We start from the raw sequence: 230,686 nt of genomic DNA, 5'->3' as shown, positions 1-230,686 counted from the left end.
TTTGGTTAGATGAAGCCGCTAATCAAATACAGGATATACCTTTAGAGAGGGAAGTAGTGATGGAAGATTTGCTGGAAACCCTCTCACCTGATGGTTATTTTTATCCGAGTGAGTGGTTATATGAGCAGATGTGCTTGGAATTGCCTCAGCGCCAGCTTTGTAACCTCAATTGTCCGGGTATTTTGACTGCTAAGGTTGATAGTTCAGACAAGCCCGTTGATAGTCGTTGGGCTTCTTTGGAAGCGTTAAAAAAGCAACTTCCGGGGTGAGTAAATGTTTTAAGTTGTAGTGCTTGTGATCAGCCTGAAAAGGGATTTATTAGTTTAACCTAACTTAAGACCCGGTTTCTGAGAGCCGGGTTTTTTAAATAAATATTTTTAAGTTTTGAAAAATTATGAACTTTCGTGAAGAATTTAAATTGTTGCTACGCGCCCGCTACCCTTTGATTTATATCCCCACTTATGAGGAGGAACGGGTAGAAGCCGCAATCCGGGAAGAAGCGACAAACCAAGGAAACCGTCCTGTATACACCTGGGATTTTGTGGATGGCTACCAGGGAAACCCCAATGATACAGGGTTTGGCAAGCGTAACCCGTTGCAAGCTTTGGAATTTGTGGAAAAGTTGCCAGCTTCTGCCCCTGCTGTCTTGATTTTACGTGATTATCATCGATTTTTAGATGATGTGGCGATCGCCCGCAAACTTCGCAACTTAGCTAAACTCCTGAAGTCCCAACCGAAAAATCTGGTATTGCTGTCGCCGCGGGTTGCTATTCCTGACGATTTAACCGAAGTTCTCACGGTGGTGGAGTTTCCTTTACCCGCAGCGCCGGAAATTAAAGCTGAGGTGGAAAGGTTAGCACAAAGCACTGGTAATAATTCCCTATCGGTGAAAGTTATCGATGACTTGGTGCGTTCCTGTCAAGGTCTGTCCATGGAACGGATACGGCGGGTTTTGGCTCGAGCCATCGCATCCCATGGAGAATTACAACCTGAGGATGTAGACTTAGTTTTAGAGGAAAAGCGCCAAACTATCCGCCAAACCCAAATCCTGGACTTTTACCCAGCCACTGAGCAAATTTCTGATATAGGGGGACTAGATAACCTCAAAGATTGGTTACTGCGTCGGGGAGGCTCGTTTACTGATAAGGCGCGACAGTACGGATTACCCCACCCTCGTGGTTTAATGTTGTTAGGTATTCAAGGAACAGGTAAATCTTTAACAGCAAAAGCGATCGCTCATCACTGGCATTTACCCCTACTACGTTTAGATGTAGGACGCTTATTTGGTGGTTTAGTGGGTGAGTCAGAATCCCGTACACGCCAAATGATTCAGGTAGCGGAAGCCCTCGCCCCCTGTGTATTGTGGATTGATGAAATTGATAAGGCTTTTTCCGGACTGGGTGGTAAAGGTGATGCAGGTACTACTAGCCGTGTGTTTGGTACTTTTATTACCTGGTTAGCTGAAAAGACCTCACCTGTATTTGTTGTTTCCACTGCTAACGATATCCAATCCCTACCACCAGAAATGTTGCGTAAAGGGCGATTTGATGAAATTTTCTTTGTGGGTTTACCTACTCAAGACGAGAGAAAAGCAATTTTTAACGTTCATTTATCCCGACTGCGCCCCCATAACTTGAAAGGTTATGATATTGACAGACTAGCTTATGAAACACCGGATTTTTCAGGAGCCGAAATTGAGCAAACTTTGATTGAAGCCATGCACATTGGATTTAGTCAAAACCGCGATTTCACTACTGATGATATTCTCGAAGCTGCGAGCCAGATTATACCCCTGGCGCGAACGGCTGTTGAGCAAATTCAACAATTACAAGAATGGGCTGCATCTGGGAGGGCGCGTTTAGCCTCGAAACACAATATTTTGGGTGATACTTTCGGTAAGTTACGTAATTAATCATTCGGATGTTAAGTAGGTCAACGTACTTAATTAAAGATAAAACGTCATTGCGTTAGCGAAGCTTGGCGTTAGCCATACGGAACGAAGTGGAGTGAAGCAATCCCTATCCACATTTTACGTTGCTGAATTTTGACCTACTTAATAATTTTTCCCAACGTTTGTACAGAATTTTAATGGCACCCCTCCACATTCTTTATTGGGGATGTATATATATAGGCATACACTTACCTGGAAACCTTGGGTTGAAAATGGAAAACCCTACTTAATAAAGTCATATTTTTTTACATATTTACTCGGAATCTTTCGCAAAACCTGGCACAATGGTACTGCGAAATTTAAGAGTAGCCTGATACAGCAAGTAATGATATGGTATGTACAGGACTTACGCAAAACAGAACGAAAGTAGGGGTAATTCATGAATCACCCCTACATCAGAACCAGGTTTTTAGTCCAATCTTGCGTAAGTCCTAATGTAATCAAACTGTGGATGTAAACTTTAATAATGAGAGTTTCTCATGACTTCTCAAGCTCCCTCAAGTTCTTCGGTTAAGCCTAATTTTCTGGAGAGTCTATTCCGACGATCGCGAATACTTATTGGTATATTTATCCTCTGGACAGTATCTCTAGTAGCTTACACTATCATTTCTCAACAGAGCTGCGATCCTATCCTATGGTGGCAGCAAGGTCAACAAACAGAATGCTGTATAACTTCTGTTCACCCTGAACATAGTGTAATTACGGGACAGAAAAAAGATACATCACATAACTCCGTGAAATCCTGTGATGATCCCAGTAAAATAGATCCGGACGAGGAGGTGACACTCTGTAAGCCAGAAGCAGCGGTCATCGTTGGAAGCGTCACTACCGTGGGCCTAATTGCATTAACGGTTCCCCCGCCATTCGCAGTTGCTATCGGAAGTGCGGTAGCCTGGGGATATTGCTGGTTCGTTGAAAATGTAAATTGATGAACATTTTTATCATGGAAAACCCAAAAAAAATACTCGGACTTCCCCCATCCTTAGTCAAAATTGTGGGAGGAATTGCAATTTTTGTTTTGTTTTTAGCTTTACTTCCTCACCAAATTTGCATTAACTCAACTTGTCCCCCACCACCACCAACATTTCCACCGCCCATAATGGTAATAGCTGTAATACTCAGTTTAACCTTAATAACTTTCTTAGGAATTCCACCAGTACCAGCTTTACTTGCAGGTGCAGGAATTTGGTTTGTTATCGAAAAAATTGATTTTCTTCATCTCTTTCACTAATCATCATGAAATCAGTTATCAAGCTGCGGAATGTTACAAAAACCTATGTGATTAATCAAAAAAAGCAGAACGTCTTAGACGATATTAACCTAGATATTCTGTGCGGAGAATTTATTTTACTGCGTGGGGATAATGGCTCTGGAAAAACTACCTTAGTAAACTTGTTGTGTGGATTACAATCTCCCAATCAGGGAGCTATTGAAGTTTTTGGTAAATCACCACAAGATCCGAAATCTCATTTAAGACTGGGGACGATGTTACAACGGGCAAAACCTGTGGAATATCTCACTGTCAAAGAAACTATTCAGCTATTTCGGAGTTACTATCCCCAACCCCTGGAACTTGAAGATACCATTAAGCGATCGCGTTTAGACACAAAACAAAACGATTATGCAACCACCTTAGCTGGGGGACAAGCTCAATCTTTATATTTTGCATTAGCGATTGTGGGAAACCCAGATTTACTCATTCTTGATGAACCTACTAATAATCTTAGTCAAGAAGCTCGTGAAAATTTCTGGAAGCAAGTTCGAGAATTCCATAGCCAAGGAAAAACTATTATCGCCATTAGCCATAGTCAACAAGATTGTGATGAAATTGCTGATTTAGTGACACGGGAACTGATATTAGAACCAAGTCATGGAAAAATTCAAGAAATTTCCTCACCTCGCTATCAAGACCTTATAGCTGTTGTTAACAGCACAGACAATTCTCCGCAACATTCTCCAGCTAGCAGTGACTATCAAGAAAACAATTTTATCAGCAATTCCAAAGCCTTTTGGGGACAGTTCTATGCTGAGATGTTACAAGGTTTTCGCAAAATCGATACTGTGCTGGGGAGTGCTATTTTAGCGATTGCCATGGGCTACTTTATTGATAAAACTAGCCAAGAATCCTTCCAAGCCTATGTATCAATTTCTTTAAGTGCCTTGATTCTTTTTCTTTGTATTAATCAGTTCTGTTTGAAAATTGCCTCAGAACGCGATCGCGGTTGGTTAAAACTCATCCGAATCACGCCACTACCCTTTACAACCTATCTTGCAGCCAAAGTAGGGATTTTTTCATTGCTGGCTTTAACAATGAGTGGATTATCTCTGATTATCGCAGAAGTGGAGAGTTTGGTACATCACAAACCAGCGTTAGCATTTGAACCCTGGATGCTCTGGTTAAGTGTAATCCTACTATTAGCCATTGTTCCCTTTGCTATTTTTTGCTTCACCTTGGGATATCTCTTTAAACCTGAGTCTGTCCAGTGGGTGAGTCTGATAGTTATAGCTTTCGTGGGATTAACAGTAGGATGGAACCCAACCATCTTGTTTCATCAACCTTGGTTTGAGCAATTGGTTCTTTATTCCCCTGCTTATCATTACGGTCAATTAATCGCTTGGATAGGTCAAGTCAATTTCCCGCAGACTTTTAAGTTTGACAACCACCCCCTAGTTCATATCCTGTGGTTACTATGGTGGACGGTCGTTGCAGGGGTGCTAGCACGATGGGCTTATCGTCGGGAAGTTCTATCAGGCTAGGGGATACAAGCAAAGTCAGAGGCGATCGCCTCTTTGTGCATCCTGTGTATCAAAGCCTTCATGAATAATTAGCAATAGTAAGGCGGCACTCACTTTTTTTATCATCAAGTTACCATAATTTTACACTGGCTGCTCCAGTACATTTTTTATGGGAGTGGTCAATATTTAATTATGAATTACTATTGACTATTGACCATTGACGATGAGGTGATAAGGATGCTTTCTAATTTACTTAAGTTGATACTCGGCTTTGTCATGGCGATCGCTATTCTAATCGGTAGCGGTGTTACCGTTGCATTTTATTTCATTAATCGAAATTTAATCCCCCCGCCTAAACCTATTTTTGCAAATGACGGTACGTCTTTACCACAAGAAGCTCCTCAAACAACTGAGGTAAATATTATATCCACCCCCGAACCAACTCCTACGGAAACTCCCCCGGAAACTCCCACGGAAACATTACCACCGGGAGCTTACCGAGGCCGTGTGATCTGGACTGAAGGCTTAAGTGTGCGAGCTGAACCAACGTTGGATGCTCCCCGTGTGGCTGGGGTGGGGGTGAATGAAGAACTGATTATCTTGGAAGAAAGCCAGGATAAAAGATGGCAAAAAGTTCGCACTCAAAGCCAACAAGAAGGTTGGGTAAGAATAGGTAATACGGAACGAATTGATTAATTGATCATGAAAATGCTGAAAACCCCTGCAGAAACAGCAACGTAGTTGGGTTTCTCGTACTTTAGGCACAGGGGTGTGGGCGGAACTTTTTCAGAGTTAAATTGATAAGCTTACCTGGGAACCTTGCTGAGTTTTATTCACCTCAATGCGGGCTTGAAAAGCTTCTTTAAGATGGGGCATATGGGTAACTGTGAGGATACAGGCAAAATCAGAGGCGATAGTATTAATGGAGGCAATTAGGCGATCGCATCCTTCGGCATCCTGTGTACCAAAGCCTTCATCTATAATTAATAATTGCAACGCTGCACCAGCCCTCTGTGCCAGTAATTTTGCTAGGGCTAAACGGATAGCAAAGTTAATTCTAAACGCTTCGCCACCGGAGTAAGTCTCATAGGCTCGTGTTCCCCTGGAATCAGCTATTAAAATATCTAAGGTATCAATCAGCTTGGCGCTTTTCTTCTTAGCGTTACTACTCCGCCCAGCTTTTTGAGTAATAAATTGTACGTGCAATTGATTAGCACTCAACCGCGATAACAGTTGATTTGTCTCAGCTTCCAGTTGAGGTAAGACGTTCTCAATCATCATTGCTTGGATACCATTTTTACCAAATGCTTGCGCCAATTCCTGATAAACTCGTTGTTGCTGCTTACAAGTTTGTAATTCCTGCTGCTGTTCCTCATACTGGGTTTGCAGGTTTTCCAATTGTAACATCACCTGTTCTAAACGCCCCAGATGTGATATGTAATCATCAAGTTCTCGTCGGCGTGTGTGAATTTTCTGCTCTAAAGCGTTGATTTGCTCCGTGGGATTGGCTGATTGCTCTAACTGTTCGGTAATATTTGCAATTTGGGTCAGGAGTTTTTCCCGTTCTTGCAATCTTTCCCTCCTAGAAGCGTCTAAATCCTGCCATCGTTGTTGGAGTTGGGGATACTGCTGCTGGGCTGATAAAAGTTGCTGATAACGCAATTGCCAAGATTGAGCTTGGCGTAAAGCTTGGCGCAGGCTGTTATGTTGCTCTGAACTGTAACCGATTTCGGCAATCTGACGCTCAAGTTGAGAAATTTGTTTCGCACAGTCAGAATCAGTTTTATCCTGCTGGATTTTAGTGTGTAATTGGGCAATATTCCCTTGTAATTCTGGTTTGCGGGCGGCTATTTGCGCTTGTCGCTTGGCTGCGTCTTTAATTTGCCCTTGTTTAATTTCTGCCCACCGCCACCGCTCTACTTCACTGCGAGCCAGAGCGTGGTCTTGCTCATTATAATTCAGTTGTTGTAAATATTCATCTAATTGCCGCAGTTCCGCCTGTTGATCTGGGGCGTAATCACCCACTTCCAGCGATCGCTCTAAATGCCGCTTTTCAGTAGCTAATTGTTGTAATTCTTGCTCAGTGTCATTAATAGATTGCAGTTGTGCAGCTAACTGACCTCTTTGTTCTCGTAGATTATCATAAGGGGACAATTTATGATGTATTTCCCGATATTCCTGTCTGAGTAGTTGAATTTCTCGATCTGATACTGCCTTTTGTTCCCGGAATACCCACAACTGGTCTTCAGTATCCTTGTAGTCATCTTTAGTTTTATCTACGACACGATTCCAGTGATGTTCATCTAAAGGACGCTCACACAAGGGACAAATTGCATCAGGGGTGCGGAGCATTTGCAATTTTTGTTCCAACTCCCCCAATAATCTTTCATATTCCCGTTCTTGAGCTTGTAGACGTTCCATAAAGTGCCGTCTTTCCTGTCCTTTTTCCTGTACTCGTTGCAGGTAAACTTTATCTTTCTCCATTTGCGAAATCTGGGTTTCTAACTCTCTGGCCGCTTGTTGTAGTTGCTCTTGACGTTGTGAGGAGCTTTTTAGTTGGTTTTCTCTAGCTTGTAACTGTTCCAGACGTGCTACAACCCCCGCATGAACTTTATCCAGTTGAGTTTGCAGGTTTTGCCGTTGTTGTAACAAAGGAGAAACTTGCATTTGCAGTTGATCCAATTGAGTTAAACGCCGACGGGCGGATATCAGTTGTGCTAAAGCAGCTTCTACTTCAGCAGATTTATGAAGAGTTTCCTGAATTTCTCGCTCTTGGAGTTCTAAGGCTACTAATTGTCCTTCAACTTGTTGTAGTTCCCTTTCTAGTTCGTGAATTTGGCTAGTTAATTGCTGTTGCTTTTGTTGCAGCAGTGCCGTTGCGCGGGTGTGTTCTTGAAACTTAGTTGCTAAGGCTTCTTCTTGCAACTCCAGATTTTGATAGTGCCTAAAGCCGTTATGTATTTCAGTTTCCTGATTTAATATTGCTTCTAAATCTGATAGCTGAATTTGAATTGCTGATTGTTCCTGTTGCAGGCGATCGCTATCTTGAGTTAAATTTTGCTGTTGTTGCCTATAAAAATTAAGTTGTTGCTCCCAATTTTGGCGCTGATGCTGGACAAGTTGCAAACTTTGTAATTGAATCTTCTCAAAGGCCTGAACCTGTTGCAGTTGGTTCAGTTCAGTTTCCAATTCTGCTTTTTGGGCTGCGGTTACTTCCCGTTGTTGCAGCTGAATTTGACTCGACTCCAGAGTACGCTCTAACTCCTGAACCCTAGCCTTAAACTGGCGAGATGCATCTTTTGCTCTTTCTTCGAGTTGATCATATTGATTGAGTTTTAATAATTCTGCTAAAATTTCCTTGCGTTCACTGGGACGCTTGATCATAAATTCGTCAGCACGACCTTGACGCAGGTAGGCAGAATTAATAAAAGTATCATAATCAAGCTTGATGTGTTGTAAAATCAAGTCCTGGGTCGCTCTGACACCTTTACCAGTCAGGGCGCGAAACCCAGAAGTTGTTTCAATTTGAAATTCTAGGACACCACTAGCACCCCTAACTCTTGTGCGAATCACCCGATATTTTTGCTGGTTACATTGAAAAATATAATCCACCCGAACTTCTTTCGCCCCTGAATGAATCACATCATCTTCAACACCAGCGCGGCTTTCACCCCAAATTGCCCATGTGATTGCTTCTAATAAAGAAGACTTACCGGCACCATTAGAACCACAAATACAAGCCGTATGCAAACCGCTAAAATCTAAACTTGCATCACGGTAACTGAGAAAGTTTTTGAGGATAAGTTGTACTGGAATCATTGAGGCTACAGCACCACATCTAAGTGTTTTCCTATTTGGCAGTACAGATGCACTATTTGATAGTTTAGCTATGTGCTTCTTACTATTGTAGTATTTAAGTCCGTAATTTTACTAAACTTAACAATATGATGACGCAATTTTTCATATTAGGCAAATTATTTTGCTGATTTGACCTAAAAGAAAATCATCCTGCTTGTGGGAGTTGTATTGATATGGTTTGAACGTTTTCCTTTACCAAATCTTAATCAATCTTTTTTATCTGGTGAGCAAGAATGTCAGATGCATATTTACAAGCATTTCATCTGCGCTATGCAAGGGGGGACTTTCCTCGCCACTGCACAAGATTGATCATATGAGGATGTGTATTCGATTTACTTGAAGAGTGCTGCAATTGGTGAGATATCTATTGCCATAGCATCATTTTGACCTGTCCCTAGTATCAAAAGTGCTAGCTGCAACAATATGAAAAACTTCTGGCTTAAGTTTTTTTTGTTTGAATATATAACTATAGTCACATTAAAACACAACCAGAAACAATCATAATCAATAGCCCGTCAGATCATACAGCACACACATTAAGCACAAGCATATTATGAATACTCTTCACCAATGGAAATATCACACCGCTGCACTCGTAGCAATGGCAATTACTAGTACTGTTACTCCGATGATGGCCTTTACTCCTGCTAATGCCCAGTATACTATTGGGCAAACCAGAACAGTGACAATTCCCGCTAACGCTAACGTGAGTCTTCCCGTCACACACGAAAAAGAAAGAGTTGTTGTGGTTCGTGGGGAAACATTGAACCTGACATTGAAAATATCAAATGACATCATCGATAATCGCAGAAATATCTTAATTCCCAGAAACACTGAAGTTGTAGGACAGCTAGAACCCGTATATTTCGATAACAGAAGCAGAAACAATGACAATATTAGGGGTGTGAGGTTCGTGGCCAGGGAGTTAGTCTTTACTGATGGCCGTCGCCAATTAATTAATGCTTCCTCTCAGATAATTACCAGAACTGAAACAATTAATAAAAATGATAGCAGTAAAGTATTAACAGATGCTGCTATTGGGGCTGGTGCAGCTACTGCAATTTCACTAATTACAGGAAACCGCAGAGTTGAAGTTTTAGAACCTCTGGGAGGTGCTGCTGCTGGTGCTTTAGCTAGTGTATTGCTACGGAAACAACAAGTTGAAGCATTCGTTTTAAGACCCGAACAAGATTTGAGGCTGGGACTTAATTCCAATTTAGTCATAAACCTGTAATAAGATTGACTATATTTCATCTGTGAGTTTAATTATTTCCCATGAGCGATGGCCAGTGCAAATATATATGGCAGGCGATCGCTTTATTTTTAGCTGCTATAAAGCCTTTTTCAGGCTCATGAAGTACACACCAATTCCCTATTCCCTATTCCCTATTCCCTGTTCCCTGTTCCCTGTTCCCTCAAACTAAAAAAATTGTACCTCACGAGCATGGGAAATGCTATATTTAGCCCTGATTAAATAATAACATAAGTTATGCAAACAGGATAATAAATGCCAGATATTAGCTTATATTCATTACTACAAAGAACAAATGATAGTTAATAGTGTCAGGATTAAAAATCAACATTTCAGGAACTTTTAATGACGCAAATTGTCTGAATACCTAGGAGAAAAACTGAAATTTAGGGCATTAAAAAGCAATGTTGAATTTAAATCCTTGGCAATCTGGAACCCCAGGAATTTTAGCCGTAAGCTTCATATTAGGTACTGTAGCACCCTTAATCACAACCACACCATCATTAGCTCAAACGAGATTTTCCGATGTTCCATCTAACTATTGGGCGGCACAGTTCATCCAAGAGTTATCTAGGCGAGGTGTAATTGCTGGGTTTCCTGATGGTAGGTTTCGCCCCGAAGAAGCAGTAACCCGCGCTCAATTTGCCGCGATGATTAACAATGCGTTCCTAAAAGCATCACAACGGCAAGCAATCAATTTTGTGGATGTTCCTGGTAATTTTTGGGCATCTAATGCCATTCGACAAGCCTATACCATCGGTTTCTTAACAGGGTATCCCGGTAATCGCTTCGAGCCTAACCAGAAGATCCCGCGCCAACAGGTTTTGGTGGCTTTAGCCAACGGGTTAAATTATTCTCCGAGTATTAATACTCAAACTACTTTGCAAATTTTCAACGACAGCTTTAATATTGCTGACTGGGCGCGTAGTCCCATCGCTGCAGCTACTGAGCGGCGAATTGTGGTGAACTATCCTAACGTTCAGTTGCTGAATCCAACTGCAACCGCCACCCGCGCACAGGTAGCGGCTTTTATCTATCAGGCGTTGGTTAGTTCTAATCAAGCCTCCGCAATTATTTCTCCCTATATTGTCGCTGTTGAGCCTACCACCCCCACAGGGATATCTGTGACTATTCCCCAAGGGACTGTGATTCCTGTGAAGTATGCTCAGGGGCAAAAAATTCTCGTCACCAAAGATGAAACAGCACCTTTGACTCTGACAGTATATCAAAATGTAATTACCCGACAAGGAACTGTAATTATTCCGGCTGGTAGTCAAGTTTTGGGTAAACTCCAACCGGCTCAAGGCGGTTCTCAATTCGTGGCGGAGAAGTTAGTTTTGACCACAGGTGAGGAGTATAAAATTAACGCTTCTTCAGAAGTAATTACTAAAACTGAAACTATTAGAAAGGGTATTAACACCAGTACGATTATCCGTAATAGTGTCTTAGGTGCTGGTGCGGCGGCGGCGGTGTCTGCGGTCACAGGGGATGGCGCTATCGCTACAGAAGAAGTGCTAGGTGGTGCGGCTATCGGCGGTTTGATTGGGCTGTTCTTTGGCAGAAATAGCGTTGAGTTAATTTCCATCGTCCCAGATACGGATTTACAAATAAAAATCAATCAAAACTTTCTGGTTTCGGTGAGCTAGTCCTAAGCTGACTATTTTATAGACAAAACTATACTTATGTTGACAAGCATTGACATAAGTGAGTTAAGAAAATCGCCCACTTGATATATAATCCTACGATATCAAGTATTGAATTAAGACTATTGCCAACGCGAAAACCAAGCAATGATAGCGGTAGTCTTTCTTGTCAATCTTAAGAGAAATATCGCGTCTGGCTAAGGCGTGCAAGTCTACTAAGGGATAACCGCTCCCATGCTCCCGTTGAAGTAGAAAGTAAAGTCTAGCTTTGTCTAGGTTTTATATAGCAGATAATCATTGGCGATTAGTGATTGGTAACCAAATTATAAATGTAGTGCCCGGTGTATGGGGTGAAACCAGACTCGAGTTAATTGCAGGGCTGAAAATTTCCATTTCGCCCTCCATTTGTTCTATTAATTGTTTGGCGATCGCTAGTCCCAAACCACTACCAGGAATTTCACTTTGGGCTTGCACTCCCCGATAATGGCGTTCTCCCAAATGGGCTAAGTCTTGTGGTGGAATTCCTGCGCCGGTATTACTAATAGCGATTCCCTGAAAATTAGGTTTTTCTTGCCCTAATTGAATGACTATTTTGCCACCATGAGGAGTGTATTTTAGAGCATTATCAATAATATTGCTGAATACTTCTGGTAATGCTTTGACGTTAGCCTTTACCGGGGACAAGTGGGCGGGAATTTCGGTTATGAGTTCTAGATGACGCTCCTGTGCTATTGCTTGAGCTGATACCAATAATGGTGTTAATAAGTCAACTACAAAGCAATCAATGTTTTTCTCTCCTATTCCTGGCAATAAGAGTACGGGTTTGGGTTGTTTTTCGACAGTTGCTTCCACAAATACTTCGTTTTCAGGCAATGACAAGGGGGCGAAATTACCCTCTGTCCAATCAATTACTTGCTCGAACTGTCGCAGTAATTCTTCGAGGCGATCGCTTTCCCTGACAATATTAGTTCCTACGTCTCGGTTGGGATCACCTGGACGCAGGCGTTTTAATAGCAGTTTGCCGAAGGTGCGCAAGGCGGTCAATGGGTTACGAAACTGGTGTAGTAGGTTATCAAGCAAATCTCGCTGCTGTGCTTGCAGAATTTGTTGTTGATGTAGCTGATGCTGTAACCAGGCTCGACGTTGGTCTAGGAAACACGCGATGGCTATGGTTTGCAGGATTTTTTCAATTTCGCTTTGTTCGTGTTGATTCCAGTCCCTATCTTCTCTACCTGTAATCAATAGACCCATCATCACACCTTGATGAATCAGAGGTAGGACAATTTGGTGTTCACTGAGTCGAGATTCCTCGTGTAAATTTGCTTTTTGTGCATCTGCTTTCCTTGTCTCGTCTAATGAAATCCTTGATCCTGTACCCTCTGGCAATAACTTACCCTGTTGGTCATGTCTGACCAAAACATCGCCAAGTCTTGCTCCCGTCATTTCTTTCCCTCGAGGTAATACTGCAGTCTCCGGGTAAACCACCACAGGAATGAGTTTCGCTTTACCAGCAGGAGCATCTACCAGTTCTTCTGTTAGATAAACAACACATAATGATGCTCCCAGCCCTTCGGCTAGCAGTGCTATTTGCTCTCGGCATAGAGCAACAAAATCTGAACTGGCAGACATTAACATTTTTTTAGCTTTTGCTCAGGATTACAGAATTTCAGGGAAGATAGAAAAGCATTGCTTTATTTTTTATCCCTCTTTAAATAAAGCTTAACTAAATCTTTTGGGTGATGCTTTGCACTAGGGAATTATATGCTTTACAAATTTCATGTTTTACTTCTGTGTATCGAAACTTTAAAAACTCTTGATATTTTAAACTAGAACTTATATAATTGCCACTGATTTTGTAGCTATAACTACAATCTATAGCTTGAAAGAGGAGGAAAATACTTTGGCTAGAAGACGGAAGCGGAAAAGTCGTCGTCGTCAAGAAGGACGACGGATTCTAGAACACGTGCCTCAATATAGCATTGAAAGTGGCGAAGAAAAACCTGTCACAGCAGCAAGAAAATTTATTCAAGCTGAAGGCATTGCCCCACCCGCATTGCTACTTGTCAAGCGAAATGAGCATACCACAGACCGTTATTTCTGGGCAGAGAAGGGGCTGTTTGGTGCTCAATACGTAGAAGAAAACCATTTCTTGTTTCCCAGCCTGCGGTCATTAGAATCTCCGACAGGTGTGGAGCCAGCGGCTGTGGCTAGCCGCTGAATTCTTCATGGTTCTCTTTAGATATGGAATGTGAGTTCCGTCAATCATTTAACTGGTAAAGTGGTTCAGTTTATGAAAAATTTTCGTTTTTTTTTAGTTTCTGACTAAGTTGCTAGTACATCGATATGGAGTCCAGTTAATTCGACTGTATGGAGAAATTAACTTCGGCTCAAACATTGGTTTGTATAGGTTTGTTTCTATTCAAATGCTCTACAGGAGAGTGAGATAGAGCAAAACACATCCCCTGAGACTTGAGTCGCCTTCTCCTGCAATGGATTGCCGAAGAGGCTCTGTAACCGGATATAATCCTTTCCCTGCGCTCCAATTTCGTAGGGAAGATTTATATCCCGGTTAGCTTTTCCTACTTGCTGTGATCAATCAGCGGATTCTAACTGTAAAGCCCTCTGGAACTCCATGAGTTCATCTCGATGGGCAATTATAGTTAGTTTACTTATAAACCCTAGTTTATCCTGGGTTGCTTCTTCTATGTGCAAGGATACCTTCTCAATTCTTCCAGCTTTTTGCCAATAAAATACACCGCTTAAAGGTGACAATAGTAGCAATCCCAGAAACCAATTGCCAAAGTTCGGAAAAAGTAGCGACAAAACCAATGCTAGACAAGCCATACCAGCAGATGCTAACAGCGTTAAAAACAGGGCTAAAAATAAGCTGGGTTGAACAAAACCTTCGAAAATCACTTGATTCTTTTCTCTATCTATGGCGACTACTTGGTAAGAACGCTGGCGAAAATACTCCTTAACTTTCGGCATTAAAGCAGCTTCGTCTTGTTCAGATACAAGTTCTGCTTTTGTTGTGCGGTCTTTGGTTGAGGCCCGAATAAAGAAAAATAGACCCACGGATAACAACAAAGTGAGCAAGAGCGTAGATGGCACAATTGCATTATTCATAACTAAAATTATTATTGTTTTCATAGGATGAGACTGAATTTATGAGCAAATATTCATGAATTTTTCCTTTCCTTTATGTAATCTTGCCAAAGATGGGCCAACTTTTGCGACTGTTCTTGCCATTGTGGAGAAAGTTCGTACATCCTTCTGGGCCTTCCTCGCCCGTCGAGTTTCTTCCAATACCCAGTAATAGCCTTTTCGTCTTCGAGAAATTTGATCGCACTATAAAGTACGGTATCCGAAAGTCGATAGTCTGGGTATTCAGTTTCTAGTCGCTGGATCAATTCAGTGCCATAGGATTCATGTTGTATTAAAACGTACAGAATGTAACAAACTGCTAGTTCCTGACAGAGATAAGCTGGCGGAGGATCCTCAAAGAATTGATATATATCCTCAAGTTTCATGGTTTAGTGAATGGCTAAAAAATGCCTGATAATAGTGATATCTACAGTCCTGGTAGACAGTATATAGTGCTACTGGCAACCTTGGCAGGGTTTTTCAAGCTTAAACATTACAGACCTTACTCACGTAGCTGAAGTCGTGAGAGGATTGTGTAAGTTTTGGGAGCGTCAAATAATATGTTCCTACTCAAGTTATCAGTCTTGTGGACATGGACTGGTCACTTTCCTAGTGTTAAGTGATGCCACACTGGTTATAACTCCTCAAGCATAAAATGCCATGAAATAAATTTTACAAGTAAAATTATACTTTGTCTGTAAAAGTTAACCATATCAAAGTCTAAGTTCTCCCATTCTGGAAATGCCAACCTGGAAGCAAAATTTTAACAACTTTCTCAACCTGTTTCTCCAATCAAGTTGTCTTTTATGCCAAAGAACGACATCTGGAGAATTTTGCCCTTATTGTATTAAGCAACTTAAAAATTGCCAGCACGGGGATCCTGCTGCTTTATGGCAACAAGCAATACCTGTATTTGCTTGGGGAGTCTATGGCGGTATTGTCAAACGAGCGATCGCGGTGATGAAATATGAAAATCAACCGCAAATTGCCCGTCCGTTAGGTCAATGGTTAGGCGAAGCATGGTTGTTATCAAATGTATCGAAAAGTAAACCACACCCTGTAGTCGTCCCCATACCACTCCATCCCAATAAGCAAAAAAAACGCGGTTATAACCAAGCTGCACTCATAGCTGAAAGTTTCTGTCAAACAACTGGGTTAAAATTGCTAGCCAATGGTTTAAAAAGAGTGCAGGAAACTGAGGCACAATTTGGGTTATCAGCATCGCAACGAGAAAGTAACTTAGCGTCAGCATTTAGCGTTGGGAGAGAATTACACAGTCGTCGTATAAATGTCCCCATATTGTTAGTTGACGATATTTATACCACTGGTGCCACCCTCAGGTCTGCTGTGCAAACACTCAATCAGGATGGTATTCCTGTCTTAGGTTTAGCCGCTGTTACTACTGCGGTCAAAGACAAATACCTCAAAGTTGATAGGTAAAGTTACTTTCATCCATCTATCCTAAATGTGGCGACCTGTTTTGTGAGAACACTAATGATTAGTAAAGCTTTTCTGGTGGGTTTAAGAGAACTAATGATGATTCCTACCACCTTGTTGGTCATAGGCATAAATACAACTGTGGGATATGCTCAAAACGAATTGTATAATCCTATTCCTATAACTCCCAGTACTGAACTGTCCGATACCCTTTCAGAAAAAGATATCCCCACGGGACAAGGTGGCTTTGGCCGGGATTATATAGTCAACCTGAATAAGGGTGATAAGCTAGTGATTGATTTGAATTCTGAGAGTTTTGATACCGTCATTACACTCTTGGGACCTAATGGAGCCACAGTGGCGGAAAATGATGATGGACCTGATGGTACTACCAATTCCTTACTGTTTACCCGCATTCAGGAAACAGGAAAGTATATTATCCGCGTCCGCTCCTTTGGGGAAACTGGGGTGGGACTTTTTGAACTGAAGGTAACAAAACTGCAAGCGGTGAAGTAATTAAAAAATCTTAAAAAATGGTGAGAACACAGAGAAATAAGGCTTCTGTCCACTCAACTACCGCGCCATAAGTATCTCCTGTGTGTCCGCCTAATTGATAATGGAACCATAAACCGGTCAGGAGAGCGATCGCACTTCCCACCCCGCTCATACTGAGGGCAAAAAATAGATACTTGCTATGGAATAAACTCATTAACACACTCAAGCTCAAGAGTAAAAACAGTCCTGGTAATAAATCGGGATATGAACGAATGGCTTGTTTGTGAAATGCGCCTTTACCAGTGGGTTTGAGGTAAGGATACCGGGCGATGGCGAGTTGTTGTCCCCAGCGTCCCCATCCACAAGCTGCCATCAGCACTAGGCAACGGTGGTCTAAAATATCCGTTAAAGCTGTGGTTTTGAGTAATATTACTGCCAGACCCGCCATAGCCCCAAAAGCCCCTGTAGCACTATCTGTCATCACTTCTAAGCGTTTTTCTGGGTTAGCCACCGCTAAACCATCAGCAGTATCCATGGCCCCATCTAAGTGCAATCCTCCAGTAATAGCAATCCAGATAACTACTACTAAAGCGCTACGAGTTAGTACTGGTATCCCCAGATGATTCATCGCGGTATCACATAGCCCTAAAACTCCGCCAATCATCACCCCTACCAGGGGGGCAAAATACGCTGCTCTGCGGAAGTCTAACCCATTGATATAAGGTAGAGGAATAGCTGTATAAAAAGTAATACTGGCAAATACATGAAAGAATAATCTTTTCCACCACTGAGGTTGATTCATCCTATTACTTAATATAAAGAATTAGATTTTGCATTCGGCAACTAATAAATTACCCTAGACTGTATTAGACATTAGCCCTCCAAAATTGATATTTTTTCAAAAGCAGGCCACAGGCTGTTCAAGTCACAGTTTCGCTTTTTTATACCTGACCTTTGCTTATCTCCTATTTTCCTATGAGTCACCATCTACCGCACACCAGGATACCAGCTCCGTGTATTGTTAATACGGGAATAATTGTAAATAAGCTTGATATGCGACGATTGCTGTCTGATTTAGGGCGAGTCCGCTATATCTACACCCAAGAAGGCTTACAGAGCGAGGGTGAGGGAGATGTGATGGAAGTTTTTGTTAATCCCCAAAGGTCTACAGTCGTTGCTAACTGTGCGCTTTACTTAAATCTTGATAGCTTTGATTACCTTGAACTTAAACAGTCCCCGCAACAACAAACTTACTTTGATTTGTTCCAAGAACATATGTGTTTACGGTCCATTCCCCTTTCGACTCCCTTACAAGAGCGAAAAGAACGCAACTTGAATTTCAACGCCATAGAAGCAATGATGGAGCAGGTTTTCTCCGCTAAATGGGATGCGGAAATTGACGATGATGGTTCCGACTCCTTTTGATTAGCATATACTCAAAAAATTGGTAATGGTTTATTTGTGAGTCCTTAAGTGTTCATGAAGAATCAATTGCCAGGATTTCGGGTTTTTGTTTATACATTTAGCGGAATAGCATTACTTTTACTTTGAGTCAAAATTTTTCTTTTCAATCCCTGGCTCAATGTAGCCAGACAAAAGCCAGGGCCGGGGTGTTTATGACCCCTCATGGATCTGTGGAAACCCCAAGATTTATGCCAGTGGGGACTCTGGCGAATGTCAAAACTGTTACCCCAGAACAGTTAATGAGTACTGGGGCGCAGATGATACTTTCTAATACTTATCATCTCCATCTGCAACCAGGGGAGAGAATTGTCGCTGGAGGTGGTGGGTTACACAAATTTATGGGCTGGAATCGACGAATGCTCACAGATTCCGGTGGGTTTCAAGTATTCAGCTTGAGCGAAATGCGGAAAATTTCTGAAGATGGTGTAACTTTTCGCTCACCTCATGATGGGCAAATTATTCATTTAACACCGGAACGCTCTATAGAGATCCAAAATACTCTAGGGGCTGATGTGATCATGGCTTTTGATGAATGTCCCCCTTATCCAGCTACCCGCGAAGATGTACAAGCGGCGACTCAGAGGACTTATCGTTGGCTAGAACGCTGTATTTCTTTTCATCAACGCAGTGATCAAGCTTTGTTTGGTATCGTCCAAGGTGGGGTGTATCTGGATTTACGCGTCCAAGCGGCTGAGGCTTTAGCTGAGTTGGATTTACCGGGATACGCTATTGGTGGTGTGAGTGTGGGAGAACCACCTGAACTCATGGCTGATATTGTGCGCACTACAGCGCCACTATTACCACCGGAAAAGCCTCGTTATTTGATGGGTGTGGGTACTTATCGGGAAATGGCTATTGCCATCGCTTCTGGTGTAGATTTATTTGATTGTGTGATTCCTACCCGTTGGGCGCGACACGGTACAGCAATTGTGCAAGGGGAACGCTGGAATTTAAAGAATGCTAAGTTTCGTGAAGATTATGCACCATTAGATGAAACTTGCTCTTGTTATGCTTGTCAAAATTTTAGCCGTGCTTACATCTCTCATTTAGTGCGATCGCAGGAAATATTAGGCTACACGTTGTTGAGTATTCACAACATTACGGAGTTAATTCGCTTTACCCAGAAGATTCGTGAAGCAATATTAAGCGATCGCTTTGCCAGGGAATTCGCACAATGGCTTAACTAGGGAGAAAATGGGGAATGGGAACCCAGGAAAGAATTTTGCTATCTAAAAATATTAAATACCCCATCCCCAAACCATGTTAAGATACACTTCAATTATGAAGTCTGTGTTAGATAGGTGGATTTAAACAAACATGGAAGCAGCATTGTTATTAGCCAAATTGCCTGAAGCTTACCAAATTTTCGATCCTTTGGTAGATGTTCTCCCCATTATTCCCGTCTTTTTCTTGTTGCTGGCGTTTGTATGGCAAGCAGCTGTTGGTTTCAGGTAAGCCAACCTATGACCAATTTTTGGGACAGGTATCCTACCTGTCCTATTTATTTGGCAGTTTTTTCTTTTCTAAACTTGATATCCCTTAGTATTTTGTAATATTTGGACAGAAATTAAGTAAGATAGTGTGGGCGCTCTATGCCAAAATCAGCTTTATAAAAAAACGCCTACAGTCAAAAAGGTATAAATAAGCCATGGGTAACATCAAATTTGTCAAAGAAAACCAAGAAGTAATAGCAGCGGATGGGGCTAATCTTCGGCTCAAAGCCATGCAAAATGGCATTGACATATATAAATTTATTGGTAAAATGACCAATTGCGGCGGCAATGGTCAGTGTGGCACCTGCATTGTGGAGATAGTCGAAGGAATAGAAAATCTTTCCCCCCGCACAGATGTAGAGAACCGCAAATTTAAGAAAAAACCTGATAATTACCGCCTGGCCTGTCAAACCCTAGTCAATGGACCTGTGAGTGTAGTCACCAAACCTTAACATTTAAATTTTCAGACCAACGCGACGTAAAAAAAATTTGAGGTAACACTGGCATCGATAATGCTATTCTAAAATTGTTCACTAAAAACTAAAATTAAAGAGAGGCTTTCTTGCTATGCAAGTGAATGACCTAGGGTTCGTAGCGAGCATTCTGTTCGTTCTAGTGCCCGCAGTGTTTTTAATAATTCTTTACATCCAAACTGCTAGCCGTGAAGGTGGAAAAGATTCTTGATATTTGTGCATAACACCAAGAACCCCAACACCACTGGTGCGGGGGTTCTTTATTGACCTGATGTTAGGCGACAGTCCGCGCCAACAACACAGGACAAGTTGCATGAACTCGAACATAGTCAGACAAAGAAGCACCGATGAGTCTGTCTATATCCACAAAACTCTTAGCCACGGATGGGCGGCGGTCTGGAGAACCGAGCAATAATAAATCTATATTTAACTCTTCTGCTATGCGGCAAATTTCTTCACCTGGTTTACCGCTACTAGTGAAACAACGAGTTTGTACACCGTACTTTTGCGCTTCAGCCACCGCCCATGCCAAATTGGAATTTTTATCTGGGGTAATTTCAGTGACCTGAGATTGTTTGGTACGTAAATCTGTAGTAATATTGGTTAAAATTAACTGACTACCGGGGATATCTCGTAACAAAAATAGCGCCAAACTTAAGCATTTTTTGGCTGGCTCGGAGTTATCCATGGCCACCATAACGCGCTTAATTCTCTTCACATAAATGTCGTCTTTGACCAGCAACATAGGGCGAGAAGATAGCTGGAAAACATACTGACTAACTGAATTAGATAAAATGGATTGTAGGCGTTTCAGTCCCCGTGAACCCATAATAATCAAGTCAGCATCAATTTCATCTGCTACCTGACAAACCAGGTCTTTGGGGTCACCTTGTCGCAGAATGGAAGACACCTGACTAGGGTCTAAATTGAGAGATTGAATAGCACTAGCTAAGATTTTACCGCCCTCTTCCCATTTATCTGTCATAGCAGCCGCAGTACTTTGGGAAGGTACAACATGGAGAACCGTCACTTTGGCAGATTTAATTGAGGGCATCTCTTTTAAGACTTTCAGCATTTCTTCTGCGTGGCCTAAGCCAGAAACTGCTAGTAAAATTCTTGCAATCATTGTTACTTCTCGCCGTTAAAGTTCCTATGGTGTTTACTCTTATTAGTTGGCTGAGTTGAACATTTCAACTTCAGCACAAACAACCTAGTCAGTAAGTCGGTACAAACTTTTAATTAATGACCATTGTCACTGGAAAAAGTGACAGATAGTTAATTAATCTTGAGTTTTTTGGCTCTGATTTACATAAATTTATACTAGGCTGGGTATAGTTTTAATTTAGCGTAATAAAGTTTATAAACTATTATCTTAGTTATTTTTTTTAATAATCTATGTTAATATTTCTCAACTATTGGCAATACTTAAGTATTGCCAATCATTTTCATATAACTATATATCTGGATTTGTCATCAGAATTTACCTACCATTTTTTAACTCAATTCAGGTATTGGGGGGAAATAATTAACCACAGATGAACACAGATGTAGACAAGTTAACTATCATATCAATTTGACCAAGGGTATGTTATGCCATCGGCTAACACACCCTTGTAGATGAGAAGAACTGCCGGGATGTCACTAAGCTGCATCTGGTAATAAACCAGTATGCTTGAGTAAAGACACTGTACTGGGTTGACGACCTCGGAAAGATTCAAACACCTTCATAGGATGTTGACTACCACCTAGAGCCAGTACCGTATCACGGTAACGTCTACCTGTGGCTTTTATCGCCTGTTCATCCTCTAAACCAGCTTCTTCAAAAGCGGCAAATGCGTCAGCACTCAATACCTCAGCCCACTTATAACTGTAATAACCTGCGGCATAACCCCCAGCAAAAATGTGTCCGAAGGCACATAAAAAAGCATCTTCTGGTAGTGGTGATAAAACTGTAGTAGTTTTGGCAATGCGATGACGCACATCTGCGGCTGTTTCCCCACTACCAGGCCGATAACGATAGTGTAGTTCTAAATCGACACTGCTAAAGTGAATTTGCCGCAACATCACACTACCACTCATATAGTTACGTGCTGCCAGGAGTTTTTGGTAATAATGCTCTGGTAGGGCTGCACCCGTTTGATAATGCTTTGCCATACCAAACAAAGTTGGTCGCTCATAGCACCAGTTTTCCATGAACTGACTGGGTAGTTCCACAGCATCCCATTCTACATTATTAATACCTGCGGCTCCAGTATAGTCTACTTTGGTGAGCATATGCTGCAAGCCATGGCCAAATTCATGAAATAAAGTTTCTACTTCATAGAAAGTCATCAAACTAGGCTTACCATCCACAGGAGGAGTTTGGTTACATACCAAATAGGCGACTGGTAAACGAATCGATGTCACACCATTCTCAGTTATTTTGCTGCGATTAATACATACATCCATCCAAGCACCACCGCGTTTTTCTGCCGGGCGGCTGTAGGGGTCTAGGTAGAAGTAAGCTAGGGGACTACCACTTTCATCAGCAATTTGGAAATAACGTACATTCTCATGCCAGACTGGGGCTTGACCATCGGCGGGAGTGACAGTGACACCAAACAACCGCTTCACCAGTCCAAATAAGCCATCTAAGACTTGGGGTAGGGGAAAATAAGGACGTAATTCTTCGGCGGTGAAGGCAAATTTTTCTTCCCGTTGACGTTCTGACCAGAAGCTGGTGTCCCAGTGTTGTAAATTCTCGGCTTCCGCTGCTTTCTTAGAGGAAGCAAAGGCTTTGAGTTCTTCTAAGTCTTTAACGGCAGCATCATAACTGGCTTGACGTAGTTCTTCTAATAGTGCCTCAACTGCTGTCACATTGGGAGCCATTTTACTGGCTAAACTCAACTCAGCATAATTTTCAAAGCCTAGTAATTTGGCTAATTCTTGGCGCAACTCCAAGGTACGCTCAATTAGCGCCTGATTATTTAACTCTCCGGATGAAGCACGAGTTATATAAGCTTTATAGAGTTTTTCCCGTAAATCTCGCCGGGTGCTGTGCTGCATGAATGGCCCATAGCTGGGAAAGTCTAAAGTAATCCGCCAAGGGCCATTTTCTGGGGTGGCGTTTTCATCTCCCGCATCACGGGCAGCCTGTGCTGCTAAACTCAATAAGCTATCGGGTAAGCCGTCAATTTCTGCTTTTTTAGTCAGGGTTAAGCTAAAGGCTTTAGTCGCATCTAGGACATGGTTTGAGAATTTGGTAGCTAGTTCTGCTAACTCCATTTGGATGGTGTTAAAACGCTCTCTCGCTTCTGGTTGTAAGCCCACACCGGAAAGTTCGGCATCTCTGATGGCGGCTTCTACAATTCGCTGTTGGGCTGATTCTAAGGTAGCCCAGTTCTCACTGGCGCGCAGTGCCTTGAGACCATTGTAAATTGATTGGCTTTGACCAAGCTTGTTAAGAAACTGTACTACTTGTGGTTGTACGCTTTCATATGCTGTCCTTAGTTCAGGGCTATTCTTGACACCCATTAAATGGCCAACTATGCCCCAAGTCCAGTTGAGCTGTTCTGTGAGCTTTTCTAGTGGTTCTACTAAGCCTTTCCAAGTAAGTTCGATATTAGTTTCTAAAATAGTTAGCTTCTGGTCAAGTTCGGCCAGTAGCTGCCCGAAGGCTGGTATTACTTGCTCTGGTTGAATGTCCTGAAAGGGGGGTAAGCCAGAACCTTTAAGTAAAGGGTTTTGAGAAATAGTTACATTTTCACTCATGGTTTTGTGTGAGTCACCTATCAATAAATCTCGTCATGTATTTTCTAATGTAGCGATCGCTGCGTGATTTAGCCGCAAGAAAATGCCAATATATTAACAAAATCTAAATTAAAGCTCAGTAAGCAACAAAAAACCTCAGCTTGGCAACTGAGGTTTCTGATTCACAGAAGTAAGAATGACGATTTAGATACAACAATACTAAGAAGCGAAATTTTAGCTCAAGTCCAAAGCAACTTGATTGATACTGATTTACTTAAAATGGTTTGAGGTATTTGCTAACTTATGTAAACAAGTGTAACGAATACTTTATAAAAAGTCAATAGAATTTACAAAAGAGTTAGAAACCTGGGAAGCATGGGGGAAAATTATCTCCATCTCTAGAGCTAGGGTCAATTCATGAATTGCCCATACCATATAAATACAGAAAATTTTGACCATATAATTACCTATGCGTGCAATGATTTTGGATGCGCCGCGCCAACCTCTACGCCTAGTTGAGTTACCAGTACCAAAACCCAATTCTGAGCAAGTGCTGATTCGTGTTCATGCCTGTGCTGTGTGTCGCACGGATTTACATATAGTAGATGGCGAATTAACTCATCCAAAACTACCTTTAATCCCAGGACATCAAATTGTCGGTACCGTTGAGGCCAAAGGTGATAGTGTTGTTAATTTTCATATCGGTCAACGTGTGGGTGTTCCTTGGCTCGGCCATACTTGTAATTACTGCCGTTACTGTGTTTCTAATCGTGAAAATCTTTGCGATTATGCTGAGTTTACGGGTTATAACTTAGATGGTGGTTATGCAGATTATACCGTAGCTGACCACCGTTTTTGTTTTACCCTAGACCCCAGCTATCCTGACTTACAAGCAGCACCTCTATTATGTGGTGGTTTAATTGGCTATCGCGCTTACAGCATGACTGGTGATGCTGAAAAACTGGGTTTTTATGGTTTTGGTTCATCTGCCCACATTTTGATTCAACTGGCTCGTTATCATGGCAGACAAGTTTTCGCCTTTACCCGTCCAGGAGATATTCAGGGACAAGAGTTTGCCCGTCAATTAGGTGCAACTTGGTCTGGAAATTCCAACATCTTACCGCCAGAACCCTTGGATGCAGCAATTATCTTTGCTCCTGTAGGAAAATTAGTTCCAGCTGCCTTGCGTGCAGTAGCTAAAGGTGGTATTGTTGTTTGTGCTGGTATTCACATGAGTGATATTCCGGCTTTTCCCTATGAAATCCTCTGGCAAGAAAGAGTTTTGCGATCGGTGGCGAATTTAACTCGCCAAGATGGAGAAGAATTTCTGGCTATAGCACCGAAAATCCCCATCCACACCGAAGTTAATTCTTTTCCTCTAGCTGAAGCAAATCAAGCTTTATATGCCCTACGTAGTGGCAAAATTACAGGTTCGGTTGTATTGGCAGTGAATTGATTACTCATTTCCCCACAGCTTTTTTAACTGCGGTCTGGGAGAGTTCAATCCAAAGGCTTAAGTTCAAACCCCCGCAAACCTTGAGGTTTTTCATACTCAAGCACAACATCTTTGACCACTGCAGCAGGTGGTCCAGTGTGACACCAGCGAACCATCTGTTCTACAACCACCCGCGCCCCTTCAAAAACTGCTTCTACACGGTTATCGGGAAGATTCCGCACCCAACCGGTTAATCCCAACTGAGTCGCTGTATCGACGGTAGCATAGCGATAGCCTACTCCTTGCACTCGACCGGAAATAAATACATGGGCGCGGACTATCTTGGGTAGTGGTGTAGGATTCGGCATAAACTGAATTGTCCCCCATTTAAACTATAACCTCAATAATTCTAACTCTTGTGGCATCGGCTTCTCCGCAGACCCCAACCTTGAAATGAGGTGCATTGTCAGCTTGTGGATCTATCCCACAAGGCTAGATGCTTGTATTGATTTAGTCCCTAGGGAGGCCGAATGAACCGAGAATCTCCATCATATGAGTGCGCGGAGTGTCAAGAAGATACTGATAATCTTTAAATATTTGTAAAAAGCGATAAGATTAGTCTAGTTTGTAGGATTCTCTCAGTTTAACTACAACTGCTGACCAATATTTAATCTGCTCACAGGTCAACTGTAAAATTTGAATAGATCATGTCTAACTTGCCGCCACTGAATACAGAAACTATCTGGGCTATTCTTGATGATAAAATTGGTGATGCCATAGTCAATCAATTAGTATGGCACTATTTAGGTTATCGCTATGACTCTTCAATTGCTAAATGGGATAACAGCGGAGTCACATCAGAATGGCGAGATGATTACCCAGAACCACCTGATTTCATTGATAGCCGCCCAGCAACGGTAAAATTAACTCGTGCCATTCCTAAAGACAATAAACAAATTTTGAAAGAAAAATTGGGTTTTAAAGGTTACAAAATTGGTGAATTTGGTCCCCGACAGACTCGCAGAGCAACGGCCGCGAATTGGTTATTAAGTTATTTGCAAGAAACTCAGGGTAGCATTGAGTAAATTTATGATAAAAATAAGAGTAAAAACCATGTTCTTGTGACAGTCCCCATGTATAACTCTGGTTTGATAACCATCTTACTTGTAGGTCAGGTATAGCTACGCCACCCAAGCTATGACTTTAAGAGCTGGATTTGGGTGTGGGAAGTTTCAGAAAATTTAAATTAATCATTTTTTTTTAATTCTCTCAAAAAATAAAAATAAAAAAATGATTTAATTGTTAAATTGCAGTGAGATATAGTAAAAACTGTACTATTGTATAAGTGTATCTAATCAGAGGGAATTGCACTGGTTAATCTTACTTCATATATGTAAAATGTTATGAATACCTATCAAGGTTGAGTGAAGAGTTTATTCATCATTGAGAAAGTATTCATATCAAGATTTGTTAATGAAATTAATAAATAATTTCATGGCGATCGCCATTGAATAGATTTTGTTTGCACCTTATAATCAGGGAGCCTGTTAATGAGGCTCCTTTTTTTTTGGAATGAGCAAGAAATCTCTATGAACCAGGGTGATGATACATAAATTCCCATAACTGTTCAACTACAAAATGGTGTTTATAACGAAAATGCGATCGCGCAATCAAGCTCATGGCTGAAAGTGATGAAAACACAACAATTGAGAACTAGTCCATTGATTTCGATTTCTCAAATATATGTATAATTAATTGCACACATAATTTTAACCGAGTAAGCTTATGTCTAAACCACTGTGGTGTGAGAGAGAATTACCCCAGTTTCCAGAAAACGGGTTTTTGAATTTATGCCCATTTTAAGGAATCAAATAGGATTTTGCCGGTTAAATTGAGAAATTAACAGACAAAACTCTTGGTTATTTGAAAAATCTGTAACTCAGTGTGGTGAATTTGATTTAAAATGGTATATAAACTTTCCCTCAGAGGATGTTTGAAAAATTTTGTGCGCATATAATTCGCTACTACACCCATGGTGAACTCAAGAAAAACTCAGCGTTTTCAATTCCCTATGCCTATTACCGTGTAATCAACGGACAGTGCAGTATTTTAAGCAAAGTGAGTCAATATCATGCTACTTAGTATGGCAATGGCTAGACGGCTGAAAATAATTGATCAACATCCTCTCAGGAGAATAGCAAAAATCACCAGTTTGGCTCTATGCACAATAAATTATTTAATACTAACATCAAGAACTCTCACGTATTATTAACGCCGAATGAAGTCAAAACAAAATTACCTTTAACTAAATTGGCTGAACAGAATGTTTGGCAATATAGACAGGAAATCAAAAATATCCTAGATTTCCAGGACAGCAGAAAATTCATTGTAGTTGGGCCATGCTCAATTCATGATCCAGAAGCAGCACTGGAATACGCCCAGAAATTGAAAGTTTTATCTGACAGAGTGAAGGATAAACTGCTACTCATTATGAGGGTGTACTTTGAAAAACCCCGCACTACCGTGGGATGGAAAGGATTGATTAATGATCCAGATATGGATGATTCTTTCCATGTAGAAAAAGGTTTATTAACTGCACGTAGCCTACTGCTAAAAATAGTAGAGTTGGGTTTACCAGCGGGTACAGAGGCACTAGATCCCATCATACCTCAATATATTAGTGAGTTGATCACATGGTCTGCCATTGGCGCACGAACTACTGAATCACAGACCCATCGTGAAATGGCTAGTGGACTTTCCATGCCTGTAGGGTTTAAAAATGGTACTGATGGTAATATTCAAGTCGCTTTAAATGCTTTACAGTCTGCTAAAAGTCCTCATAGTTTCTTAGGCATTAATCATAAAGGACAGGTTAGTGTATTTGAAACTAGAGGAAATCCCTATGGTCACGTTATTTTACGTGGTGGTAGTCAGCCTAACTTTGAAGCAGCAAATGTCAAACTGGTAGAAGAAAAATTAAAAGAGGCGGATTTATCACCAAGAATTGTCATCGACTGTAGCCATGGAAATACTAATAAAGATTACAAATTACAACCGAATGTATTAGAAGATGTGATTCAACAAATAGTTGATGGTAATACATCAATAGTAGGTGTAATGCTGGAATCAAACCTATATGAAGGTAATCAACCCATAACCGGTAAGCGAGAAGAGTTAAAGTATGGTGTTTCCGTAACCGATAAATGTATCAATTGGGATGAAACTGAAAAGATTATTTTGGCTGCTTACCAAAAACTGCATTAGTTGCTAGGGTAGGAGTTGACACAAGCAGTTGAAATATCGACATACCGGCCCATACAGCCAAAATACTGATTGCTGATTCATACCAACAATTTGGCGGCTGTGATATCATGGGAGATTGCTGCATACATTTAACATAACTAGAAACTGAATCTATCATGGCTCTGACGCAACAGCGCAAACAAGAAATCATGTCGAACTATCAAGTTCACGAAACCGATACTGGTTCTGCCGAAGTTCAAGTTGCCATGCTGACCGACCGCATTAGTCGCCTCAGCTTACATCTCCAGGCAAATAAAAAAGACCATTCCTCCCGTCGGGGATTATTGAAGATGATTGGTCAGCGCAAGCGTCTTCTCTCCTATATTCAACAAGGTAGTCGGGAAAAATATCAAGATTTAATTGGTCGTCTCGGTATTCGTGGGTAGGAATTATCGCTTATGTCTGCTGAAGAATCCGATCGCAGCCCCTTACCTTTTGAACCAAAAACCAAGCGCCAAAAACCCACCAAAGGCACCAGTAAACCACAAGCACAGGTAAAGACTGTAGAAAGACCCCCTAGCAATCAGCCACCTTTCACTAAAGAAGAAATGGCCATTCCCGAGGTTGTTAGCCAAAGGATGATCCGGCGTGTGGCGGGATTCTGTGGTATACCAACAGCTTTGGGCATTACAACCCTAGTAGTGAGTTATTTACTGGCTACGTATACAGAAATCCAACTGCCTCCCATTGCCGTGTTATTGGTGAATATGGGATTATTTGGCATTGGAGTTTTGGGGATTACTTATGGTGTTCTTTCCTCCTCTTGGGATGAAGAAAGACCAGGGAGCCTATGGGGTCTAGGCGAATTTAGTACCAATTGGGGTCGAATGGTGGAAGTGTGGCGCGAAACTCGGCAAAAAAACCTATGAGCCTTGGCGCTCAGGTATCAGACTAACTGCGGTATGGGCTAGATTGTGAAGTTAGGCCATTTTACCTAACTTCCAAATTCCTAAGTAAAACTTGGGGATATTTGATTAAACCTTATACTGGGCAGCATAAGTACTGAGCGCCTAATCTTTTAACGTCATCTGCCAATCTGTATATTTCCTTAGGAGGATGATACACAGATGATGAGTTTGGGAACTAAATATATTTGAACTTAATTTAAATTCAATATTTAAATTCAATAAAATAAACAATATAATGTGTCTCCTACTTGTTTGAGGTTAGCCAATAGCTAGTTATTTACTAACAATAGATTACATATCCTCATAAATGCTAAGATAGTGGTATGGCTTATGTACCACTACGAGAAGCAGTTAAACAACTGGGACTGCACCCAAACACTTTAAGGAAGTACGCAGACAATGGCAAGATTGAAAGCATCAAAAACGAAGCAGGACAAAGACTTTTTAACGTTGAATCCTACCTCCGTGGTGCCACTAGAACTTCCATTGTCTGCTACTGCCGAGTTAGTTCAACCAAGCAACGAGACGACCTTGGTAGACAAATCGCCTATATGCAATCACTCTACCCAGATGCCGAAATCATCAAAGATATCGGCAGTGGAATCAACTTTAAAAGAAAAGGACTACAAACCTTACTGGACAGACTTATGCTCGGAGATCAGCTCACGCTTGTTGTTACCTGTCGTGACCGACTCGCAAGGTTTGGATTCGAGCTTATTGAGTACATGGTCGAGCAAAACGGTGGACGAATCGTGGTTCTCGACAACACTGTACATTGCCCAGAGTCAGAACTTACCTCGGATCTTCTCTCCATCCTCCACCTCTTCTCTCGTCGGATGCACGGACTCAGGAAGTACAGTAAAAAAATCAAGGAAGATCCGGATCTTCCTCACAACCGAGCAGAGGCGGATCGTTAAACAGTGGTTTGGTGTATCCAGGTTTGTTTACAACACCACCGTCAAACTGCTGCAAGACTCTAGCATTAAGGCTAACTGGAAAGCGATTAAGACTGACATAATGAACGGACTACCAGAATGGAGTAAATCAGTCCCTTATCAAATTAAATCAATTGCCATCAAAGATGCTTGTAAGTCTGTCAGCAATGCCAAGAAAAAGTTTAAAACCGGTGGTGGTATTAGCAAGATTAAATTTAGGTCAAGAAAAGACGCTGTACAATCTTGCTACATTCCCAAATCCGCAGTAAAAGATGTGGGAATTTACCACACTATATTAGGTAAGGCAACCTTGAAAGAAGCCTTACCACAAAGCTTTGGCGACTGTCGTTTAGTATTTGCATACGGTGATTACTATTTGACAGTTCCAGAGGATGTGCTGCAACAGAAGTCTGATAACCAAGGACGTGTTGTAGCACTTGACCCCGGCATCAGAACATTTATCACCTTCTTTTCTGAATGTAGTTTTGGTGAAATTGGCACATCTGCTAATCTGGGAATTCAGAAACTATGTTTTCGTTTAGATAAGTTAATTTCTAAATTCACTAAAGCCAAGTGCAAACAAAGAAGAAGGATGAAACTTGCTGCTAGTAGACTGCGAGGTAAAATCAAAAACCTTGTAGACGAATTGCACAAGAAAACTGCTCGATTTTTGGTTGATAACTTTGACATTATTTTACTGCCAACCTTTGAAACATCCCAAATGTCTCAGAAGGCGAAACGACGAATTAGGTCAAAGTCAGTGCGCCAAATGTTAACACTCTCTCACTACCGATTTAAGTGTTTTCTCAAGCATAAGGCTTTTGAAACTAATAAAGTAGTTATGGATGTCAACGAAGCGTACACATCAAAAACAGTCAGTTGGACTGGTGAAATCATCCCTAACCTTGGTGGTGCTAAATTCGTTAAGTCTCCATCTGATGGGCGGGTAATGAGCCGGGACATAAATGGTGCGCGAGGGATTTTCCTACGTGCATTGGTTGATGCGCCCTCTCTTAAAGAGTGTATTTGTTAGTGAATGTTAGCAAAAAAGTATCGGTTTGATTCAAATAATCAGGTAATTTTATATGATTATAGTCATGAAAAGCGGTTCCCCAGAAATGGAAATCAACCGCATTAGCCAGGAACTTACTACCTGGGGACTCATACCAGAAAAAATCATCGGTCAACACAAGGTGGTAATTGGTCTGGTAGGTGAAACAGCCAGTTTAGACCCGTTACAGATTCAGGAACTCAGCCCATGGATCGAGCAGGTATTGCGGGTGGAGTTACCATACAAACGGGCGAGCCGCCAGTTTCGACATGGACAAGCCTCTGAGGTAGTGGTTAATACTCCCAATGGTGATGTTGTATTTGGAGAAGACCATCCCCTAGTTGTTGTTGCTGGCCCTTGCTCGGTAGAAAATGAAGAAATGATCGTGGAAACGGCCCAGCGGGTGAAAGCCGCAGGAGCGAAGTTTTTACGTGGTGGAGCCTATAAACCTCGCACTTCGCCCTATGCCTTCCAAGGTCATGGTGAGAGTGCTTTAGAACTGCTGGCTCAGGCACGGCAAATAAGTGGTTTAGGTATTATTACTGAGGTTATGGATGCTGCGGAACTGGATATGATCGCCGAGGTGGCTGATGTGATTCAGGTGGGAGCTAGGAATATGCAAAATTTCTCCCTGCTCAAAAAGGTGGGGGCGCAACCAAAACCAGTTCTATTAAAGCGAGGCATGGCTGCTACTATTGAAGATTGGTTGATGGCAGCTGAATATATTTTAGCGGCGGGAAACTCCAATGTAATTCTATGTGAGCGGGGAATTCGGACTTTTGACCGCCAACACACTCGCAATACTTTAGATTTATCAGTTGTGCCGGTATTGCGGAAGCTCACTCACTTACCGATTATGATTGACCCAAGTCATGGTACTGGCTGGTCGGATTTTGTGCCAGCAATGGCTATGGCGGCGATCGCTGCTGGAACCGATTCCCTGATGATTGAAGTCCACCCCAACCCAGCCAAAGCTTTATCTGATGGACCCCAATCTCTGACACCAGAACGTTTTGATTCCTTAATGCAGGAATTAGCAGTGATTGGTCAGGCTGTGAGACGTTGGCCCGAACCGGTGGTTGCTACAGCTAACTAGGAGTGTTTGCGGCACGCTAAGGCGTAGCGTGCTGCCGGCTTTACCTTCTTCTACCAGAACCAAAAGAGCGACTGGGACTACGTGTAGAACGTCCACCAGAACCAAAACCACTACCAGTATTGCGTCTAGTGGTACCGGATCTATTAGAAGGTCTGAGATTACTGCTACCAAAACCGGAACCAGAGGGGCGATTGGTGGTATTCGTCGGTGGTGTAGTGCGTACGGTTGAACTACCAGGGGATGATCTTCTAATGTTACCTGTGGTGCGGAAAGTCGTGCGGTTGCGCTCCACTGCTGGTGGTGCATTGTAGCGAGTCCGATAGTTATTCACTGCTTGATTATAGGTACTACCATAACCACCGTAACCAGTTAGCACCCCTCCTGATTGATAAGCAGGTGGTACATAGTATTGGGGTCTAAATAACATATTACCGATTACCTGACCGGCGATGTTACCAGCTACAGCGCCGGCAAAAGGTGCCCAGAAGTTGCTTTCTCGTCGCACTACCACTGTTTCTTGTTGTCCTGTTTGGGGATTGGTTTGTGTTTCAGTGACGTTGTGGACGTACTCAATTTTAAAGTCTTCGGTCATATACAAGGCGGGTTCTCCGTTTTCCACCTTCAAAGAAGTCTTTTTTCCCTCCTGGATTTGTTCATCGGTGAGCCTTGCCATTTGCAAATTTTCAGTTTTAAAGGTTGGGGGTCTACTGTTGAGTAAAAACAGTGTATACTCCCCAGTGCCATCGTCAAAACTAGCTTGTTGCACCTGATACTCACCATCATTGAGCTTGCTAGCTGTAGAGGTGGGGCTAACACTTCTAGTTTCAGGGGTGGTTTGGTTAGAATTACCACAGGCTACGGTTGTTAAGCACAAAGTCAGTGCTAAAAAAATCACTGTAAATTTTCGTAATATGCTCATGAGCGTTTTACTATGTCCTATTTTTCAGCTTAACAAGGTTTTATGGGGGTGGGAATGTAGAGACTACCCAACCAGTTACAAAGGAATTAATTCTGGGTAATATTGCAACAGCTGATCATTAGTCAGTTGATCTCCTAACTGTGCTGGGGAGAAATGTACTTGAATGGCGCGCAGTTTTTCTTGATAGTGCAGATTGATTAAAGCTTTTAAACCATCTTTTAATGCGGGGATGTTGGACAAGTCTGCTTCTAAATTGGGAACTTCTCCTTCATAGGCTACAGTCAACATCACAATCACATTCCGGGTTACAGGTATGGAAAAAGATTGATTTGAACCTGAATTGGAACTGGTATCAAACTCTGCGCCGTAGCGTTGGGCGGAATCACTAAATAATTCGTTGACGTAATCTCCCGCTTCACCTTCATCCCAAAATACGTCGCCTTCATTGGCAGCAGACAGCCAAGCTTGATCATATCGCAAGAGGGTTTCGCAAATTTCGACTAATCCTTCTCCCAGTTCTTGCAGGTCACCTTCAGCTTCTATGGCATCCCTAGCTGTACTATTTAATACTCCTAAAATCGGTGCAACCTCAGAGCCAGCTAGATGTAAAAACAAGCGACAAACTACATAGCGAGTTCGACCCATCATTCTATTAAAGGCACGCATTTACTTGCTCCATAATTTTGAATAGTACACTAATAAGTGTGACACAAGTATTGTTGATGTATGCACAAAATACATATAGCGTTTCTGGCTTGAATAGGTACACTAACCCTATAGTTAAAATCTAAGAAGATGAAAATTGGGATTCTAGGACTGGGACTCATCGGTGGTTCTTTGGGTTATGATTTGCGATCGCTCGGTTATGATGTTTTAGGGGTGACTCGTCAGGAGTCTACCTGTAAACGTGCGATCGCTCTTGGTATTGTTGATCAAGCATCTGTGGACATGAGTTTGTTAGCCGCCGCAGATGTAGTGTTTATTTGTACACCCATAGGTATGATTATACCGCAATTCCAGCAGCTAATTAATTATTTACCTGCCACTACTGTGATCACTGATGTTGGTTCAGTTAAAGCCCCCATAGTCCAGAAAATCGCCCCTATATGGGAAAATTTTATTGGTGGTCATCCCATGGCCGGAACAACAGATAGTGGTATAGATGCGGCTCAACGGCATTTATTTATGGGTAGACCCTATGTCTTGACACCAGATGCTACCACACCCAAAACAGCAATTTCACTTATAGCAGAAATTGTGCGATCGCTGGGGGCTAATCTTTATTATTGCCCACCGGAGCAACATGACACAGCGGTGAGTTTAATTTCCCATTTACCTGTCATGGTGAGTGCGTCCTTAATTGCTACTTGTATGGGCGAAACAGACTCCCAAGTACTGCAACTAGCCCAAAACCTTGCTAGTTCAGGTTTTCGCGATACGAGCCGTGTGGGTGGCGGTAATCCGGAATTAGGAGTAATGATGGCAAAATATAACCGCCAAGCATTACTGAGTTCACTACATCAGTATCGCCAAAGGCTAGATGAATTAACTAACCTGATTGAACAGCAAGATTGGCAAAGTTTGCAGTTAAAGTTGGAGTCCAACCGGAATGACCGACCCAAATTTGTTGACTAATCTTGGGTTGGGTGACATCACCCTAGTGATGATCAAATTCTAGGACTTCTTGTTAGCATCTACAGGCATTATAGATGTAGATATAGAAAGATAAATTTTCAAATGACCATATACTTTTACAAGGTGTGGCAACCTTATGGCTGTTTTTCTAACTTTTCTCCCCACGGGATCACAATTCATGGTACTTACTGGCCCACTGTAGAGCATTATTATCAAGCACAAAAATTTGTCGGCAGTGTAGATGCAGTTATTATACCTGTGATTCATGCAGCCGAAACCCCGGAAGCAGCAGCGGCTTTAGGCCGCTGTCCTACTCGCCAACTGCGTCCAGACTGGGAGATAGTCAAAACCCAAGTTATGGGACAAGCCGTACTGCAAAAGTTTATGACTCATGGCGACATTAAAAAAATTCTTTTGAACACAGGTAATCAAACCCTAGTGGAAAACTCCCCCAATGATTATTTCTGGGGTTGTGGGGTACAAAAAACCGGTCAAAACCATCTTGGTAAAATTCTCATGGCTGTGCGTGAAGAAATCCGCGCATCACAACTTTCTACGGTATTTTTAGGGGGACGTAAGTTGGATTAATTACAGATTAGTGGAAATCGCCTGTACTGGACAGGTAGGGATACACTGTTCACAAACAATACAGCGCGATCGCGTGAATGTCAATTTATATGTTTCCGGTTGTAAGCTCAGGGCTTCTGTAGGGCAAACCCCAGTACACAAACCACAATGGACACAGACATCCTCATCAATGACAATTTCACCTAGGTTGTGAGAAACACTGATATGGCGCGATCGCATCCACTCAATAGCTTCATTTAAGCGGTCAATATCTCCAGACAATTCTACCACAAGTTTGCCAATTTGGTTAGGAGCCACTTGGGCGCGGATAATATTGGCAGCAACGTTAAATTCTTTAGCCAGTAAGTAAGTAACTGGCATTTGAATAGCCCGTTTAGGAAAAGTGAGGGTAACTCGTTTTTTCACAGGTTCAGCAGGGACTTTAGTCTTTTTTTAAATTTTAACTCTAGGGCGATAGGGTAATCGCTGCTGTTAAAGGCGATCGCCATTCTATCTACTCCCATTCCCCGTGGTTAGCCATAAGGCTTTGTTGAAGTTATGTAAAAGGGTGTTGAAAAGGATGTATAATCAATGGAGAATATCCATCAAAGATTGAAATTAGGACAAAGGCCTAACTTTTAGCATCAGGAGGACAAAACAATGACAGCAACACTTACTATGTCATCCCTCTACGCTAAACTATCCAAAATTGGGTTAAACCAAGACTATGTAAAAAATAATGGTTTACCAAGTTGGTGGAATGATGAACTCAACGATAAACCCATGGCTGTGTTAGAAGGGGCTGGTTATATCGCTGATCACCTTAACCTTAACTTAGAATCCTTGTTGGTAGAAGAAAACATTAGGTTTAATTCCTCCCCTCCTACTAAGTTTAAGCAGCATAACAGCAAAAATCAGGATCACCCTTATGTGGCTCAAGCTTTAGCTAGTCGGGTAGCTGAGTTAACTGCCTACGGTACGGAAGCCAATTTTACATCTTTACCCACTGATGTTAAGAAAATTAGAGCAGAAATTTTAACAAATCATACCACTGTTAATTTAAAATCCTTACTCGAATATTGTTGGAGTAAGGGCATAGTTGTTGTTTATTTTAACAATTTCCCTCCGAAGATCAAGAAGTTTGCTGCATTAATTCAATGGAGGTTTAATAGTCCTGTAATCATTCTCAGTTCCCAACATAAATACTCTGCTAGATTAGCTTTTGACTTAGCCCATGAATTAGGTCACTTAGCATTAGGACATCTAAAAGAAGGTATTTTAGTTGATGAAGAAATAAAGTATGATTGTAATCAAAATGATGATGATGAATGTCAAGCAAATAAATTTGCTACTCAGTTATTATTAGGTGATTGTGATAATTGTTTAGAAGATCAGCGTATTTTTCAGCATAACCAGTTAATTAAGTACGCTCAATTAATCTGTCAAAAAAATCCTCATGTTCATGTGGACTCAATTGTACTTAATTATGGTTGGCACACAAAGAAAAACTGGGGTTTTGTTCAGAAAGCTTTAAAGAAATTAGACTCCTTAGCTAATGGTCAACTTGTTAATGAATATTTAGCTGAGAGATTAGACTGGGACAAGTTTAATGATGAAAGCTATGAGTATTTAGAAAAAGTCTTAGGAGTTTAATTTTCTCAGGGTCATTTTACTGTTTAGATAATGATATTATTCTTAAACTGGCTACCTGCGATTTATTTAATGAAACCCTGATGACATTTAAGATTAATGCAAGTCAAATACAAATACTTGATAGTTTCAAATATAAATTTGATGTAAACAGGCAAATTAAACGTAGAAGAGGGAATAAAGCCGACAATAATTCTACAGAATTTGATATTAAAAAAGCATTAGAAATCGTTGAAAATTGTGCAACTCTTTCAGAGCATAATCCTAATATTGATAGAGATATTTATTTGAGACTGATGGATTCTTGTAGAAGAAGCAATGATAAAACAGATACAATTGATCAAGGAGAAGCAATTTTAATCAGTTATATTTTCTACCTGAGTCAACAGGGTTATACCAATAATTATTTATTAACCCACGATAAATGCTGTTTAAGGGCTTTAATAAAGTCTGGTTTTACTGAGATTATTGAAAATCTTGAGGGGAGAATTTGGTGTTTAGAGCAATTGATTTTTAAGTATATTGAAAAATTTGGTTTTGATATAATACAAACAAAAGTTTACCCTAGCCGATATTGTGACCAGAATATAAAAATGATATTTGGTTATACTATCAAAGCAACAGAAGAGGTAGTAAAAGAAAATTTGAACACAGAAATTATAGTATTAAGACGAGAGACTGGTAACTTACTTTATCCTTATCCCTAAGAGGATGTTTGGAAAGTCATGATTAGTGTATCTAATATTTTTAGATCCCCCTAAATCCCCCTTGAGAAGGGGGACTTTGACTCTAGTTCCCCCCTTTTTAAGGGGGGTTAGGGGGGATCAAGAAGTGTCTAAAATCACCTTATAAAACTTATCAAACATCCTCTAATTCTGATAGCATTTCCCATGCTCGTGAGGTACAAAGTTTTTTAGTTTGAGGGAACACACCGAACACACCGAACACCGTAATAGGAAATTTGTGTATACTTCATTAACCTGAAAAAGGTGCGCGCTGCTGTTATAGGCGATCGCCCCCGTCTAAAAGTTACTATCACCACTTCCGGGGTTGAAAATCCGGCTCATTTAAAATCACCACATCATCACCGCACAGACCCAAAACAAATAAACCTTAACCAGAACGGTGTAAAATTTACATTTAATGCTACATAGAGAACCGGGGGTTAGAAACCCCCGTCTAATAGCTAAAGTCAGATAAATCTGACTAAAAAATCATGTATGTGATCATACTCTAGACCGCCAATAAACCTTTGCGTACCTTTGCGCCAAACTTTGCGCCCTTTGCGTTTAACAACAGATAGTGGATATAAACGAATAGATGATAGATCACATGGGGGGTTTTATCTCTACCCTAGGGTAGATGACAAACTTACAGTTATTCTAACTTAAAGTTATTTACACTTGTATAAATTTTAATAAACTGTCTGCTAAATCACTAACAGCTATCCTTTATATTTAAATTTCTGCCCTTGTATATCCCCTAGTTTCCCCATGTCCAGACTTTTGATTAGCCAGTACCAAGCAGAAGTAGCCAAAATTATCCAGTTTGGCGGTTCCCGCAAAGAAACTTCTATTCGCGTGGCTTTTCAAAACCTCTTAAATGAATATTGCAAACCCAGAGACTTTTTACTAATTCCCGAATTGGATTTTAAATTACCTAATGGTAAACTAGTTTATCCCGATGGTACGGTTAAAGATGCTTTGCGATTAGATTGGGGTTACTGGGAAAGTAAAGACCAATATGATAACTTAGACGAAGAAATAGACAAAAAGTTAAATAAAGGTTATCCTAGTAGTAACATCCTCTTTGAAGATTCCCAAACTGCGGTTTTAATTCAAAACGCCACAGAAACCCAGCGGGTATCGATGAAAGATGCTGAAGCTCTAGATACACTAATTACCAACTTTATTAATTATGTCAGACCGGAAGTTAGAGATTTTCGGTCAGCTATAGATAGTTTTAGGCAAGATTTACCCACTATCTTAGATTATCTCAGAGATTTGATTGATAGTCAAGGGGAAACTAACAGTAATTTTCAAACAGCAAGGAATAAGTTTTGGTCAATCTGTCAGGAGTCCATTAACCCAGAAATCAGTTTAATTGATATTCGCGAAATGATGATTCAGCACATCCTCACAGAGGATATTTTTCTCAATATTTTTAACGAATCTCAGTTTCACACAGAAAACAATGTCGCACGGGAGTTACAAGGGGTAATTGCTACCTTCTTTACTGGAAGTGTGAAACGTAACGCTTTAGGGAGTATTGAAAGGTATTATGCCGTAATTCGGCGCACAGCGGCTAATATTGCTAATCATCAAGAAAAACAAAGATTTCTGAAGTCTTTGTATGAGAACTTTTATAAAGCTTATAACCCCAAAGCAGCGGATAGGTTAGGAATTGTCTATACTCCTAACGAGATTGTCCGGTTTATGATTGAAAGCACGGACTTTTTAGTACATAAACATTTTGGAAAGTTGTTAGCTGATCGGGATGTAGAGATTTTAGACCCAGCGACGGGTACGGGAACCTTTGTGACTGAGTTGATTGATTATTTACCTGCTCATTGCTTAGAGTACAAGTATAAGCATGAGATCCACTGTAATGAGGTGGCGATTTTACCTTATTATATTGCGAATTTGAATATTGAGTACACCTATAAGCAGAAGATGGGGGTATATGAGGAGTTTGAAAATATCTGTTTTGTGGATACTTTAGATAATACGCTGTTTGTGGGTAAGCAGATGGATTTGTTTGCGATGACTGTGGAGAATACAGCGAGGATTAAAAGACAGAATGATAGAACTATTTCAGTGATTATTGGCAATCCTCCTTATAATGCAAAACAGGAGAATTTTAATGATGATAATGCTAATCGGGGTTATGAGGCAATAGATAGGTTAATTAAAGCGAGTTACGTTAAATATAGTCAAGCTCAAAATAATATTGTCCTGTATGATATGTATACCCGGTTTATTAGATGGGCTTCTGATAGGTTGGGTGATAATGGGATTATTGCTTTTATTTGTAATAATTCTTTTATTGATAGTATCACATTTGATGGGTTAAGAAAGTCGGTCAGTGATGATTTTAATTACATTTACGTTATAGATTTACATGGGGATGTCAGGAAAAATCCCAAACTTTCAGGAACTACACATAATGTTTTTGGGATTCAAACTGGTGTAGCTATTATGTTGATGGTAAAAAAACCGGATACTGATTTTAATAGATGTCAAATATTTTATATTCGTCGTCCTGAGTTTGAAACAGCAGGTGAGAAGTTAGGATTTTTATCTAATACCAAGTTTAATCAAATTCCTTTTGAACATATTACACCGGATAAAAAGCATAACTGGATAAATCAAACTGATAATGATTTTGATAGTCTTTTACCTGTGGTTGATAAGAATGTAAAAGCAGGTAAGGGACAAGAAGCTGTATTTAAGTTGTTTACAACAGGATTAAAAACTAAAAAAGATGAATGGGTTTATGATTTATCTTATCAAAATCTTAAAAATAAAATGGATTTCTTTATATCGGTTTATCAAGAAACTTTAAAAGATCAAAACTTTAATGCTAAAGAAAAAATTAAATGGGACAGAGAATTAATTAAATTTTTAAATAACAAAATTAAAAAAACATTTCATTCTAATCAAATCGTAAATAGTTTATATCGTCCATTTACCAAAAATTACCTATATTTTGATAAACATTTAAATGCCATGATGTTGCAATGGCTAAATATTTATTCTATAAATAACCTTGACAATAAATATATTGCCTATTCTGCATTAGGAAATACAAAATCCTTTCATTGTTTAGCTAGTAATACAATAATTGATTTACACCTAACAGGTGATTCCCAATGTCTCCCCCTGTACAGATACGACCAAAAAGGAAACCGCATAGATAACATCACCGACTGGGGACTAAAACAAATTCAAACCCATTACCAAGACACAACAATTACTAAAATAGATATCTTCCACTACACCTATGGAGTGCTACATAACCCAGAGTACCGCCAAAAATACGAACTCAATTTAAAACGAGACTTTCCCCGCTTACCTTTATATGATAACTTTCCCCAATGGGTGGACTGGGGAAAACAACTGATGGATTTACATATTAATTATGAAACCGTCACACCCTACAAACTCAGTCGGGTTGATATTCCCTTAAAAGGTAACCAAACCACACCGAAGGCGAAGTTAAAAGCTGATAAAACCCAGGGGAGTATTATCTTAGATGATGTAACCACATTACAAGGTATACCCAGTATAGCATGGGAATATATGTTAGGCAATCGTTGCGCCTTAGAATGGATTTTAGATCAATATAAAGAGAAGAAACCCAAAGACCCGACTATTGCGGAAAAGTTTAATACTTACCGGTTTGCAGACTATAAAGAACAGGTGATAGATTTATTAATGCGGGTGTGTAGGGTGAGTGTGGAAACTATGAATATTGTTAATCAGATGTCGGGTGGTTAAGATCCCCGACTTCTTAGATCGTTAGAGATAGTCTAGGATAATTTAGCTAGAAGTCGGGGATCTGTGTGACTGTGGGAGGGGATGGTAAGGCGATATTAAAGGCGATCGCCAATCTATACACTCCCCTCCCTTTGTAAGGGGAGGGGTTGGGGGTGGGGTCAAACCTCATCATAATACCTGCGCAGGGCGATATTAAAGGCGATAGCGAAGCGCTGCTGCAAGGCGATCGCCTTCGCAATTTTACAAACAAACCCACGGGACTGCGGTCAAAAGCAAAACCATTAACCACCAATAAATACGGTTGTTACCGTTCCTCCGTCGGACACCCCAACCGCACCGCCACATTCTGACAGTGTTGCCCCACCCGGGGTTGTAAACCCCCAACTGTAACCAGATTTGCTGGTAACTGCACTGCAAATGATCGACCTGGATGTATTTCATCCCACATCGAACGCATCTGTGCTCCTCGTCCCTTACCCGGTGCATGGATACCAAAACCAGAAATAACGCTGCACCACAGGGGTTGGAAATGCCGTATCAACACAGCTTCTGCCCAAGCAACCAAATCCACCGCCATTGCTACCACTGCAAAATCAAAATCCCCAACATCTAGATTTGTGGCTTGAAGGATGGAACTGCGATGTTCCCGCAAACGCCCAATCAAGCCTCCCGCAATGCTTCCCTTCCCAGTACGCTTACCCGGATTCTCAGCCTTGCCAATATAAATCGGCATACAGCAAGCAGTTTGGTTCGCAACCCGAACACCTGAATACAAGGGGAACTCACCCCTGTAATAAAGCAAATAAATACCCACATAGCCAGCCAACTCCTCTTTAAAATCTTCCAGTTGCGTAAGGGGATGGCATTGCTGTCTAGCCTGAAACTCAATTAATTGGTCGCGTAAACTGGGGGGTGCTTGAAAAACCTCTAGGGGACATGGGCAATTTATGACTCAACAGCACCTATATCTTCCTGCGAACTGTTCCCCAAGGCAAATTTTCCCCTAACGACTCAGAACTTTTCCGCCAACGCTTGACCCCGAAGGAAGTTGAGGGGGTAATTCCTCTAAATGCTGGCGGATACTGGCGGCAATAATATAAGCTAGGGTGACGGGAACCGCATTGCCAATTTGTCGCATCGACTCACCCCAGGTACAGGGAAAACAATAATCATCGGGGAAAGTTTGCAATCTCGCTGCCTCCCGCACTGTAAAATAACGCACTTCCCGAGAAGGCAAAGCCAGCATATTCTCTCCACCAGGGACACCATGCACCCCCGCTTTCAAAGTTTTCGCCGGCTCATCCAAATTACTACCCGTATGTCCTGGATAACTTTTTGCTCCTGGGATGTAAACATGGTTGGGTATCGATGCTGCTATATCGACGTTTTCGGGTGGTGGCAAGTCAGAAATAGTATCCCGAACCGTACACCAAGGAGCAGTCATTGTACTTAACAAATTTGTGCCAAATCGTTGCAAACGGGATTTTAATTTTGCTGGTATTTCCGGACGGTCATTACTAGAAACACCGTGTTTCTCCCAATACTCACCCGTTACCCACTTGTGCCAAATCAAGGCTTCTTCGGTGTGGGTTGGTTCGCGAAAAGACCAATTAACATTCAAATCGTCACGAAAACCCACGATAAAAACCCGTTCCCGTTTCTGCGCTACTCCATAATCCGCCGCATTCAGCAACCTAAACGTGACCCGATAACCAAGGTCATCCCTAACACCACTATTGTGATGGCCTTGCAACCTCGCCAAATGGTCAACCCAAGACTCATCCTGTTTGGGCTGCATCTCAGGGTGGGCAAGCTGTAAGTTAATATACTTAAAATAATTGATAAAATTTTGACGCAATAACCCACGCACATTCTCAATCAAAAAAGCTTTAGGGCGTAACTCCCGTACCGCTTGAAAAAACCGGGGAAACATATCCCGTTTGTCGAGGTGGGCACCATGTCTTCCCCCGATCGAGAACGGTTGACACGGTGGACCACCAGCCAGTAAATCTATTTCCCCACCAACACTAGAAAAATCGAAATCCAGGACATCCATCTGATGGACGCGCCAATCCCTAACAACAGATACCCCGCGCTGTTGATTTTCCCGAATTGTGTGGCAGCTGTGCTTATCGCGTTCGACGAGTGCCAAATGATGGAACCCAGCCTTAGCTGTCCCTAAAGCCAAACCTCCAGCACCCGTAAATAGTTCTACTGATTTCACGTTTTTGATTTCAAGAACACCTCATTATTATATAAAACTCGTATTTGAGTTGAGAAATTACCGGTAAGGAAAGGTATGGCAGAAGTATTGAAGGAATTGTACGAGGTTATATGCGATAGCGAAGCGCTGCTGCAAGCAGATCGCGCAACGCTGCTGTAAGGCGATCGCCACTCTATACACTCCCCTCCCTTTGTAAGGCTATTCATTACCCACATTTTTCTTAACAATCTTGAAACATTTATGTGGCAACGGTTTCAACGCTTGAAAATTTCCCTACTCTTGACAAAATGTACCTTATTCTTATTGATAAAAACCTTATTTTATTGATAATCATCAACGGAGGATTAAGGTTTGGGGGTTTGCGAGCGATCGCTCTCACGAATGTTAAGAAAGATCCGGGTAATGGATAGCTTTGTAAGGGGAGGGGTTGGGGGTGGGGTCAAACCTCATCATAATACCTGCGCAAGGCGATGTTAAAGGCGATCGCCTCAGTACAGATGCAATCATCCCCCAACCATAATTAGGTTTTAGCAGAATACATACAAGTGAAGCCGTTAACCTTGACACTCCCCACGTCTAAAGCCGGGGGATTCTTGAAGAGTCACCAAACTGACCTTCAATGGTGCTGGCAAAAACACCCTACACGCTCGAAACAACTACCAGTACAAGTAGTGGCGCACAACTAAAGTAAATAAATTTATTGGCAATTCATACCAATTAGAAATGAGGTTTTCAGAGCGCATTTTTTCTAAACTAACAAATGCTTGAAGTGAACAAAATATGTGTGTTTTGATTGCTTGGCTATCTTTAACCATTTATCCTACTCTAAAGTAGTAAACATAAAATTACCATTTGGTAGTATTATGCAATCTGAAAAAATTTCTATTTCTTTACCATCCTCTTTATTGCAGTTTATTGAAAATTACAAATTAAATAAAGGCTGTAAATCTCGTTCAGAAGTAATTGAATTAGCTATAGAGCTATTGCGTTATCAAGAATTAGAGCGAGCTTACCGGGAAGCAGCGCAGGAAATTGACCCAGAATGGGATTTAACCGTAGGGGATGGACTCAGTGATGAAACGTGGTGAAATATACTTTGCAAATCTTAGTCCCGCAGCGGGGTCAGAAATGGATAAACGCCGTCCTGTAATCATTGTTAGCAATGATTATATAGTCATCCTATTTGACTTGAGAAATTATGAGTGAGGAAAGGGAACAGGGAACAGGGAACAGGGAACAGAAATTGTTCATGAATTATTTAGGATTGCTATAATAATAATGCTTCTACTACGTTAACGATTTTACCCATTACATCTAATACCAGTCGTGTATATCCTTTTGAGGTTTTATTAAATCCAGAAGATTCGGGTTTATCTAAACCTTCTAGGGTGCAAGCGCAACAAATTCGGACAATTTCTAAACAGCGCATTTTAGGAGATGTGGTAGGGTGTTTAAGTCAAGAGTTGATAGATTTGGTCAATGATGCTATGAAGTTACATTTAGCGTTGCAGTAGCAGATAGTCAAATCATTCCAGTCTCACTTTGTGATTTTGCTGAATTTGATGTAATAATTCTTGAAGCAAAGCCTCTACATAACTATGACATCTACCCACAATATTTGCTTGCTCTACCTCCTGCCATTTTTTAGTTCCATCGAACTCACGTTATAGCATTTCCCATGCTCGTGAGGTACAATTTTTTTAGTTTGAGGGAACAGGGAACACACCGAACAGGGAACAGGGAATTGGTGTGTACTTCATGAGCCTAAAAAAGGCTATAATACAAGTCAAATACAAATACTTGATACTTCCCAATATAAAAATCACAATAGTTAATAACTGTTAATAAATTAACCATGACTACAGAATACCCTATTAATTCTACTTCTCAGCCTCAAACCACCTCCGGAACCAGGGTGAGAAACTTCTTAATTGCCATAGTAGCGATCGCTCTGAGCGTAGCCTTAATATTAGGATTGAAAACCCAGACAACCTCCGCCTCTTTAGCCGACCTAGATAAAGCATCAACTCCCTTAGAAATGGCTATCAGCAACGGTAAACCGTCAATAGTCGAATTTTACGCTAACTGGTGTACTGTCTGCCAAAAAATGGCTCCTGATGTTGCCCAACTCAAACAACAATATGGCGACAAAGTAAACTTTGTCATGTTGAATGTAGATAATAACAAGTGGCTCCCAGAGATGCTCAAATACCGAGTAGATGGTATTCCCCACTTTGTCTTTTTAGGTGCAGATGGGGAAACCATCGCCCAAAGCATCGGAGATCAACCCCGTACGGTCATGGCCAGTAACTTAGAAGCCTTAGTTACCGGGTCATCTTTACCCTATGGGCAAACTAGCGGGGAAGTGTCCCAATTTCGCGCCCCAGTAGCACCGGTTAATAATCAAGATGACCCCCGCAGTCATGGGAGTCAGGTAATTAATTCAGGGTCACTGTAGGCGGATAGATACGCTACCGCCATGGGCTGGTAAACCTTCAGTTTCTGCTAGAGTTACAGCGGCCTTACCTATTTTTTGCAGTGCTTCTTGATTACACTCTAAATAGGTAATTCGCTTGAGGAAGTCATAGACACTCAAACCGGAGGCGAAACGGGCTGACCGGGCGGTGGGAAGTACGTGGTTAGGTCCGCCTAGGTAATCCCCAATGGCTTCTGGGGTGTAACGTCCTAAAAACATACTTCCCGCACATTTAATCTGATCAGCAAATAGTTGGGGGTTATCTATGCACAGTTCGACGTGTTCGGGGGCTAACTGATTTAATAGTGGTATACTGTCGGTGAGGTCTTCCACTAAAATCACCGCGCCATGTTTTTGCCAACTGGCGGTTGCTACTTCTTTGCTGGGGAGATGGGTAAGAATCTGCTCAATGCATTGTATCACATTCTCGGCAAACTGGGCAGAATCGGTAATTAAAATTGACTGGGCGCTGGGGTCGTGTTCTGCTTGGGATAGCAAATCCCAGGCTATCCATTCTGGGTTATTTTGGCTATCTGCTACTACCAAAATTTCCGATGGACCGGCTACACTGTCAATACCCACTGTTCCAAATACCTGGCGTTTGGCTTCGGCAACATAGGCGTTACCTGGACCGACAATTTTATCTACAGGGGTAATAGTTTCTGTACCATAGGCTAAAGCGGCGATCGCCTGTGCTCCCCCTATACTATAAATTTCTGTCACCCCGGCAATTTGGGCGGCCGCGAGGACTGCGGGGTTAATCGCACCCCCTGGCATAGGTACTGCCATGACAATCCTATCCACTCCCGCTATTTTAGCAGGTAAGGCATTCATCAGTACAGAACTCGGATAACTGGCGCGTCCTCCGGGGACATAGATACCCACCTGGGAGAGGGAAACCCAATTTAATCCTAGTTTGACTCCTACTGTGTCGGTGTAACCAATATTTTGGGGGAGTTGTTTTTGGTGAAAGGACCGATTCTGTCGGCTGCTAGTTGGAGAGATTCCTTGACATTTTGCGGACATTGTGCTGCTTGTGCGGCGATAAAATCGGCGCTTAAATGTAGGGATGGGGGACTATAATGATCAAAGCGGTTGGTATATTCTTTAACTGCCACATCGCCGCGCACTTTCACATCAGCCAGAATATCTTTAACTGTACCACTAACATCAACCGTTGTTTCCCGGCGATCGCTCACCAGTGCTTTGAATCTAACGGAAAAATCTGTATCGGTTGTTTTAAGTAGCTGCATAGACTATATCTCTGGATGAATGCGGGTTTTGCCGTAATTTAATTTTACTTAAATCTTGCCGTAGTGCATAAACATTACTTTCTAGCTTTGAGCAGATGTCTACATTCGTGAGTTAGTTTTAGCTAGAGTAGAACCAGGATAACTAGACAACAATTTCCCGAAATCTGCTCGGCTAAAAATCATGATTTCTCGCCCTTCCAGCAATAAATATCCATCAAACGCTTCAGAAGGCGAACAGGTGAGCCAAAACGAATTATTTCCCATTGTGGGGATGGGTGCTTCTGCGGGAGGATTAGAGGCCTTCCGAGAATTACTGAGCCATTTACCTACTGATACCGGTATGGCCTTCGTTTTGGTGCAACATCTGAGTCCCCATCAAAAAAGTTTATTGACGGAAATTCTTTCTCGCGCCACCCAAATGCCTGTGGTAGAAGTAGAGGATGGCATGATTGTAGAACCAAATCATGTATATGTCATTCCACCTAATGCCATGATGACCATTAATCAAGGGGTGCTGAAACTAAGTCCGCGACCCAAGACTCACGGATTTTCCATGACAGTTGATACTTTCTTTATTTCCTTAGCAGAAGACCGGGGTAACAAAGCCATTGGCGTTGTATTGTCCGGGGGTGACTGCGACGGTACACAGGGTTCAGAAACCATCAAAGCAGCGGGTGGAATTACTTTTGCTCAGTGTGAAGAATCGGCAAAAGTAAATACCATGCCGAATACAGCTGTGGTTTCTGGGTATGTAGATTTTATTTTGACACCAAAACAAATTGCCGAAGAATTAGCCAATATCAGTCGTCATCCTTACGTTAATCATCCCACCTCAGTCAAAGCCATAGATAATACAATACATGAAACAGGAGATGCCCTGTCCACCATCTTCACTCTGCTGCTAAATGCGACAAAAGTGGACTTTAGCCATTACAAGAAAACAACCTTAAAGCGGCGCATCATCCGGCGGATGCTTTTATATAAATTAGATAGGCTAGAAGATTACGTCTGTTATCTCAAACAGAACCCCGCAGAAGTTAACGCTTTATATCAAGATATACTCATCACCGTTACTAGTTTCTTCCGTGATCCTGAAGCCTTTGAAGCCTTAAAAACCGAAGTTTTTCCCATTATTACTAAAGATAGAACCCCAAACTTACCCATCCGCATTTGGGTAGCAGGTTGTTCTACAGGTGAAGAGGCCTATTCTATTGCTATCTGCTTGCTAGAGTTTTTAAGTAATCAGGTAATTAATATTCCTATCCAGATTTTTGCGACTGATGTAAATGAATCAGTAATTGAAAAAGCGCGCAACGGTATTTATAAAAAAAATCAAGTAGTAGATATTTCACCAGAACGCCTACAGCGCTTCTTTATACCGGTGGAGGGCGGTTATCAAATTAGTAAGCCAGTGCGGGAAGTGTGTGTTTTTGCCAGACACAACCTGATTAGCGACCCCCCATTTTCCCGGTTGGATTTAATTACCTGTCGGAATGTGCTAATTTATTTGGGTGGCGCAGTACAAAAAAAGTTGCTGCCTATTTTCCACTACGGCTTGAATTCCAATGGTTTTTTGATGTTAGGCACATCAGAAACAGTAGGTGAGTTCACCTATTTGTTTGGTTTGGTTGATAGAAAGTATAAGATATACTCCCGAAAAATCACTCCAAATCGATTGGGCATTGATCTGATTACGAACAACTATCCTTTAGAAACTCTCAACACGCAGCCAGCAGTGAGCGCAGACGCATGGAATGACGTAGAATTATACAAAGCAGCTGACCGGATTGTCTTAAATGAATACGCTCCTGTGGGTGTGATTATTAACGAAGATTGGGAAATTTTGCAATTCCGGGGATACACCAGTCCTTATCTGCAACCCCCACCAGGCAGACCCAATTTTAACTTAATGAAGATGGCGAAAGACGAATTACGGCTAGAATTACGCACCGCTATTCATCAAGCCAAAAACCGACAAGTGCCGGTGAATAAGTCAGGGATACAAATTACAGATAATCAGCAAGTCAGGCAGGTAAGAATTGATATTGTACCATTTAAACCAGATGCGGCTAGAGAATGGTACTTTTTAGTTCTATTTACAGATATATCCTCTTCAACAGCTGTTTCACAGATAGTTACCGGTTCTGGACAGTCTAGGCGACGCAAGGCCAACAATCAAGAGCAGGAGATTAACCGACTCAAACAGGAGTTAAGCGCCAATAAAGAGTATCTGCAATCAATTATTGAGGAGCAGCAAGCCACTAATCAAGATTTACGAGCCGCTAACGAAGAAATTCTTTCTAGCAACGAAGAATTACAAAGCACCAATGAGGAATTAGAAACGGCTAAGGAGGAAATTCAGGCCACCAATGAAGAACTAAATACCATTAATGAGGAATTGCAACGGCGTAATATTGAGTCCACCCAAGTCACTAACGATTTACAAAATCTCCTGAGCAGTATTAATATTCCCATCTTGATGTTGGGAGGAAATCTGCAAATTCGACGCTATACCCCGGTAGCTGAGAAAATATTCAATCTCATTCCCAGTGATATGGGCCGACCAATTAGTGATATTAATCACAACTTGAATATTCCGGACTTGCAGCAACAAATTTTAGAGGTAATTAACACTCTCAACTTGAAAACACAAGAAGTTCAAGACCGAGACGGGCGTTGGTATGATCTGCGGATTAGACCCTATCGGACAATTGACAATAAAATTGATGGTGCTGTGGTAATTTTGGTTGATATTGATGCTCTCAAACGCAGTTCTGAACAGCTAAGAACATCCAGAGATTATGTCCAGGCCATTGTAGATACCATGCGCCAGTCTCTAATAGTCCTAGATGTTCATTTGCGCGTGATCAGCGCCAATCAATTCTTCTATGATACATTCCAGGTTGTACGGGAAGAAACAGAACAACGCCTGGTTTACGAAATTGGTAATCAACAGTGGAATATTCCCCAGTTGCGATCGCTTTTAGAAGCAATACTTCCCTATGAGAACCAGTTTCAAGGTCTAGAAGTTGAACACAACTTTGAGAACATCGGACACAAAATCATGCGGCTCAATGCCCGGAAAATGAAACTAGTAGATAATCGGGAAATGATTCTCTTAGTGATTGAGGATATCACTCAGCAAAAGCAATTGGAAGCGGAACGCACAAGACTTTTGGCGCAAGAACAGTCAGCTCGCAATGCGGCGGAAGCAGCCAACCGTGCCAAAGATGAGTTTTTATCAATTCTCTCCCACGAACTGCGCAACCCACTCAATTCTATGCTGGGTTGGTCCAAGCTATTACAGAAAAAGGAATTTGATCAAGCTAAAATTGATCAGGGCTTGGCAGCCATTGAGCGCAGCGCCCAAGCCCAAGCCCATCTGATTACGGATTTGTTAGACATCTCCCGCATTAGTGCGGGTAGGCTGCGGATGGATACCCAACCGCTGAATCTAGTTTCCGTGATTGAATCTGCCATTGAGGTTGTCCGGTTCTCAGCAGAAGCCAAAAAGATTGCCATTGAATCCAGCCTAGCCCCTCCACCTACAAGTATGCTGGGGGATCCCACTCGCTTACAGCAGGTCTTTTGGAATTTACTCTCTAACGCTATTAAATTTACCCCAGTGGGGGGCAGGATTACCATCACACTAGATTACAGTGATTTTGCAGCTCAGATTCAAGTGAGTGATACGGGTCATGGCATTAGTGCTGATTTTCTCCCCTATATCTTTGACCGATTCCGTCAAGCAGATGGGAGCAGAAGCCGCTCGAATCAAGGATTGGGACTGGGTCTGTCCATTGTCCGCTATTTGGTAGAACTCCACGGCGGGACTATTGAAGCCCAGAGTCAGGGTGAAGGTCAAGGAGCAACTTTTACTGTCAGGCTACCTCTGTTAGCTGACCAGCAACGCAGATCTTTGCCCGCACCTACAGACTCGGGGTCTGTTGCAGATGTAGCCCAAATGCCAATTAATGACATCCCACATCTGGAAGGTTTGCGGGTACTAATGGTAGATGATCAAGCAGATATACTGGAGTTATTTAAAATAGTGCTGGAAGAGTATGGAGTTGAGATGACTGGAGTAGAATCAGCAAAAGCAGCTCTATCAACACTGAAGGCAAACCCCGGTGGGTATGATGTACTCCTATCTGACATCGGTTTACCAGAAGAGGATGGTTATGCTTTAATTCGTCAGGTGAGGGAGTTGAGTCCTGAAGCCGGGGGGGAAATTCCCGCCGCCGCCCTCACCGCCTATGCTGAAGATGTAGACCATACAGAAGCTTTAGCGGCAGGATATCAGATGCACGCCGCTAAACCCATTCCACCGGCTCAATTATTATCTATAGTCGCTACCTTAGCTGGGAGATGATATGACTTTGACATTTCCCCTGGTTGAAACACAGGGGATTCTAAACTGATGTTGCTACGCAGGCCCAAGCCATGCTACGCAACGTTTACAATATGATTTACTTAATCTATTAAATAAATTATATTGTTTTGGGACTGTCAAAACTCCCCTACCCACCTTGGCTAAGGTTATACTTAGCTGTGTGGCTACTTAAGTGGCATCTTTTGGGTTTTTCACCATATTTATGGATGCTTGTTCTATTTTAACTACACAAAAATGCTTTGTCAATGCCTGTCAAAGCTTTTTGTGTTAAGGATCCGACAGGATAAATCCTGTTGAGTCACGTTTCATCCCCTCGCTAAAGCATAGGGGTTCTCACGCTCCCACTATATTTTGATATGACTATAGAAAGAGTCTCGCCAATACACTATCCTCAAGCTGATATTGTCCGGCGAGGAATGTCCTTGGGGTTGGATTTCTTGGGGGTCTGGTTAATTAGTTCCATATTGGGAAGCGGTCAAGTTGGTATCCAGGTAGTGCAAATTCTCGTTTTTCTATGCTTCTGGGTAATTTGTCGGGTGGTGATAGTTTACAACAATCAAGGACAAAGTTTAGGGCGTTGGGCTTTTGACCTGAAAGTACTAGAAGTTAGCAATGGAGAAATCACCGGCAGAATTCCCACCATGCGATCGCTCCTACACAGAGAAGCTATAATCGGCACTGGTGCGCTTTTGGTGTCAATTGCCCTAAGTAATATCATAGCTAATCCCACGGCTATACTGCTATTGCTTCCCTTAGCAATTGACTGTGGGGCGGCTTTCTCTGACAATCAGATGCAGCAAGCTCTCCATGATCGCTATGCTGGCACTTTTATAGTTTCTTCCCGCCGTGGTTACTCCTTAGATATTAAAATTAAGCGATTAGCTGAGAAAATGCGCCGAAGTGTGATAAGATAGTAATTTGTGTTAATTCTCTTCAGGCTTGACTGTTTGTTAAGATTATGGCTAAGAGTAAAGGTGTCCGCATAATAGTTACACTCGAATGTACTGAGTGTCGTAGTAACCCAGATAAGCGATCGCCAGGTGTTTCCAGATATACTAGCACCAAGAACCGTCGCAACACGACTAACCGGTTAGAGCTGAAAAAGTTCTGTACCCATTGCAACAAACATACTGTTCATAAGGAAATTAAGTAAAGATGAGTTATTATCGTCGTCGCCTGTCTCCCATTAAGCCAGGAGAACCAATCGATTATAAAGATGTTGATTTGTTGCGCAAGTTTATTACCGAACGGGGTAAAATATTACCACGTCGGATTACAGGGCTGACCTGTAAGCAACAGCGGGATTTGACAGTGGCAATTAAACGGGCGCGGATTGTGGCTTTATTGCCATTTGTCAATGCAGAAGCGTAAAAACAAGTCATGAGTTATGAGTGATGAGTTAAGAATCAAAACTCCTAACTCAGAACTTGAAACTATTAAAAATGTTCACCAATAAATAGCGAGAGTTGTGGAGAAGGGTACGCTAGTTGAATTTAGGGTTCAAGGCGATCGCCGTTTGGGTGTAGTAGAACGCCCGGACGGTAAGACCCGTTGGTTTGTGATCGATGAACGTGGTCAATCCCACAGCCTCGCCCCTAGACAAATTAGTTATATAGTTAACGGACAAACCTATAAGTCCTCGGATATAGAGAGTTTTCAAGGGACAGTTGAACCCTACATAGATCCCTCTAGTTTAGAAGTAGCTTGGGAATTACTGGTAGAAGATGGGGAAACAGTCACACCAGCGCAAATGGCCAACCTGCTGTTTTCCGAATCAGAACCAGCTGCTTGTTATGCCGCCCATTGTTTGTTATCAGAAGATAAACTGTATTTCAAGCAAAAGGGAGACGCTTATGAACCACGAACAGCGGTTCAGGTAGCAGAGCTAAAACACCAAATCGAAATTAAGGCACTTAAAGCCAGGGGACAGCAGGAATTTTTGGCTCGTGTAGAGCAAGCCCTGCGGGGTGAAACAGTGGATTGGCAACGTCATGACCGCCAGCGATTAGAAGCACTGGAAAAATACGCGGCTCTGCTGGCGGATGTTGTGCGGTTAGGAGTAAATTATGATAACCTAGCCCGATCATATCCTCCCCCAGCTCCAGTGTTAGAAACAATGAATATGCTCGGTCGTACTGCTACCCCCCCAGCAGCCTTGCAATTGTTAATAGATTTGGGTTGGTGGGATGCTCATGAAAACTTGTTTGTGCGTCGTTCCGCAATTCCGGTTCAGTTTCCTAGCAAGGTATTAGAAGTGGCGCAACAACGTTTAGATTCCCCCCCTACGGACTTAGATATAAATCGCCTAGATTTGTCGGGTTTAAAAGTATACACAATTGATGATGAAAGCACGACGGAGATAGACGACGGTTTAAGTTGGGAATTACTTCCAGAAGGGCGGGAACGATTGTGGGTGCATATTGCTGACCCCACCCGGTGGTTAGCGCCAGAAGATGAATTAGACCTGGAAGCCAGAAAACGGGGAAGTACAGTTTATTTGCCGACGGGGATGGTTCCCATGTTCCCAGAATTGTTGGCAACAGGCCCATGAGCTTGGTACAGGGAAAGATGTGTTGCGCCTTGAGCTTTGGGGTGGTATTAGATCAAACAGGGGGGGTAGAAGATTATACTATTCATCCGAGCTTGATTAAACCTACCTATCGCCTCACCTACGAAGATGTAGATGAGATGCTGGAATTGGGAGTGCAAGCAGAACCTGAAATTGAGGCGATCGCCAACTGGGCAAAACGGCGCAAATCTTGGCGGTATAATCAAGGAGCCATCAGCATCAGTATGCCCGAGGCTATGATCAAAGTTAAAAACGATCAGATCGACATTGATATTTTAGATGATTCCTCATCGCGGCAGTTGGTAGCAGAAATGATGATTTTGGCTGGTGAAGTAGCCGCCCGTTACGGTCAACTTCACAATATACCTTTGCCATTTCGTGGTCAACCACAACCAGAATTACCCCCAGACGAGGAGCTGCTGTTACTCCCCGCCGGATTTGTCCGCGCCTGCGCCATGCGCCGTTGTATGCCCAAGAGTGAAATGAGTATCACCCCTGTACGTCATGCTGGTTTGGGTTTAAATACCTACACTCAAGCAACTTCTCCCATCCGGCGCTACAGTGACTTATTGACTCACTTTCAACTCAAAGCCCATTTGCGCGGTGATGTTCCGCCTTTTTCCGCCGAACAGCTCAAAGAAGTGATGATGACAGTCACATCTACCACCCAAGAAGTGACAATGGTAGAACGGCAAACTAATAGATATTGGGCTTTAGAATATTTGCGCCGTCATCCAGATAAAGTATGGGATGTCACACTGTTAATGTGGCTACGAGAAGATAGCAACTTAGGACTAATCTTATTAGAAGACTTAGGGTTACAGTTCCCCATGTTCTTTAAACGTTCCGTGGGATTAGGCGAACAGCTATTAGTAAAAGTTGCTCATGCAGACCCGCAAAAAGATATGATTCAGTTTCAAGAAATCATCTATCAAGAAAGTCATTCAGGATCAACTTAACTTGTGCGAGTCCTGGGGAAAATCATCGGTAATGTAGAGACTGGCGATGCTGAGTTTCTACATTACCTGGGGAGATATCTCCTAACTAGCCACCGCCTCAGCTTTTTTCTCTACCAATACATAAGGTTCTTCTTTCCCTTGTGCTAAATAGGCCGCTAACTGACTTTCTATCTGGTCGCGGACAATTTGGCGATACTCTAGAAAATGCTCGTTGTGGGCACACGCAGAGATATAGTGTTCTAAAACTCCCGGATTACGTTTGAGGATACTAAATAAATGATGCCAGAATTTCCAACGAGTTTCCCGTTTAATCCCTTGTCGCCAAATGACAATGAGTAACGCTTTCACAACTACCCATTCTGGCATCTTAGCTGGGGCTTTCCATTTTGGTAAACCCATCATCAAGAAACAGCGATAGGTGCGGTCTAAGTATTTAATCGGGTCATATAAAGTACAGAACGCATCAATATATTCCCTGGCAATATCTTCCAGAGGACGGGTAGGGATGAAATTCATTAATGTGGTTTGGTTGATGTTACCATCTTGATTTTCCCGTAGTCGTCCTTCTTTTGTGAGACGATGCCACAATGCTGTATTGGGTAGCGCTTGCAACATGGCGAAGGTAGTAGAGGGAATCGCCGCTTGTTCCGCAAATCTGACAATGCGATCGCCAGCGCCGGCTTTTTCGCCATCAAAGCCAATAATAAACCCAGCCATAGGCCGCAGTCCAGCCTTAATAATAGTTTGCACAGCATCAGCTAGGGAACCGCGAGTATTTTGAAACTTCTTAGTTAATTGCAGACTCTCCTCATCTGGGGTTTCAATCCCCAAGAACACCGCCGAGAAACCAGACTCCACCATCAACTCCAGCATTTCTGGATCTTGTGCCAAATCCACAGAAGCCTCAGTGTCAAAGCGGAAAGGATACTGATGTTCAGCCATCCAGACTTTTAACTCTTTGAGTAACAATTTCACATTACGCTTATTACCGATAAAGTTATCATCTACCATAAACACACCACGCCGCCAACCCAATTTATAGAGGTAATCTAACTCTGCTAATAGTTGGGCTGGGGTTTTCGTGCGGGGTTTACGGCCATAGAGTACAATAATGTCGCAGAATTCGCACTGGAAGGGACACCCACGGGAAAACTGCACCGACATCATATCATAGGCATCCAATTCTAGTAAATCAAACCGCGGGATGGGCGTAGTTGTGACATCTGGCTTTTCTGTGGCGCGGAAAACTCCAGAAGTTTCACCCCGTTGAATAGCATCAATAAACATGGGTAAGGTGATTTCCCCTTCATCGAGAATCAGAAAATCAGCACCGACATTTTGTACCTCGTGGGGTACAGAAGTGGGATAAGGACCACCCACAGCCACTAACTTACCACGTTGTTTTGCTTCTTGAATTTGCTCTAATAAATCTTGCTTTTGGACAATCATGGCCGAGAAAATTACCACATCCGCCCAATCCCATTCTGCTGCTGTCACCGGGCGAATATTGCGATCTACTAGCTTAAACTCCCATTCTTGGGGTAAAATTGCCGCCACTGTTACTAAACCCAAAGGTGGTAATAAAACTTTGCGATCGACTAATGCCAAGATTTTCTCGTAAGACCAAAAGGTTTTGGGAAATATTGGATATACCAGTAAGATTCGCATATAGTATTAATCCTCACACTGTGATAGTTATCCCAACTGTAACTTAAATCGGAGCAATTCCCCACGGAATAGGAATATCAGCGAATTCAAAACACAACTTTTGGTAACAGTTTAACACAGATCATTTAGTGACTTATAGAAAGTGGCAGGTGATATTTTTCAGCCTCCTCAATTAATTTTTGTTCCTTTAACAGTTGAGATTAACACCCAGACCACCACGGTTAAAACTAAACCCTTCATACTTTCCCCTCCTTGACACCGCTAATTCTTAAAACATCCCTCATGGTTGCACAGTAGTTTGGCAAACCCCAAATACCAGGGTTGATCACATTTTCATAACTAAAATGACGATAGTTCATACAGAATCTATCCCAATCCGCCATTTGAATACGAAATATAGTAATAATTAAATTAGCTAAAGCCAAAGATAGAGGAATACGAAAGTAAATTTTTTTATTGAGATAGGCGCAGACATCCGCCACTGCTTGGTTAGCTGTTAAAGCTGGTTGTCCTAAAACAAATTGACGGGTTTGATTTGCCTGGGGGGGGGAATCTATTAGATACTCTACCACGGTGGCAATATCTTGACCATGGATAAAATGAAAACTGCCATCTACCTGCAAAAAGCGAATTAGGTTAATATATTTAGTTACTTCTGCAATCCCCCCTGTCAGATGAGAATAGGGCTTAGTCTCATCCCCACCCAAAACTAAGGTAGGGAAAACCTTAGTAATTTTCCCGGCGATTTCTAGCTGGGACATCTTTTGCAGACAATCATATTTAGAACGAATATAGTCAGTACCAATTTCCCCCGCTTCCGGGAGGGGTTGGTTATGGCGGTCTAACACACTAGCTGTGGAAAAATAAATTACCTGTTCACAGCGTTGGGGGTCGAGCATTTTGATTAACTCTAGGGTCTTAGAGACATTCACATCAAAGGTCTGCTCACCTCCCCAAGCGGTAGCGGTCAGGACTGCGGTATCAATTGTGGGTAACAAATCAGCCAATAAGTGAATTTTTGCCATATCACCCTCAATCACATTGATACCCGATCGCACTTGAGTATCAACTTGTAATTTTGCCGGGTTTCTCACCAGTAAATATAACTCGTGACTAGTATTTTCAATTAAAGCTTCTGTGATATAATGACCTATACAACCACTGGCCCCAGTGACTAAAATCCGTTTTTCTTGCATGGTATTTTCTGATAAATTAATACTTAAATTAATACTTAAATTAATACTTAAACTATATCATGGGGCAGGCAAGATGCCCACTCAACAAGATTTGATGGGGGTATAATATAATAAGGGCGGGCAAGATGCCCACCCCACAGCCGATTGAGGAAATACAACTAAACTCCTACAGCCTTCAGTTGCTTTGCTGTTTCAAAGAAGAAAGCCACATTTTCCTCTGGTGTTTCTGGTAACACACCATGACCGAGATTGAGGATATGACCCCAATTACCAGCCTTACGCACTGTATCAATAATGCGATCGCGGATGAAATCCTGAGAACCAAATAAAACACCGGGGTCAAGATTTCCCTGAACCTTGACGTGTTTACCCAATCTCGCCCGAGCTTCGGCCATATCCACAGCCCAATCTACGGTGACAATATCAGCACCTGATTTTGGCATTCTTTCCAACACCCCAGCACTACCGCTAACTAACAAAATTAACGGTGTATCAGGATGAGTTTGTTTAACTTGCTCAAACACCCGTTGCTGATAGGGGAGAGCAAAGGTATCATAATCTTGGGGACTGAGTTGACCGGCCCAAGAATCGAACATCTGCACCACTTGAGCGCCGCAATCAATTTGATAGCGAGTGTAAACAGCGATCGCATCGGCCAATTTAGCCAACAGCTGATGCAACATAGTCGGGTCTGAGAAGGCCATATTTTTAATTACGGAGTAGGTTTTAGAACCCTTACCCTCCACCGCATAAGCTGCTAAAGTCCACGGTGCGCCTACAAAGCCTAAAACCGTAGACTGATTACCCACTTCCTGACGTAAAGCCTGCAAGATAGTCTTAATAAAGGGTAGACATACTTCTGGTTCTAAGGGACGCAGCTGATCAATTTGTGCTTGGCTCCGTAGGGGGGAATGAATAATTGGACCCTTACCCTCTGCAATATCCATTTCAATACCTAAACCAGGTAAAGGGGTAACAATATCGGAAAATAAAATTACTCCATCTGGGCGGAATGCTTTCCAAGGTTGTAGGGAAACTTCGATCGCCACTTCGGGAATTTCCGAGCGATCGCGGAAAGAAGGATATTTTTCCCTTAAATCTCGATATGCTTTCATATATCGTCCTGCTTGTCGCATCATCCAGACGGGAGGACGATCTACTACTTCACCACGCGCAGCTCGGAGGAGATGAGGAACCGTTAACGAAACACCCATTTAACACTTCTTCCTAAGTGATTATTTTTATGCCACTGTTTAGCTTATCATTCACTAGATAAGCTTTTTCCAGAGGGTGACCTCTCAGCATAACAGTTAATGCTGTACTTTCATCATTCAATCCATGTTGCATCTACCCCCCCACTCGAAAAATTTCTTAATACCCCCACTGGAAAGACGCAAGTTTTTTCTTCAGTTTACCTTGATCACTATCTGCGGATGGTTTGTAGCTACCATAGCCAGCATAGCTTTAGAAGGGATCATCCTGGGCAATTTAGCTGCTACCGATTCTTTCCCTTGGGTCAAAATACTCAGCAGCATGATATTTGCAGTAGTTTTTGCCGCCGATCAAGCCCTTGTTCTAGGTAGCTATATTTCCGGTAGGCTATGGACAGTAGCTACCAGTGCAGGTTGGTTGATTGCCTACACCGCTGCCATGAACTGGGTAAGATATATTTTTCCTCAGTTTGCCATCACAGGACTTTTGTCAACAATTCTTTATATTTGCAGCGGAATTTGGCTAGGTCTGTGCCAATGGTTGGTGTTGCGACGCTACGCCAAACCAGCCTGGTTATGGATTTTCTTGCCTTCTCTATGCTTTTTAGGTATCAGTCTTTTTACTGGGTTTCTTTCCCTGGTACGAAATTTGATGCCCCAAATACATCATACTCCTATATTGTATTGGAGTGAACAATCATTTAAAGCTATCATTCTCGGAGTAATACCAGCACTTGGCTTATGTACTTTAAAGAGAAACTCTCATCGCCCAACTAAAATTTCTAGCTCATCTTACCTGAGGAATAGCTAGTGAGTACTTGATTGACCATAGGTTAAACATTAATGAATAAAGACCAAGTTTTAAACAAAATAGTCACACCGCCCATTGCTGAGGAACACCCCCAGGTTTTAGAATTGCATGGCGATCGCCGTCTAGATAAATACTTTTGGATGCGTGACCTAGACCACCCACAACTCATCCCCTATCTAGAAGCAGAAAACGCCTATACAGCAGCAATGATGCAGCATACAAAAGCGCTGCAAACCCAGCTTTACAATGAAATGCTCTCCCGCATTAAAGAAACAGATTTATCAGTTCCATCCCGAAAAGATGAATATTATTATTATTCTCGTACTGAAGCCGGTAAATCCTATCCCATTCATTGCCGGAAAAAAGGTAGTTTAGAAGCACCAGAAGAAATCCTCTTAGATGAAAACGAATTAGCTCAAGGTCACGATTTTTTTGATTTAGGTGTATTTGCCATCAGCCCCAATCATCAAATATTAGCTTATTCCTTTGATACTACAGGCTCAGAGGAATATCTGTTGTGTTTCCTTGACCTCAACACACATCAGTTATATCCAGAAACCATTCCCAAAACTTATTTCTCCTTGGCCTGGAGTAACGATAATCAAACAGCATTTTACACTAGAATTGATGATGCTAATCGTCCCTACCAACTCCTAAAACATAAATTAGGAAATTGTCCGCAAGAAGATGTATTGATATATGAAGAAAAAGATGATATCTATCATTTACACGTTGAGAAAACCCGCAGCCAATCATATATATTCATGGTGATGCAAAGTAGCATCACCACAGAAATTCACTATTTAGATGCTAATAATCCTTATGGTAATTTTCAGATCATTCGCCCCCGGACTACAGGAGTAGAATATGATGTAGACCATCATAATAATAACTTTTATATTGTCACCAACGACGCAGCCACTAATTTTAAATTAGTCAAAACACCTGTAGCTAAACCATCCCTAGAAAATTGGGAAACCATCATTCCCCACAGAGAAGATGTGCTATTATTAGGGGTCAGTCTGTTTGCCAATCACCTGGTAATTTATGAAAGAAAAGGCGGATTGCAAACTGCAAGGGTACAAAACCTATCGACAGGAGAGGAAAATAATATAATTTTCCCAGAACCAACCTATGAATTTTTTGAAGGTAGTAACCCGGAATTTAACACTCAAGTACTGCGGTTTAATTATACTTCTTTAATTACTCCCCAATCTGTTTTTGATTACAACATGGAAACAAATCAGCGGGAATTAAAAAAACAGACGGAAGTTTTGGGAGGATACAACCCCAGTCAATATGAAAGTCAATGGCTCATGGCCACCGCCACGGACGGGACAAAAGTCCCCATCTCCATTGTTTACAAACGGGGAACCAATAAAGATGGTAAAAACCCTTTGTTACTCACAGGATACGGTGCCTATGGTTCCTCTTACCCCCCATCATTTTCATCCACCAGACTAACACTATTAGATCGGGGAGTAGTATTTGCCATTGCTCATATTCGTGGTGGTGAAGAAATGGGGCGCAAGTGGTATGAACAAGGCAAATTTTTACAAAAAAAGAACACCTTTACAGATTTTATTGCCTGTGCAGAGTATTTAATTAGTCAAGGTTGGACAAGGTGCGATCGCCTAGCAATTACCGGGGGTAGTGCGGGGGGTTTATTGATGGGTGCAGTAATGAATATGCGTCCTGATTTGTTTAAAGTGGTTGTAGCTAACGTTCCCTTTGTGGATGTAGTCACCACAATTTTAGATACTTCCCTACCCCTATCAGCAATGGAATGGGAAGAATGGGGAAATCCCAACGACAAGGTTTATTATGACTACATGAAATCCTACTCCCCCTATGATAACGTCGCCGCCACAGATTACCCAGATACATTGATTACCGCCGGTTTAAATGATTCCCGGGTCAAATATTGGGAACCCGCCAAATGGACAGCCAAACTCCGGGAACTGAAAACAGATGATCATCTGCTGTTGCTCAAAACCAACATGGAGGCCGGACATGGCCGACCATCTGGACGTTATGAAAGCTTGCGAGAGCTAGCTTTTGAAGACGCTTTTATTTTGGATAGATTGGGTTTAGCATGAACTCATAGGGGCTTTTGAGTGGGTATACCAACACCACGGGGAAAACTAGCTGCGGTAGTTGCAACTTTCCGCAAATATAAGCAATGACGCATGCTGTTAGTTAAAGGTGTGGTAAATTGATCAACTAATTCAATTACCCCACCTAATTGGCTAACAGCATTTTGCAAAGCTGTAGTTTCCTCTACTGTCCAATTACCACGATAAATTACAGCCAAACCACCCTGTTTAAGTAATGGTAGAGTATACTCCGCACAAACCGCCGCATTACCAACAGCCCTAATTAAAGCTACATCGTAGGTTTTGCGGTACTGGGGATGATGACCTATTTCCTCAGCCCTCCCAACCACAGTTTTGCTATTGCTAAGAGTTAATTTAGTCAATACCTCGTCAATAAAATTAACTTTCTTCCTGGTTGAATCTACCAGAGTAATTTGACAATTAGGCAGAGCAATTGCTACGGGAACACCGGGAAAACCCGCACCTGTACCAATATCAATTACAGAAGCATTTTCTAAAACAGATGGAATCAATCCCCCTTGTGGTGCAATTCCTCGTAGTGAGTCCCAAAGATGTTTTTCCCAAAATTCTTCTGGTTCGGTAATGCGAGTTAAGTTTAATTGCCGATTACCTTCTATAATTAATTCATACAACTGCTGAAATTTGTGTTGCTGCTCTTCCTGGGGTAGCCAATTCAGGGTATGCTGCCATATATGTGCCATTTCTGGCAATGAGTTAGTCATCAGTCAGTATTTAACTGTTTTATACAGGTGTTTGGGTTTCTTTAATTTTCGCTTTGAGGATCTCCGGTTCTACTGACTGTAGTTCACCGTGGTTCAGTGTCCAACAACGATCAGCGATCGCCAGCATATCCCCAGCATCATGGGTGACAATCAACAGCATCCAATCTTCTTTGAGTTTCGCTAATAAATTAACTAATTGCTGACGCATTGACCAATCTAAACCTGCTGTGGGTTCATCCAATAATAATATATTGGGTTGACGAATCAATTGCACAGCCAAAGCCAAACGCCGCTGCTGTCCACCACTTAAAGCATGGGGTGCTGCACTAAGGGATAAATGATCTAAACCCACGGCGCTTAATGCTTGTCTAACTCGCTGTGAACCTAATTCAGGATGTCCTAAACGCAATTCTTCTAAAATTGTACCACCGCAAAAGTGCCGCTCTGGGAACTGAAACACTAACCCTGCTAACTGTTGTAGCTGTTCGGGGATAAGTTCTTGTTCCCGCCAAAAAACTGACCCTGAAGTTGGTTCAGCTAGTCCAGATAAAATTTCTAGTAAAGTACTTTTACCCGAACCGCTCGGACCAATAATCATACCCAGCTGCTGGGGTGCTAATTCTAGATTAATCGATTTCAGAATCGCCACCGGGCTGGCTGTAGGATGATAACTGAGATTTCTAATATAGAGCATTTGTCAGGACTAATAAAAAGTTGGCGAATCACTTGTGATGATAATTTTCCATAGCTTAACCGCTCTTCTCCTTTTCTAGACTCTGACAGACTTCACCTGCAAAAAAGACAAGGGACAACGGGAACCAGCCATGACAACCACAGTCTACCTTTGTACAATATTGAGGTTGAAGTGCGATAGGAATTATAGTTAATTTTCTCGGGATTTTAAGTATTACTGGCCACGATGTTAACAATATTTATTTTTTAGGGTGACCATGAATAAACGCCTTTCTCAACTCACCAAGTTAGCTCAGACAACCTTTACAGCAGTCATAGCACTTAATTTATGGGTTAATCCCTCTTTAGCCGGAGACCCATTCCGAACCAATGAACCTCGTAATATTGGAGACAATACAGAAGCCGCTTTTCAGGCAATTTTCCAAAAAGGTGATTATCTAGCCGCCGAAAGTTACCTGGAAAAAGCAATATCCACCGAACCCAACGAACCTTTAGCTTACGCCATGAAGGCCTCTTTAGCCTACGCCAATAAAGATTTAGCCAAACTGGAGACTTATAGCCAGAAAACCCTAGAAGCCGCAGAAAAACTGATTGCTACAGACGAATTACGTGGGAATATATACACCGCTGTGGGACACTTTTTTCAAGGAGCAACAATTATTACCCGTGAAGGTACCCTCAGAGGTGCGCCACAAGCTTTAACTCGCCTGCGTCAAGTATATCAATATTTAGACAGGGCAGAGGCGATCGCCCCTCAAGATCCAGAACTGAATTTACTCAAAGGCTATATGGACTTGATGCTAGCTGTAAATTTACCCTTCGCCAATCCCGATGATGCAATTGCTAGATTAAAGGTGAATGCTGGACCTAGATACCTGGCGGATAGAGGTATAGCCGTTGCTTATCGGGACTTAAAACAGTATTCCCAGGCTTTAGAATATGTCAACAGTGCTTTAAAAACTACATCTGAACATCCAGAATTGTATTATCTCAAAGCTCAAATCCTCAGAGAACAAGGACAACAACTTAAAAGTCAGTCAATCATCCAAGAAGCTGTAGTTAACTTCGACAAAGCCTTGGCTAAAAGATCCCAACTTCCAGCGGATTTGGTCAAACAAATAGAGCGGGAACGTAATAATACCTTTAACACCCTGAATAGTTGGAATAATTAACTGAAAATGCGGAATAATCACATACAGGCGCGATTCGTCGCGTCTCCCCACTCCCTAGCCTGATATGCTGATTTTGAAAGTAACCTAAATATTCCCCCGCGATGCAAATTCAGTTCCGTGAAATTAACCCTTTTGATGTGTGGATTTGGTTAAAGTTCAGTACAATTCCATCTGAAGGTGAAAAGCAATACGTAGAAGAAGTTTTTAACTCTTGGTTCTATCTGGGAAAATTAGGCGCATTTAATGCCGAAAATCTCCAAGTTCAAGAAACAGGACTGGAAATCAGCTATATGAATTATGACTCCCAAGGGTATGATAAAAGCTTATTGGCACTCATGCACAATATGGGCGAGTTTGAGTATGAAGGACAATGGGCCCGTTGTTGGTTTGACATGGGAACCGCAGATGCGATCGCTCTTGACATTTTAATCAACGCTCTCAAACAGTTAAATGAGGAATATGTGACCATAGAAGATTTATATATTGGTGGTGAAAATGAAGATTGGCCTGTGGAGGAGAGTGATAACCCCAATCATTTCATGTATGATAATTAACTCTATCACCTGAACTTGTCCAGATTCCCGGAGATTCTCAAATCAGTAAACTAGGCAAAATTCCAGTATTCAGTTTGATTAGCTGCAGGATTTATCCGGGATGGCGGACGTATTTTTGTTTGTAACAGCGTAGCATGGCTTAAGCTATAGGGGTTTGACAATGTTTATTCGTACCTATCTTTCTTTGACTTAATCACTTTAATCACATCATCATGTTGTTGACCTTCGATGATGTCTTTTAAATGTATTTTTCCTTCAATATATTGAATATGGATGCGCCATCCTGATATTTTATCGATGTCTGCTCTATATATAGCTTGTTTAATGCCTGTGACTTTATGGAGTCGGGTTTTAGGAAAGTTTCTGGTTCTATGACACTCATTATCCTGCAATTCCGCCAAAGCTTCCAGAAAATCAAGTTTCAAATCTTGTGGTAAAATCTTAATTGCTTCATGGATGACACCATACTCATCTAAAAGGGGCTTAATTTTTACCATTAGCAAGTAGGAACCTCAATCTCTGGATTCTCTATAGTGAAATCTTGATAAAGAGTTTCTGCAACTGAATTATATGCTTTTGCTGCATCTTCAGCCTTAACTGCTCTAAATAAAGTGATTACAGTTCTCTCAAAAATAGGATCATCATCAATCGTGAGAATAATTCTCAGATTTTCATTAATCCTCAGAGAATAGATAGAAGAATCATAATTTTCCTTGAGTCTGATATTTCTTAACTGTGCGCTATGTTTGTAAAACAGATTTTTGTCTATTGAGAGTAACTCAACATAGCTATTCAATTTTTTAATAATCTTAAATTTTTCTGTATTACTAAATTGCTCTAAATCCTGCTCAAAATCCCTTGTAGATTCAATCAGCACATCCATAGCAATAGCTCCTGGGATTAAATCACCAAATTACTTCAAACTTAACCTAAAGATGGAAAAATTGCCGCGAATAGGGAATAGGGAACTTGGTGTCTACTCCATTGGTATAAAAAAGGCTTGATCACTGAGCATACAGAACCAAAAACCCTATGAAACACAAAAAAACTCAAAACACTAATCCCCAACCTCTGGTGAGAAGCCAGGGAAATGGGTTTGAACAGCTATACTATAAAGGACGGTAAACCCGATAGTTGATGTCAGGGAAAATATTATCCATTAATTCCACCTTTTCCAACCAACCACTATCAACCTTACCAATTTTCACATCTTCATAGAGCTTATTAAAACGCATCAAGTGCGATCGCGTTCTGCGTACAGCATAAGGTACCATAGTTCCTGTCCGCATAATAAAAGCCCAGTCAGAAGACTGTGCTAGTAAAAGTTCCCGCGCAGCTTGGTTGAGAGCCTTTTCTTGCAATTGGTCTTCAGCTTCCAGGCGGGATATTTCAATCATTCGTTCCGCTGCTTTGTGTAAGTGTGGATAAATCCAAGCATTTGTTTCATTTAACCAATACTCATGAAAACCCTTATAACCCCAACTCGACTGGGAAGGACGACAAACCTGCTGAGTGGGTTCTGCGCGTAAATAGTCAGCTAGATGAGTCATTTGATAAGTTTGTTGATCATACCATGACTTGCGGAACAGGTAATCAATAAACCAGGGACCCTCATACCACCAGTGGCCAAATAACTCTGCATCATAGGGCGAAACGATAATTGGCGGACGACCCATGATACCGTGTAAATGCTCAGATTGCCGCTCACGATTATACATAAAGTTAGCAGCGTGTTCTGCCGCTTTTTCCCTTGCCCAATAAGGATCATAAAGTGCCTTGTCGGAAAGACCTAAACCCCGCCCGGTAATCTTATGATACTTAATGCCGGTATTTTTGCGTTGACCATTGGGCATAATATAGGGCTTAATGTACTCATATTCGGCTTCCCAGCCCAAATCCTTGTAAAATTCCCGATATTCTGCGGCACCCGGATAACCCACCTCAGATGACCATACCTGCTGAGAAGATTCATGGTCTCGACCAAAAGCCGCCACACCAGTTTCTGTAAAAATTGGCGCATAAGTACCAAAGCGGGGACGGGGACGGGCGTATAAAATCCCATGTCCATCCGTGAGGAAATAGCGTAAACCAGCATCCGCCAGCATTCGCTCCACACCTTCATAGTAAGCGCATTCTGGTAACCAAATACCTCTGGGGGATTGGCCAAAGGTTTGCTCATAGTGTTCACAAGCTACTTGAATTTGCGCCCACACCGCTTGGGGGTACATTTTCATTAGTGGTAGATAGCCGTGGGTAGCACCACAAGTAATAATTTCTAAGTTATTAGTATCTTGGAATTGCTTAAATGCTGTTACCAGGTCACCCTTGTACTTTTCCCATACCTGACGCGCTTCGTTAAACTCAGTGGCGTAGTGTTCAGCTAGGTAACGAAGATGGCCATTATTGATATTATGCTCGGCTTCTAGTTCTGTCAGTTCTTCTAATTTGGCTAAGTGTGCGTCATAGCGTTCTTGCAGTAGGGGGTCACGGAGCATGGACACCAGAGGCGGTGTCATACTCATGGTAATTTTAAAGTCGATACCGTCTCTCTTTAAGCCCTCAAATACTTTTAATAAAGGAATGTATGTTTCGGTGATGGCTTCATAAAGCCATTCTTCTTCTAATACATAGTCACTTTCTGGGTGACGAACGAAGGGTAGATGCGCGTGAAGTACGAGGGCGACGTAGCCGATAGCCATAGTTATTTAAGGGTATTACTGTAAGTTGAAGGAGGAGGGATGAGGGAAATTAACAATATTTTAGGACTTTATGGGATCGTGAGTTGAGTTTTCTGTTGACCTTTACCTTTCACAATATTTGCTCACGGCTAATGAGAAAAAACCGCCCTTTAGTCTGTTAGTCTTCCGCATCTTGATATAATTGTTCTAATGCTTGTAACTGTGTCTTCCGGGAAACGCGACGATATTTTTTACTCTCTAACTTTGGTTCATATTGCTGCTTACCTTTACCTTTGGTTTTAATTTTCAGTGTTGACTCAGGATCGGCTTGTTGTTGCAGCTGAGTTTGACGCGCGATCGCTTGTTCTAAAAATTCTAAGTAATGTTCGTACCTTTCCCACTCACCCTGCACCACGCAATCAGGTTCGTCTCGATGCAAACAGTTACTAAATCGACAGCTAGACACTGCTAACCGCTCTCTAGCTTCTGGGAAGTAATATACTAGTTCTTCTGGACTACAATCCAAATCCGGTTGATTAAATCCGGGAGTGTCTGCGAGTAGACCACCCCCAGGCAATTCAAATAATTCTGTATGGCGCGTTGTATGGCGACCACGTGCTAGTTTACCAGAAACTTCTGCCACTCGCAGGTTAAGAGTGGGTATGAGGGTATTAATCAGGCTGGATTTACCCACCCCAGAAGGCCCAGCAATGACAGTAATTTTATGATTCAGATAGTTAGTTAATTCGTCAATATTAATACCATTTTTGACGCTGATAAATAAGGGTTTATATCCCCATCCCTCCAGGCGATCGCTAATTTCCTGTTGTACCTGTGGCGAGACTAAATCGCTTTTATTTAGACATAACAGCACATCCACATCAGTAGATTCCGCCTTTACCAGAAACCGACTTAGTTGATAAGGCTCCAGGGGTGGATCTGTGAGCGCAAATGCTAGCAGGATTTGGTCAACATTGGCGATCGCTGGACGGTCTAATTGACTTTCACGGGGGAGAACATCTGAAACTGCGCCCCTACCACCAGACCAATCTGGCTGAGAAACAATGACGCGATCGCCCACCATTACCTGTTGACCAATTTTTTTCAAGCGAGTTCTGCGGGTACAAAGCAGGATAGGGGGTGCTAGATCATCCAGAACCCCCACTTCTACATCCAGCCGCACGCGATAAAAATTGGCTTGCACGGCTAACACCGTACCGAGTAACTGCCCATTAGTTGGCATAGTTTTGACTGTTGTCATGGGCCAGCAGTAGCGGGACGGCGTACCAACAAAGAAAAATAGCCCATGCAATCTGTAATTTGCTCAACCTGATAACCTGCCATAGTCAAGCTATCAGGGACTTGCTCAATAGGTTCTCCAGAATCTAGCCATACTTCTAGCAAACCTCCCGGCGGCATTTTTTCCAAGAATAATTTTGTGCGCACAAAATTAATCGGACAAGGAGTACCACGCAGGTCAAGTTGAGCATCGGGAGTTGAAAGGTGAGAAGATTTCATGATCCTGTTTGCTTATTATTAAACAGATTCCCCAAGAAGCCTTGACCACCTTTACCAGTCCTGTCTCCCTTAATTTTAGCCAACTTTTCCAGTAATTCCCGTTCTTCATGGGTCACCTTGGTAGGAATGTCAATTAAGATCGTCAGCAGGTGGTCTCCGCGACTGACAGGATTGCCCAAACGAGGCACACCCCGGTTTTCCAGCTTCATGACTGTATTCGCCTGGGTACCGGCGGGGATAACCATTTCCACCGGGCCTTCTACTGTTTCTACTTCCAAACGGCAGCCTAAAATAGCTTGCAGGTAGCTAATTTTAATTTCTGAGAGAATATTAATGCCATCCCGCTGGAATAATTCATCTTCATTCACAAATAAGTAGACATACAAATCCCCCGGAGAGACCGCCACGTTGACCAGCATCCCCTTCTTGGGAGATCCGTAAACGGGTGCCATTGTCTACCCCTGCGGGAATGGTAATTTTTAGTTTTTTGGGTATTTGATTTGTCCCTTTACCATCACAAGCATCACATTTATCTTCAATCACTGTTCCCGTACCGTTACAGGTAGGACAAGTTGAGACTTGAGTAAAGCTACCAAAAGGTGTTCTAGTCACACGCCGGACTTGACCCGAACCGCCACAAGTGGAACAGGTACGAGGGCGAGTACCTGGTTTAGCACCCGAACCGTTACAGACACCACAGACCTCTAAATGGGAAATGCGAATTTCTTTTTCCCCACCAAATACAGCTTCGCGAAACTCTAACTTCAGGTCTAACCTTAAGTCGTCACCCCGTACTGGTCCGCTGCGCCGCCGTTGCGTTTGACCGCCCATACCGCCACCAGCGAAGCCACTGAAAATACTTTCAAAGATATCGGCAAAGCCGCCCATATCGCCCATGTCTTGGAAGCCTGCGCCTGCGCCACCGGAAATACCAGCTTCACCAAAACGGTTGTATCGTTCTCGAATCTCCGGCTCAGAAAGCACTTCATAAGCGCGGTTAATTTCCTTAAACCGATCTTCGGCTCCCGGTTCTTTGTTCACATCTGGGTGATACTTCCGGGCTAAACGGCGGTAAGCTTGTTTGATGTCTTCTTTGTCGGCGTCACGAGAGACACCCAGAATTTCATAATAGTCGCGGGCCATATAGCAAAGGTAAAAGTTAGGAGGAAGAAAGCAACAAGGCAATCAACGCCACAGACACTTGCTATCCTAGGGTAAGTCATATCCTGGAGGACTCGCTACTGGTAACAGTATGCCAGTCAGGAAAATCTTTACTCCGGTTGTTGTCCTGGGGGCAAAAACTCCCTCAGGTGACTGCTTTGGATAACTTAGTGTTCTTTGAAGGGCGGCTTGCCGGAAACTAGGCAGAAATAAAAAGTTAATTTTTATTAATATTCATATTAATATATTATCGATTTTACCTTTTACCTTTCATAAAAAGATGCAGTAAATTAAAAGCAAACCACACAAATAGCCAAAGTTGGACAATAAACTGTCTCTTGTACAATTGTGCTACTTCCCAGGGTAAACCTTTGCTGATCAACTATAGGAGCTAGCCGCACAATTAGGTACGGAAAACCCCCCACCGCTGTTTGCTGACATTCTACTCTGGGGATCTCTAGTCCATGATAACCCCCCCATCTACCAGAAGCCTACACTCCCCGGAAGGGCGAGTGTAGGTAGTTGACATTGGTCTTATTACCGCCCTAGGAAGGGCAATGAGTATTTTAGATTCACTCCACCCACAAGGACATGCAGCCCGGGGATGACTGGTCATACCCCAATTTAAAATGCGACACCAGTAACTACAGTTTAACTTTTAGCTGAAGACTGATCTTGTTGTACGGGTGATGTGTCTTCCTTGGGCGCAGCGACCTTGACCATTGAATGGCGCAGCACGCGATCGCCTAAGTAGTATCCACGTACTAACTCTTCTAAAACTGTTCCTTCGGGATGTTCATCCGTTGCTTCCCGCATCACCGCTTCATGGACATTGGGGTCAAACTGTTCCCCTTCTGGACGCATTGGTGATACACCCAGGCGTTTGAGAGATTCTACTAGTTGTTTATAAACCCCTTGATAACTTTTGTGAATTGTCATCTCACCATCAGTTTGTGGCTTGAGGTGCGCTCGCGCCCGCTCAAAATTATCAACTATGGGGAGCAATTCCAAAATAGTATTCCGCTTCACTTGCAAATCCAGCTCTTCTTTTTCTTTGCTGGTACGTTTGCGGTAATTTTCAAAATCTGCGGCAATCCTCATATATTGAGTACCGCGTTCTTCTAGTTGCACTTTGAGGGATTCAATTTGTTGAGTCAATTCCGCTACAGCAGCGGTTTCTAATTCAGTTTTATCAGTGGCGGGAACACCATTTTCTGGTGAAATGGTTGTATCCTCCGATAGGTTATCTGGTGTTGTCACTTGCTCAGGAGACCACCCTGGTCCAGATTCGTTAGAGTTGGTAGGGGCTGGTGAGTCGCTCTTCATTGATACCTCTATTGGTTCACCCAATTGCTGGCTTGTATTGTTTACCTGTTTATTTTCGTCCATGATTGTCTCCTCGTCCCAGATTATTTTTATGGCCTTGTGTCACCACAGCTAACAACTGAGGCTAATTTTTTGCCGATATTTTCCTGGAACTGATGCGACAGTCTTTTTATTGTGACAAATGGTGAACAAGTTAGCGTAGACACCATGAGGGCGGTATACCGAACGACGGCTAGGTTACGAATACCAGAATTTTCAGCAATGAGTCAAATATTTTTGGTTACCCCCTTGCAATTTCTCAAAGCTGGTGCTAATGTTAGTAATTGTGAGACGAATGGGTCGGTGTCCGAGTGGTTAATGGAGACGGACTGTAAATCCGTTGGCTAGCGCCTACGCTGGTTCAAATCCAGCCCGGCCCACCACTTCTCAAGTTGTGAGCTAGTCCTAAGCTGACTATTTTATAGACAAAGCTATACTCATGTTGACAAACATTGACATAAGTAAGTTAAGAAAATCGCCCACTTGATATATAATCCTAGGATATCAAGTATTGAATTAAGACTATTGCCAACGCGAAAACCAAGCAATGATAGCGGTGGTCTTTCTTGTAAATCTTAAGAGAAATATCGCGTCTGGCTAAGGCGTGCAAGTCTACTAAGGGATAACCGCTCCCATGCTCCCGTTGAAGTAGAAAGTAAAGTCTAGCTTTGTCTAGGTTTTATATAGCAGCTATAATTATTCAGTGACTCGTAATTTCACTGTTTTATAGTTCTCAACCCAAAAATAAATTTTTTTTGCCCGTGTGGCTCAGTGGTAGAGCACACCCTTGGTAAGGGTGAGGTCACGAGTTCAATCCTCGTCACGGGCTTTTATCTAAACAAAACAAAAATATTCCTCAGCAAAAGGCGGTATAAAGCCTTTTTCATGCTGAAGTACACACCAATTCCCTATTCCCTATTCCCTGTTCCCTGTTCCCTGTTCCCTCAAACTAAAAAACTTTGTACCTCCATGAATATAGCCTTTTTCATGCTGAAGTACACACCAATTCCCTATTCCCTATTCCCTATTCCCTATTCCCTATTCCCTGTTCCGGTGTTCCCTGTTCCCTGTTCCCTCAAACTAAAAAACTTTGTACCTCCATGAATAAAGTTAGAAAATGTTAGTGTCAAACAATTATTATGCAATTAAAAAAATGTTTTCAATACTACTAAGATTTGAGCGGATTGAATTTTCTAATCTATAGAATCGATAAAGTTTAAATAATATATTTGACAAATACAGCACAGAAAATAATTTGATTAGCTAGAATGCTTGGTACTAGTGAGTTAAGCAATTTTAAATCTTAAATCAGCTTTAAAGTTTCTTAGCTGTAAGTAAAGCTATAGTGTATTTAGCAATGCTGCTGTAAGCGTGGCTGAGATTAAGTTCTCAAGCCATAGTAGTTGCTATGAATTTGTTTTGAAAGACACTCTAACTAGATGACAGGCAAAAACACAAGACATAATGCATTTCTGCGGCTAGTGTCTGGTAATGCAGCAGCTTCAGCAGCAGGATCTCGCTATTCGCTGCTCACCAGTAAAGAGGCGGTAATTGGACGCGACCCAACCTGCCAAGTTGTCTTGGATGCCATGATGTATCGGATGGTATCTCGTCGTCATGCCGTGGTTCGTCCCCTCTCCTCATCCCCAGAACACAAATTTAGCTGGGTAATTTGTGATTTAAATAGTGCTAATGGGACTTTTTTAAATGGCAAACGCCTGTCTGAGTGTCAAGAATTGCACCCTGGCGATCGCATTTCCCTGGGTTCTGATGGTCCGGAATTTATTTTTGAGTATGACTTAATTTCTCAACCTACGGTAATGACCAACGTAGTCAAACCGCTACCCTCGGCTTCAAAAAACCACCCCCATACATATTTAAAACAACCTGATTCAGTTAGCTTTACGCAACTGTTTCCGATTATTTCCACAGGTAAAGATTTAACTCGTAAAGCTTATCTAATACCGGGAATATTGACAGTAATATTTGTGGTGATGATGTTTGCCACTGTCGGTCAGCCCCAGATTAATCAGGTAATAGTCGCCACTTACATAGCATCAGCTGCTTACTATTTTGTTTACCAACTTTGCGGTAAACAGAAGTCTTGGTGGGTGCTAATGGGGACTGCATTAACGACAACCTTGATTTTACTTAGTCCCCTGTTGGATTTATTTATCTTTGTGTTTCGGGTGATTCTACCAGGTAACTTACCTTCTCCTCAAGAGTCTATCACCTTTACAGAATTGCTGATCAGGATGTTCTTCGGTGCGGGGTTGATGGAAGAATTGCTCAAAGCATTACCTTTAATCAGCGCGTATTTTATAGGTCGTAACTTACCCTCACCTTGGCGAGAACGCATTGGTATTTGGGAACCTTTAGATGGCATTCTCCTGGGAACCGCCTCCGCTGTGGGTTTTACCCTACTGGAAACTTTAGGACAATATGTACCAGATATTACCCAAAATGTGGCTCAACAGGTGGGCATAGGGGCGGCTGGGCAATTAGCAGGGTTTCAACTACTAATTCCGCGAATTTTAGGCTCCGTAGCCGGACACATGGCTTATAGTGGCTACTTGGGCTATTTTATTGGGTTGGCTGTTCTCAAGTCCCGGATGAGTTGGCAGATTCTCTCTATTGGTTATCTAAGCGCATCTGCACTTCATGCTTTGTGGAATGCAACAGGATCAATCAATGGTTTATTTTTGGTAGTGGTGGGGGTATTGTCTTATGCGTTCTTGATGGCGGCGATTTTGAAAGCGCGGGTACTATCACCAACGCGATCGCAAAATTTTGCCACCCGCTTTATTGGCGATAAATAACAATATAGCATTTCCCATGCTCGTGAGGTACAATTTTTTTTAGTTGGAGGGAACAGGGAACACCGGAACAGGGAATAGGGAATAGGGAATTGGTGTGTACTTCATGAGCCTGAAAAAGGCTATAAATAATCACCTAAATAATCTTTGGTACTAACCATACCACAGATCCAATTAGGAAGATAATTTTACACTTTGAGGTTACTGGCTTTGAGGAGGTTGAGAATTACTAGGAGTTTGCGGTGTTTCAGGGGTAGGAATATTAGATCGGTATCTCGATTGCATCATCCAATATCCTAGTAAACCAGCTAAAACCAGCAACAAGGACAGCACAAGTAGGTTTAAAGGTAATTTAGCAAGCCCACTGGACTGAATTTTAGATATTACTTGAGTTCTTTGGTTATAGCTACCCTCTAATAGAGTGGGGTGTAACTCCTGAGTTCCAGAACTTGCTGCCGACACAGAGGAAATATCTGGAATAACTGCCTTTAGAGTTAAATCTGGTGTGGCTACGCCAGACAAACTATCAGAACATTGTACTTTATAATGTATTAAAGCCAAAGTAACATTATCATGTCCATTTTTAGTATTAGCAAGTTCCACCAATTTATTCGCTACTGAAATAATATCATCTTCACCAGTCAAAATTGGTAAAATTTCCGTTTGCCAATAGTCTTCTACACGGTCAAAATCACTCAGTCCATCTGAAGTCAGTAAAAAAATCCCCTCTTCATCCAGAATAAACCGCTGGGAAGTAGGATGTAATGAGCTACTACCACTCATCCCCAGAGCTTGTATCAAAGAACCAGCCCCACGGTTCCCTACAGCCTCACGATAAACAGCATACCCCAACCTCACCTCGCGGGAAGCTAGATCATCATCTAAAGTGACTTGATAACAACCCTCTCGCGTCACCCAGTAAGCACGGCTATCCCCCACATGAGTAATATACATTTCATGTCCCACGGGTAAAGCCATGACTAGGGTTGTACCCATACGTTGACGGGTTTGACGATGTTCACTGTCATTGCGATCGCTAATTTTGTCATTAGCCACAGCCACGGCATCATCCAGAATAGCTAAGATTCGGGACGGTTCGAGAGGATCTTCAGTGGTCGGTGAGCGGAGTCGAACCGTTAAATCAGTCACCTCCTGTAACTGTTGAGAGATGCTTTCAATGGCTAAGTTAGAAGCAATATTCCCCCCTTGGTGTCCACCGATGCCGTCACAGACTATGGCTAAAGCAGAGTCCTGTGGGGGGATAGTCACCACCGTACCACTGTTCGGGTAGCAAGCGTCTTCGTTGCGTTCACGTTTAGGACCGGTGTCAGTGAGAGTGGTCACCTGGACGGTGAGGGTTTGTGATGCGCCCAACTGTGTCAGAGCTTGATCTAAAACTGCAATTAAGACATCTGGGGAACTAATCCTCCCCTCAATCAAAAATTTACTAATCTCCCGAATAAATTCAGCCACAGGTGGTAGGGATTGGGGCAGTAGTTGTTGCCAAAATTTGCCTAATTGGCGTAAACTTGGGGATTTGTGAGCATCAAACCGCAACTGCAACAGGCGGACTAAAGGTCCCGCGACTCGGATCGCCTCAGCATCTATTAAACTACTAGCTACCCCCTGACTGTGGAAAGGTTGCCACAGATGGGCTATTTGCCATAACCAGTTAAGTTGACGCATAGAGGAAGCCTGATGCCAGGCTGTGGTTAACTGGGGATATAGCTGCACCTGGAGTGGGGAATCAACCGAGTATAAAGGCGGCTGTTCTAAAAGTAAAATTGGCTTATCTGAAGCGGCTCCATACCCAGGCAGTATGCCATATATCTGTGGTATGTTTAATCTATGGGGAAATAGTCTCAAATAAACTTTTATCTGCTCGAGAGAACTCCCATGGAGCTTCCCTAAGTCAGGCATTTGCGGTAGTATTCCTGGCTTTGTATCTAAAAGGATATTATTTTGAATAACTAAATAGCGATCGCCTAATACATCTCCAGGGCTACCCATATTCAGAACATCCCCCACAGCCCACAGATATCGTTTCGGGAGGGGTGCGGAGCATTGCTGGCAGAACTTGTGATTTAAAGGGTTAGGAGCCAGACAATCTTGATTTGGGCAGTAGAGCGTTACCGCTTCATTTTCCATAGTGTTGGGACTGATCAGCGTGACAGTTGACGGTTGACAGTTGACGGTTGGCTGTATTTTTCAGTTAACAGTGCACTGTCAACAGTGAACGCATTTGACTAATACCTTAGCTCGAAATCAAGTTTACAAACCAAAAAGCCGGGGGTAGCCTCAGCCATAATACAAAGGGAACAGGGAACAGGGAACAGGGAACAGGGAACAGGGAACAGGGAACAGGGAACAGGGAACAGGGAACAGGGAACAGGGAACAGGGAACAGGGAACAGGGAACAGGAAACAGGAAAGTTGGGAATTAAGATTAATGTAGAGACATTCCCGAGAACGTCTCTACTAGTATGCCTGATTACTGCCGGCGACAATTAGAAACTGGTTAACTTAAGGTTAACTTAATGCCTCGGCACCACCGACAACTTCTAAAAGCTCTTGGGTGATGGCGGCTTGTCTGGCTTTGTTGTAGGACAAGGAAAGGGTTTTGATTAACTCCCCGGCGTTGTCACTAGCATTATTCATCGCCGTCATCCGGGCGGCTAACTCACTAGCTGCGGACTCTTGCAGAGCGCGCAATAGCTGATTACTCAGATACAAGGGTAATAAAGAATCCAGAATTTGTACAGGGTCTTGCTCAAAAATCATATCCCGGGGTAAAGGACGAACTTGGCTAGTTACCCTTTGCCGTTCCACCTCAAACTGACCCCCACGGGTAGTGAGGCGAAAAATTTCATCATCTGGCGCTTCCAAACCTTGAGGGTCTAAAGGTAATAAAGTTTGAACCACAGGACGGGAGCTAACCAAAGAGACAAACCTGGTATAGATTAATTCTATCCTGTCAACACTTTCGGAAAGAAATAAAGAAAGCAGTTGGTCACCAATTTCTGTAGCTTCTGCTGCTGTAGGAATTTGTTCCAAGCCCGTGTAAGTCCCATCAATAGGTTGTGAGCGCCGTTGGAAATACTGAATGGCTTTACGTCCTACCAAGACATACTTGTAACTTACACCTGACCCTTGCAGTTCCTTAGCACGGTTTTCTGCCCGACGGATAATATTAGTATTGTAACCGCCACATAAACCGCGATCGCCGGCAATTACTAATAGTCCTACGGTTTTAACTTCCCGTTTTTTGAGTAGGGGTAGGTCTACGTCTTCAAACCGGAGACGGGTTTGCAAACCATACAACACCTGTGCAAGGCGGTCAGCGAAGGGACGGGTGGCGGTGACTTGTTCTTGGGCGCGACGGACTCTAGCAGCTGCTACGAGTCGCATGGCTTCTGTGATTTTTTTAGTGTTTTTGACCGACTGAATGCGATCGCGTATTGCTTTGAGATTGGGCATGTTGGTTGACGGTTGACGGTTGACGGTTGACGGGTAACTATTGACTTTTTACTGTGTAAAAAGGTCAATAGTGAACCCATTACGCTGTTGCTTGGAAGGTCTTCTTATATTCAAGCAGCGCAGCTTTGAGGGCGGTTTCTTCCTCGTCACCTAGTGCCTTTTTGGTGCTGACTGCTTCAGTATACTCAGGTTTACCTGTCTTCAGGTATTCTCTGAGTCCCTTGGTAAAGCTAGTTACTTTCTCTGTGGGGATATCATCTAGATAACCATTAATACCAGCATATAGAATTGCTACCTGCTCGTATACAGACAGAGGAGCATTTTGGGGCTGTTTGAGTAGTTCCCGTAATCTTGCACCCCGTGCTAGTTGGTCTTGGGTGGCTTTGTCTAAGTCAGAAGCAAACTGAGCGAAGGCTTGGAGGTCGTCAAACTGGGCTAATTCCAATTTAACCTTACCGGCAACCTTTTTCATGGCTTTGGTTTGGGCGGCGGAACCAACGCGGGATACAGAGATACCGGGGTTAACTGCGGGACGAATCCCGGCGTTGAATAAATCTGAAGACAAGAATATCTGACCATCTGTAATAGAAATTACATTGGTGGGGATATATGCAGAAACGTCACCAGCTTGAGTTTCAATAATGGGGAGAGCAGTCATACTACCCTTACCTAACTCGTCGCTGAGTTTAGCTGCGCGTTCTAATAGGCGGGAGTGGATGTAGAATACATCACCAGGGTATGCTTCCCGTCCGGGTGGACGACGGAGCAGGAGGGACATTTGGCGATAGGCTTGGGCTTGCTTAGATAGGTCATCATAGACTACTAAGGTGGCTTTACCTTTGTACATGAAGTACTCGGCTATGGTGGCTCCTGTGTAGGGGGCGAGGTATTGCAGGGTAGCGGGGTCGCTGGCGTTGGCGGCGACGACTACGGTGTAGTCCATTGCGCCTTTTTCTTGCAGGGTTTGGACGACGTTAGCTACAGTGGAGGCTTTTTGACCGATGGCTACATAGACACAAATTACATCTTCTGATTTTTGGTTGATGATGGTGTCGATGGCGATCGCCGTTTTACCTGTTTGACGGTCACCAATGATTAATTCCCGTTGACCCCGACCCACAGGAATCATAGAGTCAATAGCGGTGATACCGGTTTGCATGGGTTCATGTACAGACCGACGGGCGATGATACCGGGGGCTGGGGATTCAATTAACCGAGTTTCGGTGGTGTTAATATCTCCCTTCCCGTCGATGGGAAGACCCAAAGCGTTGACTACGCGGCCAATCATGGCTTCACCTACGGGAACCTGAGCAATTCTCCCGGTGGCGGTTACAGAGCTACCCTCTTGGATATTCAGCCCTTGACCCATAAGCACAGCGCCCACGTTGTCTTCTTCTAAGTTTTGGGCGATACCTACGGTACCATCTTCAAATTCCAGGAGTTCCCCAGCCATGGCTTTTTCTAGTCCATAGATGCGGGCGATACCGTCACCTACTTGAAGAACTGTACCAACATTAGCAACCTTAACCTCTTGGTCGTATTGCTCGATTTGCTGCTGAATAATGCTGCTGATTTCGTCCGGTCTAATTGAAATACTCATAAGTCTATATTGTTTTGTTTGGTGGTTGGTTGACGATTGACTGTTGACTGTGTTTTGCGGTTAACGGTGAACTGTCAACGGTGAACGATGCGTGACTAATTACCAGTTAAGCGCAAAGAAAGACGGCGCAACTGACCGCGGAGGCTAGCATCAATTACTTGGGAACCGACTTTAATGATTACACCACCAATTAAGTCGCTATCTATTTTGGTTTGTAGCTCCACTTGGCGGGCGTTGGTGATGGTGAGAACTTTTTCTACTACTGCTTGCTGTTGAGCTTCACTCAGGGGAACTGCTGAGATTACTTCTGCTAGCGCTGTTTGATTTAGTTGTCGCAGTAAAACCAAGTACTGGTTTAATACTGCTTCCAGAAAGGCTATGCGGCGTTTGTCTACTAGTAACAACAGGAAGTTACGTAGGTAGGGGTTACCACTTTCGCCAAGTATTTGTCTAATCAGAACTTTTTTGTTTTCGCCTTTAATAAAGGGGTTAGCAATGAAGTTCTGTAGGTCCTGATTTTCCTGGAATAGGGCTAATAAGCTGCGTGCATCTGCGCCAATCTCTTCTGTGAAGTTTTTTGATTGGGCTAGGGATAGAAGAGCTTGGGAATAAGGGCTGGCTATTTCGTCTGTAGCTATTTTACTGGTCATGCTTCGCCTCCTAGTTGGGCAATGCTGCGGTCAATCAAGATTGTCTGCGTCTCTTGAGCTATACCGCTTTTAAGTTCTGATTCAACTTTTTGCAGTGCTTGAGCAACTACCCGTTGCTGTAACTGGGCGATCGCTTTGTTCAGGTCTGCGTTGAGGTCTGCTGCTCCTGCTGCTTGTAGGCGTTCAATATCTATAGCCGCTTGAAGCTCTATCGCCTCTGCTGCCGCTTGGGCGGTGGCTTGGGCTGCTTGTTTGATTCTTTGGGCTTCTGCTTGGGCTGCTTCTAGGTTCTGCTGTGCTTGTTTGAGTTGCTGCGCTGCTTGAGCGGCGCGTTGCTCGGCGTTTTTAATTGCTGTTTCGATGTTGTCGCGACGAGTTTTTAGGGTTGTACCTAGTACTTTGCGTCCGAAAACTAACAGCACTGTAATAATAATGGCAAGGTTAATTAGGTTTGTGTCAAATATATTAGTATTTAGACTAAAACCACTATGTTCACTTGCCTCTGTTAGGTCAGTTCCGACGGCGATCGCTTCCGCCATCAACGGTAAAAAAGTCCCCATGATTTTTCATCCACAACGGCGCTGCCAAGGTTTAAGATTACTGACATCCTTAATTAGACACCTTCAGCCTTCCGGTTTCTAAGGGCGGGGGTGTCTTTTATGTCAGTTAATGATTCCAAGTTGATTTTTCCTTAGCTGCGACTAACTAGGTCTGCTCCTAGGAGCTTTTCTAGTATTTGGCGGCTGAGGGTGTCTACTTGTTGCTCTAATGAAGCGAAGGCTTCTTGTTTTTGCTGCTCAATTTGACTGGTTGCTTGTTCTTTCTCTACTTGGGCTTGTCGTTGCACTGCCGCTATTTTCTCGGCTGCAATTTTTTGTGCCTCTGTTTGAGCATCCGCAATAATTTTCTGTGCTTCTTTTCTAGCACCCGCTAGAGCTTGTTCATATTGCTCTGCTAGTTTCTCGGTTTTAGATAAGCGTTCCTGTGCTTCTAGTTGATTGTTGCGGATGTAGTCATTCCGGCCATCAATGGCGTTACCCAGGGGCTTGTAGAGTGTTGCGTTTAGGAGTAGGGCTAGAATTAGAAATTGAATTGCCATTAAGGGAAGGGTGGCGTCTAGGTCAAACAGTCCCCCTTCTTTGGCCAGTTCTTCTACTGCTAATAATGAGATCCAGTGTGTCATGGTTGCTATTTTCTCTCTAATATATTAGTCCTGAGTCCTGAGTTGTTCAGCTGTGAGTTAAAGGTGTTTAACTTGGCTTTGACTCAGTACTCAGCACTCAGTACTTAAGATTTAGTACTGATTATGAGAAGGGGTTAGCAAACAATAGTACTAGAGCTACTACTAGTCCGTAGATGGTTAGAGCTTCCATGAATGCCAAGCTGAGTAGTAATGTGCCGCGGATTTTGCCTTCTGCTTCTGGCTGACGGGCTATACCTTCTACCGCTTGTCCAGCAGCGTTACCTTGACCAATACCAGGTCCGATAGCAGCTAAACCAACAGCGAGAGCAGCAGCTAGGACGGAAGCGGCAGCAACTAATGAATCCATGATATTTTTTTCCTTACTTTATGGGTTTGAATGGGTCTAGATGTTGTCGTCTGTTAGTTATTACAAGCAACAAACTGACAGATTGATGTTTGAGGGTTTTTAATGTCCCTCGTGTTCTTCGCCGTGGTGGTCTTCCATAGCTTCGCCGATGTAGGCGGCCGCTAGGGTGGCGAAGATGAGCGCTTGAATAGCGCTAGTGAATAGCCCCAAAGCCATTACTGGTAAGGGTACAAATAGGGGTACTAGTAGTACCAACACACCAACCACCAGTTCATCAGCCAAAATGTTACCGAATAACCGGAAGCTGAGGGACAGGGGTTTGGTGAAATCTTCGATAATTTTGAATGGCAACATGAACGATACTGGTTGTACGTAGTTGCCAAAGTACCCCAAGCCTTTTTTGCTGAATCCTGCATAAAAATATGCTAGGGATGTGAGCAGTGCTAAGGCGACTGTGGTGTTGATGTCGCTGGTGGGTGCTGTTAGTTCACCTTCTGGTAAGTGAATCAATTTGAATGGAACTAAGGCTCCTGACCAATTTGAGACGAAGATGAATAAGAACAAGGTGCCAACAAAGGGTACCCAGGGGCGATATTCTTTTTCACCTATTTGGTTTTTCGCTAGGTCTCGAATAAATTCGAGGGCGTATTCCATGAGGTTTTGGATACCGCTGGGGATTCTTTTGATGTTACTGCTTGCTGCGAGGGAGGCTAGCACCAGGACGCCAATCACAAACCATGAGGTGAGAAAAACCTGACCGTGCAGCTTGAGGTTGCCTATTTGCCAGTATAGATGTTTTCCTACTTCCAGTTCCGCGAGGGGGAAGGTGTAGGGGTTCAGAAAATTGAGCATTTTCTTTGCATATCAATGGGTTCTCCTGTCTTGGTTGGATAGGAGTAGCTTGTTTTTGCGGTGGGGATGTCCCTGACGCGGTTTGGTTTTTTGTGACTCTGGCTAGTCGGAGACAAAAGCCGTTTTGATGACGTAGATGATGAGTGTGGCTTTGTAGGTGAGAAACCCCAAGAAGATGGGGAGTATTTGGAGTTGGTTTAACCGCGATGCTAGCAAGATTAGGATGACTAGTAGTGCTAGCCGGGTTTTACTCAGGGACTGTTTTTCTCGACCTAAACGCTCAACATCTCTGGACAACATTTTCAAGTAAAGCACACCTGCGCACGCCCCTAACAAATAATTCAGGGCAATGTTAAGAGAATAGCCAATCCACACAGAGACAAAAATTATCCCCGTTAAGGCAAGTGTGATGAGCAACAGTTCCTGATAGAGTCGATAAAACTCTGCCATGGAAGAGTTGGCTGGTTCTGTGTCCTCAAAACCAGATTTCCCATCTTGTTGTGTTGTCGCAGTGGGGTCAATTGAATCTTCAGACAAGCTCACGAGACTTGAAACCAGTACAGCTAACTTGTAATGACTGCACATTCAGTCAGCTGAATCATATCACGATCAGGTAACAATACTTTAGAAAAAAACAATTAACTTCTTGTCATGATCAGACTGGGGGTAGAAGTCCCGCTATGTCTTGTTGATGTTTATTGCTTTTTTTTCACATTCATGGTATTATAACTGGACTTAAATTACTAGTTCAATGAAAGTGGTGTTAATATAATTACCTGTTGTTCCAGGAGTGTCCTGATTTGTTTTAAGGTGATTTCCACTGTGGCTAAAATTTCCCCCACGGTTAAGTTACCATCACAGTTTTGCAGAAATTCTAACTCTGGGTCTGACAGGTTGATTACTTGATAGTTGTAATTAAATATACATTTACTTGGGAATCCATCAAGACAAGGGTTAAGTTCGGGAGTGGCTTGTAAGATTGAGTTATCCTCTGACCAGTCGGATTTGACTAGGGGGGGACGACTGAGGAAAAATTCATAATGGGTAACTTCTGGGTCTAGTAATTCTATCAGGCGGTATTTTTGGCGATCGCTCAAACTTTGTACCCGTTGGATAATATCTGGGGCTTTGGCTAGGAGTCTATCTAACTGCCAAAATCCTGGATTAGAAAAACCGGTAAACTCTAAACCCGAAGCATCAATTAATTCAAACAGTGTATCAATATTGTAATCAATCTCCTGGGGATGAAGGTACATATCGGCAAAACATTCATCCTTGTGGTTCTCTAATGACCAGAGTTGTTTTTCGCGCTTGACAATTCGGTTATTTTCTGGTAATGCGGCGAATATTTGTCGCCCCACTTGTACCCCATCACGGTAATCGCCTTTTTTCTCACCTTGAACCAAGGCGATCGCCTTTTGCATGAGTTGAATTTCCCAACGTCCCAACTCTCCATAAACAAAAATGTGCATCAGTCCACCGGGGGCGAGTTTTGTGGGCTAAGCTTGGAGACCGCGAACGGGGTCAGGTAAATGATGCAACACCCCCACACAGTTAATTAAATCAAACTCACCGGGTAACTGTGCCACATCATACAAGCTCAAGTGATGAAACTCCACCCGGTCAGCACCGGAACTTTGACAGCGTTTTTTAGCCACTTCCAAAGTACCAGCACTTAAATCAATACCCACCACCTGAGCTTGGGGGTTGAGGTGTACTAAATATTCTGTCCCCACACCGGAACCACAACCCGCATCTAAAATGCGGATATTTTGCTTTACTGGTTTACGTCCCGTGCAGAAATTGTAAGCAGCTGACCAATTCCAGCGCCAATTATACCCAGGGGGTGGTTCATCTAATATGGGTTCTGGGGGAAAGGGATAAGTATCGTAGAGTTTAGCAACAGCAGTACTAACAGTTTGGGAGACAGTTTGGGAGTCGGACATAATCAGGAAAAACGCAGCATTTTTGAGTTTAGCTGATTGGGAGAATTATTTATCATCAGGTAAACCAATTCCTTGGGTTTGTATCAGTTGGTACAACCTAGCCAGTCGTAACTCAGCGGATTCAGCCCGTTGTTTTTCCTGTTCTACGGGTGTCGGTATCCAATTATTATCCCGGTCATACCAACGTAACCACAATCTGGTTAACCCCTGGTATTCTCCCTCCCACAATCCTAAACCCAGTTCTGGTTCCTCCAACCATAGCCCTCCCCCATTCATAGCTAGAGGTTGATAGCGGTTCATCATTAACCCAAAACATTGCAACTCGTTAGTATAACGGTTGAAGACAAAGTAATAGGGGACTCTCAAAATTTGCTCATACACTGACCATTTATTAGGTGGTTGGTTGACCACTTGTAAACTGCGCCCTAAATCTTCTGCTTCTGTACCTGGTGATATGAGTTCAATTACCACAAAAGGATTAGTTCCCTCCTGCCAAGTCACATAACTTAACCGTAGGTCTGTTTGGTGATGAAACCGCGATACCCCCAAAACAGCAAACCAGTCTGGGCGTTTATACCATTGGCTATGTAGGGGGTGGTAGTATAAGTTTAAATCGCTGGCTGTAAAAATATTATCTTCTGGATAACTAGGGGGGCGAAAGGTGCTGCGCAGTAATTCAGATTGTAAAAGGTGAAACTCGTCTGGCAAACCCGGCTCCTCCTGATTTTCGCTTGGTAAATCATACATAGTTGGTAGTGTTTCTTGCGGAGGTAAGGGCGAGTCTGTTTGATGCATCTTCATTTACTCTCCTGTGCTGCTGACGGAATTACTGAACTTGAATGATCAGGGTTAAATCATGGCTAGGCGATCGCCCTCACCTGGGGAAGTGTAAATAATCTATTGGGAGAATATTTACAGAATGTTTTAAAACTTATCATTATCATGAATAGTGTATCAAATATTGACCCCCCCTAACCCTCTGCTTGTAAGGGGAGGGGATTTGATTTTATTGTTTTGTGTGTGTTCGGTGTGTTCCCTGTTCCCTGTTCCCTGTTCCCTAAGAGGATGTTTGTCAAGTCATGATTAGTGTATCAAATATTGACCCCACCCTCTCCTTACAAGGGTAGGTTTTTAATATGATCTGTGAAGGCAAGACTTGGTGGACAAGGTGGACAAGGTGACAAGGGAGGAAAACAGTAAAAAGTCTGTATTCTTAGTCACAAAAATAGTCCGTCAAAAAACCATTGTCCGTATAAAATCTTCCTTGTCCACTTTCCTTAATATATGCGGAGTTTTGCGGAAGCTTACCAAAATTTTGAATTTGTGCAACAACTTGCTGCACAAATTCCTTGAGGGCATAATATCCGCATTAATCATGACTTATAAAACAACTTCTTACAGAGTTTACACAGTTCAGGTAAAAAAATTTAAGTTAACTACTACACTAAAAGCTAAAATTGTCATACAATCTTAATTAAGTATTAAGTATTGGAAGACACTACACTAGGAGTATCTCAATGGCTTTAGAAATGCCTGAATTTGCTGATAACCCAGAAAATCGCTGCCCTGTGGTACTATTACTTGATGTATCTGGCTCTATGTCAGGCAGACCCATTGAAGAGTTAAATAGAGGTCTTGCTACCTTTCAAGCTGATGTGCTTAAAGATGGACAAGCATCAATGAGTGTAGATGTGGCTATTGTCACCTTTGGACCCGTGCGGCTGACACAGGACTTTGTGAGTATCACCGGTTTTACACCCCCGCAGTTAAGAGCAGAGGGTTTAACCCCCATGGGTGAGGCCATTGAATATGGTTTGGATTTGTTGGAACAACGTAAGCAAGCATATAAAAGCCATGCTATTTCCTACTATCGCCCTTGGGTATTTTTAATTACAGACGGAGCGCCCACAGATGATTGGACTTATGCAGCACACAGGTTAAAGGATGCTGAAGTTAATCGTAAATTATCCTTTTTTGCCGTTGGTGTGGAAGGTGCTGATTTTGAAACCTTGAAACAAATTACCCCAGAGCGTCCCCCGTTGAAATTGAATGGTTTAGATTTTGGTTCCTTATTTATCTGGCTTTCCGCCTCTATGAAACGAATTTCCCAGAGCCAAGTGGGTGAAACTGTGGCATTACCCGCCGCGGGATGGGGTCAAATTCAAAGTTAAATAACAGTTAAATACAGCAGATTTCATCTGAGTAAGGTACAGGCGGACAAGATGCCCACCCCACAATATTTTTACACTTAATATCTGTATTTTATCTAGGTAGAAACTGCTGTAACAGTTGAATGAAAGTTAAATAACAGTTAAATATTTGAGGGTTAATTGTGGGTTGGAAAGCAATTTCTCGGTCTGAGGTGGGAACTAGTCACAGACAAGAAAACATACCTTGTCAAGATTATGGGGATTATCGCCTCTTTGGGGATGTCATTGTAGGTGTGGTAGCTGATGGGGCGGGGAGTGCTAAATATTCTCATGTGGGTTCTAAATTAGCGGTAAATACTGTAATTGATTTGTTTGCCAGAAATTTTCACAAGTCTGAGCAGAAAAAATTATCCCCCCCATCGCCGGAAGAAGAAAGCAAACAAATGTTTACCAAAATTGTGCAGGAAGTAATTGCACAATTAGGGAAAACAGCAAAGCAAAATAATTGTGATATCAAAGATTTAGCTTGTACACTTTTGATTTTTATCGCTACTCCTAAATGGTTGGTGGCTATGCAAATTGGGGATGGGTTAATGGTGGTGCGTCCTCAAAATTCCCCAGATTATCAACTGTTGTTTACCCCCCATAAAGGTGAATTTGTCAATGAAACCACTTTTGTCACCTGTAGTCATGCACTAGAGGAAATGCAAGTCAAGGTAATACCATCCCCAGAGTTTATTGCAGCTGCTACAGATGGGCTGGAAAATGTGGCAATTACCTTGAAAAATTGCCAACCTTTTCCACGTTTTTTTCAACCATTGGAAACATACTTACAAACCACCACCGACCCAAATCAGGAAGCTGAGTATTTAGTTAACTTTCTCCAATCGGAAGCCCTAAATAAACGCACTAGTGATGATAAAACTGTGCTGTTGTCTATTTGGCAATCATCGGAGGTAGTTTGATCAGTTGTTAAAGGTTGTTTGTCAAGTCATGATTAGTGTATTAACTATTGCTTGACCCCACCCTAACCCTCGCCTTGTCAGGGGAGGGAACTGGATTTAATCAATTAAATGGGCTGATAAATGGGGTTAAAGATGTGATGAAAATTATGGCTGAAAAGTGATCAAACAACCTCTAATAGATACTTGTGATTTGATAGTTATAATAGCTTTAACACAACCTAGTACAGAAAAGTATGCCTGAATTAAAAGTTAGCATTAGTGACGCTGCTCACAAGAGTCTCTTGGCACTGGTTGACTCCTCTGGAGAGACGCTTCAAACAGTATTAGACAAAGCCATTGAAAATTATCGCAGATATGTTTTCCTAGTTCAGGCAAATGAAGCCTTCGCCGCCTTGAGGAAAAATGAGGATTTATGGCAAGAGGAAATTTCTGAAAGGCAAACATGGGAACAAACTCTCGCTAATGGAGTAGAAAGGTAGTGGCGGAAATTACCAGAGGAGAAATATGGACAGTGGATCTTAACCCAGTAAGAGGGTCAAACAAAATGCCTACAAGATTAACAGTAAATTACCAGTAAATTATGAGTTTTTATGACCCGCCTAATTTGTGCTAGTACCGGTAAATCAATTAATCTCCTGACTGAACTGGCTAATAGTGGTGAGGCTAAAATTTGGCGGACTGATCACAGTGGTTATTTAGCTAAAATTTATCACCAGTCCACACCGGAACGAATGCAAAAGTTAGCGGTGATGCTCAACTATCCACCCCCTGATCCAAACCGCCACATCAGTCATATTTCTTTCGCTTGGCCTCGGTCAGTCCTCAAAAATGATCAGGGTGATTTGGTGGGCTTTTTAATGGAGGAAATTCAAGGGGGAAAAGAAATTTATGATGTTTATCACCCTCTACGTCGCAACAAAATATGTAAACTACCGGCTGACTGGCGGTTTCTCCATTATACAGCCCGGAATATTGCCTCAATTATCAAGGTGTTACACCATAAAGGGTATGTGTTAGGTGATATTAAACCGCAAAATATTTTAGTCAATGATCGGGCTCTACCTTCAATTATTGATACAGATTCTTTTCAGGTGCGTCATCCTCAAACTGGTAAAGTTTACCATTGTTTGGTGGGAACCCCTGAATACACACCACCGGAGTTAATTGGTCAGGACTTTGCAACCATTGAGCAAACGGAAATCCATGACCGATTTCGCTTAGGGATGATTATATATCAATTATTATTCAGTGGTCAAAGTCTGTATGCGGGGAGGTGGAAAGGTGCTGGGGAACCGCCAGAACCTGGTGATTATATCCGTCAGGGTATATGGCTATATTCTCACCATCAGTTACTGGAACCCGTAGATAGAACCATACCCCTAGAAATTCTCCATCCACAGGTAAAAAGTTGTTTTCTCAGATGCTTTAATGATGGGTATAAAAATCCTGATTTACGCCCCAGTGCAGAGGAATGGTTCCAGGCGTTAAAAGTTGCTAGTGAAAGTTTAATACCCTGTAACCAGATTGACAGTCACTACTATAGCCAAAGTTATGGTAGCTGCTATTGGTGCGATCGCGTTAGTAAAATTGGCGTTGAGATTTTTCCAGGGGGTGTGAGAGTCCAGCCCCCTCCTCCCGTTCCCCGTACTAATGTTGATCAATTAGAATTAGGCTACACCCTCACCGGTCATTCTAGCTGGGTTATGTCTGTAGGATTCGCCCCCGATAGTCAAACCCTAGCTAGTGGGAGTTGGGATAAGACTATTAAACTGTGGGATGTGCAGACAGGTAAGCTTCGCCACACCCTCACCGGACATTCTGGCACGGTTATGTCTGTAGCATTCAGCCCGGATGGTCAAACCCTGGCTAGTGGGAGTGATGACAAGACTATCAAACTGTGGGATGTAAATACAGGTAAGCTTCGCCACACCCTCACCGGTCATCCTGGCCCGGTTATGTCTGTAGGATTCAGCCCAGATGGTCAAACCCTGGCTAGTGGGAGTGGGGACAAGACTATCAAACTGTGGGATGTGCAGACAGGTAAGGTTCGCCACACCCTCACCGGTCATTCTGAATCGGTTATGTCTGTAGGATTCAGCCCGGATGGTCAAACCCTGGCTAGTGGGAGTAATGACAAGACTATCAAACTGTGGGATGTGCAGACAGGTAAGGTTCGCCACACCCTAACCGGACATTCTGACTGGGTTTGGTCTGTAGGATTCAGCCCGGATGGTCAAACCCTGGCTAGTACTGGGAGTCGGGACGCGACTATCAAACTGTGGGATGTGAACACAGGTAACCTCTGTCACACCCTCACCGGACATTCTGAGTGGGTTAGGTCTGTAGCATTTAGCCCGGATGGTCAAACCCTGGCTAGTGGGGGGGACACGACTATCAAACTGTGGGATGTGAATACAGGTAAACTTCGCCGTACTCTCACCGGACATTCTAACTTGGTTTTGTCTGTAGCCCTCAGCCCGGATGGTCAAACCCTGGCTAGTGGGAGTTATGACAACACTATCAAGGTGTGGCAAGTTCGGGCATCTTCTACTACTTCAGTCAAGGCAACCCAAGCACCAGCATATGCACCCCAGCGCCAACCTGTAACCAGTGCAAAGACTCAAACATCCTCATCAGCAAAAGTTACAACATCACCCAGTGGTACCTTTTCACCCAGAACCCTCACCGGTCATTCTGGCTGGGTTTATTCTGTAGCATTCAGACCGGATAGCTTGCGTGGCGCAGCCATAGGTCAAACCCTGGCTAGTGGGAGTGTGGACGGGACTATCAAGCTGTGGGATGTGAGGACAGGTAACCTCTGCCACACCCTCACTGGGCATTCTGCCTCGGTTTGTTCTGTAGCATTCAGCCCGGATGGGCAAACCCTGGCTAGTGGGAGTGTGGACAAGACTATCAAACTGTGGGATGTGAGGACAGGTAAGCTCAGTCACACCCTGACTGGACATTCTGACTCGGTTTGGTCTTTAGCATTCCGCCCGGATGGTCAAACCCTAGCTAGTGGGAGTCGGGATAACACTATCAAACTGTGGGATGTGAAGACAAGTAACCTCTGCTACACCCTCACTGGACATTCTGCCTCGGTTAGGTCTGTAGCATTCAGCCCGGATGGTCAAACCCTGGCTAGTGGGAGTTGGGACAAGACTATCAAACTGTGGGATGTGAAGACAGGTAACCTCCGCCACACTTTCACTGGGCATTTTAGCTTGGTTTATTCCGTAGCATTTAGCCGGGATGGTCAAACCCTGGCTAGTGGGAGTGGGGACAAGACTATCAAACTGTGGGATGTGAGGACAGGTAAGGTTCGCCACACCCTGACTGGACATTCTGACTCGGTTTTGTCTGTAGCATTCAGCCCCGATGGGCAAACCCTGGCTAGTACTGGGAGTTATGACAAGACTATCAAACTGTGGGATGTGAGGACAGGTAAGGTTCGCCACACCCTAACTGGACATTCTAACTGCGTTTATTCTGTAGGATTCAGCCCGGATGGTCAAACCCTGGCTAGTGGCAGTCAGGACAACACTATCAAATTGTGGCAAGTTGCTGCATCTTATACTACTTCTGTCAAGGCAACCCAAGCACCAGCATATGCACCCCAACGCCAATCTGTAACCAGTGCAAAGACTCAAACATCCTCATCAGCAAAAGTTACAACATCACCCAGTTGTACCTTTTCACCTATAACCCTCACAAGTCATTCTAACTGGGTTTTGTCCGTAGCATTCAGTCCTGATGGTCAAAGCCTGGTCAGTGGGAGTTGGAAGACTATCAAACTGTGGGATGTAAATACAGGTAAGGTTCGCCATACCCTCACAGGTCATTCTAACTGGGTTTTGTCCGTAGGATTCAGCCCGGATGGTCAAACCCTGGCTAGTGGGAGTGGGGACAACACTATCAAACTGTGGGATGTAAATACAGGTAAGGTTCGCCATACCCTCACAGGACATTCTAGCTCGGTGAATTCTGTAGCATTCAGCCCGGATGGTCAAACCCTAGCTAGTGGGAGTGGGGACAACACTATCAAACTGTGGGATGTAAATACAGGTAAGGTTCGCCATACCCTCACAGGACATTCTAGCTCGGTGAATTCTGTAGCATTCAGCCCGAATGGTCAAACCCTAGCTAGTGGGAGTGGGGACAACACTATCAAACTGTGGGATGTAAATACAGGTAAGGTTCGCCATACCCTCACAGGACATTCTAGCTCGGTGAATTCTGTAGCATTCAGCCCGAATGGTCAAACCCTAGCTAGTGGTAAAAAACTGTGGGATGTAAATACAGGTAAGGTTCGCCATACCCTTACAGGGCATTTTAGCTCGGTGAATTCTGTAGCATTCAGCCCGGATGGTCGAACCCTAGGTACTGGGAGTAATGACAAGACCATCAAACTGTGGGATGTAAGGACAGGTAAGCTCCGCCGTACCCTCACCGGTCATTCTAACTGGGTTAAGTCTGTAGGATTCAGCCCGGATGGTCAAACCCTGGCTAGTGGGAGTGATGACAACACTATCAAACTGTGGCGGTTAAGGTAGCAGTGAATAAAAGTTTACCCACGACTTCACATCCCCGACTTCTATGATACTCTGTGACCACCTGAGAATATTTGGGACAGAAGTTGGGGATGTATAACCTCAACCTGCACATAATCCGGCGATCGCTATTGTGGAGATGATGGAGGGCGATCGCTTTTGTGGCGATGATGGGGGCGATCGCTATTGTGGAGATGATAGAGGGCGATCGCTTGTGGAGTGTAGGGATTATGGGGGGCGATCGCTATTGTGGAGATGATAGAGGGCGATCGCTATTGTGGAGAGTATGGGGGGCGATCGCTATTGTGGAGAGTATGGGGGGCGATCGCTTTTGTGGAGAGTATGGGGGGCGATCGCTTTTGTGGAGAGTATGGGGGGCGATCGCTTTTGTGGAGAGTATGGGGGGCGATCGCTTTTGTGGAGAGTATGGGGGGCGATCGCTTTTGTGGAGAGTATGGGGGGCGATCGCTTTTGTGGAGAGTATGGGGGGCGATCGCTTTTGTGGAGATGATAGAGGGCGATCGCTATTGTGGAGATGATAGAGGGCGATCGCTATTGTGGGGATGATAGAGGGCGATCGCTTGATTTTGACTGAGTATTTTAACTGGGTTAATTCTGTAGGATTCAGCCCGGATGCTCAAACCCTCCCTAGTGGGAGTGATGACAAGGGTATCAAACTGTGGCGATTATGGTACTAGTGAATCAAATTTCATCTACAATCGGGGTCATTTTGAGCCAAAAAAAATGGGCTTTAGCTGTGGCTGATTACATCCAAACTATTGCCATTAATCCTAATTATTTTTTATCTTACAGCGATCGCAGTCTTTTTGACAATTACTTAACAAATCTTAGCAAACCCAGGGATAACCTGTAACCAGCAGCGCAATTATTTCTCGATCCGGGTGACAATGGTAGGTATCAAAGTTGCACGGGGAGCAGTTAGTGAACTTCTACGACAGCCTGTCTATTGACAAGCAACGGGAATTGTAATTATTCTCGTTTTAATCAATAATTAAGTACTCATCATCATTACAATGTCACTACCTCAAATAAACAACTTGTTGTCGTAAATTTATCACCAACAATCAAAATTCATCCATGAAAGTCAAACAGCGATGGCTAAAAATATTCAAGAGTGTCAACCTTGCTTTTACAGATGAAGCACGGATATTGTTAGGGACTGGGTTTTTAGTTGTCCTGCTGGTTTTGTCGATCGCTGCTTCCTTGTCTTTTGGTGCTGTCCCCATGACTCCCGAACAATTGTGGTGGGGTATTTGGCGACAGGGAGACCAACTGTATCAAACTATTCTTTGGGATTTGCGCTTACCGAGAACTTTAGCTGCGATTTTGGTGGGTGCTGCTTTGGGAATGGCAGGTTCTTTACTTCAAGGAATGTTACGCAACGGACTAGCTGACCCATTTTTACTCGGTATTTCTGCTGGTGCAGGGTTAGTGGTGATCGCCATGTTTAGTTTAGGCGTGTTCTTGGCTTGGGTTCCCATAGCAGCTTGGGTTGGGGGAGTATTCACAACAGGAATTGTATATTTTTTATCCAGAAGTGGGGATGGAGTTTCTGTTGAACGGTTGATTTTGGGTGGAGTGGCTATCAGTTCAATGTTTGGCGCAATCCAGTCTGTATTACTCCTGTTAACAGAAGATGGACAGATACAAGCTGCTTTAAATTGGTTAATTGGGAGTTTGAATGGTCGGGGATGGTCAGAAGTGACCACAGCAGGACCTTATATTAGTGTGGCATTGGTTGTGGGATGTTTATTAGCGCGATCGCTGAACTTATTAAGTCTGGGGGATGAGTTAGCGCTGAGTTTGGGAGTTTCACTGACGCGATCGCGTGTTTTCATCGGAGGAGTTGCGACCCTATTAGCCGCAGGTGCAGTAAGTATTGGCGGTTTGATTGGTTTTGTGGGTTTAATTGTACCCCATGGCATCCGGTTACTGGTAGGTACAGATTATCGCGCCGTCTTACCACTTAGCGCATTGGGGGGCGCATTAGTTATGACCATTGCAGATTTACTATCCCGCTTGGGTGCTGTAGAACTTCCTGTGGGTTCAGTCACGGCTTTATTAGGTTCACCGTTATTTATTTGGTTACTATATCGTCGTCAAAGTGGGATTTAAGTTTCTGTCCTTGCATATTTTGGGAATGATTTATACATATTTTATATAGAATGATTATTATTATCATATTTTACTAATAATAAAATGTGATTTACATGAGTCCATCTTTGATTTGTGAGAGGAGTAAATGAGCAAGTTAAAATCTATTTTCAGCTATTCTTTATTAACCATATCTTGTATATGCATCATACCTGTAGAAACTTCCGCTAATGAAATTTACCAGCCAAATAATCAAACAAAGTTAGCACAAACGAACGCATCAACTGAAATTAAAGCAATTAATATTCAAGAAAGTGACCAAGGAATCACATTAATTATAGAAACGTCTACGGGTAAAACTCCTGAAGGTGAAATTATTGATCAAGAGACCGATGTATTTATTAAATTAACTGATGTTAAACTCAATCTTGCTGATGGCAATAACTTCCTCAAAAATCAGCCAATAGATGGGGTAAAATCTATTAGCATCAGCCAAATCTCTGATACGGAAGTAGAAATCAAAATTGCAGGAGATGGAACATTACCAAATGTTGAACAAGTAGAAAGTCAACAAGGATTAGCGTTAAGTATAGTTCCTACCCCTAAAACAGTCTCAACAGAAAATAATCAACCTGAAGACAGTATAGAACTGATTGTTGTAGGAACTCCTAAGGTAGATGAAAGCACCGCTGCTAACGTCACTATTATCGATAGAGAACAAATCGAAAAACAGCAACCGCGAGATGTGCGGGATTTATTGCGTTATGAACCAGGGATTTCTGTACCTTATGACAGTCGTGGTGGTTTACAAGGAATTAATCTGCGCGGTTTAAGTGGAAATCGAGTTAATTTACAAGTAGACGGAATTCGCCTACCTTATGAATATAACTATGGTACAACTCGTCTTGGTAGAGACTTTGTAGATATTGAAACTTTAAACGCCTTAGAAATATTTCGGGGAAATAATTCCGCAGTTTTAGGAAGTGACGCACTAGGTGGAACAGTTAACTTTGCAACTGCTAGGACGAGGAACCTTCTAGAAAATATTGACAAAGATTCCTACACAAGTTTAAGCACTCAATATAGTAGTAAAGATAGTGGGTTTGTAGGGACATTTACCCAAGCTAATCGCCTAGATAATTTTGACACTTTATTCATTTACACTCGGCGTGATAGTGGTTCATTAGAGGTAGCAGGGGGAAATAGCATTTATCAAGATGATCAAGATAGAACTCGGAATAACTTCTTAGGAAAATTAAGTTATAACTTTAACGAACAAAGTTTTCTAGAGTTCACCGGAGAATATTTTAACAACCTTACTGATAGTAAGTTCTCTACTGCTAATTTACCCGGAATGATTTTTGAAGCTTCGACTCAAGATTTACAAGAAAAAGTGACAACAAATCGAGACAGATTGAGTCTGGTGTATCAATATGATCATCCCAATAGTAAATCCTGGGTGCAATTTGCTCGCGCTCATATTTATTACCAAAATGCCATTACAGAGGAAGATAGTAACAGGAGTGTTCGTACTGCTGGGCCTACCAGAACAGAAACCGCCGAAAAGGATTTAACTGATAGAGTACTTGGCGTTAATTTGCAACTCCGTAGTGATTTTGACTTAGGAAATACCACACATAGACTTACTTCTGGCTTTGATATTTCCAATACCTACAATGAGCGCAATTACTTTAACTTTATTACTACTACCGGGACAAGAGTACCTGCACCTAGATTTCCCCAAAAAGACTTTCCTGATAGTGATACTTTCCGCTTGGGTACTTACTTACAAAACGAAATTTCCCTTGGTACTGGTCAGGTAAAATTAATTCCTGGGTTGCGTTTTGATGTTTATAACTTAACCACTGCTAATAACCCTGAATTTACCCAAAAACAGCAAGATATAGACGCAGTAAATTATTCCACATCTGCACTTTCTCCTAGCTTGGGAATTGTTTATGAATCATCCCCTGGGTTGACATTCTTCAGTCGATATTCCCGTGGGTTTCGTCGCCACTTTATAGCGAACTCAACTTTGCTTTCCGTGCTGATATTCCTTTTCGACCCCATAAAGGTATTTCCAATCCCAATTTACAAGTAGAAACTAGCAATAATTTTGAATTAGGATTACGCAGTCGTTCTGAACGATTCAATTTTGATATTACTGGGTTTTATAATCGTTATCGGAATTTGATTCAACCATCTGTATTTGTTGGTTTTGATCCCGGTGATTTTGGTACATTCAGAACCGGTGGGACAGCAATTCCTTTCCAGATTTTTCAAGCACAGAATATACCTGATACAGCAATTTATGGCTTAGAAATTAAAACTGCTTATAGTTTTAGTAAAGAACCTGGTGGTTTTAGTCTCAAAGGTGCTTTAGGGTGGCAAATTGGTAATAATTTAACTCAAGATGTCCCCTTAACAACTATCAACCCTTTACAAGCAGTTATTGGTTTAGGATATGAATCACCGAATGAAAAATGGGGTGCAGAATTAATTGGAACTTTTGTGGCTAAATCTAGAGAACAAGCCTTAGTAGATGACCAAACTAGTGTGCAAGGTGGTGGTCAACCGAGTAGAAAAATTGATTTTTATGAACCTGATGCTTACACATTATTTGATTTTTTGGGTTACTACAATATCAATCCTAATTTGTCATTAACGGCGGGAATTTATAACATCTTTAATACTGAATATTATCAGTATGCTGATGTCCGCACAATCAATAGAGATGCTGCAGATTTTGAAGCACAACGTGGACGCTATGCTCAACCAGGTACAAATTTTGCACTTAGTTTAACTTGGAGATTTTGACTATTTACAGGGGTAAGTCATGAATAAAAATTTGATAGCTGTGGTCACTGCTTGTTTAGTAGCTGTTAATTTAGTAGCTTGTTCTAGTCCTCCGAATCCCACGAATCAAGATACAAATATCGTCCAGGTACAAACACCTGTTTTATTAGCAAATAGAGTAGTATCATTGACACCTCTAGGTGCAGATTTAATTTACAATCTGGATCAAAGTAAATTATTAGCTGTACCCGTGGGACGATATACAGATGTAATCGCTAAAGAAAAATTTGCGAAATTACCAAGAATAGGTGGTAGAGGTAATATTAACTTAGAAAAAGTAGTTGCGCTAAAACCAGATTTAGTAATTGGTTCAGAAACATTTCACAGTCAAGCTTTAAATAGGTTGAGAGAATTAGGAATTAATACAGTTTCTTATGAAACTAGAAGTTGGGAAGACTTAAAAAAAATTACCGAAGATTTAGCAGCACGTATTGGTGCTGATCCTAAACCGATTTTAGCGAAATACGAATCTTTTGTCTCTCGAATATCTGATAATGGGAAATCTGTTTTAGTATTAGTTAGCACTCAGCCAACATTATCTCCTAATAAAAATAGTTGGTCTGGTGATTTATTAGAGAAGTTTCAATACAAAAATGTGACGGGTGATTTACAAGGTAATAGCAGATTCAAAGGTTATTTAACTCTTTCTCAAGAGAAAATATTAGCGACTAATCCTGATAAAATATTTATCATGGAATCTGATACTGTAAATCCAGACTCCTTTAAAAAATTACCTTTTTGGAATAAACTCCAAGCTACACAAAATAATCAAGTTTATATTTTCCATCATGATGGTTTAATTAGTCCAACTAGCGTGAGAACTGTGGAAGAAGTAACGAATCAATTACGGGAAGTTGCGTCTAATTAGAGGATGTTTGATAAGTTTTCAACAGGTAATTTTTATCTTAGGGAACAGGGAACAGGGAACAGGGAACAGGGAACACACAAAAAAAACAATAAAATCCAGTCCCCTCCCCTTATAAGGACAAGACAAGGTGGACAAGGTGGACAAGGTGACGAGGGAGAAAAACAGTACAAAGTCTGTATTCTTAGTAAGAAAAATAGCCCCTTAAAAGACCATTGTCCGTATAAAATCTTCCTTGTCCACTTTCCTTCCTTGTCTTCGGTGGTCTTGCCTTTCACAGATCATATTAAAAACCTACCCTTGTAAGGAAGGGGGTGGGGTCAAACAATAGTTGATACACTAATCATGACTTGACAAACATCCTCTAAGAGCTAGGGGTTAAAACCATTTCTCAAGGATCAAGTATTACCCCCCCCATAAAAAATATGTCTTGTATTTTTGATTACAAAATAATCGGGCGATCGCTTCTGGATTGTGGAGATTATAGAGGGCGATCGCTTCTAGATTGTGGCGATTAAGGTACTGGTGAATCAAAGTTCACCAATCAGGGTTATCTCTACCCAAAAAAAATGGGCTTTAGCCGTGAGTGATTACACCCAAGCTATTGCCATTAATCCTAATTACCTTTTATCTTACAGCGATTCACAGCGATCGCAGTCTTTTTGACAATTACTTAACAAATCTTCACAAACCCAGGGAGAACCTCTAACCACACCCAGGAAATCACATCACCTTTATTTTTGTCTATAGGATTGAGCCAGAATGGTCAAACCTTCCCTAGTAGGAGTCTGGACACCACTATCAAACTGTGGGATGTGAGTAAATTACACAATGAGAGCATAAAGTTTTTCCCATTCTACTGAACCGTATTGAATTTATCCCTTGTTCGGTGTGTTTCCTAAAACTTTTTTGTGCAGGGACTTTAACCCATACTTAAGTGTATAATACCTCTTGGTAATCACCACCAGACAAACCGCCCCAGACATGAGCAATCAAATCTACTGTCTCAACCCAGACTGTCTGCACCCCAACCCCGATAATTTTGAATACTGTCAGCAATGCGGTAGTAAGTTGGTGCTGACAGAAAGATACACACCCCGCTCAATCTTAGGTCAGGGTGGTTTTGGGCGCACATTTTTAGCTACAGACCAATATAAACCATCCCAGCCCTACTGTGTAATTAAGCAGTTTTTACCCCAAGCTCAGGGAACTGATACCATTGAAAAAGCATCCCAGTTATTTGCACAGGAAGCACAAAGATTAGAGGAGTTGGGTAAACATCCTCAAATTCCTGAGTTAATGGCTTATTTTATCGTCAATGATCGCCAATATTTAGTACAAGAGTTTGTAGCAGGAAACACCCTACAAAATGAATTAGATCAAAAGGGTGTGTTTTCAGAACAGCAAATACGCGAATTATTACCAGAACTGTTACAGATATTAGAATACGTCCACAGCAAACAGGTAATACATCGAGATATTAAACCAGAGAATATTATTCGCCGCAGCAGTGACAACAAGTTATTTTTAGTAGACTTTGGCGCAGCTAAAGTAGTCAAACCACAACAACGCACAGCAACAGGAACAATTATCGGCTCTGCGGAGTACTGCGCTCCTGAGCAGTCCATGGGGAAACCATTATTTAGTAGTGATTTATATAGTTTAGGGGTAACTTGTCTCCATTTATTAACAGGGGTGAGTCCCTTTGATTTATATAGTCCCCTAGAAGGGGAATGGGTATGGCGAAACTACCTCAATGGAAATGTGGTAAGTGATGAGTTGGGGGAAATGCTGCAAAAGTTAGCCCATCCTATCCCTAAGCGCCGTTACCAGTCTGTGAGTGAAGTGATTCAGGCTTTGAGTCCGGTTAGTCCAGTAGTTACCCCGTCATCCACAGAACTTTCCCCTGCAATTGATACCTCTAAACTTCGCCACACCCTCACTGGTCATTCTAAACAGGTTTGTTCTGTAGGATTCAGCCCGGATGGTCAAACCCTGGCTAGTGGGAGTTGGGACAAGACTATCAAACTGTGGGATGTGACCACAGGTAAGGTTCGCCACACCCTCACTGGTCATTCTCAACCGGTTTGTTCTGTAGGATTCAGCCCGGATGGTCAAACCCTGGGCTAGTGGGAGTTGGGACAAGACTATCAAACTGTGGGATGTGACCACAGGTAGAGAGCTACACACCCTTACTGGACATTCCGGCTGGCTTTTTGGTGTTACTTCTGTAGGATTCAGCCCGGATGGTCAAACCCTGGCTAGTGGGAGTTCTGACAAGACAATCAAACTGTGGGATGTGAAGACCGGTAAGGTTCGCCACACCCTTACCGGTCATTCTAAACAGGTTTCGTCTGTAGGATTCAGCCCGGATGGTCAAACCCTGGCTAGTGGGAGTTCTGACAAGACAATCAAACTGTGGGATGTGACCACAGGTAGAGAACTACACACCCTTACTGGACATTCTGGCTTGTTTTCTGGTGTTAATTCTGTAGGATTCAGCCCGGATGGTCAAACCCTGGCTAGTGGGAGTGATGACCAGACTATCAAACTGTGGGATGTGAACACAGGTCAGGTTCGCCACACCCTCACCGGTCATTCTAACTCGGTTGTGTCTGTAGGATTCAGCCCGGATGGTCAAACCCTAGCTAGTGGGAGTGATGACAAGACAATCAAACTGTGGGATGTGACCACAGGTAGAGAGCTACACACCCTCACCGGTCATTCTAACTTCGTTAAGTCTGTAGGATTCAGCCCAGATGGTCAAACCCTGGCTAGTGGGAGTGGGGACAAGACTATCAAACTGTGGCTTGGGGCATTTTCTGCTACTTCGGTCAAGACAACTGCACCCCAGAGCCAACCTGTAACCACTCCCGCACCTCAAAGGAACCTAGCCCTAAACCATCCCCATAGGGTAAAAATATTATTAGCTATATTATTAGCTACTAGCGTCATAGTGGGATTAATGACAACTCAAATTAGTGTCATTACCGGTTCAACTTTATTAGAAAACAACCTCACCGGTCAATTAGAAAACAACCTCACCGGTCAATTAAAAAACACCCTCACCGGTCATTCTGGCTGGGTTGTGTCTGTAGGATTCAGCCCGGATGGTCAAACCCTGGCTAGTGGGAGTGTGGACAAGACTATCAAACTGTGGGATGTGACCACAGGTAGAGAGCTACACACCCTTACTGGACATTCTGGCTGGCTTCTTGGTGTTAATTCTGTAGGATTCAGCCCGGATGGTCAAACCCTGGCTAGTGGGAGTGTGGACAAGACTATCAAACTGTGGGATGTGACCACAGGTAGAGAGCTACACACCCTCACCGGTCATTCTGACTGGGTTAGGTCTGTAGCATTCAGCCCGGATGGTCAAACCCTGGCTAGTGGGAGTTATGACAAGACTATCAAACTGTGGGATGTGACCACAGGTAGAGAGCTACACACCCTCACCGGTCATTCTAAACAGGTTCCGTCTGTAGGATTCAGCCCGGATGGTCAAACCCTGGCTAGTGGGAGTTGGGACAACACTATCAAACTGTGGGATGTGACCACAGGTAGAGAGCTACACACCCTCACCGGTCATTCTAAACAGGTTTGGTCTGTAGGATTCAGCCCTGATAGCCAAACCCTGGCTAGTGGGAGTGATGACAACACAATCAAACTGTGGGACGTGCAGACAGGTAGAGAACTACACACCCTCACCGGTCATTCTGACTCGGTTCCGTCTGTAGCATTCAGCCCGGATGGTAAAACCCTGGCTAGTGGCAGTTTCGACGACACTATCAAACTGTGGGATGTGACCACAGGTAGAGAGCTACAGACCCTCACCGGTCATTCTGACCAGGTTTTCTCTGTAGCATTCAGCCCAGATGGTAAAACCCTGGCTAGTGGGAGTGTGGACAAGACTATCAAACTGTGGCAAGTTGGGGCATCTTCTACTACTTCGGTCAAGACAACTGCATTTCAGAGGCAACCTGTAACCACTGCAACGACTCAAACATCCCCATCAGCAAAAGTTACAACCTCACCCAGTGGTAACTTTTCACCCAGAACCCTCACCGGTCATTCTAAACAGGTTTTCTCTGTAGGATTCAGCCCGGATGGTAAAACCCTGGCTAGTGGGAGTAATGACAAGACTATCAAACTGTGGGATGTGACCACAGGTAGAGAGCTACACACCCTCACCGGTCATTCTAACCGGGTTAATTCTGTAGGATTCAGCCCCGATAGCCAAACCCTGGCTAGTGGGAGTGATGACAAGACTATCAAACTGTGGGATGTGACCACAGGTAGAGAGCTACACACCCTTACTGGACATTCTGGCTTGTTTTCTGGTGTTAATTCTGTAGGATTCAGCCCTGATAGCCAAACCCTGGCTAGTGGGAGTGATGACAACACAATCAAACTGTGGGATGTGACCACAGGTAGAGAACTACACACCCTTACTGGACATTCTAACTGGGTTAATTCTGTAAGATTCAGCCCGGATGGTCAAACCCTGGCTAGTGGGAGTTCTGACAAGACTATCCAACTGTGGGATGTGAGGACAGGTAGAGAGCTACACACCCTCACCGGTCATTCTAACTGGGTTGTGTCTGTAAGATTCAGCCCGGATGCTCAAACCCTGGCTAGTGGGAGTTGGGACAAGACTATCAAACTGTGGGATGTGCAAACAGGTAGAGAGCTACACACCCTCACCGGTCATTCTAACTCGGTTTATTCTGTAGCATTTAGCCCCGATAGCCAAACCCTAGCTAGTGGGAGTGAGGACAAGACTATCAAACTATGGGATGTGCAGACAGGTAGAGAGCTACACACCCTTACTGGACATTCTGACTCGGTTGTGTCTGTAGGATTCAGCCCGGATGGTCAAACCCTGGCTAGTGGGAGTGGTGACAACACTATCAAACTGTGGCGGTTAAGGTAGCAGTGAATCAAAGTTTACCCAGGACTTCACATCCCCAACTTTTATGATACTCTGTGACCACCTGAGAATATTTGGGACAGAAGTTGGGGATGTATAGCAGGGGCAGGGGCAGCCTTGAAACGCTTGAATTTCAATGGTTTTATCTTCTGTTTATGTCCTAACCACCTTGGATGTTGCTGTACCAAGGCTTACTGCGCTACGGAAGACCCGCACCCGACTATCAACGTAGTGACGCATACTCAGTAGTTGTGCGACTTCCTGGTGGAGAAGCCGATTTACCACTTTTGCGGGTAGTAATTGAAGAAGAAAACCGCAGACAAAGTCCTCTACCAGTTGAATCTCTCATTGCTTTGGCTCAATTGCGACAAGAAAGACGCATAGATCCCACTACCCTAGCTCAAGCCATTCAACGTAATGAACAGATTGCCCGCAGTGTCTTAGAAAGATTAGTTGAGGCGGGTTTAGTTGAAGCCCACGGTATCAAAAAAGGGCGTACCTACACGTTAAGTCCTCAAGTGTATCGAGAATTAGGACAGTCAGCTGATTATGTCCGACAGGTCGGCTTCGATTCCATACAGCAAGAACAAATGGTTATCAGTTATGTCAATACTCACGGCAAAATCACCAGACAAGAAACAATGGAATTGTGCCGGATTAGTAAAGACCAAGCGACTCGCTTATTACGTCAACTAGCTGATGCGAACCAATTAAAATTAGTTGGTCAACGCAGAGGCGCACATTATGTGCTGCCATAGCGCGGAAATAAGCACCGCGCATTTTAAAATAAGCGTTGCGTATTTTTAGCGCATTTTCGGAAATAAAATTAATATGTCTATTGTTACTGATTACCTTTTCAAGTTCCGAAGTTTCACAAGAAAATGCCGAAAGGTACGGAAGCCACTTGGCTTTAGACAGTGGAGGAAGTGCCAACGGCGAATTAATTCGCCGTGATGGTATAATCAAGGGGCGAGTAAGAATAACCATCTGCACGAAGAAGTATTTTGATAAGGAGAAACCCTTAACTGAACCATTGTCACATCCCCGACTTCTATGATACTCTGTCACCACCTGAGAATATTTCGGACAGAAGTCGGGGATGTATAACCTCAACCTGCACATAATCCGGCGATCGCTATTGTGGAGATGATGGGGGGCGATCGCTATTGTGGGGATGATGGGGGGCGATCGCTTTTCTTACCCTTTCAATAGTCTAAAGCAACACATTGTTACTAATCTTTCTCAAGATAATTACCTTTCCTTGTTTTAATTGTATCGCTTTTCTAATTTTAATTTTAAGTTTCTCTTTTCTAAGTTTTTGTCTAGTTAATTCTAGAGCAATTAATTCTTGAGCGCGCTCTTCAATTTTTATTTGGCTCTCTATTGGCATTTCTTTGATTTTTTCTCTCAGGTTTTTAGCCATTATGTGTAACCTTCCTCTTGTAATTTCAATAGATGGTCTTTGTAGCGTGCATCGGCTTTTTTAATGACTTGTGTATAAAACCCTCCCTACTGGGAGTGATGACAAGACTATCAAACTGTGGCGATTATGGTACTAGTGAATCAGATTTCATCTACAATCGGGGTCATTTTGAGCCAAAAAAAAATGGGCTTTAGCTGTGGCTGATTACATCCAAGCTATTGCCATTAATCCTAATTACCTTTTATCTTAAGGCGATCGCAGTCTTTTAGACAATTACTTAACAAATCTTAACAAACCCAGGGAGAACCTGTAACCACACCCAGGAAACCACATCCCCGACTTTTATGATCATCTGTGAGCAACTGAGAATATTTTGCGCAAAAGTCGGGGATGTTGGTGAGGTCAACTGGTGGTTGAATCTTGGGAAGCACCGCAATGATGACAATGTGGTAAATACTTATAGGTCAAATTGTGGCAATTGGGACATTCAACATATTGATAATAACCACAATGGGGACAGTAGGCATCATGATTGCGGATTTTTTTCGCACAGTTAATACAGCGTGATTCCTGGACTCTCCTAACTGCTTGGGCTTTGGTATTTAAAATAACTCTTTGAAAAACCTGGATAATGCCAAAACCTACTACGGGAATTAACAATATGTAAACATAACTAATCAGGAACAGCAACCCGCCGAGTATTCTGCTGACGATATTAAATATAAATTGAAATAACACCCCAACTTGCAGAAATTCAAAGACTTTGAGAATTAAGGGTATAAAAAATATTACCAGCAAATGCCAACTAATTAAAGATATTAACCCATATTCTCGGCGTTCAGAAAATTTGTGAACTGAAAAAGCGATTAGAATTAGCGGTATCAAAAACAAAGACTGCAAAATCAGTTGAATACTGGGATACCAAAATAAAGCCCGCTGATAATTTACTTCTACCGGTTTAAAATTATTATCCTGCTTCAGAAACTCTATAAAATTAGTGCTTTCTGGTTTAGTAAGGATTTGAGTTTTTAATTGAGTAATTTCAGCTTTTAGTGTAGAAATTTGCCGGTTATTTGCATCTAAATTTTGTTTAGCTTTTGCTGCATCTACTAAGCTAATTGACTGGTCTCTGGGGAGTTCGGCGATTTTTTCTAAAAGTGTGGCGGGATATTCAGCCCGAATCTGGCTATTAGTTTTTGTTAATTGTTTTACCTTGGCTTGTTGCTGGTCAATACTTTTAATAATTTCCTGGTTTTGAGGGTTGTTAATTTTGTCTTGATATCTGCTATATTCTAAACAAGTTGGAGACACTTTACCTAAATGTCTCTGTTCTACTTCTTGGTAAATTTGCTCTTGGGTGGGTTGATCAGGACTTTGGGATAATGAACTGTTGATAATGTTAAAGTCTTTATCTACATTGTCTTGGTTTCTGTAGTCTTGCCATGGTGAATAACAGGGATAAGCCTGGTATGGGCTGATATACCATGTACTAATATCACTCAATCCGGTAAAGACATTGATTAATATAAAAATATCAATCACTATAATCACTACTAAACTGACTTTATTTAGTGGTTGATTGTTGATTTTTCTAGACTTAGCCCAAAACTGGCGAATTTTATTCAGCATATTGTTGTTCAATATAGTAGGTGATTTTTAATGTCAACTATCACATCAGTACCATATATCTGATTTTATGGTAATTTATGTTACATTATTTAACCTTCTGTACTGCCAAGATAGGATAAATGAATATGCTTACGCAAATATGGCTGATTAATTTTTAGACTCTATTCTATGGTAATTTGATTTCTGGGGTGATTCAGCTTATTTACATTTGGGTGCAGTTATGAGGAAATTAATCAGACGTATTTTGGTATTGACTAGAGATGAAAATTTCATGCACGTGATTGAAAACTTGGAGGTGATAGTCTCTAAGCTTCTATCTATCTTTATGGTATTAGTGATTTTGGTGGCGATCCTAGATTTAGGAGTTTTTATAATTAAGGAAGTATTAACTACCCCCTATGGCTATATTAATACAAAATTATTTCACGTCTTTGGGCTATTTTTAAATATATTAATTGCTTTAGAAATATTAGAAAATATTACAGCCTATCTGAGGAGACACGTTTTTCAAGTAGAGTTAGTTATTGTCACCTCCCTAATTGCTGTATCGAGAAAAATTATTATTCTAGATTTAGAGAAGGTGCGAGGGGTTGACATCATTGGTTTAGGTTTAGCTATTCTGGCCTTATCTCTGAGCTATCTAATTATTCGTTTTAGTAATTCTCGCGGAAATTAAGCTCCATGAGACATCTGGCGGATGTGGGGTTATGGAGGGAATATGGTATTTTATCATACCAAAATATTTAATTAATCCAAATATTAAATAAATATTAAATAATTGTATATTGGTCAAAAAGTATGCTGAGTTTTTCTGCCGTTTCTGTACTACCAGCAGTTTTAGCCCTGAATGAGAATATGTACTTATTGGTGATCAGGCCGGGAGATGACAAATTCTACATACTTCTTAATAAATTAACAGAGTAATCGCAAAACGTTCTAATCTAAAGCTAACTGGGTTAATTTACTGGCAGTTTTGCAGGCGGTACTCCTAATGCATAATCACACCTATGTGTCAAGCCTCAAAACAACCCAGACTTAACACATAAATAATTATCATGGGAGTTTTACAAATTCGATGAGTGTTAAGGCAAGTGGTGGAAGCTCAGTTGCGCGTCCGCAACTGTATCAAACCCTGACTGTATCAACAATTTCCCAAGCGGAACAACAAGACCGCTTTTTGGGTAGAGGTGAACTAAGCGAACTGGCTAGCTATTTTGCCTCTGGTGCAAAACGTCTAGTAATTGCGCAGACCCTGACAGAAAACTCTGAGATTATCGTATCTAGGGCTGCTAACCGGATTTTTGTGGGTGGTTCACCCATGGCGTTCTTGGAAAAGCCCAAAGAACCAGAGCTAGCAATGGCTACTGCAGGGACTAGCGCCGAGGGAAGTGTCGCCGAAGGAATGAAACTAGGGACTGTCACCTACGTTGAAAGTCGTGGCGGGTTCCTAGAAAATCTCCGTTCTATCTTTAACTCTTCTGCTGGGGGTCCCACACCTCCCGGCTTTAGACCCATTAATGTCGCTCGTTATGGTCCGAGCAACATGGCCAAGAGCTTGCGGGATTTGTCCTGGTTCTTGCGCTATGCTACCTATGCCATTGTGGCTGGTGACCCGAATATCATCGTGGTGAATACACGGGGTTTGCGGGAAATCATCGAAAATGCTTGCTCTACAGAAGCTACCATTGTGGCTTTGCAGGAAATTAAATCAGCTTCCCTGTCTTATTTCCGCAAAGATGCTGAGGCTACAGAAATTGTGTCTCAATACATGGATGTATTGCTCACAGAGTTCAAAGCACCTACACCTTCTAACAAGGTGCGTCAACGTCCTTCCGCAGACCAACAAGGGTTACAACTGCCACAAATTTACTCTGTAGCAGCAGAAAGAAGACCTAAGTTTGCTATGAAGCCTGGTTTATCAGCTACTGAGAAAATTGAGGTCATCAAAGCAGCCTATCGGCAAATTTTTGAGCGTGATATTACCCGCGCTTATAGCTTGTCAATCTCTGACCTAGAATCTAAGGTCAAAAATGGCGATATCTCCATGAAGGAGTTTGTCCGCCGTCTCGCTAAATCTCCCCTTTACCAAAAACAGTTTTACCAGCCTTTTATTAACAGCCGTGTTATTGAATTAGCTTTCCGTCACATTTTGGGACGGGGCCAAGCAGCCGGGAAGAGGTACAAAAATACTTTGGAATCATTTCTAATGGTGGTCTACCAGCTTTAGTAGATGCTTTGGTAGATTCTCAGGAATACGGCGATTACTTTGGGGAGGAAACAGTACCCTACTTGCGTGGTCTGGGTCAGGAAGCCCAAGAATGTCGTAACTGGGGACCCCAGCAAGACCTGTTTAAATACAGTGCGCCTTTCCGCAAAGTACCTCAGTTTATTACTACCTTTGCAGCTTACGAACAGCCACTACCAGACCAACATCCTTATGGTTCCGGTAATGACCCATTGGAAATTCAATTTGGGGCGATTTTCCCGAAAGAAACCCGCAACCCCAGCAGCAGTCCGGCTCCTTTTGGGAAGGATACCCGCCGCATCTTGATTCACCAAGGTCCTGGTATTAATAACCAATTAAGTAATCCCAAGGCGCGGGGCGAAGCTCCGGGAACTTTGGGGCGCAAGGTGTTTAAACTTGACCAAGTTCCCTCGACTCTCAGCAGAAAGGGCGGCCAGGGTGTGAGCGTCAAGTTTTCGGAAAGCTCTACCCAAGCAATCATTAAAGCTACTTACCTGCAAGTTTTTGGCCGTGATGTTTACGAAGGTCAACGGCTGAAGGTGGCAGAAATTAAGCTGGAAAATGGCGAAATTTCTCTGCGAGAGTTTGTGCGGATGTTGGCGAAGTCGGATTTATTCCGCAAGATGTACTGGACATCTCTGTATGTTTGTAAATCTATTGAGTACATCCATCGCCGCTTGTTAGGTCGTCCGACTTACGGTCGTCAAGAGAATAACAAGTATTTTGACATTGCTGCTAAGAAGGGCTTCTACGCTCTGGTAGATGCTATCCTCGATACTCCAGAGTACAGCGAGGCCTTTGGTGAGGATACGGTACCTTATGAACGCTATTTAACTCCGGCGGGTGTGTCTTTACGCCATCTGCGGGTTGGTAGTATTCGCGAAGATGTGGGTACTGGTAAGGTTGAGAAGGTGGAAACACCACGGTTTGTGGAACTGGGTACAGTTAAGGAAAACCGCACAGAACCAGATATTCAATTCCGCATTAATCAAGGTGTCACTAAGAAGCGCGAACAAACCAAGGTCTTTAAGTTGGTAGCAAATACCATCAATAAGGTGGCGGTGCAAACTGTGATTAGTGCTGCTTATCGCCAAATCTTTGAACGGGATGTTGCGCCCTACATCGTCAAGAATGAGTTTACAGCTTTGGAAAGTAAGCTGGGCAATGGCGAAATTAGTGTGAAGGAATTTATTACAGGTCTGGGTTACTCTAACCTGTATTTGAAGGAGTTCTATACACCTTATCCCAACACCAAGGTAATTGAGTTGGGTACTAAGCATTTCTTGGGACGTGCGCCAATAGACCAGGCTGAAATCCGTAAGTATAACCAAATTCTGGCTACCCAAGGGATTCGTGCCTTTATTAATGCCATGGTAGAAAGTGTGGAATATAGCCAGGCTTTCGGTGAAGATACGGTTCCTTACCGTCGCTTCCCCACTCTACCTGCGGCTAATTTCCCCAATACCGAAAAGCTTTACAATCAGCTGACCAAGCAAAATAATGATTTGGTTGTACCTAGCTTTGAGACTGTCAAGCCTCGGATAGCATCGGCAAATACCCCCATTTTGGCTAAGGCGATCGCAGATTTGGCAGCCCAAGCCAAGCAAATGGATAAAACCAAGCCGTTATTCATTGAGTTGGGTCGTTCTTTCAATGACGGTCGCGGTCAGTCTGTGGAAGTGGGTGTAGGTACAAGTCGCCGCAAACCTGCACGGATTCACCGCATGACTGTAGATGCAAATCCAGGGGAGAAACAGCTAGTAATTGATGCGGCTTACTGTCAAGTTTTGGATGTATTTAGCGGTCAAGTTCCCCAGGACTACCGCCGTTCTAACTTAGACAGCAAACTGCGCAACGGGGAAATCTCTGTGCGGGAGTTTGTCCGGGAATTGGCTAGTTCAGAAATCTACCGCAAGCGCTTCTATACCCCTTATCCTAATACCAAGGTGATTGAGTTCCTATTCCGTCATCTATTGGGACGCGCACCAGCTACCCAGGGGGAAATCCGCCAATATAACAAGTTGCTGGCTGATAGCGGGTTAAGAGCAGCTGTAGAAGCAATTGTAGATAGTGCTGAATATGCTCGCTACTTCGGTGAAGATGTAGTACCTTATCAGCGCTACCCATCACTACCTGCGGGTAACTACCTTGGTAGTGTGCAAGCTGCTGCTGACTTGGTGAAACAATCTTGGTCTAGTTTATCACCTGCTGTATTGACAGGTAGACCAGGCGATCGCTAGGTATTGAGGAGGGAGCCGGGAGATGATAGTTAATTTTCCCCAATCTCCCCCTCATATCTTGTATAATCAAGCTTTCCGGCAAAAATCACTGTTCAAACTAAGAATTAATATTACAAAGTATTAACAAGAGTGATAAATGGTGAACATAATGCCGGAAAATGTTTTGCGGAAGGTAGTTGATTTCTCGGCAGGTTCGCAGTGCCATAGCACTGTTGAGTCTGGAAAAACCAAAAAACTCAGCTACTGCCAAACTTAAAATCGTACCAGTTTAATTAAATTCTGGTTTCATTAGTACTGGAGGAATCCATTAATGAGTATCGTCACGAAGTCCATCGTGAATGCTGATGCAGAGTCCCGCTATCTTAGCCCCGGCGAACTAGACCGCATCAAGAGCTTTGTTTCCGGTGGTGAACGTCGCCTCCGCATCGCTCAAATTTTGACCGACAACCGCGAGCGCATTGTTAAGCAAGCTGGTGACCAGTTGTTCCAAAAGCGCCCTGACGTTGTATCTCCTGGTGGTAACGCTTACGGTCAAGAAATGACAGCTACCTGTCTGCGTGACCTAGACTACTACCTGCGCCTAGTAACCTACGGAATCGTTTCCGGTGATGTTACCCCCATCGAAGAAATCGGTGTTGTAGGTGTACGGGAAATGTACAAATCCCTCGGTACTCCTATTGACGCCGTAGCTGGTGGCGTTAACGCGATGAAGAATGTTGCTGCTACCTTGCTGTCTGCTGAAGACGCTGGTGAAGCTGGCGCTTACTTCGACTACCTCGTCGGTGCGATGCAGTAAGCTGAAGCGGTTTTTACTTCTGCTGAAACGTAAGTATTGCAATACGATTGGAAATAAGGAAATAACAACATGCAAGACGCAATTACCTCTGTCATTAACGCTTCAGACGTTCAAGGTAAATACTTGGACACTGCAGCTCTCGCAAAGCTCAAAGGCTACTTCTCCACCGGTGAACTGCGCGTCCGTGCTGCTACCACCATCAGTGCTAACGCCGCCGCGATCGTTAAAGAAGCAGTAGCTAAATCTTTGTTGTACTCTGATATCACCCGTCCCGGTGGTAATATGTACACCACCCGTCGCTATGCTGCTTGTATCCGCGACTTGGACTACTACCTACGTTATGCTACCTACGCAATGCTAGCTGGCGATCCTTCCATCCTAGATGAGCGCGTATTGAATGGCTTGAAAGAAACCTACAACTCCTTGGGTGTTCCCGTAGGTGCTACAGTACAAGCTATCCAAGCCATCAAAGAAGTAACCGCTAGTTTAGTAGGCCCCGACGCTGGTAAAGAAATGGGCGTTTACTTAGACTATATCTCCTCTGGCTTGAGCTAAGACCCAATTGCACTTAACACATTAGGTGCGGGTTGATTAAAGTCTGGAAATTAATTATGAGTGCTAGAACGTTCTACCGCTTATCTTGTGAATGAGTGTTAGCGGTCTGGTATTGATAGTTAATTTCCAGACTTGGAGTGATTGATTTAAATGTTTTGATAGAATATACACTCCCATTTTTTTTCAAATAAAAAACTTTTCACAATCACCATAGGAGACTATAAGATATGGCGCGTATGTTTAAAGTTACTGCTTGTGTCCCTAGTCAAACTCGAATTCGTACCCAAAGAGAGTTACAAAATACTTACTTTACCAAACTAGTTCCTTACGAAAACTGGTTCCGGGAACAGCAACGCATTCAAAAAATGGGTGGCAAAATTGTCAAAGTAGAACTAGCAACCGGTAAGCAAGGTACTAATGCTGGGTTGATGTAATTAATATCAAAAAAAACATCATTCTAGGGAGTTGTCAAGAGGTCAAGATAGACCTCTTTTTTTACTAAATTAGGGAGCAGGTAACAAATTGGGGTGTACTTCATTAGACACACGGAAAAACTTTGATAACAACCCTACTTTGCCAGCAGTCGAGAAAATTTTGAGTTATAAAAGTGAACAATTACCAAGTTTATGTCTACAATAATTTAATGAATTTATAGTCATTTATGTACATTTGTAGTATAATATAATTATGAATGTACGATCATTAAATGAATGAAACTATCTGATTATGCAAAAAAGGTAGGGATAAGTTATAGAACTGCGTAGGGATAAGTTATAGAACTGCGTGGCGTTGGTACAAATCCGGCGTAATCACAGGTTATCAATAACCTACAGGAACCATAATTATTAATCTACCTGAAACTAACCAAAACCCTAACAAAGTTGTAGCTATCTACTGCCGTGTTTCTGATAATGGTTCAAAAGACAACTTAGAAAAACAAGCTGAAAGGTTAACCCAATATGCTTTAGTGCAAGGATTTATGGGTTAAGAAGAGTAAAGAGAAAAACAGAACGTATCACTCAGGAGTTACAAAATGAAGCTGATTGAGCGTCATGTTATTAAACCAAGTCACCCAGCATACAAAGAAATAGATGAACTTTGCTTTAAATCGAAGAACCTATACAATGCTGTTAACTTCATAGTTAGACAGGAATACATTCATAACAACAAGCATATTAATTATGCGGGAGCCTATCACCTAATCAAAGAATCTGTTGATTATAAAGCTTTGCCAGCAAAGGTAAGTTGTCAAATCATTAAATTAGTTGATAGATGCTGGCTTTCATATTTTGCAGCTATTAGTTCTTTTACGACCAACCCTGATAAGTTCAAAGGTCGGCCTAGACTACCTGGATATAAACATAAAACAAAAGGTCGTTGTGTGGTCATTTACCCGGCACAGGGTATTAGCAAAAGAGGTTTAAAAAAAGGGTTATTACAACCTTCAGGTACAAATATATCTATTTCAACTGCTATTCAAAGTAAAGTTAAAGAACTTAGATTAGTACCTAGAAGTGGATTCCATGTAGTAGAGGCTGTTTATGAAAAGAATGAAGTAGTCACAGTTAGGAATCAATATATTGCAGCTATCGATTTGGGGCTTAATAACCTGGCCACCATAGCTTCAAACAAAAAAGGCTTTCAGCCGTTGATTATTAATGGTCGCCCATTAAAGTCAACCAATCAATTCTTTAATAAACAAAAAGCCCAACTCCAATCGAAGCTTCAAACTCAAGACCCCAATAGATACACCTCCAACAAAATATCCAATCTTCTCACCAAAAGAGATAGTAAAGTTGCTACCTATCTACACCAAGCTAGTAGAACCATTATTAATTACCTTCGACAAAATCAGATTGATACTTTGGTGATTGGTAACAACAAACAGTGGAAGCAAGATATTAATATTGGTAAGCGTAACAATCAAAATTTTGTTCAGATACCGCACTATAAATTTATCCAGCAGTTGGTTTATAAAGCTAACTTAGCTGGCGTTAAAGTTATTATCAACGAAGAAAGTTATACCTCTAAGGCTAGTTTTCTTGACCTTGATAATATCCCGGAGTACCAAAAAGGGGCAGAACTTGTATTTAGTGGTAGAAGAGTAGCTCGTGGGTTGTATAAAGCTTCTAATGGAAGGTTAATAAACGCTGATTTAAATGGGGCGTACAACATATTAAGAAAAGCAGTCCTGAACGCTTTTGCAGACGGGATAGAGGGGTTAGGAGTAACTCCAATCAGGTTTACCCCTGGTAAAGTGACTTTGTAGATTTGTCTATAATTTCACAAACTCTAACTTTTAATTTACCTCATCGTGAATCTACGTTTCCTGATTCCCATTTTTGATAATTCTGTCTCCACCTGGGCCTTAGAAGCCAGGTTGCTGCGCTGGGTCACATTTATCTGGCTGTTTGTGGGATTAATCGTGCTGTTTTCAGCCTCCTATCCCGTAGCTGAAATGCGTCTGGGAGATGGACTGTACTATTTTAAGCGTCAATTAGCCTGGGTTTTCTTTGCCCTGATGGGATTTAACATCATTGTCAATCTTCCCATCCGCAGAATGTTGGGAAATTCTCATTGGTTTATAACCCTGTTTCTGCTGTTAATCTTCGGGACATTAATACCAGGAGTCGGGAAAAAAGCCTTTGATGCAGCGCGGTGGATAGCCATCGGGCCCATTCCCCTACAACCATCAGAATTAATTAAACCCTTCTTAGTGCTGCAAAGTGCGCGACTGTTTGGACAGTGGGAAAAGTTGAGTTGGTCAATACGCTTAAGTTGGTTAGCTGTGTTTTGTCTAGTGCTTTTAGGTATCCTAGCCCAGCCTAACTTAAGTACAGCTGCACTTTGTGGTATGACTATTTGGCTCATTGCTTTAGCAGGGGGAGTCAGTTACAAGTATTTGGCCGGTACTGCAGTCGGTGGAGTACTATTAGCCCTGATAAGTATCAGCATCAAAGAGTACCAGCGCCGCCGTGTGATGTCATTCCTCAACCCTTGGGCTGATGCTACAGGTGATGGCTACCAACTAGTACAAAGTCTGCTAGCAATAGGTTCTGGTCAAACATCGGGGGTGGGGTTTGGACTCTCTCAGCAAAAGCTATTTTATTTACCTATTCAGGACACTGATTTTATTTTCTCGATCTTTGCTGAAGAATTTGGCTTTCTTGGCAGTATTTTACTGTTGCTTCTCTTAGGTTTATTCGCCACCCTAGGATTAATCGTAGCATTAAAGTCCAAGAATATCATCAACCGACTAGTAGCCATTGGCATTACAACTGTAATTGTCGGACAATCATTACTACATATTGGCGTAGCCACGGGTGCATTACCCACCACAGGCTTACCCCTACCCATGTTTAGCTATGGTGGTAATTCTATCATTTCCAGCCTAGTAGGTGCTGCCTTGCTGATTCGGGTAGCCCGCGAAAGTAGTGAAGCGGATATACTACCACTACACAAACCCCAGTCTGATAAACCTCGCCAGCGCCGGATGTTGCAGAAAAGGTAAACTACTTAAATTCGTAGTCCCATAATTATTAAATCCCTTTCAATGCCGTCAAGTTCTGCAACTTGCGGCAAATATCCCCATTGTTTAAACCCGAATTTACCAAACAGGTTTAAACTCGGTTGATTATGGGCGAAAATAAAACCTAAAAGCGTTTTTATTCCCAGGTTCGGACTTTCCTTAACTGCTTGCTCTAGGAGTTTCCCCCCTAAGCCACATCTATGCACAGCAGGGGAAAGATAAATACTAATTTCGGCTGTGGAATCATAAGCTGGCCGCCCATAAAATGATTTAAAACTTAGCCATCCTACAACTATCCCTTCTACTTCTATCACCCAAATTGGTCTTTGTAAACATCGCCCTCGAAACCAAGTTAGGCGACTTTCCACAGAAACTGCTTCTAAATCAGCCGTTGCTGTGCGACTGGGAATTGCTGCATTATAAATTGCTACTATTGCGGGTAAATCATTGATATTCGCATGGCGGATGGTCATGGGTACTTTTAGAGGATGTTTGTCAAGTCATGATTAGTGTATCGAATATTATTTGACCCCTCCCTCACCTTTCCCTTTATAAGGGGAGGGGACTGGATTTGATTGTTTTTTGTGTGTTGGGTGTGTTCGGTGTGTTCCGGTGTTCCCTAAGATAAAAATTACCTGTGGAAAACTTATTAAACATCCTCTAAGAACGAGCTAACAAGGGAGCGGATGCTAGTAAGGTTTGAGTGTAGGGATGTTGAGGATTGGTAAATATTTCCTTTGTACTACCCATTTCTACAATTTTACCATTATGCATAACGGCAATGCGATCGCACAAAAACCGTGCCAACCACAAATCATGAGTAATAAACAAATAAGTTAATTCAAATTCTGCCTTTAATTCTAACATCAAATCCAGCACTTGGGACTGTACACTAGCATCTAACATACTCACAGGCTCATCACAGATTAATAGTTGGGGACGGGTAATTAGAGCGCGAGCAATGGCGACTCGTTGCTGTTGTCCCCCGGATAAATCCGAGGGATAACGTTGATAATAAACTTCTGCGGGTGTTAATCCCACCCTTTCCAGCATCCATAAAACTTCTGATTTTGCTTTTTGTGCATCAGCTAGCTGATGGATAAATAAGGGGTCAGCTATACTTTGTCCCACTGTCATTACAGGATTAAGACAAGCATGGGGGTCTTGAAAAATCATCTGCATTTGTCGCCGTGAAACCCGGATTTCCTGGGGCGATAAACTCATTAAATCCTGTCCCAAAAATTCCACTTTCCCCGCAGTGGGACGAATCAGCTGTAATATTGTCCTGGACAGTGTACTTTTGCCACAACCTGATTCCCCAACTAAACCGAAAATCTCCCCGGGATAGAGTTTTAAGTTAACCTCATCTACGGCTTTAATTGTTTCCCTTCGTTTATTCAATAATCTTTGGATAAAATTCGGTTCTATAGTGTAGTGCTGCTTTAGTTGTGTAATCTGCAAGATTGGTGATGGTGAAGCTTCCCCATTTCCTGGTACAGAGGGCATAGTTTTTACATCTACACTTTGAATATGTAAAGCTGCTTGTAATAGCGATCGCGTGTATTCATGTTGGGGTTGTCTCAATACAGTTTCTGTCGCCCCCATTTCTACCATCTTCCCTTGATACATCACACCCAGGCGATGGCAATACTCCCCCACCATAGCCAAATCGTGAGAAATTAGTAACAAGGCCATATTTTCCTCACTGCATAGACGGCTTAATTCTTGTAAGATTTGCGCCGAGACTGTGACATCTAAACTAGTGGTGGGTTCATCAGCGATAATCAACTTGGGATTGAGCAGTAAAGCCAAAGCAATGGCTACCCGTTGACGCATTCCGCCGCTAAACTCATGAGGGTACTGATACCAACGGCTTGCAGGAATGTTCACTTTTTCTAAAGTGGCGATCGCTTGTGCTTTAGCTTCCCTAGGTGATAATTTTGGTAAATGGGCTTGTAGGGTTTCCATGCAATGGTCACCAATGGTCATCAATGGGTCAAGGCGTGTCATGGGATCTTGAAAAATCAAAGCCAAAGACTCACCCCGAAATTTACGCAACTCCTCACCCATTAAATCAAACACTGATTTACCCTGAAACCTTACCCGCCCCTGAATGTTACTATCAGGGGGTAACAACCCCATTGCAGCCCTTCCCAGAGTTGATTTACCACACCCCGACTCACCCACCAAACCCATTCTTTCCCCTGCTTGTAAGGTGAAAGATACATCATCAACCGCCCAATTTACTACCTCCTCATTACTTTGAGGATAAGCCACACGGAGATTTTCAATGGTCAATAAAGCTTCACTCATGTAATTTCTGTTAGGAAGATGTTTTTGACACTCACCGCTATACCTTTGACCTCTGAAATTCCTGTTTGGGGAAATAGTTACAAAAATAACTGTCAATTGTCCCACAAATATGAGATCATGTCAGGAGTAGAGCAAAAGGTAAAGAATTGTTATGTTTCCGCCTCTGGTGGTGGTTGCACAATAGCCTCACAGTATTGCATGAGAGTCTGCAAGCGATCGCGAATCAACTTGAGCCTCTCATTAGTCGTGGATGCTTGCCGTGCTCCTTGGAGGAACATGATATCAATTTCCAACAAGCGCAACTGCTTACTGATCTCAGTCTGATATGACTGTACCCGGTAACCCGCATCAGGTAAAGGTACAATCTCCAGGCGAAACACCTGCTGCAACAAAGCCACACCCTTTCGCAGTTCAGGTGGATTGACTGGGGTGACACAGGTATCAGAGCGTATTTGCTCGAGTAAAGTTGCGAGTCTGTGATATTTCTCAAGATTTAGAGACATTCAGTGCTAGTTAAGATAGTATTAGTTTCAATAAATTATCTTTTAAAATAAACTTTCTCAACTTCTGATGACAAACCGCAGTGCCTCAACTCCAGCTTTGAGGTTTTGCCATAATATAGATTTATCATTGCTGTATGGATAATTACCACAGGCAACTAGAAAATTATCCTCATTTTTCTTCTTAACTGTAGCAGATAGGATTTTCCACCCTTCCTGCTACCCATAATCTTCATCTCTCACTTATCTACTGATTACGTTTAATCCCTAATTGTATGAGCAGCACACTTGTAAATTCCACAACTACACTCGCCCTTCCGGAATGGCTTCACAAATGTTTACGAGAGTCATCAGCATATAGGGGTGATCCAGAAGAACAGCAAAAGTATAGTGATGAAGTTTTAATTGGTAAGGCCTTTGAATTTGCCTATCAACTCCATGAGGGTCAATACCGCAAATCGGGAGAACTATATATTAGTCACCCCGTAGCCGTAGCCGGATTACTGCGAGATTTAGGTGGCAGTGCTGCCATGATAGCAGCTGGATTTCTTCATGATGTAGTGGAGGATACAGATGTCACAAGTGAAGACATAGAAAAACACTTTGGAGCAGAAGTACGCCAATTAGTAGAAGGTGTCACCAAGCTTTCTAAAATAAATTTCAACAGCAAAACCGAAAGCCAAGCGGAAAACTTCCGGCGGATGTTTGTAGCTATGGCCAAGGATATTCGGGTAATTGTGGTGAAACTGGCAGACCGTTTGCATAATATGCGAACTTTACAATATATGTCAGAGTCTAGTCGTCTGCGCACCGCCCAAGAAACCAGAGATATTTTTGCCCCCTTAGCAAATCGCCTGGGGATGTGGCACATCAAGTGGGAACTTGAAGATTTGTCCTTTAAATACCTGGAACCGGAAGCCTTTCGGCAAATGCAGGATCATGTTTCCGAAAAACGGACGGCGCGGGAAGAAAAATTGGCTAAAGCTACAGAGATACTGCGGGAGCGTTTGCAGCAAGCGGGTATTAAATGTCAGGATATCAGTGGTCGTCCTAAGCACCTTTATAGCATTTATCAAAAAATGCAAAGGCAGCAAAAAGAATTTCATGAAATTTATGATTTGGCCGCCCTGCGGATTATTGTCCAGACTAATGAGGAATGTTACCGGGCTTTGGCAGTGGTTCATGATACTTTTCGCCCTATTCCCTCTCGATTTAAAGATTACATCGGCTTGCCCAAGCCTAACCATTACCAGTCGTTGCATACTGGAGTGATTGGGCTGACTGGCCGCCCTTTGGAAATCCAAATTCGCACTGTGGAAATGCATCATGTGGCTGAATATGGGATTGCAGCCCATTGGAAGTACAAGGAAACAGGTGGTTCTACTAGCCAACTCACCAGCGCTGATGAAAAGTTTACTTGGTTAAGACATCTGCTGGAATGGCAAAGTGATCTCAATGACGCTCAAGAATATCTTGATAGCGTCAAAGATAATTTATTTGGAGATGATGTCTATGTCTTCACCCCTAAGGGGGATGTTATACCTTTAAGTCCTGGTGCAACCTGTATAGATTTTGCTTATCATATTCACACCGAAGTGGGTAACCACTGTGCCGGAGCCAGGGTAAACGGACGCATGGTACCTTTGTCAACTCCTTTGCAAAATGGGGCTATTGTAGAAATTATTACCCAGAAGAACAGCCATCCTAGTTTGGATTGGTTGAATTTTGCCAGAACTTCGGCAGCGAAGTATCGCATTAAACAATGGTACAAGCGATCGCGCCGCGATGAAAATCTGGATCGGGGACGGGAATTATTGGAAAAGGAACTAGGTAAAACAGGTTTTGATAACTTGCTCAAATCACAAGCCATGCAAACTGTGGCCGAAAAGTGTAATTATCACAGCGTCGAAGATTTACTAGCAGGTCTGGGTTACGGTGAAACTACCCTCAACTTAGTTCTCAATCGCTGGTCAGAAGTAGCTAAAGAACAACAACCTGCTAACGTTGTTTCTTTATTTCCCGGTAAAGAAATACCAACAACATCAAAAATTGTCCGCGATACCCCTCCCCTGAATACCCGTCCTTGTGATTCACCCATTATTGGCGTAGAGGGATTGGTATATCATCTCGCTGGTTGTTGTACTCCCCTTCCCGGTGAAGCAATTATTGGTGTGGTCACACGGGGTAGAGGAATTTCTATCCATCGTCAGGGGTGTAGTAATCTCGAAAGTGTGGAGTTTGAGCGCTTAGTACCCGTCAGTTGGAACTGTGCTGTTGAACATATCAGTCGTCCCCAGACTTACCCGGTAAATGTGCAAATCGAAGCTCTTGACCGTGTGGGAGTCCTCAAGGATATTTTATCCCGGTTGAGTGACCAGGGAATTAATGTGCGTCATGCACAGGTGAAAACTTCTATTGATCAACCCGCTTTGATTGATTTAGGAATAGATATACGCGATCGCTTGCAACTAGAGCAAGTGTTTACTCAAATTAAGAAAATGAGCGACATTTTAAACATCCGTCGCCTTGGTCAAATTGACGAATAGTATTTACTAGGCTGTGTTAGAGAAGATTATAAAACTTAGCTGGGATGACTAACATTAATAGACTGCAACATTTTTTCCCGCTTCTTGCGGGCAATTTCTTGTAAATCAACTGTTCTATCAGTCTCATCGACAATTTCACCGGTGATCACTTCTAGTACATCTTCCAATGTTACCACACCAGCCACATCTCCATATTCATCAACCACCACAGCCAGATGTTCCCGCGCTGCGATGAAATTCTTCATCAGTTTATCAGCTCGAATTATTTCGGGAACAAAGTGAACTTTTCTCGCTAAATTAGCAATTTTTTCCTGGTTATTACCTTCAACCATAGCTGTGAGTAAATTATGCTTTAAAGCAAATCCAATTACCTGGTCAATCGACTCATCAACTACAATAATACGGGTATGTTGAGAAGCAATAATGTCTTTTTTTGCGGCTTCAAGAGTGAGATTTCCGCGGATATAAGTTAACATAATCCTGGGTGTCATCAAGTCTGCTGCTGTGACATCATTTAATCTAAATACCCGTTGAATCATTTCTGCTTCATCGCTTTCAATAATCCCCTCTTGTTGACCAATATTCGCCAGCAACTTGATTTCGGCCTCATTTGTGGTTGGTCGCTTTTTGGTTTTAAAAAAGGGTGCAGTGACATTTTCGATAATCCAAACCAGAGGTGTGAACACTAAAGACAGTCCAGTTACAGGTAAAGCCGTCACCATAGCGATTTGTTCACAATAGCGCTCTCCAATTGTCTTGGGAATAATTTCTGCAAACATGATAATCAACAAAGTAAGTATTGCCGAAAATATTCCCAACCAAGTATCTCCCAAGACTTGACTAGCAATACTACCTGTAATAATACTGCCAACAATATTAAAAATATTGTTCATGATCACAATTGTGGCAATCGGTCGATTCATATTTTCCCGAATTGCCAACAGTGCAAGGGTGGCCGGATGATTGGACTGTGCTAATTGTCTGACTCTCAGGGGAGAAACAGAAAACAACGCTGTTTCCGTAGCAGAACAAAGCGCTGAACCGAAAATCACAACAAATACAATTATTATTAGCTGCAACATAAAAGCTAGGAGTTCTTACCCATTTTATCAAAATCCACAGCAAGATTCCCGCTCCAATCAAGAGCATCCTGTTTTAATGTATTTTGGGTCAATATAAATAATAATAGTTTGAGATTCTTATGTCACAAATATTTCCAGGAGAGGTATTCGCTAACACTGCCGATTTTGACAACGGTATTCGCCAACTCTTACCCCGCTATGATGAAATGTTGGAGGTAATTACCGAGTGTCTTCCAACTACAACTCGTCGGATTTTAGAACTAGGCTGCGGTACAGGGGAACTAACCCTGAAAATCTTCCACTGCTGTCCCAATGCGGAAATCACAGCCTTAGATTACTCACCACGCATGTTACAATTTGCTAGGGAGAAAATCACCAATGCTGGATATCAAGAACGGTGGACTGGCATACAAGCAGACTTTGGTGAATGGGCCAATCATCCCGAAAAGTTCGATATAAGTAGCGAATTTGATGCCTGTGTCTCATCTTTGGCAATTCATCATCTCCATGATCAGATGAAGCTGAAGTTATTTCAACGCATTGCTGCGAGTCTTCACCCAGGGGGTTATTTTGGCAATGCAGACCCAATATTACCAGAATCACCTGTACTGACAGAAGTTTATCAGGCCGCACGAGAAAAATGGGCAGCACAACAGGGAAATACTTTAACCGAGGTACGGACTAGGCTTGGTAGTAGTACTCAGCAAGGATATTCTAGCCAAGACCAACTCGCTACTTTGGAGACACATTTGCAAATGCTCACTGAATCTGGATTTAAAACAGTAGCAGTACCTTGGAAATATTACGGTTTAGCTGTTTTTGGCGGCTGGACTTAACCCATATGAACCGCTTCCGGATGCTGCGTTTAGAGCGTATCCCAGGCGGTTCCTTTATAGCCATAATTAAAAATTTCTGGGTGTAAAATTTCTGCTAAAATCTCTAAAGAATCTGCAAGTCTTGGCCCGGGACGATTGAAAAAAGCATTGCCATCAGCAAGATAAACTCTACCACTCTGGGCGGCGTGAAGTTTTTCCCAGTCTGGACGTTGAATGAATAACTGGGCGGCTTGACGAGTCCGATTTAAATCAAAGCCACAGGGGATAAAAATGATGATGTCTGGATTGCTTTTTAACAGTGCTTCCCAGGATATAGAACTAGAAGGCTGACCTTTGACGCTAAATTGTGACTGACCTCCTGCTAAGTTAACCAATTCGGGAATCCAATTCGCAGCAATTATTAAAGGATCTGTCCACTCAATACAGGCTACTGTGGGTAACTCTGTTGAGGAAAGCCCCTGGAGTTTTCGCTGACAAATCGTGACACGAGCTTCTAAATTTTCCAAGACATGAACTGAGTCTACACCAAAGATATCACTTACTCGCTCAATATCTTGCCAAACATCCTCAAGAAGATGCGGTTTTAAGGAAATAATTTGAGGTGAGGTGTGGACAAGACTAGCAAAGGCTTTTTCCACATCTGCAAGGGTGACTCCACATAAATCACACTGGTCTTGAGTAATAATGTGGGTGGGTTGTAATTTCTCTAAAACATCGGTTTTGATTTCATATATACTTAGGGCGGATTGTAACAAGTCGTTGATATCATCATGAATCTTACGGCTTTGCTGATGGTAATTCCAGCGTGCTTGAGTACAAACCGGGCGATTTTTGATTTCCGGAGGGTAGTCGCATTCATGCGATCGCCCGACAATGTGATTAGTCAGGCCCAGTGCGTCCAAAATTTCCGTTCCACCAGGAATCAAAGAAACAATCCTCACACTACTATTGGCCATCGGGCTACCTCCAGAACAGCTACTATAATTTCAATTCTGGCAAACTTTAACTGTTGCGGTATCTTTCTTTAGGTGAACACCTGTGTTCATTCATAAAACAAAATCACATATGAAGTATTTCACGGACTAAAGAAGCTAACTTGTCAGCACTATCAGGAACTGCGACCGCTTTGGCATTTTCTGCCATTGTGGCTAATTCATGGGGCGATCGCAATAAATGTAAAACTTGAGTTTGTAATGTCTGTGTTGTTAACTCCGATTGCCGAAAACTTAAAGCCGCGCCAGCTTGGGTAAATACCTCTGCATTGTATGCTTGATGGTCTTCGGCAGCAAAGGGGTAAGGAATTAATATCGCTGGCGTTCCACATACTGCTAATTCTGTTAAACTGCCTGCACCAGCGCGACTAATGGCTAAATCGGCTCGTCTTAACAAAGCCGCCATGTTGTCGTAAAAGGGTAATGAGATATATTGCGAATGCTGGAGACTATCCGCCTGGGGATCTTGATTCCCTGTTAAATGTACCACATAAGCACCAGCATCAAACCAGGACGGAGCCGACTGGCGCACTAACTGATTCACCGCCACCGCCCCCTGACTGCCACCAAAGACTACAATTAAAGGCACACCATCAGGAATAGGTAAATCCAGCAATTTATCTAGTCCTGGTTCCAGGAATTGAGAGCGCACGGGAGTACCCACATAAACATTTTTGCAGCGAGGTAAATACTGACTAGCGACCGCAAACCCTAAGGCCACCGCACTACACCAAGGTCCAAAAAACCGGCTGACTTTACCAGGTAAGGCATTAGATTCATGGAAAACTACAGGTAACCCCAGGGAACGCGCCGCAATGACGCTGGGAGCCGCTATATAACCCCCTGTGGTGAAAACACCTTGAAAATTCCCTTCTGTGAGGATGCGTCTGACCTTCAAAATCCCCGCCACCATACCGGCTATGATCCGGAGTGTAGACAATCCAAATCCTTGCTGAAACCCCTCAACTGCAATAGTATTCAATAGATACTGTGTGGGCACAAGTTGAGTTTCTAAACGATTGGAGACACCCAGCCATTCAATCTCATAATCTGGTAATTTCTCAGCCAGTGCGATCGCTGGAAACAAGTGTCCACCAGTCCCACTAGCAGCTATTAATAATTTTATCGGTGCGTTTGCCATGAACAATCTAAAGTTTAGCGCCTAGCATATCTAAAGATAAAACAATTTCCTGACCTTCTCTACTTAAATCAGCAAACTCTTACCAAATGACTAACATTACTGCCTTATTACTGAAACACCAACAGAAATTTCCTCATAGTATTTGGTTCTCTATATCACTAATACTATTGAATGTAACTAGTAATTGGCAACCGGCTCAAGCTAGGACAATACAACCATTACAACCTGTGTCTACTGTTGTCCAAGGCGGTGAGATGTCCTTAAAAGACAGGCTACGCCAATGGCAAACAGCCAACAGCTCATCTACCATCATTTCCAGCGGTACAGCCTCTGAATTAAGCAATCTGTTAGCACAAATGGATGCAGCAGCTACCCGTGGTAACATCAAAGAAGTCATGCAATTTTACAGTCCCAACTTCAGCAATACAGATGGTTTAAATTACCAATCCCTTGAAAAATCCTTAATCGCATTCTGGAAACGTTATCCAAATTTGCGATACAGTACAAAGTTGCAATCTTGGCAAGTTGAAGGCAATACCATCGTTGCCGAAACAGTAACTAATATAGTGGGTTCACCATCTACCAACAGCAGTAATTTCGCTCTCAATACCACCATTACATCTCGTCAACGGATTCAGGGCACAAAAATAGTCGAGCAAAAAATCTTATCAGAACGTAGCCTACTTACTTCTGGTGAGCAGCCTCCCCAAATTGATATCAATTTACCAGATCAAGTAAAAGTAGGACAGAAGTATTATTTCGATGCCATCGTCCAAGAACCACTCGGCGATGAGTTTCTACTGGGAACAGCAATAGAAGAACCAGTCCACTTTAGTAAATATCTCAATCCCACATCTGTAAATTTGGAAAGACTCAAATCTGGGGGACTTTTTAAAATCGGACAGGCCCCAGTTATTCCTGGTCATCGTTGGGTGTCAGCAGTGATTGTCAGATCTAATGGGACTACTATCGTCACTCAACGTCTGCAAGTGGTTAGATAGTTAATATTCATTGTACCAAAAGGCTTGTTTGTGTGTACACTCCGCCGCTAGCGGGGGAGTTTCAACTCTTCCATCACATCAGCCGGAATCTCAGTCACTAAACGAATGGGAAATCCTTGGGTAGATGCATATTGGGCGTACTCTGGGGTGAGGAAGATTTTATATTGCTCCCTTTGAGGAGTCATTTGTGCCGCAAATGCTAAAGTAATGACTTTCATATACCTATGAATCTCAGCAGCTTGGGCACCAACTACCTCAACACCCCCCTTCTCCTCCCTCTGTGCAGTAGAAATGGGATCTTTGATACTACCGTGAGTTGCTCCCACAATTCCAATTAGCCATTTTGGTGCTGGGATTTTGCTAAAACCAATGATTTGTTCGGTTAACGCTGGGGTTACTTGATCGGCTGATGATGCTAAAATTAGGGTGGGAACTTCCATATTTTCTAACCCAGTTTCACCAAACATAAGGGAAGTTGTGGGGTTAAGGGCGATCGCCTGTTTAATGCGGGGGTCTCGTAATATGTAGCGATCTTGTGGTAGAGTTTTGGCAACACATTGCAAACCCTCCCCGAAATTAACAGTAGTATCTAGGAATTGAGCACAGCGTTCTCTTAAAGAATCTACTTGTAATTCTCCCCCTGCAATAGACATCGCTGTCCCACCCCCAAAAGAATGACCGATCACCATAGCGTTCTTGGTTGTTAACTTACCTTGTAGCTGGTGTTTGTCTTGTTGGTTCCACTGTGCCAACTGGTCTAAAATAAAACTGATATCTTTAGGGCGCTCCAAAAATTCCTGGGGTTTCATCAGCAATGCAAGACCCCCCTGCATTGGATCTATTCGGTAATCTTGATTACTACCAATATGTTCTAGCGCTGCTACTACATATCCATGAGATGCTAAATGTTCTGCTATGTAGCGCATATCTGTGCGATCAGAGGAATAACCATGTGATAAAATGATCACAGGTTTAGTAGTTCCGGCAGCATCTGACCAATAAATGTCAACAGGAACAAGACGTTGGCGTTGTTCATCTTTTAATCTTGGTAAGTTGATCACCTGTACTTTCCCAGTTCCTGCTTCCCCAGGATCAAAGGGTAAATTCAATTGTGCAGGCTTTGCAACCAGTCTGGGAGTAATGGCTTGTATAAACTCGTTGCTTTGTTGATAGGACAGGTTAAAGTTACTAAAAACCCCAGGTACTTCCGCCACATTAATGACAAGGTTTTGACTGGGGTAATTTTGGATAAAGCTAATAACAGAAAGTCCTTCTGAAGTTTTAGAACCATGTACCAGCGCAGTTCTCAGGGCTTGCATTCCCGCCTCATCTTTGCGGAATGTGAGTTTAGAGAAGTCTTGGAGGATACTACTACCAACCGGAGTATATAATAATCTACTTAAATTTACAAAATTTACGGTAACTTTCTTACGTAGTACTTCTAAAAATTTTTGCCGATCTTCAGGGGGAAATTTATTCGTATAAACTTGATATTGCCGAGGTACTATTCCTGTTTCGGCAATTGTTTGCAAGTCTTCAACTGATATTGATTCCTCTAGAATACCATAACGCAAAATAACATTCTGTGCAGGATTTGCCGGTTTAATTCTCAGTAAGAAATATGTGTTAATAATGGTGATTAATAAAAAAATCTTTATTGTAATGTTTGATAGTAGTGTATATCGCATAATTTGACACCGAACGACATTTTTATTTATGAGTGAGAAAATTTTGAACCGGTTAAAGCTTTTTTGAAAATTTTATCATAAATATTCAGATAATTACCGGCTGAAATTTCAGCTAATTCCATACCTAATGCACCCTAGAGGCTCAAGTCAAAGTCACCCATAAGCGATCGCCTATTCAGCATTTAAGGTTTTGAGAATTTTCTTAGCTAACAATTTTTATAGAACTATACTATATTTGAAAGGATGATTCCTTGCAATATCAGCGATAGCGCAAGCGCTGCTGCTAAAGCAGAACGCCTATTTCACATTACCATCATTTCACTTTCAACACTATCGATTAGTATCAAGTGATATCACACTTATCTTAGTGTAAATACTTAGTAAATGACTATTTCCAGGGAATCTTTGCATAAACCATCCTATGGTTTGGGGGTTAGTCCTGCCTGTGAGTAAGGATAGTAATTTTATTATGCCACCCATAGTTATTAAGATATTATTAAAAAGTTTAATAATATGAGATGATAATTAAACTAAGTAAGTATTATTCATTAGATATCCGATGACAGATGAATTTCCCTGGCTGAGTGTGATTGTCTTGTTACCATTCATTGCTGCTCTGGTGATCCCTGTTCTTTCCGATAAAGACGGCAAGTGGATACGATGGTATGCGCTAGGAGTGGGAGTTACCGATTTAATCTTGATGTGCTACGCCTTTTGGCGGCATTATGATGCCAGCAGTGCTGTATTTCAACTAGAAGAAAATTATGCCTGGATGCCTCAGTTAGGCCTAAGTTGGGCGGTTGCTGTGGATGGTTTATCAGTTCCCTTTGTACTTCTAGCCGGACTGGTAACAACACTGTCAATTTTTTCGGCTTGGCAAGTTGACCGCAGGCCTCGTCTTTTCTATTTCCTAATGCTAGTGCTCTACTCAGCCCAGATTGGGGTATTTGTCGCCAAAGACCTGCTGCTGTTTTTCATTATGTGGGAAGTGGAGCTAATTCCCGTATACCTGCTGATTTCCATTTGGGGTGGACAAAAGCGTCGCTACGCTGCTACAAAATTCTTGATATATACGGCGGCAGCTTCTATATTTATTTTAGTAGCAGCATTGGCAATGGCGCTCTACGGTGGGGGTAATATCACTTTTGACTTAGCACGGTTGGGATTGAAAGATTACCCACTAAATTTAGAACTTTTACTATATGCAGGATTGTTAATTGCCTTTGGTGTCAAGTTGGCTGTGTTCCCCATGCATACTTGGTTACCTGATGCTCATGGAGAAGCTTCATCTCCAGTATCAATGATTCTGGCAGGTGTGCTGCTGAAGATGGGAGGATACGGACTAATTCGCCTGAATATGGGAATTTTGGCTGATGCACATATTTACTTTGCACCAGTTCTGGCAATTCTGGGGGTTGTTAACATTATCTATGGTGCGTTGAATTCCTTCGCCCAATCTAATATGAAGCGGCGGCTGGCCTATTCGTCCATTTCTCACATGGGATTCGTACTGCTAGGTATTGCGTCCTTCACTGATTTGGGTATTAACGGCGCCATGTTGCAAATGATTTCCCACGGTTTAATTGCGTCCGTGCTGTTTTTCCTGGCAGGTGTCACCTACGATCGCACTCGTACAATGATTATGGATGATATGGGCGGTATTGGTCAGGTAATGCCAAAAGTATTTGCATTATTTACCATCAGCGCCATGGCCTCCCTAGCTCTCCCAGGTATGAGCGGCTTTGTGGGGGAACTTGCTGTCTTCGTTGGTATAACTAGCAGTGATGTCTACAGTTCCGCCTTCTGTATTGTCACGGTTTTCCTGGCTGCCATAGGAGTTATCCTCACACCAATTTATCTACTTAATTTGCTGCGTAAGGTGTTTTATGGTACTAGTGCTGCAGTCTCCTGTGACGTTAATAATGCAGCCTTGGAGAATCAGGAGGACGAGGGAACAGCTTGTTTTGGTACTGACTGTCTGCTGCCAACTCAAACGATCTATAGTGATGCTAGACCCCGTGAAGTATTTATTGCTGCCTGTTTTCTGTTGCTGATTATCGGTATCGGGTTTTACCCCAAGTTGGCTATGCAGATGTATGACGTGAAGACCGTGGCTGTGAATGCTCAGGTGCGCCAATCTTTGATGACTATCTCCCAAACAAATCCCCACATCTATGCTCAGGGATTGTCAGTTCCTACTATTCCCCCATCTGAAATAAAACCCGTTTTGGGAGTTGTTAAGTAACTTTATTAACTTATGAAACGTCGCGATTTTATCAATTGGGTAGGTTTAAGTACAATCGCTAGTAGTTTACCTGTAGCTATAGCTGCTTGTGCTTCTAAAAAAGTATCTAGAGATTGGCAAACTGTGGGTACTGTGACGGATTTGGATAAAGATGGCCAATTGCTAGTTCAAAAATCCCCTACTTTCAATGTTTTAGTAGTTGGTACATCGGTCAGTGAAAATCTCATCGCTGTTGACCCTACCTGTACTCACTCAGGTTGCACAGTCACATGGGACGGGAAAGGTAATAAGTTTGCCTGTCGTTGTCATGGTGCAGAATATAACACTAATGGTCAAGTGCGAAGAGACAGCTAGAGAACCACTCAAAACTTACTCAGCTAAGATTGAGAATAATTCAGTATTAGTCAAGCAAAATTAATAATTTCATATCAAACATCCTCTGAGAGAATGGTGGATGCTCTCAAAAACAAGGCTGGAAGACCCATTCAAAAAAACGCTCAATTTTTGCCAAAAATTGAGCGTTTTATAGTTAAATTTCGTCAGGTGATCGGAATACCTATTTATTTAGTATTAATCAACACTACTTTAATTCCTCCTAAAGATAGATAAATACTACGTCCATGTTTTCATACTTCCTGAAAGTTTTGCTAGGCAATGGATGGAACAATAGTATCAATTTTAATTGCCATCTTATAAATTTCATCCTCAGTTGTAGTAATTAAGCCCCATGATTACAAAAACCTTCTGATAGTATTTATTTTTGACACCCTAGTTTTGCTTTGTTACGTCAAATATGCGACTTCTGTGTATTTTGTAATTATTGATACTACTATTCTTATGAGTTCATCTCTACTACCTAGTAGACAGTATGTTGATCAAGACTTCTGTCTACTTAAGGATGTAATGGTGATTTTATGATGTTACAGTTTAAATATCGCCAAATTTGGTGGAATCATCGTACACAATGTCCATAGCGGCAATATTTTGTCAGGAGTGAATGTGAATATTATTTCCCTTGTCTACTACAAGCTAGACAAATGCAAAAGTTTGTTTTACCTACCCAGCGTAGCTGCTCTGACAATGTTAAGTAGTGGTGTGTCTGCTATTGCTGAAACAGTAGATACTCAACTGTTACATGAGGCTTCTGTGAATGCAATATCTATGGCTACGCCATGCAAGGTAGAAGTTGCTAATGAAACATTCACACCTGTACAGGGGACGGTGGAAACCTCATCAGCATCCCTGATTTCTCAATCAAAACTTACTTCTCATCATCAGATAGCACAAGCAAATATAGATTTTGGTAGACCTAGCCGTGCGGTAAAAACTATGTCGGTATTGCTGGTAACCTTGGTTTAGAAGGTAGCAACTCATCTTTAGGTGATGCCAATGTTGCCGTTGTGGGTAAAGTGGGATTGACAAATACCATATCTGTAAGACCATCTGCTCTATTTGGCAACAACACCACTATCTTGCTTCCCGTTACCTATGACTTCAGCTTACAGCAGCCAAGTCCATTTGAGGAGCCCTTAGCGATCGCACCTTATGTTGGAGTAGGTGCTGCTCTTAAAACTGGTGATAATTCTAAGACTGCTTTATTAGTATCTGTTGGTCTTGATTTTCCTCTCAATAGTCGATTTACCGCCACCGCTTCCGCTAATGCCGGATTTTTTGACCAAACTGATATCGGTTTGTTATTAGGAGTTGGTTACAATTTCAGCGGTTTTTAACTGAATCATCTCAAACATAAAAGGCAAAAGTGATTCTCACTCTTGCCTTTTACCTAATATAGCATTTCCCATGCTCGTGAGGTACAATTTTTTTTAGTTTGAGGGAACAGGGAACAGGGAATAGGTGTGTACTTCATGAGCCTGAAAAAGGCTTTAATGCAACTTTGTATTTAGGGATGTAATCTTGATTTTTGCAGTAATTATTCCAGGTTGCATAACAACAAATAATTCTTTCAGCTAAAAATAACCCTTATATATATATGAATAAACAGCGGCAATCATCAAATCAGACTAAAAATGTTATAAAGGAAAATGAAAAAGAACAAGAACTCATGCATGATGTTCTTGTGTTGCTGGAAAACTTGATTTCTAGGGAAGAGACTACAGTCAAGTTAATCATGGATTCTCTCTATGATGTAGGCTCAATTAACCTGATTAACCATAAGTTTCATTGTCGGACTCTCAATAGACTTCTCAAACTCATTTCCAGAACATCCAAGCCAGTATTTAGAATTTTTGCTTGGCGGTGGTTTCAAAATAATGGTCCTCAATTAATTACTAACTGGATACAAAACAAGATTGCTTTCAAAAGCACCCAAACAGCAAAAATACCGACAACACAAGTTGTGCTGGCAAATCCCGACACAAATGTTAATCCTCTAACAAAACCTCAGTATCAACTTCAGGAAGTAAAACATCTTCGTTCCCAGGTGACATTACTAACTGGTATTTTGGCTGGGTTCGTGACTGTGTTTGGTTGTAGCTTTGTTTGGTTAAGTTATTCTCTAGAGCGATCGCATATGCAAAGAATTGTAGAATTACAAAATCAGGTGAAAACTCTGGAGGCTAGCGTCCAAGAACATTAGCTAAACCTGGAAGTAGCCCGGTAATGATTGTGGCGGACTACCCCCATGTCCTTGCTGTTTCCTTGGCAGAGACTATTGAGGATTAGGACTAACTTTATCGATCACATTAATTTTACCATCTGCTTCTACAGTCCAAACATCGTAGACACCCACAACATCGCCATTGGCATCAATATCCACATTACCACTTGCCCCTTGGTAGTTAATGTCTTGACCCTCTCGAAGTAACTTCAGCCCCTCGCATACATTAGTAACTTCTATACCAGGTGCATTAGCAACATCACGTATCTTCTGAGCAATACCAACCCCTGTATTTTCCTGGGCGGCTTGGGCGGACAGTACCAACAAAGCCGCAGCATCCCAGGCTTGGGGAGCATATTCCCCCGGTGAACCGCCTTTTTTTTCTTGCCACAGTTGATTAAAAGCTGCTAGGGCTTGGCCATCAGAACCGGGTACTGTACCCAGCGCCCCAGCCAAGAGATATTTCCCGTCTTCACCTTTGCCTACTTGGTCGGGGAAAGTAGATGATTTTACTCCATCTGTGAGTAAAATTTGCACCCCATCAGTCAAACCTTGTTGATAAGCAGTTTTGAGGAGGAGACTACCTGTTTCAGCGTAGAGAACGGCTACAACTGCATCCGGTTTACCAGCGAAAGCCGCTGCGGCTTCAGTATCAAAAGTTTGGGCTTTGGGATCGTAGCGGACAGGATTATCTTTATTAACTACAGTTCCGCCCAATTTCTCAAAAGCCTCTACAAATGCTTTTTCAAACCCCACGCCATAGTCGTTATTAATCACAACTGTAGAAACTCGCCGAAAACCTTTTTGATTAGCTAGTTCAGCTAATGCTAATGCTTGGTAGGTATCAGGAGGAGCTGTACGCGACCAAAAGCCTTTAAATTCACCTTTTTGGGCTTTTTCTGTAAAAACTGGACTGGTACTACCAGGAGAAACCAGCATCACTTGATTCGGCACAGCAACTGAGACAGCAGCAGTAGAAACGCTACTAGCAAAGGAACCAACTACCCCAGCTACCCGGTCTAAAGTTGCCAATTTGGTCATACCCGCCGCACCAGATCTGGGGTCAGTCTGGTCGTCCACTTCTATGAGGGTAACTGGTTGTCCATTCACTCCCTCGCAAGCGTTAACGGTCTCTACGAGCAAGGGAATGGAGCCTATCATTTGCTGTCCAACCGATGCTAGGTCACCAGTGCTTGGTAGTAAAGTACCAATTTTTAGCCCGGAACTACTCTCCCCTGTGGTATTAGTGTTATTCGCATTTTCGCAAGCTCCTAAAAGAAACCCTGTTGTTAGGGTAGCTATACTCAAGCCTAAGGCAGTATGAATTTTTAGCACAGTTTACTTTTTACCCTGAGATATTTATGAGACTGAAAGTAAGATTCAACCTAGCTTCTTCTTATACTAGGCAAATCTTCACACTCCCCTATGTAAACAGAGGCGGATTATTGGTTCAATTACTCGGATAAATAATAGCATCTACCCACGGGAATAAAACTTTTCACCAAAATATCAATATTTCTTGATGTATAAGATAGGTAACTTTCATCCCTAGACCTAACATTAAGAAAAAAGTAACCACTTTGTTCTCAAGGGTTATCGGCATTCTCGTTATAAATATAGCATTTCCCATGCTCGTGAGGTACAAAGTTGTTTAGTTTCAGGGAACAGGGAACAGGGAACAGGGAACAGGGAACAGGGAATAGGGAATAGGGAATAGGCAATTGATGTGTACTTCATTAGCCTGAAAAAGGCTTTAAGTTAAGAAGGCAAGTTACTTTTTAACCTAGGCGTATCGCTAAAACGGAGAGAGAGGGATTCGAACCCTCGGTACGGAGTTACCTGCCGTACAACAGATTAGCAATCTGTCGCTTTCGACCACTCAGCCATCTCTCCAGATGGGCTACAGATTTTAAATATAGCAGAGTATTTTTAGTTAGTCAACTATCATTTATAAAATTGTTTGAAGTATCAGACGCAAATATAGAATCTCCTGACTTATAGTCAGGAGACTGGCAGGTGTTGCAAAACTTACGGGTTACGAATTATTCTGAATACGGAGTTAACTAAAGAACCTGCGATCGCATCCACGCCCGTGGTAAAGAAAGTAATTTTTGCCACTGAGGTACATAGGCACGTTTGGTAAACGCGTTGTAATCGTTACGTTCAATGATGGTTAAAATTCGACTGTAATGCATGAGAGCCGCCCATACAGGCCAACGAGCATCAGGGGATAGATAACTAATACCTCTTTCAGCTTTAGTATAAAATTCTCTAGCTCTGTTAATTTCAAACCGCATTAGGGAGCGCCAGCGGTCATCAACTACACCTTTAAATAAATCGTCCTCAGTGTAATTGAATCGTGCCAAATCCTCTAGAGGAATATAAATTCTCCCCCGTCGCGCATCCTCCCCTACATCTCTGAGGATGTTGGTGAGTTGCTTGGCTATTCCCAAGGCGATTTCTTCAGCAGTGGGCAGATAAGGCTGTTGTTTACAGTTCCACGGCGCTGAATTTCTGGTTTCATCCAGTCCCATAATCGAGGTTGACATTAAGCCAACAGTACCGGCGACGCGATAACAGTAGAGGTATAAATCCTCAAAGGTTTCATAGCGACTGCGATACAAATCCATCTGCTGACCAGCAATCATATCCCGGAAGGGCTGAATGTCGATGGGAAAGCGTCGAACAGTATCAGCCAAAGCTACATCATAATCTTCCACTGGTTCCCCAGCGAAAATTGACTCTAGCTGCTGCTCCCATAAATCTAGGGTTTCTGGCGTAGTCATGGCACATCCAGGCCCATCTACCAATTCATCTGTGCGGCGACACCATGCGTAAATCGCCCAAATAGCAGGACGTTTTTCTTCGCTCAGGAGCAAAGTGCTTAGGTAAAAAGTCGCGGAATACTTGGCTATAAGTTGCCGACAAAGTTTGTAGGACTCGTCTACAGAGACCAGCGTTTTCATGCGCGGTGGGGAATCAGGCAGTTGCAGCATTCGTTGCGGGCGGTCGGGTTGGCGTTTGCAGGTCTGAGGAATTTTCTACCGGGGGGGCTTCCGAGATTGCTTGCGCTGTCAGCTTACCAGAAAGTACAGCACCTTCCATACTAGCTAAGTAGCGCTGCATGGTGTAATCCCCAGTGAGATAAAAGTTGTTGATGGGGGTTTGTTGTGAGGGGCGGTACTGTTGGCGACCTGGTGTCGCTTTGTAAACTGAGCGCGGTGTTTTGACCACATGATACTTTAATAATTTAGCGTTATTTTCTTGCCCAAAATGGTCAGGGAAGAGTTTCTCTAACTCAGCAAGAGTGGCGGTAACAATTTCCTCATCTGATTTAGTGATCCAATCTTTTGCCGGAGCTAAAACTAATTCCAACATTGAGCGATCTGGATTAGCATATTCACGACAGGCATTGCTCATATCAGCATAAACGCTCAGGAGCGGCGATCGCGAGAATAATAAGTGATCAATCTCTGTCAGTTTACGATCAAACCACAAATGGACATTAATTACAGGTACCCCTTCTAAACCTTCTAGCTTTTGGAAAAACTCCATTTCCTGCCAAGGTTTTGGTAGCATTACCTTTAACGGGTCAACGGGCATAGCTGACACATACAAGTCAGCTGTAAATATTTCATCCTCAGCCCCATTTAACCCTCTGAGTAAGAATCCCTTAACTGTACCGTCAGGGTTGAGCAAAATTTCCTTGAGGGGAGCATTTAGCCGCACTTCCCCACCCCGCTGAGTGATGTAATCTACTATCGGCTGACACAATCTTTCGGTGGGTGAACCGTCTAAAAATGCCATTTTAGAGCCGTTCTTTTCCTGAAGGAAGCGATTCAGCGCTGTGAGGAGGATCGTAGCAGAGATTTCATCAGGTCCAATGAAGTTTAATGACTTGCACATGGCAATGAAAACTTCTGTATTCACCCGTTCGGGAATCTTCTGTTTACGTAGCCACTCTGTCCAAGAATATTTATCCATCTCCTCAACATATTTTTGCCCCTGAACCATTGCTGGAATCAGTCCTAGACCAAATTTAATTTTTTCTGGCCATGTGAGCATATCGTTGTTTCTGAGAATCGCCACCACACCATTTAAGGGCGCTGGCAAATCTGGGAAGTCAAAGCGGCTGTATGTTCCTGGTGCTTCGGATTCATTGAAGATCATTGTGTGTTCTTTCCACTGCAATCGATCTTCAATATCCAGTTCTTTAAATAGCTGCAACATATTGGGATATGCGCCAAAAAAGATGTGCAAACCCGTTTCGTACCAGTCTCCATCAGCGTCTTTCCACGCGGCCACTTTACCACCCAATACATCCCGGCGCTCCAAGATAATGGGAGTATGACCTGCGTCTGTGAGATATTTCGCGCAGGATAGCCCTGCTAGACCAGCACCCGCGATCGCGACTCGCATTTAAACTTACTGCCTTTTAATATTTCTTTATGGTTTTGTCGTTCTCATTATAAGTTGCAATCCGTTACATTTGGCAGCAGTTGTACGATCTGTTCTCAAAAAACTTCTCTCAGGAATGCTCTTACTCACATCCAAAGGTGCTAACACCATCACAATTGAATGTTTTCCTGATTTCCACCATCTAACTGAGTTTATGTAATTTTCCCGAAGATAAATTAAAATATTTAGTATATTTTATAGTTCTTTTTTTTCCTATGCTCACATCTCAAAAGCTACAAACCTTTGGTAATCATTTAATAGTTGGTATTTCTGGGACGACATTAAGTGATGATGATAAACGTATACTGAGTGACTTGAAACCAGTTGGGGTGATTTTTTTTGCTAAAAACTTTGAGGATGGTAACCCTTACGAAGTATGGCTAGAAACTTTCGGGCAACTTAACCACCAAATCCGAGAATATGCTCAACGTGACTCTATGTTTATGACATTAGACCACGAAGGAGGAAGGGTGGTGAGGACACCATTACCAATTACCAGATTTCCTTATGCCTTACTGTGTCGATCACACGCCTACAAAGTAGCAATAGCCACAGCATTAGAACTTAAATCACTGGGGATAAACTTATCCTGGTCTCCCGTAGCAGATATTTTTTCTCATCCTCAAAACCCCATTATCGGACCTCGTGCCTTTGGTCACACCCCAGAAACCACAGCTAAAGCTGTATGTGAATACTACAGAGGACTTAAGGAAGGGGGAATATTAGGATGTGGGAAACACTTTCCTGGACATGGAGACACTAGTAAAGATTCTCACATTGAATTACCCATACTCAATCTGACCCTAGAAGACCTGCACAAACGGGAGCTAATACCATTTAAAGCCCTGATTGCCGAGCAAATTCCCCTAATCATGACAGCTCATATCTTATTCCCCCACATAGACCCCAAATTACCAGCCACACTTTCCCCAGCTATCCTCAAAAGCATACTCCGGGACGAATTGGGCTTTGAGGGTGTAGTTGTATCCGACGACCTGGATATGAAAGCTGTTTCCGATATGTTTACCCACAGTGGTACAGTAGCCCAAGCCTTTAATGCTGGCTGTGATTTATTTATTGTCTCCCGTAATCTTAATTCCTTATCCATAGAACGTACCTATGAGATGGCTGAAGATTTTGCCGATTCGTTAAATCAAGGTAGTCTAGATCAATCAACAGTATCGCAGCCAGAAATAGAATCGAGAAACTACTAGCGGTGACTCCTCAATATACCATTCAGACTTTGGATCAAAATACCCTACAGGAACACGCCCAACTAGCGATCGCCTGTTGTTACCAGGAGAGATAAAATTAGTACTAAGGCAAAAACCGATCCAAAGCAGCTTTTAACTGTTGAATTTCCACCTCCATATTCCCCTCTTGAGCCGCTCTAGCAATACACTCAGTTAAATGTTCATCCAAAACAATTCTCGCCACCTTATCCAAAGCGCCCCGCACCGCCGCAATTTGTAATAAAACATCAGGACAAGGGGTATCTTGCTGCACCATTGTTTTAATACCGCGAACATGTCCCTCTATCCGTGACAACCGATTGACAATTTTCCGCAGTGACTCTTGACTATGAACGTGAGCATGAGCCGACTGTCCATGGTTATGCTCTATTGGGGGATGGGATATAGATAAAGATTCTGTTGCTAACCGGTTGGGTTTATTCATGAGCCTTCTAAGTACTGTTAATAGTTAAATCCTAGCCTAGAGGATCGCAAATCAAGGGAAAACTCTTTCCCAGGAGTTAACCCCAGTCAAACAGTTAAATTTCGTGGTCTCGTAGTTTTAAACCTAAACCCTCCCGGCGACTGCGCAGGTCGTAGTAAATGACAGATGTGAGAGTTTGATAAAAGGGTAAAATCATAGCACTAATACTAAAAATGATGGCTAGCAAAAATACAAAATAAAGTAAAGCATATAGAGCAGATCCATCTAGTATCAACGGTGAGAAAACTAATTCTAAAAAACTAGTCATAACTTGCAGCATAATCTGAGCCGGGATGGTAATTAAAAAACCCACAAAGTAAATCAACAACAACCGCCAGCCGTAACCCTGAGTTAATTGCCAACTGCGACTAATGGCTGACACCCCGTCAACATTTTCTTCAATAGCCAAGATCGCATCTACTAAGTATAACCTGATTATGATCCATAAACAGGCTAAGATTACCACAATCAGAGTCACCAAGGTAATCAGACCCAACAGAAGAACAGCAGCAGAATTTTCGTCTGGAAATATCAAGCCCCAGAAAACCCCTAAGATGCCAAATATAATCACTATACCTAGGCCAAGTCCCACACCCACAAGAAATAATAACAGCACCGCCACCAAAAACTCCCACAACCGAGAATTAACAAAGCGTTGACCAGATGGGATACTTTCTGGCTGATTTACCAATTCACCGAAAGCCAAGCGGGAAATCAGAGATCTCAGAGCCATAAACTTAGCCCAACCATAGACGGGAACTAGGACCCACAGGTAAGCCTTGAGTGCTAGGAAAAAATAGTCTTGAACATGAGAACGATACAAGCGTATTCCAGTACTGATAACCTTGCCTACACTCAGTGGTTGTGTGGGATCAGGAGAACCAATATTTCCCGCCATAGACCTAAAGCCTCGTTGAGATTACAGATATATGTAGGTATTGTACAGTAATTTAATTATAAGTAATACCAACTTTTAGCCAGGAACCGGCAAAAACAATGCCAAGGCCAATACACAAGGGTTAGTCAATAGCTGATTATTTGCTAACAATAGATTATATATGCTCACAAATGATCAGATAGTGGTATGGCTTATGTACCACTACGAGAAGCAGTCAAACAACTGGGACTGCACCCAAACACTTTCAGGAAGTACGCGGACAATGGCAAGATCGAAAGCATCAAAAACGAAGCAGGACAAAGACTTTTTCACGTTGAATCCTACCTCCGTGGTGCAGCTAGAACTTCCATTGTCTGCTACTGCCGAGTTAGTTCAACCAAGCAACGAGACGACCTTGGTAGACTTTCCTATATGCAATCACTCTACCCAGAGTCCGAAATCATCAAAGATATCGGCAGTGGAATCAACTTTAAAAGAAAAGGACTGCAAACCTTACTGGACAGACTTCTGCTCGGAGATAAGCTCACGCTTGTTGTTACCTGTCGTGACCGAATCGCAAGGTTTGGATTCGAGCTTATTGAGTACATGGTCGAGCAAAACGGTGGACAGGTCGTGGTTCTCAACAACACTGTACACAGCCTGGAGTCAGAGCTTACCTCGGATCTTCTCTCCATCCTCCACGTCTTCTCTTGTCGGATGCACGGACTCAGGAAGTACAGTAAAAAAATCAAGGAAGATCCGGATCTTCCTCACAACCGAGCAGAGGCGGATTGTTAAGCAGTGGTTTGGTGTGTCCAGGTTTGTTTACAACACCACCGTCAAACTGCTGCAAGACTCTAGCATGAAAGCTAACTGGAAAGCGATTAAGACTGACATATTGAACGAACTACCAGAATGGAGTAAATCAGTCCCTTATCTTAAATCAATCGCCATCAAAGATGCTTGTAAGTCTGTCAGCAATGCCAAGAAAAAGTTTAAAACCGGTGGTGGTATTAGCAAGATTAGATTTAGGTCAAGAAAAGACACTGTACAATCTTGCTACATTCCCAAATCTGCCGTAAAAGACTTGGGGATTTACCACACTGTATTAGGTAAGGTAACCTTCAAAGAAGCCTTACCACAAAGCTTTGGCGACTGTCGTTTAGTATTTGCCTACCGTGATTACTATTTGACAGTTCCAGAGGACGTGCTACGACAGAAGTCTGATAACCAAGGACGTGTTGTAGCACTTGACCCCGGTATCAGAACGTTTATCACCTTCTTTTCTGAATGTAGTTTTGGCGAAATTGGCACATCTGCTAATCTGCTTCAGAAACTATGTTTTCGCTTAGATAAGTTAATTTCTAAATTCACTCAAGCCAAGTGCAAACAAAGAAGAAGGATGAAACTTGCTGCTAGTAGACTGCGAGGTAAAATCAAAAACCTTGTAGACGAATTGCACAAGAAAACTGCTCGATTTTTGGTTGATAACTTTGACATTATTTTACTGCCAACCTTTGAAACATCCCAAATGTCTCAGAAGGCAAAGCGACGAATTAGGTCAAAGTCAGTGCGCCAAATGTTAACACTCTCTCACTACCGATTTAAGCAGTTCCTTAAGCACAAAGCTTTTGAGACTAATAAAGTAGTGATGGATGTGAACGAAGCGTACACATCAAAAACAGTCAGTTGGACTGGTGAAATCATCCCCAACCTTGGTGGTGCTAAGTTCGTTAAGTCTCCATCTGATGGGCGGGTAATGAGCCGGGACATGAATGGTGCGCGAGGGATTTTCCTACGTGCATTGGTTGATACGCCCTCTCTTAAAGAGTGTATTTGTTAGTGAATGTTAGCAAAAAAGTATCGGTTATCATCGATTTTGTCAAAATAAATGTAAATAGATGTTTCAAAACGTCTCACAATTAACCTTCTAGATTAGGTTGTGATTATGCGATTTTCTCAAGTAGGCGGTTTTCTACGTCAATTCAGTTCTTATCTGTTAGCCATAATTGTAGGCGTGGGGCTAACGTTGGGTACTTTTCATGTGTTACCGTCCCAAGCAGACCCAGCGCCGACTGTGGTCAGGGGTGAGGATGATATGACTATACCAACCCCAATATCAGATATCATCCCTCAACAGGAATCCCCAGCAAAAGCGGCTATAGGTAGCACTAGCTTTGTTACCGCAGCTGTAAATCGTGTGGGAAATGCAGTGGTACGTATTGACACAGAACGCACCATTACTCGTCGCATCGACCCATTTCTGGAAGACCCATTCTTCCGGCGATTTTTTGGTGATATCCCCCAACAGTTACCCACTGAACAGTTGCGCGGTTTAGGTTCTGGGTTCATTATTGATAAACGTGGTCTGATTTTAACCAATGCCCATGTAGTAGACCAAGCTGATAAAGTCACAGTCCGCCTCAAGGATGGTCGCACTTATGAAGGCAAAGTTAAAGGGATTGATGAAGTTACAGACTTAGCAGTGGTGAAGATTAACCCTGACCAGGATTTACCTGTGGCGGCTTTGGGTTCTTCGGATACAGTACAAGTGGGAGACTGGGCGATCGCAGTGGGTAATCCTTTAGGATTTGATAACACCGTCACTTTGGGAATTGTCAGCACTCTCAAACGTTCTAGCGCCCAAGTTGGGATCGCTGACAAACGTTTAGACTTTATTCAAACCGATGCGGCGATTAATCCTGGTAACTCCGGGGGTCCACTATTAAATGAGCGCGGGGAAGTTATCGGCATTAATACTGCTATTCGTCCTGATGCTATGGGTATTGGCTTTGCTATTCCCATTGATAAGGCTAAGGCGATCGCTTTAAAATTGCAACGTGATGGCAAAGTGATTCACCCCTATTTGGGTGTACAAATGATTACTTTAACCCCCCAGCTAGCAAGGCAAAATAATCTTGACCCTAACTCTCCTATTCAAATCCCAGAAGTTAATGGTGTTTTGGTGATGCGAGTTATACCAGATTCACCTGCGGCAATTGCGGGTATCCGACGCGGTGATGTGATTGTACAAGTTGACCGGGAATCAGTCACCAGTGCTGATAATTTACAGAATCTTGTAGAAAATAGTCGCCTTGGTCAAGTCTTACAAGTCAAGGTGCAACGCGGTAATCAGATACAAGTAATTTCAGTCCGCACGGCTGAGTTACAAGATGCTGCTTAGTGGGTGTCAGCTAGGGTGGGCATCATGCCTACCCTGGAAGATGGATACTTGGAGTCAGAATTAATTGACCACAGATAAACCCAGATAAACACAGATTAATCCTGAGTTAGGCTGAGTAGAAAGGGCTATATGTGGGAAATTTTTGTACATTTGGATTGGTAGTAATTTCAGAATTAACTAATGTTATATAGAAGGTTTGGCCGCACGGAATTACAGATGCCTGTTTTTTCTTGTGGGGGTATGAGATACCAGTTTAAATGGCAAGATGTGCCAGACTCGGAAATTCCTGCGGATAGTCAGGCTAATCTGGAAGCAACTATTCGCCGCGCGGTGGAACTAGGGATTAATCACATTGAAACGGCTCGCGGTTATGGGACATCAGAAATACAATTGGGAAGAATATTACCTCAGTTTCCCCGGGAGGAGATAATTGTACAAACTAAGGTCTGTCCGGTTGCAGATGCCGACGAATTTCGCCAAACCTTTGAACAATCACTACAAAATCTCCAGTTAGATTACGTTGATTTACTGGGATTACATGGCATTAATCATGGGGAATCTTTAGATTATAGCATCCGTCCTGGTGGCTGTTTAGAAGTGGCGCAGCAGTTACAAAAAGAGGGAAAAGTCAAATTTATCGGCTTTTCTACCCATGGTTCTAAGGACTTGATTGTAGAAGCAATTAATACCAATAAATTTGATTATGTCAATCTACATTGGTACTACATTAATCAATGGAATTGGGAGGCAATTACAGCGGCTCAACATCACGATATGGGGGTATTTATTATTAGTCCCTCAGATAAAGGGGGGATGCTATATAAACCACCAGAAAAGTTAGTTAATCTTTGCGCTCCCTTAAGTCCCATGGTGTTTAATGATTTGTTTTGTCTGAGTCATCCAGAAGTCCATACTTTGAGTTTAGGTGCTGCTAGACCCCAAGATTTTGATGAACACCTCAAGAGTTTGGAATATTTAAACCGGGCTGAGGAAATTCTGCCGCCAATTTTGCGTAAGTTAGAACAAGAAGCGATCGCTACTTTAGGAGAAGACTGGGTAAAAACTTGGGATAGTAACTTACCCACCTTTGAGGAAACACCAGGACGGGTGAATATTCCTGTGATTTTGTGGTTGTTAAATTTAGCGATCGCCTACGATTTAATTGACTATGCTAAAATGCGCTACAATCTCTTAGGTCATGGTAGTCACTGGTTTCCAGGTAGTAAAGCAGACCGCTTAGAGGAACTAGACTTACGACCATCTCTGGCCAATAGTCCCCACGCGGATAAAATTCCTCATAAGTTAGCACAAACCCATGAAATGTTAGCTGGTGCGGAAGTCAAGCGGTTATCGAAAAGTTAGGAATTACTAATTAGCAAGCTCATCATCATTCTCCCTAATCTCTACCTCGTCATCTAACTTTGGGATGACCAGGACTTTATCAACGCGGTTACTGTCCATATCCATAACTTCAATACGCATCCCCCGCCATTCAAAATAGTCTGCAACTACAGGAATACGACCCAGATGATTGATCACAAAACCACCCAATGTTTGATAGCTACCTCTTTCGCCAATTTCCCACTCTTCAAGATGAAAAAGTTCATAAAACTGATCTATATATAACATTCCATCCAAGAGCCAGGAACCATCCTCCCGTTGTACTGCTTGGGGTTCTTCCTCCCCCGGTTCCTCTGGAACATCACCGACGATTTCGCTCATGATGTCGTTAAGAGTTACTAATCCTTGAATTACACCATATTCATCCACTATCAAAGCCATGTAAGTAATGGTTTGTTTAAACAATTCCAATACTTTTAAACCGCGTGTGATTTCTGGTACATAGACAGGTGGCCGCAATCCCACTGTTAAGTCCATGGGTTCACTGCGGAAACACCTGGCTAGTAAGTCGGTAACTGGAATTATCCCCAAAACATTGTCTAATCCTCCCTGACAAACTGGATACCTAGAATAGGCACTTTCAATGATCTTTTGGCGGTTTTGTTCCAGTGAGTCCTCTAAGTCCAGCCAAACAATATCAGGACGGGGTGTCATAAAAGAACTCACAGGGCGATCGCCTAAACGAAAAACTCGCTCAACCATATCTTGTTCCGCCTCCTCAAAGGTTCCGGCTTCCGTTCCCTGTTCAATTAAAATCTTAATTTCTTCCTCCGTAACCTGTGGACCAGATGGGGCGTCATCCCCAATCCTCGCACTATTATATCAGTAGAAGCACTGAGGAAATACACCAATGGTGAAGTAAATGCGGCTAGGCGTTGCATGGGAATAGCGATAAACTTGGCAATTGCTTCTGGGTTATTTAATGCCAGACGTTTTGGTAATAATTCACCAATAATCATGGAAAAATAGGTAATTATGACAACTACTACCGCGAAAGCTAGGGGTTGACTATAAGATGCCAAGAAGGGAATCAGACGTATATATACTGAGATTCTAGTTGTAATGATTGCTCCTAACCAAGCCCCTGTGAGGATAATTGAGAGGTTAATTGCTAATTGAATGGTGGAGAGAAAATCATTTGGCGACTCAGCTAGTGCTAAGGCTACCCGGGCTTTGGCATCTCCTTGATTCGCCAGCTGCTGTAACCTAAGTTTACTTGCCGAGACCACTGCCATCTCCGCCAGAGAAAATACACCATTAGCTATAATTAGCGCCAAAAGGACCAACATTTCAAACGTGATGGAGGACATTTTTGAGAATTGCCACTGAATCTAGGTGAAGGTGAGAAGCTCATACACCTTTTAGTATTTAGTAATCATAGGAGGGCTTTTACCGCTGTGTTGGTGATTGTCGAGAATTAATAAGAAAAATTAACCACAGATGTACAAAAATGTCATTGGTCATGACCCCTCTGGCTCCAGGTAAGTGAGGACAATTCTGTAAGTGAAGTTAATAACGGCTGGAACACTCTTAAAATGGTGAATATAAACTAACTGTAATTTCTGTGATTTTTAAGGACTTCCTCCTGTAGTAAAACTTATGGCATTTTCTTCTATTGTGCGCGCCTTGGGGCGATCGCCTCTCAACACTGAATTACTTTCTCAGTTAAATCGCCAACAAGAATTGCGGTTAAATGGCATTTCTCGCCTACCCAAAGGTCTAATAGCTTCAGCATTGGCCCAAAATTCTGGCAGAAATTTATTGGTAGTAGTTCCAACTCTGGAGGAAGGCGGACGCGCTTATGCACAGTTGGAGGCTATGGGATGGCAGACGGTGCATTTTTACCCCACTTCCGAAGCGTCTCCTTATGAACCCTTTGACCCGGAAACGGAAATGACTTGGGGACAGATGCAAGTTCTGGCTGATTTGGTAAATGGGAAGGGGGAAAGCAACACCAATCTTGCAATTGTCGCTACTGCTGGGGCGTTACAACCCCATTTACCACCACCAGCAGCTTTTATACCTTTCTGTCTGACGGTGAAGCGGGGGATGGAGTTTGACCTGGATACCTTCGGGGCAAAAATTACCAATTTGGGGTATGAAAGAGTACCACTGGTGGAAACAGAAGGTCAATGGAGTCGGCGCGGTGATATTGTCGATGTCTTTCCTGTTTCTTCGGGAATGCCAGTTAGATTAGAGTGGTTTGGTGACGAGATTGAGAAAATCCGCGAATTTGATGCTGCTAGTCAACGTTCTGCCCTGGATAAAATTGACCAAATTACCCTGACTCCTACTAGTTTTGCTCCTATTGTCTGGGAAGCATTACAAGATCAGGTTGAGGGGAAATCAGACTCGGAACTTCTAGAAGGGAGTCGTCGTTTTCTGGGGTTGGCTTTCACAAAACCAGCATCACTCTTAGATTATTTAAGTGAAAATACCCTGATTGCTGTTGATGAACCAGAACAGTGTCGTGCACATAGCGATCGCTGGGTAGAAAATGCCCAGGAACAATGGGGTATGAGTCATAGGGAAGAATCTAGCCCGATTTTCTCAGAGTTACCCAAAATTCATCGGTCTTTTGATGAATGCCTCATAGATGTAACTAAGTTTAAAACTTTATATTTATCTGAATTAGCCGAAGAGAACAGTGGTATAAATCTTGCTAGCCGCTCATTGCCGGTAACACCACACCAATTTGGCAAGCTGGCGGACATTCTGCGACAAGAACGCGATCGCAATTTCTCCATTTGGCTGATTTCTGCCCAACCTTCCCGTTCTGTCTCTCTACTACAAGAACACGATTGTCCGGCGCAATTTGTCCCCAATCCGCGGGACTACCAAGCAATTGATAAATTACAAATTAACCATATACCTACAGCCATAAAGTATTCCGGTTTAGCGGAACTAGAAGGTTTTATCCTGCCTACATTTCGACTGATAGTCATCACTGATCGGGAATTTTACGGACAGCATTCCCTGGCCACACCGGGATATATCCGCAAGCGTCGCCAAGCCATTTCCAAGCAAGTAGACCCCAATAAGCTGCGTCAAGGTGATTATGTAGTTCACAAAAGTCACGGAATCGGTCAGTTTATGAAGTTGGAAAGCTTAACTATTAATCATGAAACCCGTGATTATCTGGTGGTGCAGTATGCTGACGGTATCCTCAGAGTTGCTGCTGATCAAGTCGCTGCTTTATCTCGGTTTCGCCGCACGGGGGACAAACCACCAGAACTGCACAAAATGACTGGTAAGGCTTGGGAAAATACTAAAAACCGAGTTCGTAAGGCCATCAAAAAGTTGGCGGTGGATTTGCTAAAACTGTACGCAGCTCGATCTAAACAACAAGGCTATAGTTATCCCCAAGATATGCCTTGGCAAGAAGAAATGGAAGACTCATTCCCCTACCAAGCGACTATAGATCAGCTCAAAGCTGTACAAGATGTCAAACGAGATATGGAAAGCGATCGCCCCATGGATCGTTTAGTTTGTGGGGATGTGGGTTTTGGTAAAACAGAGGTGGCAATTCGGGCTATTTTCAAGGCTGTCACTGCGGGTAAGCAAGTTGCACTACTTGCACCCACGACAATTTTGACTCAGCAGCACTACCACACCCTCAAAGAACGCTTTGCTCCTTACCCGGTAACTATTGGCTTACTGAATCGTTTTCGCAGTGCTGAAGAACGCCGCACCATTCAAAAGCGATTAGCCACGGGGGAATTAGATATAGTTGTCGGTACACACCAAATTTTAGGTAAGAATGTCACTTTTCGTGATTTAGGACTGTTGGTGGTGGATGAAGAGCAACGGTTTGGGGTGAATCAAAAGGAAAAAATTAAAACCTTAAAAACTCAAGTTGATGTCCTCACACTTTCGGCTACTCCCATTCCCCGTACCTTATATATGTCTCTGTCAGGGATTCGGGAAATGAGTTTAATTACCACACCACCTCCTACCAGAAGAGCTATTAAAACCCACCTAGCGCCATTAAACCCGGAAATGGTGCGCACGGCAATTCGTCAGGAATTAGACAGAAGAGGGCAAATATTTTATGTAGTTCCACGGGTGGAAGGCATCGAAGAACTGACAACTAATTTACGGCAAATGATACCGGGGGCGAGGTTTGCGATCGCTCATGGTCAAATGGATGAAAGCGATTTAGAATCAACTATGCTGACTTTCAGTAATGGTGAAGCGGATATTCTCGTCTGTACAACAATTATTGAATCTGGTTTAGATATTCCCCGAGTCAACACAATCTTAATTGAAGATGCTCACCGTTTCGGGTTATCTCAATTATACCAACTGCGTGGTCGTGTGGGACGGGCGGGAATACAAGCCCATGCTTGGTTATTCTATCCCAAGCAAGAAAATTTATCCGATGCAGCACGGCAAAGACTGCGGGCGATTCAGGAATTTACCCAACTTGGTTCGGGGTATCAACTGGCGATGCGCGATATGGAAATCAGAGGTGTGGGTAACTTGTTAGGTGCAGAACAATCAGGTCAAATGGAAGCCATCGGCTTTGATTTGTATATGGAAATGTTAGAAGAGGCGATTCGAGAAATTCGCGGACAAGAAATACCCAAAGTTGATGATACTCAAATTGACCTCAACCTCACAGCATTTATTCCATCTGATTATATTCCCGACGTGGATCAAAAGATGAGTGCTTACCGAGCAGTGGCGGCGGCAAAATCTCCACAAGAATTAAAGTATATCACGGCGGAGTGGGGCGATCGCTATGGTGCCATACCAGTCCCGGCTAATCAACTTTTACGGGTAATGGAACTCAAACAGGTAGCGAAAAAGTTAGGATTTAGCCGCATTAAACCAGAGAATAAACAACACATTGTTTTAGAAACTCCCATGGAAGAACCGGCTGGAATTTACTAGCAGCCAACTTACCAGAACATCTCAAGACCCGCTTTGTTTACTCTCCGGGTAAGGTAACAGTAAGGGGTTTAGCAGTCTTGAAAGCCGATCAGCAACTGCAAAGCTTACTGGATGCAATGCATAAAATGCAAGGTGGTGTTGCAGAGGCGGTTGTGGTTTGAGTGCTTGGGAAACAATAATTCTAGAAACTCACAATCACTAAAATGAACCTGCAAAATTTAGGGTATTTATAGCTACAATCAAATTGATAAAGTACGCTCTGTATGTGCAATGAAGGTTCTATTCATCCATCAAAACTTTCCTGGACAGTATAAGCATCTAGCCCCAGCATTAGCCCGGGATGGGCATCAAGTCGTGGGCTTGGGAGAAGCCAAGCAACCCCTTCCCCTACCCGGTGTGGAGCAGTTTGGCTATAAACCTCCCCAAAAAGGTAGTCCGACAACCCATCATTATCTCCAGGGATTTGAGGGACAGGTGCGACGGGGACAGCAGGTGCTGCGATCGCTACATAGCCTCCAGAAAAAGGGCTTTATCCCCGATTTAATTCTAGTCCATCCCGGCTGGGGGGAGGGGTTATATCTCAAGGATGTATACCCAAATGTTCCCACCATTGGGCTGTTTGAATTTTACTATCAGAGCCACGGCCATGATACTGCTTTTGATCCTGAATTTCCTTCTAGCACAGATTTAGAATGCAAAATCCGCACCCGGAACGCTAATCATCTAATTTCCCTGGAAGCACTGGATGTTGGCGTTTGTCCCACTGCGTATCAGAAGTCCTCACACCCGGTAATTTTCCACCACAAACTGGAGGTAATCCATGATGGCATTGATACAGATGTGGTCTGTCCCAATCCTGAGGTCACCGTCACCCTCAACCCCCAAGAGCAATCCCTGAGGCTCAACCGCTCGGACGAGGTAATTACCTTTATCAGTCGCAATCTGGAGCCGTACCGGGGCTATCACATCTTTATGCGTGCTTTACCCCGGATTTTGCGGGAACGCCCCCAGGCTCACGTGGTGATTATAGGGGGAGATGGAGTCAGCTATGGTTCAGCCCCCCCAAAGGGTAAAACCTGGAAGCAGATATATTTGGATGAGGTGAAAGACCAGTTAGACCCCCGTCGAGTTCACTTTGTTGGCCAATTGCCTTATTACCAACTGCTGGGACTATTTCAAGTTTCTAGTGTCCATATATATTTAACCTATCCCTTTGTGCTTTCCTGGTCGATGCTGGAAGCCATGAGCTGTGGCTGTCTGGTAGTTGGTTCCCGCACTCCCCCTGTGGAGGAAGTGATTCGAGATGGGGAAACGGGTTTATTGGTGGACTTTTTTAGCCCAGGGGATATATGCGATCGCATAGGTGAGGTGCTGGAACATCCCAACAGAATGCAACAAATACGGGACAATGCGCGCCAGGAAATCGTCAGTCGCTACGACTTGCGACGAGTCTGCTTACCCCAACACCTGGACTTAATTCACAAAGTCATGGGCACAGGACGTAACTAAGGACAAGTATTTTCTTGCCGGATGAATCAGTGGTCAATTTAGAGAAACAGGTGTACATTAGTTGAGGTTAGTTATCTCATCCTCACCTTGAAAGCATCCATCCATGGATAGAAAAACCAAGCGCCTGTTGTTGCTCGTTTGTTCCTGTAGTCTCGCGGGTGTAATCCTAGGGGGTACATCCAGCTGGGCAGAAAGTAATTCTTGCTTGCAATCTCAGACTGTGACTAGTGATTGTCTCACACAAGACCCCATACAAAGAACTATCCAAGGAATGGCTACAGGTTTGGTAGCAGGCGCAGGGGCAGCGGCCGGTGTAGCATGGAATTTACGTCATGAGGATTAAAGGCGATAATTGCGATAGTTGCGATCGCCGTAAGCATCGCGTACCCACAAACTAACGGGTACAGAATTACCTTGAGGGTCTACTTTGACTCTAACGGTAATTGGTCGAATTTGTGGGGGTCTATTTCCTCTAGTTTGCCGGACGCTTTGGAAAATATCGTTACTAACTTGCTGCCTTTGTGGTTCTGGGAGGTAGTATGTTTCTATTCCATAGATAATGGCATTATCTTGATAGACACCTCTTAAAGCGACTTGATTGCTGGGAAGAGATTCGGGTAAATTGCTAGTCACCCTGATTGGTCGCCAAGGACTGGGAACACCACGACCGGAGGCAATTTGTTGCTCTTGCAATATCACGTATAAGTTAGTCCCAGGGAGAAGTTGTCTGTTTCTCCCCTGATTGCTTCTGAATAAATCATTCCAACCGGGAAGCCTTCTCAAATTGTCCACGCGGGATATATTGTATTCCAAGGTGAGAAAAAAATCTTGAACCACATTATTAGGGTTTTGAGCCAGTGTTTGCAGGATTACATCCCTACCAGCAATGCTAGTATACATTGCTTGGGTGGGAACGGCTAGGATAATTCCCGTTTGAATTAAGAGGGGAACTAATAGCCGCCAAAAAGGTAGAGGCTGGTTCGCTTTTTGTTCACTAGCAGTGAGGTAATCTTTAAAACTCAGCTTCTCAGAAAATTCCACTTCAGGGGATAATGTTCTAGGTGATTGCTTTCCAGTCGATTCAGAGGAATCATTTCTCATGAGCCTAGTCCTAAGATGAAGAGTTATTAGTCAAAATTGCGTCTGGATGAACTACCAGAATTAGGACTGACGCAGAGATTCTCTAAAAAGGGTAAACCACCCACCCACTTGAATGTCCCTAATTGTGACCAAACTTTAATTAGGAACTGGATTTACTAGGTAAGCGACGTTCAAACCAAAGTCCGGCAGTAATTAATGCCCAACCGCAGATCACAAATACCAGGGACTGAAAAAGTCGGTCTGTATTATACTCTATAACCCTACTAATAATTTGTAAGGTTAATAATAGCATACCTCCCCAAAATCTGCTCCTGTTGTTTAACTTTAATCCCTCTCGGATTAACCCGAATGCTAAGAAGGCGAAAAGTACATTAAAGATGAAACTGCCTAATTCATCAATGCGGGTAATAGCTAAATGCCAGAAAGGTGTAATAATGATGAAAGCCAAAAAGGTAGTAACAACAGCAAGAGTAAAAATCACTTCCCTGCGGGGGGGGTTATTTCGCAGACGCAGCATTGATAACCATTGTAATACTGCTAAACCACTGAGAACCCCTAAATCGATTACAGGCAGAGACATGAATAGATTATTGTTACTATTTGGCATCAAGGTATTCAATGTTGGGGCTACCCATTGCCAACGGAAAGACAAGACATAAAAGACTAGTCCAAAAAATATCAATGCCAGGTTACGCGCCAGAGGTTGAAATAACCTGTAATTGACTGTGGGGAAAAGTAAATCGTCATAACTCCAGAATAATGCAGGTGGCAGTGCAAAGGCAAAGGAGGCCACCCAAGGGGCTATATTGTCCAGGTTCAGCAGTGGTAGGGGATTGAGATTCAACTGCAAAGTACCAGCAAAGACAAAGGCTGCTACCACAAAAATCAAGCGAGAGCGACAAAAATATGCTAAGGGTACAAATAGTAACCATGACAATAAGGGCATATGTCGAACTGCTAAACTTACCCAATTCCAGTCAACTGTGGAAACCCCAAAGTCTTCTCTTCCCGCCCAGTAACCGATTTGGCTGAGGATAATGGCCATAATTCCCAGGGAGTTTAAACACAAACTGTAGGCCATGACTAGAACGCCAAATCCCCAGGCTAAAAACAGTTCTGCCATGGAACCGCTAATATTGAAAATCTGTGCCATGAGCAATATGTTTGCACCTAAAAAGAAGGCACTTAAAATTAGTAATCCCTCTCCCAAAATACGTTTACTTTGTTGCTGTTTTCTCTTTTCGTTGTTCCCAGATTTAGCTTCTACCCATGTAGAAAAACCCGTGATACTAGTGGAGAGAAATAAACTGATCATCAAGATAAATTTGACTTCTCGTGACCATGATTGCCAATTTGTGGCTATGAAGGTAATTATACCTAAACACAACAGGATACTACCTATACCAATCACAGTGACCACAAAGCGATCGCGTGATGCTGCTTCTAGGTTCTTAAATCGATAACGTTCTGCTAAGTTTTCGTACTGGGAAGCGCTAATTAGCCCTTCATCTCGCCATAATTGCGCTTCTCGGCGTAATTTATCCGGGAAATTATCGAACATTTATCATCATCTCCGAACAATTTTGGCGACTTGACTCCCTCAACCCAGGACTCAGGTCTTGAGTAGGAGCAAACATTCTTGATTCAGTTGGATTAACCGGTCATGATATTTTCAGTATGCAGCCAAGACCATCTATAGCATTGTTCTTCTGTCACATTTTTACTAATGGAAAAACCATCAAATTTATTACTTAAACTCTCGCGCCGGTTGTTTGAAAACCCTGATAAACAAGAACAGTTTATTGATTCATTAATGAATCCTCAACCCTTTAACCCAGCAATTATTTGGTGTAAAAATCAGCTTAATTTATCACCTTTCACCGTAGAATCATCAATAAATTGGCAACCAGATTTTGTGCAGCGTTTATCATTAGGAGAAAAGCCTGGTAAACATCCTCTGCATCAACAAGGTGATTTTTATTGTTTAGATTTTTCTTCTGTGTTTGCGGCTACAGTTTTATTAATGATTCCCCAGTCGGTGAATTTGGTTTTTGATATGTGTGCTTCCCCTGGGGGTAAGAGTATTTTTGCTTGGAAAGCTTTGCAACCTAATTTACTAATTTGTAATGAGGTCATTGGTAAACGTTTAGGGATGCTGATTTCTAATTTAAAGCGTTGTCAAGTTAGCCCTTGTACTGTGGTGAGTCGAGATTCTAGTATTTTTACGGAGCAAATCCCATTATCTAGTGATTTAGTTATAGTTGATGCGCCTTGTACTGGACAATCTTTAGTCGCTAAAGGTGAAAAAGCCCCTGGCTGTTTTCATCCCACAGCGATTAATAAAAGTGCTAATCGACAAAAGAGGATTCTAGCTAATTCGGCTCAATTAGTTGCACCCCAGGGCTATCTTGCTTATATGACCTGTACTTACTCTCCGGAGGAAAATGAGGAGGTTTGTCAATGGTTTATGTCACGGTTCCCTGATTTTCAACCAGTTACAGTTAGTTATTTAGGGGAATATCAATCTCATTTAACTGATATTCCTTGTTATCGGCTGTTTCCCCAATATAGGCTGGGTGCTGGTGGGTTTACTGTGCTATGGAAAAATACTCAGAAATGTCAACAAAATATAGTAAATTTAGATACTTTATTGCCAGTATGGAGGAACGGGAAGGATTAAAATCAAGGCGCAATGCCTCTTTTTGAGGATTTGAAATCTATCTTTAGAGGTATTTTTTTATTTATACTCAAGATGCTAGTATTTTTAAATACTGGAATTAATGAAGTTGTGTGATGGAGATAATAATTAAAAAACTAGCTAAGGTGATGCTAGGTGAACACCATAATTTACCTGATTCACCAGGTATTTACTTTATATGTGATGATGCTTACAGGGTTTGGTATGTTGGTATTTCTACGAGTAGCTTAAGACAGAGACACCAAAACCATGAGCGGACTGGGGATTTTAAAAGTAATGGCGGTCAGTGGATATGTTACTTAAATTGGGATGATGTAGATGATTTGCATGACTGGGAATACCAGAATATTCAAAAGTTCCAACCACCACTAAATAAAAACTTAACTGAGCCAGAGTTACCCCTAGTTGATTTAGGGTATGATGAGTCTGAGTATTTTCATAGATATCGGGAAATTAAGCAGACGCAGGCGACTCTAGAGCAGGAATTGGAGGAGTTAAAGCCTAATCTGGTGACCCTGATTGAGAAGCACGGGGGAAAAATCAAAACTCGTGATGTAAATGCATATTTAGTTAAAAGGAAGACATGGGACTATTCGCGGGAAGTGGAGGCGCTCAACTCCCAGCTGAAGGAAAAGAAGAAAGAAGAGGAAAACACAGGTATAGCCACGGTGAAGTCTGTGATGACTTATCCTGTGGTGCGATAGTTGCTTTGGTGCATAGGAAAAATAATATACGATTCCCACTGAATCGTATACAGGCTGAATACTTAGATAATTATAGATAAAGAATCATGTCCAACATCCCTACCCAGTGTGAAAATTTAAAAGAGCAAGTTGAAACTGTATTACAACTGTTGCAACAAGAGCCACCTTTGCGCTCTGAAGATATTACATCTGTACAAACTTCTCTGGAAAAAGTCGTTGCACCGCAGTTTGAAATTGTCTTTGCAGGTGCATTTAGTGCGGGTAAATCGATGTTGATTAATGCACTACTAGAACGGGAATTACTATACAGTGCAGAAGGACACGCTACAGGTACAGAATGCAGAATTGAGTATGCACCATTAGATCAGGAAAGAGTAGTTTTAACCTTTTTAAGTGAAGTAGAAATTCGCGAACAAGCCAGTTTTTTATGTGAAAAGTTGGGATTTCAAACAGGAGCTAATATTAACCAAACTGAAATTATTGATTTACTGCGTCAAGGTTGTAATGCTATTATTCAGCAAGAAGGTGGAGAAAGTAAATCGGAACGAGCAAAACAAGGGAAGGCTTTAATATTACTACTTGATGGGTATGAGGCAAATCGTCAACATATTCAAACGATGAATAATGCTACATATTCCATGGAGCAATTTAATTTTTCTAATCTTAAGGAAGCAGCGGGATATGCGCGGCGTGGTAGTAATAGCTCTGTTTTAAAACGAATTGAATATTACTGCAATCATCCCCTGTTAGAAGATGGCAATGTAATTATTGATACGCCAGGTATCGATGCCCCCGTAGAAAAGGATGCACAATTAACTTACGCCAAAATTCAACATCCGGATACATCGGCGGTGGTGTGTGTATTAAAACCTGCTGCTGCTGGTGATATGACCAAGGAGGAAACGGAACTTTTAGAAATAATGCGAGACAATGGGGGAATACGCGATCGCATTTTCTACACTTTCAACCGCATTGATGAAACCTGGTATAATAACCAGTTAAGGCAGCGCTTAGATGACTTAATTAGTAAAGAGTTTCGTGATGCTCCTAGGGTTTATAAAACCAGTGGATTACTGGGATTTTACGGCAGTCAGATTAAACATACAAATATCAGTGATAGATTTGGGTTAGATTCTGTTTTTGCAGATACCGTTAAAAGTAGCAATGGGAGAGAAGAAACACCGCAATTTATTAATGAGTTTAACCGCTACTGTGCTAATTCCGGTAAGCTCTCATCCAGTCATTTTCGCATTTCGGTAAACAGTTATGAAACTCCCAATGAGAATTATGTCAGAATTTTAGCAGAGCAGGGAACGCCTTTAATTAATCAGCTAATTCAAGATAGTGGTATTGAAGAATTTCGCACAGCGATTACTAAATATTTGGTAGAAGAAAAGCGCCCACAGCTATTTGAAAATTTGGCTGATGATTTAGAAGATGTTTGTATTAAACTAAAAAAACATTATCAAACTGAATACATAAAACTAGATAGTCAACCGCGAGAAATTGAGGGGATGAAGGCGCAGGAGTTACAACGGCTGAATCAGCAACTCCAGCAAGTATCTAAAGAATTTGGTCAGCACATCACAGAAGAGGTCAACCTAATAATTAATAATTCCTGTAATGCTTTTGAGGCTGATTTTCGCCAACTACAAGGGCGGATGATTCGGCGTTTAGATGAGTTACTAAACACATTTTCCGTCGCTGATGCTTATCAACGTTCTACCCGTAGCCATCCCCGCAATTCCACTGCGCCTTTACTAGCGATTTTAGTAGAAGCGTTTTATTATTTAGCAAACGAGTTAGAAGATATTTTGAGCGAATGTTGTCAACAATTAGTAAATAATTTGTTTAGGCAATTAATTGAAAAGATTCGCAAATCAGAATACTATCGTCAATTGTATCGTTTATTAGGTAATGATGGGGGGATTGAGGAACAGGTGAAAGCTACCGCCAAAAACGTCTCAGTGATTTTGGATAATGCAGCTAGTGCAGAATGCGATCGCTTTGTGCGAGAAAGTCCGAGATTTTATGATGAGGGGACTTTTTCCATATATCAATTTCGTCAGACTTTGCTGCAAACCTCCCAAAGTTACGATTCCCAAAGTATGGTAGAAGCTGAACCAGCAATTAGACAGTTGTTAAAGTTGGATTTTGAACCCAAGGTTTCCCAGACAGTTTGTAAATCTTTGCGTCAAACTATCAACACCATCCTCAAGAAGCAATTATTAGCCATGGCACAAGAGCAAGAAGATAATATATTACAGCAATACTCCCAAGCTCGTGCTTATTTGGAACAAACTTTACAACAGGAAGCAGAAGATAAAATTCTTAGTAATCAACGCTTACTGAATGTTGTTAAAGAGAAAATTGAGGGTTATAACACAGCAGTATCCCATATTAATAGCTGTTTACAATCTATGCAGTTGTACGATCACTTATTACCTGTAATTAGCAATGAAGATTTTCAGCAGATTGTCGCTGATTCCAGAACTGAGGGTAACTAATGAATAAAACTCCCCGGATTCCCATTCCCTCCTCAGTGAGAAAATACGTATTTGCAAGAGATAAATATCAATGTCAAAGCTGTGGTAAAACAAGTTCAGAAACTAAGCTGACAGTTGACCATATTGTCCCCCTAGCTCGTGGTGGTCAGAACGATATCAGCAACTTACAGACCCTGTGTTTCACTTGTAATCAGCAAAAAACAGATAAACTTGACCCCCGGTTTCGGCGACGTTTTCAGGGGTTGTGAATGGCGATCGCCCTCTTGTAGCCAAGTTTTGGTAAGTTTTTAAACGCCAAGGGGCGCGATCGCATGGTAGTTGCTGACTAATCACTTTTTCCAGTGAATCTAATTAATCTCAAACCTTTGCGCTCCTTTGCGTTTACCTTTGCGCTCCTTTGCGTTAAAAAAAAATAGTGCGTTGTGCGGGACAACACACCATGGTAATATAGATTTAGATGTTACTAATTACCCCAGTTATTCAAGGATATACCAAGTGCTTGGTATATTCTTTGAATATCCCGTCGCCAGCGTGCTAACTTCTGTTCACGGATTCCCTGTTTATCTACTGCAGGAGTGGGTAAACCTGTGGTGTGACTAAATTGATTATATTGTGAACCAAGTCCTTGAAAACGAGTTATCCCGTCATTCGGGTAAATATTATGTTGCGTTCTCAGCCACTTTTCCGCATAATATTGCCAGAGGAAAACATGATCATGAATTTCACCGCCAAAACGATATAAACGGCGAATATCTGAAATAGATAAATTTGGCGATTGAAATAATGTTTTTTCCACATTAGCAGAGTAATTGCGGTTAAACATTAAAATTTCACTGCCATTACCCCGGAAGAATTCTACAATAAACCAATCCCCAAAGTCAAAGATACAAATTTCTGTCTCATTACTACCATCATTGACCAGAAGATCAATATCTCGTGTTAATTCTTGACTAATCCAACTAGTTGATACGGGTACTAAAATACGCAAACGTTCAAAGCGATCGCTATAATTTGACCAAAACCCTTTACGTCTTTGTAGTTGGTTTCTTTGATAATTTAGTTCCTGATATCTATTGTTATTCTGTGATAATGTTTGTAACTGTGAACTCAACTTATTGATTAACACTGTAATCATTCTGTCAAAATCTCCCCAAGTAGCAGCACCAATCCATTTACGTAATGCTAGTTGAGCTTGTGATGATAATTGACTCCAGCGAGAATTAACAGTGCGCGGTCCATAATTTTGACGTAACCATTCTACGATTGATAAAAAACCGCTTCCTATTTCAGCGGCGATCGTTGTCAATAAACGATTGACTTCCTGACATTGCTGTGAGTGGGACATTTGCGCAAAACAACGCAGTAACCATTCTGGTCGGTCGTTCCTGTCTGAAAATATTCTCACTACATAGTTTAAAGCCTGACTCACCGCATTACTAGTTGATGGAAGATTATATTTATTGAGTAATTCTTGGGGTGTACAATTCTCGTCCCTAGCAATTAAAGCTAATCTGTGATAGTCATCCTGGGTGATGGCTTGTATGATTTGTAGTATTTGTGCGTCACTGTCTCCTGATTCCCTGATAAACACAGAAAAACTTGTAACTAAGGATTCACTGATAATTGGCTGTGACTCGCTATGATTCAACACTAACAGCCATAATAAAGTTTCTCTGAGCCATAAGTTATTAACTGCTGCTCTCCAGATTAATGCTGAAGTTGTATAGCTGATTTCTGGGTTTTGCTTATCCCATTCAGCCTTATTATGGAGACAATAGACCCATTCTATGTGTTTAATGTCGTCAATATTGCCGGATTGGATGGTTTCGATAATTTGATCTAAAGAACGCCAAGTATCTGTTTCTACATTAGGGAGATTCTGAAGCTGGCGGAATTGTCCACTGTTGCGGAAATTGTTGACTAACTGGAGTAAATTGGTTGGTTCCGGTGACTGGCGATCGCTTAAGGATAGAGTGCGAAAATTTAACATCATATTTTCTAGGTTGTCAAAATCATTTTGATGTAAAAATCTCAGACAAATTATCTCCCTTAAACTGCAACCGGAAAATTACCTTTCTATCATTGGGGTCATCAATATTTGGATTAGCTTCAATTTCTCCCCTTCCAGAAGCAAGGATTTTTTCCTCCAGTTGTGATTTAGTTTCAAATTTCATCTCTGAGGAGATATATTCAGCAACAGCAAAAGACCTCAACAAACTTAACTGTAAATTACCGTTATAAGTTCCACTAGAACTAGTATGTCCTTCAATCACCACCCGGGTAATTTCTTGCTGATATTTAGAAATTACCCTGCTATAAACCGGGATAAATGATCGTAGAGTGCTTTTCCCAGCAGCACTTAATTGAGCGCTATTTTCTGGAAATAGGATATTTTCTTTCAAGGTAATATCTCCGGTGTCTTTATTAACTTCTACCTTCACGTTATTTTCTTCTAAAGTATTAATCAATTGTTCAATGACATTACGTCTGGGTTCTGATCTTTCACTCAACTGTAAAGAAACGGTAATAAACAACAGCGCAAATATCATTAACAGTCCAGACATCATATCGCCAATGGCGAGTAAAACGCTAGAGTTATCCTCTTCTATTTGTGGTGTTGGTTCCCAATCGCTAAAATTATTCATGATTCAGATTGATGACGACGATTAGCTTCTGCAGCTACTAGATAATTAGCAGCTTGTAGTAATTGATTAGAAATTTTGGTGGTGGCTTCATCCGCTTGGGTGAAAAACCGGTTTTCAGATGCATATGCTTTATTTAGGTAATCAACTAAATGTTGATTACTTATTTCCAAAGCCTGATTTAACTGTTGAATCATAGCTGCATAGGTTTGTTCAATCCTATGAGCTTCTCGACCCAATCCCCTGGTAATTTCTTGGATTTGTGCTAGTCTTTCTCCTGAGGTTAAACCGGTGACATTAGCAAAATTACTGACCCTCTCTACAGTTTGTCCAATTCTGCTCATACTTTCGTCCACTTGTGCGGTTAAAGTTGAGCGTCTGTGATATTCTTCGTTAAAAGCAGTCTGTAAATCATTGACAACCTGAGCTAGTCCTTGACGCTGTTCGCCCAGGGTTTCTTCTAGTAACTGATTTTGGCTATTGAAGAACTCTTGTAAAGCTGTTTGATAACTCAGGCGGAATTGCTGTAGTTCTTCCTGTACAGTGATCCGGGTATTTTGCAGCATAGTATCAATGTTAGAGAGAGTAGATATTAAGTTCTCTCTGGCTCCATTCATTAATTGAGATGCTTCATGACCAACGGTGGTAATACTTTCAGTTTGTGTGGTGATAATCGCCAGGGTTCGCTCTTGAAACTCCTGGAGCATTTGGCGCTCTATTTCTGCTTGGGTATGTAGTGCGGTTTCTAAATCTTCTCGAATACTTCTAAAAGTATTAGCTGCTTGATTAGAACTGACTTCAAAAGCAATTCTCTGAGAATTTATCGCTTCAACACTTGCAGTCACAGCTGACTGAATTTCTGTAGATACCCTTTCCATTACTCCTTGAGTATCAGAACGAAATTCAGTTAAGATAGACTGCAAACTAAGTGCAAATTCTTGCAGTTGCACTAAAGTATCTTCTTGGAATTTTTGGATAGTCATTACAGATGTGCTGAGACTTTGGGAAATTCCCCCCAGTTCTTCTCTGAGTTGACTAACTGCTTGAGAAGCTTCTTGAGTCAGTTGTGCGCTCTTGGTAAGTTCAGCTATGAGGGGTTTGATTAATTGTTCTCTTTGTTCTGTAATTAACTTTGTTAATATTTCCTGACCTTGATTCTGTTTAATTTCTCTTTTGAGCTCCTCGAAAATGGGAGACATGACTGCTCCCACTTTTTCACCAACTTTTTGACCAATAGCATCAGGACTTAATTTACTTTGTACCTCGATTAATTTTTCAAATCCGGTCCTCATACTCTCAGCAGCATTACTTAAACTGGTTGCTGCTCTTTCAGTTCCATCAAGGTTAAAACGAGATAAAAGCCTTGTGGGACTTTCTACAAAAGCAATCCTATCTAGTCTTGCGCGTAATTTCTGACTAGGTGCGCGTTTAATTGCTTCTCCAACTGCTAAGACAATAGTAAATAGACTGCTAGAGCCTAACCCCATCAATGACGTAGAAAAAGCAGTTTTCATACCTTCTAGAAGCTTGACGCTAGCTCCTAGTAAGTTGGAGGTATTTTGATTAATATTACCCAGGTCTATCTGTGATAATCCTTCCTGAATCCCATAAAAGGTTCCTAAAACACCAATGGCGATGAGAATGGTAGGTATAAAACGCAAATAGCTGCTAGGAATAGAGGGATTTAAAATTCTTGGGTATTGTAATAATACAAATTTTCCCGCCTCAACTTTGGCTTGGAGACAGTTATCATCAGTATCTGTTACATCTAGATGTTTCCGGAACCAGGATGATTTACTATCTGGGATAACATCTTGACGTTGGTTGCTCTCCGAGGACTTAATATTTTCCTTGTTATCTTTCAAATCTCCTTTTATAGAACCCCTATCCAGAAGAATATATCTACCTTCGGCTATTTCTCCCTGTTTGCTCTCCAGATACTTGATATTTTTGTTATTATCTTTCAAATCTCTTTCTCTGTAAAGCCAATACAGAAAAATAGATATACCTTCGCCTATTACTCCCCCCAGGAGAACAATTACAATACTCCAATGAAAAGGAGTATTCTGCCAAAAAATATTGATTAAGCCTTGAATCATGTGACTATACTCCCCACTAAATTGTAAATTTGGCTATTTCTTCAGAAGACAGCAATTGTTGAGCTACACGCACGGGAAGATGTGCAGCATTCCAATAATCACCTATTGGTTGGCGTAGAATTAACCCATAAAGTTCTTCCGTGGTTGGTGTTTCTGGAGAAGTATCAACTTCTAAATAAACCTGTTCGGGTGCATAAGTACGTAAGAGTCGCACTTGTAACCGGTTCTTTAAATCCGCGAGTGAGTCTGCTATGGCTGAGGTATGCTCACCCATGTCAGCAGTTAGTTTCCAGGCTTGATTAACAGCTACAATTTCTTCAACTAATTCTATTACGGATGGTGTCAACTGGATCATGAAATTCCCTGGTAACTGGAAAACAGGCGATCTGGGATGTGCAATGAATCATGAGATTATTATACAGGTACATGGAAGCTACCTCTTCCAGTTAGTCGGGGGGTGCGATCGCCCACAGACTTTGTACTGTTTTTCTCCCTTGTCACCTTGTCCACCTTGTCCACCTTGTCTTGTCCTTGTAAGGGGAGGGGACTGGATTTTATTATTTTTTGTGTGTTCCCCAATCCTTCCCAATCCTTCCCAATCCTTCCCAATCCTTCCCAATCCTTCCCAATCCTTTCCAATCCCTGTTCCCTGTTCCCTGTTCCCTATTCCCTAAAACTAAAAAACTTTCTACCTTACGAGCATGGGAAATGCTGTAAATCAAATAAATCGTAAATTTGACTACAGTTATTATTTTTTCAACTGTTCTAAATAAACGGCAAAATATATTATAAATTTGTTACAAAGTTGTTAAGAATAGTTAACGCTCTTAACAGAAGGCAATATTTCCTATGGTAGTCTCAGTTGGGAAGAATGCACCACATAAAGTTGTCATTATTGGTGGTGGTTTTGGTGGACTATATACAGCCAAGACTTTGGCGAAAGCGAATGTAAGTATTACCCTCATTGACCAACGCAACTTTCACCTATTTCAGCCACTGTTATATCAAGTCGCCACAGGTACCCTCTCACCTGCTGATATTTCCTCACCATTGCGCGCCGTATTCAGAAGAAGCAAGAATACAAGAGTGCTGTTAGGAAAGGTGAGTGATATTGACCCCAAAAAACAAGAGGTTATTTTAGATGATCAGGTAGTCCCTTACGATACATTAGTAGTAGCCACAGGTGCTAACCATTCCTATTTTGGTAAGGATGAGTGGAAAGCATTTGCGCCTGGTTTAAAAACTGTGGAAGATGCTATAGAAATACGTCGCCGGATATTTACAGCATTTGAAGCAGCAGAAAGAGAAACTGACCCAGAAAAACGCAAGGCTTTGTTGACCTTTGTGATTGTGGGTGGTGGTCCGACCGGTGTAGAATTAGCAGGTGCGATCGCAGAATTAGCATATAAAACACTGCAAGAAGATTTCCGCAATATCAATACTTCCGAGGCCAAAATTTTACTATTGCAAGGGGGCGATCGCATCCTCCCATACATTTCGCCCAAGTTATCGAAAGCAGCTACATCAGCTTTGGGAAAATTGGGTGTGATGATCAGAACTAACACCAGGGTGACCAACATTGAAAATGATATCGTGACTTTTAAGAGTGGCGATCAAGTTGAGGAAATCCCCTCAAAAACCGTCTTATGGGCTGCTGGTGTACAAGGGTCATCAATGGGGAAAGTGCTAGCAGAGCGTACAGGTGTAGAATGCGATCCTTCTGGACGTGTGATTGTGGAACCGGACTTGAGCGTTAAGGGTTATAAAAACATTTTTGTTGTGGGAGACTTAGCCAACTTCTCCCATCAAACCGGTAAACCCTTACCTGGTGTTGCACCCGTAGCTACTCAACAAGGGGAGTATGTAGCTGGACTGATTCAAGGAAGACTTCAAGGTTACACTTTGCCACAATTTCATTACAACGACGTGGGTAGTTTGGCGATGATTGGGCAAAATTTAGCGGTTGTAGATTTAGGCCTAATCAAACTTACAGGTTTCATTGCTTGGGTATTTTGGCTAATAATTCACATCTACTTCTTAATCGAGTTTGACACTAAATTAGTAGTGGTAATTCAGTGGGCTTGGAACTATATCACTCGGAATCGTCGTTCCAGATTGATTACAGGTAGAGAAGCTTTTTTGGAAGTAAAACCCATGAACAATGACAATGATTACCCGGGTAAAGAAAAGCAGCATCCCCTCAACGTCTAGTATTTTCCCTTAAGTTCCTAAATATTGACGGGACGCTAAAGCATCCCGTGTCGCCTTTCCTCCCTAGGTCAGATTAGGGCTTTGTGACTACTCCAACTGACCCAGAACATGGCTAACATCAACAGCTAATTTTTGTCCTAACTTCAGCAATTGACGAGATTGATAATTTTCTTCTGTATTCTTCAAAGTCGTCAGACATAAAGGTCTAATTTGAGTGGACAGACAGCTAAAATATAGTTCCTGGGACTTGTGCAAAGAAATGCCGATATTTAGCTGATAGCTAACATCAATCAACCGTTCTAAACATTGGATTTGGGTAGCAAAACTGCCATTGAGGTCATGTAATAATTGCCACAATAAGCGCATGATTAGTTGTTCTAATATTTGCGTACCTTCGGGAATATTTAACCGACAATGTAAATGTTTAGCTTCAGTCGCGATCGCTTCTAATTCTACAATGTGATTTAAACTCAAGATGGGGTCTGTGATCTCTTGCTCGAGCGATCGCAGTATGAGCATACAGCGTGATCCCAAAGCAATCTCCGCAGCTACCTGCAACTCTTGGGGTACTTCTAACTCATCCCGGTGGAAGGCCATCAATAATCCGTAATTATCCCGATATACCTGAGTATACAGTTGGTCTAAACGTGTTAGTGTTTCCTGACTCAGAAGGCGCATAATCCGGTGACGTTCTTCAGCAAAGAGATTTTGTAGGCTAAATGTTTCTTCTCTAAATAGCCTGGTCATCACCAAGATACTGTGAGCAGCACTCCCCTGTTTTAGAGAGGTAAACAGCTTTTCTTTCAACTGACTGTACTCACGTCTACCGGTAAATAATTGGGTACAACAGTGGAAATCCCAGCCGCCCAAATGCAGCACAGCAAAGACTAAACTTTCACTCTCACCGGTAACTTCCGACACCAGTTTTAAATTTCCTACCGCCAAGGTCAAGGAACCCATACGTTGCAACTGGTAATCAATCTCATCAAGACTGTAGCAATAAATGCGCTTTTGTGTAGATTTTTGATTAGCAAACAGAGAACTAATAGCATAGTGAGCAGCTACTTGCTTGACACTCACTTGGGCAGTTTGCACCATTTGTCCGATAGATCGCCGCACCATCTTTGAAAATATCCACATTACTGGGGGCTAAAGATAGGCGTTTGATGAAAGCTTTCTCCAACTGTACACCAGCCACATCCCCAGCCAATTCCAAAGCACGGGAAGCATAACGGAGAATTTGCGTACCTTCCGGGCGAGAAATTTCTTCAAAGAACCAGCCGCAACTAGTGAACATCAGCAAAGCGTGACGCTGCATTTCTAACAAGCGCAAAGCATCAACTTGTTCTGCTGGGGTGAGTTTGTGGGTTTGATGGCGAGACAGGAAACTGTTCACATTAGCCACACAGCGATCGCGGATCACGTGAATATATTCATCCCGTGCTAACCAGGGATCATGGAATAGGCGCAGGCCATGTTTCTCATAGACATCAATTAACTGATCCCGCAGCCAATTCAAAGCATCCCGCAAGGGTCGCCGCCATTTTTGATGCCATACACCACCTTCACCACCACAACCACAGTCATCTTGCCATCTATCCACCCCGTGGGCGCAACTCCAGGCTGTGGCGGGTTTAATTTCCACCTCCCAAGTGGGAGTATTGAGGCTGAGATAGTGAGCAAAGTTGGTGACAGTCCAATTGCGCTTAGGAAATTCTCCAATAAAGGCGTAGGCTAAAGTTTTTTCAGTGCCTTTCTTATGGTGTCCGAAGGTTTCCCCATCTGTGGCCACAGAAATTAATTGTGCTGGCCGGTGATCCCCACGTATTGCGGAGCCGATACGTCCGGCAAAATGACTAGAACTATAAACCACATCACTAAAGCCCATATCCCGGGAAATGGGGCCATCGTAGAAAAAGATATCAATGTAAGGGCGCGATTGCTGATCAGTGTCGCCACTTCCCTGTAAATAACAGCGATAGGGACGGGTGGGATCAATTTGACTACCCCCTACTTCTTGCCATTCCGCCTCAGGCTCATCCTCTGTGGGTAGGGGGCGACAACGTTGGGCCTGGGATGGTGCGAGGATAATAAACTTGATATTTTCAGCCACCAAAGCCTCTAAGGTGGCATAGTCTACAGCTGTTTCCGCTAACCACATACCTTCGGGATCCCGGCCAAAGCGTGAGCGAAAATCTGCTTTACCCCAGCGGATTTGGGTGTATTTATCCCGTTCATTGGCCAGAGGCATAATTATATGATTGTATACCTGGGCGATCGCATTACCATGGCCGTGCAAGCGCTGACAGCTCTTGGTGTCTGCCTCCAAAATTCGCTGATAAACCTCAAAATCGTAGCGTTCTAGCCACGACATCAGGGTAGGTCCAATATTAAAGCTGAAATATTCGTAATTATTCACAATCTCGACTATTTCCCCCCGGTCATTAAAGACCCTGGCAAAAGCATTAGGGCGATAGCATTCCCAGTGAATGCGTTCATTCCAATCATGGAAAGGTGCCGCACTAGGTTGACGTTCAATTGCCTCTAAATAAGGGTTTTCCCGTGGGGGCTGATAAAAATGACCATGCACCGTCACATAAACACCAGTAGCCTGTTTCAGCGGGTCTATCTGGTTGTGCTCATGGACAGTCAGATGTGATCTCACGGTTGAGCCAGGGCTAACTGGCCTTTCAGCAGCAGAAGTCATGTATATTTATCCCAATAAAAAACTTACATTTGCGCCGAACACTGGTATTTAAACCCTTCTACAGGGTTTCTATCCATAATCCGGTATATAACAAAACTATGAGTATATGATTCTGCCAGTGCTCCTAAAAACTGCTTGACTCCACTGACAAATCTGCGTTAACCCACAGATATGAGGGTTTTCTCTCAGCAATGTCAGTCAAATACTGCACTGTCTACTTACCCATTAAACCTTATATTTTCCGGAAAATACGAGGTTTAATTTATATTTTTCCTACGAAAATTTACAAACTCTCCATAACTCGCAACTTTATTTTACATATCTCTTTTTCATCTAGAGACAGCACAAGCCAAAATACTGTAGATAAGATTATATTAACTTATTTTAGTTGATTATATATATGCGTATTCTGGAAGATGCATATTTGATTTATACAAATTTCCCTGGCGAATCATCGCCCAAACAATTTGTGCATGATTATGATCTGATTAATTCACGGGGATCACTGCTAATGAAATTATTGGATGAATATATTTATTTACCGCCCTCAATCAGTGAAAATCTGATCAGTCTGTGACAACAACAGAATAAATCCTCAGATCATATACATATAAATCATGTAAGTTTAAAGATAACGGGTTTGTCCAGAAGAATCTGATTTTCCCAAATGTATCCTCAATTCACACCCCGTGATCACATCCGGGTTCCTAAAAGTCCCCAGAGCCTTTGCTTGCTACTTTTGGCAACCAAAAAACCGACTGAGCTTGTGCAAGATTGATGATCCCTGTGCAGAGTCAGGCTGGTAACCCTTAATTTTTAGGAGTTGCTCAAGAGATGTTCTGCTACCCTTGTCACCCGATTTTGTACACCAGAGCATTAATTCACCAAAAATTAACAGAAAAACTTCCTTAACTAGAATATTAGATAATGCTATACTCATAAAATGAAAACTGCTTACGTAAATTTATCTAGGTTAACCAATCATCAATCAAAATTGATCTTGCATAATAACTGGAATATGAGATTATTTATAATTAATAGTTATAAAAAGAATATTACACACCTTTTGGGAATTTTTCCGTATTAAGAATTCCGGACTAACAACAGGTTTGTTTGTCAAGTGAGAAATTAGATTATTACTAAAATGAACAACGATGAGCGAAATTGGCCTGCTGATGACGGGTATACTAACCGCCAGACAAGTATATTCAGAGAATAGATTACCGAAGCAGCAACCATTGCAGATGGAAAGTAGCTCGGAGCATTTAAGCCATAACGTAAGTAAATTAATTAACACTCCCTCTCAAATCACACCACCGGAATTTATCCCAATAGATGCAATTTCTCAAACCTCCTCATCGGCGTCCCACTTACCTCAAGAAAAACTGCTCGCGTCAATCACAATTAGCCAAAGGAATCACCAACCTAGGACAATCACTGCGGACAATAGGATCAAAGTAGCTGCGGTCTCATCGGGTTTCACAGGTCAATCTCTACCGACTTTGCGTTTTGGTACTTCAGGTACTGCTGTGAGAGTTTTACAGCGTTTGTTAATTTCTAAAGGCTACGCCATTAGAGTTGATGGGTCTTTTGGTCCGATTGACTGAAACAGCTGTCAAAGCCTTTCAGAACCAGCGGAAAGTAGGGGTAGATGGAGTAGTGGGGCCACTAACTTGGCAACAGTTGACAATGTAGTTATTGATCAGCTACAAATATGATTAACTAGATATATCTCAGATACTCAAATGCCTGCGGACAAGATTGTTAGTTATCAGTGGTCGCAAGTCCGATGACCGGCAACCGAACTAATTATAACTTAAAATATGCTGAGTAATTTATGCTAACTCTACGTTTTGGTAATTCAGGTATTGTGGTGAGAGTTTTACAGCGGTTGTTAGTTTCTCAAGGCTATATGACCCGAGTGGATGGAAATTTTGGGGCGCTGACTGAGGTAGCTGTCAAGGCTTTTCAGAGCCAGCGCCAACTCAAAGTAGATGGAATAGTCGGGTCAATTACTTGGGAACAGTTGACTAAATGAACTTCTACCGATGCTGATGCAGCGCTAATAACTCTTGTGCTTTGGGTTTGTAAATTAAATAGAATAAAGCTTCAAGATAACGCAACAAGTCCTCGCGGTTTTCCTTGGAGGTAAAGTTCCAAAAGCCATAAATCCTGGCTAGGGATAACAACTTGGTGGTATGAATTTTCCAGGTATATGTACTTAATACCCGGTTAATTGCTTCCCGGGAAATAGCATCCCAATATTGGGAGGTTTGATTGCACTTGGTGACAAAGGTGAGGATTTTGGCCGCTGTCTCTTCTAAATTTGTGGGGTTAATGTAAAAGCCATTGACTTGATCTTGAATAATTTCTAGGGCTTCACCAAATTGGGTCGCAAAAGTTGGTAGTCCTGAAACCATGGCTTCTAAGATGGTTAAACCAAAGGCTTCAAATAAAGCAGGTTGAATAAATATCCCTTGGCGATCGCCGATCACACGGTAAATCTCACCGGAATCAGATTTAGATAGGCGTACACCCAGCCAACGCACTTTACCATAGAGATTATACTGTTCAATGATCTGATAGAGTTTAATAATCTCCTCTTGTTCTTCGTTGTCGTCTGACTCTTCCACACGCAACTTACCCGCCACTAAGATTAAGTTACAATGCTCCTGTAATTCTGGAGACTGACCATAACATTCTGCTAAACCTGTGAGGTTTTTAATCCGGTCAAGACGGGCCATAGAAAACAGGGGGCGCTTTTGGGGATTATCTAGTTTACCAAAAATTTGGTGCGGGTCTTCCAGGGTAAACAGCATTTGAGCAATTCGCTGGCGATCGCTTTCCACTCGGTCTTGAGTGCGGGAGTAAGGGAAATAGTAACTCTCATTCACCCCTGGAGGTACAACATTAAACTTAGGACTAAATAATTCAATGCCGTTGACTACGTGGTATAACTCCGGCATGGTGAAGCATTTGTAAGACTCATACTGTCCTACACTATCAGGTGTACCAACAATTTCTTGGTAAGTACTGCTGATCACGAAATTGGCGGCGTTCATGGCAATCAAATCAGCGGTAAATTGTAGGGAGAAATGGTATTTATCCTCCAATTCTTCCCAGTAGAGGTTACTAAATAAGTATTTAGACTTTTCCAAAGCGTGGGCGATGTTGCACTGAGTCACATTCATGCGCCGTGCTAGCAGAAACGCCACCAAATTACCATCAGAGTAGTTACCCACAATTAAGTCAGGTCTACCTTGAAATTCTGCCAACAGTTCTTTTTCTGAGTCAATAGCAAAAGTTTCCAGATAAGGCCAGAATTCAAATCGAGAAATCCAGTTTTGGGTCATATTGGGATTAAAATCCCGCAGGGGTACGCGCAAAATCCAGGCGTTCTCTGTACCGTGAACTTTTTCTAGCCTTTGATTGCACAGTGTACCATCGCTATTAGGTATTAGGCGGGTGAGAATAATCACCTTTGGCTCGACGTTTAACCCTCCTAAACCTGCTATATCCAGATCCTCTTGTAGTTGTTTTTCCAGATTCTTAGCTTGGTCAAGCACATAAACTACCTGTCCCCCAGTGTCTGGACGACCTAAAACACCTTCTTGACCGAACCAACCATGAGCCGATACGAGGACGATTCTAAAAATCATCGGGATGCGAGAGATGAAAGCTTCGATGGTCTGAGGGTCAGGAGAATCAATTAATTCATCTAAAATATCCAGGGTATCACGGACTCGCCCGGCTGTATTACCCCACCCCGCTTCAAAACCCATTATCTGTAATTCAAAGCGGAATTCTTCATAGGGTTGATCTTGGGGTCGCTCGCTGACGAGGGTGATGGCTTTTTTTACTTGGTCAGAAAGTTGCTGCTGAGTCTTAATCCGCTCATTAATTAACAGCTGCACACCGTTATACTGGTGGAGGCGCAAGAAATTCAATAAGCTGTCCAGCAATTGTTTTGAGTCTTGAAATAATTTGCTGGATAGGTAGCGGTTGAGGAATTGTACCCCCTTACCAATATTTTTCGGGTCGCGGATGACTGGGGTGTAATCGTAAAACGGGCCAAAATCTAATTCTAGTAGGTCACCCTCTAGGGGGTGATATTTATTCACAAAGCGATCGCGCAGGTCCAGCAGTTCCTGTACTGACATGGGCTCAACATTCAAATCTTCTGTGAGCCGATAAACTTCTTGACGAGCAATTTTAGGACGAATAATCAAACACAGGCTGGAATCTTCTTGAATTATTTCCTGAGTATAGTAGATGAGTTTCCCTAAGCGGGAAGCAGACGCGGTTGTTTCGGATTTCTCCGACTGAGAACAATAATTCTTAAATACATTGAGGATATCGTTACGTAGCAAGTATTTTTGTTCTTCCTGGCGTAACTGACTCAAAAAGCCACGCAAATCGCTTTTTTCTTCACTATCTAAGATTGCTTGGATCAATTCAGACATGATAACCCCTCAGATCGAATTTGCATTTTACAAAAAAAATAAACACAGATGGGCGTTCTGTGTTTTTCCTGTTATAATCTGGCCAATTTCTTTGTGTTTTTTTTGACTCAGAATATATGCTGCTCAGTTTTTTTTACCTTAACTTAAGTTACATAATTTTGGGGGATATTAGCTGACTCACATAGGTAACTATTCCCCACTTTAGCTGTTGAGCAAACTTTTGCTAAATGAGGGCGAACGATGGGACTCGAACCCACGAATGGTGGTACCACAAACCACTGCCTTAACCACTTGGCTACGCTCGCCATTATTGTATATTAGTGATTATAGCACGATAATCAGAAAATGATCAAGACCTTTTTTTCCAGTGGCGGATTTTCTCAAATTCCAGTCGGATAACTATAGTGAGTTTAAGCCAGAAACCATGAAAGCACTGACAACTATCGCATATTCCGGAGCCATAGGACTAGTAGCCTTGGGGGTAGCAATGGCTATGACCAATCCTTCCCAGGCTGAATATGAAGATTATGCGACACAACGGCTAACAGAATATTTAAAAGGGGACGTTTGCCAGAAAACGGGCAATTTTTTAGAAAATTTAATCAAGTCTCAATGTGACAACCTCGTAGATCAAACCATTCCTCAAATGCGTGATATCCTGGCGCGGAGTACCCAAAAGCAGGATTTCATCATTTTTAGTGTTTACCGGACTGATTTAAAACTCAGTTCCTGGATACCGTTGTATAAATTTGAAACTGTAGGAGCTTTTGATAACTTCTATACCTATAGTGCTAAGAAGCAATAAGCTGATATACTGCCAAACAGTTATTTGATGATTATGAAATCTGCATATTTACTGGTATCACATGGTAGCCGTGACCCCCGCCCCCAAGTGGCTATGGAGCAATTAGCAGAGCTCGTATCTGCTCAATTGGGTCATGGTAAAGACTTGGTAGGTATAGCTGCTCTGGAATTACAACCCCAGCCTTTATATCAGCAGATTAAAGACTTTGCTAGTATTGCTTTTTTGGATGGGGTTAAGTCTTTAGAAATTGTACCACTGTTTCTGTTACCGGGTGTCCATGTAATGGCGGATATTCCGGAGCAGATTGCTTTGGCACAAGAGGCTCTGGGGAAAGATATAATTATTCGTCAACACCGCCATTTAGGTAGTCACCGGAATTTAGTGACCTTACTATCCCAGGAAGTGGCTACAATGGAAGCCCAAACTACAATTTTATTAGCTCATGGTAGCCGTCGTCCTGGTTCCCTGGAGCCTATAGAAACTATAGCGGGCCAGTTGGGTGCAGTTACTGCTTATTGGGCTGTAGCGCCTAGTTTAGAATCACGTATCCAGGATTTAGTGGCTACAGGACAAACAAAAGTGGCAATTTTACCCTACTTTTTATTTACAGGTGGTATAACTGATGCGATCGCTGTGTCCCTAGAAAGGCTAAAATTACAATTTCCTACTGTGACTTTCCAACTGGCTGCGCCTTTGGGAGCAAGTCCAGAATTAGCTGAGATAATTGGGGATTTAATAGATACATGAGCCGCACGGTGACGGGTAAGGTTTATTTATTAGGTGCGGGGCAGGAGACCCAGGACTAATGACCCTCAAGGGTAAGGGTTTATTAGAATCTGCTGATGTGGTGATTTATGATGCTTTGGTTAGTCCAGAGATTTTGGGGATGATTAACCCCCAAGCGGAAAAAATTAACGCGGGTAAGCGCATGGGGAGACATTCGTTATTACAGTCAGAAACCACCCAGTTATTAATTACCAAAGCCCAAGAATACCCCCTAGTAGTGCGACTCAAGGGCGGTGACCCTTTTATCTTCGGTCGCGGGGGGGAAGAAATGGCGGATTTAGTCGCTGCTGGTATACCTGTGGAGGTTGTGCCGGGTATTACATCTGGGGTGGCGGCTCCTGCCTATGCTGGTATACCTTTAACCCATAGGTTATATAGTTCTTCTGTGACTTTTGTAACTGGACATGAGGCTGTAAATCAGTATAAACCACAAGTAAACTGGCAGGCGATCGCCCAAGGTTCACAAACTATTGTGATTTACATGGGGGTTCAGAATCTGCCTTATATTGTGGAACAATTAAGCCAGGCTGGGCTAGATTTAGCAACACCTATTGCTTTAGTGCGTTGGGGTACACGACCAGAACAAGAGGAATTGATTGGAACCCTAGAAACTATTATTGCCCAAGTTACAGCCTCTGGATTTACCGCCCCCGCGATCGCTGTGATTGGTGCAGTTGTCAATATGCACAGTATTTTATCTGGCTGCTCTCCTGTGTAATTCTACAGTAAAAGCCGAGTCCCCAAACCATGACTACCTTTTCCCCCCAAACTCTGACAATTGATGGATTTCTGAAGCTTCCCTGTGTAGAGGAATCCCCAGCATGGGAATACATGGACGGGGTAGCTATGCAAAAACCAATGCCAAAAACTCGCCACTCTCTTTTACAAAAGCGCCTGTTAACTGAAATTGATAGTCATAGCCAAGTATATACGGCTTTACCTGAACTGCGCTGTACTTTCGCTGGGCGATCTATTGTTCCTGATATCGCTGTAATTGCTTGGGCGCGAATTGCAGTCAACGAAGTGGGAGAGCCTGAGGATAATTTTACAGCACCCCCTGATTGGTCTATTGAAATTCTTTCACCTGATCAGAAGGCGAATCGGGTGATTGATAATCTTTTGTATTGTTTAAAACATGGTTGTCAGTTGGGGTGGATGGTTGATCCAGATGATTATTCTGTGCTGATTTTGACCCCAGACCAACAACCTCAGATTTGTAGAGGAGCTTCCCCTGTGCAAGTTTTAGCAGGAGTCGATTTAAACCTGACATCACAGCAAGTTTTTACCTGGTTGAAAATTAATCAGCGCTCATCCTGAAACCAGAAAATCCAGTCCCCTCCTCTTATCAGGGGAGGGTTAGGGAGGGGTCGGCTTTTTTACCTACCCTAAGAAGTTGTTTTATGTAAAAATATTTAGTTAATTTATTAAGTTTTATGACCTTTAAGTACAACAATTTTAACTATAAAGTTTACCTGAAGTTTATATAAATATGCTTATACTTATATAATCAGTCAAGTGCTGGTAACAGATATACTACTGAGTATTCAGAGGTAACCCCATGAAAATTGACCAACTACAAAGGAATGTGATTGTACGTGGTTCCATTTTTCCAGAACCAGTACAGGTATTGTTGGTGGAACCAATGGGGACAGCAGTTAAACTCACGGGTAAAGGACTCAAAACTAATCAGGTTTATCAACCCATACTCAACGCTGAACAGTTGGAACAGTTACAAGCTACACCGGAAAAAGAACCCTTTGATGGTAACCCCCAGTATTTTCGGTTCGGTGTGGAAGCTCTGCGTTTGGGGTTAGCTTACGAATATGATCCCTATTTTGCCTTGGCGATCGCCCGGGTAGACCCCCTCCCCCATCAATTAGAGGCGGTTTATGAGTATTTTTTAAAACAGCCAAGGTTGCGGTTTTTACTGGCTGATGACCCCGGAGCGGGTAAAACCATTATGGCGGGGTTGCTGCTGAAAGAATTAAAAGCTAGGGGACTGGCGAAACGTACCCTAATTATTACACCCGCCAACCTGACATTTCAATGGCAACGAGAACTAAAAGACAAATTTCGCGAAGAATTTGAGGTGATCCGGGGTGATGTCCTGCGGGCTAATTATGGTTCTAATCCTTGGCAAGAAAAAAGTCAAGTGATCACTTCTGTATCTTGGGTTTCTCGCATTCAAGATGCGAAAGATAGTTTATTAAGAAGTAACTGGGATTTAATTATAGTGGATGAAGCACATAAAATGAGTGCTTACAGTTCCGATAAGAAAACCTTAGCCTATAAACTGGGTGAAGAACTTTCCCAAATTACCGACCACTATTTATTAATGACCGCTACCCCCCATAAGGGCGACCAGAAAAACTTTTGTTTATTCCTAGAATTATTAGATAGAGATGTGTATGGGGATGTGCAAAGTTTACAAGCTGCAATTAATCAAAATCATGCTCCTTTTTACCTGCGTCGTACCAAAGAATCTTTAAAAACATTTCCCGATGCAGAAACCGGTATTGTCAAAAAATTATTCACTAATCGCAAAGTTGATACCATTGAGTTTGAAATTGACGACGACGAATTAGATTTTTATCATGCACTAACAGACTATGTAGAAGACCAATCAATCAAAGCTGCAACCGATGATACAGCTAAAGGTAGAGCATTAGGTTTTACCATGGCGATGTTACAACGTCGCTTTGCTTCTAGTATTTACGCTGTGCGGCGCAGTTTAGAACGAATGCGCGATAAACGCCAAAGAATTTTAGAAGACCCAGAAGCCCATCGTCAAGAACAAATTAAGAAAAAGCTTCCCGATGACTTTAATGATTTAACAGACACAGAACAGGAAAAAATTATGGGGGATTTAGAAGGTGTGGTAGCTTCTATTGACCCCATTGCTTTGCAAAAGGAAATCCTACAATTAACTGCTTTAATTCATCAAGCATTGAGCTTAGAAAAACGGGAAGTAGAATCTAAATTAGTCAGACTCAAAGAAGTAATTACCCAGGAGGGAATTTTTCAAGACCCTAAGATGAAAATGCTCATTTTTACTGAGCATAAGGACACCTTAGATTATCTAGTGGGGAAATTACAAGCTTGGGGTTTATCGGTGACCCAAATTCATGGAACAATGAAAATAGGCGATCGAGATACACCCAACACTCGCATTTATTCCGAACGGAAATTTAAAGAAGAGTGTCAGGTACTGGTTGCGACGGAAGCAGCGGGGGAGGGAATTAATTTACAATTCTGCTGGTTCATGATTAATTATGATATCCCCTGGAATCCGGTAAGGTTAGAGCAGCGGATGGGACGTATTCACCGCTACGGACAGGAAAAAGATTGTTTAATTTTTAATTTTGTCTCTACTAATACCAAGGAAGGTAACGTACTATGGAAGCTGTTTGAGCGGATTCGCGCCATTGAAAGGGATTTAGACCCGGAAAGAACCGGTAAAGTATTTAACGTCCTGGGTGATATTTTCCCCGCCAATGAGTTAGAACGGATGATGCGAGATATGTACGCCCATAACCTGACTCAGGGGGCAATTCTGAATCGGATTCTAGAACAAGTAGATACAGAACATTTCCGTAAAATTAGTGATTCTGCTCTGGAAGGATTAGCCAAACGGGAACTAAATTTATCACAAATTATCAGTAAATCTGCTGAAGCTAAGGAACGGCGGTTAGTTCCCGAAGTGATCCATGATTTCTTTGTCGAAGCAGCACCCATAACGGGGATTCATCCCAAGGAAACAGGGAAGGGTAAGAAAATATATAGAGTTGGGCGGGTTCCGCGCACCTTGTGGGGAACGGGAGATAAGTTAGAAACTCGCTTTGGTAAATTGGGGCGAGAGTATAAAAAGATTACCTTTGATAAACAGATATTGACAAATGACCCCACATTAGAATGGGTCACCCCAGGACATCCCCTATTTGAGTGTGTGCGGGATGAAGTTGCTACCAAAGTACAGGAAGACCTGCGCCGGGGTGCGGTATTTTTTGATTTACATCGTCACACCCCAGGGAGGTTAGATGTATTTTCCGCTGCTATTAGTGATGGACGGGGTAATAAACTCCATGAACGTTTATATGTAGTCCAGACAGAGTTAGATGGAAAAATCACCATCCGTCAACCAACCATATTTTTAGATTTAGTACCTAGTAGCAGTGGGGAAGGTGAGGACAATGGTAACTGGGTTAATTCCATACCAGATGACAGTAGTTTACCCAGTCGCGAACAGGTAGAACAAGCATTAGTTGAAAAAGAATTAAATAGCTTTTTAGCAGAAATTCGCACCCAAAGACAAAAGGAAGTCAAGACAATTTCCCAGCATATAGAAATTAGTCTGAATGTGATTATAAATAAAGTCCAGATTCAATATGCAGAGTTGTTTGAACTTAAGGAATCTGGCTCTAAAGAACAGGGATTAGAAGGGCGAATTAAACAATTAGAAGACCGACTAGATGAGTTAAATGGTCGATTAGAACAACGTCGGGAAGAATTGGAAAAAGAAGCCAGTTGTACTATTACTAGTATTAATCATCATGGGCGGACTCGGGTATTACCCCATCCCCAAAGAACATCCCCAGAAGTTGCGCCCATGGTTGCTGATGAGCAAATTGAAAAAATTGCCATTCAAGCAGTGATAGAATATGAACAAGCTAGAGGTTGGGAGGTTGTGAGTGTGGAAGCAGAAAACCGGGGTTTTGATTTAATCTCCCGTCAACCAGACTCTGGCGATCCTTTAAAAGCTAGTGAAGTGAGGTTTATTGAAGTTAAGGGACGGGGGAATATTGGCTCAGTGGCCTTGACGACAAATGAATATAAAACTGCGGAAAGATTACAGCATGATTATTGGTTATATGTGGTGTTTAATTGTGCGTCTTCTCCTAGGGTGGTGACTATTAAAAACCCGGTGAGATTGGGTTGGGAACCTTTAATTAAAATTGAGCATTTTCATTTAAAAGCAGAGGAGATTTTAGGAGATATTATATAGGATATGGGCAAGATTAAAGCCAGAGATTTGGTGAAAATATCTTTGAACCCACCCTCACCCTCCCTTTGTCAAGGGAGGGGACTGGATTTGATTGTTTCCGATGTTTCACTGTTTTAAGGAGAAAGTAAATGTCTGCAAGAGAACGATTAATCAATGAAATATCTCAAACACCTGATATTTTAATCAAAGAAGTTTTAGACTTCCTGTTATTTATTAAATACCGGTCAAATCAAGAAATAGTGAAACAAGATAATTCTCATAATTCTGATTTACCATCTTTGTTAAATTTCATAGATCAAATCAATTCTGAAACACCCACAGCAGATAATCTACAGCTACCAAGGGATTTATCAAAAAATCTAGATCACTATTTATATGGTGCATCTAAAGAAGAATTATGAGAAAAATATTTGCTGATACAGGCTATTGGATTGCTTTACTCAATCCTGATGATGATTTACATCAAAAAGCTAAAGAAATAGCAAATCGTATCAATAATATTGACCTGGTGACCAGTGAGATGGTATTTACTGAATTACTAAATGCTTTTTCTGCAAAAGGTGTTTTTTATAAACAAAAGGTGGTTAAGTTTATTAATTACTGCTTTGATAATCCTGAGATTGAAGTAGTTATACAAACAGATAACCTCTTTAAACGTGGGCTGGAGTTGTATAGTCAAAGGCTAGATCAAGCATGGAGTATGACAGATTGTACATCCTTTTGTATTATGTCTGAAAAAAATATATTAGAAGCACTTGCCTATGATAAACATTTTGAACAAGCTGGGTTTATTTCTTTATTACGTTAAAGGATGTTTGTCAAGTCATGATGAGTGTATCAAATGTTGATTGACCCCACCCTCACCCTCACTTTGTCAAGGGAGGGGACTGGATTTGATTGTTTTATGCTATACCTAATTTATCCAGAATAAATCAATGAAATTACAAACTACTACCCAGAATATCAAAATCCTTAAAGCCTACTATACCCCAGAAGAATATTTAGAACTAGAAGCAAAGGCTGATGATAAAAATGAATTTCGAGATGGGGAAATTATAGCGATGACTGGGGGGACTACTAATCATCATAAATTGGCGTTAAATCTTGCCACTAGGTTAAATTTAGCCTTAGATGATTTAAACTATGAAGTTTATATTGGTGATGTGAAGTTGTGGATACCACGGTATAGACAGTTTACCTATCCTGATGTGATGGTCATTGGGGGTGAACCTGTTTATTACAGCACAAATACGACAACAGTGACAAATCCTGTATTAATTGCTGAAGTTTTATCGAAATCTACCAAAGACTATGACCAGGGGGATAAGTTTCTCTATTATCGCTCAATTCCTGAGTTGAAAGAATATATTTTAATTGACCAGACTCAATATTATGTGATGCAGTATGTCAAGACTGGTGACCATCAATGGATCTTGACTGAGTATACAACAGAAAATGCTCAGTTAAATCTGTCAACAATTAAGTTACAATTGCCTGTGCAGCAATTATATAAAAAAGTTAATTTTACTGAAAATATAGATTTATAGTTGGTTGCTGTGTGCTCACATCCTGGGGATTCTCTAAATAATGCCATACCCTAAACGCCTGATTGAGGTTGACCTACCTATTAAACGCATTTCCGCCCACGCTAGAAGAGAGAAATCAATCCGCCATGGACATATTTCTACCCTACATATTTGGTGGGCGCGGCGACCTTTGGCGGCTTGTCGGGCGGTGATGTGTGCGGCGTTATGGCCTGACCCCGTTGATGTAAACTGTCCCCAGTCTTTTCGCGATTTGGCTACTGATTATATCACAGATTTTGCTGTGAAAGCAGGGACAGATGAGAAGTTACTTAAATATTGTTCTACTGAAGTTGGGGCTAAATGGCTGGTTTTAGCTAAACCAGACAGTCAGTTAGATGCTAATAACCCTCAACATTGGAATATATTAAGATATAGGTTACTTGATTTTATTGCAGATTTTGCTAACTGGGATAATTCTACCCAGCCTGATTATTTAGAAACTAGTCGTAAATTAACCCAAGCAGCACACGAGGCTTTAGGGGGGATACCAGGAACTAAACCGTTAGTGGTAGACCCTTTTGCTGGGGGTGGTTCCATACCTTTAGAAGCTCTGCGGGTGGGTGCGGATGCTTTTGCATCTGATATTAACCCCGTGGCGGTGTTGTTAAATAAGGTGGTGTTGGAATATATCCCTAAGTATGGGCAAAAATTAGCGGATGAGGTGCGCCAGTGGGGACAGTGGGTAAAGGAGGAAGCGGAAAAAGAGTTAGCTGAATTTTATCCCCAAGATGCTGATGGTAGTACACCCATTGCTTATTTATGGGCGCGGACTATTGTGTGTGAAGGTCCAGGATGTGGGGCGGAAGTTCCGTTAATGCGGTCTTTGTATTTGTGTAAAAAGAGTAACCGGAATATTGGTTTAAGGATGATTCCCCAACCGGAACACAAGCGGGTAGACTTTGAAATTATCCAGAAGGATAAAAATAAATGGGTAGTCGCTGATCATCCAGAAATAGAGGTTACCAAGCCTAGTTTTGATGGTACGGTGAAAAGGGGATCGGTTACTTGTCCCTGTTGTGGTTATACTACCCCTGTCGCGTCGGTGCGGAAACAGTTAAAAGCCCGTCAAGGTGGGGCGAATGATGCGCGGTTGTTTTGTGTGGTGACCACTAAGGAAGGTCAGAAGGGGCGTTTTTATCGCTTACCTAATGAGCAGGATTTAGAGGCTGTTGTAAAGGCTGGTGTTGAGTTACAAAAGAGGGTGAAGGAGCATTCTGGGGATTTGAGTTTAATTCCTGATGAGCCTACTCCTAAAGGTGGTGGAAGTGGTGCGGGTAGGGCATTTTCTCAGCGAAATTATGGGATGGATCAGTTTAAAGATTTATTTACTCATCGGCAAAATTTAGCTTTAACTACACTGGTGAAGTTGGTTAAGGATGTGGGGGATAAGTTAGGAGATAGTCCTAGGGGTTTGGCTGAGGCTGTGCAAACTTGTTTAGCTTTTGCTGTTGATAAACAAGCTAATACATTAACATCTTTATCACGTTGGCATACAACACGAGAAAACATAGAAGGACTTTTTGCAAGACAAGCAATACCAATGGTTTGGGATATTGCAGAAGCTAACTCATTTTCAGGTGCTACAGGTGGTTTAGATGGTACTTTGCAATGGGTTTTAGATGTATGTAAATCTAATCTTTTTTTATCTGGTTCTGGACAAACTCAACAGACCAACGCAGCGAGTCACCCCCTACCAGATGATTTTGCTCAATGCTTATTTTCTGACCCTCCTTATTATGATGCCGTACCCTATGCCGACTTATCCGACTTTTTCTATGTTTGGCTAAAACGCACCTTACCCCCTTCCCTGGGAACATCTTTCACAGCCCAACTTACTCCGAAAGATGATGAGTGCATTGTGGATGAAGTCAAAGGCAAAGATCAAGCCTACTTTGAAACTACAATGCAAACAGCCATGGCGGAAGGAAACCGATTTTTAGCACCCGAAGGTATAGCTGTAATTGTCTTTGCTCATAAATCAACCGCTGGTTGGGAAGCCCAACTACAAGCCATGGTAGATGCAGGTTGGACTATGACAGGTTCCTGGCCTATAGATACAGAAATGGGTAATCGTTTACGCGCCCAAAACTCCGCCGCTCTTGCTTCCTCAGTCCATATAGTCTGTCGTCCCCGCACCTGTACAGAAATTGGCGACTGGCGAGATGTATTGGCAGAACTCCCCCAACGCATACATGACTGGATGGCGAGATTAGCAGCAGAAGGGGTAGTAGGTGCTGATGCTATCTTTGCGTGTCTAGGTCCAGCGTTAGAAATCTTCTCTCGCTACTCCGGGGTAGAAAAGGCTTCTGGCGAAATTGTCACCCTGAAGGAATATTTAGAATATGTGTGGGCTGCGGTATCAAGGGAAGCTCTAAGTATGATTTTCTCTAACACCGATACTACCAGCTTTGAAGAAGATGCGCGCCTGACAGCCATGTGGTTGTGGACTCTTTCCGCAGGTAAAGTTGATACCACAGAACCGGAGGAGGAGGAAGAAGAGGAAGAAACCAGCAGTAAAACCAGTAAAACCAGCGGTTATACCCTAGAGTATGACGCGGCGCGGAAAATAGCCCAAGGACTGGGGGTAAAGTTAGAACAATTAACCCGGTTAGTAGAGGTGAAAGGTAGCAGCGCCCGACTGTTACCAGTATCTGAACGTAGACAATATTTATTTGCTTCTGCAGATTCCCCAACCCCAACCACAGGTAAAGCTAAGGGGAAAAAGCAACAACCCCAACAACTGAACTTTTTACCCCAAATAGGTATGACGGAGGAAGATGGCGGGGAGGAAGTAGAGCAAATATTACCCCAGTTAGGGAATACTACTTTAGATCAAGTTCACCAAACTATGATTTTATTTGCATCGGGACGCAGCCAAGCATTGAAGCGCTTTTTAGTTGATGAAGGTGTCGGTAATGACTCCCGTTTTTGGGGACTGGCTCAAGCCTTATCGGCATTATACCCCAGCAGTTCGGAGGAAAAACGCTGGGTAGATGGGGTATTAGCCAGGAAAAAAGGGTTAGGGTTTTAGGGGGATGGAGTGAATCTCACCCACAGTCACACAGATCCCCGACTTCTAGCTAAATTATCCTAGACCATCTCTGATGATGTGAGAAGTCGGGGATCTTGCACCCTCCCACAGTCACACAGATCCCCGACTTCTAGCTAAATTATCCTAGACCATCTCTGATGATGTGAGAAGTCGGGGATCTTGCACCCTCCCACAGTCACACAGATCCCCGACTTCTAGCTAAATTATCCTAGACCATCTCTGATGATGTGAGAAGTCGGGAATCTTGCACCCTCCCACAGTCACACAGATCCCCGACTTCTAGCTAAATTATCCTAGACCATCTCTGATGATGTGAGAAGTCGGGGATCTTGCACCCTCCCACAGTCACACAGATCCCCGACTTCTAGCTAAATTATCCTAGACCATCTCTGATGATGTGAGAAGTCGGGGATCTTGGCAACAATGTTCCCTCAGATAAAAATTACCTGTTGAAAACTTATCAAATATCCTCTGAGAGGAACTAAGGGGGTAAAATGCCAGGGTAAGTTATGATTAGTGTATCAAATATTGTTTGACCCCACCCTCACCCTTTCCTTGTAAAAGGAGGGAACTGGATTTGATAGAGCAAATCAATTCTCAAACACCCACAAGCTCTTAAACTGTAAATGTCAATTAAATATGGAGTAGTTATGACTACAAAAAGACTACTGGATAAGTGGCAAGCATTAAATACGGATGAACAAGAAAAAGTTTTAGCATTTATTGATTCTCTGCAACTGAAAAGAACGACCCAAAAATCCGGTTCTAAATTGGGTCAAAAATTACGAAAAATTCGCCAAGAAATTATTGATTCTGGTATACCCCTATTAACAGCAGAGGAAGCAGATCAGGAAAAAGCAGAACGTCGCGGTGGGTATGGAGAAAATCTGATATGATTCGTACTTTTGGGAACTGGATTTGATTTTTTCGGTTCCCTGTTCCCCGTTCCCTACTCCCCTGCTCCCTCTGAAAAACTTATAAAACAACTTCTAAAATTATGGCAAATATTAAACCTTGGTATAAAATCGATGGACTTACACCCCGGGAAGACCTACGGGAAGGTAAACCTTTAGATGCGGCGGAATTTGCCGTACATTTAGACCAGGTGAGGAATAAAACAGCACCTGATGATTATCAACAACCAGCTAGATTCTTTGACCGTACCTATTTAACTAAATATTTAACTGAATTTGCCGCCCAAGTGGTGCGGCGTTTATCTGGGGAAAAAACCCAAACCTCTGCTGTTTTCAACCTTTCTACCCAATTCGGTGGCGGTAAAACCCACGCCCTCACCTTATTATATCACCTGGCTTGTGGTGGGGCTGATGCGGCACATTGGACTGGGGTAAAAAAGATATTAGAAGTAGCGGGTGTACCCTCCGTTCCCCCAGCAGCAGTAGCTGTATTTGTGGGGACTGAATTTGATTCTATTAATGGACGTGGTGGCCAGGACGGTACACCATTACGGAAAACTCCATGGGGAGAAATTGCCTATCAATTAGGTGGTGAGTCTGCACTAGCTATATTAGCAGAACACGAAAGGGAATTTATCGAACCCAAGGGGGATGTGATTAAACAATTTCTGCCTAAGAATCAACCTTGTTTGATTTTAATGGATGAAATTCTCAATTATGTTAGTACCTACCGTCGTAAGGGTTATCATAACAGCTTATACAATTTTATTCAAGCATTGTCGGAAACTGCCAGAAGTTTAGATAATGTGGTCTTAGTGGTTTCTATTCCCGCTTCAGAAATGGAATACACCGCTGACGATGAGGGAGACCAACAAAGATTTAAGAAAATGCTGGATAGGGTGGGTAAACCTATCATGATGTCAGCAGCTGGGGAAACCTCGGAAATTATTAGAAGAAGATTGTTTGAGTGGGATGCTGGGGCTGTAACTACGGATGGTAGAGTTATCTTACCCAAGGATGCGGTGAATACTTGTAATGAATATGCTGATTGGGTATTAGACCACCGTCAACAATTACCTAGCTGGTTTCCCGTAGATGCTCCGCGAGATGCTTTTTCTGCTACCTATCCTTTTCACCCTTGTGTATTATCAGTATTTGAGCGTAAATGGCAAGTTTTACCCCGGTTCCAACGCACTAGGGGAATTTTAAGACTCCTAGCTTTGTGGGTATCTCATGCTTATCAAAAAGGATATCAAGGCGCACACCGTGACGCGTTAATTAGTTTAGGTACTGCTCCCCTGGATGACCTAAATTTCCGTACAGCACTGTTGGGACAATTAGGGGAAACTAGATTAGAAGGTGTTGTGACTACAGATATTTGCGGACGCAAAGATTCCCATGGGGTGCGCTTGGATGCAGAAGCTGATCAGCAAATTAAAAAAGCACGACTACACCAGAAGGTAACAACCACGATATTTTTTGAGTCTAATGGTGGGATTGTACGCAGTGAGTCTACTATACCAGAAATTCGGTTAGCCGTGGCAGAACCATCTTTAGATATTGGTAATGTGGAAACTGTGCTGGAAACTCTGGCGACCAGTTGTTATTATCTGTCAATAGAAAAAAATAGGTATTCTTTTAGTCTCTCACCTAATTTAAATAAAATTCTCGCCGACCGTCGCGCTAATATTCAAGCTTCCCGAATTACTGACAGGGTAAAAGCAGAAATTAAAAAGGTGTTTACCCCGGAATTGGGTATAGAGTTAGTGCAGTTTCCCGAAAGTTCCGCCGCGATCGCCAATAGTCCTGTTTTACGTTTAGTTATATTAGCACCAGAGTATTCTCGGCAAAATAGCCAAACCATGGAAATGGTGAAATCCATGACTAAGGAATGTGGAACATCCCATAGAACCTTTAAGAGTGGGATCATTTGGGCGATCGCGGATAGTGATGGGAAAATGCGAGAAGAGGCCAGAAAGATTCTCGCTTGGGAGGATATACGGGACGAGGAGACACAATTAGATGAAAATCAAACCCGTCAGTTACAAGAAAATCTCAAAAAATGCGAGGTGAATTTAAAAGAGTGTGTGTGGAATGCTTATAAGCATGTGGCTTTTTTAGATAAAAATAACGAAATCAAGTGCAATGATTTGGGACAGTTTAACTCTAGTCAAGGGGATAAACTAGTTAAGTTAATTATTAATAAGTTACGTCAAAGTGACCATGTGACTGATAGTATCAATCCCGGCTTTTTAGTCAGAAATTGGCCTCCAGCTTTCACAGAATGGAGTACTAAAGCTGTCCGGGATGCTTTTTTTGCTTCGCCACTATTTCCCCGATTGTTAAATAGTGATGCTGTCAAAGATGCGATCGCCCGTGGGGTTGAAAATGGGACTTTAGCCTATGTGGGTAAAACCAACAATGGTATTTACGACCCTTTCCACTATCAAACCAGCTTGAACCCTAGGGATGTGGAAATTTCCGAGGATATGTTTATTATTACCACAGAAACAGCCCAAGGTTATCAAGCAGCCTTAGCTGTTGCTGAAAACCCATCAACACCAACCCCGGAACCTACTACCAATACCCCAGTTAATACGACCAGTCTCACCAATACTGTGGCGGAAGCTCCTGTACCCTATGTAAGCAATAATACAAAATCATCCAAGGAGGAGCCGGAAACAATAGCCGCTGCACCAGTTGTATTACCAAGATTATTAAAGTGGAGTGGTGAAGTTCCCAACGGGAAATATATGAGTTTTTATACTAAAGCAATTAGTAAATTTGCTGCTGATCCAAATTTGAAATTGAGATTAAAAGTAGAGTTTGTAGTCGAGGGAGAATTGACACCGGAAAAAATCCAAGAAACCCAAGTTGCACTAGCTGAGTTAGGTTTAGATCAACATATTGAAACTGATATGACTATGGGAGGGTGAACCGTAAATTAATGGCAAAAGTTAAAGTTAAAGTTATAATTGTGGGCGCAGGACCAACAGGCGCTAGTCTAGCAGTCCTCCTGGTAAAACGCGGTATTACAGTCACGCTCATAGAAGCTGCAAAAGACTTTGGGCGAGTATTTCGCGGTGAGGGTTTAATGCCTAGTGGCTTAGATGCGATCGCCCAAATGGGACTATTAGAATTAATACAACAGATTCCCCATCGACCCCTCAAGGCCTGGGAGTTCATTCTTGGGGGTAAACAGTTATTCCGGGTAGAGGAACCCATGGGGTCACAGCAACCCTGTACATTAGTTTCCCAACCTCCCTTACTCCAAGCTTTGATGAGGGAAGCTCAAACCTATGATAACTTTGAATTTATACCGGGTGTGGCTGTCAAAGATTTATGCAGAGATCACCAACGGGTTACCGGTGTTATACTCAGTGATGGAAGACAACTGACTGGTGATTTAGTCATTGGCGCTGATGGTCGTAACTCCATTGTCCGCCAATGTGCGGGACTAAAATTAGTATGTCAGCCGAAAAATATAGATATTCTCTGGTTTAAATTAGCTGCTAGTGCTGAATTTGCTGCTGATAATGTGTTTCGCACTATTGTTAATGGCGATCGCATATTTAGCATTTTCCATGGTGCAGAGTCCGATAAATTACATTTAGGCTGGGTAATATCCCCCAATGAACCCACAGACTATAAACAGCCATGGGCGGAGGTTTTCGCCTCCCTATCTCCCCCATGGTTAGCAGAACATTTTCGCCAACACAGTGCAAGTATTACATCCCCTATAAAACTATCTGTGGTGGTGGGGAGTTGTCCCCAGTGGCATATACCAGGGTTACTGTTGCTGGGTGATGCGGCTCATCCTATGTCCCCTGTGCGCGCTCAGGGTATCAATGTAGCATTACGTGATGTGATTGTTGCGGCTAATTATTTAGTGCCATTATTACAAGGAAATGCCGATCATAATCAGATTGATCTAATTTTATCACAGATTCAGGCAGAACGCCAGCCGGAAATTATCGGCATCCAGCAACTCCAGTTACAAGAAGCAGCCCAGGGGGAGAAATTGCGCAAGTATGCTCTATTGCGATCGCTCTTGGTGCAAACCCCATTCATAGGTACAATAGTCAAGAAGTTGTGGTTAAGGCGACAAATGAAAATGCGCGACGGAATCACCGAAGTATATTTAAAGGTCTAGTTTTTCCATATCTAATTAAACATGAATAATAAACAGCAACAGGTATTTTTTCAAATCCATCAAGGTTTACCCAGGGAAGGGCCGGGTGATTATCTCTATACTCAAAGTGCTTTTGTCAAGATGGTTGATTTACCGCCACATCCGCAAATTCTAGATATTGGTTGTGGACCAGGTGCGCAAACTGTGGATTTAGCCCATCTGACCAATGGGGAAATTATGGCGATCGATAATCATGATGTTTATGTGGAAGAACTCAAACAAAGGGTAATCAATCAAGGATTATCAAAAAAAATCACTGTAGTCCAAGCTGATATGTTTAATCTTGATTTCCCCCCGGAAACTTTTGATGTTATTTGGGCGGAAGGTTCAATATATATTATTGGATTTGAAACAGGATTAAGGCAATGGCAAGTTTTCCTGAAAAATAAAGGTTATTTAGCAGCTTCAGAATTGACATGGCTGCGACCAGACCCACCAAAAGCATTAAAGGACTTTTGGGATCAGGCCTATCCACCCATGAATGATGTTGCTGGTAATTTAAACATCATCGCCAATACTGGCTATAAAATCATAGATTACTTCGTCTTACCACAGTCAGCCTGGTGGAACTACTATGAACCTTTAGAAAGAAAACTACAGGTTTTACAAAATGAATATTTAGATGATTTGGAGGCTATGGAAGTAATCGAAATGGAAAAAATGGAGATTGAATTTTATCGCCAGTATTCGGAATATTACGGTTACGTGTTTTACGTAATGCAAAATTCTTGACATTTCCACAGGCTTCTATCTGTGGGACTGTGAATATTTGTTGCAAATATGCTGATTTCCCAATCAAACCCCTTGATTATATGCACAATAAAAGCATGGCTTGTAATTAAAAGGCCACAATCCCTAAGTAAAATCAAAGGGAGGCTGGAAATGATTAGTAAAGCATATCTGTTAACTTCCGCAGTGATTTTTGCCTTAGTAGCAATATCACATTTTATCCGACTGGTTAATCACTGGTCAATTGCCGTTGGTACAGTTACCTTTCCTTTTTGGGGGTCATGGTTGGCAGTTATCTGTGCATCTGCACTAAGTATATGGGCTGTGAGACTAGCAACCAAGTGGAAAACTAGCCCCCAATAAAGCTGTTTTGTCCCAGAATCCCTACCCTAGAGGGGATGTTTTGGCGATAGTTATCCACACCGGAGACAGGGAATTAATTCCCTGTCTGAAAGCTTAAGTCGGTTAAAAACCGACTGGTTTTGTGTTTGGTGATTATGGTGTTTTCCTGTGGGGTGAAGGTTGTTCTAAATCTGTTCCCTGATTTTTGTGGTAAGTTTGGCAATGAATCTTTGTAATAATAACCGCTAGTTCCCTTTCACATTTTCACACATTCGGCAATAGATAATTTAAGGGGAATAAAAATTACCTTAATATGGTCTTCAATTCCACCAATAGCATGAACAATACATTCTAGGGGAATTTATCTCATAGTTTCAGATGAACAATTGTGATCGCATTTAATTTAGAAGTCGAAACAGCAGGGGAACGCCTTGACCGCTATGTGTCCCAAGAATTACCAGAGTTATCCCGTTCTCGCATCCAGCAACTAATTGTCGAGGGTAATGTAAAACTCAATCATCAGGTATGCACAACTAAAAAAATTCCTGTGAAACCAGGCGATCGCATTAGTATAAAAATACCAGAAGTTACCCCTCTAGAACTACAAGCCCAAGATATACCCTTGGACATCCTCTATGAAGATGACCAATTACTGATCCTGAATAAACCCGCTGGTTTAGTTGTCCATCCCGCTCCCGGTCATCCTGATGGTACTCTGGTGAATGCTTTGTTAGCACATTGTCCCCATCTCCCTGGAATTGGCGGCGTTCAACGTCCGGGAATTGTCCATCGCTTAGATAAGGATACCACAGGGGCGATCGCGATCGCCAAAACTGACATAGCCTATCATAGCCTGCAAGGACAACTCCAGGCTAAAACTGCACGGCGCTCATATTTAGGTGTAGTTTACGGCGCGCCCAAAACCGCTGATGGTATGATAGACCTCCCCATTGGTCGCCACCCCCAAGATAGAAAGAAAATGGCCGTTGTCCCCATAGAAAAAGGCGGTAGGTCTGCTATCACTCATTGGCAGGTAGCAGAACGCTTGGGTAACTATACATTAATCCATTTTCAGTTAGAAACCGGGCGCACCCATCAAATTCGTGTCCATAGCGCTCAGATAGGTCATCCCATTGTCGGCGACCCAGTTTATGGTTCTGGTCGTTCTCTGGGCGTTAACTTACCCGGTCAAGCACTCCACGCTTGGCTACTCAAGTTACAACATCCAGTTTCTCAGGAGTGGATCTCGGTCACCGCTACCCCCCCGGCGACATTTAATACCTTAGTGCAAATTCTCCGCCGACGAGTAGAGTCCTGAAGTTTAGACACTCTCCCCCCTCCTCAATATTGAGATTTGTAAACTTTTCCGCTGTTTTTTACCTTGGACAGATGAATTTTAGCCAGTTATGGTAAATTTTCCCAAGTTCAAATTAACAACTCTTAATAAAAACACCATACCCTCGAATTACAGACAAAACGACCAATCTCCTGTATTTACTTGCATTCTGCAATAATTAAGAAAATATAAAATTGATGATTTCTTGGGCTAGGAGGGGGAAATATGAAGTAATGTTGCGAAAAATTTCCCATTTACTCAGTTAGATTGCTTGTATGTAAAGGATTTGAGGGTGTTCTTATTCCCGCATCTTATTTATTCATAATTTGTAACAAATAAAGAATCTATAGCATTGTATAAACATATTCTGAGGGGTGGAAATAACAGACCAAAGTCAAACCAAGCAATGAGTTGATTCAAATTTGCGGGTTTCTCATAAAATTAACCCAGATTCTCATAAATACTTGTTAATCTAGTATTGAGGGAAGAAACAGACAAATCAAAACAAGCAGTTTGCTATCGGGTCTGTTGTCAACCATCCCCAAAGTGATAAAACATTGCCAGTTTTAATCTAGACATCTCAGAACTAAGGAATTAGGAGATTAAAGTCCATGACATTAGACGTATTTACCAAGGTAGTTTCTCAAGCTGACTCCAGAGGCGAGTTTTTGAGCAACGAGCAACTAGACGCTTTAACCAACGTAGTTAAAGAAGGCAACAAGCGTTTAGACGTTGTTAACCGCATCACCAGCAACGCTTCAGCTATTGTGACCAACGCAGCTCGTTCTTTGTTTGAAGAACAACCCCAATTGATTGCTCCTGGTGGTAACGCTTACACCAACCGTCGCATGGCTGCTTGCTTGCGTGACATGGAAATTATCTTGCGTTACGTCACCTACGCAATTTTAGCCGGTGATGCTAGTGTTCTTGATGATCGCTGCTTGAATGGTTTGCGCGAAACCTACCAAGCTCTGGGAACTCCTGGATCTTCTGTGGCTGTTGGCGTGCAAAAGATGAAAGATGCTGCTGTAGCTGTGGCTAACGATCCCAACGGGATCACCAAAGGTGATTGCAGCCAGTTGATCTCTGAAGTAGCTAGCTACTTTGACCGTGCTGCGGCAGCTGTTGCTTAATATCACTGAGAAATTCCAGTACCAAAAAAATTTACGAAATACGAAGGAGATTTTAGAAGATGGTTAAAACACCAATTACCGAAGCGATCGCATCTGCGGATACCCAAGGACGTTTCTTAAGCAACACCGAACTACAAGCAGTTAACGGTCGTTATGTTCGTGCTATTGCTAGCATGGAAGCGGCTCGCGCGTTGACCTCTAACGCCCAAAGCTTGATTGATGGTGCTACCCAAGCTGTATACCAAAAATTCCCCTACACCACCCAAACACCAGGGCCTCAGTTTGCTGCTGACAGCCGTGGTAAGGCTAAGTGCGCTCGTGATGTCGGTCACTACCTACGCATTGTTACTTACAGCTTAGTTGCTGGTGGTACTGGACCCATGGATGAGTTTTTGATTGCTGGCTTGGCTGAAATCAACAGCTCCTTTGATTTGTCCCCCAGCTGGTACGTTGAAGCAATCAAATACATGAAAGCTAATCATGGTTTGAGTGGACAAGCTGCTAACGAAGCTAATACCTACTTTGACTATGCTATCAACGCATTAAGCTAGATAGTCTCTTGCCCGGGGAAGGATGCAATTTCTGGATGGAGTGAGTCACGCTTTGAGGTTAACCAAAAAACCGTTCTGACTCATCTAGCAGTTGGATCTGGCTCCGGGCAAAGTTTTATTGGAAAGCTTTAGTAAACTCGGCACTCGGTAAAAATAGCCGAAATGCAAATCAACAGGTGAAGCAAAATGGCAATTACAGCAGCAGCATCCAGGCTAGGAACAGAGCCTTTTAGTGATGCACCTCGATTAGAACTGCGCCCCAATGCCAGCAAAGATGAAGTTGAAGTTGTAATCCGGGCTGTTTATCGGCAGGTTTTGGGTAACGACTATTTGATGGCGTCGGAACGTCTGGTAAGCGCTGAATCACTCCTGCGAGATGGTAACCTGACAGTGCGGGAGTTTGTCCGCAGCGTTGCCAAGTCAGAACTCTACAAAACTAAGTTTTTTTATCCCAATTTCCAAACCAGGTTAATCGAACTTAACTACAAACATCTCCTGGGTCGCGCCCCCTATGATGAATCAGAGGTGGCTTACCACTTAGATTTGTACCAGAGCCAAGGCTACGACGCGGAAATTGACTCCTACATTGACTCACCAGAGTACCAAAATAACTTCGGTGATCATATTGTCCCATATTATCGTGGGTTTGAAACCCAACCAGGGCAAAAAACAGTAGGCTTTACCCGTCTATTCCGCTTATACCGGGGTTATGCCAACAGCGATCGCGCTCAGGTAGAAGGTGCTAAATCCCGTTTAGCCCAGGATTTAGCTAGCAATAAAGCCTCTTCAATTGTAGGGCCATCAGGCAGCAACGATAACTGGAATTTCCGTGCTGCTTCAGATGTAGCTCCCAAAAAGGCTTTAGGAAATGCAGTGGGTACGGGCGATCGCGTCTACCGCATTGAAGTAACAGCAATCCGTGGCCCTGGTTATCCCAGTATTAGACGGAGCAGTACAGCAATTATCGTACCTTACGAGCGACTTTCTGACAAGATTCAGCAAATCCACCGACAAGGCGGCAAAATTGTCAGCATCACCTCAGCTTAAGGTAGGGTTACTCACATCGTACAGGAGATATAGCAGTAATGTTCGGTCAAACCACACTTGGGGGCGGTAGCGTTTCTTCATCGGCCAGCCGAGTATTTCGTTATGAAGTTGTAGGCTTGCGCCAAAACGCAGAAACTGACAAGAATAAATTCGATATCCGTCGCAGTGGTAGTGTGTTTATCACAGTGCCATACAGTCGGATGAATGAAGAAATGCAACGGATTAACCGCCTAGGTGGCAAAATCATCAATATTTCCCCATTGAGCGCCATATAAAACTAATATCCTGGCAATGAGAGAACCCACTGCGTCAGAATATTCAGCAGAAACCGCGCCTCAGTTGACACCAGAGGTAGCACTGGCTAACCTGCAATCATCAGATTTAAGTCTGCGCTATTACGCAGCTTGGTGGCTGGGTAAATTTCGCGTCCGCCACCCAGATGTGATCAATGCCTTGATTGCAGCCTTAGAGGATGAAGCTGACAGAACAGAAATGGGAGGTTATCCACTGCGGCGCAACGCAGCCAGAGCATTGGGGAAGTTAGGTGATAATACAGCTATACCAGGGTTAATTAAGTGCTTGGAATGCCCTGATTTTTATGTGCGGGAAGCAGCAGCCCAATCTTTGCAAAAACTGCGGGAGAAAACTGCAGCACCCGCACTCATGAAAATGCTAGCTGGAGGTGTAGCCGAGGCAGTGCAAGTACCCGGCCGCCCTCATCTCAACCAGCCCTATGAAGCGGTAATAGAAGCCTTGGGAGCTATTGGTGCAACTGAGGCTATTTCTTTGATTTCACCGTTTTTAGAGCATGAAGTCCCAGGCGTAAACTGTGCCGCAGCTAGAGCAATGTACCAACTAACACAAGACCCCATTTATGGGGAGAGGTTAGTAAAAATGTTGTCTAGTGAAGACCTGAAGTTGCGCCGCCTGGTCTTAGGAGATTTGGGCGCAATTGGCTACATAGGAGCAGCGGAGGCGATCGCCAGCACCAAGGCAGAAAATAGCTTTAAACTCATGGCCCTTAAAGGATTGCTAGAGCATCAACTCACCCCAGAGTCAGAAGCCCTATCCGTTTCTGACCATGCCATCCAGGTGATGAACTTAATGGATTCACTTTTGTGAACTAGCGCGACGTGACTGATGAACTAATCCGTGCCGTCGCCCTGGCAGATACACCAGAAAAAATGGTGGCGGCAGTAAAAAACTTGGCAGCAGTCCCAGATGTTGCTGCCATTCCCACATTAATCGCAGTATTTGGTTATAACAACCCCACAGCTGCAACAGTGGCCGTGGCTGCACTAACAGCTATGGGAGCAACAGCAGTACCACAACTGTTATCCCAGATTGACGATTATAACTACGGCGCACGGGCTTATTCTATTCGCACCTTAGCGGCGATCGGCGACCCCCGTGCATTAGACGTTTTAATCACAGCAGCAGCCACAGACTTTGCTCCCAGTGTTCGCCGGGCTGCTGCTCAGGGTCTAGGAAGTTTACATTGGCATCAACTTAACTCCCCCCACAGGGAGACAGCATTAAAAAAAGCTTTAGAAACCTTGCTGTTGATTTCCCAAGACTCAGAATGGTCAATCCGTTACGCTGCGGTAGTCGGTCTACAGGCTTTGGCTCAAATCCCCGATTTGCAGCCCCCCATCCACACCAGACTCCAGCAGATGTTAACTACTGACGACGAAAAGGCAATTCGCGCTCGTGTGCAACTAGCCATTTCATAACTCATTCCTCCAATATCATAAAACAGGAAAAAAGTAAATATGTCAATACCACTGCTAAATTATGCGCTTACCACCCAGAATCAACGTGTAGAAGGGTACGAAGTACCCAACGAAGACACACCAACCATTTATCGCTTGTCAGATGCTACCTCAGATAAAGATATTGATGCCATTATTTGGGCAGCATATCGGCAAATCTTCAGCGAACACTTAATTATTGCCAGCAACCGCCAGAAGTTCCTGGAATCCCAACTGCGCAATCGCTCAATTAACGTCCGTGATTTTATCCGGGGTCTGGGGAAGTCCGAAGTCTACCGCACACAAGTAGCAGATATCAACACCAACTACCGCTTAGTTGACATCACCTTAAAGCGGTTTTTGGGACGGGCCGCTTACAACAAAGATGAAGAAATTGCTTGGTCGATTGTGATTGGTACTAAAGGTTTACACGGTTTCATCGATACCCTGTTAGACAGTGAAGAATATCTTCAGAACTTTGGTGATGATATCGTTCCTTACCAACGCCGTAGGTATAAAGATAGACCCTTTAACTTAGTTAATCCCCGCTACGGTTCCTACTGGCGCGATCGCATGATGTTAGAATCTTTGGGTGGTCGTTCCTTCTACACCGCCCGCACCACAGGGGTTGCTAGTAAACAGGAGATTCGTCGGGTGATTCCTGCCAATTTCATGGACATGGCCGGGAAAATGATCACTGGCGAACGTAACTATCAAAGAACAGTGGCTACCGTCACCTCCCAAATCAAAGATATCAAGATTCCCGACAACTCCCGCGAAGTCGGTACGCCTCAACCCACTGTCAAACCTGTAGCTGTTGCTCTACCTTATCGTTATATTCCCGGAAATCCCACGAATTAAGGCATGAGTTTGTCATGGCTCGATCCATAGGAGTATAAACCACCCATGGACAGAGATCACACACTTGATTTATGTGATATCTGGGAAAATTGCAGTCCGTAGTTAGGACCCATACAATTGATCATTGAATATTAGCAACTGTAATGACAATTCCTTTATTACAATACAAACCTAGTTCCCAAAACCAGCGCGTTGCTGGTTACGAAGTCCCCAATGAGGATACTCCCAGGATTTACCGCAGCGAAGACTGCTCTGTTGATAGTGAGTTCCAAGAATTAATTTGGGCCGCTTATCGCCAGGTTTTTAGTGAGCATGAAATCCTCAAGTTTTATCGCCAAACTAACCTGGAATCTCAGGTCAAGAATAGAGCTATTACTGTGCGCGACTTGATCCGGGGTTTGGCTAAGTCCGAAGCCTTTCGGAATTTGGTAGTAGAGACTAACTCTAACTATCGTCTTGTGGAAATTGCCCTCAAACGCCTCTTAGGTCGTGCTTCCTACAACAAAGACGAAGAAATTGCTTGGTCAATCAAAATAGCTACCCTGGGTTGGGATGGTTTTGTCGATGCTTTAATCGACTCTCAAGAGTATCAAAGCAACTTTGGCGACAACATAGTTCCCTACCAACGCCGGCGCTACAAAGATAGACCTTTTAATTTAGTCACACCCCGCTACGGTAATTACTGGCGCGACAAATTGGAAGAAGCCCGCTATAAAGCAGGGGACATCAAGAACTTTATGGAATTAGCTAATTCCATTGAAATTAAGACACTCAAATTTACACCAGTTAACCTAGCTAGCATCCAAATTCCCGACATGACAAGGGATACCAAACCCCAAGGTATACCCATCTCCATCAATTCCAGCGCCAATTTCCCCCTGGGATAAATACCTGTTGATAGTAAATTGCTGCCCAATCAGCTGTATCTATCAACATAATGCGGGACAATAACATAGGGAATCAGGCCTCCTTGAATTTTCCCAGCTAGCTTTTTGTTTAATAATTAATCAGAGGAAGAACCCAGTATGTCTGTGCCATTACTTCAGTACAAACCCACCACCCAAAATAACCGAGTCAGCAGCTTTGGTGTAGCTGACCAGAATGAAGATACACCATATATCTACCGGATTGAAGATGTCAGTTCTTACACTGATATCCAGAGCATCATTTGGGCTGCTTATCGCCAAGTCTTCAGTGAACATGAAATTCTCAAGTTCAACCGCCAAAAAACTCTGGAATCTCAACTCAAAACCGGTGCTTTATCTGTGCGTGACTTCATCAGAGGTTTAGCTAAGTCTGAAGCATTCTATCGTTTAGTTGTCAGTGTCAACAACAACTACCGTTTAGTAGACATCACCCTGAAGCGTTTATTAGGCCGTGCTTCCTATAACAAAGATGAACAAATTGCTTGGTCAATTGTCATTGCTACCAAGGGTTTTGGCGGCTTTGTGGATGCTTTAGTAGATAGTGACGAATATACCCAAAACTTTGGTGATAATATCGTACCCTACCAACGTAAACGCATGGAAGGTCGTCCCCACAACTTGGTCACACCTCGTTACGGCGAAGACTTCCAAGAAAAAGCCGGTACGGTTCAGACCGATTGGCGCTTCACCTTGGAGAAGTTCTATACCCGCAAATTCCAAGAAAAACGCCTGGCAGAAGGTGACCCACGCAAATATGCTGATATGGCAGCAGCAGTTGGTGCTAAAGGCAACTATGCTCAAAAGCTTTCTGCATTTGATATTGATTATCTCAATACCGTTCCCTACCGTAGTGGTAGTAGACGCTAAGATTAAATATCTAACTGTCTAAAACTCAAATTTTATACTGGGTCTGGTTTTTGCCTTCATGTGACGACGGGTTTACAGTTTTTCTGGGACTTTGGCGTTATGTTAAGTGGAAACTAGACCCAGTAGCTTTTAAGCTGGTAAATCTGTCAAGGATTAGTCAAATGCTCAAAGAACTTCATTTAAAGTCTGTAGGACCTGCTTCGCAATTTGATGTTGAATTTGCCAATAGACTGAACATTTTTACTGGTGATAATGGACTAGGTAAAAGCTTTTTACTTGATGTTGCTTGGTGGGTAATGACGGGAAACTGGGTAGACCAACCCGCTTATCCACAAACAAATACAGATGAATTACCCAAAATTATTTCTAAAATTAATAGCAAGAATTGGCAAATACTTTTCGATGAAATAAATGTTGAAGGTAGCTTTAATTTTTATGAACAAAAATGGCAAAGAACTCTATCTTTACGTGACTTATCCAAAAATATTGTGATTTTTGTTCGTGTTGATGGTGGTTTTTCACTCTTTGACCCGGCTGCCAGCGCGATTTAGCCTATAATTTTGATCCGGATACACTTTGGAATGGCTTAAAGTTAAAAGGTAAAGTTGTTTGTAATGGTCTCATTGATGATTGGGTTAAATGGCAAAATCAACCTCAAAAAACACCATTTGAACTATTATCTCTTGTAATTAAAAAACTGGCACCTCGTCCTGATGAATGGATAGAAGTAGGAGAACCAAAGCGAGTATCTGTGGAAGATGTCCGTGATATTCCTACAATTAATCTTCCTTATGGAAATATTCCTATTATTCAAGCATCAGCAGGAATGAAACGGATTTTGGGACTGGCTTATTTATTTGTATGGGCTTGGTATGAACACCAAAAAGCTTCAGATATCCGGAAACAAGAACCAATGAATCAAATAGTTTTACTAATTGATGAAGTTGAGTCTCACTTACATCCACGCTGGCAAAGAGTTATATTACCGTCTATTTTAACAGTCATCAATCAGTTAGATCCCAATCTGAAAATCCAAGTTTTAGTAACAACTCATTCACCCTTGGTACTTGCTTCCTTAGAACCAATTTTTGATGAAGACCAAGACAAGTTATTTTTATTTGAATTGCTAGGCGAAACAGTTTCCTTGGATGAAATATCCTGGGTTAAACAAGGGGATACAGTTGGGTGGTTAACATCAGAAATATTTGGACTCAAACAAGCTCGTTCTCAACAAGCGGAAATGGCAATTGAAGCTGCAGAAGCATGGATGCGCTATGATGATATGAATAATTTTCCAGAATACTTGAGAACCCAGCCGCAAATTCATCAGGAATTGCAAAAACTTTTACCAGGACACGATCCTTTTTGGCCTCGTTGGATAGTAACAGCAGAAAAAAGAAGCAATGCTGGATGATCAGGGGCATAGTCAATATGTTAAAATTTAATCCTCCGCCAGAACCGTCAGATTTTGATGCCCAGGTACGACAGACAGGTAATAATTGGTTAGCCAAAAATACAAATACTAAAAAAAGACCAAAAGATTTTTGGTCAAAATTCAAAATCGATTTAGCCGATGGTTTTGGTAGCGTTTGTGCTTATACTGCCATGTATGAACCTGTTGGGACTGTAGATCATTACCTTTGTTGTCAAAATCATCGGCATTTGGCTTATGAATGGAGTAATTATCGTTTTGCTTCTGCTTGGATAAATAGTAGCAAAGGTACTCTTGATGATAAAGTGCTTGACCCGTTTTTGGTAGAGGATGATTGGTTTGAAATTTTGTTACCTTCCCTGCAATTAGTCTTAACTGATGCAGTTCCACCAGAGGAAAGATCAAGAGCGGAATTTACTTTGCAACGATTACATTTGCGGGATGATGAGCGAGTTATCCGTCAGCGTCAACAATGGTATCAGCTTTATCTAGATGGTGAAATTACTTTGACAGGTTTAGAACGGAAAGCGCCGCTCATTGCTCGTGCAATTAAAAAACAGCATTAATTAACCGGATAAATCCGGCATAATTGTGTCTTTGAGAATAGCACCCTTGAGGTGAGCATTTTGGAGTTTAGCACCCCTCAAATTAGCCCCTGTTAAATTAGCCCCTGCTAAATTAGCCCCTGTGAGGTTAGCCCATGTCAAATTAGCACCGGTCAAATTAGCTTCACTGAGGTTGGCTCGTAATAGGTAAGCTCCACTCAGGTGAGTTTGGTGTAAATTAGATTTGTAAAAGTTAGCTTGATAAAGATAAGTTCCGTTTAATTGGGCGTTGTATAAATTAGCTTCACTTAAATCAGCAGCAATTAAATTCGCTGCAATGAAATTTGCAAAACTCAGGTTAGCTCTGATTAACTGCGCCTTACCTAAATCACCATCTCTAAAGTTAGCGTCTGTGAGGTCAGTTCCAATTAGGTTAGCCTCAGCAATGATCGACCCTTCCAGATTCGCACCACTCAAGTCAGCCCCAATCAGATGAGCATCACTTAAATCTGCTTGGGTAAGTATCGCACCACTCAAATTAGCTACAGTCAAGTTAGCCGCCCTGAGATTAGCTTCTATGAGCTTGGCTTGGTGGAGGTTAGCGCCACTGAGGTCAGCATGACTCAGGTTAGCTCGCACGAGTAAAGCATGACTTAAATTGACTTTACTTAAGTTCACTCCTTGGAGGTGAGCGCCTCTGAGGTTGTTTCCTTGTAAGTTGGCGGCGCTAATATCTACTTTCACCAGGGGATTTTGCTGTTTCCATTCTATCCATGTCACTGCACCTGCTTTGAGTAAGGCCAGATGCTCTTGATTTGCCATTTTTGCTCCTTTACTCATTGACACTTTGGGGGTTGGGGCGACCAGGGACATTTTCAATGGCTGCTAATGCTCCAGCAGCACCTGCGAGGATATCCTGTTCAGCACCACCTAAATACAACCGTCCAAAACTTCCTACAGCTTGCACTTCCAGGATATTAATTCCGGCGGCTTTCTCGGCTTCATTAGCCGCTAGGGCGGCGTAAGCTGCGGGCTGAACTTCTAATACATATAGTGTTTGTCCTGCAAGCAGTAGCTGTCCTCGCCGTGTACGATTAATTAACTGGGTCTGGTAAGCATCGATGTTGCGGATAATCTGGTTAGAAACTACACGGGGTTTTAGACATTCCTCTTTTTTCACTCCTAGTGTTGCTAAAATCGCTTGACCTGCAGCGCGGGTTTCTCCTTGGGAGCTAGAATGAATTTCTAATAAACCATATAGTCGTTCAACTATCTGCACTCCTGGACGCACGGAGGCGGATTTGAGTGCTACATCGGTAATGCGATTAATTTCAATACCCGGAGAAATTTCAATCCACAGTGATGTATCCCCCGGTAATGGTAGAAAACCTTGGACTACTGTTCCCATATAGGCTGCATGTTGAGGTTGCAGGCTGTCGAGAAATACAAAACTGCGTAATTCTATTCCCAAGGTGATGCTCTCCAGTCATGTGGATAAAAGTTATGTTTGGCAAATCAGTGTGATCCTAAACTACCATAACCCTAAGTACCCCTCAATCCCCACTCATTTATCCTTGCAATAGGAAAGAATCACATAACGGACTATTCCTAAACGACTAAGCCATTCAGCAACTGCTGTGGAATTTGCTGACTGCTGATTACCACTCTCAGACTGAAGTCGCTTCAGGAAGGGATAGGTTGGGAGGGTATTAGGGGTGATGTCTTCCTCTAATATGGGTGTAAAACCTGTACTTTGGGCAAGTTTTCTATAAGCATTGAGGGTGAAACTGCTGTCAACAGATCCGTAGGTGTTACCAATGGAGGGACTGAGCAATTTACCGCCAATTTTCATGAAGGGATACACAAATTTCAGAGGTACAAAGTCGCAGATGGCAAGTTTTCCCCCTGGTTTGAGAACTCGCCATGCTTCTTGGAAAAACCTTTGACGACTGGGAAAATGAAAGATACACTCAACGGCCAGAACTAGGTCAAAGGAACTATCTGCAAAGGGTAGTTGACAAGCATCCCCTTCTATAAATTCTATCTGGTTATGATTTTGGGGGTGAACTTGTTCTTTAGCTCTGGCGAGTTGGCGGGGGTCAATATTTAAACCAACTAGCTGTAAATTCTCAAAGCGATCGCTCAGACTAGCAATTGTCCCACCGAAGCCACAACCACAGTCAAGAATCTTTTGTCCATCTCCCGCACCACCCGCATCACACACCCGGCGAGTTAAATTTTCTGCTGCTAATGCGAAGTCTTCTGCGGAACCATCGGCTGTGGGGGGATTCTCCCAATAACCCCAATGTACATGAAGACCAAATCCCGTAATTACTTCGGTATTTTTCTTTTCAAAGCCCTCAAATAACTGGTCAAAATATGGTAGTACAATTTTTGGCTGATTAGTCATTTACTTTCGTTAAAACTAATACCAATTTTTACCATGATTGCCTAGGCTGTGACAAGTGTTACAAATCTCAGTTTGGTATTAGTGTTATATTTTTGGTGAGCTAAGTGTGGTTAGCAGTAGCAGTGACCAGGGGACTTTAATATCTGGGATGAAATTCGAGTATTTTCTGATTCCGGGTAAGGCTGCGGGTATAATAAACTTGAGGGAACGTAGGGATGCCGGGCGATCGCCTTGTTCGTCTACAATTCCATATTGTTGGGCTAGTTCTGCCACTATCTGCACTTTTCCTGTGCGCTGGATTATATTCGCATCAGCAGCCAAAGCCGCAATCACTCGCCCTGTTAATAAGGGAGTTTCCCAGTTATAACGGTCAACAAAGACTGAGTTTCTAGGGTCAGTCACATTTTCTGATCCTATCTCATCTGCTAAGGCGGAAATATGCTCAGTACCCACAATCCCCGGCCACAGGTCAACAGAGGCGACATTATCGGGTTTAAGTTCCACCGCCATATCAGCTACCAGGCGGTCACAGGCGGCTTTACCCACTCCGTAGGCGACACCGAAAATGGGGGACATACCCCCCCAAGAGGAAATAGTACAAATTAATCCCTGGCGACGTTGCACCATCATCCGAGCGGCAAAAATGCTGGCGACGTAGTGGCTACGCAGACCGACATTATTAATATTATCCCACAGTTCAGGTTCACACTCCCAGAAAGATTTTCCTTGAGTCTCTCGTAAAGACTGGACTCCTGAGAAGGCGTTATTAACCAGTAAATCTAGTTGTCCATGTTGCTCATCTTGGATGCGTTCAAACAGCGATCGCACTTGCTGATCATTGCTATGATCTACCTGGACGGGAATACATACACCTCCGGCTTCCTCAACTGCGGCTTGGGTATGATTCAGATTCCCGGAAATTCCCCCCACAGTATCAGAATTATCTAAACTCCGTCCGGTAATATACACAGTTGCCCCAGCTTCACCCAGTGCAATAGCAATTCCCTTACCAATTCCCCGGCTTGCACCTGTGACTAAAGTCACTTTTCCCTCAAGATTTTTCATGATTACAGATGTTATGGGTATCTGAGATTTTACCGTTTAGAAACAAACTGAATCATCTCACCTTCTAAAAAGAGGGATTAGGATCTACCATAGCAGAAAACAGGGCAGGAAAAAAGCTCTGATCCGGTGGTCACCAGTCCCGAAGTTGCCAACAAAGGAGTTATCAGTGGTATTACAAGCCCAAACCAGCACCTACGAAGCTAAAACTCAAGAAGTTGCTCGACAGCTTCTGGTCGCTACCCAAGAAAATCGCTCGTTTTTAGGTTCCCTACGCGATCAGATGCGCTGGGATGATCAGCTGCTAACCTGGGCAATGAGTAATCCCGGTTTACGGGTACAATTGTTTCGTTTTATCGACACATTACCCGCTTTACATAGTAAATCAGAAATTGCCGCACATTTGCAAGAATATTTGGGGGCAGAATCTGTAGAATTACCTTCAGCCCTCAAGGGGATGTTGAATTTTGCTCACCCTGATTCTATGCCGGGACAAGTTGCGGCGACAACTGTTTCTAAGGCTGTGGAAACTTTAGCCCATAAATATATTTCTGGGGAGAATATTAAACAGGTTATCAAAACAGTTGAACGACTGCGAAAAGAAAAAATGGCTTTCACCATTGATTTACTCGGTGAAGCGGTCATTACTGAAACTGAAGCCCAGTCTTATCTAGAACGCTATCTAGAATTGATGCAACAACTAATAGAAGCATCAAAGAATTGGGGGGTAATTCCGGCTATTGATGAAGCTGATGGTGATATTTTACCACAAGTTCAGGTTTCTGTCAAGTTAACAGCGTTTTATTCCCAATTTGACCCTTTAGACCCTCAAGGAAGTGAGGAGAAAGTTAGCGATCGCATTCGGATTTTATTACGTCGGGCGCAAGAGTTAGGGGCAGCTGTGCATTTTGACATGGAACAGTACGCCTACAAAGATTTAACTTTAAGTATTCTGCAAAAGTTACTTTTAGAAGATGAGTTTAGACAACGTACAGATATTGGTGTCACCATCCAAGCATATCTGCGTGACAGTCTAGAGGATGGGAAAAAGTTAATTTCTTGGTTACAACAGCGCGGTTATCCCCTGACAGTGCGTTTAGTTAAGGGTGCATATTGGGATCAGGAAACTATTAAATCAGAACAAAAACACTGGCCACAGCCAGTTTATAACGATAAAGCCGCCACAGATGCCAATTTTGAAGCCATTACTCAGCTATTATTAGAAAATCACCAATATGTCTATGCTGCTATTGGCAGTCATAATGTGCGATCGCAAGCTCGCGCTATTGCCATAGCCGAAAGTTTAAATGTCCCCCGTCGTCACTTTGAAATGCAAGTGTTGTATGGGATGGGGGATAAGTTGGCTAAAGCCTTAGTTAATCAAGGTTATCGCGTGCGGGTTTACTGTCCCTATGGTGAGTTATTACCGGGGATGGCGTATTTAATTCGGCGGTTGTTGGAAAATACAGCGAATAGTTCCTTTTTGCGGCAAAATATCGAGAATCGCCCCATTGAGGAGTTGTTAGCACCCCCAAATGTCGAGTCTGAAGCCAAAGCCCAAAGGCGCAAACAAGAAGGGGAGTTTCTGGGTGCTGCGGATAGGGATTTTGCACACGAAGAGGTGAGAAATATGTTTACTGCGGCTTTGGCTGGGGTGCGGGAACAGTTGGGTCGGGTTTATTTACCTTTAGTGAATGGGGAGTATGTGAATACTCAGGAGTTGATTGATTCCGTCAATCCTGCTAATTTTAGCGAGGTAGTAGGTCGGGTTGGTTTAATTAGTGTGGCACAAGCAGAAGAGGCGATGCAAGCTGCTAAGGCTGCGTTTCCAGGATGGAGGAAAACACCAGTACAGGAACGCGCTAGGATTGTGAGGAAGGCGGCTGATTTGATGGAGTTACGTCGGTCTGAGCTTGCAGCTTGGATTGTTTTGGAGGTGGGTAAGGTTGTTAAGGAAGCAGATGCAGAGGTTTCCGAGGCTATAGATTTTTGTCTTTACTATGCTGAGGAGATGGAACGCCTAGATAAAGGTGTAAACTATGACGTAGCAGGTGAGACAAATCGTTATATATACCAGCCTAGGGGAATTGCAGTGGTGATTTCTCCCTGGAATTTCCCTTTAGCGATCGCCTGTGGAATGACTGTTGCGGCGCTAGTTGCAGGTAATTGTACTCTGCTCAAACCTGCGGAAACCTCCTCTGTAATTACCGCGAAATTCACAGAAATCTTAGTAGAGGCGGGTATTCCTCAAGGTGTATTTCAATACGTACCAGGTAAAGGTTCCCAAGTAGGTGCTTACTTAGTAAATCATCCTGATACTCATATCATCGCCTTTACTGGTTCTCAAGAGGTGGGTTGTCGCATTTATGCAGAAGCAGCTACCCTGAAACCAGGACAAAAGCACATGAAGCGAGTAATCGCAGAAATGGGGGGGAAGAATGCAATTATTGTGGACGAAAGCGCTGATTTAGATCAAGCTGTTGTGGGGGTAGTACAGTCAGCATTTGGTTACAGTGGACAAAAATGTTCTGCCTGTTCCCGGGTAATTGTACTCGAACCGATATATGATACTTTTGTCCAGAGGTTAGTAGCAGCGACAAAATCCCTGAATATTGGAGCAACAGAGTTACCTAGTACCCAAGTTGGACCGGTAATAGATGCTCAAGCACGCGATCGCATTTTGGCATATATTGCCACAGGTAAGACACAAGCCCAAGTCGCCTTGGAAATGACCGCACCTACACAGGGGTATTATATCGGTCCAGTCATTTTTAGTGAAGTACCACCCGATGCCACTATCGCCCAACAAGAGATATTTGGTCCAGTCCTGGCGGTAATCAGGGTCAAAGATTTTACCCAAGCTTTGGCAGTAGCTAACAGTACCAACTACGCCCTCACAGGGGGACTATATTCTAGAACACCCTCCCACATTCAACAAGCACAGACAGACCTGGAAGTAGGAAATGTCTATATTAACCGGAATATTACAGGTGCAATAGTTGCCAGACAACCCTTTGGGGGTTTCAAACTTTCGGGGGTAGGTTCCAAAGCTGGAGGGCCTGATTATCTGCTGCAATTCTTAGAACCGCGGACAGTGACGGAAAACATTCAACGCCAAGGGTTTGCACCCATCCCCGGCGCTGAATAAAAAAATCAAAAATTATCTTTGTTGAAGGGAACAGGGAACACACCCAACACACCGAAACAATCAAATCCAGTCACCTTTCCCTTATAAAGGGAAAGGTGAGGGTGGGGTAAAATAATATTCGATACACTAATCATGACTTGACAAACATCTTCTTAGAACTTCAAACCCGAACCAGCAACCGCCAAAATACCCCAACCAATAATGAAAGCCACACCACCCAGGGGAGTGATTGCGCCTAGGTATTTCAAACCAGTTACACTCAGTGCGTACAAGCTACCGGAAAAAATGCCAACACCAATGATAAATAACCACCCACTAGCTACTAACATGGGTTGAGGTGATGCTGTACGACTAATTAGTAAGGCTATTAACAAAAGTGCCAAAGCGTGGTACATTTGATAACGAGCGGCTGTATCGAAAATTTCCAGCGATCGCTCACTGATTTTACCTCGCAAAGCATGAGCAGCGAAAGCACCTGCGGCTACGGATAAACCGCCTAAAACAGCAGCTAGGCTGACAAAAACTTGTGCCATTGCTAATGATGATTGATTCTAGATCTCAAAATGATATGATACCCCCCCTGTTTCACTGACCTGAAAATCCCCATTGAATTCTTTAGCTTTGATATCTAAGTACTCTCTAGCTGTAGCTGCTGGTAGTTGACAATTCATCGCCAAGCCTAAAACAGTGACGCGCCCGTTATTTTCTTGTAGCATTTGATAAAAAGTGGATTGGAGGCGATCGCTTAGTTGCTTCTGCAGTGCTTTTTGCTCATTTTTGCTCTGACGATATAACCCCAAGCTTAACCAACCACCTAACACCATTGTGGGTATACCAAAGATCATCCCATTTCTGGCGGTATTATCCAGGTAATAAACAGCAGGTTGATTAATAAACTCCTTTGCCACAGCCTGATTATATCCTGTGGAAATAGGCTTAAGGACAGATTTTTTCTCAAGTGTCGCTGAAACTGATAGTGTCAAAAACATGAATCCCAGTGTCAATAACCAACCCGCAGCCAGTTTTTCAGCAGTTTTCATAGTGTCACATCAGATTTTAAACTTTGCTTGCGATTCTAGCTTGAGTTGTCAAAAGCTTCCAGGGTGTTCAAGTCGGGTGGGTGAGGCCAGGTTCACCCACCATAATCCTGAAAACAGCAGTTCAGGTAAAATCTGTCTATTTTATTTCCGGGTTGCTTCTAGCAGACGGGAGTAATAAAAACGAGTTTTAGTCATAGCTTGGCGTTTGATTGCAAAGCCGTTATTTTCCAGGATTTTCACCACATCAGTCTCACGGTGGAGATAAGCGCGAGTTGCTTTACTCGGTCCAGGAAAGAAACTACCAATTTTCTTGAGTATACTTAAAGCACAGGTTTTCGGCGCAAAACTGATAATTATTCTTGACTGTGCTAAAGAACAAAGATGAGAAATCATTTCATCGGCTTTTTCTTGGGGGTAGTGAATCAAAACATCCAAGCAAATCACAGTGTGGTAACTACCACTCAATGATTCTAAATCCTGAACAGCGAAAGTAGTATTTTCGGCATTTTCCAAAGTGGCCAAGGCTCTATCCTTAGCTTCCGTGACCATTTTCTCAGAAATATCGCTGGCGTATATCTTAGCACCATTTGCCCCCAAGGGGATGCTGAGACTACCTACCCCACAACCAGCATCGCAGATTGATAACTCTGATAAATTCCCATCATCTTTGAGCCAGCCAATAACTGTATCTACGGTTTGTTGATGTCCATTGCGGATATCTAACTGAACTTTATTAACTTCCCCATCCCCGTAAATGCGTCGCCACCGGTCAAAGCCTGTAGAATTAAAATACTCACGAACAATGGTTTTATCGTCAGCTACGTTCATAAAGTTAAATCTTTAAGTGTTCCCAATCCTTAAAATTATCATTAATACCAAGGCCTCGAATACTCTACAAGATTTTTTTTAGAAGTTCTTTTCCTCATGTACGACAAACCAACTATAGATAATAGCCGATTTCTCTGGTTGTTTGGAGATTCAAGAGATAAAATTCTATTTTTTCTTCATCTCCAGCAAAAGCCTGCTGATTACAGCCAGGAGTAGGTTAGATGTTTTTCATTGACACTTCTCTATTTCTCAATCATCTGACTAAACCCCCATTCTCTTGTTTTTTCTGCTTTTTTAGATTAAGATATAATCATACAATATAATTGCAGCCATCACTACATTCAAAAACATATTTTTTCATGAGATTTTTAAATATCTGTATACAGTATACATAATTGATTTACTCATTTAGCTTTATTGATTAGCAATGACATCAAATTTTATAACTGACAGTCCTATTATTCAATTTACAATTCTGCTGACAGTAATTTTTACAGTTCCGCCTATATTTGAGCGACTGCGAATACCTGGACTAGTAGGGTTGCTGGTAGCAGGTGTATTGTTAGGACAAAATGGGCTAAAATTTTTAGATTCCGATTCAGAAACCGTTAACTTACTCTCGGATATTGGCAAAGTTTACTTAATGTTTGTCGCAGGTTTGGAAATTGATTTAGAACAATTTCGCAGAACTAAAAATCGCTCAATTGTCTTTGGAATATTAACATTTTTAGTACCCTTAATTTCTGGTATCTTAGTCGGGAGATTTTTTAACTTTAGTTGGAATGCTTCTGTACTGATTGGTTCTTTACTCGCCTCCCATACCCTCTTGGTTTATCCCATTGTTAGCCGTCTAGGAGTGGTGATGAATGAAGCAGTCACAGTCACAGTAGGGGCGACAATTTTCACTGACACAGCTGCTTTATTAGTATTAGCAATTTGTGTAGGAATTCATGGGGGAGAATTTTCTACCCTGAGTTTAATAACCCTATTAGGTGGACTAGCAATTTACTCTGTGATTGTCCTGTTTGGTTTTGATTGGGCTGGTAAAGAATTTTTTCGCCGTTCGGGAGATGAACAAAGTAATCAATTTCTCTTCATATTATTAGCTTTATTTCTCGCATCTGTAGGAGCGCAGATTGTGGGAGTTGAAAAAATTGTGGGTGCATTTTTAGCAGGTTTAGCAGTCAATGATGTTGTAGGACGTAGTCCAGTTAAAGAAAAAATTGAGTTTATTGGTAGCGTCCTATTTATCCCTTGTTTTTTTGTAGACATGGGACTGTTAATTAATATTCCCGCCTTTATCAAAACTCTCGGTTCTATTTGGTTAACATTAGTAATTGTCACAGCTTTAATTTTCAGCAAATTTATAGCGGCATTTTTGACCAAATTAATCTACCGCTACAGTAATGTAGAAATGCTGACAATGTGGTCATTGTCATTACCACAAGTAGCCGCCACCTTAGCAGCATCCTTGGTTGCTTATCAAGCCTTAAACCCTGCTGGTGAAAGGCTCATTAGTGAAGGTGTCTTAAATAGTATAATTGTCCTCATGGTAGTTACTTCAATTGTGGCACCATTGATTACTGCTCGATTTGCAGCTTTATTACAAGTACCGCAAACCGACTTTGAAACAGAAAGTTTAGCAACTTGGTGGGAACATCATGACGCACAACCCCTAGAACCAACTCAGCATCCATTCACTGTCGTAGTACCAATACATAACTCCCGCAACCAACGCTACTTAATTGAAATGGCGGCTTTAATAGCTCAACATCAGTCTGGAAAAATTTTACCATTAGCTATTAATAAAGCCCATGTTCACATGGATGACCCCCAATTAGGAATATCACTAGAGCAAAGTCAGCAAAGGTTGAAACTAGCTGAGGAAATTAGCGCCGAGTTTAATGTTCAGGTTTCTACAGCAGTTCGCATTGATGATGATATAGCTTTAGCAATTAGTCGCACCAGTCGAGAACAAAATGCTAATTTAGTCGTGATGGGTTGGTCTCGCACCACAGGTTTACGTGCCAGATTATTTGGTAATGTGATTGATAGTGTTTTCTGGTCTTCTCACTGTCCAGTCGCGGTAGCTCGTCTGGTAAAAAGTCCGAAAACAATTGAGAGAATTATTGTCCCCATTGGAGATTTAAGACCTCAAACTATCAGCGCTTGGAAGTTTGCAGAAATGTTGGCTGATGTGAATCAGTCGGAGGTTGTACTGTTACACGTCTCTAACAGCAAAACCCCTACTAATTTAGTAGAAGAATTTACAACTCAATTAACTGAAATTGTCTCTAAAAGTCACTTAAAGGTAAATACACATATCCGAACTATTGTAGATGATGATGTTGCTCAAACTATAGTTAGGGAAGCCCAAGGATTTGATTTAGCGGTGTTACGCTCCGTACGTTATCGTACCACAGGGGGATTAGCTGTTAGTCAAGTCACAACTCAGGTAATTGAAGAGTTGACTGGTTCTATTGTGTTATTGGGTGAGGCGCATCTTTGATTTCGGCTCTGTCAACAATTCATAATCTTTCCCAAGTTAGTTCTTTGGTAATTTCATCCCAACGCCAACGTAACAAACCAGTTTTGGGGTGGGAAATTATTCCTGGTAAATTTAGAGCTTGTCTGGGTACATTAGTAGCTAGGGCGATCGCACCTCCCACATCACAAATCCCCCACTTGACCAAGTTTTGCACTCCCACTAACAAGGGTAAAGTTGTCCCGGATAATGTCCCATCTGCTAACCTTGCTGTACCGTTTTTCACTTCTATTTCCCTACTGTCCCAAGGATACACCCCATCGGGTAACCCCAGGGGTGCGAGCGCATCACTGACTAAAAATAGTTTTTGCTGGTTGGCGCGCAGGAGAATATCTAACATCATGGGTGTAATGTGTTCACCATCAGCAATAAAACCACACATGACATGAGGATGGGTAATTGCAGCACCTAGTAACCCCGGTTCCCGGTGGTGTAATGGGGGCATAGCGTTAAAAGCATGGGTTACCATGGTCGCCCCTTGGTTAAACGCCGCCTCTGCTTGGGCTGCTGTCGCCAGGGAATGCCCTAAACTGACAATTATCCCCAAAGAACGCAAATAGGGTATTACTTGCCCTGTACTGTCTAATTCTGGGGCTAAGGTGATCACTTTGACAATCTGGGCATAATCCCCCAAAACTCTTTTGACTTGCTCAATTGTCAGAGGTAGTAAATATTCTTGTGGGTGTGCGCCGCGCTTGTGGTAGTTTAAAAATGGACCCTCTAAATGTACTCCTAGAATCTTCGCACCTACCCTTTGAGTGGTGCTAAAATCGGCAATTATCCCCAGCGATCGCTGTATATTATCTATTGAGGTGGTAACTAAGGTTGGTAAATATCCATCTATGCCCATATCCTCTAAAAAAATGGATATCTTGGGCAATATATGGGAATTATCCCCGGTTAACTCCGGAAATGCTAAACCTAAAGCACCATTAATCTGTAAATCAACACCACCTAAAGAAATCCAATCACCACCGACATCTAGTGAAAACCCACAACTAGAAAATCCTGGAATCATAGGGGTAATTTCCTCAACTACCCCTTGATGGTTAATACAGATGCGCTGTAAACCTTCATAACCAGGGACTCGCGCATTAATTATATTCTCTACCTCTGGTGGTAAAAATTTATCTGTGTTCATAATAAGTAAGAGGGGGAAGAGGGAACAGGGAACGGGGAACAGGGAACGGGGAACAGGGAACGGGGAACAGAGAAAGTGGGGTAAAACAAGATTTGATACACTAATGATAACTTTTACAACATCCTCTCACAGCAATTAATATATGGCTCCTATTATTGGTATTATCATGGGTAGCGATTCCGACTTACCCACTATGAAAGATGCGATCGCAGTTTGTGCCGAATTTGGTATAGAAACTGAAGTGGCGATCGTTTCTGCCCATCGCACCCCAGAACGCATGGTTGAATATGCCCAAACCGCTCACCATAGAGGTATTAAAGTAATTATTGCTGGTGCTGGGGGTGCAGCCCATCTTCCCGGTATGGTAGCATCTTTAACACCATTGCCAGTAATTGGGGTTCCCGTAGCTACCCGGAATTTACAAGGAATTGATTCCTTATATTCTATCGTACAAATGCCCGCCGGTATCCCAGTCGCCACAGTAGCCATAGGGAACGCCAAAAACGCCGGACTTTTAGCAGTGCAAATTCTCGCTACCCACCAACCAGAATTACTTGCTCAGGTTCAAGAGTATCGCCAGAGTCTAGCTGCATCAGTCATGGACAAGCAAGCCAAACTAGAACAGTTGGGTTATCAGCAATATTTAGAACAATCAAGTTAATCTTTAGGTATAATTATAACAGGGTAACAATCATACCCACCAAAGTATAAAGTAGTGGGGTAAAGTATCAATCAAACAACTCAAACCCCCAAAGTGAGGAGTTACATGGTAGGTGATCAGTTATGGTTTTTCAGATCCCTGGGTCTGAGTTTAGGAAGTCTAGCATTTTTAGCTACCGCTAGTCATGCTGGGTTACCTGATGTCCCCCCCACGGTCACAGCAACGTCTGAGTTAGGGGTAATTGCTTCAGAACTCACACAGGAGTCTGCACAGATGCTCTTAGTAGACAGTATCGGGACTAAGCAGATAACTCCCGAAAGGTCTGCTGACCAACTACGCCAGGAGTTGAGAGTTACCCCTATTTTTGATGTGATTCAGCGCCGGGTCTATTCCCCTTCCGCTTCAGCTGGAATCCCCACAGCTTTTGGCGCTAATTGGGGGGATATGTTTATCAGTCTTGCTGGGTCAACCTCTGATAACGTCAGACCAGAGGTTGACGGGGGTACATCCCTTGGTTTTGGCCTGGGTAACTCCAGAGAGTCCCTAGGCTTAGAGGTGATTTACAATAACCTGAGTATTAGAAGCTTCGCCCAAAATGGTTCAGTTGATGCCAAAGTACATCGCTCCTTAGTTTCTAACAGTACCACCCAAATAGCAGCAGCTGTGGGATGGAATAACTTTACTAACTATGGTGACGACGCGGGGGGAACATTTCCCTCTAGTGTTTATGGTGTAGTTAGTGCGTATCACCTTTTAACACCCCAAAGCCCTAATAATTCTTTACCTGTCACCCTGTCTTTGGGTCTAGGCGGCGCTCCCTTCTTTTCTAACTCTAATTCCGGCGTTGGGGTAATTGCGGGGGCTGGTATCCAGGTACATCCCCAAGTAGCCGTAAGTTCCGCCTGGAGCGGTCGCGGGTTGAATTTGGGAGCCTCCTTTATTCCTGTGCAGACCGTACCATTGAGTGTGGCGGTGATCTATGGGGATGCTCTAAGTAATACTGAATCTGGCTCACTTCTGGCTGTTGGTATTGGTTACAGTTTTAATTTTTTACAGAGATAGCACTCAACTCATACGTAGATATGCGAGTGTAACTTACAGTTACACTCGCACGGATATCTATCTGCTAATTATGTTGACCTAGTTAGCAGGTCTGCCATCTCAAAACAGGTAGGCGTAGACCTGCTGTGACAGGTTGCGAGTTTATACCACGCTTAGTCCTCCAACCTGAGCAATCATGTCATCAAAGTCGTTGTCACCGCCGCCGGCTATATCTTCAAAGCCGAAGACATTGTTACCCAACAACTGTATCTGGCTGCTGTTTGACACGTTAGTACCTACACCGGTGACAAATAGGTTACTAAAATCATTACTCACTGAGTTGAGGTCACCATTCGCTACTAGGAATGGTAGCAGCACATAGTCTGACAAGTCAAGACTAGAGCTAACTTCAAAGGTACTGCTTAAATTTGTGCTTTGGTTATTGCCAACCCTACCACTCAATAATGCATTGTCACGCACAGCACTTAGATAGGCATTGCGATCGCCCAGTTCAGCGATACTGTCACCAGTTAGTTTATCAACCACAGCCCCTGTAGTTTTGTCCGCCAAGTAGAAGCCCACTAGATTGTCAAAAGCAGCTTCCCGGTACAGGGTAGCATCCACCTTAACAGTGACTGTATCCCCGGTCACAGTCGAAGTGTCCAGGTTGTTGAGGCTAATCGCTTCTAGTTCCTCACCGTTCGCGGACTCAATCTTCTGAGTAAAGATTTTTACAGTCTCTGTATCTCCTGGTCTGCCCAGAACCGATGCAGCAATGTTAAAGCCACCACCACTCAGGGTCAAACCATTAGCTGTAACCTCACCAATCGTTAAGGGGGTAATAGTACCAGTTCCCAGCTGGCGCAATTGGAACCTCGTCACATTACCATCCGCGGAGGAGATATTGATCAGTCCTGACTGGAGATCGTTAAGGATAGAACCAATACCATCAGGTAGGCCAGAGGCATCACCCAGAGTGGTGAGAATACTTTGAGTTCTACCGTCCGCAAACACAACCTCCAGTACCTGAGATGAGGGGCTTGCACCGGTGACAGAGAATCTAAAGACAGTATCAAAGGGTTGCTGTAGAGGTGTTCCGGTGTTCGGGTCGATGATAGTTACAGTACCTGGTTGTCCGGGAGTACCTGGTTGTCCGGGAGTACCTGGTTGTCCGGGAGTACCTGGTTGTCCTGCAGGACCTTGGGGACCTTGAGGACCTTGGGGACCTTGTGCGCCTGGTTGTCCGTCTGGCCCTTGGGGACCTTGTGGACCTTGTGGCCCTTGTGGACCTTGTGCGCCTGGTTGTCCGGGAGTACCTGGTTGTCCGGGAGTACCTGGTTGTCCTGCAGGACCTTGGGGACCTTGAGGACCTTGAGGACCTTGGGGACCTTGAGGACCTTGGGGACCTTGTGCGCCTGGTTGTCCGGGAGTACCTGGTTGTCCGGGAGTACCTGGTTGTCCTGCAGGACCTTGGGGACCTTGGGGACCTTGAGGACCTTGGGGACCTTGTGGACCTTGGGGACCTTGTGCGCCTGGTTGTCCGGGAGTACCTGGTTGTCCGTCTTGTCCGTCTTCTCCGGGAGCGCCTATATTTCTGAGAACACCCTGACTCGGATTACCGGCAAGATCCAATGTCCACTGAATCTCCTATCAACAACTGGTCTTCAAAGTTTTCACCGGGTAGGACTACTAAGGTGTATTGATCGGTGTATTGATCGTCGCGAACTTGGCTGAATTGTGCCTTAGCAGCATTGAATACTTGTATCTCCTCTGCGGTAAAGTCCGTGACTGGTTCATTGAAGGTGAAGGTGTAGAGGAAAGTCCCATTAAGATTTTGCTCTCTGGTGATAGTAACCGTGGGTAGTACAGTATCAACGTTAATAAACCGACTTCTTTGAGGGCTAACATTGCCATTCAAGTTCTGATAAACAAAGATGCCTTCTTCGCCCTCAGTAAACCCTGACACATCACCGTCGTTAATAACAATTGACCATGTGCCATCAGGCTGTACAGTAGCTTGTTTCCCAGGTCTCTGACTATTCGGCTCACTGTCAAACCTGACGATAATCTCTGCCCCTGGTGCACCAGTACCGGTGATGTTAAAACCATCCAGCTTTTCTCGTCTGTTAACTATGTCATCTCCCGCGACCAAGTTAATTACAGGGGCTGCTGGTGCTAGCAATGAAGCCGCAGCGCTGGGATTCCCACTAATACCAATGGCGGCTTGATCGCGTACATCAACTCTTAACCCTGTTTGATCAGGCGCATCACGGTTAACTACATCGGTGTCAACTAGCAACCTGTACTCAGTACCACTGACTGCTGTAAATGTTCCCTTAGTACCATTGGTGACAGTGATATCATCAGCAGCGAAGCCTGTGACTGGTTCACTGAAGGCGAAGGTGTAGAGGACTTGAAACTGATAGTCCTGATCTCCACGGGGAGAGGCATCTACTGCTTGACTAGTAATGGTGACTGTGGGTGCATCATCATCATTTTCAATTGTCCCGGTAGCAGTAGCCGTGGTAATGGTGGCGTTACTGGGGTTAGACAAAGTAACGGTAAAGGCTTCATCTAGTTCAACTGCGCTGTCACCACTGACATTGACTGTAATTACTTGAGATTCAACCCCTGCTGCAAAGGTGACTGTACCTGTGGGGAGAGTTCCGCCAAAGTCGGCGGCGTTAGCAGCGTTGGCACCTGTACCTGTTACCGCCCAGTTAGCACTACTTGTACCTGTGCGGTCCCTGTGCGGGTAACTGTGAAGGTAAAGGGGGTGAGTCCTTCATTACCTTCAGCCTGTGTTGCATTAGTGGGGGCGATAGATAATGTGCTATCAATTGCCGGTATATCATCATTGAGAATTGTCCCAGTAGCGGTAGCTGTGGTAATGGTGGCGTTACTGGGACTAGATAAGGTAACGGTAAAGCTCTCGTCTAGTTCAACTGCGCTGTCACCACTGACATTGACTGTAATTACTTGAGATTCAACCCCTGCTGCAAAGGTGACTGTACCTGTGGGGAGAGTTCCGCCAAAGTCGGCGGCGTTAGCAGCGTTGGCACCTGTACCTGTAACCGCCCAGTTAGCACTACTTGTACCTGTGCTGTCTCCTGTGCGGGTAACTGTGAAGGTAAAGGGGGTAAGTCCTTCGTTCCCCTCTAAGCGTATAGCATTAATGGGGGCGATCGCTAGGCTTGGTTCTGTGGTATCTACAATAGTCAACCGTCCATCTATTAACTGTGCCGGAACAGTGTCTTGAGCCGACGCGATTTTGCCAACTCTTCCTTCCACCAGGTCTAAGATAATCTCTTGTGCTGTAGTTCCTGCTGGTACCTGAAAAGTTAATTCGGCAATGGTGATGCTATCTGCGGTAATGGGTTGTATCCCCGAAATGTCTACCCTAACAGTGCCTGACTGGATATTTGGTGTTAAAGTTAAACCTTGTGGTAAGTCCCCACTGTTGACCCCAGTTAAAGTAATGGCGCTGTTGTAATTGATTCTAAAGTTGATGGAGTCAACTCCAGTAGCACCATTGAGGGTTACAGGGACTGTGATTGTTTGCCCCGGGTTACTGGTTAAATCATTTGCAATAGCAATAGAGAAGTCATCATTTTGAATTGTCCCCGTAGCGGTAGCTGTGGTAATGGTGCTGTTAGTCGCACCAGACAAAGTAACGGTAAAGGCTTCTTCTAGTTCAACTACGGTGTCACCACTGACATTGACTGTAATTACTTGAGATTCAACCCCTGCTGCAAAGGTGACTGTACCTGTGGGGAGAGTTCCGCCAAAGTCGTCGGCGTTGGTACTTGTACTTGTAACCTCCCAGTTAGCACTACTTGTACCTGTGGTGTCTCCGGTGCGGGTAACTGTGAAGGTGAAAGCTGTAAGTCCTTCGTTCCCCTCTAAGCGTATAGCATTAGTGGGGGCGATCGCAATGAAAGTGGGTGCTATGGTATCCACTGCTTGGGTGGACTGTGCGGCATTACTGGGGTTACCAGCACCATCAATGGCGGCTCCCGCTGCTACCGCTACTATTAAATCACCGGCAAAGTTAGCATTAGGTGTAACGACTAAGGTGTACTCAGTACCACTGACTTCTGTAAAGGTTCCCTTTGTACCGTTGGTGACTGTAATCTCCTCTGCGGTCAAGCCGGTCACTGCTTCACTGAAGGTGAACGTGTAGGTTATGTCTCCTGTAGCTATTCCCTCTACATTGTCGCTAATGGTGACTGTGGGTGCTATGGTATCCACTGCTTGGGTGGACTGCGCGGCATTACTGGGGTTACCAGCACCATCAATGGCGGCTCCCGCTGCTACCGCTACTGTTAAATCACCGGCAAAGTTAGCATTAGGTGTAACGACTAAGGTGTACTCAGTACCACTGACTTCTGTAAAGGTTCCCTTGATACCGTTGGTGACTGTAATCTCCTCTGCGGTCAAGCCGGTCACTGCTTCACTGAAGGTGAAGGTGTAGGTTATATCCCCTGTAGCTACTCCCTCTACATTGTCGCTAATGGTAACTGTGGGTGCTATGGTATCCACTGCTTGGGTGGACTGCGCGGCATTACTGGGGTTACCAGCACCATCAATGGCGGCTCCCGCTGCTACCGCTACTGTTAAATCACCGGCAAAGTTAGCATTAGGTGTAACGACTAAGGTGTACTCAGTACCACTGACTTCTGTAAAGGTTCCCTTGGTACCGTTGGTGACTGTAATCTCCTCTGCGGTCAAGCCGGTCACTGCTTCACTGAAGGTGAAGGTGTAGGTTATGTCTCCTGTAGCTACTCCCTCTACATTGTCGCTAATGGTGACTGTGGGTGCTATGGTATCCACTGCTTGGGTGGACTGTGCGGCATTACTGGGGTTACCAGCACCATCAATGGCGGCTCCCGCTGCTACCGCTACTGTTAAATCACCGGCAAAGTTAGCATTAGGTGTAACGACTAAGGTGTACTCAGTACCACTGACTTCTGTAAAGGTTCCCTTGGTACCGTTGGTGACTGTAATCTCCTCTGCGGTCAAGCCGGTCACTGCTTCACTGAAGGTGAACGTGTAGGTTATGTCTCCTGTAGCTACTCCCTCTACATTGTCGCTAATGGTGACTGTGGGTGCTATGGTATCCACTGCTTCATTGACGCTAATTGGTAGACTTTCTAGGGTGTAACCTGTCGCTGTCTCTATTGAAGTCACCTTGATTTGGGTGCCATTAAAGTTCTCAGTAGTAGTAAAGTTGAAATCCCCTAATTTTAACGGTAGAGTTTGGTTAGGCCAGTTACCAGCAAAGTCAGTATAGCCAAATTGGATATAGCGATCGCTTTGGGGGTCGTTGTCTAGGTCCTGATCATCAGCCAGGTCGTCTACTCTAACAAATAGATTGTTATTGAAGAGGTTTTCTACATTTTGGAAACTCAGTTCATTGGAATTGTAGTGCAACCGCAGACTAATACCAGTGAGGGTATTGTCACCATTGGAAGTGTTGTAGAACAGGGGAACACTCACAGTACTATTGGGTACAGCCAATAAGTTATCCCCTGAAGATATTTGTTGGCGATCGCCATCGTCATTGATAATAGTTCCCGTAGCAGTGGCGGTGGTAATGGTGGCATTATTAGCCTCTGTCAAGGTCACCCTAAAAGTTTCATTTTGTTCAGGTATCGTGTCACCTTGGACATTGACTGTAACTTCCCTTGTCCTTTCCCTGGTACAAAAGTGACTGTACCTGTAGGGAGAGTTCCGCCAAAGTCATCAGCAGTAGCGGCGTTGGCACCTGTACCTGTAACCGCCCAGTTAGCACTACTTGTACCTGTGCTGTCCCCTGTGCGGGTAACTGTGAAGGTAAAGGGGGTAAGTCCTTCGTTCCCCTCTAAGCGTATAGCATTAATGGGGGCGATCGCTAGGCTGGGGAGAATTACGTCTTGAATAGTGAGGACTCCATCGGTTAAAGTACCCACTGGCTCCTCATTAATGTCTGCTGTTACTAAATCTAAGGTGATTTCCCCTGAACTACTTTCGGGAACTGTCAACCTCAATTTGGCAATGCTACCCTCACCTTCTGTCAGGGCTGTAGTGCCGAATATCGCTACCCTGGCAATACCTTCTGCTTCAATAATGTTAGGAACGATAGAAAAATTTCGATTTAAATTTAAATCGCCGAGGACTATGTTATTTAAATCAATTAATGCGGTGTCATATTTGATTTCCAAATCGATCGCTAACACTCCAGTAGCGTCATCGATGTTAATCGGAATTTCAATTGTTTCCCCAGGTTTTACAGTTTGATTGGGGATGAAAAGAGTTGCCATAACATTTTTCTCCTAAACTAAGATGTTGGTCTATTTGAGTCTGTTTAAGTAATGTTGCTGTATTAAATTGCAATTATTAACACATTTATACCTGGTACAGCAACACTCGCAAAACAATTTGACTACCCTTAGTGAATCTGTTTATTCAGACTCAAGTATTTAAAAGGCTTACGGATATAGTGGCGGTTTTTACCGCCACACTCAAATCCTATAATACCCTCCTTTCAATATGCTTCTATACAGGAATTTCGGGAACAGAAAGACCTACCGATCGTTGGGCTACACTAGCAGCATCCAATGCAGACAATTCTCCGTTACCTGTAATGTCTCCCAGAATAAGCGGATCAGTGACTGGGAAGGCTCTAAATCCTGTATCCAACCCTACACTCACCCGTGCAATCAAGGAGGCATCAAGAGCGCTGTACTCTTGATTTCCTGTGGTATCTCCGAAGTTTGCTACTAGTTGGACTGCACTATCTCCCACCAATCCAGCACCTGGATTGATTCGTAATAAACCAGAATTACGGTAGCTCGCACTCTCAGGGACCTCAGCTGTGAGGAAAATTAAATCGGTGTTATTGCTCAGAGCAGGTCCAGTCAAAGTAAATTGAGCTCGTCCTGGTGTACTCAGGTCAGGAGTACTCGTCCAGACCAGCAGCGGCTACATTTGCTCCGGTAATAGCCAGGAGGTCTCGGTCATATTCCAAGGTGAAGCTAATATTATCAACACCGTTGGGGTTACTTATCCGGATGGGTAGACCAATGAGGTTATCCCCCGCGGGAACATCTACACCTTGACCCGGTGCGCGGCTAAAGTCAGGTAAGCTCAGGACTGGTGCTGTCTGACTCTCCACCGTAAATTCCCATTTAAATTGACCATCGGGGGTACCATCACCATCTTCGATTAACTCACCGTTAGTATAGACCAAGCCATCTGGGCGGCTCTCCAGGGTCAGGGTGTAACTACCCGGTTCTAGGATATCACCAGTCTTAACAAAGGTGAGGGTCTTAGCAGTTTCATCCCAAATCAGTGAGCCATTGATGATATTTCCGTCACCATCTGTGAGGGTGATGTCTGGTAAATCGGCTACATCTAATCCCCTGTAAAGGTTAAGGACACTGAGATTTAGGTCAGCATCGAATGTCAAGACAAATCCGCTGCTAGTCTGTGTAAATAGGCCAGCGGTGGGATCTCCCTTTAAGGGGAAGGTGAATGTACCAATATTGCCGGCTGCATCTGTTTGGGTGGCTATGATGCTTTTATCTCTGTTTCCAATGATGGTGATGTCCTTTTCTGTCAGGCTGTAGGTGAAGTTGCCATTTTCATCCACCGGGGCTGTAGCAAGAACTTCACTATCTTCTTCAATGCCGTACTTGATGGTGACATCACCACTACCTGGTTCTGCTGTACCTACTACAACTGTACCTAGTACAGGGATATCATTTTCTTCACCAACCCTGGTAATTTTGACTGTGGGTGCTAGGGTATCAACTCGCTGTACTGATTCTTCGGAGGCAAGGCTGGGGTTACCAGCACCATCAATGGCGGCTCCCTCTGCTACAGCCACTTTTAGATCACCTTCAAAGTTAGCATTAGGTGTAACGACTAAGGTGTACTCAGTACCACTGACTTCTGTAAAGGTTCCCTTGATACCGTTGGTGACTGTAATCTCCTCTGCGGTCAATCCGGTCACTGCTTCACTGAAGGTAAAGGTATAGGTGATGTCACCCCCGGCAATGTTAGCCACCCCTGGTTCATCATCTGTGATTACGACTGTGGGTGGATCAGTATCTCGCGCCAGCGGAAGAACGGGATCAGTAATCACGCCCTGTCTTGTATCTAAGTCTCCCGTTTCCTGTATGGTTTGATCTGCACTAGTCCTGTCTTTTAAGAACAGAGTTGCCCCATCAATGCGATCATTACCATCTCTGTCTCGCAGTATCGCCCCCACTTCCCCCTCAGCAGGGTTAAGTGTCAAGCGGAAGAAATTACCATTTTCATCCTGTTTGGCTACACCAAAATAGTCAGGTGTGCCTGGGGGGCGTTCGGCAAAGTCCACTTCTATCCGAACTATCTCAGGGAACTCATTCCCACTTAGAGGTCGAACTGTAAATGACAACGGTGGTACATATAACTGAGCTTCCGGAATAGCAGCCCGTAGTCGCCCAAGAATAGCATCAATATCCTCTGTTTGTCGCAGCTCTTCTTCAATAATTAACCCCTGATTCAGCGTTGGCGATAGCAAAATTGTATCGTCATCGAAAATAGTTCCCGTAGCAGTAGCAGTGGTAATAGTGGCATTAGTAGCCTCTGACAAAGTAACCCTAAAGGTTTCATTGGGTTCAACTACCGTATCACCACTGACATTGACTGTAATGATTTGAGATTCAACCCCTGCTGCAAAGGTGACTGTACCTGTGGGGAGGTTTCCGCCAAAGTCGGCAGCGTTAGCACCTGTACCTGTAACCTCCCAGTTAGCAGTGCTTGTACCTGTGATATTATCTCCACTACGGGTAACTTTGAAAGTGAAGGGGGTAGTACCTGAGTTACCTTCAGCCCTTGTTGCATTAGTGGGGGCGATCGCTAGGCTGGGGAGAACATCATCATCATCTACATCTGTAACTGTAATGGTGACATCTGTAGCGGTCGAAGTATTCCCCGCCGCGTCTGTAGCGGTAATTCCCAGGGTGAAACTGTTTGGTAATGTTTCAAAGTCGTTGGCTGCAGCGGCGATTCCTGCTGCTGTCAGGGTAATTTCGCCAGTGTTGTTAATGGTGAAGAATCCATCGTCGTTTCCACTGACTATGGTGTACCCTGTAACAGCTACGTCATCGGTAGCTGCTACGGTTCCGACGATAAAGTTTTCTGCTTGGTTTTCTGGGTAGGTGAAGGTTTGACTGGGGGTGATAACAGGGGCGCTTTCATCTACATCTACAATAGTCAACCGTCCATCTATTAACTGTGCCGGAACAGTGTCTTGACCCGATGCGATTCTGCCAACTCTTCCTTCCACCAAGTCTAAGATAATCTCTTGTGATGTAGTCCCTGCTGGTACCTGAAAAGTTAATTCGGCAATAGTGATACTACCTGTGGTGATGGGTTGTGTGCCAGAAATGTCTACTGTAACAGTGCCTGACTGGATATTTGGTGTTAAAGTAAACCCTTGTGGTAACTCCCCACTGTTGACCCCAGTTAAAGTAATGGCGCTGTTGTAATTGATTCTAAAGTTGATGGAGTCAACTCCAGTAGCACCATTGAGGGTTACAGGGACTGTGATTGTTTCCCCTGGGTTACTGGTTAAATCATTTGCAATAGCAATAGAGAAGTCATCATTGAGAATTGTCCCGGTAGCGGTAGCCGTGGTAATGGTGGCGTTACTGGGGTTAGACAAGGTAACGGTAAAACTTTCATCTAGTTCAACTGCGCTGTCACCACTGACATTGACTGTAATTACTTGAGATCTTTCCCCAGATGCAAAGGTGACTGTACCTGTGGGGAGGTTTCCGCCAAAGTCGGCGGCGTTAGCACCTGTACCTGTAACCTCCCAGTTAGCAGTGCTTGTACCTGTGATATCTCCACTACGGGTAACTGTGAAAGTGAAGGGGGTAGTACCTGAGTTACCTTCAGCCCTTGTTGCATTAGTGGGGGCGATCGCTAGGCTGGGGAGAACATCATCATCATCTACATCTGTAACTGTAATGGTGACATCTGTAGCAGTGGAAGTATTCCCCGCCGCGTCTGTAGCTGTAATTCCCAGTGTGAAACTGTTTGGTAATGTTTCAAAGTCGTTGGCTGCAGCGGCGATTCCTGCTGCTGTCAGGGTAATTTCGCCAGTGTTGTTAATGGTGAAGAATCCATCGTCGTTTCCACTGACTATGGTGTACCCTGTAACAGCTACGTCATCGGTAGCTGCTACGGTTCCGACGATAAAGTTTTCTGCTTGGTTTTCTGGGTAGGTGAAGGTTTGACTGGGGGTGATAACAGGGGCGCTTTCATCTACATCTGTAACTGTAATGGTGACATCTGTAGCGGTGGAAGTATTCCCCGCCGCGTCTGTAGCTGTAATTCCCAGTGTGAAACTATTTGGTAATGTTTCAAAATCGTTGGCTGCAGCGGCGATTCCTGCTGCTGTCAGGGTAATTTCGCCACTGTTGTTAATGGTGAAGAATCCATCGTCGTTTCCACTGACTATGGTGTACCCTGTAACAGCTACGTCATCGGTAGCTGCTACGGTTCCGACGATAAAGTTTTCTGCTTGGTTTTCTGGGTAGGTGAAGGTTTGACTGGGGGTGATAACAGGGGCGCTTTCATCTACATCTGTAACTGTAATGGTGACATCTGTAGCGGTGGAAGTATTCCCGTCCGCGTCTGTAGCTGTAATTCCCAGTGTGAAACTATTTGGTAATGTTTCAAAATCGTTGGCTGCAGCGGCGATTCCTGCTGCTGTCAGGGTAATTTCGCCACTGTTGTTAATGGTGAAGAATCCATCGTCGTTTCCACTGACTATGGTGTACCCTGTAACAGCTACGTCATCGGTAGCTGCTACGGTTCCGACGATAAAGTTTTCTGCTTGGTTTTCTGGGTAGGTGAAGGTTTGACTGGGGGTGATAACAGGGGCGCTTTCATCTACATCTGTAACTGTAATGGTGACATCTGTAGCGGTGGAAGTATTCCCGTCCGCGTCTGTAGCTGTAATTCCCAGGGTGAAACTATTTGGTAATGTTTCAAAATCGTTGGCTGCAGCGGCGATTCCTGCTGCTGTCAGGGTAATTTCGCCACTGTTGTTAATGGTGAAGAATCCATCGTCGTTTCCACTGACTATGGTGTACCCTGTAACAGCTACGTCATCGGTAGCTGCTACGGTTCCGACGATAAAGTTTTCTGCTTGGTTTTCTGGGTAGGTGAAGGTTTGACTGGGGGTGATAACAGGGGCGCTTTCATCTACATCTGTAACTGTAATGGTGACATCTGTAGCGGTGGAAGTATTCCCGTCCGCGTCTGTAGCTGTAATTCCCAGGGTGAAACTATTTGGTAATGTTTCAAAATCGTTGGCTGCAGCGGCGATTCCTGCTGCTGTCAGGGTAATTTCGCCACTGTTGTTAATGGTGAAGAATCCATCGTCGTTTCCACTGACTATGGTGTACCCTGTAACAGCTACGTCATCGGTAGCTGCTACGGTTCCTACTTGGTAACCTGCTGCTTGGTTTTCTGGGTAGGTGAAGGTTTGACTGGGGGTGATAACAGGGGCGCTTTCATCTACATCTGTAACTGTAATGGTGACATCTGTAGCGGTGGAAGTATTCCCGTCCGCGTCTGTAGCTGTAATTCCCAGGGTGAAACTATTTGGTAATGTTTCAAAATCGTTGGCTGCAGCGGCGATTCCTGCTGCTGTCAGGGTAATTTCGCCACTGTTGTTAATGGTGAAGAATCCATCGTCGTTTCCACTGACTATGGTGTACCCTGTAACAGCTACGTCATCGGTAGCTGCTACGGTTCCGACGATAAAGTTTTCTGCTTGGTTTTCTGGGTAGGTGAAGGTTTGACTGGGGGTGATAACAGGGGCGCTTTCATCTACATCTGTAACTGTAATGGTGACATCTGTAGCGGTGGAAGTATTCCCGTCCGCGTCTGTAGCTGTAATTCCCAGGGTGAAACTATTTGGTAATGTTTCAAAATCGTTGGCTGCAGCGGCGATTCCTGCTGCTGTCAGGGTAATTTCGCCACTGTTGTTAATGGTGAAGAATCCATCGTCGTTTCCACTGACTATGGTGTACCCTGTAACAGCTACGTCATCGGTAGCTGCTACGGTTCCGACGATAAAGTTTTCTGCTTGGTTTTCTGGGTAGGTGAAGGTTTGACTGGGGGTGATAACAGGGGCGCTTTCATCTACATCTGTAACTGTAATGGTGACATCTGTAGCGGTGGAAGTATTCCCCGCCGCGTCTGTAGCTGTAATTCCCAGTGTGAAACTATTTGGTAATGTTTCAAAATCGTTGGCTGCAGCGGCGATTCCTGCTGCTGTCAGGGTAATTTCGCCACTGTTGTTAATGGTGAAGAATCCATCGTCGTTTCCACTGACTATGGTGTACCCTGTAACAGCTACGTCATCGGTAGCTGCTACGGTTCCGACGATAAAGTTTTCTGCTTGGTTTTCTGGGTAGGTGAAGGTTTGACTGGGGGTGATAACAGGGGCGCTTTCATCTACATCTGTAACTGTAATGGTGACATCTGTAGCGGTGGAAGTATTCCCCGCCGCGTCTGTAGCTGTAATTCCCAGTGTGAAACTATTTGGTAATGTTTCAAAATCGTTGGCTGCAGCGGCGATTCCTGCTGCTGTCAGGGTAATTTCGCCACTGTTGTTAATGGTGAAGAATCCATCGTCGTTTCCACTGACTATGGTGTACCCTGTAACAGCTACGTCATCGGTAGCTGCTACGGTTCCGACGATAAAGTTTTCTGCTTGGTTTTCTGGGTAGGTGAAGGTTTGACTGGGGGTGATAACAGGGGCGCTTTCATCTACATCTGTAACTGTAATGGTGACATCTGTAGCGGTGGAAGTATTCCCCGCCGCGTCTGTAGCTGTAATTCCCAGTGTGAAACTATTTGGTAATGTTTCAAAATCGTTGGCTGCAGCGGCGATTCCTGCTGCTGTCAGGGTAATTTCGCCACTGTTGTTAATGGTGAAGAATCCATCGTCGTTTCCACTGACTATGGTGTACCCTGTAACAGCTACGTCATCGGTAGCTGCTACGGTTCCGACGATAAAGTTTTCTGCTTGGTTTTCTGGGTAGGTGAAGGTTTGACTGGGGGTGATAACAGGGGCGCTTTCATCTACATCTGTAACTGTAATGGTGACATCTGTAGCGGTGGAAGTATTCCCCGCCGCGTCTGTAGCTGTAATTCCCAGTGTGAAACTATTTGGTAATGTTTCAAAATCGTTGGCTGCAGCGGCGATTCCTGCTGCTGTCAGGGTAATTTCGCCACTGTTGTTAATGGTGAAGAATCCATCGTCGTTTCCACTGACTATGGTGTACCCTGTAACAGCTACGTCATCGGTAGCTGCTACGGTTCCGACGATAAAGTTTTCTGCTTGGTTTTCTGGGTAGGTGAAGGTTTGACTGGGGGTGATAACAGGGGCGCTTTCATCTACATCTGTAACTGTAATGGTGACATCTGTAGCGGTGGAAGTATTCCCGTCCGCGTCTGTAGCTGTAATTCCCAGGGTGAAACTATTTGGTAATGTTTCAAAATCGTTGGCTGCAGCGGCGATTCCTGCTGCTGTCAGGGTAATTTCGCCACTGTTGTTAATGGTGAAGAATCCATCGTCGTTTCCACTGACTATGGTGTACCCTGTAACAGCTACGTCATCGGTAGCTGCTACGGTTCCTACTTGGTAACCTGCTGCTTGGTTTTCTGGGTAGGTGAAGGTTTGACTGGGGGTGATAACAGGGGCGCTTTCATCTACATCTGTAACTGTAATGGTGACATCTGTAGCGGTGGAAGTATTCCCCGCCGCGTCTGTAGCTGTAATTCCCAGTGTGAAACTATTTGGTAATGTTTCAAAATCGTTGGCTGCAGCGGCGATTCCTGCTGCTGTCAGGGTAATTTCGCCACTGTTGTTAATGGTGAAGAATCCATCGTCGTTTCCACTGACTATGGTGTACCCTGTAACAGCTACGTCATCGGTAGCTGCTACGGTTCCGACGATAAAGTTTTCTGCTTGGTTTTCTGGGTAGGTGAAGGTTTGACTGGGGGTGATAACAGGGGCGCTTTCATCTACATCTGTAACTGTAATGGTGACATCTGTAGCGGTGGAAGTATTCCCCGCCGCGTCTGTAGCTGTAATTCCCAGTGTGAAACTATTTGGTAATGTTTCAAAATCGTTGGCTGCAGCGGCGATTCCTGCTGCTGTCAGGGTAATTTCGCCACTGTTGTTAATGGTGAAGAATCCATCGTCGTTTCCACTGACTATGGTGTACCCTGTAACAGCTACGTCATCGGTAGCTGCTACGGTTCCGACGATAAAGTTTTCTGCTTGGTTTTCTGGGTAGGTGAAGGTTTGACTGGGGGTGATAACAGGGGCGCTTTCATCTACATCTACAATAGTCAACCGTCCATCTATTAACTGTGCCGGAACAGTGTCTTGACCCGATGCGATTCTGCCAACTCTTCCTTCCACCAAGTCTAAGATAATCTCTTGTGATGTAGTCCCTGCTGGTACCTGAAAAGTTAATTCGGCAATAGTGATGCTATCTGTGGTAATGGGTTGTGTGCCAGAAATGTCTACTGTAACAGTGCCTGACTGGATATTTGGTGTTAAAGTAAACCCTTGTGGTAACTCCCCACTGTTGACCCCAGTTAAAGTAATGGCGCTGTTGTAGTTGATTGTAAAGTTGATGGAGTCAACTCCAGTAGCACCATTGAGAGTTACAGGGACTGTGATTGTTTCCCCTGGGTTACTGGTTAAATTATCTGCAATGGTAATAGAGAAGTCATCATTGAGAATTGTCCCGGTTGCAGTAGCTGTGCTAATGGTGGCGTTAGTAGCATCAGACAAAGTAACGGTAAAGCTCTCATCTAGTTCAACTGCGCTGTCACCACTGACATTGACTGTAATTACTTGAGATCTTTCCCCAGATGCAAAGGTGACTGTACCTGTGGGGAGGTTTCCGCCAAAGTCGGCGGCGTTAGCACCTGTACCTGTAACCTCCCAGTTAGCAGTGCTTGTACCTGTGATATCTCCACTACGGGTAACTGTGAAAGTGAAGGGGGTAGTACCTTCGTTACCTTCAGCCCTTGTTGCATTAGTGGGGGCGATCGCAATGAAAGTGGGTGCTATGGTATCCACTGCTTGGGTGGACTGTGCGGCATTACTGGGGTTACCAGCACCATCAATGGCGGCTCCCGCTGCTACCGCTACTATTAAATCACCGGCAAAGTTAGCATTAGGTGTAACGACTAAGGTGTACTCAGTACCACTGACTTCTGTAAAGGTTCCCTTGGTACCATTGGTGACTGTAATCTCCTCTGCGGTCAAGCCGGTCACTGCTTCACTGAAGGTGAAGGTGTAGGTTATGTCTCCTGTAGCTACTCCCTCTACATTGTCGCTAATGGTGACTGTGGGTGCTATGGTATCCACTGCTTGGGTGGACTGTGCGGCATTACTGGGGTTACCAGCACCATCAATGGCGGCTCCCGCTGCTACCGCTACTGTTAAATCACCTGCAAAGTTAGCATTAGGTGTAACGACTAAGGTGTACTCAGTACCACTGACTTCTGTAAAGGTTCCCTTTGTACCGTTGGTGACTGTAATCTCCTCTGCGGTCAAGCCGGTCACTGCTTCACTGAAGGTGAAGGTGTAGGTTATATCCCCTGTAGCTACTCCCTCTACATTGTCGCTAATGGTGACTGTGGGTGCTATGGTATCCACTGCTTGGGTGGACTGTGCGGCATTACTGGGGTTACCAGCACCATCAATGGCGGCTCCCGCTGCTACCGCTACTGTTAAATCACCTGCAAAGTTAGCATTAGGTGTAACGACTAAGGTGTACTCAGTACCACTGACTTCTGTAAAGGTTCCCTTGATACCGTTGGTGACTGTAATCTCCTCTGCGGTCAATCCGGTCACTGCTTCACTGAAGGTGAAGGTGTAGGTTATGTCTCCTGTAGCTATTCCCTCTACATTGTCGCTAATGGTGACTGTGGGTGCTATGGTATCCACTGCTTGGGTGGACTGTGCGGCATTACTGGGGTTACCAGCAGCATCAATGGCGGCTCCCGCTGCTACCGCTACTGTTAAATCACCGGCAAAGTTAGCATTAGGTGTAACGACTAAGGTGTACTCAGTACCACTGACTTCTGTAAAGGTTCCCTTGGTACCATTGGTGACTGTAATCTCCTCTGCGGTCAAGCCGGTCACTGCTTCACTGAAGGTGAAGGTGTAGGTTATGTCTCCTGTAGCTATTCCCTCTACATTGTCGCTAATGGTAACTGTGGGTGCTATGGTATCCACTGCTTGGGTGGACTGTGCGGCATTACTGGGGTTACCAGCAGCATCAATGGCGGCTCCCGCTGCTACCGCTACTGTTAAATCACCGGCAAAGTTAGCATTAGGTGTAACGACTAAGGTGTACTCAGTACCACTGACTTCTGTAAAGGTTCCCTTGGTACCATTGGTGACTGTAATCTCCTCTGCGGTCAAGCCGGTCACTGCTTCACTGAAGGTGAAGGTGTAGGTTATGTCTCCTGTAGCTATTCCCTCTACATTGTCGCTAATGGTAACTGTGGGTGCTATGGTATCCACTGCTTGGGTGGACTGTGCGGCATTACTGGGGTTACCAGCAGCATCAATGGCGGCTCCCGCTG

General features: G+C 42.9%; 182 protein-coding genes, 4 tRNA genes and 16 pseudogenes (2 of these 202 cut by a window edge). 121 read left to right on the top strand and 81 right to left on the bottom strand.

Translation table 11 applies throughout. The features are described from left to right. The 5 genes from AC6IZ0_RS15775 to AC6IZ0_RS15755 form a co-directional block, all read left to right on the top strand. Positions 1 to 269: the 3' portion of a YceD family protein gene (locus AC6IZ0_RS15775; RefSeq protein ID WP_271733434.1), read on the top strand. 238 nt of this gene lie to the left of the window's left edge; only the last 269 of its 507 coding nucleotides appear in the window; its start codon lies off the left edge, out of view; the stop codon is at positions 267 to 269. A gap of 125 nt (positions 270 to 394) precedes the next feature. Beyond that, positions 395 to 1,912 carry a Ycf46 family AAA ATPase gene (locus tag AC6IZ0_RS15770; RefSeq protein WP_497723797.1) on the top strand — a complete coding sequence of 506 codons (1,518 nt, stop codon included), beginning with the start codon at positions 395 to 397 and terminating at the stop codon, positions 1,910 to 1,912. Between the two features lie 518 nt (positions 1,913 to 2,430). Beyond that, positions 2,431 to 2,880: a hypothetical protein gene (locus AC6IZ0_RS15765; RefSeq protein ID WP_497723796.1), complete on the top strand. Its 450-nt coding sequence runs from the start codon at positions 2,431 to 2,433 to the stop codon at positions 2,878 to 2,880. A 307-nt stretch (positions 2,881 to 3,187) separates the two neighbouring features. After that, positions 3,188 to 4,708 carry an ATP-binding cassette domain-containing protein gene (locus tag AC6IZ0_RS15760; protein WP_497723795.1) on the top strand — a complete coding sequence of 507 codons (1,521 nt, stop codon included), beginning with the start codon at positions 3,188 to 3,190 and terminating at the stop codon, positions 4,706 to 4,708. Positions 4,709 to 4,924: 216 nt separating this feature from the next. Beyond that, positions 4,925 to 5,383: an SH3 domain-containing protein gene (locus AC6IZ0_RS15755; RefSeq protein ID WP_497723793.1), complete on the top strand. Its 459-nt coding sequence runs from the start codon at positions 4,925 to 4,927 to the stop codon at positions 5,381 to 5,383. A gap of 96 nt (positions 5,384 to 5,479) precedes the next feature. Here the strand turns inward: AC6IZ0_RS15755 and sbcC are convergent, their stop codons facing one another. Further along, positions 5,480 to 8,506, bottom strand: a complete 3,027-nt coding sequence (gene sbcC, locus AC6IZ0_RS15750; RefSeq protein ID WP_497723792.1) for an exonuclease subunit SbcC — start codon at positions 8,504 to 8,506, stop codon at positions 5,480 to 5,482. A gap of 592 nt (positions 8,507 to 9,098) precedes the next feature. On the opposite strand from sbcC, the gene AC6IZ0_RS15745 reads away from it, so the two are divergent. Together AC6IZ0_RS15745 and AC6IZ0_RS15740 are read left to right on the top strand one after the other, a co-directional pair. Next, positions 9,099 to 9,779, top strand: coding sequence for a conjugal transfer protein TrbI (locus AC6IZ0_RS15745; RefSeq protein WP_271733796.1), 681 nt, complete (start codon positions 9,099 to 9,101; stop codon positions 9,777 to 9,779). Positions 9,780 to 10,201: 422 nt separating this feature from the next. Continuing rightward, positions 10,202 to 11,443, top strand: coding sequence for an S-layer homology domain-containing protein (locus AC6IZ0_RS15740; RefSeq protein WP_497723791.1), 1,242 nt, complete (start codon positions 10,202 to 10,204; stop codon positions 11,441 to 11,443). Between the two features lie 291 nt (positions 11,444 to 11,734). Here the strand turns inward: AC6IZ0_RS15740 and AC6IZ0_RS15735 are convergent, their stop codons facing one another. Further along, positions 11,735 to 13,075, bottom strand: coding sequence for a sensor histidine kinase (locus AC6IZ0_RS15735; RefSeq protein WP_497723790.1), 1,341 nt, complete (start codon positions 13,073 to 13,075; stop codon positions 11,735 to 11,737). Positions 13,076 to 13,340: 265 nt separating this feature from the next. Here AC6IZ0_RS15735 and AC6IZ0_RS15730 point away from each other — a divergent pair, with 265 nt between their 5' ends. Beyond that, positions 13,341 to 13,658, top strand: coding sequence for a DUF3155 domain-containing protein (locus AC6IZ0_RS15730; protein WP_271731621.1), 318 nt, complete (start codon positions 13,341 to 13,343; stop codon positions 13,656 to 13,658). A 374-nt stretch (positions 13,659 to 14,032) separates the two neighbouring features. On the opposite strand, the gene AC6IZ0_RS15725 is transcribed toward AC6IZ0_RS15730, so the two are convergent. Beyond that, a complete protein-coding gene (locus AC6IZ0_RS15725; RefSeq protein WP_271731623.1) occupies positions 14,033 to 14,566 on the bottom strand; it encodes a cofactor assembly of complex C subunit B in 534 nt (177 codons plus the stop codon). Between the two features lie 53 nt (positions 14,567 to 14,619). After that, positions 14,620 to 14,970 (bottom strand): PadR family transcriptional regulator, encoded by a 351-nt coding sequence (locus tag AC6IZ0_RS15720; protein WP_271731624.1) that lies wholly within the window; start codon positions 14,968 to 14,970, stop codon positions 14,620 to 14,622. Positions 14,971 to 15,325: 355 nt separating this feature from the next. Here AC6IZ0_RS15720 and AC6IZ0_RS15715 point away from each other — a divergent pair, with 355 nt between their 5' ends. Together AC6IZ0_RS15715 and AC6IZ0_RS15710 are read left to right on the top strand one after the other, a co-directional pair. After that, the gene (locus AC6IZ0_RS15715; RefSeq protein ID WP_497723789.1) at positions 15,326 to 16,024 is read left to right on the top strand and encodes a ComF family protein; all 699 of its coding nucleotides are present in this window, start codon (positions 15,326 to 15,328) and stop codon (positions 16,022 to 16,024) included. Between the two features lie 54 nt (positions 16,025 to 16,078). Then, the gene (locus AC6IZ0_RS15710; protein WP_271731627.1) at positions 16,079 to 16,537 is read left to right on the top strand and encodes a PPC domain-containing protein; all 459 of its coding nucleotides are present in this window, start codon (positions 16,079 to 16,081) and stop codon (positions 16,535 to 16,537) included. A gap of 10 nt (positions 16,538 to 16,547) precedes the next feature. Here AC6IZ0_RS15710 and cobS read toward each other — a convergent pair whose 3' ends face one another. After that, positions 16,548 to 17,318 (bottom strand): adenosylcobinamide-GDP ribazoletransferase, encoded by a 771-nt coding sequence (gene cobS / locus AC6IZ0_RS15705; protein WP_497723788.1) that lies wholly within the window; start codon positions 17,316 to 17,318, stop codon positions 16,548 to 16,550. A gap of 173 nt (positions 17,319 to 17,491) precedes the next feature. Here cobS and AC6IZ0_RS15700 point away from each other — a divergent pair, with 173 nt between their 5' ends. The 5 genes from AC6IZ0_RS15700 to psbM all read left to right on the top strand — a co-directional run bounded on the left by AC6IZ0_RS15700 (position 17,492) and on the right by psbM (position 20,157). After that, the gene (locus AC6IZ0_RS15700) at positions 17,492 to 17,941 is read left to right on the top strand and encodes a hypothetical protein (protein WP_497723787.1); all 450 of its coding nucleotides are present in this window, start codon (positions 17,492 to 17,494) and stop codon (positions 17,939 to 17,941) included. A 122-nt stretch (positions 17,942 to 18,063) separates the two neighbouring features. Beyond that, positions 18,064 to 19,167, top strand: a complete 1,104-nt coding sequence (gene tgt, locus AC6IZ0_RS15695; RefSeq protein ID WP_497723786.1) for a tRNA guanosine(34) transglycosylase Tgt — start codon at positions 18,064 to 18,066, stop codon at positions 19,165 to 19,167. A gap of 130 nt (positions 19,168 to 19,297) precedes the next feature. Beyond that, positions 19,298 to 19,435, top strand: a complete 138-nt coding sequence (locus AC6IZ0_RS15690; protein WP_010995059.1) for a photosystem II reaction center protein K — start codon at positions 19,298 to 19,300, stop codon at positions 19,433 to 19,435. Between the two features lie 193 nt (positions 19,436 to 19,628). Then, a complete protein-coding gene (locus tag AC6IZ0_RS15685) occupies positions 19,629 to 19,925 on the top strand; it encodes a 2Fe-2S iron-sulfur cluster-binding protein (RefSeq protein ID WP_271731635.1) in 297 nt (98 codons plus the stop codon). Between the two features lie 115 nt (positions 19,926 to 20,040). Then, positions 20,041 to 20,157 carry a photosystem II reaction center protein PsbM gene (psbM, locus tag AC6IZ0_RS15680; protein ID WP_271731637.1) on the top strand — a complete coding sequence of 39 codons (117 nt, stop codon included), beginning with the start codon at positions 20,041 to 20,043 and terminating at the stop codon, positions 20,155 to 20,157. Between the two features lie 63 nt (positions 20,158 to 20,220). On the opposite strand, the gene AC6IZ0_RS15675 is transcribed toward psbM, so the two are convergent. Both AC6IZ0_RS15675 and AC6IZ0_RS15670 read right to left on the bottom strand, forming a co-directional pair. After that, positions 20,221 to 21,072: a universal stress protein gene (locus AC6IZ0_RS15675; RefSeq protein ID WP_271731638.1), complete on the bottom strand. Its 852-nt coding sequence runs from the start codon at positions 21,070 to 21,072 to the stop codon at positions 20,221 to 20,223. 515 nt (positions 21,073 to 21,587) lie between these two features. Continuing rightward, positions 21,588 to 23,696 carry a M3 family metallopeptidase gene (locus AC6IZ0_RS15670; RefSeq protein WP_497723783.1) on the bottom strand — a complete coding sequence of 703 codons (2,109 nt, stop codon included), beginning with the start codon at positions 23,694 to 23,696 and terminating at the stop codon, positions 21,588 to 21,590. A 448-nt stretch (positions 23,697 to 24,144) separates the two neighbouring features. On the opposite strand from AC6IZ0_RS15670, the gene AC6IZ0_RS15665 reads away from it, so the two are divergent. Then, on the top strand, positions 24,145 to 25,131 hold the full coding sequence (locus tag AC6IZ0_RS15665) for a zinc-dependent alcohol dehydrogenase family protein (protein WP_497723782.1): 987 nt from the start codon (positions 24,145 to 24,147) through the stop codon (positions 25,129 to 25,131). Positions 25,132 to 25,175: 44 nt separating this feature from the next. Here AC6IZ0_RS15665 and AC6IZ0_RS15660 read toward each other — a convergent pair whose 3' ends face one another. Further along, positions 25,176 to 25,478: an acylphosphatase gene (locus AC6IZ0_RS15660; RefSeq protein ID WP_497723781.1), complete on the bottom strand. Its 303-nt coding sequence runs from the start codon at positions 25,476 to 25,478 to the stop codon at positions 25,176 to 25,178. Positions 25,479 to 25,817: 339 nt separating this feature from the next. Here AC6IZ0_RS15660 and AC6IZ0_RS15655 point away from each other — a divergent pair, with 339 nt between their 5' ends. The 7 genes from AC6IZ0_RS15655 to aroF all read left to right on the top strand — a co-directional run bounded on the left by AC6IZ0_RS15655 (position 25,818) and on the right by aroF (position 32,403). Further along, positions 25,818 to 26,195, top strand: coding sequence for a DUF1823 family protein (locus AC6IZ0_RS15655; RefSeq protein WP_497723780.1), 378 nt, complete (start codon positions 25,818 to 25,820; stop codon positions 26,193 to 26,195). Positions 26,196 to 27,330: 1,135 nt separating this feature from the next. Next, the gene (locus tag AC6IZ0_RS15650) at positions 27,331 to 28,374 is read left to right on the top strand and encodes a 3-deoxy-7-phosphoheptulonate synthase (RefSeq protein ID WP_271731646.1); all 1,044 of its coding nucleotides are present in this window, start codon (positions 27,331 to 27,333) and stop codon (positions 28,372 to 28,374) included. Positions 28,375 to 28,529: 155 nt separating this feature from the next. After that, complete coding sequence (gene rpsO / locus AC6IZ0_RS15645) at positions 28,530 to 28,799, top strand: 30S ribosomal protein S15 (RefSeq protein WP_271731647.1); 270 nt, start codon at positions 28,530 to 28,532, stop codon at positions 28,797 to 28,799. Positions 28,800 to 28,811: 12 nt separating this feature from the next. Then, on the top strand, positions 28,812 to 29,282 hold the full coding sequence (locus tag AC6IZ0_RS15640) for a PAM68 family protein (protein ID WP_497723778.1): 471 nt from the start codon (positions 28,812 to 28,814) through the stop codon (positions 29,280 to 29,282). A 362-nt stretch (positions 29,283 to 29,644) separates the two neighbouring features. Further along, on the top strand, positions 29,645 to 30,238 hold the full coding sequence (locus AC6IZ0_RS15635; RefSeq protein ID WP_497723777.1) for an IS607 family transposase: 594 nt from the start codon (positions 29,645 to 29,647) through the stop codon (positions 30,236 to 30,238). Beyond that, on the top strand, positions 30,123 to 31,289 hold the full coding sequence (locus AC6IZ0_RS15630; RefSeq protein ID WP_497726077.1) for an RNA-guided endonuclease InsQ/TnpB family protein: 1,167 nt from the start codon (positions 30,123 to 30,125) through the stop codon (positions 31,287 to 31,289). Before AC6IZ0_RS15635 ends, AC6IZ0_RS15630 begins: the two co-directional genes overlap by 116 nt. A gap of 52 nt (positions 31,290 to 31,341) precedes the next feature. After that, a complete protein-coding gene (aroF, locus tag AC6IZ0_RS15625; RefSeq protein ID WP_497723775.1) occupies positions 31,342 to 32,403 on the top strand; it encodes a 3-deoxy-7-phosphoheptulonate synthase in 1,062 nt (353 codons plus the stop codon). Positions 32,404 to 32,443: 40 nt separating this feature from the next. Here aroF and AC6IZ0_RS15620 read toward each other — a convergent pair whose 3' ends face one another. Then, positions 32,444 to 33,322, bottom strand: coding sequence for a hypothetical protein (locus AC6IZ0_RS15620; RefSeq protein ID WP_271732969.1), 879 nt, complete (start codon positions 33,320 to 33,322; stop codon positions 32,444 to 32,446). A 75-nt stretch (positions 33,323 to 33,397) separates the two neighbouring features. Further along, on the bottom strand, positions 33,398 to 33,988 hold the full coding sequence (locus AC6IZ0_RS15615; RefSeq protein WP_497723773.1) for a DUF1517 domain-containing protein: 591 nt from the start codon (positions 33,986 to 33,988) through the stop codon (positions 33,398 to 33,400). A 129-nt stretch (positions 33,989 to 34,117) separates the two neighbouring features. Here AC6IZ0_RS15615 and AC6IZ0_RS15610 point away from each other — a divergent pair, with 129 nt between their 5' ends. Both AC6IZ0_RS15610 and ybiA read left to right on the top strand, forming a co-directional pair. Beyond that, the gene (locus tag AC6IZ0_RS15610) at positions 34,118 to 34,957 is read left to right on the top strand and encodes a prephenate/arogenate dehydrogenase (protein WP_497723771.1); all 840 of its coding nucleotides are present in this window, start codon (positions 34,118 to 34,120) and stop codon (positions 34,955 to 34,957) included. Between the two features lie 102 nt (positions 34,958 to 35,059). Continuing rightward, positions 35,060 to 35,545, top strand: a complete 486-nt coding sequence (gene ybiA / locus AC6IZ0_RS15605; protein ID WP_497723769.1) for a riboflavin biosynthesis intermediates N-glycosidase — start codon at positions 35,060 to 35,062, stop codon at positions 35,543 to 35,545. Here ybiA and AC6IZ0_RS15600 read toward each other — a convergent pair whose 3' ends face one another. Continuing rightward, positions 35,546 to 35,950: an NIL domain-containing protein gene (locus tag AC6IZ0_RS15600; protein WP_280801604.1), complete on the bottom strand. Its 405-nt coding sequence runs from the start codon at positions 35,948 to 35,950 to the stop codon at positions 35,546 to 35,548. Between the two features lie 234 nt (positions 35,951 to 36,184). Here AC6IZ0_RS15600 and AC6IZ0_RS15595 point away from each other — a divergent pair, with 234 nt between their 5' ends. The 4 genes from AC6IZ0_RS15595 to AC6IZ0_RS15580 all read left to right on the top strand — a co-directional run bounded on the left by AC6IZ0_RS15595 (position 36,185) and on the right by AC6IZ0_RS15580 (position 41,673). Continuing rightward, a complete protein-coding gene (locus AC6IZ0_RS15595; protein WP_497723768.1) occupies positions 36,185 to 37,177 on the top strand; it encodes an ImmA/IrrE family metallo-endopeptidase in 993 nt (330 codons plus the stop codon). Between the two features lie 80 nt (positions 37,178 to 37,257). After that, positions 37,258 to 37,881 carry a hypothetical protein gene (locus AC6IZ0_RS15590; RefSeq protein ID WP_497723767.1) on the top strand — a complete coding sequence of 208 codons (624 nt, stop codon included), beginning with the start codon at positions 37,258 to 37,260 and terminating at the stop codon, positions 37,879 to 37,881. Positions 37,882 to 38,163: 282 nt separating this feature from the next. Continuing rightward, complete coding sequence (locus AC6IZ0_RS15585) at positions 38,164 to 38,328, top strand: hypothetical protein (protein WP_497723766.1); 165 nt, start codon at positions 38,164 to 38,166, stop codon at positions 38,326 to 38,328. A 339-nt stretch (positions 38,329 to 38,667) separates the two neighbouring features. After that, on the top strand, positions 38,668 to 41,673 hold the full coding sequence (locus AC6IZ0_RS15580; protein ID WP_497723765.1) for a type ISP restriction/modification enzyme: 3,006 nt from the start codon (positions 38,668 to 38,670) through the stop codon (positions 41,671 to 41,673). A gap of 46 nt (positions 41,674 to 41,719) precedes the next feature. On the opposite strand, the gene AC6IZ0_RS15575 is transcribed toward AC6IZ0_RS15580, so the two are convergent. From AC6IZ0_RS15575 to AC6IZ0_RS15560, 4 genes and pseudogenes are all read right to left on the bottom strand, one after another. Continuing rightward, on the bottom strand, positions 41,720 to 41,962 hold the full coding sequence (locus AC6IZ0_RS15575; protein ID WP_497723763.1) for a hypothetical protein: 243 nt from the start codon (positions 41,960 to 41,962) through the stop codon (positions 41,720 to 41,722). A gap of 15 nt (positions 41,963 to 41,977) precedes the next feature. Beyond that, a complete protein-coding gene (locus tag AC6IZ0_RS15570; RefSeq protein WP_497723761.1) occupies positions 41,978 to 42,487 on the bottom strand; it encodes an Eco29kI family restriction endonuclease in 510 nt (169 codons plus the stop codon). Positions 42,488 to 42,676: 189 nt separating this feature from the next. Beyond that, positions 42,677 to 43,897: a DNA cytosine methyltransferase gene (locus AC6IZ0_RS15565; RefSeq protein WP_497723760.1), complete on the bottom strand. Its 1,221-nt coding sequence runs from the start codon at positions 43,895 to 43,897 to the stop codon at positions 42,677 to 42,679. A gap of 656 nt (positions 43,898 to 44,553) precedes the next feature. Further along, a pseudogene (locus AC6IZ0_RS15560) lies at positions 44,554 to 44,712 on the bottom strand (IS701 family transposase); the annotation flags it as partial. A 48-nt stretch (positions 44,713 to 44,760) separates the two neighbouring features. Between AC6IZ0_RS15560 and AC6IZ0_RS15555 the strand changes: the two are divergent. The 4 genes from AC6IZ0_RS15555 to AC6IZ0_RS15540 all read left to right on the top strand — a co-directional run bounded on the left by AC6IZ0_RS15555 (position 44,761) and on the right by AC6IZ0_RS15540 (position 46,355). After that, entirely contained in the window at positions 44,761 to 44,985 is a 225-nt protein-coding gene (locus AC6IZ0_RS15555) for a ribbon-helix-helix domain-containing protein (RefSeq protein ID WP_497723758.1), read from the top strand. After that, complete coding sequence (locus AC6IZ0_RS15550) at positions 44,960 to 45,103, top strand: type II toxin-antitoxin system PemK/MazF family toxin (protein ID WP_497723756.1); 144 nt, start codon at positions 44,960 to 44,962, stop codon at positions 45,101 to 45,103. Before AC6IZ0_RS15555 ends, AC6IZ0_RS15550 begins: the two co-directional genes overlap by 26 nt. Positions 45,104 to 45,195: 92 nt before the next feature. Next, positions 45,196 to 45,411: a type II toxin-antitoxin system PemK/MazF family toxin gene (locus AC6IZ0_RS15545; protein WP_497726076.1), complete on the top strand. Its 216-nt coding sequence runs from the start codon at positions 45,196 to 45,198 to the stop codon at positions 45,409 to 45,411. A 341-nt stretch (positions 45,412 to 45,752) separates the two neighbouring features. Next, positions 45,753 to 46,355, top strand: coding sequence for a thioredoxin family protein (locus AC6IZ0_RS15540; protein WP_497723755.1), 603 nt, complete (start codon positions 45,753 to 45,755; stop codon positions 46,353 to 46,355). Here the strand turns inward: AC6IZ0_RS15540 and hisD are convergent. Further along, positions 46,347 to 47,626: pseudogene (gene hisD / locus AC6IZ0_RS15535) on the bottom strand (histidinol dehydrogenase). The gene AC6IZ0_RS15540 and the pseudogene hisD overlap by 9 nt on opposite strands. Positions 47,627 to 47,807: 181 nt before the next feature. Between hisD and AC6IZ0_RS15530 the strand changes: the two are divergent. The 5 genes and pseudogenes from AC6IZ0_RS15530 (at position 47,808) to AC6IZ0_RS15510 (ending at position 55,547) form a co-directional block, all read left to right on the top strand. Next, positions 47,808 to 51,998, top strand: a complete 4,191-nt coding sequence (locus tag AC6IZ0_RS15530) for a chemotaxis protein CheB (RefSeq protein WP_497723753.1) — start codon at positions 47,808 to 47,810, stop codon at positions 51,996 to 51,998. Positions 51,999 to 52,375: 377 nt separating this feature from the next. After that, a complete protein-coding gene (locus AC6IZ0_RS15525; RefSeq protein WP_497723751.1) occupies positions 52,376 to 52,933 on the top strand; it encodes an RDD family protein in 558 nt (185 codons plus the stop codon). Positions 52,934 to 52,977: 44 nt separating this feature from the next. Then, entirely contained in the window at positions 52,978 to 53,172 is a 195-nt protein-coding gene (gene rpmG, locus AC6IZ0_RS15520) for a 50S ribosomal protein L33 (RefSeq protein WP_271732604.1), read from the top strand. A 2-nt stretch (positions 53,173 to 53,174) separates the two neighbouring features. Continuing rightward, positions 53,175 to 53,390, top strand: a complete 216-nt coding sequence (gene rpsR / locus AC6IZ0_RS15515; protein ID WP_271732602.1) for a 30S ribosomal protein S18 — start codon at positions 53,175 to 53,177, stop codon at positions 53,388 to 53,390. A gap of 97 nt (positions 53,391 to 53,487) precedes the next feature. Beyond that, a pseudogene (locus AC6IZ0_RS15510) lies at positions 53,488 to 55,547 on the top strand (ribonuclease catalytic domain-containing protein). Positions 55,548 to 55,628: 81 nt separating this feature from the next. Here AC6IZ0_RS15510 and AC6IZ0_RS15505 read toward each other — a convergent pair. The 3 genes from AC6IZ0_RS15505 to hemE all read right to left on the bottom strand — a co-directional run bounded on the left by AC6IZ0_RS15505 (position 55,629) and on the right by hemE (position 59,625). Further along, positions 55,629 to 57,215, bottom strand: a complete 1,587-nt coding sequence (locus AC6IZ0_RS15505; RefSeq protein ID WP_497723750.1) for a B12-binding domain-containing radical SAM protein — start codon at positions 57,213 to 57,215, stop codon at positions 55,629 to 55,631. A 236-nt stretch (positions 57,216 to 57,451) separates the two neighbouring features. Further along, complete coding sequence (locus AC6IZ0_RS15500) at positions 57,452 to 58,411, bottom strand: NAD-dependent epimerase/dehydratase family protein (RefSeq protein WP_497723749.1); 960 nt, start codon at positions 58,409 to 58,411, stop codon at positions 57,452 to 57,454. A 158-nt stretch (positions 58,412 to 58,569) separates the two neighbouring features. After that, positions 58,570 to 59,625, bottom strand: a complete 1,056-nt coding sequence (hemE, locus tag AC6IZ0_RS15495; protein ID WP_497723747.1) for a uroporphyrinogen decarboxylase — start codon at positions 59,623 to 59,625, stop codon at positions 58,570 to 58,572. A 124-nt stretch (positions 59,626 to 59,749) separates the two neighbouring features. On the opposite strand from hemE, the gene AC6IZ0_RS15490 reads away from it, so the two are divergent. Beyond that, positions 59,750 to 60,433 (top strand): hypothetical protein, encoded by a 684-nt coding sequence (locus tag AC6IZ0_RS15490; protein WP_497723745.1) that lies wholly within the window; start codon positions 59,750 to 59,752, stop codon positions 60,431 to 60,433. Positions 60,434 to 60,465: 32 nt separating this feature from the next. Next, complete coding sequence (locus AC6IZ0_RS15485) at positions 60,466 to 62,532, top strand: S9 family peptidase (protein WP_497723744.1); 2,067 nt, start codon at positions 60,466 to 60,468, stop codon at positions 62,530 to 62,532. A 2-nt stretch (positions 62,533 to 62,534) separates the two neighbouring features. Here the strand turns inward: AC6IZ0_RS15485 and rsmG are convergent, their stop codons facing one another. Both rsmG and AC6IZ0_RS15475 read right to left on the bottom strand, forming a co-directional pair. Next, a complete protein-coding gene (gene rsmG / locus AC6IZ0_RS15480) occupies positions 62,535 to 63,272 on the bottom strand; it encodes a 16S rRNA (guanine(527)-N(7))-methyltransferase RsmG (RefSeq protein WP_497723743.1) in 738 nt (245 codons plus the stop codon). Positions 63,273 to 63,291: 19 nt separating this feature from the next. Continuing rightward, on the bottom strand, positions 63,292 to 63,966 hold the full coding sequence (locus tag AC6IZ0_RS15475; protein ID WP_497723742.1) for an ABC transporter ATP-binding protein: 675 nt from the start codon (positions 63,964 to 63,966) through the stop codon (positions 63,292 to 63,294). Between the two features lie 256 nt (positions 63,967 to 64,222). On the opposite strand from AC6IZ0_RS15475, the gene AC6IZ0_RS15470 reads away from it, so the two are divergent. Both AC6IZ0_RS15470 and AC6IZ0_RS15465 read left to right on the top strand, forming a co-directional pair. Continuing rightward, complete coding sequence (locus tag AC6IZ0_RS15470) at positions 64,223 to 65,137, top strand: Sll0314/Alr1548 family TPR repeat-containing protein (RefSeq protein ID WP_497723741.1); 915 nt, start codon at positions 64,223 to 64,225, stop codon at positions 65,135 to 65,137. A gap of 101 nt (positions 65,138 to 65,238) precedes the next feature. Beyond that, entirely contained in the window at positions 65,239 to 65,691 is a 453-nt protein-coding gene (locus AC6IZ0_RS15465; protein ID WP_271732589.1) for a DUF3531 family protein, read from the top strand. Positions 65,692 to 65,855: 164 nt separating this feature from the next. Here the strand turns inward: AC6IZ0_RS15465 and AC6IZ0_RS15460 are convergent, their stop codons facing one another. The 7 genes and pseudogenes from AC6IZ0_RS15460 to grpE form a co-directional block, all read right to left on the bottom strand. Next, positions 65,856 to 66,188 (bottom strand): hypothetical protein, encoded by a 333-nt coding sequence (locus tag AC6IZ0_RS15460; RefSeq protein ID WP_271732588.1) that lies wholly within the window; start codon positions 66,186 to 66,188, stop codon positions 65,856 to 65,858. Further along, complete coding sequence (locus AC6IZ0_RS15455; RefSeq protein WP_271732586.1) at positions 66,188 to 66,574, bottom strand: hypothetical protein; 387 nt, start codon at positions 66,572 to 66,574, stop codon at positions 66,188 to 66,190. Before AC6IZ0_RS15455 ends, AC6IZ0_RS15460 begins: the two co-directional genes overlap by 1 nt. 226 nt (positions 66,575 to 66,800) lie before the next feature. Beyond that, positions 66,801 to 68,390: a glycoside hydrolase family 57 protein gene (locus tag AC6IZ0_RS15450; RefSeq protein ID WP_497723739.1), complete on the bottom strand. Its 1,590-nt coding sequence runs from the start codon at positions 68,388 to 68,390 to the stop codon at positions 66,801 to 66,803. Positions 68,391 to 68,547: 157 nt separating this feature from the next. Then, on the bottom strand, positions 68,548 to 69,630 hold the full coding sequence (gene rsgA, locus AC6IZ0_RS15445; RefSeq protein ID WP_497723738.1) for a small ribosomal subunit biogenesis GTPase RsgA: 1,083 nt from the start codon (positions 69,628 to 69,630) through the stop codon (positions 68,548 to 68,550). Further along, complete coding sequence (locus AC6IZ0_RS15440) at positions 69,627 to 69,887, bottom strand: sulfurtransferase TusA family protein (RefSeq protein ID WP_497723736.1); 261 nt, start codon at positions 69,885 to 69,887, stop codon at positions 69,627 to 69,629. The genes rsgA and AC6IZ0_RS15440 overlap by 4 nt, the downstream gene beginning before the upstream one ends. After that, positions 69,884 to 71,030: pseudogene (gene dnaJ, locus AC6IZ0_RS15435) on the bottom strand (molecular chaperone DnaJ). The gene AC6IZ0_RS15440 and the pseudogene dnaJ overlap by 4 nt, the downstream one beginning before the upstream one ends. Before the next feature lie 669 nt (positions 71,031 to 71,699). Beyond that, positions 71,700 to 72,440: a nucleotide exchange factor GrpE gene (grpE, locus tag AC6IZ0_RS15430; RefSeq protein WP_497726075.1), complete on the bottom strand. Its 741-nt coding sequence runs from the start codon at positions 72,438 to 72,440 to the stop codon at positions 71,700 to 71,702. Between the two features lie 270 nt (positions 72,441 to 72,710). Here grpE and AC6IZ0_RS15425 point away from each other — a divergent pair. From AC6IZ0_RS15425 to AC6IZ0_RS15415, 3 genes are all read left to right on the top strand, one after another. After that, positions 72,711 to 72,796, top strand: a tRNA-Tyr gene (locus AC6IZ0_RS15425). A 374-nt stretch (positions 72,797 to 73,170) separates the two neighbouring features. Continuing rightward, a tRNA-Thr gene (locus AC6IZ0_RS15420) sits at positions 73,171 to 73,242 on the top strand. Positions 73,243 to 73,852: 610 nt separating this feature from the next. Further along, positions 73,853 to 75,232: a PrsW family glutamic-type intramembrane protease gene (locus tag AC6IZ0_RS15415; RefSeq protein ID WP_497723734.1), complete on the top strand. Its 1,380-nt coding sequence runs from the start codon at positions 73,853 to 73,855 to the stop codon at positions 75,230 to 75,232. Between the two features lie 198 nt (positions 75,233 to 75,430). Here AC6IZ0_RS15415 and AC6IZ0_RS15410 read toward each other — a convergent pair whose 3' ends face one another. The 11 genes and pseudogenes from AC6IZ0_RS15410 to AC6IZ0_RS15360 form a co-directional block, all read right to left on the bottom strand. Further along, positions 75,431 to 77,377 carry a protein phosphatase 2C domain-containing protein gene (locus AC6IZ0_RS15410; protein ID WP_497723733.1) on the bottom strand — a complete coding sequence of 649 codons (1,947 nt, stop codon included), beginning with the start codon at positions 77,375 to 77,377 and terminating at the stop codon, positions 75,431 to 75,433. A 380-nt stretch (positions 77,378 to 77,757) separates the two neighbouring features. Beyond that, complete coding sequence (locus AC6IZ0_RS15405) at positions 77,758 to 78,705, bottom strand: F0F1 ATP synthase subunit gamma (RefSeq protein WP_271732574.1); 948 nt, start codon at positions 78,703 to 78,705, stop codon at positions 77,758 to 77,760. A gap of 79 nt (positions 78,706 to 78,784) precedes the next feature. Further along, entirely contained in the window at positions 78,785 to 80,305 is a 1,521-nt protein-coding gene (gene atpA, locus AC6IZ0_RS15400; RefSeq protein ID WP_271732573.1) for a F0F1 ATP synthase subunit alpha, read from the bottom strand. A 95-nt stretch (positions 80,306 to 80,400) separates the two neighbouring features. Beyond that, positions 80,401 to 80,955: an ATP synthase F1 subunit delta gene (gene atpH / locus AC6IZ0_RS15395; RefSeq protein WP_497723731.1), complete on the bottom strand. Its 555-nt coding sequence runs from the start codon at positions 80,953 to 80,955 to the stop codon at positions 80,401 to 80,403. After that, positions 80,952 to 81,515: a F0F1 ATP synthase subunit B gene (locus tag AC6IZ0_RS15390; RefSeq protein WP_271732569.1), complete on the bottom strand. Its 564-nt coding sequence runs from the start codon at positions 81,513 to 81,515 to the stop codon at positions 80,952 to 80,954. Before AC6IZ0_RS15390 ends, atpH begins: the two co-directional genes overlap by 4 nt. Positions 81,516 to 81,646: 131 nt before the next feature. After that, positions 81,647 to 82,138, bottom strand: coding sequence for a F0F1 ATP synthase subunit B' (locus AC6IZ0_RS15385; protein WP_497723729.1), 492 nt, complete (start codon positions 82,136 to 82,138; stop codon positions 81,647 to 81,649). Between the two features lie 121 nt (positions 82,139 to 82,259). After that, positions 82,260 to 82,505, bottom strand: coding sequence for an ATP synthase F0 subunit C (gene atpE, locus AC6IZ0_RS15380; protein WP_271732565.1), 246 nt, complete (start codon positions 82,503 to 82,505; stop codon positions 82,260 to 82,262). 99 nt (positions 82,506 to 82,604) lie between these two features. After that, the gene (gene atpB / locus AC6IZ0_RS15375) at positions 82,605 to 83,357 is read right to left on the bottom strand and encodes a F0F1 ATP synthase subunit A (RefSeq protein WP_271732563.1); all 753 of its coding nucleotides are present in this window, start codon (positions 83,355 to 83,357) and stop codon (positions 82,605 to 82,607) included. Positions 83,358 to 83,459: 102 nt separating this feature from the next. Beyond that, positions 83,460 to 83,900, bottom strand: a complete 441-nt coding sequence (locus AC6IZ0_RS15370) for an ATP synthase subunit I (protein ID WP_271732561.1) — start codon at positions 83,898 to 83,900, stop codon at positions 83,460 to 83,462. 200 nt (positions 83,901 to 84,100) lie between these two features. Next, positions 84,101 to 85,303 (bottom strand): annotated as a pseudogene (locus tag AC6IZ0_RS15365) (class I SAM-dependent methyltransferase). Positions 85,304 to 85,348: 45 nt separating this feature from the next. After that, a complete protein-coding gene (locus AC6IZ0_RS15360; RefSeq protein WP_497723727.1) occupies positions 85,349 to 86,098 on the bottom strand; it encodes a Uma2 family endonuclease in 750 nt (249 codons plus the stop codon). A 722-nt stretch (positions 86,099 to 86,820) separates the two neighbouring features. Here AC6IZ0_RS15360 and AC6IZ0_RS15355 point away from each other — a divergent pair. The 16 genes from AC6IZ0_RS15355 (at position 86,821) to AC6IZ0_RS15280 (ending at position 104,791) form a co-directional block, all read left to right on the top strand. Continuing rightward, a complete protein-coding gene (locus AC6IZ0_RS15355) occupies positions 86,821 to 87,474 on the top strand; it encodes a vWA domain-containing protein (protein WP_497723726.1) in 654 nt (217 codons plus the stop codon). A gap of 161 nt (positions 87,475 to 87,635) precedes the next feature. Continuing rightward, a complete protein-coding gene (locus AC6IZ0_RS15350) occupies positions 87,636 to 88,418 on the top strand; it encodes a PP2C family serine/threonine-protein phosphatase (protein ID WP_497723724.1) in 783 nt (260 codons plus the stop codon). Between the two features lie 233 nt (positions 88,419 to 88,651). Beyond that, the gene (locus tag AC6IZ0_RS15345) at positions 88,652 to 88,897 is read left to right on the top strand and encodes a hypothetical protein (RefSeq protein ID WP_497723722.1); all 246 of its coding nucleotides are present in this window, start codon (positions 88,652 to 88,654) and stop codon (positions 88,895 to 88,897) included. Positions 88,898 to 89,008: 111 nt separating this feature from the next. After that, positions 89,009 to 92,971, top strand: coding sequence for a WD40 domain-containing protein (locus AC6IZ0_RS15340; RefSeq protein WP_497723721.1), 3,963 nt, complete (start codon positions 89,009 to 89,011; stop codon positions 92,969 to 92,971). Positions 92,972 to 93,129: 158 nt separating this feature from the next. Then, a complete protein-coding gene (locus AC6IZ0_RS15335) occupies positions 93,130 to 93,507 on the top strand; it encodes a hypothetical protein (RefSeq protein WP_497723720.1) in 378 nt (125 codons plus the stop codon). Positions 93,508 to 93,525: 18 nt separating this feature from the next. Then, positions 93,526 to 93,666 (top strand): hypothetical protein, encoded by a 141-nt coding sequence (locus AC6IZ0_RS15330; protein ID WP_497723719.1) that lies wholly within the window; start codon positions 93,526 to 93,528, stop codon positions 93,664 to 93,666. A gap of 32 nt (positions 93,667 to 93,698) precedes the next feature. After that, entirely contained in the window at positions 93,699 to 93,842 is a 144-nt protein-coding gene (locus tag AC6IZ0_RS15325) for a hypothetical protein (protein ID WP_497723717.1), read from the top strand. 224 nt (positions 93,843 to 94,066) lie between these two features. Continuing rightward, entirely contained in the window at positions 94,067 to 95,104 is a 1,038-nt protein-coding gene (locus tag AC6IZ0_RS15320) for a FecCD family ABC transporter permease (RefSeq protein ID WP_497723715.1), read from the top strand. Between the two features lie 127 nt (positions 95,105 to 95,231). Continuing rightward, positions 95,232 to 97,184, top strand: a complete 1,953-nt coding sequence (locus AC6IZ0_RS15315) for a TonB-dependent receptor domain-containing protein (RefSeq protein WP_497723713.1) — start codon at positions 95,232 to 95,234, stop codon at positions 97,182 to 97,184. Further along, on the top strand, positions 97,076 to 97,900 hold the full coding sequence (locus AC6IZ0_RS15310; RefSeq protein ID WP_497726074.1) for a TonB-dependent receptor domain-containing protein: 825 nt from the start codon (positions 97,076 to 97,078) through the stop codon (positions 97,898 to 97,900). Before AC6IZ0_RS15315 ends, AC6IZ0_RS15310 begins: the two co-directional genes overlap by 109 nt. A gap of 19 nt (positions 97,901 to 97,919) precedes the next feature. Next, positions 97,920 to 98,807, top strand: a complete 888-nt coding sequence (locus AC6IZ0_RS15305; protein ID WP_497723712.1) for an ABC transporter substrate-binding protein — start codon at positions 97,920 to 97,922, stop codon at positions 98,805 to 98,807. Positions 98,808 to 99,311: 504 nt separating this feature from the next. Then, on the top strand, positions 99,312 to 99,470 hold the full coding sequence (locus AC6IZ0_RS15300) for a hypothetical protein (RefSeq protein WP_497723711.1): 159 nt from the start codon (positions 99,312 to 99,314) through the stop codon (positions 99,468 to 99,470). A gap of 318 nt (positions 99,471 to 99,788) precedes the next feature. Then, a complete protein-coding gene (locus AC6IZ0_RS15295) occupies positions 99,789 to 100,934 on the top strand; it encodes a protein kinase domain-containing protein (protein WP_497723710.1) in 1,146 nt (381 codons plus the stop codon). Positions 100,935 to 100,968: 34 nt separating this feature from the next. Next, positions 100,969 to 103,737 (top strand): WD40 repeat domain-containing protein, encoded by a 2,769-nt coding sequence (locus AC6IZ0_RS15290; RefSeq protein WP_497726073.1) that lies wholly within the window; start codon positions 100,969 to 100,971, stop codon positions 103,735 to 103,737. A gap of 170 nt (positions 103,738 to 103,907) precedes the next feature. Beyond that, positions 103,908 to 104,492 (top strand): hypothetical protein, encoded by a 585-nt coding sequence (locus AC6IZ0_RS15285; RefSeq protein ID WP_497723708.1) that lies wholly within the window; start codon positions 103,908 to 103,910, stop codon positions 104,490 to 104,492. A 146-nt stretch (positions 104,493 to 104,638) separates the two neighbouring features. Next, entirely contained in the window at positions 104,639 to 104,791 is a 153-nt protein-coding gene (locus AC6IZ0_RS15280) for a hypothetical protein (RefSeq protein ID WP_497723707.1), read from the top strand. A 156-nt stretch (positions 104,792 to 104,947) separates the two neighbouring features. Here AC6IZ0_RS15280 and AC6IZ0_RS15275 read toward each other — a convergent pair whose 3' ends face one another. Both AC6IZ0_RS15275 and AC6IZ0_RS15270 read right to left on the bottom strand, forming a co-directional pair. Then, entirely contained in the window at positions 104,948 to 105,157 is a 210-nt protein-coding gene (locus AC6IZ0_RS15275; RefSeq protein WP_497723705.1) for a hypothetical protein, read from the bottom strand. 402 nt (positions 105,158 to 105,559) lie between these two features. Then, entirely contained in the window at positions 105,560 to 106,786 is a 1,227-nt protein-coding gene (locus AC6IZ0_RS15270; RefSeq protein WP_497723704.1) for a hypothetical protein, read from the bottom strand. Positions 106,787 to 107,006: 220 nt separating this feature from the next. On the opposite strand from AC6IZ0_RS15270, the gene AC6IZ0_RS15265 reads away from it, so the two are divergent. The 7 genes and pseudogenes from AC6IZ0_RS15265 to AC6IZ0_RS15235 all read left to right on the top strand — a co-directional run bounded on the left by AC6IZ0_RS15265 (position 107,007) and on the right by AC6IZ0_RS15235 (position 116,133). Next, positions 107,007 to 107,462: a phosphate-starvation-inducible PsiE family protein gene (locus AC6IZ0_RS15265; RefSeq protein ID WP_497723702.1), complete on the top strand. Its 456-nt coding sequence runs from the start codon at positions 107,007 to 107,009 to the stop codon at positions 107,460 to 107,462. A 399-nt stretch (positions 107,463 to 107,861) separates the two neighbouring features. Then, a pseudogene (locus AC6IZ0_RS15260) lies at positions 107,862 to 111,271 on the top strand (phycobilisome rod-core linker polypeptide). Positions 111,272 to 111,581: 310 nt separating this feature from the next. Then, positions 111,582 to 112,067, top strand: a complete 486-nt coding sequence (apcA, locus tag AC6IZ0_RS15255; protein WP_497723700.1) for an allophycocyanin subunit alpha — start codon at positions 111,582 to 111,584, stop codon at positions 112,065 to 112,067. A gap of 69 nt (positions 112,068 to 112,136) precedes the next feature. Then, positions 112,137 to 112,622, top strand: coding sequence for an allophycocyanin subunit beta (gene apcB / locus AC6IZ0_RS15250; protein ID WP_271734166.1), 486 nt, complete (start codon positions 112,137 to 112,139; stop codon positions 112,620 to 112,622). Between the two features lie 227 nt (positions 112,623 to 112,849). Beyond that, positions 112,850 to 113,056: a phycobilisome linker polypeptide gene (locus AC6IZ0_RS15245; RefSeq protein ID WP_200988402.1), complete on the top strand. Its 207-nt coding sequence runs from the start codon at positions 112,850 to 112,852 to the stop codon at positions 113,054 to 113,056. Positions 113,057 to 113,655: 599 nt separating this feature from the next. Next, positions 113,656 to 114,891 (top strand): RNA-guided endonuclease InsQ/TnpB family protein, encoded by a 1,236-nt coding sequence (locus AC6IZ0_RS15240; RefSeq protein WP_497723697.1) that lies wholly within the window; start codon positions 113,656 to 113,658, stop codon positions 114,889 to 114,891. 45 nt (positions 114,892 to 114,936) lie between these two features. After that, entirely contained in the window at positions 114,937 to 116,133 is a 1,197-nt protein-coding gene (locus tag AC6IZ0_RS15235; RefSeq protein WP_497723696.1) for an FtsW/RodA/SpoVE family cell cycle protein, read from the top strand. Between the two features lie 5 nt (positions 116,134 to 116,138). On the opposite strand, the gene AC6IZ0_RS15230 is transcribed toward AC6IZ0_RS15235, so the two are convergent. The 3 genes from AC6IZ0_RS15230 to patD all read right to left on the bottom strand — a co-directional run bounded on the left by AC6IZ0_RS15230 (position 116,139) and on the right by patD (position 118,967). Further along, positions 116,139 to 116,624, bottom strand: coding sequence for a GNAT family N-acetyltransferase (locus AC6IZ0_RS15230; RefSeq protein WP_497723694.1), 486 nt, complete (start codon positions 116,622 to 116,624; stop codon positions 116,139 to 116,141). 187 nt (positions 116,625 to 116,811) lie between these two features. Beyond that, entirely contained in the window at positions 116,812 to 118,464 is a 1,653-nt protein-coding gene (locus AC6IZ0_RS15225) for a dipeptide ABC transporter ATP-binding protein (RefSeq protein ID WP_497723692.1), read from the bottom strand. Positions 118,465 to 118,613: 149 nt separating this feature from the next. After that, the gene (gene patD / locus AC6IZ0_RS15220) at positions 118,614 to 118,967 is read right to left on the bottom strand and encodes a heterocyst frequency control protein PatD (RefSeq protein WP_497723691.1); all 354 of its coding nucleotides are present in this window, start codon (positions 118,965 to 118,967) and stop codon (positions 118,614 to 118,616) included. Positions 118,968 to 119,239: 272 nt separating this feature from the next. On the opposite strand from patD, the gene AC6IZ0_RS15215 reads away from it, so the two are divergent. Beyond that, a complete protein-coding gene (locus AC6IZ0_RS15215) occupies positions 119,240 to 121,510 on the top strand; it encodes a RelA/SpoT family protein (RefSeq protein ID WP_497723689.1) in 2,271 nt (756 codons plus the stop codon). Positions 121,511 to 121,545: 35 nt separating this feature from the next. On the opposite strand, the gene AC6IZ0_RS15210 is transcribed toward AC6IZ0_RS15215, so the two are convergent. Next, complete coding sequence (locus AC6IZ0_RS15210; protein WP_271734015.1) at positions 121,546 to 122,592, bottom strand: hemolysin family protein; 1,047 nt, start codon at positions 122,590 to 122,592, stop codon at positions 121,546 to 121,548. Between the two features lie 119 nt (positions 122,593 to 122,711). On the opposite strand from AC6IZ0_RS15210, the gene AC6IZ0_RS15205 reads away from it, so the two are divergent. Beyond that, entirely contained in the window at positions 122,712 to 123,428 is a 717-nt protein-coding gene (locus AC6IZ0_RS15205; protein WP_497723687.1) for a class I SAM-dependent methyltransferase, read from the top strand. 29 nt (positions 123,429 to 123,457) lie between these two features. Here the strand turns inward: AC6IZ0_RS15205 and AC6IZ0_RS15200 are convergent, their stop codons facing one another. Together AC6IZ0_RS15200 and murG are read right to left on the bottom strand one after the other, a co-directional pair. After that, a complete protein-coding gene (locus AC6IZ0_RS15200) occupies positions 123,458 to 124,384 on the bottom strand; it encodes a cobalamin-binding protein (RefSeq protein WP_271734013.1) in 927 nt (308 codons plus the stop codon). 103 nt (positions 124,385 to 124,487) lie between these two features. Continuing rightward, complete coding sequence (gene murG / locus AC6IZ0_RS15195; RefSeq protein ID WP_497723686.1) at positions 124,488 to 125,561, bottom strand: undecaprenyldiphospho-muramoylpentapeptide beta-N-acetylglucosaminyltransferase; 1,074 nt, start codon at positions 125,559 to 125,561, stop codon at positions 124,488 to 124,490. Positions 125,562 to 125,647: 86 nt separating this feature from the next. On the opposite strand from murG, the gene AC6IZ0_RS15190 reads away from it, so the two are divergent. Then, on the top strand, positions 125,648 to 126,562 hold the full coding sequence (locus AC6IZ0_RS15190; protein WP_271734011.1) for a DUF8623 domain-containing protein: 915 nt from the start codon (positions 125,648 to 125,650) through the stop codon (positions 126,560 to 126,562). Positions 126,563 to 126,609: 47 nt separating this feature from the next. Here AC6IZ0_RS15190 and AC6IZ0_RS15185 read toward each other — a convergent pair whose 3' ends face one another. Then, positions 126,610 to 128,250, bottom strand: coding sequence for an alpha/beta hydrolase (locus AC6IZ0_RS15185; protein ID WP_497723684.1), 1,641 nt, complete (start codon positions 128,248 to 128,250; stop codon positions 126,610 to 126,612). A gap of 559 nt (positions 128,251 to 128,809) precedes the next feature. Here AC6IZ0_RS15185 and AC6IZ0_RS15180 point away from each other — a divergent pair. From AC6IZ0_RS15180 to AC6IZ0_RS15160, 5 genes and pseudogenes are all read left to right on the top strand, one after another. After that, positions 128,810 to 130,495 (top strand): NAD(P)H-quinone oxidoreductase subunit 4, encoded by a 1,686-nt coding sequence (locus AC6IZ0_RS15180; RefSeq protein ID WP_271734008.1) that lies wholly within the window; start codon positions 128,810 to 128,812, stop codon positions 130,493 to 130,495. 12 nt (positions 130,496 to 130,507) lie between these two features. Next, positions 130,508 to 130,913: pseudogene (locus AC6IZ0_RS15175) on the top strand (QcrA and Rieske domain-containing protein). Positions 130,914 to 131,494: 581 nt separating this feature from the next. Then, positions 131,495 to 131,854 (top strand): hypothetical protein, encoded by a 360-nt coding sequence (locus tag AC6IZ0_RS15170; RefSeq protein ID WP_497723683.1) that lies wholly within the window; start codon positions 131,495 to 131,497, stop codon positions 131,852 to 131,854. A gap of 56 nt (positions 131,855 to 131,910) precedes the next feature. Further along, positions 131,911 to 132,225: a hypothetical protein gene (locus tag AC6IZ0_RS15165; protein ID WP_497723682.1), complete on the top strand. Its 315-nt coding sequence runs from the start codon at positions 131,911 to 131,913 to the stop codon at positions 132,223 to 132,225. A gap of 260 nt (positions 132,226 to 132,485) precedes the next feature. Further along, positions 132,486 to 133,091 (top strand): hypothetical protein, encoded by a 606-nt coding sequence (locus tag AC6IZ0_RS15160; RefSeq protein ID WP_497723679.1) that lies wholly within the window; start codon positions 132,486 to 132,488, stop codon positions 133,089 to 133,091. Positions 133,092 to 133,163: 72 nt separating this feature from the next. Here the strand turns inward: AC6IZ0_RS15160 and AC6IZ0_RS15155 are convergent, their stop codons facing one another. From AC6IZ0_RS15155 to pds, 4 genes are all read right to left on the bottom strand, one after another. Continuing rightward, on the bottom strand, positions 133,164 to 134,447 hold the full coding sequence (locus AC6IZ0_RS15155) for an ABC transporter substrate-binding protein (protein WP_497723678.1): 1,284 nt from the start codon (positions 134,445 to 134,447) through the stop codon (positions 133,164 to 133,166). Between the two features lie 466 nt (positions 134,448 to 134,913). Further along, positions 134,914 to 135,005 (bottom strand) — tRNA-Ser (locus tag AC6IZ0_RS15150). Between the two features lie 170 nt (positions 135,006 to 135,175). Then, on the bottom strand, positions 135,176 to 136,108 hold the full coding sequence (gene crtB / locus AC6IZ0_RS15145; RefSeq protein ID WP_271734002.1) for a 15-cis-phytoene synthase CrtB: 933 nt from the start codon (positions 136,106 to 136,108) through the stop codon (positions 135,176 to 135,178). Beyond that, positions 136,092 to 137,531 (bottom strand): 15-cis-phytoene desaturase, encoded by a 1,440-nt coding sequence (pds, locus tag AC6IZ0_RS15140; RefSeq protein ID WP_497723676.1) that lies wholly within the window; start codon positions 137,529 to 137,531, stop codon positions 136,092 to 136,094. Before pds ends, crtB begins: the two co-directional genes overlap by 17 nt. 254 nt (positions 137,532 to 137,785) lie before the next feature. Here pds and nagZ point away from each other — a divergent pair. Beyond that, positions 137,786 to 138,879: pseudogene (nagZ, locus tag AC6IZ0_RS15135) on the top strand (beta-N-acetylhexosaminidase). 8 nt (positions 138,880 to 138,887) lie between these two features. On the opposite strand, the gene AC6IZ0_RS15130 reads toward nagZ, so the two are convergent. Beyond that, entirely contained in the window at positions 138,888 to 139,247 is a 360-nt protein-coding gene (locus tag AC6IZ0_RS15130) for a metal-sensing transcriptional repressor (RefSeq protein WP_271733999.1), read from the bottom strand. A gap of 94 nt (positions 139,248 to 139,341) precedes the next feature. Next, positions 139,342 to 140,184, bottom strand: a complete 843-nt coding sequence (locus tag AC6IZ0_RS15125) for a DUF975 domain-containing protein (protein ID WP_497723675.1) — start codon at positions 140,182 to 140,184, stop codon at positions 139,342 to 139,344. A gap of 186 nt (positions 140,185 to 140,370) precedes the next feature. Here AC6IZ0_RS15125 and AC6IZ0_RS15120 point away from each other — a divergent pair, with 186 nt between their 5' ends. The 4 genes from AC6IZ0_RS15120 (at position 140,371) to AC6IZ0_RS15105 (ending at position 144,709) form a co-directional block, all read left to right on the top strand. Next, entirely contained in the window at positions 140,371 to 140,961 is a 591-nt protein-coding gene (locus AC6IZ0_RS15120; protein ID WP_497723674.1) for an IS607 family transposase, read from the top strand. Then, positions 140,846 to 142,006, top strand: coding sequence for an RNA-guided endonuclease InsQ/TnpB family protein (locus tag AC6IZ0_RS15115; protein ID WP_497726072.1), 1,161 nt, complete (start codon positions 140,846 to 140,848; stop codon positions 142,004 to 142,006). Before AC6IZ0_RS15120 ends, AC6IZ0_RS15115 begins: the two co-directional genes overlap by 116 nt. Positions 142,007 to 142,111: 105 nt before the next feature. After that, positions 142,112 to 143,347 (top strand): HhoA/HhoB/HtrA family serine endopeptidase, encoded by a 1,236-nt coding sequence (locus AC6IZ0_RS15110; protein WP_271732474.1) that lies wholly within the window; start codon positions 142,112 to 142,114, stop codon positions 143,345 to 143,347. 180 nt (positions 143,348 to 143,527) lie between these two features. Further along, positions 143,528 to 144,709 (top strand): aldo/keto reductase, encoded by a 1,182-nt coding sequence (locus tag AC6IZ0_RS15105; protein WP_497723673.1) that lies wholly within the window; start codon positions 143,528 to 143,530, stop codon positions 144,707 to 144,709. Positions 144,710 to 144,715: 6 nt separating this feature from the next. Here the strand turns inward: AC6IZ0_RS15105 and AC6IZ0_RS15100 are convergent. Beyond that, a pseudogene (locus tag AC6IZ0_RS15100) lies at positions 144,716 to 146,058 on the bottom strand (hemolysin family protein). Positions 146,059 to 146,347: 289 nt separating this feature from the next. Here AC6IZ0_RS15100 and mfd point away from each other — a divergent pair. From mfd to AC6IZ0_RS15085, 3 genes and pseudogenes are all read left to right on the top strand, one after another. Further along, positions 146,348 to 149,805, top strand: a pseudogene (gene mfd, locus AC6IZ0_RS15095) (transcription-repair coupling factor). 109 nt (positions 149,806 to 149,914) lie between these two features. Continuing rightward, the gene (locus AC6IZ0_RS15090; RefSeq protein WP_497723672.1) at positions 149,915 to 151,153 is read left to right on the top strand and encodes a glycosyltransferase family 4 protein; all 1,239 of its coding nucleotides are present in this window, start codon (positions 149,915 to 149,917) and stop codon (positions 151,151 to 151,153) included. A gap of 103 nt (positions 151,154 to 151,256) precedes the next feature. Continuing rightward, positions 151,257 to 151,496 carry a hypothetical protein gene (locus AC6IZ0_RS15085; protein ID WP_200988307.1) on the top strand — a complete coding sequence of 80 codons (240 nt, stop codon included), beginning with the start codon at positions 151,257 to 151,259 and terminating at the stop codon, positions 151,494 to 151,496. Here the strand turns inward: AC6IZ0_RS15085 and AC6IZ0_RS15080 are convergent. Then, positions 151,493 to 152,254: a GDYXXLXY domain-containing protein gene (locus AC6IZ0_RS15080; protein ID WP_497723671.1), complete on the bottom strand. Its 762-nt coding sequence runs from the start codon at positions 152,252 to 152,254 to the stop codon at positions 151,493 to 151,495. The genes AC6IZ0_RS15085 and AC6IZ0_RS15080 overlap by 4 nt on opposite strands. A gap of 139 nt (positions 152,255 to 152,393) precedes the next feature. Then, positions 152,394 to 153,815: a DUF2157 domain-containing protein gene (locus tag AC6IZ0_RS15075; protein ID WP_271732464.1), complete on the bottom strand. Its 1,422-nt coding sequence runs from the start codon at positions 153,813 to 153,815 to the stop codon at positions 152,394 to 152,396. A 165-nt stretch (positions 153,816 to 153,980) separates the two neighbouring features. On the opposite strand from AC6IZ0_RS15075, the gene AC6IZ0_RS15070 reads away from it, so the two are divergent. The 4 genes from AC6IZ0_RS15070 (at position 153,981) to AC6IZ0_RS15055 (ending at position 158,411) form a co-directional block, all read left to right on the top strand. Next, complete coding sequence (locus tag AC6IZ0_RS15070) at positions 153,981 to 154,934, top strand: RsmB/NOP family class I SAM-dependent RNA methyltransferase (RefSeq protein ID WP_497723670.1); 954 nt, start codon at positions 153,981 to 153,983, stop codon at positions 154,932 to 154,934. A gap of 113 nt (positions 154,935 to 155,047) precedes the next feature. Next, positions 155,048 to 155,656 (top strand): GIY-YIG nuclease family protein, encoded by a 609-nt coding sequence (locus AC6IZ0_RS15065; RefSeq protein ID WP_497723669.1) that lies wholly within the window; start codon positions 155,048 to 155,050, stop codon positions 155,654 to 155,656. Positions 155,657 to 155,742: 86 nt separating this feature from the next. Further along, on the top strand, positions 155,743 to 158,163 hold the full coding sequence (locus tag AC6IZ0_RS15060) for a dynamin family protein (protein WP_497723668.1): 2,421 nt from the start codon (positions 155,743 to 155,745) through the stop codon (positions 158,161 to 158,163). Beyond that, positions 158,163 to 158,411, top strand: coding sequence for an HNH endonuclease (locus AC6IZ0_RS15055; RefSeq protein WP_271732460.1), 249 nt, complete (start codon positions 158,163 to 158,165; stop codon positions 158,409 to 158,411). The genes AC6IZ0_RS15060 and AC6IZ0_RS15055 overlap by 1 nt, the downstream gene beginning before the upstream one ends. On the opposite strand, the gene AC6IZ0_RS15050 is transcribed toward AC6IZ0_RS15055, so the two are convergent. The 6 genes from AC6IZ0_RS15050 to AC6IZ0_RS15025 form a co-directional block, all read right to left on the bottom strand. Beyond that, positions 158,344 to 158,496 carry a hypothetical protein gene (locus AC6IZ0_RS15050; protein WP_497726120.1) on the bottom strand — a complete coding sequence of 51 codons (153 nt, stop codon included), beginning with the start codon at positions 158,494 to 158,496 and terminating at the stop codon, positions 158,344 to 158,346. The two genes, AC6IZ0_RS15055 and AC6IZ0_RS15050, sit on opposite strands and share 68 nt — an antisense overlap. A gap of 130 nt (positions 158,497 to 158,626) precedes the next feature. After that, positions 158,627 to 160,156 carry an EH signature domain-containing protein gene (locus AC6IZ0_RS15045; protein WP_497723667.1) on the bottom strand — a complete coding sequence of 510 codons (1,530 nt, stop codon included), beginning with the start codon at positions 160,154 to 160,156 and terminating at the stop codon, positions 158,627 to 158,629. Positions 160,157 to 160,175: 19 nt separating this feature from the next. Next, positions 160,176 to 160,808 carry an OmpA/MotB family protein gene (locus tag AC6IZ0_RS15040; protein ID WP_497723666.1) on the bottom strand — a complete coding sequence of 211 codons (633 nt, stop codon included), beginning with the start codon at positions 160,806 to 160,808 and terminating at the stop codon, positions 160,176 to 160,178. Further along, entirely contained in the window at positions 160,805 to 162,904 is a 2,100-nt protein-coding gene (locus tag AC6IZ0_RS15035) for a hypothetical protein (RefSeq protein WP_497723664.1), read from the bottom strand. Before AC6IZ0_RS15035 ends, AC6IZ0_RS15040 begins: the two co-directional genes overlap by 4 nt. Before the next feature lie 16 nt (positions 162,905 to 162,920). Continuing rightward, positions 162,921 to 163,259: a hypothetical protein gene (locus AC6IZ0_RS15030; protein ID WP_497723663.1), complete on the bottom strand. Its 339-nt coding sequence runs from the start codon at positions 163,257 to 163,259 to the stop codon at positions 162,921 to 162,923. Positions 163,260 to 163,318: 59 nt separating this feature from the next. Then, the gene (locus AC6IZ0_RS15025; RefSeq protein ID WP_497723661.1) at positions 163,319 to 163,543 is read right to left on the bottom strand and encodes a hypothetical protein; all 225 of its coding nucleotides are present in this window, start codon (positions 163,541 to 163,543) and stop codon (positions 163,319 to 163,321) included. Positions 163,544 to 163,753: 210 nt separating this feature from the next. Between AC6IZ0_RS15025 and AC6IZ0_RS15020 the strand changes: the two genes are divergently transcribed. Then, a complete protein-coding gene (locus tag AC6IZ0_RS15020) occupies positions 163,754 to 165,115 on the top strand; it encodes an NAD(P)/FAD-dependent oxidoreductase (RefSeq protein WP_497723660.1) in 1,362 nt (453 codons plus the stop codon). Between the two features lie 87 nt (positions 165,116 to 165,202). On the opposite strand, the pseudogene AC6IZ0_RS15015 reads toward AC6IZ0_RS15020, so the two are convergent. After that, positions 165,203 to 167,822 (bottom strand): annotated as a pseudogene (locus tag AC6IZ0_RS15015) (DUF3536 domain-containing protein). A 1,154-nt stretch (positions 167,823 to 168,976) separates the two neighbouring features. Here AC6IZ0_RS15015 and AC6IZ0_RS15010 point away from each other — a divergent pair. Continuing rightward, positions 168,977 to 169,517 (top strand): annotated as a pseudogene (locus AC6IZ0_RS15010) (peptidoglycan-binding domain-containing protein). A gap of 148 nt (positions 169,518 to 169,665) precedes the next feature. Further along, positions 169,666 to 169,860, top strand: a pseudogene (locus AC6IZ0_RS15005) (peptidoglycan-binding domain-containing protein); the annotation flags it as partial. Between the two features lie 4 nt (positions 169,861 to 169,864). Here AC6IZ0_RS15005 and AC6IZ0_RS15000 read toward each other — a convergent pair. After that, a complete protein-coding gene (locus AC6IZ0_RS15000; protein ID WP_497723659.1) occupies positions 169,865 to 172,285 on the bottom strand; it encodes a sucrose synthase in 2,421 nt (806 codons plus the stop codon). A gap of 232 nt (positions 172,286 to 172,517) precedes the next feature. After that, positions 172,518 to 172,590 (bottom strand) — tRNA-His (locus AC6IZ0_RS14995). Between the two features lie 119 nt (positions 172,591 to 172,709). Here AC6IZ0_RS14995 and AC6IZ0_RS14990 point away from each other — a divergent pair. The 26 genes and pseudogenes from AC6IZ0_RS14990 (at position 172,710) to AC6IZ0_RS14865 (ending at position 200,163) form a co-directional block, all read left to right on the top strand. Next, complete coding sequence (locus AC6IZ0_RS14990) at positions 172,710 to 173,090, top strand: DUF4359 domain-containing protein (protein ID WP_497723657.1); 381 nt, start codon at positions 172,710 to 172,712, stop codon at positions 173,088 to 173,090. A 33-nt stretch (positions 173,091 to 173,123) separates the two neighbouring features. Continuing rightward, on the top strand, positions 173,124 to 173,837 hold the full coding sequence (locus tag AC6IZ0_RS14985) for a sirohydrochlorin chelatase (protein ID WP_497723656.1): 714 nt from the start codon (positions 173,124 to 173,126) through the stop codon (positions 173,835 to 173,837). Then, a pseudogene (cobA, locus tag AC6IZ0_RS14980) lies at positions 173,834 to 174,594 on the top strand (uroporphyrinogen-III C-methyltransferase). Before AC6IZ0_RS14985 ends, cobA begins: the two are co-directional and overlap by 4 nt. Positions 174,595 to 174,623: 29 nt before the next feature. Then, a complete protein-coding gene (locus AC6IZ0_RS14975) occupies positions 174,624 to 175,193 on the top strand; it encodes a Uma2 family endonuclease (protein WP_497723655.1) in 570 nt (189 codons plus the stop codon). A gap of 241 nt (positions 175,194 to 175,434) precedes the next feature. After that, the gene (locus tag AC6IZ0_RS14970; protein WP_497723653.1) at positions 175,435 to 178,878 is read left to right on the top strand and encodes a helicase-related protein; all 3,444 of its coding nucleotides are present in this window, start codon (positions 175,435 to 175,437) and stop codon (positions 178,876 to 178,878) included. Between the two features lie 128 nt (positions 178,879 to 179,006). Further along, complete coding sequence (locus AC6IZ0_RS14965; protein ID WP_497723651.1) at positions 179,007 to 179,279, top strand: hypothetical protein; 273 nt, start codon at positions 179,007 to 179,009, stop codon at positions 179,277 to 179,279. Next, positions 179,276 to 179,686, top strand: coding sequence for a type II toxin-antitoxin system VapC family toxin (locus AC6IZ0_RS14960; RefSeq protein WP_200988281.1), 411 nt, complete (start codon positions 179,276 to 179,278; stop codon positions 179,684 to 179,686). Before AC6IZ0_RS14965 ends, AC6IZ0_RS14960 begins: the two co-directional genes overlap by 4 nt. A 127-nt stretch (positions 179,687 to 179,813) precedes the next feature. Beyond that, positions 179,814 to 180,425, top strand: coding sequence for a Uma2 family endonuclease (locus tag AC6IZ0_RS14955; protein WP_497723650.1), 612 nt, complete (start codon positions 179,814 to 179,816; stop codon positions 180,423 to 180,425). 40 nt (positions 180,426 to 180,465) lie between these two features. Beyond that, a complete protein-coding gene (locus AC6IZ0_RS14950; protein WP_497723648.1) occupies positions 180,466 to 183,495 on the top strand; it encodes a DUF1156 domain-containing protein in 3,030 nt (1,009 codons plus the stop codon). 671 nt (positions 183,496 to 184,166) lie between these two features. Further along, entirely contained in the window at positions 184,167 to 184,412 is a 246-nt protein-coding gene (locus tag AC6IZ0_RS14945) for a hypothetical protein (RefSeq protein WP_497723646.1), read from the top strand. A 101-nt stretch (positions 184,413 to 184,513) separates the two neighbouring features. Beyond that, positions 184,514 to 187,366: an ATP-binding protein gene (locus tag AC6IZ0_RS14940; RefSeq protein ID WP_497723645.1), complete on the top strand. Its 2,853-nt coding sequence runs from the start codon at positions 184,514 to 184,516 to the stop codon at positions 187,364 to 187,366. 11 nt (positions 187,367 to 187,377) lie between these two features. After that, positions 187,378 to 188,583: an FAD-dependent oxidoreductase gene (locus tag AC6IZ0_RS14935; protein WP_497723642.1), complete on the top strand. Its 1,206-nt coding sequence runs from the start codon at positions 187,378 to 187,380 to the stop codon at positions 188,581 to 188,583. A gap of 21 nt (positions 188,584 to 188,604) precedes the next feature. Then, positions 188,605 to 189,354: a class I SAM-dependent methyltransferase gene (locus AC6IZ0_RS14930; protein WP_271733768.1), complete on the top strand. Its 750-nt coding sequence runs from the start codon at positions 188,605 to 188,607 to the stop codon at positions 189,352 to 189,354. Positions 189,355 to 189,504: 150 nt separating this feature from the next. Then, positions 189,505 to 189,714, top strand: coding sequence for a hypothetical protein (locus AC6IZ0_RS14925; protein ID WP_497723640.1), 210 nt, complete (start codon positions 189,505 to 189,507; stop codon positions 189,712 to 189,714). Positions 189,715 to 190,081: 367 nt separating this feature from the next. After that, positions 190,082 to 191,011 (top strand): RluA family pseudouridine synthase, encoded by a 930-nt coding sequence (locus tag AC6IZ0_RS14920; RefSeq protein ID WP_497723639.1) that lies wholly within the window; start codon positions 190,082 to 190,084, stop codon positions 191,009 to 191,011. A 629-nt stretch (positions 191,012 to 191,640) separates the two neighbouring features. Next, positions 191,641 to 192,162: a C-phycocyanin subunit beta gene (gene cpcB, locus AC6IZ0_RS14915; RefSeq protein WP_271733772.1), complete on the top strand. Its 522-nt coding sequence runs from the start codon at positions 191,641 to 191,643 to the stop codon at positions 192,160 to 192,162. 59 nt (positions 192,163 to 192,221) lie between these two features. After that, positions 192,222 to 192,713, top strand: coding sequence for a C-phycocyanin subunit alpha (cpcA, locus tag AC6IZ0_RS14910; RefSeq protein ID WP_271733773.1), 492 nt, complete (start codon positions 192,222 to 192,224; stop codon positions 192,711 to 192,713). Positions 192,714 to 192,899: 186 nt separating this feature from the next. Beyond that, entirely contained in the window at positions 192,900 to 193,760 is an 861-nt protein-coding gene (locus AC6IZ0_RS14905) for a phycobilisome linker polypeptide (RefSeq protein WP_271733774.1), read from the top strand. A 38-nt stretch (positions 193,761 to 193,798) separates the two neighbouring features. Next, positions 193,799 to 194,035 carry a rod-capping linker protein CpcD gene (cpcD, locus tag AC6IZ0_RS14900; protein WP_497723637.1) on the top strand — a complete coding sequence of 79 codons (237 nt, stop codon included), beginning with the start codon at positions 193,799 to 193,801 and terminating at the stop codon, positions 194,033 to 194,035. 16 nt (positions 194,036 to 194,051) lie between these two features. Continuing rightward, a complete protein-coding gene (cpcE, locus tag AC6IZ0_RS14895) occupies positions 194,052 to 194,882 on the top strand; it encodes a C-phycocyanin alpha-cysteine-84 phycocyanobilin lyase subunit CpcE (protein WP_497723635.1) in 831 nt (276 codons plus the stop codon). A gap of 11 nt (positions 194,883 to 194,893) precedes the next feature. Next, positions 194,894 to 195,493 carry a C-phycocyanin alpha-cysteine-84 phycocyanobilin lyase subunit CpcF gene (cpcF, locus tag AC6IZ0_RS14890; RefSeq protein WP_497723634.1) on the top strand — a complete coding sequence of 200 codons (600 nt, stop codon included), beginning with the start codon at positions 194,894 to 194,896 and terminating at the stop codon, positions 195,491 to 195,493. Positions 195,494 to 195,532: 39 nt separating this feature from the next. Next, positions 195,533 to 196,372, top strand: coding sequence for a phycobilisome rod-core linker protein CpcG1 (gene cpcG1, locus AC6IZ0_RS14885; protein ID WP_271733778.1), 840 nt, complete (start codon positions 195,533 to 195,535; stop codon positions 196,370 to 196,372). Between the two features lie 143 nt (positions 196,373 to 196,515). Further along, positions 196,516 to 197,259: a phycobilisome rod-core linker protein CpcG2 gene (cpcG2, locus tag AC6IZ0_RS14880; protein ID WP_271733779.1), complete on the top strand. Its 744-nt coding sequence runs from the start codon at positions 196,516 to 196,518 to the stop codon at positions 197,257 to 197,259. A gap of 138 nt (positions 197,260 to 197,397) precedes the next feature. Next, positions 197,398 to 198,165 carry a phycobilisome rod-core linker protein CpcG4 gene (gene cpcG4 / locus AC6IZ0_RS14875; protein ID WP_497723632.1) on the top strand — a complete coding sequence of 256 codons (768 nt, stop codon included), beginning with the start codon at positions 197,398 to 197,400 and terminating at the stop codon, positions 198,163 to 198,165. 161 nt (positions 198,166 to 198,326) lie between these two features. Further along, positions 198,327 to 199,579: pseudogene (locus AC6IZ0_RS14870) on the top strand (AAA family ATPase). Positions 199,580 to 199,596: 17 nt separating this feature from the next. Continuing rightward, on the top strand, positions 199,597 to 200,163 hold the full coding sequence (locus AC6IZ0_RS14865) for a hypothetical protein (protein WP_497723631.1): 567 nt from the start codon (positions 199,597 to 199,599) through the stop codon (positions 200,161 to 200,163). Here AC6IZ0_RS14865 and AC6IZ0_RS14860 read toward each other — a convergent pair whose 3' ends face one another. From AC6IZ0_RS14860 to AC6IZ0_RS14845, 4 genes are all read right to left on the bottom strand, one after another. Further along, positions 200,164 to 200,964, bottom strand: a complete 801-nt coding sequence (locus AC6IZ0_RS14860; protein ID WP_497723630.1) for a pentapeptide repeat-containing protein — start codon at positions 200,962 to 200,964, stop codon at positions 200,164 to 200,166. It lies immediately after the preceding gene. Positions 200,965 to 200,974: 10 nt separating this feature from the next. Beyond that, positions 200,975 to 201,613 carry a beta-carboxysome protein CcmP gene (ccmP, locus tag AC6IZ0_RS14855; RefSeq protein WP_497723628.1) on the bottom strand — a complete coding sequence of 213 codons (639 nt, stop codon included), beginning with the start codon at positions 201,611 to 201,613 and terminating at the stop codon, positions 200,975 to 200,977. A 93-nt stretch (positions 201,614 to 201,706) separates the two neighbouring features. Continuing rightward, complete coding sequence (locus AC6IZ0_RS14850) at positions 201,707 to 202,552, bottom strand: class I SAM-dependent methyltransferase (protein ID WP_497723627.1); 846 nt, start codon at positions 202,550 to 202,552, stop codon at positions 201,707 to 201,709. Between the two features lie 84 nt (positions 202,553 to 202,636). Continuing rightward, positions 202,637 to 203,617, bottom strand: a complete 981-nt coding sequence (locus AC6IZ0_RS14845) for an SDR family NAD(P)-dependent oxidoreductase (RefSeq protein WP_497723626.1) — start codon at positions 203,615 to 203,617, stop codon at positions 202,637 to 202,639. A 166-nt stretch (positions 203,618 to 203,783) separates the two neighbouring features. On the opposite strand from AC6IZ0_RS14845, the gene pruA reads away from it, so the two are divergent. Then, positions 203,784 to 206,762: an L-glutamate gamma-semialdehyde dehydrogenase gene (gene pruA / locus AC6IZ0_RS14840; RefSeq protein ID WP_497723625.1), complete on the top strand. Its 2,979-nt coding sequence runs from the start codon at positions 203,784 to 203,786 to the stop codon at positions 206,760 to 206,762. A 152-nt stretch (positions 206,763 to 206,914) separates the two neighbouring features. On the opposite strand, the gene AC6IZ0_RS14835 is transcribed toward pruA, so the two are convergent. The 3 genes from AC6IZ0_RS14835 to bchM all read right to left on the bottom strand — a co-directional run bounded on the left by AC6IZ0_RS14835 (position 206,915) and on the right by bchM (position 208,630). Further along, positions 206,915 to 207,295: a DUF423 domain-containing protein gene (locus tag AC6IZ0_RS14835; protein ID WP_271733787.1), complete on the bottom strand. Its 381-nt coding sequence runs from the start codon at positions 207,293 to 207,295 to the stop codon at positions 206,915 to 206,917. 18 nt (positions 207,296 to 207,313) lie between these two features. Continuing rightward, positions 207,314 to 207,802, bottom strand: coding sequence for a hypothetical protein (locus AC6IZ0_RS14830; protein WP_271733788.1), 489 nt, complete (start codon positions 207,800 to 207,802; stop codon positions 207,314 to 207,316). Positions 207,803 to 207,943: 141 nt separating this feature from the next. Further along, complete coding sequence (gene bchM / locus AC6IZ0_RS14825; protein WP_497723623.1) at positions 207,944 to 208,630, bottom strand: magnesium protoporphyrin IX methyltransferase; 687 nt, start codon at positions 208,628 to 208,630, stop codon at positions 207,944 to 207,946. A 427-nt stretch (positions 208,631 to 209,057) separates the two neighbouring features. On the opposite strand from bchM, the gene AC6IZ0_RS14820 reads away from it, so the two are divergent. Further along, positions 209,058 to 211,139, top strand: a complete 2,082-nt coding sequence (locus tag AC6IZ0_RS14820) for a cation:proton antiporter domain-containing protein (protein ID WP_497723622.1) — start codon at positions 209,058 to 209,060, stop codon at positions 211,137 to 211,139. 19 nt (positions 211,140 to 211,158) lie between these two features. Here the strand turns inward: AC6IZ0_RS14820 and nagA are convergent, their stop codons facing one another. Further along, positions 211,159 to 212,316, bottom strand: a complete 1,158-nt coding sequence (gene nagA, locus AC6IZ0_RS14815; protein ID WP_497723620.1) for an N-acetylglucosamine-6-phosphate deacetylase — start codon at positions 212,314 to 212,316, stop codon at positions 211,159 to 211,161. Positions 212,317 to 212,458: 142 nt separating this feature from the next. Here nagA and purE point away from each other — a divergent pair, with 142 nt between their 5' ends. Then, complete coding sequence (purE, locus tag AC6IZ0_RS14810) at positions 212,459 to 212,977, top strand: 5-(carboxyamino)imidazole ribonucleotide mutase (protein WP_271733792.1); 519 nt, start codon at positions 212,459 to 212,461, stop codon at positions 212,975 to 212,977. Between the two features lie 105 nt (positions 212,978 to 213,082). Then, positions 213,083 to 214,039, top strand: a complete 957-nt coding sequence (locus AC6IZ0_RS14805; RefSeq protein ID WP_497723619.1) for a hypothetical protein — start codon at positions 213,083 to 213,085, stop codon at positions 214,037 to 214,039. Between the two features lie 141 nt (positions 214,040 to 214,180). On the opposite strand, the gene AC6IZ0_RS14800 is transcribed toward AC6IZ0_RS14805, so the two are convergent. The 7 genes and pseudogenes from AC6IZ0_RS14800 to AC6IZ0_RS14770 form a co-directional block, all read right to left on the bottom strand. Further along, positions 214,181 to 215,650: a DUF4114 domain-containing protein gene (locus AC6IZ0_RS14800; protein WP_497723618.1), complete on the bottom strand. Its 1,470-nt coding sequence runs from the start codon at positions 215,648 to 215,650 to the stop codon at positions 214,181 to 214,183. Beyond that, positions 215,634 to 216,521: an Ig-like domain-containing protein gene (locus AC6IZ0_RS14795; protein ID WP_497726071.1), complete on the bottom strand. Its 888-nt coding sequence runs from the start codon at positions 216,519 to 216,521 to the stop codon at positions 215,634 to 215,636. The genes AC6IZ0_RS14800 and AC6IZ0_RS14795 overlap by 17 nt, the downstream gene beginning before the upstream one ends. Next, a pseudogene (locus AC6IZ0_RS14790) lies at positions 216,519 to 216,665 on the bottom strand (hypothetical protein); the annotation flags it as partial. The pseudogene AC6IZ0_RS14790 and the gene AC6IZ0_RS14795, both read right to left, overlap by 3 nt. Positions 216,666 to 216,727: 62 nt before the next feature. After that, positions 216,728 to 219,673, bottom strand: a complete 2,946-nt coding sequence (locus AC6IZ0_RS14785) for a beta strand repeat-containing protein (protein ID WP_497726070.1) — start codon at positions 219,671 to 219,673, stop codon at positions 216,728 to 216,730. After that, positions 219,643 to 220,320, bottom strand: coding sequence for a cohesin domain-containing protein (locus tag AC6IZ0_RS14780; protein ID WP_497723616.1), 678 nt, complete (start codon positions 220,318 to 220,320; stop codon positions 219,643 to 219,645). The genes AC6IZ0_RS14785 and AC6IZ0_RS14780 overlap by 31 nt, the downstream gene beginning before the upstream one ends. A 235-nt stretch (positions 220,321 to 220,555) precedes the next feature. Next, the gene (locus AC6IZ0_RS14775; protein ID WP_497723614.1) at positions 220,556 to 220,921 is read right to left on the bottom strand and encodes a hypothetical protein; all 366 of its coding nucleotides are present in this window, start codon (positions 220,919 to 220,921) and stop codon (positions 220,556 to 220,558) included. A 31-nt stretch (positions 220,922 to 220,952) separates the two neighbouring features. Then, positions 220,953 to 230,686: the 3' portion of an Ig-like domain-containing protein gene (locus AC6IZ0_RS14770; protein WP_497723612.1), read on the bottom strand. Its footprint extends 2,032 nt past the window's final position; 9,734 of the gene's 11,766 nt are visible here — the last part of the coding sequence; its start codon lies off the right edge, out of view; it ends in the stop codon at positions 220,953 to 220,955.

It is taken from the genome of Anabaenopsis sp. NIES-4685, assembly GCF_059725405.1.
The sequence above is the reverse complement of the archived record's forward strand: the minus strand, read 5'-3'. Positions and strand labels throughout refer to the sequence as shown.

Bases quoted from the DNA above. Each gene is read 5' to 3' on its own strand.
- AC6IZ0_RS15770 (WP_497723797.1), top strand. From the start codon at position 395: ATGAACTTTCGTGAAGAATTTAAATTGTTGCTACGCGCCCGCTACCCT.
- AC6IZ0_RS15765 (WP_497723796.1), top strand. From the start codon at position 2,431: ATGACTTCTCAAGCTCCCTCAAGTTCTTCGGTTAAGCCTAATTTTCTG.
- AC6IZ0_RS15760 (WP_497723795.1), top strand. From the start codon at position 3,188: ATGAAATCAGTTATCAAGCTGCGGAATGTTACAAAAACCTATGTGATT.
- AC6IZ0_RS15755 (WP_497723793.1), top strand. From the start codon at position 4,925: ATGCTTTCTAATTTACTTAAGTTGATACTCGGCTTTGTCATGGCGATC.
- sbcC (WP_497723792.1), bottom strand. From the start codon at position 8,506: ATGATTCCAGTACAACTTATCCTCAAAAACTTTCTCAGTTACCGTGAT.
- AC6IZ0_RS15745 (WP_271733796.1), top strand. From the start codon at position 9,099: ATGAATACTCTTCACCAATGGAAATATCACACCGCTGCACTCGTAGCA.
- AC6IZ0_RS15740 (WP_497723791.1), top strand. From the start codon at position 10,202: ATGTTGAATTTAAATCCTTGGCAATCTGGAACCCCAGGAATTTTAGCC.
- AC6IZ0_RS15735 (WP_497723790.1), bottom strand. From the start codon at position 13,075: ATGTTAATGTCTGCCAGTTCAGATTTTGTTGCTCTATGCCGAGAGCAA.
- AC6IZ0_RS15725 (WP_271731623.1), bottom strand. From the start codon at position 14,566: ATGAATAATGCAATTGTGCCATCTACGCTCTTGCTCACTTTGTTGTTA.
- AC6IZ0_RS15720 (WP_271731624.1), bottom strand. From the start codon at position 14,970: ATGAAACTTGAGGATATATATCAATTCTTTGAGGATCCTCCGCCAGCT.
- AC6IZ0_RS15715 (WP_497723789.1), top strand. From the start codon at position 15,326: ATGCCAACCTGGAAGCAAAATTTTAACAACTTTCTCAACCTGTTTCTC.
- AC6IZ0_RS15710 (WP_271731627.1), top strand. From the start codon at position 16,079: ATGATTAGTAAAGCTTTTCTGGTGGGTTTAAGAGAACTAATGATGATT.
- cobS (WP_497723788.1), bottom strand. From the start codon at position 17,318: ATGAATCAACCTCAGTGGTGGAAAAGATTATTCTTTCATGTATTTGCC.
- AC6IZ0_RS15700 (WP_497723787.1), top strand. From the start codon at position 17,492: ATGAGTCACCATCTACCGCACACCAGGATACCAGCTCCGTGTATTGTT.
- AC6IZ0_RS15690 (WP_010995059.1), top strand. From the start codon at position 19,298: ATGGAAGCAGCATTGTTATTAGCCAAATTGCCTGAAGCTTACCAAATT.
- AC6IZ0_RS15685 (WP_271731635.1), top strand. From the start codon at position 19,629: ATGGGTAACATCAAATTTGTCAAAGAAAACCAAGAAGTAATAGCAGCG.
- psbM (WP_271731637.1), top strand. From the start codon at position 20,041: ATGCAAGTGAATGACCTAGGGTTCGTAGCGAGCATTCTGTTCGTTCTA.
- AC6IZ0_RS15675 (WP_271731638.1), bottom strand. From the start codon at position 21,072: ATGATTGCAAGAATTTTACTAGCAGTTTCTGGCTTAGGCCACGCAGAA.
- AC6IZ0_RS15670 (WP_497723783.1), bottom strand. From the start codon at position 23,696: ATGAGTGAAAATGTAACTATTTCTCAAAACCCTTTACTTAAAGGTTCT.
- AC6IZ0_RS15665 (WP_497723782.1), top strand. From the start codon at position 24,145: ATGCGTGCAATGATTTTGGATGCGCCGCGCCAACCTCTACGCCTAGTT.
- AC6IZ0_RS15660 (WP_497723781.1), bottom strand. From the start codon at position 25,478: ATGCCGAATCCTACACCACTACCCAAGATAGTCCGCGCCCATGTATTT.
- AC6IZ0_RS15655 (WP_497723780.1), top strand. From the start codon at position 25,818: ATGTCTAACTTGCCGCCACTGAATACAGAAACTATCTGGGCTATTCTT.
- AC6IZ0_RS15650 (WP_271731646.1), top strand. From the start codon at position 27,331: ATGCACAATAAATTATTTAATACTAACATCAAGAACTCTCACGTATTA.
- rpsO (WP_271731647.1), top strand. From the start codon at position 28,530: ATGGCTCTGACGCAACAGCGCAAACAAGAAATCATGTCGAACTATCAA.
- AC6IZ0_RS15640 (WP_497723778.1), top strand. From the start codon at position 28,812: ATGTCTGCTGAAGAATCCGATCGCAGCCCCTTACCTTTTGAACCAAAA.
- AC6IZ0_RS15635 (WP_497723777.1), top strand. From the start codon at position 29,645: ATGGCTTATGTACCACTACGAGAAGCAGTTAAACAACTGGGACTGCAC.
- aroF (WP_497723775.1), top strand. From the start codon at position 31,342: ATGATTATAGTCATGAAAAGCGGTTCCCCAGAAATGGAAATCAACCGC.
- AC6IZ0_RS15620 (WP_271732969.1), bottom strand. From the start codon at position 33,322: ATGAGCATATTACGAAAATTTACAGTGATTTTTTTAGCACTGACTTTG.
- AC6IZ0_RS15615 (WP_497723773.1), bottom strand. From the start codon at position 33,988: ATGCGTGCCTTTAATAGAATGATGGGTCGAACTCGCTATGTAGTTTGT.
- AC6IZ0_RS15610 (WP_497723771.1), top strand. From the start codon at position 34,118: ATGAAAATTGGGATTCTAGGACTGGGACTCATCGGTGGTTCTTTGGGT.
- ybiA (WP_497723769.1), top strand. From the start codon at position 35,060: ATGACCATATACTTTTACAAGGTGTGGCAACCTTATGGCTGTTTTTCT.
- AC6IZ0_RS15595 (WP_497723768.1), top strand. From the start codon at position 36,185: ATGACAGCAACACTTACTATGTCATCCCTCTACGCTAAACTATCCAAA.
- AC6IZ0_RS15590 (WP_497723767.1), top strand. From the start codon at position 37,258: ATGACATTTAAGATTAATGCAAGTCAAATACAAATACTTGATAGTTTC.
- AC6IZ0_RS15580 (WP_497723765.1), top strand. From the start codon at position 38,668: ATGTCCAGACTTTTGATTAGCCAGTACCAAGCAGAAGTAGCCAAAATT.
- AC6IZ0_RS15555 (WP_497723758.1), top strand. From the start codon at position 44,761: ATGCAATCTGAAAAAATTTCTATTTCTTTACCATCCTCTTTATTGCAG.
- AC6IZ0_RS15550 (WP_497723756.1), top strand. From the start codon at position 44,960: ATGGACTCAGTGATGAAACGTGGTGAAATATACTTTGCAAATCTTAGT.
- AC6IZ0_RS15540 (WP_497723755.1), top strand. From the start codon at position 45,753: ATGACTACAGAATACCCTATTAATTCTACTTCTCAGCCTCAAACCACC.
- AC6IZ0_RS15530 (WP_497723753.1), top strand. From the start codon at position 47,808: ATGATTTCTCGCCCTTCCAGCAATAAATATCCATCAAACGCTTCAGAA.
- AC6IZ0_RS15525 (WP_497723751.1), top strand. From the start codon at position 52,376: ATGACTATAGAAAGAGTCTCGCCAATACACTATCCTCAAGCTGATATT.
- rpmG (WP_271732604.1), top strand. From the start codon at position 52,978: ATGGCTAAGAGTAAAGGTGTCCGCATAATAGTTACACTCGAATGTACT.
- rpsR (WP_271732602.1), top strand. From the start codon at position 53,175: ATGAGTTATTATCGTCGTCGCCTGTCTCCCATTAAGCCAGGAGAACCA.
- AC6IZ0_RS15505 (WP_497723750.1), bottom strand. From the start codon at position 57,215: ATGCGAATCTTACTGGTATATCCAATATTTCCCAAAACCTTTTGGTCT.
- AC6IZ0_RS15500 (WP_497723749.1), bottom strand. From the start codon at position 58,411: ATGCAAGAAAAACGGATTTTAGTCACTGGGGCCAGTGGTTGTATAGGT.
- hemE (WP_497723747.1), bottom strand. From the start codon at position 59,625: ATGGGTGTTTCGTTAACGGTTCCTCATCTCCTCCGAGCTGCGCGTGGT.
- AC6IZ0_RS15490 (WP_497723745.1), top strand. From the start codon at position 59,750: ATGTTGCATCTACCCCCCCACTCGAAAAATTTCTTAATACCCCCACTG.
- AC6IZ0_RS15485 (WP_497723744.1), top strand. From the start codon at position 60,466: ATGAATAAAGACCAAGTTTTAAACAAAATAGTCACACCGCCCATTGCT.
- rsmG (WP_497723743.1), bottom strand. From the start codon at position 63,272: ATGACTAACTCATTGCCAGAAATGGCACATATATGGCAGCATACCCTG.
- AC6IZ0_RS15475 (WP_497723742.1), bottom strand. From the start codon at position 63,966: ATGCTCTATATTAGAAATCTCAGTTATCATCCTACAGCCAGCCCGGTG.
- AC6IZ0_RS15470 (WP_497723741.1), top strand. From the start codon at position 64,223: ATGAATAAACGCCTTTCTCAACTCACCAAGTTAGCTCAGACAACCTTT.
- AC6IZ0_RS15465 (WP_271732589.1), top strand. From the start codon at position 65,239: ATGCAAATTCAGTTCCGTGAAATTAACCCTTTTGATGTGTGGATTTGG.
- AC6IZ0_RS15460 (WP_271732588.1), bottom strand. From the start codon at position 66,188: ATGGTAAAAATTAAGCCCCTTTTAGATGAGTATGGTGTCATCCATGAA.
- AC6IZ0_RS15455 (WP_271732586.1), bottom strand. From the start codon at position 66,574: ATGGATGTGCTGATTGAATCTACAAGGGATTTTGAGCAGGATTTAGAG.
- AC6IZ0_RS15450 (WP_497723739.1), bottom strand. From the start codon at position 68,390: ATGGCTATCGGCTACGTCGCCCTCGTACTTCACGCGCATCTACCCTTC.
- rsgA (WP_497723738.1), bottom strand. From the start codon at position 69,630: ATGACAACAGTCAAAACTATGCCAACTAATGGGCAGTTACTCGGTACG.
- AC6IZ0_RS15440 (WP_497723736.1), bottom strand. From the start codon at position 69,887: ATGAAATCTTCTCACCTTTCAACTCCCGATGCTCAACTTGACCTGCGT.
- AC6IZ0_RS15415 (WP_497723734.1), top strand. From the start codon at position 73,853: ATGACAGGCAAAAACACAAGACATAATGCATTTCTGCGGCTAGTGTCT.
- AC6IZ0_RS15410 (WP_497723733.1), bottom strand. From the start codon at position 77,377: ATGGAAAATGAAGCGGTAACGCTCTACTGCCCAAATCAAGATTGTCTG.
- AC6IZ0_RS15405 (WP_271732574.1), bottom strand. From the start codon at position 78,705: ATGCCCAATCTCAAAGCAATACGCGATCGCATTCAGTCGGTCAAAAAC.
- atpA (WP_271732573.1), bottom strand. From the start codon at position 80,305: ATGAGTATTTCAATTAGACCGGACGAAATCAGCAGCATTATTCAGCAG.
- atpH (WP_497723731.1), bottom strand. From the start codon at position 80,955: ATGACCAGTAAAATAGCTACAGACGAAATAGCCAGCCCTTATTCCCAA.
- AC6IZ0_RS15390 (WP_271732569.1), bottom strand. From the start codon at position 81,515: ATGGGGACTTTTTTACCGTTGATGGCGGAAGCGATCGCCGTCGGAACT.
- AC6IZ0_RS15385 (WP_497723729.1), bottom strand. From the start codon at position 82,138: ATGACACACTGGATCTCATTATTAGCAGTAGAAGAACTGGCCAAAGAA.
- atpE (WP_271732565.1), bottom strand. From the start codon at position 82,505: ATGGATTCATTAGTTGCTGCCGCTTCCGTCCTAGCTGCTGCTCTCGCT.
- atpB (WP_271732563.1), bottom strand. From the start codon at position 83,357: ATGCTCAATTTTCTGAACCCCTACACCTTCCCCCTCGCGGAACTGGAA.
- AC6IZ0_RS15360 (WP_497723727.1), bottom strand. From the start codon at position 86,098: ATGCATCAAACAGACTCGCCCTTACCTCCGCAAGAAACACTACCAACT.
- AC6IZ0_RS15355 (WP_497723726.1), top strand. From the start codon at position 86,821: ATGGCTTTAGAAATGCCTGAATTTGCTGATAACCCAGAAAATCGCTGC.
- AC6IZ0_RS15345 (WP_497723722.1), top strand. From the start codon at position 88,652: ATGCCTGAATTAAAAGTTAGCATTAGTGACGCTGCTCACAAGAGTCTC.
- AC6IZ0_RS15340 (WP_497723721.1), top strand. From the start codon at position 89,009: ATGACCCGCCTAATTTGTGCTAGTACCGGTAAATCAATTAATCTCCTG.
- AC6IZ0_RS15320 (WP_497723715.1), top strand. From the start codon at position 94,067: ATGAAAGTCAAACAGCGATGGCTAAAAATATTCAAGAGTGTCAACCTT.
- AC6IZ0_RS15315 (WP_497723713.1), top strand. From the start codon at position 95,232: ATGAGCAAGTTAAAATCTATTTTCAGCTATTCTTTATTAACCATATCT.
- AC6IZ0_RS15305 (WP_497723712.1), top strand. From the start codon at position 97,920: ATGAATAAAAATTTGATAGCTGTGGTCACTGCTTGTTTAGTAGCTGTT.
- AC6IZ0_RS15295 (WP_497723710.1), top strand. From the start codon at position 99,789: ATGAGCAATCAAATCTACTGTCTCAACCCAGACTGTCTGCACCCCAAC.
- AC6IZ0_RS15285 (WP_497723708.1), top strand. From the start codon at position 103,908: ATGTTGCTGTACCAAGGCTTACTGCGCTACGGAAGACCCGCACCCGAC.
- AC6IZ0_RS15275 (WP_497723705.1), bottom strand. From the start codon at position 105,157: ATGGCTAAAAACCTGAGAGAAAAAATCAAAGAAATGCCAATAGAGAGC.
- AC6IZ0_RS15270 (WP_497723704.1), bottom strand. From the start codon at position 106,786: ATGCTGAATAAAATTCGCCAGTTTTGGGCTAAGTCTAGAAAAATCAAC.
- AC6IZ0_RS15265 (WP_497723702.1), top strand. From the start codon at position 107,007: ATGAGGAAATTAATCAGACGTATTTTGGTATTGACTAGAGATGAAAAT.
- apcA (WP_497723700.1), top strand. From the start codon at position 111,582: ATGAGTATCGTCACGAAGTCCATCGTGAATGCTGATGCAGAGTCCCGC.
- apcB (WP_271734166.1), top strand. From the start codon at position 112,137: ATGCAAGACGCAATTACCTCTGTCATTAACGCTTCAGACGTTCAAGGT.
- AC6IZ0_RS15245 (WP_200988402.1), top strand. From the start codon at position 112,850: ATGGCGCGTATGTTTAAAGTTACTGCTTGTGTCCCTAGTCAAACTCGA.
- AC6IZ0_RS15240 (WP_497723697.1), top strand. From the start codon at position 113,656: ATGAAGCTGATTGAGCGTCATGTTATTAAACCAAGTCACCCAGCATAC.
- AC6IZ0_RS15230 (WP_497723694.1), bottom strand. From the start codon at position 116,624: ATGACCATCCGCCATGCGAATATCAATGATTTACCCGCAATAGTAGCA.
- AC6IZ0_RS15225 (WP_497723692.1), bottom strand. From the start codon at position 118,464: ATGAGTGAAGCTTTATTGACCATTGAAAATCTCCGTGTGGCTTATCCT.
- patD (WP_497723691.1), bottom strand. From the start codon at position 118,967: ATGTCTCTAAATCTTGAGAAATATCACAGACTCGCAACTTTACTCGAG.
- AC6IZ0_RS15215 (WP_497723689.1), top strand. From the start codon at position 119,240: ATGAGCAGCACACTTGTAAATTCCACAACTACACTCGCCCTTCCGGAA.
- AC6IZ0_RS15210 (WP_271734015.1), bottom strand. From the start codon at position 122,592: ATGTTGCAGCTAATAATAATTGTATTTGTTGTGATTTTCGGTTCAGCG.
- AC6IZ0_RS15205 (WP_497723687.1), top strand. From the start codon at position 122,712: ATGTCACAAATATTTCCAGGAGAGGTATTCGCTAACACTGCCGATTTT.
- AC6IZ0_RS15200 (WP_271734013.1), bottom strand. From the start codon at position 124,384: ATGGCCAATAGTAGTGTGAGGATTGTTTCTTTGATTCCTGGTGGAACG.
- murG (WP_497723686.1), bottom strand. From the start codon at position 125,561: ATGGCAAACGCACCGATAAAATTATTAATAGCTGCTAGTGGGACTGGT.
- AC6IZ0_RS15190 (WP_271734011.1), top strand. From the start codon at position 125,648: ATGACTAACATTACTGCCTTATTACTGAAACACCAACAGAAATTTCCT.
- AC6IZ0_RS15185 (WP_497723684.1), bottom strand. From the start codon at position 128,250: ATGCGATATACACTACTATCAAACATTACAATAAAGATTTTTTTATTA.
- AC6IZ0_RS15180 (WP_271734008.1), top strand. From the start codon at position 128,810: ATGACAGATGAATTTCCCTGGCTGAGTGTGATTGTCTTGTTACCATTC.
- AC6IZ0_RS15160 (WP_497723679.1), top strand. From the start codon at position 132,486: ATGAATAAACAGCGGCAATCATCAAATCAGACTAAAAATGTTATAAAG.
- crtB (WP_271734002.1), bottom strand. From the start codon at position 136,108: ATGCTGCAACTGCCTGATTCCCCACCGCGCATGAAAACGCTGGTCTCT.
- pds (WP_497723676.1), bottom strand. From the start codon at position 137,531: ATGCGAGTCGCGATCGCGGGTGCTGGTCTAGCAGGGCTATCCTGCGCG.
- AC6IZ0_RS15130 (WP_271733999.1), bottom strand. From the start codon at position 139,247: ATGAATAAACCCAACCGGTTAGCAACAGAATCTTTATCTATATCCCAT.
- AC6IZ0_RS15125 (WP_497723675.1), bottom strand. From the start codon at position 140,184: ATGGCGGGAAATATTGGTTCTCCTGATCCCACACAACCACTGAGTGTA.
- AC6IZ0_RS15120 (WP_497723674.1), top strand. From the start codon at position 140,371: ATGGCTTATGTACCACTACGAGAAGCAGTCAAACAACTGGGACTGCAC.
- AC6IZ0_RS15110 (WP_271732474.1), top strand. From the start codon at position 142,112: ATGCGATTTTCTCAAGTAGGCGGTTTTCTACGTCAATTCAGTTCTTAT.
- AC6IZ0_RS15105 (WP_497723673.1), top strand. From the start codon at position 143,528: ATGTTATATAGAAGGTTTGGCCGCACGGAATTACAGATGCCTGTTTTT.
- AC6IZ0_RS15090 (WP_497723672.1), top strand. From the start codon at position 149,915: ATGAAGGTTCTATTCATCCATCAAAACTTTCCTGGACAGTATAAGCAT.
- AC6IZ0_RS15085 (WP_200988307.1), top strand. From the start codon at position 151,257: ATGGATAGAAAAACCAAGCGCCTGTTGTTGCTCGTTTGTTCCTGTAGT.
- AC6IZ0_RS15080 (WP_497723671.1), bottom strand. From the start codon at position 152,254: ATGAGAAATGATTCCTCTGAATCGACTGGAAAGCAATCACCTAGAACA.
- AC6IZ0_RS15075 (WP_271732464.1), bottom strand. From the start codon at position 153,815: ATGTTCGATAATTTCCCGGATAAATTACGCCGAGAAGCGCAATTATGG.
- AC6IZ0_RS15070 (WP_497723670.1), top strand. From the start codon at position 153,981: ATGGAAAAACCATCAAATTTATTACTTAAACTCTCGCGCCGGTTGTTT.
- AC6IZ0_RS15065 (WP_497723669.1), top strand. From the start codon at position 155,048: ATGGAGATAATAATTAAAAAACTAGCTAAGGTGATGCTAGGTGAACAC.
- AC6IZ0_RS15060 (WP_497723668.1), top strand. From the start codon at position 155,743: ATGTCCAACATCCCTACCCAGTGTGAAAATTTAAAAGAGCAAGTTGAA.
- AC6IZ0_RS15055 (WP_271732460.1), top strand. From the start codon at position 158,163: ATGAATAAAACTCCCCGGATTCCCATTCCCTCCTCAGTGAGAAAATAC.
- AC6IZ0_RS15045 (WP_497723667.1), bottom strand. From the start codon at position 160,156: ATGATGTTAAATTTTCGCACTCTATCCTTAAGCGATCGCCAGTCACCG.
- AC6IZ0_RS15040 (WP_497723666.1), bottom strand. From the start codon at position 160,808: ATGAATAATTTTAGCGATTGGGAACCAACACCACAAATAGAAGAGGAT.
- AC6IZ0_RS15035 (WP_497723664.1), bottom strand. From the start codon at position 162,904: ATGATTCAAGGCTTAATCAATATTTTTTGGCAGAATACTCCTTTTCAT.
- AC6IZ0_RS15030 (WP_497723663.1), bottom strand. From the start codon at position 163,259: ATGATCCAGTTGACACCATCCGTAATAGAATTAGTTGAAGAAATTGTA.
- AC6IZ0_RS15020 (WP_497723660.1), top strand. From the start codon at position 163,754: ATGGTAGTCTCAGTTGGGAAGAATGCACCACATAAAGTTGTCATTATT.
- AC6IZ0_RS15000 (WP_497723659.1), bottom strand. From the start codon at position 172,285: ATGTCTGAATTGATCCAAGCAATCTTAGATAGTGAAGAAAAAAGCGAT.
- AC6IZ0_RS14990 (WP_497723657.1), top strand. From the start codon at position 172,710: ATGAAAGCACTGACAACTATCGCATATTCCGGAGCCATAGGACTAGTA.
- AC6IZ0_RS14985 (WP_497723656.1), top strand. From the start codon at position 173,124: ATGAAATCTGCATATTTACTGGTATCACATGGTAGCCGTGACCCCCGC.
- AC6IZ0_RS14975 (WP_497723655.1), top strand. From the start codon at position 174,624: ATGACTACCTTTTCCCCCCAAACTCTGACAATTGATGGATTTCTGAAG.
- AC6IZ0_RS14970 (WP_497723653.1), top strand. From the start codon at position 175,435: ATGAAAATTGACCAACTACAAAGGAATGTGATTGTACGTGGTTCCATT.
- AC6IZ0_RS14965 (WP_497723651.1), top strand. From the start codon at position 179,007: ATGTCTGCAAGAGAACGATTAATCAATGAAATATCTCAAACACCTGAT.
- AC6IZ0_RS14960 (WP_200988281.1), top strand. From the start codon at position 179,276: ATGAGAAAAATATTTGCTGATACAGGCTATTGGATTGCTTTACTCAAT.
- AC6IZ0_RS14955 (WP_497723650.1), top strand. From the start codon at position 179,814: ATGAAATTACAAACTACTACCCAGAATATCAAAATCCTTAAAGCCTAC.
- AC6IZ0_RS14950 (WP_497723648.1), top strand. From the start codon at position 180,466: ATGCCATACCCTAAACGCCTGATTGAGGTTGACCTACCTATTAAACGC.
- AC6IZ0_RS14945 (WP_497723646.1), top strand. From the start codon at position 184,167: ATGACTACAAAAAGACTACTGGATAAGTGGCAAGCATTAAATACGGAT.
- AC6IZ0_RS14940 (WP_497723645.1), top strand. From the start codon at position 184,514: ATGGCAAATATTAAACCTTGGTATAAAATCGATGGACTTACACCCCGG.
- AC6IZ0_RS14935 (WP_497723642.1), top strand. From the start codon at position 187,378: ATGGCAAAAGTTAAAGTTAAAGTTATAATTGTGGGCGCAGGACCAACA.
- AC6IZ0_RS14930 (WP_271733768.1), top strand. From the start codon at position 188,605: ATGAATAATAAACAGCAACAGGTATTTTTTCAAATCCATCAAGGTTTA.
- AC6IZ0_RS14925 (WP_497723640.1), top strand. From the start codon at position 189,505: ATGATTAGTAAAGCATATCTGTTAACTTCCGCAGTGATTTTTGCCTTA.
- cpcB (WP_271733772.1), top strand. From the start codon at position 191,641: ATGACATTAGACGTATTTACCAAGGTAGTTTCTCAAGCTGACTCCAGA.
- cpcA (WP_271733773.1), top strand. From the start codon at position 192,222: ATGGTTAAAACACCAATTACCGAAGCGATCGCATCTGCGGATACCCAA.
- AC6IZ0_RS14905 (WP_271733774.1), top strand. From the start codon at position 192,900: ATGGCAATTACAGCAGCAGCATCCAGGCTAGGAACAGAGCCTTTTAGT.
- cpcD (WP_497723637.1), top strand. From the start codon at position 193,799: ATGTTCGGTCAAACCACACTTGGGGGCGGTAGCGTTTCTTCATCGGCC.
- cpcE (WP_497723635.1), top strand. From the start codon at position 194,052: ATGAGAGAACCCACTGCGTCAGAATATTCAGCAGAAACCGCGCCTCAG.
- cpcG1 (WP_271733778.1), top strand. From the start codon at position 195,533: ATGTCAATACCACTGCTAAATTATGCGCTTACCACCCAGAATCAACGT.
- cpcG2 (WP_271733779.1), top strand. From the start codon at position 196,516: ATGACAATTCCTTTATTACAATACAAACCTAGTTCCCAAAACCAGCGC.
- cpcG4 (WP_497723632.1), top strand. From the start codon at position 197,398: ATGTCTGTGCCATTACTTCAGTACAAACCCACCACCCAAAATAACCGA.
- AC6IZ0_RS14865 (WP_497723631.1), top strand. From the start codon at position 199,597: ATGTTAAAATTTAATCCTCCGCCAGAACCGTCAGATTTTGATGCCCAG.
- AC6IZ0_RS14860 (WP_497723630.1), bottom strand. From the start codon at position 200,964: ATGGCAAATCAAGAGCATCTGGCCTTACTCAAAGCAGGTGCAGTGACA.
- AC6IZ0_RS14850 (WP_497723627.1), bottom strand. From the start codon at position 202,552: ATGACTAATCAGCCAAAAATTGTACTACCATATTTTGACCAGTTATTT.
- AC6IZ0_RS14845 (WP_497723626.1), bottom strand. From the start codon at position 203,617: ATGAAAAATCTTGAGGGAAAAGTGACTTTAGTCACAGGTGCAAGCCGG.
- AC6IZ0_RS14835 (WP_271733787.1), bottom strand. From the start codon at position 207,295: ATGGCACAAGTTTTTGTCAGCCTAGCTGCTGTTTTAGGCGGTTTATCC.
- AC6IZ0_RS14830 (WP_271733788.1), bottom strand. From the start codon at position 207,802: ATGAAAACTGCTGAAAAACTGGCTGCGGGTTGGTTATTGACACTGGGA.
- bchM (WP_497723623.1), bottom strand. From the start codon at position 208,630: ATGAACGTAGCTGACGATAAAACCATTGTTCGTGAGTATTTTAATTCT.
- AC6IZ0_RS14820 (WP_497723622.1), top strand. From the start codon at position 209,058: ATGACATCAAATTTTATAACTGACAGTCCTATTATTCAATTTACAATT.
- nagA (WP_497723620.1), bottom strand. From the start codon at position 212,316: ATGAACACAGATAAATTTTTACCACCAGAGGTAGAGAATATAATTAAT.
- purE (WP_271733792.1), top strand. From the start codon at position 212,459: ATGGCTCCTATTATTGGTATTATCATGGGTAGCGATTCCGACTTACCC.
- AC6IZ0_RS14805 (WP_497723619.1), top strand. From the start codon at position 213,083: ATGGTAGGTGATCAGTTATGGTTTTTCAGATCCCTGGGTCTGAGTTTA.
- AC6IZ0_RS14780 (WP_497723616.1), bottom strand. From the start codon at position 220,320: ATGGCAACTCTTTTCATCCCCAATCAAACTGTAAAACCTGGGGAAACA.